At 54.5% G+C, this 230,686-nt stretch carries 205 protein-coding genes and 6 tRNA genes (2 of these 211 running past the window's edge); 126 read left to right on the plus strand and 85 right to left on the minus strand.

Annotated features, from left to right (window positions below):
- The 10 genes from O5O45_RS02280 to sctN all read right to left on the minus strand — a co-directional run.
- On the minus strand, positions 1-600 hold the 5' portion of the coding sequence (locus O5O45_RS02280) for a histone deacetylase family protein (RefSeq protein WP_305903677.1). Its footprint begins 357 nt before the window's first position; only the first 600 of its 957 coding nucleotides appear in the window; the start codon lies at positions 598-600; the stop codon falls past the left edge of the window.
- Positions 601-665: 65 nt separating this feature from the next.
- Complete coding sequence (locus O5O45_RS02285) at positions 666-1,460, minus strand: substrate-binding periplasmic protein (RefSeq protein ID WP_305903678.1); 795 nt, start codon at positions 1,458-1,460, stop codon at positions 666-668.
- A gap of 111 nt (positions 1,461-1,571) precedes the next feature.
- A complete protein-coding gene (gene sctU, locus O5O45_RS02290; protein WP_305903679.1) occupies positions 1,572-2,627 on the minus strand; it encodes a type III secretion system export apparatus subunit SctU in 1,056 nt (351 codons plus the stop codon).
- A 3-nt stretch (positions 2,628-2,630) separates the two neighbouring features.
- A complete protein-coding gene (gene sctT, locus O5O45_RS02295) occupies positions 2,631-3,419 on the minus strand; it encodes a type III secretion system export apparatus subunit SctT (protein ID WP_305903680.1) in 789 nt (262 codons plus the stop codon).
- A complete protein-coding gene (gene sctS, locus O5O45_RS02300) occupies positions 3,416-3,688 on the minus strand; it encodes a type III secretion system export apparatus subunit SctS (RefSeq protein WP_011398858.1) in 273 nt (90 codons plus the stop codon). Before sctS ends, sctT begins: the two co-directional genes overlap by 4 nt.
- Entirely contained in the window at positions 3,685-4,332 is a 648-nt protein-coding gene (sctR, locus tag O5O45_RS02305) for a type III secretion system export apparatus subunit SctR (RefSeq protein ID WP_305903681.1), read from the minus strand. Before sctR ends, sctS begins: the two co-directional genes overlap by 4 nt.
- Positions 4,325-5,323 carry a FliM/FliN family flagellar motor switch protein gene (locus O5O45_RS02310; RefSeq protein WP_305903682.1) on the minus strand — a complete coding sequence of 333 codons (999 nt, stop codon included), beginning with the start codon at positions 5,321-5,323 and terminating at the stop codon, positions 4,325-4,327. The genes sctR and O5O45_RS02310 overlap by 8 nt, the downstream gene beginning before the upstream one ends.
- Positions 5,320-9,066: a type III secretion HpaP family protein gene (locus tag O5O45_RS02315; protein ID WP_305903683.1), complete on the minus strand. Its 3,747-nt coding sequence runs from the start codon at positions 9,064-9,066 to the stop codon at positions 5,320-5,322. Before O5O45_RS02315 ends, O5O45_RS02310 begins: the two co-directional genes overlap by 4 nt.
- Positions 9,067-9,087: 21 nt before the next feature.
- Positions 9,088-9,561, minus strand: a complete 474-nt coding sequence (locus tag O5O45_RS02320) for a type III secretion protein (RefSeq protein WP_305903684.1) — start codon at positions 9,559-9,561, stop codon at positions 9,088-9,090.
- Positions 9,562-9,564: 3 nt separating this feature from the next.
- Complete coding sequence (sctN, locus tag O5O45_RS02325; protein WP_305903685.1) at positions 9,565-10,884, minus strand: type III secretion system ATPase SctN; 1,320 nt, start codon at positions 10,882-10,884, stop codon at positions 9,565-9,567.
- Positions 10,885-10,989: 105 nt separating this feature from the next.
- On the opposite strand from sctN, the gene sctW reads away from it, so the two are divergent.
- From sctW to O5O45_RS02380, 11 genes are all read left to right on the plus strand, one after another.
- Entirely contained in the window at positions 10,990-12,120 is a 1,131-nt protein-coding gene (gene sctW / locus O5O45_RS02330; RefSeq protein ID WP_305903686.1) for a type III secretion system gatekeeper subunit SctW, read from the plus strand.
- A 43-nt stretch (positions 12,121-12,163) separates the two neighbouring features.
- Positions 12,164-12,541, plus strand: coding sequence for a type III secretion system chaperone family protein (locus tag O5O45_RS02335; RefSeq protein WP_305903687.1), 378 nt, complete (start codon positions 12,164-12,166; stop codon positions 12,539-12,541).
- Positions 12,541-12,837 carry a hypothetical protein gene (locus O5O45_RS02340; protein WP_305903688.1) on the plus strand — a complete coding sequence of 99 codons (297 nt, stop codon included), beginning with the start codon at positions 12,541-12,543 and terminating at the stop codon, positions 12,835-12,837. Before O5O45_RS02335 ends, O5O45_RS02340 begins: the two co-directional genes overlap by 1 nt.
- Complete coding sequence (gene sctX, locus O5O45_RS02345; RefSeq protein WP_305903689.1) at positions 12,834-13,211, plus strand: type III secretion apparatus assembly protein SctX; 378 nt, start codon at positions 12,834-12,836, stop codon at positions 13,209-13,211. The genes O5O45_RS02340 and sctX overlap by 4 nt, the downstream gene beginning before the upstream one ends.
- Positions 13,212-13,215: 4 nt before the next feature.
- Positions 13,216-13,572 carry a type III secretion apparatus assembly chaperone SctY gene (gene sctY, locus O5O45_RS02350; RefSeq protein ID WP_305903690.1) on the plus strand — a complete coding sequence of 119 codons (357 nt, stop codon included), beginning with the start codon at positions 13,216-13,218 and terminating at the stop codon, positions 13,570-13,572.
- Entirely contained in the window at positions 13,569-15,641 is a 2,073-nt protein-coding gene (sctV, locus tag O5O45_RS02355) for a type III secretion system export apparatus subunit SctV (protein WP_305903691.1), read from the plus strand. Before sctY ends, sctV begins: the two co-directional genes overlap by 4 nt.
- A gap of 265 nt (positions 15,642-15,906) precedes the next feature.
- Entirely contained in the window at positions 15,907-16,206 is a 300-nt protein-coding gene (locus tag O5O45_RS02360; protein ID WP_305903692.1) for a hypothetical protein, read from the plus strand.
- Positions 16,207-16,251: 45 nt separating this feature from the next.
- Entirely contained in the window at positions 16,252-16,800 is a 549-nt protein-coding gene (locus O5O45_RS02365) for a hypothetical protein (protein WP_305903693.1), read from the plus strand.
- Positions 16,801-16,853: 53 nt separating this feature from the next.
- Positions 16,854-17,372 (plus strand): SycD/LcrH family type III secretion system chaperone, encoded by a 519-nt coding sequence (locus O5O45_RS02370; protein WP_305903694.1) that lies wholly within the window; start codon positions 16,854-16,856, stop codon positions 17,370-17,372.
- Positions 17,356-18,378, plus strand: coding sequence for a type III secretion system translocon subunit SctE (sctE, locus tag O5O45_RS02375; RefSeq protein ID WP_305903695.1), 1,023 nt, complete (start codon positions 17,356-17,358; stop codon positions 18,376-18,378). Before O5O45_RS02370 ends, sctE begins: the two co-directional genes overlap by 17 nt.
- Positions 18,379-18,388: 10 nt before the next feature.
- Positions 18,389-19,201, plus strand: a complete 813-nt coding sequence (locus tag O5O45_RS02380) for a hypothetical protein (protein ID WP_305903696.1) — start codon at positions 18,389-18,391, stop codon at positions 19,199-19,201.
- A 92-nt stretch (positions 19,202-19,293) separates the two neighbouring features.
- On the opposite strand, the gene O5O45_RS02385 is transcribed toward O5O45_RS02380, so the two are convergent.
- The 6 genes from O5O45_RS02385 to O5O45_RS02410 form a co-directional block, all read right to left on the minus strand.
- Positions 19,294-19,884 carry a PEP-CTERM sorting domain-containing protein gene (locus tag O5O45_RS02385; protein ID WP_305903697.1) on the minus strand — a complete coding sequence of 197 codons (591 nt, stop codon included), beginning with the start codon at positions 19,882-19,884 and terminating at the stop codon, positions 19,294-19,296.
- A 676-nt stretch (positions 19,885-20,560) separates the two neighbouring features.
- Positions 20,561-21,589 (minus strand): hypothetical protein, encoded by a 1,029-nt coding sequence (locus tag O5O45_RS02390; RefSeq protein ID WP_305903698.1) that lies wholly within the window; start codon positions 21,587-21,589, stop codon positions 20,561-20,563.
- Between the two features lie 34 nt (positions 21,590-21,623).
- The gene (locus O5O45_RS02395; protein WP_305903699.1) at positions 21,624-22,040 is read right to left on the minus strand and encodes a hypothetical protein; all 417 of its coding nucleotides are present in this window, start codon (positions 22,038-22,040) and stop codon (positions 21,624-21,626) included.
- Positions 22,041-22,215: 175 nt separating this feature from the next.
- A complete protein-coding gene (locus tag O5O45_RS02400) occupies positions 22,216-22,647 on the minus strand; it encodes a GFA family protein (RefSeq protein ID WP_305903700.1) in 432 nt (143 codons plus the stop codon).
- Positions 22,648-22,940: 293 nt separating this feature from the next.
- Complete coding sequence (locus tag O5O45_RS02405) at positions 22,941-23,453, minus strand: SOS response-associated peptidase (RefSeq protein WP_305906181.1); 513 nt, start codon at positions 23,451-23,453, stop codon at positions 22,941-22,943.
- Complete coding sequence (locus O5O45_RS02410) at positions 23,454-23,642, minus strand: SOS response-associated peptidase family protein (protein WP_305903701.1); 189 nt, start codon at positions 23,640-23,642, stop codon at positions 23,454-23,456. It lies immediately after the preceding gene.
- Between the two features lie 254 nt (positions 23,643-23,896).
- On the opposite strand from O5O45_RS02410, the gene ptsP reads away from it, so the two are divergent.
- The 3 genes from ptsP to O5O45_RS02425 all read left to right on the plus strand — a co-directional run bounded on the left by ptsP (position 23,897) and on the right by O5O45_RS02425 (position 28,468).
- Entirely contained in the window at positions 23,897-26,182 is a 2,286-nt protein-coding gene (gene ptsP, locus O5O45_RS02415) for a phosphoenolpyruvate--protein phosphotransferase (protein ID WP_305903702.1), read from the plus strand.
- A 197-nt stretch (positions 26,183-26,379) separates the two neighbouring features.
- On the plus strand, positions 26,380-26,634 hold the full coding sequence (locus tag O5O45_RS02420; RefSeq protein WP_305903703.1) for a hypothetical protein: 255 nt from the start codon (positions 26,380-26,382) through the stop codon (positions 26,632-26,634).
- A 55-nt stretch (positions 26,635-26,689) separates the two neighbouring features.
- Complete coding sequence (locus O5O45_RS02425) at positions 26,690-28,468, plus strand: hybrid sensor histidine kinase/response regulator (protein ID WP_305903704.1); 1,779 nt, start codon at positions 26,690-26,692, stop codon at positions 28,466-28,468.
- 7 nt (positions 28,469-28,475) lie between these two features.
- Here the strand turns inward: O5O45_RS02425 and O5O45_RS02430 are convergent, their stop codons facing one another.
- Both O5O45_RS02430 and plsB read right to left on the minus strand, forming a co-directional pair.
- Positions 28,476-29,147: a response regulator gene (locus O5O45_RS02430; protein WP_305903705.1), complete on the minus strand. Its 672-nt coding sequence runs from the start codon at positions 29,145-29,147 to the stop codon at positions 28,476-28,478.
- 220 nt (positions 29,148-29,367) lie between these two features.
- Positions 29,368-31,845 carry a glycerol-3-phosphate 1-O-acyltransferase PlsB gene (gene plsB, locus O5O45_RS02435; protein ID WP_305903706.1) on the minus strand — a complete coding sequence of 826 codons (2,478 nt, stop codon included), beginning with the start codon at positions 31,843-31,845 and terminating at the stop codon, positions 29,368-29,370.
- Between the two features lie 361 nt (positions 31,846-32,206).
- Between plsB and O5O45_RS02440 the strand changes: the two genes are divergently transcribed.
- From O5O45_RS02440 to murI, 5 genes are read left to right on the plus strand one after another with little or no spacing between them, the layout of a single operon-like run.
- Entirely contained in the window at positions 32,207-33,127 is a 921-nt protein-coding gene (locus O5O45_RS02440; protein WP_305903707.1) for an ABC transporter ATP-binding protein, read from the plus strand.
- The gene (locus O5O45_RS02445; RefSeq protein ID WP_305903708.1) at positions 33,124-33,858 is read left to right on the plus strand and encodes an ABC transporter permease; all 735 of its coding nucleotides are present in this window, start codon (positions 33,124-33,126) and stop codon (positions 33,856-33,858) included. Before O5O45_RS02440 ends, O5O45_RS02445 begins: the two co-directional genes overlap by 4 nt.
- A 9-nt stretch (positions 33,859-33,867) precedes the next feature.
- Positions 33,868-35,811 carry a GldG family protein gene (locus tag O5O45_RS02450; protein WP_305903709.1) on the plus strand — a complete coding sequence of 648 codons (1,944 nt, stop codon included), beginning with the start codon at positions 33,868-33,870 and terminating at the stop codon, positions 35,809-35,811.
- Positions 35,812-35,839: 28 nt separating this feature from the next.
- Entirely contained in the window at positions 35,840-36,649 is an 810-nt protein-coding gene (nudC, locus tag O5O45_RS02455; RefSeq protein ID WP_305903710.1) for an NAD(+) diphosphatase, read from the plus strand.
- Positions 36,650-36,658: 9 nt separating this feature from the next.
- Positions 36,659-37,474 (plus strand): glutamate racemase, encoded by an 816-nt coding sequence (murI, locus tag O5O45_RS02460; protein ID WP_305903711.1) that lies wholly within the window; start codon positions 36,659-36,661, stop codon positions 37,472-37,474.
- Between the two features lie 58 nt (positions 37,475-37,532).
- Here the strand turns inward: murI and O5O45_RS02465 are convergent, their stop codons facing one another.
- Together O5O45_RS02465 and O5O45_RS02470 are read right to left on the minus strand one after the other, a co-directional pair.
- Positions 37,533-38,540, minus strand: coding sequence for a DUF2156 domain-containing protein (locus tag O5O45_RS02465; protein ID WP_305903712.1), 1,008 nt, complete (start codon positions 38,538-38,540; stop codon positions 37,533-37,535).
- Positions 38,541-38,606: 66 nt separating this feature from the next.
- Complete coding sequence (locus O5O45_RS02470) at positions 38,607-39,293, minus strand: class I SAM-dependent methyltransferase (RefSeq protein ID WP_305903713.1); 687 nt, start codon at positions 39,291-39,293, stop codon at positions 38,607-38,609.
- 498 nt (positions 39,294-39,791) lie between these two features.
- Between O5O45_RS02470 and O5O45_RS02475 the strand changes: the two genes are divergently transcribed.
- From O5O45_RS02475 to O5O45_RS02490, 4 genes are all read left to right on the plus strand, one after another.
- Positions 39,792-40,670, plus strand: coding sequence for an alpha/beta hydrolase (locus tag O5O45_RS02475; protein ID WP_305903714.1), 879 nt, complete (start codon positions 39,792-39,794; stop codon positions 40,668-40,670).
- Between the two features lie 206 nt (positions 40,671-40,876).
- Entirely contained in the window at positions 40,877-42,394 is a 1,518-nt protein-coding gene (locus tag O5O45_RS02480) for a fatty acyl-CoA reductase (RefSeq protein ID WP_305903715.1), read from the plus strand.
- A gap of 302 nt (positions 42,395-42,696) precedes the next feature.
- Entirely contained in the window at positions 42,697-44,646 is a 1,950-nt protein-coding gene (acs, locus tag O5O45_RS02485) for an acetate--CoA ligase (RefSeq protein WP_305903716.1), read from the plus strand.
- Between the two features lie 105 nt (positions 44,647-44,751).
- Positions 44,752-45,423: a response regulator transcription factor gene (locus tag O5O45_RS02490; RefSeq protein WP_305903717.1), complete on the plus strand. Its 672-nt coding sequence runs from the start codon at positions 44,752-44,754 to the stop codon at positions 45,421-45,423.
- A 31-nt stretch (positions 45,424-45,454) separates the two neighbouring features.
- Here O5O45_RS02490 and O5O45_RS02495 read toward each other — a convergent pair whose 3' ends face one another.
- Positions 45,455-48,964: a hybrid sensor histidine kinase/response regulator gene (locus tag O5O45_RS02495; protein WP_305903718.1), complete on the minus strand. Its 3,510-nt coding sequence runs from the start codon at positions 48,962-48,964 to the stop codon at positions 45,455-45,457.
- A gap of 347 nt (positions 48,965-49,311) precedes the next feature.
- On the opposite strand from O5O45_RS02495, the gene O5O45_RS02500 reads away from it, so the two are divergent.
- Together O5O45_RS02500 and O5O45_RS02505 are read left to right on the plus strand one after the other, a co-directional pair.
- Positions 49,312-49,578 (plus strand): DUF4212 domain-containing protein, encoded by a 267-nt coding sequence (locus O5O45_RS02500; protein ID WP_127969193.1) that lies wholly within the window; start codon positions 49,312-49,314, stop codon positions 49,576-49,578.
- Between the two features lie 18 nt (positions 49,579-49,596).
- On the plus strand, positions 49,597-51,372 hold the full coding sequence (locus tag O5O45_RS02505; protein WP_305903719.1) for a sodium:solute symporter family protein: 1,776 nt from the start codon (positions 49,597-49,599) through the stop codon (positions 51,370-51,372).
- 82 nt (positions 51,373-51,454) lie between these two features.
- Here O5O45_RS02505 and O5O45_RS02510 read toward each other — a convergent pair whose 3' ends face one another.
- Both O5O45_RS02510 and ppnP read right to left on the minus strand, forming a co-directional pair.
- Entirely contained in the window at positions 51,455-51,838 is a 384-nt protein-coding gene (locus O5O45_RS02510) for a hypothetical protein (protein WP_305903720.1), read from the minus strand.
- Positions 51,839-52,012: 174 nt separating this feature from the next.
- Positions 52,013-52,294, minus strand: coding sequence for a pyrimidine/purine nucleoside phosphorylase (gene ppnP / locus O5O45_RS02515; protein ID WP_305903721.1), 282 nt, complete (start codon positions 52,292-52,294; stop codon positions 52,013-52,015).
- A 171-nt stretch (positions 52,295-52,465) separates the two neighbouring features.
- Here ppnP and O5O45_RS02520 point away from each other — a divergent pair, with 171 nt between their 5' ends.
- On the plus strand, positions 52,466-52,954 hold the full coding sequence (locus tag O5O45_RS02520; RefSeq protein WP_305903722.1) for a hypothetical protein: 489 nt from the start codon (positions 52,466-52,468) through the stop codon (positions 52,952-52,954).
- Positions 52,955-52,980: 26 nt separating this feature from the next.
- Here O5O45_RS02520 and O5O45_RS02525 read toward each other — a convergent pair whose 3' ends face one another.
- Together O5O45_RS02525 and O5O45_RS02530 are read right to left on the minus strand one after the other, a co-directional pair.
- Positions 52,981-53,184 (minus strand): hypothetical protein, encoded by a 204-nt coding sequence (locus tag O5O45_RS02525; protein ID WP_305903723.1) that lies wholly within the window; start codon positions 53,182-53,184, stop codon positions 52,981-52,983.
- Positions 53,185-53,366: 182 nt separating this feature from the next.
- Entirely contained in the window at positions 53,367-53,642 is a 276-nt protein-coding gene (locus tag O5O45_RS02530) for a hypothetical protein (RefSeq protein WP_305903724.1), read from the minus strand.
- A gap of 511 nt (positions 53,643-54,153) precedes the next feature.
- Here O5O45_RS02530 and O5O45_RS02535 point away from each other — a divergent pair.
- The 5 genes from O5O45_RS02535 to O5O45_RS02555 all read left to right on the plus strand — a co-directional run bounded on the left by O5O45_RS02535 (position 54,154) and on the right by O5O45_RS02555 (position 57,919).
- The gene (locus tag O5O45_RS02535) at positions 54,154-55,362 is read left to right on the plus strand and encodes an RtcB family protein (RefSeq protein ID WP_305903725.1); all 1,209 of its coding nucleotides are present in this window, start codon (positions 54,154-54,156) and stop codon (positions 55,360-55,362) included.
- A gap of 45 nt (positions 55,363-55,407) precedes the next feature.
- The gene (locus tag O5O45_RS02540; RefSeq protein WP_305903726.1) at positions 55,408-55,566 is read left to right on the plus strand and encodes a hypothetical protein; all 159 of its coding nucleotides are present in this window, start codon (positions 55,408-55,410) and stop codon (positions 55,564-55,566) included.
- 269 nt (positions 55,567-55,835) lie between these two features.
- On the plus strand, positions 55,836-56,165 hold the full coding sequence (locus tag O5O45_RS02545) for a DUF2288 domain-containing protein (protein ID WP_305903727.1): 330 nt from the start codon (positions 55,836-55,838) through the stop codon (positions 56,163-56,165).
- Positions 56,166-56,237: 72 nt separating this feature from the next.
- The gene (locus tag O5O45_RS02550) at positions 56,238-56,948 is read left to right on the plus strand and encodes an alanyl-tRNA editing protein (RefSeq protein ID WP_305903728.1); all 711 of its coding nucleotides are present in this window, start codon (positions 56,238-56,240) and stop codon (positions 56,946-56,948) included.
- 2 nt (positions 56,949-56,950) lie between these two features.
- Positions 56,951-57,919 (plus strand): WG repeat-containing protein, encoded by a 969-nt coding sequence (locus tag O5O45_RS02555; protein ID WP_305903729.1) that lies wholly within the window; start codon positions 56,951-56,953, stop codon positions 57,917-57,919.
- Positions 57,920-58,648: 729 nt separating this feature from the next.
- Here the strand turns inward: O5O45_RS02555 and O5O45_RS02560 are convergent.
- Entirely contained in the window at positions 58,649-59,062 is a 414-nt protein-coding gene (locus O5O45_RS02560) for a hypothetical protein (protein WP_305903730.1), read from the minus strand.
- Positions 59,063-59,233: 171 nt separating this feature from the next.
- Here O5O45_RS02560 and O5O45_RS02565 point away from each other — a divergent pair, with 171 nt between their 5' ends.
- The 3 genes from O5O45_RS02565 to O5O45_RS02575 all read left to right on the plus strand — a co-directional run bounded on the left by O5O45_RS02565 (position 59,234) and on the right by O5O45_RS02575 (position 61,949).
- Positions 59,234-60,031 carry a helix-turn-helix domain-containing protein gene (locus tag O5O45_RS02565; RefSeq protein ID WP_305903731.1) on the plus strand — a complete coding sequence of 266 codons (798 nt, stop codon included), beginning with the start codon at positions 59,234-59,236 and terminating at the stop codon, positions 60,029-60,031.
- Positions 60,032-60,204: 173 nt separating this feature from the next.
- A complete protein-coding gene (locus O5O45_RS02570; protein WP_305903732.1) occupies positions 60,205-60,753 on the plus strand; it encodes an SCP2 sterol-binding domain-containing protein in 549 nt (182 codons plus the stop codon).
- Entirely contained in the window at positions 60,750-61,949 is a 1,200-nt protein-coding gene (locus O5O45_RS02575) for an iron-containing alcohol dehydrogenase (protein WP_305903733.1), read from the plus strand. Before O5O45_RS02570 ends, O5O45_RS02575 begins: the two co-directional genes overlap by 4 nt.
- A gap of 62 nt (positions 61,950-62,011) precedes the next feature.
- Here O5O45_RS02575 and rapA read toward each other — a convergent pair whose 3' ends face one another.
- From rapA to O5O45_RS02590, 3 genes are all read right to left on the minus strand, one after another.
- Complete coding sequence (rapA, locus tag O5O45_RS02580) at positions 62,012-64,915, minus strand: RNA polymerase-associated protein RapA (RefSeq protein ID WP_305903734.1); 2,904 nt, start codon at positions 64,913-64,915, stop codon at positions 62,012-62,014.
- Between the two features lie 169 nt (positions 64,916-65,084).
- Positions 65,085-65,777, minus strand: a complete 693-nt coding sequence (locus O5O45_RS02585; protein WP_305903735.1) for an exonuclease domain-containing protein — start codon at positions 65,775-65,777, stop codon at positions 65,085-65,087.
- The gene (locus O5O45_RS02590; RefSeq protein ID WP_305903736.1) at positions 65,774-67,744 is read right to left on the minus strand and encodes a putative nucleotidyltransferase substrate binding domain-containing protein; all 1,971 of its coding nucleotides are present in this window, start codon (positions 67,742-67,744) and stop codon (positions 65,774-65,776) included. The genes O5O45_RS02585 and O5O45_RS02590 overlap by 4 nt, the downstream gene beginning before the upstream one ends.
- A 544-nt stretch (positions 67,745-68,288) precedes the next feature.
- On the opposite strand from O5O45_RS02590, the gene O5O45_RS02595 reads away from it, so the two are divergent.
- A complete protein-coding gene (locus tag O5O45_RS02595; RefSeq protein WP_305903737.1) occupies positions 68,289-68,678 on the plus strand; it encodes a VOC family protein in 390 nt (129 codons plus the stop codon).
- A 16-nt stretch (positions 68,679-68,694) separates the two neighbouring features.
- Here the strand turns inward: O5O45_RS02595 and O5O45_RS02600 are convergent, their stop codons facing one another.
- From O5O45_RS02600 to O5O45_RS02615, 4 genes are all read right to left on the minus strand, one after another.
- Entirely contained in the window at positions 68,695-68,967 is a 273-nt protein-coding gene (locus O5O45_RS02600) for a PilZ domain-containing protein (protein ID WP_305903738.1), read from the minus strand.
- Positions 68,968-69,132: 165 nt separating this feature from the next.
- Positions 69,133-69,918: an enoyl-CoA hydratase/isomerase family protein gene (locus O5O45_RS02605; protein WP_305903739.1), complete on the minus strand. Its 786-nt coding sequence runs from the start codon at positions 69,916-69,918 to the stop codon at positions 69,133-69,135.
- A gap of 11 nt (positions 69,919-69,929) precedes the next feature.
- Positions 69,930-71,309: a hypothetical protein gene (locus O5O45_RS02610; RefSeq protein WP_305903740.1), complete on the minus strand. Its 1,380-nt coding sequence runs from the start codon at positions 71,307-71,309 to the stop codon at positions 69,930-69,932.
- Positions 71,306-72,748: an AMP-binding protein gene (locus O5O45_RS02615; protein WP_305903741.1), complete on the minus strand. Its 1,443-nt coding sequence runs from the start codon at positions 72,746-72,748 to the stop codon at positions 71,306-71,308. Before O5O45_RS02615 ends, O5O45_RS02610 begins: the two co-directional genes overlap by 4 nt.
- A gap of 724 nt (positions 72,749-73,472) precedes the next feature.
- Between O5O45_RS02615 and O5O45_RS02620 the strand changes: the two genes are divergently transcribed.
- Positions 73,473-74,948: a methyl-accepting chemotaxis protein gene (locus O5O45_RS02620; RefSeq protein WP_305903742.1), complete on the plus strand. Its 1,476-nt coding sequence runs from the start codon at positions 73,473-73,475 to the stop codon at positions 74,946-74,948.
- A 48-nt stretch (positions 74,949-74,996) separates the two neighbouring features.
- Here the strand turns inward: O5O45_RS02620 and O5O45_RS02625 are convergent, their stop codons facing one another.
- A complete protein-coding gene (locus tag O5O45_RS02625) occupies positions 74,997-75,734 on the minus strand; it encodes a M48 family metallopeptidase (RefSeq protein WP_305903743.1) in 738 nt (245 codons plus the stop codon).
- A 192-nt stretch (positions 75,735-75,926) separates the two neighbouring features.
- On the opposite strand from O5O45_RS02625, the gene O5O45_RS02630 reads away from it, so the two are divergent.
- The gene (locus tag O5O45_RS02630; RefSeq protein ID WP_305903744.1) at positions 75,927-76,316 is read left to right on the plus strand and encodes a TM2 domain-containing protein; all 390 of its coding nucleotides are present in this window, start codon (positions 75,927-75,929) and stop codon (positions 76,314-76,316) included.
- Between the two features lie 167 nt (positions 76,317-76,483).
- Positions 76,484-77,065: a DNA endonuclease SmrA gene (gene smrA, locus O5O45_RS02635; RefSeq protein ID WP_305903745.1), complete on the plus strand. Its 582-nt coding sequence runs from the start codon at positions 76,484-76,486 to the stop codon at positions 77,063-77,065.
- A gap of 73 nt (positions 77,066-77,138) precedes the next feature.
- Here smrA and O5O45_RS02640 read toward each other — a convergent pair whose 3' ends face one another.
- Entirely contained in the window at positions 77,139-78,164 is a 1,026-nt protein-coding gene (locus tag O5O45_RS02640; protein ID WP_305903746.1) for a DUF2804 domain-containing protein, read from the minus strand.
- 192 nt (positions 78,165-78,356) lie between these two features.
- Between O5O45_RS02640 and O5O45_RS02645 the strand changes: the two genes are divergently transcribed.
- A complete protein-coding gene (locus tag O5O45_RS02645) occupies positions 78,357-79,694 on the plus strand; it encodes a sphingomyelin phosphodiesterase (protein ID WP_305903747.1) in 1,338 nt (445 codons plus the stop codon).
- Positions 79,695-79,707: 13 nt separating this feature from the next.
- On the opposite strand, the gene O5O45_RS02650 is transcribed toward O5O45_RS02645, so the two are convergent.
- On the minus strand, positions 79,708-80,844 hold the full coding sequence (locus tag O5O45_RS02650; protein ID WP_305903748.1) for a hypothetical protein: 1,137 nt from the start codon (positions 80,842-80,844) through the stop codon (positions 79,708-79,710).
- A gap of 225 nt (positions 80,845-81,069) precedes the next feature.
- Between O5O45_RS02650 and O5O45_RS02655 the strand changes: the two genes are divergently transcribed.
- The 3 genes from O5O45_RS02655 to O5O45_RS02665 are packed head-to-tail and all read left to right on the plus strand — an operon-like array spanning position 81,070 to position 84,369.
- The gene (locus tag O5O45_RS02655; protein WP_305903749.1) at positions 81,070-81,543 is read left to right on the plus strand and encodes a (2Fe-2S)-binding protein; all 474 of its coding nucleotides are present in this window, start codon (positions 81,070-81,072) and stop codon (positions 81,541-81,543) included.
- An 11-nt stretch (positions 81,544-81,554) separates the two neighbouring features.
- Positions 81,555-83,753, plus strand: a complete 2,199-nt coding sequence (locus O5O45_RS02660; protein WP_305903750.1) for a xanthine dehydrogenase family protein molybdopterin-binding subunit — start codon at positions 81,555-81,557, stop codon at positions 83,751-83,753.
- 25 nt (positions 83,754-83,778) lie between these two features.
- Positions 83,779-84,369, plus strand: a complete 591-nt coding sequence (locus O5O45_RS02665) for a nucleotidyltransferase family protein (protein ID WP_305903751.1) — start codon at positions 83,779-83,781, stop codon at positions 84,367-84,369.
- 89 nt (positions 84,370-84,458) lie between these two features.
- Here the strand turns inward: O5O45_RS02665 and O5O45_RS02670 are convergent, their stop codons facing one another.
- Both O5O45_RS02670 and O5O45_RS02675 read right to left on the minus strand, forming a co-directional pair.
- Positions 84,459-85,121 carry an SDR family oxidoreductase gene (locus tag O5O45_RS02670; protein ID WP_305903752.1) on the minus strand — a complete coding sequence of 221 codons (663 nt, stop codon included), beginning with the start codon at positions 85,119-85,121 and terminating at the stop codon, positions 84,459-84,461.
- A gap of 83 nt (positions 85,122-85,204) precedes the next feature.
- Positions 85,205-85,774: an NADPH-dependent FMN reductase gene (locus tag O5O45_RS02675; protein ID WP_305903753.1), complete on the minus strand. Its 570-nt coding sequence runs from the start codon at positions 85,772-85,774 to the stop codon at positions 85,205-85,207.
- 347 nt (positions 85,775-86,121) lie between these two features.
- Here O5O45_RS02675 and O5O45_RS02680 point away from each other — a divergent pair, with 347 nt between their 5' ends.
- The gene (locus O5O45_RS02680) at positions 86,122-86,718 is read left to right on the plus strand and encodes a DUF938 domain-containing protein (protein WP_305903754.1); all 597 of its coding nucleotides are present in this window, start codon (positions 86,122-86,124) and stop codon (positions 86,716-86,718) included.
- A 39-nt stretch (positions 86,719-86,757) separates the two neighbouring features.
- On the opposite strand, the gene O5O45_RS02685 is transcribed toward O5O45_RS02680, so the two are convergent.
- The 3 genes from O5O45_RS02685 to O5O45_RS02695 all read right to left on the minus strand — a co-directional run bounded on the left by O5O45_RS02685 (position 86,758) and on the right by O5O45_RS02695 (position 90,357).
- On the minus strand, positions 86,758-87,411 hold the full coding sequence (locus O5O45_RS02685; protein ID WP_305903755.1) for a DUF4291 domain-containing protein: 654 nt from the start codon (positions 87,409-87,411) through the stop codon (positions 86,758-86,760).
- 121 nt (positions 87,412-87,532) lie between these two features.
- The gene (locus tag O5O45_RS02690; RefSeq protein WP_305903756.1) at positions 87,533-88,909 is read right to left on the minus strand and encodes a WS/DGAT/MGAT family O-acyltransferase; all 1,377 of its coding nucleotides are present in this window, start codon (positions 88,907-88,909) and stop codon (positions 87,533-87,535) included.
- A 233-nt stretch (positions 88,910-89,142) separates the two neighbouring features.
- Positions 89,143-90,357, minus strand: coding sequence for a PilT/PilU family type 4a pilus ATPase (locus tag O5O45_RS02695; RefSeq protein WP_305903757.1), 1,215 nt, complete (start codon positions 90,355-90,357; stop codon positions 89,143-89,145).
- Between the two features lie 288 nt (positions 90,358-90,645).
- Between O5O45_RS02695 and O5O45_RS02700 the strand changes: the two genes are divergently transcribed.
- A complete protein-coding gene (locus tag O5O45_RS02700; protein WP_305903758.1) occupies positions 90,646-93,192 on the plus strand; it encodes a bifunctional diguanylate cyclase/phosphodiesterase in 2,547 nt (848 codons plus the stop codon).
- Positions 93,193-93,241: 49 nt separating this feature from the next.
- On the opposite strand, the gene O5O45_RS02705 is transcribed toward O5O45_RS02700, so the two are convergent.
- From O5O45_RS02705 to O5O45_RS02715, 3 genes are all read right to left on the minus strand, one after another.
- Positions 93,242-94,066 (minus strand): OmpA family protein, encoded by an 825-nt coding sequence (locus tag O5O45_RS02705; protein ID WP_305903759.1) that lies wholly within the window; start codon positions 94,064-94,066, stop codon positions 93,242-93,244.
- A 121-nt stretch (positions 94,067-94,187) separates the two neighbouring features.
- Complete coding sequence (locus O5O45_RS02710) at positions 94,188-95,006, minus strand: alpha/beta fold hydrolase (RefSeq protein WP_305903760.1); 819 nt, start codon at positions 95,004-95,006, stop codon at positions 94,188-94,190.
- A gap of 2 nt (positions 95,007-95,008) precedes the next feature.
- Complete coding sequence (locus O5O45_RS02715; protein ID WP_305903761.1) at positions 95,009-96,109, minus strand: M14 family zinc carboxypeptidase; 1,101 nt, start codon at positions 96,107-96,109, stop codon at positions 95,009-95,011.
- A 146-nt stretch (positions 96,110-96,255) separates the two neighbouring features.
- On the opposite strand from O5O45_RS02715, the gene O5O45_RS02720 reads away from it, so the two are divergent.
- Entirely contained in the window at positions 96,256-97,074 is an 819-nt protein-coding gene (locus O5O45_RS02720) for a tetratricopeptide repeat protein (RefSeq protein WP_305903762.1), read from the plus strand.
- Between the two features lie 42 nt (positions 97,075-97,116).
- Here O5O45_RS02720 and O5O45_RS02725 read toward each other — a convergent pair whose 3' ends face one another.
- The 4 genes from O5O45_RS02725 to O5O45_RS02740 form a co-directional block, all read right to left on the minus strand.
- Positions 97,117-97,398, minus strand: a complete 282-nt coding sequence (locus O5O45_RS02725) for a hypothetical protein (RefSeq protein ID WP_305903763.1) — start codon at positions 97,396-97,398, stop codon at positions 97,117-97,119.
- Positions 97,399-97,527: 129 nt separating this feature from the next.
- Positions 97,528-100,134 carry a CHASE2 domain-containing protein gene (locus tag O5O45_RS02730; RefSeq protein ID WP_305903764.1) on the minus strand — a complete coding sequence of 869 codons (2,607 nt, stop codon included), beginning with the start codon at positions 100,132-100,134 and terminating at the stop codon, positions 97,528-97,530.
- A gap of 90 nt (positions 100,135-100,224) precedes the next feature.
- Positions 100,225-101,805: a FecR domain-containing protein gene (locus O5O45_RS02735; RefSeq protein ID WP_305903765.1), complete on the minus strand. Its 1,581-nt coding sequence runs from the start codon at positions 101,803-101,805 to the stop codon at positions 100,225-100,227.
- Positions 101,806-101,865: 60 nt separating this feature from the next.
- Positions 101,866-102,552: a response regulator transcription factor gene (locus O5O45_RS02740; protein WP_305903766.1), complete on the minus strand. Its 687-nt coding sequence runs from the start codon at positions 102,550-102,552 to the stop codon at positions 101,866-101,868.
- 336 nt (positions 102,553-102,888) lie between these two features.
- Here O5O45_RS02740 and O5O45_RS02745 point away from each other — a divergent pair, with 336 nt between their 5' ends.
- The 4 genes from O5O45_RS02745 to O5O45_RS02760 all read left to right on the plus strand — a co-directional run bounded on the left by O5O45_RS02745 (position 102,889) and on the right by O5O45_RS02760 (position 106,365).
- On the plus strand, positions 102,889-103,032 hold the full coding sequence (locus O5O45_RS02745) for a hypothetical protein (RefSeq protein ID WP_305903767.1): 144 nt from the start codon (positions 102,889-102,891) through the stop codon (positions 103,030-103,032).
- Between the two features lie 328 nt (positions 103,033-103,360).
- Positions 103,361-105,298, plus strand: coding sequence for a hypothetical protein (locus O5O45_RS02750; protein ID WP_305903768.1), 1,938 nt, complete (start codon positions 103,361-103,363; stop codon positions 105,296-105,298).
- Positions 105,299-105,415: 117 nt separating this feature from the next.
- Positions 105,416-105,751 (plus strand): BolA family protein, encoded by a 336-nt coding sequence (locus O5O45_RS02755; protein WP_305903769.1) that lies wholly within the window; start codon positions 105,416-105,418, stop codon positions 105,749-105,751.
- Complete coding sequence (locus O5O45_RS02760; protein ID WP_305903770.1) at positions 105,748-106,365, plus strand: L-threonylcarbamoyladenylate synthase; 618 nt, start codon at positions 105,748-105,750, stop codon at positions 106,363-106,365. The genes O5O45_RS02755 and O5O45_RS02760 overlap by 4 nt, the downstream gene beginning before the upstream one ends.
- Positions 106,366-106,401: 36 nt before the next feature.
- On the opposite strand, the gene O5O45_RS02765 is transcribed toward O5O45_RS02760, so the two are convergent.
- Positions 106,402-107,016 carry a hypothetical protein gene (locus O5O45_RS02765; protein ID WP_305903771.1) on the minus strand — a complete coding sequence of 205 codons (615 nt, stop codon included), beginning with the start codon at positions 107,014-107,016 and terminating at the stop codon, positions 106,402-106,404.
- Positions 107,017-107,189: 173 nt separating this feature from the next.
- On the opposite strand from O5O45_RS02765, the gene sbcB reads away from it, so the two are divergent.
- Positions 107,190-108,641 carry an exodeoxyribonuclease I gene (gene sbcB, locus O5O45_RS02770; RefSeq protein ID WP_305903772.1) on the plus strand — a complete coding sequence of 484 codons (1,452 nt, stop codon included), beginning with the start codon at positions 107,190-107,192 and terminating at the stop codon, positions 108,639-108,641.
- A 115-nt stretch (positions 108,642-108,756) separates the two neighbouring features.
- Here the strand turns inward: sbcB and O5O45_RS02775 are convergent, their stop codons facing one another.
- Complete coding sequence (locus O5O45_RS02775; RefSeq protein ID WP_305903773.1) at positions 108,757-111,555, minus strand: insulinase family protein; 2,799 nt, start codon at positions 111,553-111,555, stop codon at positions 108,757-108,759.
- A 221-nt stretch (positions 111,556-111,776) separates the two neighbouring features.
- On the minus strand, positions 111,777-112,073 hold the full coding sequence (locus O5O45_RS02780) for a hypothetical protein (RefSeq protein ID WP_305903774.1): 297 nt from the start codon (positions 112,071-112,073) through the stop codon (positions 111,777-111,779).
- Between the two features lie 338 nt (positions 112,074-112,411).
- On the opposite strand from O5O45_RS02780, the gene phbB reads away from it, so the two are divergent.
- The 3 genes from phbB (at position 112,412) to O5O45_RS02795 (ending at position 116,580) form a co-directional block, all read left to right on the plus strand.
- Positions 112,412-113,158: an acetoacetyl-CoA reductase gene (gene phbB, locus O5O45_RS02785; protein ID WP_305903775.1), complete on the plus strand. Its 747-nt coding sequence runs from the start codon at positions 112,412-112,414 to the stop codon at positions 113,156-113,158.
- Between the two features lie 430 nt (positions 113,159-113,588).
- Positions 113,589-115,574, plus strand: coding sequence for an SDR family oxidoreductase (locus O5O45_RS02790; RefSeq protein WP_305903776.1), 1,986 nt, complete (start codon positions 113,589-113,591; stop codon positions 115,572-115,574).
- 403 nt (positions 115,575-115,977) lie between these two features.
- Positions 115,978-116,580, plus strand: coding sequence for a peroxiredoxin (locus tag O5O45_RS02795; protein WP_011398748.1), 603 nt, complete (start codon positions 115,978-115,980; stop codon positions 116,578-116,580).
- Positions 116,581-116,752: 172 nt separating this feature from the next.
- On the opposite strand, the gene rnt is transcribed toward O5O45_RS02795, so the two are convergent.
- Complete coding sequence (rnt, locus tag O5O45_RS02800; protein ID WP_011398747.1) at positions 116,753-117,409, minus strand: ribonuclease T; 657 nt, start codon at positions 117,407-117,409, stop codon at positions 116,753-116,755.
- Positions 117,410-117,510: 101 nt separating this feature from the next.
- Positions 117,511-118,548: a dihydroorotase gene (pyrC, locus tag O5O45_RS02805; protein WP_305903777.1), complete on the minus strand. Its 1,038-nt coding sequence runs from the start codon at positions 118,546-118,548 to the stop codon at positions 117,511-117,513.
- A gap of 153 nt (positions 118,549-118,701) precedes the next feature.
- On the opposite strand from pyrC, the gene O5O45_RS02810 reads away from it, so the two are divergent.
- Together O5O45_RS02810 and O5O45_RS02815 are read left to right on the plus strand one after the other, a co-directional pair.
- A complete protein-coding gene (locus O5O45_RS02810; protein WP_305903778.1) occupies positions 118,702-119,607 on the plus strand; it encodes a flagellar protein MotY in 906 nt (301 codons plus the stop codon).
- A 139-nt stretch (positions 119,608-119,746) separates the two neighbouring features.
- Positions 119,747-120,961, plus strand: coding sequence for an argininosuccinate synthase (locus O5O45_RS02815; protein ID WP_305903779.1), 1,215 nt, complete (start codon positions 119,747-119,749; stop codon positions 120,959-120,961).
- Positions 120,962-121,059: 98 nt separating this feature from the next.
- On the opposite strand, the gene O5O45_RS02820 is transcribed toward O5O45_RS02815, so the two are convergent.
- Entirely contained in the window at positions 121,060-124,215 is a 3,156-nt protein-coding gene (locus O5O45_RS02820; protein WP_305903780.1) for an Ig-like domain-containing protein, read from the minus strand.
- Between the two features lie 472 nt (positions 124,216-124,687).
- On the opposite strand from O5O45_RS02820, the gene O5O45_RS02825 reads away from it, so the two are divergent.
- The 14 genes from O5O45_RS02825 to pyrF all read left to right on the plus strand — a co-directional run bounded on the left by O5O45_RS02825 (position 124,688) and on the right by pyrF (position 140,896).
- Positions 124,688-126,211, plus strand: coding sequence for a fumarate hydratase (locus O5O45_RS02825; RefSeq protein ID WP_305903781.1), 1,524 nt, complete (start codon positions 124,688-124,690; stop codon positions 126,209-126,211).
- 97 nt (positions 126,212-126,308) lie between these two features.
- Positions 126,309-126,647, plus strand: a complete 339-nt coding sequence (locus O5O45_RS02830) for a 4a-hydroxytetrahydrobiopterin dehydratase (protein WP_127969252.1) — start codon at positions 126,309-126,311, stop codon at positions 126,645-126,647.
- Between the two features lie 45 nt (positions 126,648-126,692).
- Positions 126,693-127,547, plus strand: a complete 855-nt coding sequence (gene purU, locus O5O45_RS02835) for a formyltetrahydrofolate deformylase (RefSeq protein ID WP_305903782.1) — start codon at positions 126,693-126,695, stop codon at positions 127,545-127,547.
- A 163-nt stretch (positions 127,548-127,710) separates the two neighbouring features.
- Positions 127,711-128,139, plus strand: coding sequence for a CBS domain-containing protein (locus O5O45_RS02840; RefSeq protein WP_305903783.1), 429 nt, complete (start codon positions 127,711-127,713; stop codon positions 128,137-128,139).
- Between the two features lie 315 nt (positions 128,140-128,454).
- On the plus strand, positions 128,455-131,094 hold the full coding sequence (gene gyrA, locus O5O45_RS02845; protein WP_305903784.1) for a DNA gyrase subunit A: 2,640 nt from the start codon (positions 128,455-128,457) through the stop codon (positions 131,092-131,094).
- 61 nt (positions 131,095-131,155) lie between these two features.
- The gene (gene serC, locus O5O45_RS02850) at positions 131,156-132,241 is read left to right on the plus strand and encodes a 3-phosphoserine/phosphohydroxythreonine transaminase (protein ID WP_305903785.1); all 1,086 of its coding nucleotides are present in this window, start codon (positions 131,156-131,158) and stop codon (positions 132,239-132,241) included.
- A gap of 3 nt (positions 132,242-132,244) precedes the next feature.
- The gene (pheA, locus tag O5O45_RS02855) at positions 132,245-133,342 is read left to right on the plus strand and encodes a prephenate dehydratase (protein ID WP_305903786.1); all 1,098 of its coding nucleotides are present in this window, start codon (positions 132,245-132,247) and stop codon (positions 133,340-133,342) included.
- 108 nt (positions 133,343-133,450) lie between these two features.
- A complete protein-coding gene (locus tag O5O45_RS02860; RefSeq protein ID WP_305903787.1) occupies positions 133,451-135,667 on the plus strand; it encodes a bifunctional prephenate dehydrogenase/3-phosphoshikimate 1-carboxyvinyltransferase in 2,217 nt (738 codons plus the stop codon).
- The gene (gene cmk, locus O5O45_RS02865) at positions 135,664-136,353 is read left to right on the plus strand and encodes a (d)CMP kinase (RefSeq protein WP_371747958.1); all 690 of its coding nucleotides are present in this window, start codon (positions 135,664-135,666) and stop codon (positions 136,351-136,353) included. Before O5O45_RS02860 ends, cmk begins: the two co-directional genes overlap by 4 nt.
- A 135-nt stretch (positions 136,354-136,488) precedes the next feature.
- Positions 136,489-138,168, plus strand: a complete 1,680-nt coding sequence (gene rpsA, locus O5O45_RS02870) for a 30S ribosomal protein S1 (RefSeq protein WP_011398733.1) — start codon at positions 136,489-136,491, stop codon at positions 138,166-138,168.
- Between the two features lie 108 nt (positions 138,169-138,276).
- The gene (locus O5O45_RS02875) at positions 138,277-138,573 is read left to right on the plus strand and encodes an integration host factor subunit beta (protein ID WP_011398732.1); all 297 of its coding nucleotides are present in this window, start codon (positions 138,277-138,279) and stop codon (positions 138,571-138,573) included.
- 110 nt (positions 138,574-138,683) lie between these two features.
- Positions 138,684-138,968, plus strand: coding sequence for a hypothetical protein (locus O5O45_RS02880; protein ID WP_305903788.1), 285 nt, complete (start codon positions 138,684-138,686; stop codon positions 138,966-138,968).
- Positions 138,969-138,974: 6 nt separating this feature from the next.
- A complete protein-coding gene (gene lapB / locus O5O45_RS02885; protein ID WP_305903789.1) occupies positions 138,975-140,135 on the plus strand; it encodes a lipopolysaccharide assembly protein LapB in 1,161 nt (386 codons plus the stop codon).
- A gap of 59 nt (positions 140,136-140,194) precedes the next feature.
- Positions 140,195-140,896: an orotidine-5'-phosphate decarboxylase gene (pyrF, locus tag O5O45_RS02890; RefSeq protein ID WP_305903790.1), complete on the plus strand. Its 702-nt coding sequence runs from the start codon at positions 140,195-140,197 to the stop codon at positions 140,894-140,896.
- 118 nt (positions 140,897-141,014) lie between these two features.
- Here pyrF and O5O45_RS02895 read toward each other — a convergent pair.
- Positions 141,015-141,090, minus strand: a tRNA-Asn gene (locus O5O45_RS02895).
- A gap of 144 nt (positions 141,091-141,234) precedes the next feature.
- Positions 141,235-142,419, minus strand: a complete 1,185-nt coding sequence (locus tag O5O45_RS02900) for a pyridoxal phosphate-dependent aminotransferase (RefSeq protein WP_305903791.1) — start codon at positions 142,417-142,419, stop codon at positions 141,235-141,237.
- 133 nt (positions 142,420-142,552) lie between these two features.
- Here O5O45_RS02900 and uvrB point away from each other — a divergent pair, with 133 nt between their 5' ends.
- The 4 genes from uvrB to O5O45_RS02920 all read left to right on the plus strand — a co-directional run bounded on the left by uvrB (position 142,553) and on the right by O5O45_RS02920 (position 147,824).
- On the plus strand, positions 142,553-144,565 hold the full coding sequence (gene uvrB, locus O5O45_RS02905; RefSeq protein WP_305903792.1) for an excinuclease ABC subunit UvrB: 2,013 nt from the start codon (positions 142,553-142,555) through the stop codon (positions 144,563-144,565).
- An 11-nt stretch (positions 144,566-144,576) separates the two neighbouring features.
- Positions 144,577-146,100 (plus strand): DNA recombination protein RmuC, encoded by a 1,524-nt coding sequence (locus O5O45_RS02910; protein ID WP_305903793.1) that lies wholly within the window; start codon positions 144,577-144,579, stop codon positions 146,098-146,100.
- The gene (locus O5O45_RS02915; RefSeq protein WP_305903794.1) at positions 146,097-146,855 is read left to right on the plus strand and encodes a sulfite exporter TauE/SafE family protein; all 759 of its coding nucleotides are present in this window, start codon (positions 146,097-146,099) and stop codon (positions 146,853-146,855) included. The genes O5O45_RS02910 and O5O45_RS02915 overlap by 4 nt, the downstream gene beginning before the upstream one ends.
- 141 nt (positions 146,856-146,996) lie before the next feature.
- Entirely contained in the window at positions 146,997-147,824 is an 828-nt protein-coding gene (locus tag O5O45_RS02920) for a DUF4126 family protein (protein ID WP_305903795.1), read from the plus strand.
- A 34-nt stretch (positions 147,825-147,858) separates the two neighbouring features.
- On the opposite strand, the gene O5O45_RS02925 is transcribed toward O5O45_RS02920, so the two are convergent.
- On the minus strand, positions 147,859-149,010 hold the full coding sequence (locus tag O5O45_RS02925) for a cation diffusion facilitator family transporter (protein WP_305903796.1): 1,152 nt from the start codon (positions 149,008-149,010) through the stop codon (positions 147,859-147,861).
- Positions 149,011-149,191: 181 nt separating this feature from the next.
- Here O5O45_RS02925 and O5O45_RS02930 point away from each other — a divergent pair, with 181 nt between their 5' ends.
- Complete coding sequence (locus O5O45_RS02930; protein ID WP_305903797.1) at positions 149,192-149,461, plus strand: PilZ domain-containing protein; 270 nt, start codon at positions 149,192-149,194, stop codon at positions 149,459-149,461.
- A 609-nt stretch (positions 149,462-150,070) separates the two neighbouring features.
- Positions 150,071-151,096: a quinone-dependent dihydroorotate dehydrogenase gene (locus O5O45_RS02935; RefSeq protein WP_305903798.1), complete on the plus strand. Its 1,026-nt coding sequence runs from the start codon at positions 150,071-150,073 to the stop codon at positions 151,094-151,096.
- 80 nt (positions 151,097-151,176) lie between these two features.
- Here O5O45_RS02935 and rmf read toward each other — a convergent pair whose 3' ends face one another.
- On the minus strand, positions 151,177-151,386 hold the full coding sequence (rmf, locus tag O5O45_RS02940; protein WP_011398719.1) for a ribosome modulation factor: 210 nt from the start codon (positions 151,384-151,386) through the stop codon (positions 151,177-151,179).
- A 297-nt stretch (positions 151,387-151,683) separates the two neighbouring features.
- On the opposite strand from rmf, the gene rlmKL reads away from it, so the two are divergent.
- Positions 151,684-153,837 carry a bifunctional 23S rRNA (guanine(2069)-N(7))-methyltransferase RlmK/23S rRNA (guanine(2445)-N(2))-methyltransferase RlmL gene (rlmKL, locus tag O5O45_RS02945; RefSeq protein WP_305903799.1) on the plus strand — a complete coding sequence of 718 codons (2,154 nt, stop codon included), beginning with the start codon at positions 151,684-151,686 and terminating at the stop codon, positions 153,835-153,837.
- A gap of 22 nt (positions 153,838-153,859) precedes the next feature.
- Here the strand turns inward: rlmKL and O5O45_RS02950 are convergent, their stop codons facing one another.
- Together O5O45_RS02950 and O5O45_RS02955 are read right to left on the minus strand one after the other, a co-directional pair.
- On the minus strand, positions 153,860-154,450 hold the full coding sequence (locus O5O45_RS02950; RefSeq protein WP_305903800.1) for a porin family protein: 591 nt from the start codon (positions 154,448-154,450) through the stop codon (positions 153,860-153,862).
- A 142-nt stretch (positions 154,451-154,592) separates the two neighbouring features.
- A complete protein-coding gene (locus O5O45_RS02955; RefSeq protein ID WP_305903801.1) occupies positions 154,593-155,144 on the minus strand; it encodes a hypothetical protein in 552 nt (183 codons plus the stop codon).
- Positions 155,145-155,368: 224 nt separating this feature from the next.
- Between O5O45_RS02955 and O5O45_RS02960 the strand changes: the two genes are divergently transcribed.
- Positions 155,369-155,908 carry a hypothetical protein gene (locus O5O45_RS02960; RefSeq protein ID WP_305903802.1) on the plus strand — a complete coding sequence of 180 codons (540 nt, stop codon included), beginning with the start codon at positions 155,369-155,371 and terminating at the stop codon, positions 155,906-155,908.
- Positions 155,909-155,931: 23 nt separating this feature from the next.
- On the opposite strand, the gene O5O45_RS02965 is transcribed toward O5O45_RS02960, so the two are convergent.
- On the minus strand, positions 155,932-156,426 hold the full coding sequence (locus O5O45_RS02965) for a hypothetical protein (RefSeq protein ID WP_305903803.1): 495 nt from the start codon (positions 156,424-156,426) through the stop codon (positions 155,932-155,934).
- Between the two features lie 183 nt (positions 156,427-156,609).
- Here O5O45_RS02965 and O5O45_RS02970 point away from each other — a divergent pair, with 183 nt between their 5' ends.
- Complete coding sequence (locus O5O45_RS02970; protein ID WP_305903804.1) at positions 156,610-160,746, plus strand: hypothetical protein; 4,137 nt, start codon at positions 156,610-156,612, stop codon at positions 160,744-160,746.
- 82 nt (positions 160,747-160,828) lie between these two features.
- Positions 160,829-162,133, plus strand: coding sequence for a M18 family aminopeptidase (locus O5O45_RS02975; protein WP_305903805.1), 1,305 nt, complete (start codon positions 160,829-160,831; stop codon positions 162,131-162,133).
- Between the two features lie 200 nt (positions 162,134-162,333).
- Here the strand turns inward: O5O45_RS02975 and O5O45_RS02980 are convergent.
- Positions 162,334-162,410: transfer RNA gene (locus tag O5O45_RS02980), tRNA-Pro, on the minus strand.
- Positions 162,411-162,435: 25 nt separating this feature from the next.
- Positions 162,436-162,511, minus strand: a tRNA-Asn gene (locus O5O45_RS02985).
- A gap of 111 nt (positions 162,512-162,622) precedes the next feature.
- Here O5O45_RS02985 and O5O45_RS02990 point away from each other — a divergent pair.
- Entirely contained in the window at positions 162,623-163,546 is a 924-nt protein-coding gene (locus O5O45_RS02990) for a universal stress protein (RefSeq protein ID WP_305903806.1), read from the plus strand.
- A gap of 21 nt (positions 163,547-163,567) precedes the next feature.
- On the opposite strand, the gene O5O45_RS02995 is transcribed toward O5O45_RS02990, so the two are convergent.
- The 3 genes from O5O45_RS02995 to O5O45_RS03005 form a co-directional block, all read right to left on the minus strand.
- The gene (locus tag O5O45_RS02995) at positions 163,568-165,517 is read right to left on the minus strand and encodes a methyl-accepting chemotaxis protein (RefSeq protein ID WP_305903807.1); all 1,950 of its coding nucleotides are present in this window, start codon (positions 165,515-165,517) and stop codon (positions 163,568-163,570) included.
- A 26-nt stretch (positions 165,518-165,543) separates the two neighbouring features.
- Positions 165,544-166,464, minus strand: a complete 921-nt coding sequence (locus tag O5O45_RS03000; protein WP_305903808.1) for a hypothetical protein — start codon at positions 166,462-166,464, stop codon at positions 165,544-165,546.
- A gap of 75 nt (positions 166,465-166,539) precedes the next feature.
- Entirely contained in the window at positions 166,540-167,214 is a 675-nt protein-coding gene (locus tag O5O45_RS03005) for an arylesterase (protein ID WP_305903809.1), read from the minus strand.
- Between O5O45_RS03005 and O5O45_RS03010 the strand changes: the two genes are divergently transcribed.
- Genes O5O45_RS03010 through O5O45_RS03025 form a run of 4 tightly spaced genes read left to right on the plus strand, consistent with a single transcriptional unit; the run spans position 167,213 to position 172,641 of the window.
- Complete coding sequence (locus tag O5O45_RS03010; protein WP_305903810.1) at positions 167,213-167,890, plus strand: ABC transporter ATP-binding protein; 678 nt, start codon at positions 167,213-167,215, stop codon at positions 167,888-167,890. The two genes, O5O45_RS03005 and O5O45_RS03010, sit on opposite strands and share 2 nt — an antisense overlap.
- Positions 167,890-170,409 carry an ABC transporter permease gene (locus tag O5O45_RS03015; RefSeq protein WP_305903811.1) on the plus strand — a complete coding sequence of 840 codons (2,520 nt, stop codon included), beginning with the start codon at positions 167,890-167,892 and terminating at the stop codon, positions 170,407-170,409. Before O5O45_RS03010 ends, O5O45_RS03015 begins: the two co-directional genes overlap by 1 nt.
- A 10-nt stretch (positions 170,410-170,419) precedes the next feature.
- Positions 170,420-171,700 carry a hypothetical protein gene (locus tag O5O45_RS03020; RefSeq protein ID WP_305903812.1) on the plus strand — a complete coding sequence of 427 codons (1,281 nt, stop codon included), beginning with the start codon at positions 170,420-170,422 and terminating at the stop codon, positions 171,698-171,700.
- A complete protein-coding gene (locus O5O45_RS03025; protein WP_305903813.1) occupies positions 171,697-172,641 on the plus strand; it encodes an alpha/beta fold hydrolase in 945 nt (314 codons plus the stop codon). The genes O5O45_RS03020 and O5O45_RS03025 overlap by 4 nt, the downstream gene beginning before the upstream one ends.
- Here O5O45_RS03025 and O5O45_RS03030 read toward each other — a convergent pair.
- On the minus strand, positions 172,638-174,128 hold the full coding sequence (locus tag O5O45_RS03030; RefSeq protein ID WP_305903814.1) for a M48 family metalloprotease: 1,491 nt from the start codon (positions 174,126-174,128) through the stop codon (positions 172,638-172,640). The two genes, O5O45_RS03025 and O5O45_RS03030, sit on opposite strands and share 4 nt — an antisense overlap.
- A 139-nt stretch (positions 174,129-174,267) precedes the next feature.
- On the opposite strand from O5O45_RS03030, the gene O5O45_RS03035 reads away from it, so the two are divergent.
- The 3 genes from O5O45_RS03035 (at position 174,268) to O5O45_RS03045 (ending at position 176,051) form a co-directional block, all read left to right on the plus strand.
- Positions 174,268-174,981, plus strand: coding sequence for a DUF599 domain-containing protein (locus tag O5O45_RS03035; protein ID WP_305903815.1), 714 nt, complete (start codon positions 174,268-174,270; stop codon positions 174,979-174,981).
- A gap of 141 nt (positions 174,982-175,122) precedes the next feature.
- Positions 175,123-175,614 (plus strand): PaaI family thioesterase, encoded by a 492-nt coding sequence (locus O5O45_RS03040; protein WP_305903816.1) that lies wholly within the window; start codon positions 175,123-175,125, stop codon positions 175,612-175,614.
- Between the two features lie 2 nt (positions 175,615-175,616).
- Positions 175,617-176,051 (plus strand): PaaI family thioesterase, encoded by a 435-nt coding sequence (locus O5O45_RS03045; protein WP_206618130.1) that lies wholly within the window; start codon positions 175,617-175,619, stop codon positions 176,049-176,051.
- A gap of 147 nt (positions 176,052-176,198) precedes the next feature.
- Here the strand turns inward: O5O45_RS03045 and xseA are convergent, their stop codons facing one another.
- Positions 176,199-177,533, minus strand: coding sequence for an exodeoxyribonuclease VII large subunit (gene xseA, locus O5O45_RS03050; RefSeq protein WP_305903817.1), 1,335 nt, complete (start codon positions 177,531-177,533; stop codon positions 176,199-176,201).
- Positions 177,534-177,700: 167 nt separating this feature from the next.
- Between xseA and guaB the strand changes: the two genes are divergently transcribed.
- The 6 genes from guaB to O5O45_RS03080 all read left to right on the plus strand — a co-directional run bounded on the left by guaB (position 177,701) and on the right by O5O45_RS03080 (position 184,441).
- A complete protein-coding gene (guaB, locus tag O5O45_RS03055; RefSeq protein WP_305903818.1) occupies positions 177,701-179,173 on the plus strand; it encodes an IMP dehydrogenase in 1,473 nt (490 codons plus the stop codon).
- A gap of 182 nt (positions 179,174-179,355) precedes the next feature.
- Complete coding sequence (guaA, locus tag O5O45_RS03060; protein WP_305903819.1) at positions 179,356-180,936, plus strand: glutamine-hydrolyzing GMP synthase; 1,581 nt, start codon at positions 179,356-179,358, stop codon at positions 180,934-180,936.
- Between the two features lie 124 nt (positions 180,937-181,060).
- Positions 181,061-181,585 carry a tRNA adenosine(34) deaminase TadA gene (gene tadA, locus O5O45_RS03065; protein WP_305903820.1) on the plus strand — a complete coding sequence of 175 codons (525 nt, stop codon included), beginning with the start codon at positions 181,061-181,063 and terminating at the stop codon, positions 181,583-181,585.
- Between the two features lie 43 nt (positions 181,586-181,628).
- Complete coding sequence (gene galE, locus O5O45_RS03070) at positions 181,629-182,618, plus strand: UDP-glucose 4-epimerase GalE (RefSeq protein WP_305903821.1); 990 nt, start codon at positions 181,629-181,631, stop codon at positions 182,616-182,618.
- A 25-nt stretch (positions 182,619-182,643) separates the two neighbouring features.
- Complete coding sequence (locus O5O45_RS03075) at positions 182,644-183,993, plus strand: UDP-glucose dehydrogenase family protein (RefSeq protein WP_305903822.1); 1,350 nt, start codon at positions 182,644-182,646, stop codon at positions 183,991-183,993.
- 22 nt (positions 183,994-184,015) lie between these two features.
- Entirely contained in the window at positions 184,016-184,441 is a 426-nt protein-coding gene (locus O5O45_RS03080) for an HIT domain-containing protein (RefSeq protein ID WP_305903823.1), read from the plus strand.
- 10 nt (positions 184,442-184,451) lie between these two features.
- Here O5O45_RS03080 and fabR read toward each other — a convergent pair whose 3' ends face one another.
- From fabR to O5O45_RS03120, 8 genes are all read right to left on the minus strand, one after another.
- Entirely contained in the window at positions 184,452-185,096 is a 645-nt protein-coding gene (gene fabR, locus O5O45_RS03085; RefSeq protein WP_371747959.1) for an HTH-type transcriptional repressor FabR, read from the minus strand.
- Positions 185,097-185,164: 68 nt separating this feature from the next.
- Complete coding sequence (locus O5O45_RS03090; RefSeq protein ID WP_305903824.1) at positions 185,165-186,283, minus strand: HD-GYP domain-containing protein; 1,119 nt, start codon at positions 186,281-186,283, stop codon at positions 185,165-185,167.
- A 123-nt stretch (positions 186,284-186,406) separates the two neighbouring features.
- On the minus strand, positions 186,407-186,850 hold the full coding sequence (locus tag O5O45_RS03095; protein WP_305903825.1) for a ferritin-like domain-containing protein: 444 nt from the start codon (positions 186,848-186,850) through the stop codon (positions 186,407-186,409).
- A gap of 239 nt (positions 186,851-187,089) precedes the next feature.
- Positions 187,090-189,048, minus strand: a complete 1,959-nt coding sequence (locus O5O45_RS03100; protein ID WP_305903826.1) for a response regulator — start codon at positions 189,046-189,048, stop codon at positions 187,090-187,092.
- A gap of 18 nt (positions 189,049-189,066) precedes the next feature.
- Positions 189,067-189,522 (minus strand): response regulator, encoded by a 456-nt coding sequence (locus O5O45_RS03105; RefSeq protein ID WP_305903827.1) that lies wholly within the window; start codon positions 189,520-189,522, stop codon positions 189,067-189,069.
- The gene (locus tag O5O45_RS03110; protein WP_305903828.1) at positions 189,515-191,017 is read right to left on the minus strand and encodes a sensor histidine kinase; all 1,503 of its coding nucleotides are present in this window, start codon (positions 191,015-191,017) and stop codon (positions 189,515-189,517) included. The genes O5O45_RS03105 and O5O45_RS03110 overlap by 8 nt, the downstream gene beginning before the upstream one ends.
- Positions 191,010-191,231, minus strand: a complete 222-nt coding sequence (locus O5O45_RS03115; RefSeq protein ID WP_305903829.1) for a histidine kinase dimerization/phospho-acceptor domain-containing protein — start codon at positions 191,229-191,231, stop codon at positions 191,010-191,012. The genes O5O45_RS03110 and O5O45_RS03115 overlap by 8 nt, the downstream gene beginning before the upstream one ends.
- Before the next feature lie 33 nt (positions 191,232-191,264).
- Complete coding sequence (locus O5O45_RS03120) at positions 191,265-192,602, minus strand: sigma-54-dependent transcriptional regulator (RefSeq protein ID WP_305903830.1); 1,338 nt, start codon at positions 192,600-192,602, stop codon at positions 191,265-191,267.
- A gap of 266 nt (positions 192,603-192,868) precedes the next feature.
- On the opposite strand from O5O45_RS03120, the gene O5O45_RS03125 reads away from it, so the two are divergent.
- From O5O45_RS03125 to nadA, 16 genes are all read left to right on the plus strand, one after another.
- Entirely contained in the window at positions 192,869-193,135 is a 267-nt protein-coding gene (locus O5O45_RS03125; protein WP_305903831.1) for an FmdB family zinc ribbon protein, read from the plus strand.
- Positions 193,136-193,232: 97 nt separating this feature from the next.
- Positions 193,233-195,005 carry an aspartate--tRNA ligase gene (gene aspS / locus O5O45_RS03130; RefSeq protein WP_305903832.1) on the plus strand — a complete coding sequence of 591 codons (1,773 nt, stop codon included), beginning with the start codon at positions 193,233-193,235 and terminating at the stop codon, positions 195,003-195,005.
- An 84-nt stretch (positions 195,006-195,089) separates the two neighbouring features.
- The gene (locus O5O45_RS03135; protein ID WP_305903833.1) at positions 195,090-195,836 is read left to right on the plus strand and encodes a YebC/PmpR family DNA-binding transcriptional regulator; all 747 of its coding nucleotides are present in this window, start codon (positions 195,090-195,092) and stop codon (positions 195,834-195,836) included.
- A 145-nt stretch (positions 195,837-195,981) separates the two neighbouring features.
- Positions 195,982-196,500, plus strand: coding sequence for a crossover junction endodeoxyribonuclease RuvC (ruvC, locus tag O5O45_RS03140; RefSeq protein ID WP_305903834.1), 519 nt, complete (start codon positions 195,982-195,984; stop codon positions 196,498-196,500).
- 113 nt (positions 196,501-196,613) lie between these two features.
- On the plus strand, positions 196,614-197,228 hold the full coding sequence (ruvA, locus tag O5O45_RS03145; protein ID WP_305903835.1) for a Holliday junction branch migration protein RuvA: 615 nt from the start codon (positions 196,614-196,616) through the stop codon (positions 197,226-197,228).
- 54 nt (positions 197,229-197,282) lie between these two features.
- Entirely contained in the window at positions 197,283-198,287 is a 1,005-nt protein-coding gene (gene ruvB, locus O5O45_RS03150) for a Holliday junction branch migration DNA helicase RuvB (RefSeq protein ID WP_305903836.1), read from the plus strand.
- 41 nt (positions 198,288-198,328) lie between these two features.
- Positions 198,329-198,748: a tol-pal system-associated acyl-CoA thioesterase gene (ybgC, locus tag O5O45_RS03155; protein ID WP_305903837.1), complete on the plus strand. Its 420-nt coding sequence runs from the start codon at positions 198,329-198,331 to the stop codon at positions 198,746-198,748.
- A gap of 67 nt (positions 198,749-198,815) precedes the next feature.
- Positions 198,816-199,499: a protein TolQ gene (gene tolQ / locus O5O45_RS03160; protein WP_305903838.1), complete on the plus strand. Its 684-nt coding sequence runs from the start codon at positions 198,816-198,818 to the stop codon at positions 199,497-199,499.
- Positions 199,500-199,514: 15 nt separating this feature from the next.
- The gene (gene tolR / locus O5O45_RS03165) at positions 199,515-199,937 is read left to right on the plus strand and encodes a protein TolR (RefSeq protein ID WP_305903839.1); all 423 of its coding nucleotides are present in this window, start codon (positions 199,515-199,517) and stop codon (positions 199,935-199,937) included.
- 27 nt (positions 199,938-199,964) lie between these two features.
- Positions 199,965-200,960, plus strand: coding sequence for a cell envelope integrity protein TolA (gene tolA, locus O5O45_RS03170; RefSeq protein WP_305906184.1), 996 nt, complete (start codon positions 199,965-199,967; stop codon positions 200,958-200,960).
- Positions 200,961-200,988: 28 nt separating this feature from the next.
- A complete protein-coding gene (gene tolB, locus O5O45_RS03175) occupies positions 200,989-202,281 on the plus strand; it encodes a Tol-Pal system beta propeller repeat protein TolB (protein ID WP_305903840.1) in 1,293 nt (430 codons plus the stop codon).
- A 27-nt stretch (positions 202,282-202,308) separates the two neighbouring features.
- The gene (gene pal, locus O5O45_RS03180; RefSeq protein WP_305903841.1) at positions 202,309-202,872 is read left to right on the plus strand and encodes a peptidoglycan-associated lipoprotein Pal; all 564 of its coding nucleotides are present in this window, start codon (positions 202,309-202,311) and stop codon (positions 202,870-202,872) included.
- Between the two features lie 36 nt (positions 202,873-202,908).
- Positions 202,909-203,742, plus strand: coding sequence for a tol-pal system protein YbgF (ybgF, locus tag O5O45_RS03185; RefSeq protein ID WP_305903842.1), 834 nt, complete (start codon positions 202,909-202,911; stop codon positions 203,740-203,742).
- Positions 203,743-203,835: 93 nt separating this feature from the next.
- Positions 203,836-203,911: transfer RNA gene (locus O5O45_RS03190), tRNA-Lys, on the plus strand.
- A 52-nt stretch (positions 203,912-203,963) separates the two neighbouring features.
- Positions 203,964-204,039: transfer RNA gene (locus O5O45_RS03195), tRNA-Lys, on the plus strand.
- A 176-nt stretch (positions 204,040-204,215) separates the two neighbouring features.
- Positions 204,216-205,277 carry a quinolinate synthase NadA gene (gene nadA / locus O5O45_RS03200; RefSeq protein ID WP_305903843.1) on the plus strand — a complete coding sequence of 354 codons (1,062 nt, stop codon included), beginning with the start codon at positions 204,216-204,218 and terminating at the stop codon, positions 205,275-205,277.
- 43 nt (positions 205,278-205,320) lie between these two features.
- Here nadA and O5O45_RS03205 read toward each other — a convergent pair whose 3' ends face one another.
- On the minus strand, positions 205,321-206,757 hold the full coding sequence (locus O5O45_RS03205) for a M48 family metalloprotease (protein ID WP_305903844.1): 1,437 nt from the start codon (positions 206,755-206,757) through the stop codon (positions 205,321-205,323).
- 211 nt (positions 206,758-206,968) lie between these two features.
- Between O5O45_RS03205 and O5O45_RS03210 the strand changes: the two genes are divergently transcribed.
- A complete protein-coding gene (locus tag O5O45_RS03210) occupies positions 206,969-207,208 on the plus strand; it encodes a sulfurtransferase TusA family protein (protein WP_305903845.1) in 240 nt (79 codons plus the stop codon).
- A 35-nt stretch (positions 207,209-207,243) separates the two neighbouring features.
- A complete protein-coding gene (locus O5O45_RS03215; protein ID WP_305903846.1) occupies positions 207,244-208,305 on the plus strand; it encodes an AI-2E family transporter in 1,062 nt (353 codons plus the stop codon).
- Positions 208,306-208,369: 64 nt separating this feature from the next.
- Here the strand turns inward: O5O45_RS03215 and O5O45_RS03220 are convergent, their stop codons facing one another.
- Together O5O45_RS03220 and O5O45_RS03225 are read right to left on the minus strand one after the other, a co-directional pair.
- A complete protein-coding gene (locus O5O45_RS03220) occupies positions 208,370-208,831 on the minus strand; it encodes a peroxiredoxin (RefSeq protein ID WP_305903847.1) in 462 nt (153 codons plus the stop codon).
- Positions 208,832-208,938: 107 nt separating this feature from the next.
- Positions 208,939-209,475 (minus strand): glycine cleavage system transcriptional repressor, encoded by a 537-nt coding sequence (locus tag O5O45_RS03225; RefSeq protein ID WP_371747960.1) that lies wholly within the window; start codon positions 209,473-209,475, stop codon positions 208,939-208,941.
- Between the two features lie 356 nt (positions 209,476-209,831).
- On the opposite strand from O5O45_RS03225, the gene dapA reads away from it, so the two are divergent.
- The 10 genes from dapA to O5O45_RS03275 all read left to right on the plus strand — a co-directional run bounded on the left by dapA (position 209,832) and on the right by O5O45_RS03275 (position 217,835).
- Positions 209,832-210,713, plus strand: coding sequence for a 4-hydroxy-tetrahydrodipicolinate synthase (gene dapA / locus O5O45_RS03230; protein ID WP_305903848.1), 882 nt, complete (start codon positions 209,832-209,834; stop codon positions 210,711-210,713).
- A gap of 75 nt (positions 210,714-210,788) precedes the next feature.
- On the plus strand, positions 210,789-211,760 hold the full coding sequence (gene bamC, locus O5O45_RS03235) for an outer membrane protein assembly factor BamC (protein ID WP_305903849.1): 972 nt from the start codon (positions 210,789-210,791) through the stop codon (positions 211,758-211,760).
- A gap of 26 nt (positions 211,761-211,786) precedes the next feature.
- Complete coding sequence (gene purC, locus O5O45_RS03240; RefSeq protein WP_305903850.1) at positions 211,787-212,497, plus strand: phosphoribosylaminoimidazolesuccinocarboxamide synthase; 711 nt, start codon at positions 211,787-211,789, stop codon at positions 212,495-212,497.
- 198 nt (positions 212,498-212,695) lie between these two features.
- Positions 212,696-213,427, plus strand: coding sequence for a TIGR04219 family outer membrane beta-barrel protein (locus tag O5O45_RS03245; RefSeq protein ID WP_305903851.1), 732 nt, complete (start codon positions 212,696-212,698; stop codon positions 213,425-213,427).
- Positions 213,428-213,537: 110 nt separating this feature from the next.
- Complete coding sequence (locus O5O45_RS03250) at positions 213,538-214,545, plus strand: NAD-dependent epimerase (protein ID WP_305903852.1); 1,008 nt, start codon at positions 213,538-213,540, stop codon at positions 214,543-214,545.
- Positions 214,546-214,548: 3 nt separating this feature from the next.
- On the plus strand, positions 214,549-215,184 hold the full coding sequence (can, locus tag O5O45_RS03255) for a carbonate dehydratase (RefSeq protein WP_305903853.1): 636 nt from the start codon (positions 214,549-214,551) through the stop codon (positions 215,182-215,184).
- Positions 215,185-215,238: 54 nt separating this feature from the next.
- Positions 215,239-215,805: a molybdenum cofactor biosynthesis protein B gene (gene moaB, locus O5O45_RS03260; RefSeq protein WP_305903854.1), complete on the plus strand. Its 567-nt coding sequence runs from the start codon at positions 215,239-215,241 to the stop codon at positions 215,803-215,805.
- Positions 215,802-217,073, plus strand: coding sequence for a molybdopterin molybdotransferase MoeA (locus O5O45_RS03265; protein ID WP_305903855.1), 1,272 nt, complete (start codon positions 215,802-215,804; stop codon positions 217,071-217,073). The genes moaB and O5O45_RS03265 overlap by 4 nt, the downstream gene beginning before the upstream one ends.
- Positions 217,074-217,191: 118 nt before the next feature.
- A tRNA-Val gene (locus tag O5O45_RS03270) sits at positions 217,192-217,268 on the plus strand.
- A 141-nt stretch (positions 217,269-217,409) separates the two neighbouring features.
- Positions 217,410-217,835, plus strand: coding sequence for a helix-turn-helix domain-containing protein (locus O5O45_RS03275; RefSeq protein WP_305903856.1), 426 nt, complete (start codon positions 217,410-217,412; stop codon positions 217,833-217,835).
- A gap of 126 nt (positions 217,836-217,961) precedes the next feature.
- Here O5O45_RS03275 and galU read toward each other — a convergent pair whose 3' ends face one another.
- The 4 genes from galU to O5O45_RS03295 form a co-directional block, all read right to left on the minus strand.
- Positions 217,962-218,801, minus strand: a complete 840-nt coding sequence (gene galU / locus O5O45_RS03280) for a UTP--glucose-1-phosphate uridylyltransferase GalU (RefSeq protein ID WP_127969330.1) — start codon at positions 218,799-218,801, stop codon at positions 217,962-217,964.
- 147 nt (positions 218,802-218,948) lie between these two features.
- On the minus strand, positions 218,949-219,638 hold the full coding sequence (locus O5O45_RS03285) for a TSCPD domain-containing protein (protein ID WP_305903857.1): 690 nt from the start codon (positions 219,636-219,638) through the stop codon (positions 218,949-218,951).
- A 137-nt stretch (positions 219,639-219,775) separates the two neighbouring features.
- The gene (locus O5O45_RS03290; RefSeq protein WP_305903858.1) at positions 219,776-221,914 is read right to left on the minus strand and encodes an adenosylcobalamin-dependent ribonucleoside-diphosphate reductase; all 2,139 of its coding nucleotides are present in this window, start codon (positions 221,912-221,914) and stop codon (positions 219,776-219,778) included.
- A 630-nt stretch (positions 221,915-222,544) separates the two neighbouring features.
- Positions 222,545-223,585, minus strand: coding sequence for an NAD-dependent epimerase/dehydratase family protein (locus O5O45_RS03295; RefSeq protein WP_305903859.1), 1,041 nt, complete (start codon positions 223,583-223,585; stop codon positions 222,545-222,547).
- A 225-nt stretch (positions 223,586-223,810) separates the two neighbouring features.
- Between O5O45_RS03295 and O5O45_RS03300 the strand changes: the two genes are divergently transcribed.
- Complete coding sequence (locus O5O45_RS03300; RefSeq protein ID WP_305903860.1) at positions 223,811-224,806, plus strand: metallophosphoesterase; 996 nt, start codon at positions 223,811-223,813, stop codon at positions 224,804-224,806.
- Here O5O45_RS03300 and O5O45_RS03305 read toward each other — a convergent pair.
- Positions 224,760-226,247 carry a hypothetical protein gene (locus O5O45_RS03305; protein ID WP_305903861.1) on the minus strand — a complete coding sequence of 496 codons (1,488 nt, stop codon included), beginning with the start codon at positions 226,245-226,247 and terminating at the stop codon, positions 224,760-224,762. The genes O5O45_RS03300 and O5O45_RS03305 overlap by 47 nt on opposite strands.
- A gap of 161 nt (positions 226,248-226,408) precedes the next feature.
- On the opposite strand from O5O45_RS03305, the gene O5O45_RS03310 reads away from it, so the two are divergent.
- The 3 genes from O5O45_RS03310 to O5O45_RS03320 all read left to right on the plus strand — a co-directional run bounded on the left by O5O45_RS03310 (position 226,409) and on the right by O5O45_RS03320 (position 229,016).
- Positions 226,409-227,953 (plus strand): long-chain-fatty-acid--CoA ligase, encoded by a 1,545-nt coding sequence (locus O5O45_RS03310; protein WP_305903862.1) that lies wholly within the window; start codon positions 226,409-226,411, stop codon positions 227,951-227,953.
- Between the two features lie 172 nt (positions 227,954-228,125).
- Positions 228,126-228,329: a hypothetical protein gene (locus O5O45_RS03315; protein ID WP_305903863.1), complete on the plus strand. Its 204-nt coding sequence runs from the start codon at positions 228,126-228,128 to the stop codon at positions 228,327-228,329.
- 129 nt (positions 228,330-228,458) lie between these two features.
- Positions 228,459-229,016, plus strand: a complete 558-nt coding sequence (locus tag O5O45_RS03320; RefSeq protein WP_011398644.1) for a sigma-70 family RNA polymerase sigma factor — start codon at positions 228,459-228,461, stop codon at positions 229,014-229,016.
- 14 nt (positions 229,017-229,030) lie between these two features.
- Here the strand turns inward: O5O45_RS03320 and O5O45_RS03325 are convergent, their stop codons facing one another.
- Complete coding sequence (locus O5O45_RS03325) at positions 229,031-230,323, minus strand: serine/threonine protein kinase (RefSeq protein WP_305903864.1); 1,293 nt, start codon at positions 230,321-230,323, stop codon at positions 229,031-229,033.
- 331 nt (positions 230,324-230,654) lie between these two features.
- Between O5O45_RS03325 and O5O45_RS03330 the strand changes: the two genes are divergently transcribed.
- On the plus strand, positions 230,655-230,686 hold the 5' end (the start) of the coding sequence (locus O5O45_RS03330; protein WP_305903865.1) for a flavodoxin family protein. It continues 436 nt past the right edge of the window; only the first 32 of its 468 coding nucleotides appear in the window; it begins with the start codon at positions 230,655-230,657; its stop codon lies off the right edge, out of view.

Here is a 230,686-nt window from a genome sequence, read left to right on the forward strand (position 1 = left end):
CGTCTGAAAGTTATACATATCAAAGTTGTGGACAATTGGGTCCGAGGCGATGTAACTCTCAAATCCGTTGCCCCGGTGCGCGTCCAGGTCGATCATCAGCACCTCATCGGCGCTGCCCATGCGTTTTTCCGCTCGCAACAGTTGGATCGCCAGGGCTGCATCTGAGAAAAAACAAAAGCCTTCGCCATGATCTCTAAAAGCATGGTGGAAGCCGCCTCCCAAGTTGAAAACAATGGCCTGGTCATCAATGGCTGTGCGAGCGGCGGCGAGGGTTCCCGCCACAGCGTATTTAGCGGGAGTGAGCAGGCCCTTTTGTAATAGCGAGGCGGGCAGCCATTTCACCAGTGAAGTTTCCACCACTCGGCTGATGGCGGCTGAGTGACATAGGGACGCCAGATATTCGTGAGAGTGCGCAAGCCCCAGAGTTTCCAGTGAAATCGGCGCGTCGATCTGGAGCCGGTATTTGGCGAGCTCGTCCCCGAAGCGTTGCAGCAGGACGCCCCAGGCCCGACTGTATTTTTTGACGTCAAATGGATGCAGCGCCGCTATGCCCGGGAGGTGGAAATCGTAGTGCGGTGAATAAGCGAGCAGTGAATTCACTAGTTTAATAAGCGTTCTTGTTGGTCTGGGGGGCTCATTCTACTGCCCAGACAGCCTGGCGTCGCTCATTCTTCTTTCATATACTTTTCCAGCAAATACTCGCCCATTTCCTCTCGCGTTTGCGTCAGGGCGTTCCAGAGGGTTTCTGAGTCCTGACTGCGTTCTTCGTAGAATTTGTGGGAGATGACCAGATACCAGTCGGAGATGAGGAAGGGCTCCGGCAGGGTAGTGATAGCGTCGCTGAGCCCCATGTTCTTGGCCAAAGTGCGGCCGATGGATTGGTCGATGACATAACCATCAAGGCGGTTTCGAGTGAGAAGTTCAAATCCGATATCCGGCGTCAGACTGCTGGGGGCAAGAACCCCCATCCTTTCCAGCTTTTGATAGGCGACGTAGCCGACAGGCGCGCCGACGCCGAACTTGAGGCCCTGAAACTCTCCATTGCTGTACTGGAGTTTGCTGTTATTGGCGACGAAGATGGGATAGATGGAGCTCCACAGGCGTCGGCTGGCGTCCAGCTCGCCATTGATGTTGGGGTAAACGCCCCAGGCTTCCCGTTCTTTCAGCCAGATTGCGGCGAAGAGCGCATCCAGGCGGTTTTCTTCCAGATCGCGAATGCAGCGCTTCCAGGGGCGTCGATAGAACTTATACAGCAGGCCGACTCGCTCCGCGGAGATACGAATCAGCTCTGGCAAGACGCCAGCCCGATCGCGCAGGGCGTCCGCATCGGAGAGAGAATAGGGCGGCATAGGATCCGATTCGTAGCAGATCCGGATGGGCGGCGGCTCCGCAAGTGCGGTTGGCGTCCACAATCCCTGTAACAGCAGCAGACCAATCGCCAGGAAGGTGGACTTGGGCATGACGCAGCTACATCAGTGAGGTTGGTAACTTAAGTTTAGAAGGAATCCTGAACGGCGCCCAATGGATAGGGCGCGAATATGCGTATTTAGCTGTTTTAGTTATTTCAGGTATCAGCGTTGCTGTTTCTGCTGATCAAGGCTGTCCACCCATTGCAGCACCGCCGCAACGGCTTCGAACAGATCGGGGGGCACGTAGTCGTTGACCTGGGCTCGCTTCCACAGCCCTCGGGCGAGCGGCACGTTCTCCATCATGGGGATGCCTTCTTTTTCTGCGATTTTGCGGATGACCTTGGCCATTTGATCCGCGCCTTTCACCATGACCTTGGGGACGTCTTCTACGCCTTTTTCATAGTAAATGCCAACCGCCAGATGGGTGGGGTTGGTGACGATGGCGGAGCATTTCTTTACTTGGGCGGGGATAGACGTGTTCATCATTTCCCGGTGAATCTGTTTGCGCTTCCCTTTGATTTCCGGGCTGCCTTCCATCTGTTTGTATTCCCGTTTGACTTCGTCCTTACTCATTTTCTGCTGCTTGATAAACTGCTGTTTCTGTATGAAAAAATCCGCCGCAGCGAGAGCGATGAAAGTAATGGCGGAATACAGGATGAGCTGCTTTAGCAGCGTTCCGACAAAATCCGGGATGCATTCCACTTCACAATAATGCAGCCGTGCGGAATCATTGAGATTGTCCTTGATCAGCATGTAGACCAGATAAGACAGCACACACACTTTGATCAGTGATTTGATGAATTCAATGAAGTTTTTGACGCAAAAGATTTTCTTGAAGCCCTCCACTGGGTTGAGCTTCTTGAGGTCGGGCTTCAGTGACTCTACTGCAAACAGAGCGCCCACTTGCAGAAAATTGGCCAGAATGGCGGACGCCATGACCACGCCGACGGGCATTAACGTCAGGTAAATCAGCTCATACAGCACATTGTCGACCACCATGGGCAACGCCTCCAGAAACGGCCTGTCCATGTATTGCGCGGGCAACTCGATCAAGATGCTAAGGTGCGAGAGATAGGTGTCGGTGGTGGCCAGCAACAACAGAAACATTGCGCAGATGGTTGCCGTGGACACCACATCTTTACTATGGGCGACCTGGCCCTTTTTGCGAGCGTCGCGGAGCTTTTTGGGGGTGGGCTTTTCGGTCTTTTCATCGCTCATGCGTCATGACCCCCATAGCACGTTGAGCTGCTTGAACAGATCAAAGGTGCGCAGATAACGCTCATCGAAAATACGCATCAACACGCCCACATAGAAAGTGAGCATCACCATGCACACCAGGCTTTTTACCGGCATGGACAGGAAGAAAACGTTTAGCTGGGGCGCGAAGCGGCTGACCAGCCCCAGGCCGAACTCCGCCAGAAACATGCAGGCGATCAGCGGCGCGGCGAACAACACGACGATGCTCATGAAGTAATCCAGCTGCGCGAAGAAAAAGCCCGCCGCCGACAGCTCGATCCTCGGGAAAAATGAGAAGATCGGCCAAGCGTGATAACTGGCGTAAATAGCGCCCATAAGCGTGAGGAAGTTGCCTCCCAGAAAAAACAGGGTCGTGAAGGTTTGCACAAACAGAATGCCCACAGGGGAGGCTTGAGATCCGGTCAGCGGGTTCATGGCGCTGGCCATAGTGGAGCCGCGCTGGTTGTCAATAAAGAAGCCCACCGCCTCCAGCGCCCAGAAGGGCAGAGCCGCCAGCCAGCCCAGGCAGAAGCCGATGATCACTTCCTTGAAAATAATGAGCGCATACATCAGCGGCGCCATGGTTTCCGGTTTGTAGCCTTCGTCCACCACGGGGAACAGGAACAGGGACAGACTGAGCACCACACCGTTGCGGATCAACGTGCCGCCGAAGAAGCTTTTGCTCAGGAACGGCATGACCGACATGGCCGCCAGCAGACGCGGCACGGTGAACATAAACAGCGTCAGCGTGTCGCTCATTAAATGGGTCATCATGAGGGGCCGATCAACTCAATGTGGTCAAGGATGTTCATGGAAAAATGGTAGATTTCAATGCCCAGCCAGCGTGCGGTGAGCATGATGGTGATGGACACTGCGATCAACTTGATGGCGAAGGACAGAGTCTGGTCCTGGATTTGGGTCAACGACTGCACCAGGCTCACCAGCGTGCCCACCACCGCCGCTACGATGACCGTGGGCATCGACAGCACCAGCACCAACATCAATAGCTGACTGGCGTAATGAATGACTTCCGCTTCGCTCATTGGTAACTCAACACCAAGCCATGGGTTAATCGGGTCCAGCCGTCCAGAAGCACGAACAGGAGTAATTTAAAGGGCAGCGAGATTGTCATCGGCGACACCATCATCATCCCCATGGCCAGCAGGATGTTGGAGACGATCAAGTCGATGGCGATAAAGGGCAGATACAGCAGAAAGCCGATTTCAAAGGCGGATTTCAACTCGCTGATGGTGAAAGACGGCACCAGCACCAGCATGCTGTTGGTGTCCAGACGCGCTGCGTACTCTTTGGGCCACAGGGTTTCCGCACTTTCCAGAAAGAATCCGCGCTCCTTTTCGGAAGAGTGTTTGGTCAGGAACTCGGACATGGGCTCGATGGCGCTGTTGGCCAGTTCCTTGAGCGATTCTGCGTGATTCAGGTCGAAGCCTTTTTCTTGCACAGTGTCAGCAATTTGATAGCCCACCGGCGCCATGATGTAGATCGACAGCACAATGGCCAGCCCGTACAACGCCATGTTCGGTGGAATCTGCTGTATGCCGAGAGCGTTGCGCAGCAGACTGAACACCACGGCGAGCTTGATGAAGGAAGTGGTCATGATGGCGATGAACGGGATCAGCGACAGCAGGACCAGTGTCCCGATAAGCGGAATCGCCTGTATATCAGTCATGCCCGCCGACCTCGCTGTCGCCGCCGGTCAACCGTACTACGCGCGCCCCCAGACGCCCATCGATTTCCACCAGCTCGCAGCGGGCTACGGTTTGTCCGTTCACTTTCATCGCCACCGGCGCTTCTAGGCTCAGGCCAAGATCAAAGGCGGCTCCCTCGGTCATTTGCGACAGCTCAGCCAGGGTCAGGTTGAGAGAGCCGAGATGAAACTCCAGTTTCAATTCCAGATTGCCCAGATCGGATGGGGCGTCGAGAGGTTCGGAAATGTGTTGTGTTTCTGAAGTCATGGGTGTCACCAGTACTAATTTGTGATCATCTAAGCGGGCGCGGCAGGCGCCGTATCCGGGCAGGCGCAGCATCACCAGATCCGCGGACGCGCCTGGCGGCAGCATCAACACGTCTCCGGGCTCCAGGCCTTTGAAATCATTGAGAGACATCCGGCGCTCCGCCAGCAGCAGTTGCGCCGACGCCAGTGGCGTGATCGGCGCTGGCGCAGGTTCTGCGGGCAGAGTGGCGAGCAATGCGGCGATACGCTCAGCAAGGTGCGGTGGCGGCGTTAACAGCCCAAGTCCGGTATTGCCGGCGGCGCTTATTTGCATGCCGATACGGACGCCGGCCACCATCATGGTGCTGTCCTGGCTGATTTCATCCAGCTCCAGCTCTGTTTGCAGCGCGGAGGAGAGCGCCTGCAGAGGACCGTTTAATTGCGCTGTTAGCAGCGCCGAGAGCAGGGCGTCCGGATAAATGGACGCATCCTGTTCTTCCCCCAGCAGTGCGCTGACAGCGCGTACGTCTAGGTGCAGATGGCCGCGCCGCCCTTCGGCGTAAAAAGCAACGCTGACGAAAGTTTCCAGAATATCCAGCCGGCGCAGACTGAACTGCGCGATGTGCTCAGGTAATTGCAGCGCAATTGGGCGACGGCGGGCGCAGATCAGGTTGTCCAGATCCACCTGCGTTCGCCCCAGCCGGGGCGGCTTCAGCGGCTTAATCATTGCTGCTGGCCTTTGGCGCGGCGCACAGGCTCCTTACCGTATGGGCTGGCTTTTTTGCTTTCTTGAATCCTGACGTCAAAACGTTCATTGGGCAGCTTGCTCCTCAGGGATGTGCTCATCTCTCCCTTTAGTGACACCAGGAACGCCTGAGTTTCAGGGTTGGGGGTATTAAAACTTAACTGAATGTCGCCATGTTTGCGCATGATGGCGATTTCCGTGCCTTTCAGCGGTCCGGAGCTCAACATCAGACGCAGTTCCTCCGGCTGCCCTGATCCTGGTTTGCTCACCAGAATGCGACTCACGATTTGATCGACGATCTTCTGCATTTCCGCTACTTTCTCCTGCGTGGAGACCTTGCTGGTCTCCGTCGCGCTGGCGTTGGCGACGGGGTCACGGGACTGGTTCTGTTGGGCTGGCTGCACCTGGAAACTTTCCACCGGACCTTCACGACGCTCCTGTGGTTGCTCCGTTTTCTCTTTATTTTTCTGCGGCGCCGAGGGCTTCTCGCGACGCTCCTGATGATCGGAAGAGGCGGAGCCCTTGCTCGTTATTTTATTGGCGAGGAGGTTGCCGGGACGTTGGAACTCGCCCGGATGTAGCTCAGGCTTACCGGTCTCCGCTTTCGTAGAAACGCTTCCTTCTGGCCTTATGGGCGCGCTTCTGGCGTCAGCCTGAATCACGCTGGCGTCTGTGGGGGAGGCCTTTGGGTGGAGAGACGGTTGCGTCTTGAGGGCGTGATCTACGGAAAGCCCGAATTTATTTGCATCCTGACCAGCCTGATGGGGGCCGGACACTGGCGCTTTGAGGGTCGTTGCGCCATCAGCGTCAGGGCGTCCCGTTTTGAGGACGGGTGATGGGCGCTCGGATGAGTTTGGATCGCCCTGAAGAGCGCCCGACTTGGCGATGGGGTCAAGCGCCTGAGCGGTTTTATCCGCTTTCTTCGGCGTTGATGCGTGATGCTCAGAGGGCCGAGTTACAGGCTGACGTGAGTCGCCTTTGTCATGCGCCAGCTCGGATTTAGATTGAATATCGCCTTTTGCCTGCGTATCAGACAGGTTTTCCGGCTTGCTCTGTGCAGGATCACGATTAGCCTGGGTCGGCTCTGTTTTGGTTTGGACGTCGGCTTTAGGCGGAATGTTCTCAGGTTTTGTCTGAGCGGACTCAGGTTTATCCGTTACATCAGGCTTGGGTTGTGTATCCGCTTTATTTTCAGGCTTGGGTTGCGCGGGATCTCGGTTAGGCTGAGTGGGCTCTGTTGTGGCCTGGACGTCGGTCTTGGGCGGCGAGTTCTCAGGCTTTGTCTGAACGGATTCCGGCTTATTCGTTACCTCAGACTTGGGTTGTGTATCCGCTTTATTTTCAGGCTTGGTTTGCACAGGATCACGATTGGGCTGCGTCGGCTCTGTTTTGGCTTGGACGTCGGTTTTAGGCGGTGTGTTCTCAGGTTTTGTCTGAACGGGCTCCGGCTTATTCGTTACGTCAGGCTTGGGTTGAGTGTCTGCTTTGTTCTCCGGCTTGGGTTGCGCGGGATCTCGGTTAGGCTGAGTGGGCTCTGTTTTGGCCTGGACGTCGGTTTTGGGCGGAATGTTTTCAGGTTTTGACTGAACGGATTCCGGCTGATTAGTCACTTCAGGCTTAGGCTGGGGGTCTGCTTTGTTTTCCGGCTTGGTTTGCACGGAATCGCGATTGGGCTGCGTCGGCTCTGTTTTGGCTTGGACGTCGGGTTTGGGCGGCGTGTTCTCCGGTTTTGTCTGAACGGGTTCAGGTTTATTCGTTACGTCAGGCTTGGGTTGTGTGTCCGCATTGTTCTCCGGCTTGGGCTGTGCAGGATCACGATTAGCCTGGGTCGGCTCTGTTTTGATTTGGACGTCGGCTTTAGGCGGCGTGTTCTCAGGTTTTGTCTGAACGGGTTCAGGTTTATTCGATACGTCAGGCTTGGGTTGTGTGTCCGCATTGTTCTCCGGCTTGGGCTGTGCAGGATCACGATTAGCCTGGGTCGGCTCTGTTTTGGTTTGGACGTCGGCTTTAGGCGGAATGTTCTCAGGTTTTGTCTGAGCGGACTCAGGTTTATCCGTTACATCAGGCTTGGGTTGTGTATTCGCTTTATTTTCAGGCTTGGGTTGCACAGGATCGCGATTGGGCTGCGTCGGCTCTGTTTTGGCTTGGACGTCGGTTTTAGGCGGTGTGTTCTCAGGTTTTGTCTGAACGGGCTCCGGCTTATTCGTTACGTCAGGCTTGGGTTGTGTATCCGCTTTAATTTCAGGCTTGGTTTGCACGGGATCGCGATTGGGCTGCGTCGGCTCTGTTTTGGCCTGGACGTCGGTTTTGGGCGGAATGTTTTCGGGTTTTGACTGAACGGATTCCGGCTGATTAGTCACTTCAGGCTTAGGCTGGGTGTCTGCTTTGTTTTCCGGCTTGGTTTGCACGGGATCGCGGTTAGGCTGACTCGGCTCTGTTTTGGCCTGGACGTCGGTTTTGGGCGGAATGTTTTCGGGTTTTGACTGAACGGATTCCGGCTGATTGGTCACCTCAGGCTTAGGCTGGGTGTCTGATTTATTTTCCGGCTTGGTTTGTGCGGAATCGCGATTGGGCTGCGTTGGCTCTGTTTTGGCTTGGACGTCGGGTTTGGACGGCGTGTTCTCCGGTTTTGTCTGAGCGGGTTCTGACTTATCCGTTACTTCAGGCTTAGGTTGGGTATCCGCTTTGTTTTCCGGCTTGGTTTGCACGGGATCGCGATTAGGTTGAGTGGGCTCTGTCTTGGCCTGGACGTCGGGTTTGGACGGCGTGTTCTCCGGTTTTGTCTGAACGGGTTCCGGTTTATTCGTTACCTCAGGTTTGGGTTGTGTATCCGCTTTCTTGTCTGACTTGCCCTGTACTGGCTCCTGAGCGATGGGGTTCTGGTCGTTATTGGCGTCCAGTTTGGGCTGTGCGGAGTTTGATTTTGTCGGTTCTTCCAGCTTGGGCTGGATTTCCGCCTTCGGTTGTAGTTTGTCGGAGGCGGTTTTGGGGTCTTGGGTAGTATCAAGTCTGGCGTAAGCTTGACCGTTTTCCTGCTGAGCGGGTTTGTGTCCGTTTGCGTCGGATTTCGCTTCTTGCTGTTGAGTTTTTGGGTCCTGGGAAGTTTCTGAGGCGGCTTTATCCGGGGTGTTTGGTAAGGATGAGGATTGCGCGTCAGGATTAGACTTGGCGTATTCCGGGACGGTTGTTTCCGCTTTGAGCTGACCGAATTGTTCATTGCTTTTGGGCGGAGACAGCTCTGGCTTGTCTCCAGACAGTGGCGGCCTGCTTTGTAAAGTGTCGAGCTGGCTGAGGTCCGCGCCGCTTTTGGCTTGGGGAGCGAAAAGACTGAGCTCCCGTGGCGTTGCTTCTTGGGGCGATGTTTGCTTGGGTTGCTCCAGCTCCGGTTTGTCCAAAAGACCGCCTTTCTCTCCCGTTGAGGATTTCTGGGCGAAAGTCTGAGTCAAAGACGGGATGGAGGTCTTGAGATCCATCTGACCGGGCTTGGGTGGCTGCGTCAGGTTTTCCGTCGCTTTGAACGCATTTTTCACCATTTCAATCATGGCGTTACGAACCTTATCCGGCACTGGTTTTTCCTGTGACTGCTCCTCCGTTTGCCGGAATTTATCCGGGTTGACGGACTTGGTCTCCATTAATTTGCTGAACTGTTGCAGGGAGCTTTCCGCGACCGCTTCCGACTCTTTTTCCCTGTCCGAGGAACCTGATGTGCGATTGGTTATTCTCATAATGATTCTGGATTTCTGTGTTTAGTTTTGGGGGCGTGAAAAATTGGTCTCACTGGCTTCTTCAAGCTCAAGGTCTTCGAGTCGCTGGGCTTCCGCGCTGGCTTCGGCAGTCACCTGCTCGATAAGCATCTGACACTTTTCTACGGCTTTGCCGGCTTCGGCCAGGGCGTGCTCTGCCTGACGCAACGCTGCTTCCGCTTGTTTCTGCTCTTGTTTTGCTTTCTCTATCTGCTCCGCCAGCGAGACTTCTTTCAGGCGCAGCATGCCGATCTGATGTTTGACTTTATCGATTTCCTTAAGGCCGACCTCCGACCCCATAATGCCGTCGTAGAGACGGTGTTCTTCCTGCACCCTCCATATTTCAAACTGCTGCAGGTCGCGTTTGGCTTGCTCCACTTGAGCCTGCTTCTGCGACAGCAACTGACGTTGTTTGAGCGCTTCCGCCTGGGCGTTGCGCTCGCGCAGCTTTTTGATGTCAGCCAGTGCGGACAGCATGATCTACACCGTCTGCGCCAGGGCGTTCAGGGTGGCTTGGAAGTCGCACTTTTCGTCCGTCGCCTGTTTCAGAAAGCCGCGGATACGGTCGATCTTGGCGATGGCCTCGTCCGCCAGGGGATCGCTGCCGCGCTGGTATTCGCCGATTTTCACCAACAGCTCCACGTCCACATACTTGGCCATCAGCTCACGCATTTTGCCCGCCGCCTGGCGATGCTCAGGACTGGTGATGGCGGTCATTACCCGGCTGGTGCTGGCGAGCACGTCGATAGCGGGATAGTGGTTGGCGGCGGCCAGCTTGCGTGACAAAACGATGTGGCCGTCAAGAATGGAGCGCACTTCATCCGCGATGGGCTCGGACATATCGTCCCCCTCCACCAGAACGGTGTAGAGCGCGGTAATGGAGCCCTTGTCGTTGAAGCCCACTCGTTCCAGCAGCTTGGGCAGGGTGGCGAACACGGAGGGCGGAAAACCGCGGCGGGTGGGCGGTTCGCCCGCCGCCAGGCCGATCTCCCTCTGCGCCCTTGCGAAACGGGTCACCGAGTCCATCAGCAAGAGGACTTTTTGTCCTTGATCACGGAAATATTCGGCGATGGTGGTGGCCACGTACGCGGCCTTGGCGCGCTCCATGGAGGGTCGATCCGAGGTCGATATCACCAGTACTGAGCGGGCCAGACCCTCCGGCCCCAGGTTATGCTCGATAAACTCCCGCACCTCGCGGCCCCGTTCTCCGATCAGGGCGATAACGATGACGTCCACGTCCGCGCCCATGACCAGCATGGACAGCAACGTACTCTTACCGCCGCCGGCGGCCGCGAACACGCCCATCCGCTGGCCTTCGCCGCAGGTGAGCAAACCGTCCAAAGCGCGTACGCCGAGACTGAGTGGTTCGCAGATCATGCGGCGCATCATGGGAGAGGGCGCGTCGGCGTAAACCGGGTAGAGCTTCAGGTCTGAGGGAAAGTCCGCGTTTTTACCATCCATCGGATTGCCCATGCCGTCCAGCACGCGCCCCAGCAGATGAGGGCCAACGGCGATGTGATGGGATTGGCCGGTAGTGATCACTTCCGTGGCGGTGGAAATGCCCAGCATGTCGCCCATCGGGGTCAGCAGCGCTTCTTTTTCCTGAAACCCCACCACTTCGGCGAGCAATCGCGGGGCGCCTGCGGACTCCAGGTAGCAAAGCTCGCCAATTTGCGCGCCGGGAACAATCGCCCGGATGATGGTGCCGACCACATTGGTCACCCGGCCCCGCAGGCCGACCGGTTGCACCTCGGCGATGGCCGAGCGCAGGTCTGATAACACATGGCTCAACTGGCTCACGTTCGACTCCTTTAAGCGGAAATTAACTTGCGCAGAAAAACTTTCTTCTTATGGGTGTTACCAACAGGGAGAAAGTTGCATGTTCAATTGCCGGAGATCGCAAACTTGAGTGAGCAAATCGTCAACCGGACCAGCGCTCCTGTCCTGCAGAGCGGGTCGATGTCCACGAATGAAGCCGTTGCCCGGCAGGGCAAGCTGCACGGGGAAAATGTGCAGGTGAAGCAGAGCGCGTCCTCTTTGTTGGAAGACGCCAAAGAGGAAGTGTCCCTTCTGTTCAAGGAGCGAGCGGAGAAAACGTTGGCGCGACGGGAAATGTCCACCGGCAAGAAAGAGAACACACAGCAGATCCTGATCGAGAAAATTAGGGAAATGATGGATCAGGTTCCGGACTTGCTGAAGAACGTCAAAATGAAAGTGCTCATTGAGCGCATGGCCAGTAATTTTCCTTCCACTCCCCAGCAATTGATGCGGCGGCTGGAGGAATTCTCCAAAGATCCAACGCTGCAGTTCGTGGCCTTGCAGGTGTTGGAAAAAGAGGCCAAGGCTGGCGGCGCGGATAAGGCGGAGCAGTTGAAGCTGATTCAAAACGCCGCCACGGAACTGATGAACACCAAAGGCGAGTCGGTGCGAGCGGGACTGAACGTATCGCTCACCGCTTCTGAATTCGCCGACCGCCTGAAGACGGACGTCCAGCTGCTGCGGGACGCCTACCGTGATGCGGTGCTGAACTACGGCGGCATTACTCAGACTTATCGCACTATTGTGGAACGCCACAAAGGGCGTCCATTTGAAACCGTGCGCAAATTTCTGATGAAAGCCCTGGGCGCGGATTACAACGCGCAGGGCCCTTCCATTGAGCCGTCGCGACTCAAGGCCATCATGGACGACATGTATGCTCTCAAGCTGCTGGGCGGCGTGCATGAGCAATGCTGCGACATTATGGGAACCATGCGCGATATTTACGAGCAGCGCGACTGCAAAGACGGCCAGGACCTGATGGGCAAAGTGCTGGACATCAAGGACATGGACTGGGTGCAGCCGTCCCAGATCGCCTCCATTCCGATGGAAATGAACGTGCAGGGCATTGAAAACCAGATCTACCTGTTGCGGGAAGTGGACACGGTGTTTCGTGAAATTCCAGAAAAAACCTACAACGACCCCGCCGATAGGGAGCGCCTGCTGGGCGTCTCCAGAGAAGCCCTTGAGCAGTTGTTCATCAAGGAGCAGGAAGAATGAGAGTGGGGCGACGATCAATTCAGAACAGGAGTGAGTCGAAATAATGAATGCAATTCACAACATGTTGAGCGCCTACGGCCGCAGCATGGGCGTCAATGGCGTGGGAGACGGCGTTACTGCACTGAGTTACGAAACCGGCGAGCGCATTACCCTCGACCAGCGCGACGATTGTCTGGCGGTGTCGCTCAGCTACGAATTGCCGGAGTTTGAGGTGGACGAAGTCGCCGAAAAGCTGCTGCAACTGACCCACTATCAAACATCTACGGATTATCAGATTCAGCCTGGCCTGATGGGGGAAGGGCGTCTGGTGATGACGATTTGCATGAGCGCTTCCGAGGCGTCCATTGACTTCCTGGACGGCGCTATTCGTCGACTGCGTTATCGCTATCAGGAACTGACCGGCAAGCTGGGTAATCTCTGATGGATGTCATTCTGAGCTTGCCCTGGCCGCTGCGTCCGGAAGCGGAGAAAGCGTTTCTGATGCGCTGCCGCGAGTTGGCGGAGCAGGGCGAAGAGCGGGTGCTTATCCGTTGTGACGAGACGCCGCATCCTTCCACTCGGGTGCTGACCCTGCTGTTGAACATCGCTCATCTGGCTCCTTACGGGCCGCCTCAATGGCGGGTGATCGACGCGCAGGAGAATCTGCTGGAGGCGCTCAGACTGACCGGGCTTGACCACTGGTTTAAAAACGGGACGGACGAGGAGGCTATCGCATGAACAACATTTCTTTGCGCTCCAATATTGAAGGGCTTTCCCTTTATAACGCGGCGGATGAGCGCCAGTTGCCGTCGCGCAAGAAATTCACGCCCGCGGGCGGTCAGGTGGTGTCGCATCTGCGCCAGTTGTACAGCAAAGGGGAGGAGTCCTCTTTACTGGACTCTTTCGTCAAACCTCAGGTCAGTTCTGAAAGCTTGCTGTCGCCGGTGGACTTTGAACGTCAGTACGGGGAAGTGCGTGGGCTGTTCCAAAAGCTGGCGCAGCAGTCCCCGGAGGATCGTGAGTTGTTCAGCAAGGCGGAGAAAATCTTGCGGGATAATCAGGACGACATCCGTTACCTCAATCAGTATCGCAATGCGTTAATCGAGGCCTAGACGGATGAGTGAACCTCTCTCCCTCAGTCCCGCCAACCGTGAATGGTTGCTGGCGCTGGCGTTCGTGTATCTGCAACAGAACCATCATAAGAAGGCGCTGACCCTGTTGCAGGCCACCGCCAAACTCTGTCCTGAGGACGTTTATGTGACGCGAGGACTTGCTTTCGCCTGCCTGAAGGCGGCGCGCTACAAGGATGCGCTGACCCTGAGCGACCGCAGCCTTCGTGAGCTGGGCGTGAAGCAGGAGACGGCGCCGTTTCTCTTGATACGCAGTCACGCGCTGTGGGCGTTGGAGCGTCCAGAGGAAGCGCGTAAAAGCCTGAAGAAATATCATCAACTAACAAGGAACTCTGTCGTATGAGTAGAGGAGCTTCTGTTCTGAGCGCGCTCAGCCAGCGCAACGACGTAGTGCTGGCGATTTTCCTGGTGGGCATTATCTTTATGATGATTCTGCCCATGCCTACCATGCTGGTGGATGTGATGATCGCCCTCAACATGGGGGTATCGGTGATACTTCTGATGCTGGCGCTTTACATCAAGTCGCCGCTGGATTTCTCCGTGTTTCCGTCCATGTTGTTGATCACCACCATGTTCCGGCTGGCGTTGTCGATCACCACCACGCGGCTGATTCTGCTGCAGGCGGATGCGGGGCAGATCGTCTACACCTTTGGTAATTTCGTCGTCGGCGGCAATTTGGTGGTGGGCGGCGTTATCTTCCTTATTCTGACCATCGTGCAGTTCCTGGTTATCACCAAGGGGTCTGAACGGGTGGCGGAAGTCAGTGCGCGTTTCTCTCTGGACTCCATGCCAGGCAAGCAAATGAGTATTGACGGCGACATGCGCGCCGGAGTGATCGATATGGACGAGGCCCGCGTCAGACGCGCTAAAGTAGAGAAGGAAAGTCAGCTCTACGGTTCCATGGACGGCGCCATGAAATTCGTTAAAGGCGACGCGATTGCGGGCTTGATCATCACCGCGGTTAACATTCTCGGCGGTATCCTGGTTGGGGTGACGCAAAACGGCCTGAGCGCCGGCGACGCCGCCGCCATCTATTCGGTGCTGACCATCGGCGATGGTTTGGTGGCGCAGATACCCGCTCTGTTTATCTCCATCACCGCCGGTTTTATCGTTACTCGCGTGTCCACGGACGAGTCGGAAAACCTGGGGCGCGATATTGGCGGCCAGATCGGCGCGCAACCCAAAGCCTTATTCATCGGCGGCGCCTTGCTGTTGGGCTTCGCTATGATTCCGGGCTTCCCCACCATGGTCTTTCTGGTGCTGGCGGGGTTGATCTGCTCCGTGGGCTTTATCATGAGCCGTAAAGCCAAACACGCCGACACAGATGATGACGACATCCCCGCCATGGCGGCGGCGGGACAGACTCGATCTCCCAGCAAGACTCCGGAGAAGGATGACTTTTCTCCGACGGTGCCGCTATTGCTGGACGTGGCGGCCTCCTGTCAGCAAATGCTGAAGCCTTCTGAACTGAACGCGGAGCTGTACCGCGTGAGACGCGCGCTGTATCTGGATCTTGGCGTGCCATTTCCGGGTATTCACCTGCGCTTCAACGAGAGCATGAAGGACGGCGAATACACCATTCTGATGCATGAAGTGCCGGTGGCGCAGGGGCGTTTGCCCGCAGATAAAGTTGTTGTGTTGCAGGATCAGGAACAGTTGGACATTCTTGGCATCCCCCATCAACAGGGTGAACTGGCGATGTCCGCCAATCCTTATTGGGTGGAGAAGTCCCATGCTCCCGCGATGGAAAACGCCGGCATTGAATACCTGGATGCGCCGCGACTGTTGATTTATCACCTGTCTTTTATTTTGAAGCGCTACGCCAGCGAGTTTATTGGCTTGCAGGAATGCCGCTACCTGTTGGATCAGATGGAGGGTCAGTATGGCGATCTGGTGAAGGAAGTGCAGCGCGTCGTACCGATTCAGCGTATTGCAGAAATCCTGCAGCGGCTGGTGTCGGAGGATATCTCCATCCGTAACCTGCGCGCCATCATGGAAGCTTTGGTGGAGTGGGGCCAGAAGGAAAAAGATACGGTGCTGTTGACGGAGTACGTACGCAAGAGCCTGAGCCGTTACATCAGCTATAAGTTCTGCAACGGCCAGAATGTCTTGCCTGCCTATATGCTGGACCAGGATCTGGAAGAATCCATTCGCGGCGGCATCAGACAGACGTCTTCCGGCGCTTATCTGGCGCTTGACCCTGACACCACGCAGAATTTCATCAATGAACTGCACCGGGAAGTCGGGGATCTGGACGCTTTGCAGCACAAGCCGGTGTTATTGGTGTCCATGGATATTCGCCGCTATGTCAGAAAGATGATCGAACGTGATTTCTTTGAGCTGTGCGTGTTGTCCTATCAAGAGTTAACCCAGGACATCACGGTGCAACCGATCAGCCGTATTTGTCTGTAATCCTCATCGAGCTAAACACCGAGAGCGGTGGAAATCCTCCATCGCTCTTTTTCTTTCCGCTTTAATCCCTCTCTCCAAAACCTCTCCCCCAACTCGCCCAAATAGCGTCGCTATTCCCAATTTAGACGCAAATATTCCCAAAAACAGCGACTTTTTACGTCTTTCCGTTACTCAACTCATGATCCTCTCCGTAAATCGCGACGGTGATCCCCAAGCGGTATAGCGAGAGGGTTATTCATGACTAAATCAAAGTGAGGTTAAAGCTATGAGCCAGACATTTACGGATGTAGAGGTGGAGAAAACGCTGGCGGAGTCCGAAGCGTTGATCTGGAAAGCGGAAAATATGCGTGAGCAGGGAGACAAGTTGTTTCAATCCCTGGGCATTCCCCGAGGCAGCGCTCAGAAGATATTGAATCACCCACTGGCTTCCGAAGGGTTCAAGCAGCAGGGAATGGAGCAACTACAGGAATGGCGGGATGAAATCACCGAGATCATGAAGACCGGTAGCCGTACGACTGCTCCCATCAAGCGCAAAAAATCCAACCGCAATCTCCTGGCGATATAGCCCTCAGCTTTTTCGGTCTTTCATATTTAATACGAGGAAATTGAGATGACTACAGTCAATCCAACCAACAACCATAACGTTAATCCATACGAGACCACCTCGGAAACCACGCCCACTGGCGATCCCAAGAACGCGTCCAAATTCGACGATACCAATATGGATCCGTTTACAAGGATTATGCTGCTGCAGGAAGAGCGCGTTGGTTTGCTGGATGGCCAGGTTAAATCCCAAAGCGAACGGATGCAGAGCATCAATACGGAAATCAAGGACTACGGCAAAACTATTTCGATGGTGAACGACAAGTCTGCATCCCTGAAAAAAGGGGAGGACAAGCTCACGCTGACTGACGCTGAAGTCAACGAGCTGAAGTCAAAAGGCGTCGATGTCCAAGGCAACGAAGTCAGCAAAGATCAGCTGAACTCTTTTTCGGAAACCCTGAAGCAAAAGCGGGACGGTCTTAACAACGATTCACAAATGGAAATGATTCGCCTGCAGGGCCTGATCAATAAGCAGCAGCAGGCTTACCAGTTGATGACCAACATTCAGAAGAAAGAGCACGACACCATCATGGCGACCATCAACAAGATCAACTGATGGCCTGCGTGTGTTCTGAACACACAGAACTTAATCAGTAAAGGAGACATTCCGTGGCTGAATCAGCACAAGCATTACAAACAGACGCAGACGCCCGCTTTGAAGCGCTCCTGGAGTCGGTGGTGCATGGTCACGCAACCTTGGGCGAGATCAAGGGGATCACCGACAATGAATTGGAGGCGGTCTACACGGTGGCGTACAACCTGTATCGACAGAATCGCAACGGGGAGTCGGAAAAGCTGTTCCGTTTCCTATGCCTGTATGGGCATTTAGACAAGCGATTCTGGATGGGGTTGGGCGCCTGTCTGCAGCAACAGCAGAAGTATGAGGAAGCTGTGCAGGCGTATTCATACATGGCCATTCTGGATGTGGAAAATCCTCATCCCCCTATGCATGCGGCGTTTTGCTATCTGGCATTGAACGATCTGGAGAAGGCGGAAAGCGGCATTGAAGCAGCGTTGCATTGGGCGGGCGATAAGGAGCAATACTCCCAGGTGCGCGCCAAGGCTGAGCTTCTACGCTCGGTACTGCAACAGAAAAAGGAGGGCCTGGCCAATGGTAACGGCGGTTGAAAATCAACATTTCAGTTATCCGATAGGCAATTCAGAGGATCAGGATGTACAGATTTCTGGTCAGAAAAAGGTCGGTTCGCCGCAGATCTCGCTTAACGTGCAGGATCCGCAGTCCGGCCCAACGCAAAATACATCGGGCAAGTCCTTTGCTCCGGATCTGGAGCGACCGCAACCCCGCTCATCCGATGAATTGGTGGCGTTGTTATTGACGATAAAGTCCAAGTCCAGCAATGAGCAGATCGCCTCTTCCCAGCAGGACATTCAGCTGAACCGGACCAAGCAGAACCAAAAGCATGATGAAATGCTGGAGCAGATACAGAAATCCATCGAAGCCGGCGATAAGGCTAAAAAAGGCGGTTTGTTCGGCAAGATTTTCGGATGGATAGCCAACATTGCGACGGCGATCGCCGGCGCGGTCATGATCGCAACCGGGGTGGGGGCCGTTGCGGGCGCAGCCATGTTGGCGTTGGCGGTGGATTCAATGGTGGGTGCGGCCACCGGTCACAGCCTGATGGGCGAGATGACCAAAGGGATAGCCAAGGGGTTACAGGCCATGGGGATGGACGAGAGTGTCGCCAATATTGTTGCTGGCGTCGTCACCGCAGCTGTAACCGTCGCTGTCTGCGTGGGCGCCAGTATGGCGTCCGCCGCCAAGGCGGGTTCAGGGTTGATCACCAGATTGGCGTCTTCGCCCGAGCAGATGCAGAAGATCCAGGTTGCAGGCGCCCAGGTGAAGAACATCGCCTCGGCGACCGCCGGAACTTCCGCTGTAGGCGGCGGCGCGTCTCAGATAACCACTGGCGTATACAAGAAGCAGGCGACCGATGCGCGAGCCAATCAGATGGACATGAAGAAAGAGCTCGCCAAGCTGCAGGCGGCCATGGAGGCGGAGCAGGATCGCTTGAAGGAAGTCATCTCCAAGCTGAATGAGGGCGTCAGTCGCATCCTGCAGATCATGGGGAACGACCACAGCACCCGCATGCAGATCAGCAGGAATATGGTATAGGAGACTTTTTATGAGTGTTAACCCGATAAACGAAGCGAATAATACATTCGCTTTTTCTATTGATATGGAAGGCTCCGCTCCAGTCAAAGGCCCCAAGCAGGAGGCTTCTCTGGTGCTCAGCGACGGTAAGCATGATATTCCGTTGATGCGTTTCAGTCGCGAGACCTATCAACCGCAACTGGAGCGCCCTGACGGCAGCGCAGGGACTCCCGGCAAGCAGTTTGACGGCAAGTTGTCGGAAGCCAGCGCGACCCTGGAAGTGGATATCTTCGCGATCATGAGCTTGATCCACGAACTGGCGCAGACGCAGAAGAAAGGCGCCCGCGACATTCGTCATGGCGAGTACCAGCAGAAGTGGCAGTCGCTGGAAAACGCCGGCAAGGAGCTGCGTGATTCCGCAGGCAAAGAACTTGCGGCGTCCCTGGTGCAAGGCGCCTTTCAGATCGCCGGCGGCGCTGCGTCCATCAAGCTGACGATTTCCTCGACGAAGCAAACGAGCGCGTTGATGAAAGACACCAAACTTGATCCGGCGCAGTTGCAGTTGAAGCTGCAGGTGCCGCAAAACCTGACCAACCTGGGACAGACCTACACCCAGATGGCGGGTGGCGTCGGTACGGTGGTTGCGGCGCCCTTGACCTATGAGTCCAAGCTAGACCAGGAGCAGCAGAAGCAACATGAAGCTGAATCCGAAAAGCATTCGGCGAATATCGACGAAGCCAAGGATTTCATTCAGACCATGAAAGAAATCATGGATGACGTCAGAGCTAAACTGTCAGCTATTGAGCAATCCAAGCACGAAACGCGGCAGAAGATATTCTCTTGATCATTTTGGTAATGCAGTAACAAAAACGGCTGATCTGGATGATCAGCCGTTTTTGTCAGGGCGGGATGAAGAAAGCGTTGGAGGTCAGACAACTATGATTTACGTCGCGCTCTTCCCGCTAATCCCAAGAGAGCGGCGCCGTATAAGGCTAAGGTTGCTGGCTCGGGAACCTTCTGAATTTTGATACTGGAAATATCAAATTTTACTGTGGCGTTGACGTCAAGCGTCAAGCTGCCTGAATCGAATAGAGTAACGGGAAGTTGGGTCAGGCCCGGGGAAAGAGGCTCTTTGAAATTAAGCTCAAAATCAGCGATGTCAAAATAGAAAACAGGAATGTTGTCGGAGGGTGCTTCGTCAGTGAAACTAAAGGTGTTTTTATCCATACCCGCTATCATTTCAAAGGGAGGCGCCGTGCTCTCGCCTGAGCTGCCAAAAGAGTAATCACCGACTCTTGCGCTCCAGGAGCTAATCACAATTTTTCGATCATCCGGCGATCCTACGATATCGTAAGTGAGGCTTCCAAACATTGAGGTTCCAATATTGGGAAAATCCCTTTCAGGAAAGTAGGGGTCAAACACATTACTGACTTCTTTCAGACTTCCTGAAAACTGATAGGTAATGGGAGTGGCGCGAACCGCGGAGGAAAGCGTTAGGACAGTTAAGAATAACCAAACTTTCTTCATGAGAATTCCTTGTTTAAAGTACCCTTTAATTCAACGTATTACGCATAATGCGTGCCATTTTTCATATTCCCTGTCGGTGTCAGCTTTATCTGTGAGGTCAATCTACAGCAACTTATATTTTTGTAAACTTTGCTGACATTTGGAGCAGCTCCACGGCGTTTGTGGTTGTCTTTGCTATTTGAACCCTTGCCGCCGTAGTTCATGTTGTCTCGACACTCAAGTAAGCGAACGTCAATTATAAATAAACGACGTCGCATTATGTATGGGGCGCTGTCGTCTTTCTTACGTTAAGTTTTGCTTTTGTAAAAATTACCGACGTACCGGGAGTTTCACTCCCAAGTTACAAGCGCTCAGCCACACGGGAATCCGTTCCTTATTGCCCAAACGCCCGTCTGTGAACTCCAGTGGGCAAAATAATTCGCTCTATATCTTGGTTCCGTAAGCGAAGGTTTCGGCATAATCACTCCTTCCTGTTATAGGTGAGTCGTCAGTCCTGACTGGGTGTGCAAGCGTGATTACAGCAATGAGATCTGAGTTCGATTATACAGAAAGCGAGGGACTGTTTTGTATGCGCGGCGACCTAAGCTTTGGTTTAGGCTAGGAGTTTAGAAAGGGCGCCTTTTGCGGAGGCCGACCGCAAAGATGCAGTCGGCCAGCATGAAGGGAAGTGAGGCGGCTATAGTTGTTGCACGTAACGGATGGCGTCCCGTTCGTTGGATGTGGTCCAGCCGTCTTCCAATATCGCCGTTAGCAAGTTGCGCAGTGGCGTATGTGCTTTCAGACTGCTTTTGATAATGGGCGTCGAGCGGCGCACTCGGTTGACGTAAAGCAGCGCCACATCGTCCGCGTCTGAGTTATACGCCCAGTCCAGCTCTTTGAAGACGCTGTAAACTTTGTCCATTTCGTAGCTGCACTTTTCCACCAGGTCGCGGGCGATGGCTTCTTCGTCGGTGTTGAACATCTGTGTATGTTTGTCCAGAAAGGTTTTCACGAACGGATCGTTGGAGGCGGCGACTTCAATGTAGGCTTCGTCCGCAACGATAGAGCCCAGAACGCCGCCGACCACCGCGCCAATGGCGACGCCTACCGGGCCGGCCCATAATCCCGCCACCGCGCCTCCCGCTGCGCCGCCGGCGAAACCGCCGCCCAGGTTTGCCGCTTCTCTACCTGTCGCCCGGGTTTTATCTTCGGCGGAAGCGATGTTGTAGATGGCGATGCCGGCGCTCAATAACCAAAGCGCTCGACCGGCTTTGCCCAGGCGAATGGCTTTCGCGGAGACTTTGGGGTTCGCTCTGCCGGAGCTTTCCACGATCTGCAAAAAGACGTGATCCTGATCCGCTTTGCTCAGCTGCGAGAAGGATTTACTGAACAGGCGCTTGGCGTACTTGTCGCACAGTACATCCAAATCCAGCCCCTTCGCTTTGAGGGCGCGGGCTTTGGCGCGTCCGATGTCGCTGGATTTGGTTCTGGCCCACTCCATGATTTCATTACGCATCTGGTTGGCGGCCTGCGCCGCCTCGCTGGGGCTCATCTGACGGCTATTGACGAGATCTTTCAACGATTCCGCGTAGGCCTTGGTTTTCTCCATGTACATCCGGCGGACGTTGCTGTCTTGAATAAAGCGTTGCCCGAAATTGACGGCCTGGATTTCAAACTGCCTGATGGCTTCATGCGCGCTGTTATTGTTGGATTGATTGTCCGGCATACTAGGTTCCCTTTAGTCGTAGTCGCATAGTCGCTTAGTCGCGTCGAGTAATGATTATCTGCGTGCGTCGGAAAAACTTATCGGAGCGCTGAACTCCCGGAACCGCTTCGGCTTTCCACAAAAAGCGCGGCTCCAGCAACCATTCCGCCCGGATCTTGAGACCCGGCCAGAAGATGAAATCTATATGATTGGCGCGTGCGTCGATGAATTGAAATACGCCCCCTGTGTATTCGGCGGAGAGCGTGACGTCTTCTTTCACATGACCTCTGCGGTCGAGGTGTTGTATATGCAGCGTTTCTTCGTAGGGACAGTCTTCGCTGAAGAAGGCCAGATATTCCTGGTCTCGGGTGAAATGCGCTTCGTAGACGAGACCTTCAGGCGTCGGAAAGGGGAAAGTCGCCTTGTCCGCCAGGGTGAGGGCGTTGGTTTCTTCTCTGATCGGGGCAGTCATACGCTTTATGCTCGTGATGTGAGTTCAGTCCTTTAGCTCTTTGCAAAGCGTTCGCCGCTCTACCATAGCGTGGCGGGGAAGGGTTAGGCAAGCTTTTGATGAAGCCCTTGGGCTCGGGGTTGAGATGGTATGGAGCGCACGATGAAAACAGGTGGTCATCGTGCGCGAAGGGCGGTTATTTCATGCCGATAGACTTCAAAAACTCGTCTTCCGTCAGTCTCGGGTGATCCCCGACGAAGGCATAGCCCGCGGGCTTGTGGTCAATGTAGATCTCGCCCGCCATTTTGAACTGCGACTGATCGTCGAACAGACCGCTCCAGAGATATTTCTCACCTGTAGGCTTCAGGTGGTAGTACAGGTTGGTTCCGCAGTGCTTGCAGAACGCTCGCTGCGCCCATTCTGACGAATCGTAAGCGGTGATGTTGTCTTCGCCTTCGAATACGGCTTCCTGCGCTGAGATCGCCATGGAAGGTCCGCCATTCCAGCGTCGGCACATGCCGCAGTGGCAGGCATGGTACTCAGGGTTGACGTTCTTGGCGGCCACTTTCACAGCGCCACACAGGCATTGGCCGGTTAATGGTCCGGCGATAGTCTTGCTTTCGCTCATGTAGTATCCCTCTGACTTTTTACTTGGTTTTATCGTATGTTTCGCAACGGCTTTGGTTTCGTCACAGCTATAGTCTCGACACGACAATACTACCTGTCTGCTACTGACAGCATTGTGTCAGGAGCCAGCAGCCAGATTACAATTTTCCGCCGTGAAGAACAAAAGCGAGTTGCAACGCCTTTTCTCTATTAACCGCAATGGGAGCCCAAGTCATGACTGAGCGTGTGAAATGTGAAAAACTGTCGTGCGACCATATGATCCTGCCCAGCACCGCTGAGCGCACAGGTAACTGACTAAATATCTGATAGCGGCTTGGGCGAACCAGTTGGCTCTATTGCTTGGCGTGTCTTGTTTCTCACGTTATTAACCGCCTTGCTCAACGGATAATACACCCAATCCGTCAGCCCTCGCGGCGCCAGCATTGGGCGGATGTCCACCAGTGGCGTGCCGGAGTTCAGCCAGACGTTAAATTGGTCTGGCGTGAGGAGCAATGGCATGCGGTGGTGTAATGCCTGTAAAGAGGGTGAGGCTTCGGTGGTGATGATGGCGCAGGATTCGAGATAGGCGTCGCCTTTGCTCCAGATATCCCAGATGCCGCCGAAAAAACAGTGGCCGGATTCTGGTTTGATGTAATAGGGTTGTTTGACGCCGTTTTCCAGCTTCCACTCGATAAAGCCGCTGGCGGGAATAATTGCGCGGCGGCGCTGGAATGAACCTTTGAAAGCCTTGCTGGTTTCAATAGTCTCCGCTTTAGCGTTGAACATGTTGTACTTGGCGGTTGGCTCCGGCGCCCAGCTTGGCGTCAGTCACCAGCGCATACCCCTGAAAAAGTTCTTCAGTTCTTCCTGCACTGCGACCATCACTTCTTCTTTGGGGGCGATATTCAACAAATCGTCCTGGTAAAAATGCGACTTCAATCCGGTAGTATCGAATCCGAGCGAGTCCATCAGAGCAATCACGACAGGGGAGTCGGTGACATTGAATCTTCCACACATAGCAGCCTCTGCGTAATGGCGGCGCCTGTGGCAAGTGTAGACCGTAATCCTGTGGTTATGGCGTAAGTTTGGTTGGAGATGACGTGATCGTAACAAACAACATGCAGGATATAAGCCGGTTTATGTCAAATATGCGAAAACAGTGGAAATTCCCTCTTGGTAATATGGCGGGCTGGCGCTTATAGTTATCCCTGCCTGTTTACCACTGGTGAGCTAGTTAAGTTTGCCGTAGCTTGATTCTCCAGAGTATCGCCATGCTTGAGCCATTAAAAATTCTTAGGGAAATATTTCAGGAGGCTGCTGATTTACACGCCGCCAAAGACCTGTCTGAACTGATCGTCGACCGTGTGCAGTCCGCTATGCGGGCGGATGTCTGCAGTATTTATTTGTTGGATGAAACCTCCCAGGAATTGGTGTTGATGGCGACGCGGGGGTTGGACCCTGAATCCGTGGGACGCGTGCGTCTGCCCGTCGGGCAGGGGCTGGTCGGTTATATTGCGCAGCATCAGTCATTGATGAACGTGGACAGCGCGGAAAAGCACCCTAACTTCAAATATTTCCCGGAAACCCGCGAAGAGCGCTTCTCGGCTTTTCTGGGCGCGCCGATTATCAACTTCCGCAAGAATATCGGCGTTATCGCGGTGCAAAAAAAAGAAGCCGCGTACTTCAGCGATGAGCAGGAGGCGTTCGTCGTCACCATCGCCGCTCAGTTGGCCGGCCCATTGAGCCAATGGGTGCAGCAGGATGGCGTGTTTGACCGCGAAGTCTGTCGGGATAAATTCAAGGCGAATCTGAAATTCCGTGGCGTCAAAGGCGCTGCAGGCATGGCGATCGGTCGCGTACATTGGATTGGTAAAGGTCACGACCTGGCGTCGGCGCCGGATCGGGAAGCCAAAGACGCCGAGCTGGAAATCGCCCGCTTCGCCAAAGCGCTTGAGTTGGCGAAAGATGAGCTGAACGCCAGCGGCGAGCGCATGGCGGGCACTCTGCCCAAGGACGTTCTGGCGCTGTTCGGCGTGTATCGCATGATCCTGGAAGATCAGGAACTGACAACCGAAACCGTCAATCACATTCACTCAGGACTCTGCGCGTCTTCCGCGTTACGCAAGACTGTCGAAGCGCATGCTCGTGTGTTCGAGAAAATGGACGACGCTTATCTGCGCGCCAAGGCGGACGATATCCGTCATATCGGCAATCGTATTTACGCCAATCTGCGTGGCGTCGACAGCGCTGATGTCATCGACGTCAGCGAGCCCACGATCATTGTGGGGAACAACCTGAGCATCACTGACGTCGCCCAGTTTCCGCCGGAACATCTTGTAGGGCTGGTGTGCACCAGCGGTTCTTCCTTGTCGCACATTGCGATTCTGGCGAATGCGTTGGGGATTCCCGCCGTCATGGGAATTGGCGATATCAAGCCTGCGCTGATCGAAAATGCAGAAGCGGTGGTGGACGGCTATCGTGCGGTAGTGGTGTTCAACCCCGTGGATGCGCTACGCAAAGAATTCAAGCGTCTTGCCAAGCAAGAGAAGAAACTGATCAAAGGGCTGGATGAGCTGCGCGATTTGCCGGCGCAAACTCCTGATGGTTTTCGCGTCAAACTGTTCGCCAACACCGGCTTGTTGGCGGATATTTCACCTGGCTTGTTACGCGGCGCGGAAGGCGTGGGTCTGTATCGCTCGGAAATTCCGTTCATGGTGCATGAGTCCTTCCCCTCGGAAGAAGAGCAGGTGCAGATCTATCGCAAAGTGCTGGAAGCCTATGCGCCAAGACCCGTGTATATGCGCACCCTGGATATCGGCGGCGACAAGAACCTGCCCTATTTCAGTTTTACGGAAGAAAACCCGTTTCTGGGATGGCGGGGGATACGCTTTACGTTGGATAACACCGGTATCTTCATCAGTCAGATTCGCGCCATGCTCAAAGCCGGGCGTTATCTCGGCAATCTGAAAATACTGCTGCCCATGGTCAGCCGTCTGGATGAAATCGAGAGTTTCAGAAGTCTGCTGCAGGAAGCAATCGGTCAGTTGAAAGAAGCCGGCGTGGAGGTGGATGAACCGCAAGTCGGCGCTATGATCGAAGTGCCGTCGGCGATGGTGTTGTTGGAAGACTTGGCTGAGATGGTCGACTTCTTCTCCATTGGCAGTAATGATTTCACTCAATATATGCTGGCGGTGGATCGTAACAACGCCAAAGTGTCTGACCTCTACGACTGGTTGAATCCGGCGGTGCTGCGCTCCATTGGCCGGGTGGTGAAAGTGGCGAAAAAGCATGGGGTGCCCGTCAGCGTCTGTGGCGAGATGGCGTCTGACCCTGCTGCAGTATTGCTGCTGCTGGGCATGGGAGTGGAGATGCTCAGCCTGTCTGCTTACAACCTGCCGAAAACCAAGTGGGTCATTCGTTCTGTTTCTCATCAGACGGCGGAGAAACTGTGGAAAAAAGCCTCGCGCATGCGTAATGAGAAAGAGATTCGCGCCATGCTGAACGAAGTGCTGGATCAACATGGATTGGGCGGATTGATTCGCGCGGGATCGCAGTAGCCCGGTCAAATCCGGCGCTAGGCGCGATGGCGCTTTAACCTCATGGCGAAGGGCCCCGTTCCAAGGGCTTTTCGCCAAGTATTATTCACCCAAACAGGTGATTTCAAGCTATCGCCATCCTTGCATAATCCCTCTTAACCGCTGCGGCGGCGTCAATAACTTCAAACACCTCTGTCATGTAAGACCTATTAAAAAGCATGTTGCGCAAGACGCTTTATCGGGCCACTTTGGCGCTGTGTATTATTATGCTGGCGACGGCCGTCTGGTTGTGGACGCACCGTTCCATGGAGCTTGAGTTCAAGCGACCTGGATGGTTGTCCGGTTGGGGGCGCGAAGCGCCGTCCGCGCTATATGAGGCGCAAGTGGGGCGAGGGGCGCCTCAATACCCTCCGCAAGTTTCCAGCGAAGGGGCGACTATGCATGGCCTGAAACAAATACGTGACATGGATTAGATAGCGTGAATGCAAAGCTTGCTTGTTAGGAGGCTGATGTATATATCTAAAGCCCATGGACGAAAAACTGATACAACAAGAATTACAACGCGGTTTTAAGTGGCTTAAGTTCGCCCCTCCTGTGGAGGAGGCTTATCGCGCGTTCCATAATCAACGGGTGCAGGCGCGTTTGCCTTTGGTGCATGCGACGGCGCTGGCGTTCATCATCATCTATTCCTTGCTCGACTACTATCTGTTCCCTCAGCAGATCGCTAGTTGGACCATTCCCATTCGTTTGTTTCTGGTGTGTCCGATTATCGCCCTAGCGTTATATGCGGGCATGCATTCCTGGCCGCGGCGTTGGTTTATGCCGCTTTATAACGGCACCTATGCGCTGGGCGGTCTGAGCGTGGTGGCGATTATCTGGATTGCGCATTCGCAAAATGTCATGGTGCCCTACGACGGTCTGTTCCTGGTGTTGATCTACGGCTACTTTCTCATGGCGATCCCTTTCTACGTCGCCACAGTGATTTCCACACTGATCTATGGCGCTTATCTGCTGGTGGAGCTGGATGTCGGCATGGACGCTACGACGCTAAGGTTTAACGCGTTTTTTCTGTTCGGCGCCAACCTGATTGGGGCGGTGGGATCGTATATTCAGGAGCATGCCCAGCGGACGCTGTTTCTGAATCTGCAATTGGTCAAAATTGCTCAGCGCGGGGCGGAGCGCGCTAATCGCTCCAAGACGCGCTTTCTGGCGGCGGCCAGTCACGACTTACGCCAACCTCTGAACGCCATGAGCATGTTGGCGGAAAGTCTGTCCGCAAAGATGGACCGCAATTCGGAAGAGGGGATTATTGTCGGTAAATTGCGCCGCTCTCTCAGCCAGTTGAGCGACCTGTTCAAGTCGCTGCTGGATATGTCGCAGCTCAATATGGGGGTAGTCAAACCCAATCCTCGTCACTTCTATCTGCATGAGTTGGTGCGCCGGGTGGCGATGGAGTTTGACGCTGTAGACATCCCATCGACGCGTCCAGAGCGTATCGACACGGAATGCGATGAAGAGCTGGTCGCATACTCCGATCCTATTCTACTGGAGCGTATGTTGCGCAATTTGATCACCAACGCGCTACAACACGCCGATGCGCAAGCGATCCAGGTGAACTGTCGCCGGCTCAATAATGTGCTGGAAATTCATGTGATTGACGATGGGATCGGGATTCCCTCAAGAGATATCAAGCGCATATTTAAAGAGTTTCAGCAGGGGGGCGATGATGAAGGCAGGCCACGCTCAGGCATCGGCTTGGGGCTGGCGATCGTGCGGCAGCTGGCGGGACTGTTGGGCGGCGCGTTGACAGTGAAGTCTTCCCCTGGCGCCGGTGCGGATTTCAGTTTCACGATTGCGTGCGGACGCGCCAATCTGGTGGCGCCGCAACCGGAAGCCTATCCGGAAACCCGTACCCTTGGCGGTATGTCTGTGTGGCTTGTGGAAGACGATCAACCCAGTCGGGAAGCCATGCGGCAGCTATTGGACGCCTGGGGCGTGCAAGTGGCGGCGTTCGCCGACGCCAAAACAGCGATGGGAAGACTACATGACGAGACGCCGGATATGATTCTGTCGGATTATCGACTGGGCGGCGCTATTTCCGGACTGGATGTGGTGCTGTCATTGCGACGCCAAAGCGGGCGCGACATTCCTGCGGTGATTATTTCCGCCGATGTGGAAATGCTGCAGGTGGAGGCCGGACGCTATCCCAGCATCATATTCGTCGCCAAACCCGTCACTCCGGCGCGTTTATACCTGATACTTAGCCGAGAGTCCGCCCGCGCGGTGGTTGAGAACGCCGCTGAATAAGCACCGCTCAGGCGTCCACCAGATGCAGCCGCGTCGCCACGCTGACGCATTCCGTACGGTTGTGTACATTCAGGTGCATGAACAACGCTTTCAAGTGTGACTTCACCGTGTCTTCCGTCAAACTCAGCTCCGAGCAGATTCTTTTGTTCGGCAAACCCTTGGCCAACAGTTGCAGCACTTCCATTTGCCGGGGAGTGATGGAATCCAGCCGTAGCTGGCTATCCTGAACCGGCGCCTGATTTCGGTGCGTGTAGAAGTCGGGGACGTACTGTTTGCCATTAAGGATCTGACGGATCGCCAGATTGATCTCCATGGCGCTGGAGGACTTGCTGATGAACCCGATGGCTCCACTGCGCAAGGACAGTTCCACATCTTCGATATCTTCAGAGGCGGACAGAATGGCCACGGGGATATATATGCGCTTGCAGGTCAGGTAGCGCAGAAACTTGAATCCGCGTCCGTCGGGCAAGGAAAGATCCAGTAATATCAGGTCAAAATTTTGGTCAGTATCCAGCAAGGTCTGCGCCGCCTGACAGTTAAAAGCGTTCACCAGATCGATGGGAACCTGTTGGGCGGTGAGGGCGACGCGCAGGCCGTCGATAACGAGCTGGTGATCGTCAATCACCAGGACCCGTAAATGATTCGGTACAAATACCGCTGAAGAGGCGCTTATGCTCACGTTGACTCTCCCTGCGCCGTTTGGCGCCGTTTCTTTTTGTTATAAACCAAAAATTATACGCCGATAGAAACACTGAACAGTGAACGATTGCTAGTTTTTGGGAACAGAATGGGATGTTGAAGGATTGCAATTGAGCGCGTCTACTTGTGAGGCGCTCAATATGGGGAAAATGGGGAATCCCAGGACGCAGTCAGACGCGTCCTGGGATAGCAAGATGTCGTCAGGCGGTGGGGGCCTGCGTAGGTTGTGTTTCGATGGCGACTTGCAGAATGCTCTGACGCAGCTCCGCATTCAGCACCAGGCGCGCGTCTTCCGCGATATTGTCGAGGTCTTCGTCGTAAACGATATGGCCTTCCTCATCCACCTGAATGATCTCGTTGCTCTTCAGATTGTTAATGAAGTTGCGGAACAAGGCTTTATCGAAGAACTCCGGCGCGTTGAGGCCATACAGGATGGACATGCGCTCCGCCATGGACGTGCTCTGCTCCTCCAGCGCATTGGCGGTGATCGCGCCTTTACCGTGACGGCGCAGAATGGCGATGGCAATGTAGTAGCGCTCCAGCGTCGGGATGATGGTCTTCGCCAGGGCGTTGAGCAGAACGAATTCGCGGGAGCCGGCCATGGGGCGATACAGATTGTCTTTATCTTTCAGCAGCAGATTGCTTTCACACAGTGTCTCGAGCCAGCGCTCGATTTCCGGGTCCACGTCGTCTTTGTGCCAGCGCAGGAACAGCTCCGACTTGATGTAGGGGTAGATCGAGCTTACCAGCCACACCAGTTTGGCGCGGTCCATGGTGCTGTTATTCTGGAACAAACTGGCGACCAGCGCGGGCAGCGCCAGGAAGTGCAGAATATTGTTGCGATAGTAGGTCAGCAAAATGGCGCTGGAGCCTTCCAGGCTGATGATGTCGCCCAGCTTTTGATGCTGACGTAACGCCAGTCCCATGCTTTCGGTGTATTTGACCCAGTCCGCGCCGCAGCCTTCAGGGAAACTCATTTCGTTACTGTAGGGGTGCATCCGCAGCAGTGAGACCACTGCGTCGCAATGATCCGCGAGCATTTTTTGATCCATCGCCTGCTTGGGTGTGGCCAGCAGCAGGGTGGCGACGATATTGATAGGGTTAAGCGCCGCTGCGTTATTGATGCGGGTGGCCACCATTTCCGCCAGTTCGTCGATCATGTGCGGCATCCATTTGGGACGCACTTCCTGATCGTAGGCCTGATCGCGCCAATGCGGCTGTACTTTGTCGAGCACGTCGGATAACGCGAAGGGCTCGCCGAAGTTGACGCTGACGCGCCCAAAGGAGTTGCGCAGATTACGCAGGGATTTGAACAGGGCGAAGATGTTTTCGTCTTTTTTCTTCTTGCCGCGCAGCTCGCCAAGATAAGAGCGCGCTTCCAGGATTTTTTCGTACCCGATATACACCGGCACGAAGGTGATCGGCTTTTTGTAGTTACGCAGATAGCTGCGCACGGTCATCATCAACATGCCCGCTTTCGGCTGCAAAGTGCGCCCGGTGCGGCTGCGCCCGCCTTCTACGAAATACTCCACCGGATGGCCGCGGGTGAACATGGAGTGCATGTATTCATTGAACACGGCGGTGTACAGCTTGTTGTTCTTGAAGCTGCGCCGCATGAAGAAGGCGCCGCCCCGACGCAGTATCGGGCCCACTACCGGCATATTCAGGTTAATGCCGGCGGCGATATGGGGCACCATCAATCCATTGCGATACAGCACGTAGGAGAGCAATAAGTAGTCGATGTGGCTGCGATGGCAAGGGACATAGACTACCGCGCTGGACTTGGCTGCTTCTTTCACAGCGTCAATGTTGTTGATGTTGACCCCGTTATAAATCTTGTTCCAGACCCAGGTCAGAATGATGTCGAGAAAGCGCACCGCGGCGATGGAAACGTTAGAGGCGATTTCGTCCGCATATTTCCGCGCCCGCTCTTTGGCCTTTTGAGGGCTGATGTTTTCTTTCTTGGCGGTTTCCCGGATCGCGTCCTTGACGGAGGGGCTGCGAATCAGTGTGGACACCAGGGTGCGACGGTGAGACAGGTCAGGACCGACCACCGCCTGCCGCATGCGGCGGAAGTGTACGCGCAGCAGGCGCGCCAGTTTGCGGTTGGCGCGTTGCGGGTCCTGGGTGTCGTCGACGATATAGCGCAGGGAAATCGGTTTGCTGAACTGAATAAAGGTATTGCGCCCGTGAATCATGATGGTCAGGAACTGGCGCAAGCGGCCGGCGATGGACCAAGTGTCCGCCAGCATCAGTTTGAACAGGGAGCGCTCTTTCTCCGGCGTCCGGCCCCAGAACAGGGAGACCGGCACGATCTGCACGTCCAGTCCGGGATCCTTTTGCGCGGCGCTGACCAATTGCTTCAGCCGTTCCGTGATGGTCGGCGTATGGCGGCGGCGAAACACCTGCCCGCGCTTCTCATACAAAAAGAAGTGGCTGCGCGACAGGACGGCGTCCCGCAATGTCAGCGGCGCCTGGGAGGAGGGGAGGCCGGCGAGGCGGCACTCCTGCTCCAGCACCAGTCGACTGCTGAGCGAACTGTGCTGTAGAACGTAGACGACGGGCTTTTCCGGGTCCAGTCCCAATTGCTTGGCGTCGTTGCCGATAACATCTGTCCTGACCCATAAAAATAAAATTTTGCGGAGCAGGTTAAAGAAAAAAGAAGTGATTCCGAGCATGTAAAATACCGTTTAGCCCTGGCGAAGTGCCCGCTAGTTTAACGGCTCCGCCATAGACAGGCAAAGCTCGGAAATGCTTGATTTTCAGCGGCTATATTCCGCGAGGATTGGGTTTGCGCAAACTTTCTGCAATGTAATGTAGAAGCGAAATGGGATTCTTGCAAAGCGGGATGTGACTCCTTATTCTTCTTTTTCTTTGCGTCCTCCTGTTGCGGCTTAACTTTCAAACATTTCATTTAACTTCAATCTGTTGTGAGGACTGGATTATCGGGGAATGGAATGTTGCAAGGTGTGTTTTAAACAACTTATGCGCCGCCTCTTTGGCGCTCGTTCCTTTATATAGCGAACGCGAGACCCTTCAATGATAAAAATTCAGAATCTGGAAAAGAAATACGGCGATATTCAGGCCGTATCCGGCATTTCTTTCGATATTGCTCCTGGCGAAGTGTTAGGCTTTTTAGGACCTAATGGCGCCGGTAAAACCACCACTATGCGTATGATCACCGGTTATGTGCAACCCAGCGGCGGCTCCGTCAGCGTCATGGGCGTTGATGTGGCGCAAGCGCCGCAACAGGCGCAACGGATCATGGGCTATCTGCCGGAAGGCGCGCCTTTGTACGGCGAGATGGCAGTGGCGGCCTTTCTGAGCTTCGTCGGACGGGTGCGCGGATTGCGTGGCGCGCAACTGAAGCAGCGCATGGAGCAGGTGGTCGCCCAGGTTTCCCTTCAGCATGTCATGCAACAACCGATTGAAACACTGTCTAAAGGTTTCAAGCGTCGCGTCGGACTGGCGCAGGCGCTGATTCATGACCCGCAAGTACTGATCCTGGATGAACCCACGGACGGACTGGACCCTAACCAGAAGCACGAAGTACGCAAACTGATTCAGAATCTGTCCAAAGACAAGATCGTGGTGATCTCCACGCACATATTGGAAGAGGTCGATGCGCTGTGCTCTCGCGTGGTGATCATTTCCAAGGGCCGTATCGTCGCCAACAGCACGCCTGCGGAACTGGCCATGCAGTCCCGTTTTCACAAGGCGATATTCCTGCGATTCTCCCAGGCCTATGAGGCGCTGCCATCGCTGGAGGCGTTGCCGGAAGTGGGTGAAGTGGAGCAGGTGGACGATGCGAGCTACCTTCTATTCGCGGCCCCGGATAAAGCGCCGTTGCATGCTGTGAATCAACTTATCCACGCCCGCAACTGGGATGTGGAGGAGCTTCACGTTGAACGCGGCAGACTGGATGACGTATTCCGTCGCTTGACCATGGAGGCGGCATGAACGGCGTAGGCATTGTTTTCAAACGTGAGCTGCTGAGTTACGTCTCGACCTCGTTGGCGTACCTGTTTACGGTCATATTTCTGGTGCTGAGCGGCATATTCACCTTTTATCTGGGACACTTTTTTGAACGCGGCCAGGCGGATCTGGAAGCGTTTTTCAACTACATCCCCTGGCTGTTCGTGGTGCTGGTGCCGGCTTTGACCATGCGCTTATGGGCGGAGGAGCGCAGCACGGGTACGATTGAGTTGCTGTTGACCTTGCCAGTACAGCCCTTCGTGTGGGTGCTGGGTAAATTCATGGCGGCCTGGGTATATCTGGCTGGCGCGCTGGCGCTGACCACTCCGTTCTGGTTTACCGTCAATTATCTGGGCGACCCGGATAATGGCGCCATTCTGGCTGGCTATATCGGTAGTTGGTTTATGGCGGGCGGTTTTCTGGCGTTAGGCTCCATGTTCTCCGCCGCCACCAAAAATCAGGTGATCGCCTTTATTCTTACGCTGGTGGTGTGCTTTCTGCTGGTGGCTTCAGGCTTTCCTATGGTGCAGGATTTCTTCTCCGCCTGGGCGCCGAATGAAGTGCTGGATCTGGTGGCGGACCTCAGCTTCTTCCGTCATTTCGAGGCCATTTCCCGAGGCGTCATCGATCTGCGCGACGTGCTCTATTTCGGTTCCATTATTGTGCTGGGCGTCTGGGCGACGGCGCATCTGGTCAAGCGTACGGCATCAAACTAAGGAGACGTCATGAAGCGAGCGGGTTTTGTCGTAATCGTTGTGATCGCCGCCCTGGCGTTGTTCAATCTGGCGGTGCAACGGGGCATGAGCGGGGTCCGCTGGGACCTTACTGAAAACAGTCTGTACACGCTGTCGGACGGCGCGCGCTCCATCCTGGGCGGCCTGTCCAAAGACATAGAATTGACAGTGTACTACTCCGAAGGCGCCTCCAAGGATCTGCCTGCGTTACGCGCCTACGCGCGTCGGGTGCAGGAGCTGCTGGAAGAGTTTGAGCAACTCAGCGGTGGGAAAATCACCCTGAAGAAAGTCGATCCGGTTCCTTTCTCGGAAGAAGAAGATGAAGCCACCGCAGCAGGCCTGCAGGCGATTCCCGTTGGCGTAGCGGGCGATAACGTCTTTTTCGGACTGGTGGGCAAGGCCGGCGACAAAGAAGAAATTATTGCCTTCTTCCAGCCGAATAAAGAGCAGTTTCTTGAGTATGAACTGAGCAAACTGATCTATAACCTGGATCGTGCGCAACCGCCGGTCGTCGGCGTCATTTCCAGTCTGCAGATCAATGGCGGCTTCGATATGTACCAGCAATCCCAGCAACCGGCCTGGATTGTCATGCAGCAGATTGAGGATTTGTTTGACGTGCGTTGGTTGCCGGAGGACTTCGACGCTGTTGATGAGGATGTAGACGTTTTGATGATCGTACATCCGAAAGACCTGTCCCAACAGGCGCAGTTGGCTATCGATCAATTTGTGTTGAAGGGCGGCCGCGCTTTGGTGTTCGTCGACCCCAATGCGGAGCAGGATCAACCCGGCATGCCGATGATGGCGGCGAATATGCCCCGACGCAGTCAGCTGGACCCATTGTTGAAAGCCTGGGGCGTCAGTCTGAAAGAGAACGCGGTGCTGGCGGACTTCAAAAACAGCATGGTGGTGGGCGTCGGTCAAGCGCGTACGCCGGTGCGTCACTTGGCGTTATTGGGCTTGGCGGAAGACAGCATGACTCAGAGCGACATTATGCTGGCGGGCCTGGAGAGTATTAATGTCTCCACGCCGGGAATCTTGGAGAAAGTCGAAGGCGCGACCACGAGCTTCAAGCCTTTGCTGACTTCCAGCGACGAGTCTGCGCCTATTGAAGAAAGCGCGTTCGCCAATATGCAGAACCCGGAGTCGCTGTTCGAAAAATTCAAAGCCACCGGCGAACAATACGCGATGGCTGCGCGCATAGAAGGGCCGGCCAGGACGGCGTTTCCTGATGGTATAGAGGTTACCGAGGAAGTAAAAGAAGAAGCGGCGCAGGATGATCTGGCGAACGATGCAGAGGGCGAAGACGCCGCTACCGCAGAGCCCAAGACCGTTACCCGGCATGTCGCCCCCGGCGTCGCTCAAAGCGATAACATCAACGTTGTCGTCATCGCCGACACAGACATCCTCACGGATCGTCTCTGGGTGCAGGTGCAGGAGTTCTTTGGACAACGCATCGCCAGCCCCTGGGCGAACAACGGCGATCTGGTAGTGAATGCGCTGGACTATTTGGCCGGCAACGCCAGTTTGATCAATATCCGGTCGCGGGGACGTTTTACCCGTCCGTTTGAGAAAGTGGATGAGCTGCGCCGTATAGCGGAGGAGAAGTTCGCGGATCAACAGCGCGAACTGCAGGAACGGCTCTCGGAGACGGAAGAACAGCTGGCGGAGTTGCAGCAGGCGCGGCAGGGCGGCGAAGAGACCGGTAGCGGCGTATTGCTGACGCCGGAGCAGGAAAAGGCGTTGGAGGACTTCCAGGAGGAGAAACTGCGTATTCGCAAAGCGCTGCGGGATGTGCAACATAACCTGGATCGAGATATCGATGATCTCGGTCGGCAGCTGAAGCTGGTCAATATCCTGATGGCGCCGCTGGCGTTGACGGTGATTGCGCTGATCGTGATGCTGTGGCGCAGACGCGGCGTCAAAAAGAGCGTTTAATAAATTCGGAAGTTGAAGGAGACAGGCGGTGGCGGTTTCGTTTAGTTATCATCCTGCGTTGGTGAGCGGTTTGGAAAGCGGCGCCCGCCGCCATATTTATTTTCACGAAGACAAGCTGTTGCTGCCCGCGCCGGATGCTCAGCCCTGGGATGCGGAAGAAGTCGATAATCCTGAAGGCCCGGTATTTTTGCTGGGAGAAGTCGATGGCGTCAGTTGCAGTGTCGGCAGTCTCAAGCAGACGCCGCCGGGATGGACAGAAGTGGGGTTGCGGGATTACCTGCTCGGTTGCGACGATGTGGAAGATTTTCGGATAGTTAACGCCGCCTCGCAGTTGCTCTACTGGCTGCGCACCCAGAACTTCTGCAGTCGCTGCGGGGAGCGTCTGGGTTTCAATGAGCAAGACCGCGGGCTGCGCTGCCATGGCTGCGGCTACATTTCCTATCCTAAAGTGTCTCCCTGCGTCATTGTGGTCGTACACCGCGGTGACGAGATTCTGTTGGCGCGGTCTCATCGCTCTTTCAGTAAACTGCCTACGTTTAGTTGTCTGGCCGGTTTTATCGAAGCGGGCGAGAGTGCAGAAGAAGCAGTCGTCAGAGAGGTCTTGGAGGAGTCTGGGTTGTTGGTGTCCGACATCGAATACGTTACCTCCCAGGCCTGGCCATTTCCTCATCAGCTGATGCTGGGCTATCACGCCCGTTATGTGTCTGGCGACCTCAATATCGACACCACGGAGCTGAAAGAAGCCGCCTGGTTTAAAGTCGATCAGCTGCCTGCTGTATCGCCGATGAAAACCATCGCCGGTCGCCTGATCGACGCCTATGTGGCCAAGTTCCGGTGACCACGTAAGATGACGGCGAACGTATATGAGACGAACAGACCAATCGCACCGGCGCTGATTATCGACTCCGGCAGCGGCGGGCTTTCTATTTGGGGACATATTCGTCGCCACACGCCTTGGTTGCCCACCTTGTATCTCGCTGACTTCGGCTTTTATCCCTATGGCGATAAGAGCGAGCGGGAGATAGAAACCCGCGTGCGTCATATTGTGGAGCAGATCAGCGAACGCTATCCCGCACAGTTGATTGTCGTCGCCTGCAATACCGCCAGCACGGTGGTGCTGGATCATTTACGCGCCCGCTTTGAACAGCCAGTGGTTGGCGTGGTGCCAGCGATCAAGACGGCGGCGACGCATACTAAGAAGCAAGTGATTGGTTTGCTGGCGACCCAGGGCACCGTGCGTCGGGCGTATACCGACGAGCTGATTCGAGACTTCGCCAGCCATTGTCAGGTTATTAAAGTTGGCGCGCCGGACTTGGTGCAGTGGGGAGAGGACTGGGTACGCGGACATAGTCCGGACATGACGCGACTGCGCGCAATCATCCAGCCGTTTCTGGATGCGGAGGCGGATCAGGTGGTGCTTGGCTGTACTCACTTTCCTTTGTTGAAGCCTTTTCTTTGTCAGTTGGCGCCGGACATCAACTGGGTGGACTCCGGCGAGGCCATTGCACGTCGGGTTGCTTACCTTCTTCAAGCGCAACAGAGCGAAGATAGAGTTGAGTCGGCGAGCCATCGGGCGTTTTATTCCGGCGACAGGCAGGATGGCGAGTGGGAGCGGGGCGCGACAGCGTTAGGCTTTTCTTCCGTGGAACAGGTTGTATTGTAAACGACTGGGTGAGAAGGGCGACGCGATCCATGCGTCAACCAAGCGAAGTTGATTGGGCTTAGAACAGCCGGGTCAACTTGAACATGCAGAAAAACTCCAACAGCGGCGTCGCCCTGTGATGGCAGCAATAAGTCTTCTCCACCTCTCCGCGAAAGCGGGTCTTAGTGAACTCCAACCCTTTGAAGTTATAGAGGAAGTTGCCTTTGGCGTAGACTAATCGCAGCATCTTCTTGAGCAATTTGGCCTCCTGCGCCTCGTCTTCTTCGGATAGCATCAACGGAATCAATCCCAAATCCAAATAGGGAACGCCTTCCTGCTTAAAAACATCCATCGCGTGAGCCATGATGGTGTAAAAAAGCCCTTGCTTGAAATTGGCGCTGGCTCGTGAAATGTTGGGCACGTAGCTGATGATCTCATTCTTGTAATAGATGGGATCGAAATAAATAAAGCCCACCGCTTCGCCATTTTGATACGCGTAAAAATGGCGTTCGTTTTCCTTGTAGTTCATCTCCATCGGGCGGATCAGAAAGCGGATCTCATTACTCTTGCACTTGCGGGTCTTGATCCAGGCTTCGGAAATTTCCCGGGTATGGTCGTCACTGAAGCGCTCCTTTACCGTCACGCCTTGCTTTTCCGCCTGATTCAAAGCCGTGCGCAACACCTGTTTTTTCTTGCCGCTCAGGCTCCAGTCCTTTAGCTCAATGCGTGATTCGGAACCGAACTGAGTCCCATACATGCCGAAGCGACGATGCAGAATATCCACCACCGTCTTGGTCACCTGAACATGATTGGCGTGGGGATAACGATTGTGGAAACGGGTCAGCATCAACTCGAAGTTATGCGGCGCGCATACGGGATCAGACAACACGAATATCCGCCCCCATTTGCGCATGTAGGCGATGTAGCCCACACCGCGGATATCGAAATACTGCATATCCGGTTGCAGAGTGGAGAACGCCTGAGAATGGGAACCGAACTCTTTGAGGTAATTAACGCGTTCAGAGAAAGTAAAGTTGCCTGCGCCTAACTCGCTGAGCGAGTCCAGCGCTATCGCCTGGTTGCTCATTTCCTGACTCCTTCGTTGTTATTTTGTATGTCGCCGGCGTAGGGGGTTAAAACCCTTACTACCGGGTCAGGCTTGTTTGCGTCCGAGTACGGACCAGTAACAATTCATGTTCAGGAGCTTGAAGAATTTTTTGCTGCGGATGTCCAGCCCTTGTCTCTCCATATACTCGGGATAGTTGTAGATGTTGTGCATGGCGTTATTCGCCATCAGCCAGAACAGGGACACCGCGACGTACCAGTAAGCCTGCTTGAACATGCGCGAGACGATATTGCCGGTGGGAAAAGCGAAGTCCCCGACCACAATGGCCGCGCCGGGTTTGGCCAGGGCGATTAAATGACGCAACACTTCTTCCATCATGTTTTCACTGAAGACGTTGAGGAAAAAGTTGGCGACCACCATGTCGTAGTGTTCCGTCTCGTTGAATTTAAAAATGTCGCTGTGGACCTGGCGGATTTTCAGGTGCTGCTTGCCGGAAGCGGTTAATCCATCCTGAAACTTACTGAGCATGGTGGCGGACAGGTCCACGACCGTGACATCCGCGCCCAGCTCGGCGGCGTGGATGGCGTCTTTGCCGTGTCCGACGCCCGCGAACAGGATTTTATCGCCGGGTTTTACATTATCCGGCGTGATCATGCCGATTTTGCATTGATGGATGGATTTGCCGCTATATAGCGCGCTGAGGAAGTCGTAGATCGGACCGATGAGACGATATTTGTCCCTGACGTTCTTTACGCCAACTGCGTTGGTGGTCATGCTGTGTTTCGCCCTTGTTAGTTATTGTTATGGGGGAATACTAATTTAACTTATCGTAACAAGACTGTGCGTCAGGCCTCACTTTTACCTTGCGTGAATTAACGAAATGAGGCCGAAAACCATAAAAATTCAAATGGTTAAATTGGATTGTAAGACAATGTTAACGGTGGTTGTGCGCAAGTTCACATGTATCTAAGTGGATGAGACTTTTGGCGTATTGCATTTAAGAGTAAGTGCTCTAATTAACTTGTTTCATAATTACCGGCGAGGGCTTAACATAGCGACGCCCGCATTGGTTTGGAGACGTCGATGAAGGTCAGCGGCTTGGAAGTCGAACCGGCGGTGCGAACAATCCTATTTGCAGATGATTGAGTCAGGGAATGATGCAGTCTTTTGTTTCCGATGTCGTCGACTCGCGGAAGCGGTTATCACTGACGACGGTCTCTGCGCATATGTCCGCCAACCGAACAGTCCAGACGGTAAGTTTTAAGCATGGATATGCAGAACCTCCTCCCGATTGTGCAGCAGGAGCCGGTGCAATTCTCCTCCAAGGGAGATGAGCTGGTCGGCCGCTTATTCCTGCCCGCCAGGGAAGGTCGCTTTCCTGCGGCGATTATCTGCCATGGCGCTTTTGGCTACAAAGAGCATTTCTATGAGCTGGCTGAAGCGCTCGCGCACCATGGAGTAGCGGCTTTGGCCCTGGATATGCGCGGCCATGGCGAGTCTGCAGGCCCTCGCTTTCATGTAAGCATGCAAGCATGGCGGGCTGATGTGGCGGCGGCGCTGGAATATCTTATTTCGCGTCGTGAAATAGAATCTCACCGAATAGGCGCCCTGGGTTTTTCTTCCGGCGGCACAGCCGTGCTGGAAGCAGCGGCGCAAGGCGCGTCTCTACGCGCGTTGGTGACATTGAGCGCCACCGTGCGTAACGTGCTGAATTGGTGGCAATGGCCGTTTTTTAAAGCCGCCAATCTGGTTGGTTCATTCAAACGTCGCTTGGGATTCGGCGATCTCAGGTTGCCGCTCGCATTTGCGCTGAAGTCGGTTCCTGCTGCGGTGGACCCGCGCATCAATGACGCCGTCGTCGGCGACCCCTATTTGGTGCAGGCGTACTCAGGTTTACCGGTTCCAGGCGCGATCGACTGCTTCATTATTGACACATTTCGGCGCACAAAGAATGTACAGTGCCCCGTTTGTGTGATTCATGGCGCGGAAGACCGCGTTGATCCGCCCGCCAGCGCCAGGCTTTTATATGACAGCCTGCGTGGAAGTAAAGCGCTGCATATTGTTGCTGACAGCGGTCATGTAGGACATATGGACAAGAAGAAAGAGGAGATTATCCGATTGGCTTGTGAGTGGTTCGCCGATCGATTGTAAAACAATCAGTGGCCAAGTTGTAAAGGTGGTCAGATTTTTGCTGTGAGATATATCACGGGGTACGCTGCGGGGCTCCTTCGTTAGGGAAATTGCGGAGACAGTCACACATACAGATGTAACCTAATGTAAATATCATTATCAAAAGACTCGCATAAGCTGGGACGCCAAGCGGCAATGTGTTTAAGGAGAGAGAGGTCTAAGCGAATATGAAGCAATCACTTACGTTAACTGCTTTTGCAAATAAGAATGTATTGATCACGGGGACAACGGGATTTGTCGGCAAGGTCGTTCTGGAAAAGCTGCTGCGCAGCGTGCCGACAATCGGGAAGATTTATTTGCTGATAAGGGGGAATTCAAAGAACCCTACAGCGCGAAAGCGGTTCCAGAATGAGATCGCGACCTCATCTATTTTCGATACTCTCAAAGCGTCGCAGGGAAGTCGTTTCGAGGAGTTGTGTGAAACGCGCATCCATTGCGTCACCGGAGAGGTGACGGAGCCTCTGTTTGGCCTGTCGGAGAAGGACTTTACTGATCTGGCCGCTGACATCGACATTATTATCAATTCAGCCGCCAGCGTTAACTTTCGTGAGGCGTTGGATCAGGCTCTCACCATTAATACCCTATGCCTTAAAAATATCATTGAACTGTCGCGGCGCGCGGGGGATTGCCCTGTCGTGCAGGTATCCACCTGCTACGTCAACGGTTTCAATCAGGGCGTGATGGAAGAGGATATCGTCAGTCCGGCGGGAGAGCGCATGGAGCGTTCAGAGCGGGGTTATTATGAGGTGGAGCCGCTGATCGCGCGTTTGCTGCAGGATGTGGAGCAGGTCTCCGCCGCCGCCGCGGATGACCATAGCAGGGAAAAGGACCTGATCGACCTGGGTATCAAAGAAGCTAATAAATACGGTTGGAATGACACTTACACTTTCACTAAATGGATGGGCGAGCAGTTACTGATGAAGGAGCTGCATGGCAAAACCCTCACCATCCTGCGTCCCTCCATCGTTGAAAGTACGCTGCAGGGGCCAGTGCCTGGCTGGATCGAAGGCGTGAAGGTGGCGGACGCGATCATTCTTGCTTACGCCAGGGAAAAGGTGTCCTTGTTTCCCGGCAAGAAGAATGCAGTCATCGATATCATTCCGGCGGACCTTGTGGCCAACAGCATCATACTCAGCGCCACGGAAGCGTTATTGGATTCCGGTGCGCACCGCATCTACCAATGCTGCAGCAGTGAGGCTAACCCGATCAGGATTCGTGAGGTGATCGGCCATGTGCAGCAAGAGGCGGAGCATAATTATCAGGCTCATGACAAACTGTTTTACCGCAAGCCGAAGAAACCCTTTGTGATGATTCCCGGGGCGGTGTTTCATGCCTTAATGGCGATCAGTTTCCACATGTTCAAATGGAGCTCCCGTCTGCAAGGCTTGTTCGGTCGTAAAGCGTCCGGGCGCAAGTTGAGCAACATGGAAACCACGATGAAACTGTCTAAGGTGTTTTCTTTCTATACCTCTCCCAGCTATACCTTCAGCAACCGTCGGCTGCAGGAGCTGTCCGCCCGTCTTGGCGAGTACGACCAGAGTGAGTTTCCGGTGAACGCGGGGATGTATGACTGGGCGCATTATCTGCGGGAAGTGCATGTGGCGGGGCTGAACAAGTACGCATTGCGGCCGAAAGTGGTGAAGATGAACCCTCCCGCCGCCAAGCCCCGCAGCAGAGCCGCCTAAGTCAAAACCGGCGCGCAGACCGAAACAAAAAGGGGGAGGCGACTCCCCCGAGATACGGCTGAAATATCGTTGAGTCCGACCGGCTTGCCTCTGATCTTTCCCCGCCTGCTGTCTTAATTCATTGCTTAATACTTAGGTCGTAACGGCGTCAATCCATTGAATGCCTTTGCTTTTGGCTGTTTAACGCAAGTCGATATACCAAGGTCTAATACAGAGGGATGATTCGCGGGAGTAGAAAAAAGAAGGCTTCAGGCCTCAACACATACTGGTTCAACAATAATAAAAGAAGAGAGTGCAAGACTATGAGTGCGTCTACTATCTATCCGTCCAAAGCGGAAATCATCCAACATTCCTTTCTCGACGAACAGAAATACCAGGACCTTTATCGGCAGTCGATTACGGAGCCGGAAAAGTTCTGGGCCGAGCACGCGCAACGCCTGGACTGGTTCAAGCCCTTCACCAAAGTCAAAGATACCTCCTTTCAAGCGCCGGATGTGCATATACGCTGGTTTGAAGACGGTTATCTGAATGTTTCCCATAACTGCCTTGACCGCCATCTGGAGCAACGCGGCGACCAGACGGCGATTATCTGGCAGGGAGATGACCCTAACGAGCACAAACATATCAGCTATCGCGAATTACATGCGGCGGTGTGCCGGTTCGCCAATGTACTGAAAGCCCAAGGGGTCGCTAAGGGGGATGTGGTGACGTTATACATGCCCATGATCCCGGAGACGGCGGTGGCCATGCTGGCCTGCACCCGTATCGGCGCGGTGCATTCCGTCGTGTTCGGCGGCTTTTCTCCTGAAGCGTTGGCGAGTCGTATATTGAATGGCCGCTCTAAACTGGTGATCACGGCGGACGAGGGGCTGCGCGGGGGGAAAACCATTCCGCTTAAAGCCAATGTGGACGCTGCGCTGGCGCGTCCAGATCTGGATATGGTGGAAAAGGTAATTGTGGTCAAACGCACGGGCGCCGATGTGGCGTGGCGGGAAGATCGCGATCTGTGTTACCAGGAGGTCATGGCGCAAGCGTCTGACGATTGCCCTGCGGAAGTGATGAATGCGGAAGATCCCCTGTTTATTCTCTACACTTCCGGTTCCACCGGCGCGCCCAAGGGCGTGCTGCACACCACCGGCGGTTACCTGACTTACGTGTCGCTGTCTCACCAATATGTCTTTAACTATCGGGAAGGCGATGTTTTCTGGTGCACCGCCGATTTTGGCTGGATCACCGGCCATAGTTATGTGCTGTATGGGCCGTTGAGCAACGGCGCCACTACATTGGTCTACGAGGGCGTGCCGAACTATCCAGACCTGTCCCGCTTTTGGCGGATTGTCGAGCAACATAAAGTGAACCTGTTTTACACCGCGCCAACCGCGATACGCGCCATCATGGCGGCGGGGGATGAGCTTGCGCAGGCTGCGGATCGCAGCTCTCTGCGGGTGATGGGCAGCTGCGGTGAACCGATCAACCCGGAAGCCTGGGAATGGTTCTATCGGGTGGTGGGGGATTCCCGTTGTCCGATCATGGATACCTGGTGGCAGACCGAAACCGGCGGCATCATGATCACGCCTATCGCTGGGGTGACTGATCTTAAACCCGGCTCCGCGACACGGCCCTTTTTCGGAGTGCAGCCGGCTCTGGTGGATAACGAAGGTAATGAGATCTCCGGAGCAGGCGAAGGCAACCTGATCATCAAAGACAGCTGGCCGGCGCAAATGCGCACCGTCTATGGCGATCACGACCGCTTTGTAAAGACGTATTTCTCCACTTTTAACGGCGCCTATTTCACCGGAGATGGTGCGCGCAGGGATGAAGACGGGTACTATTGGATAACCGGCAGAGTGGATGACGTCATCAACGTGTCCGGGCACCGGATGGGAACCGCGGAAGTGGAAAGTGCGTTGGTTTCTCACCCCAAAGTGGCGGAGGCGGCCGTGGTCGGATATCCGCACGCCATCAAGGGGCAGGGCATATATGTATACATAACGCTTAATGTAAGCGAAGCGCCGACTGACGCCCTGAAGGAAGAGTTGCGACAGTGGGTGAGAAAAGAAATCGGTCCTGTGGCGTCGCCTGACGTTATACAGTGGGCGCCGGGATTACCGAAAACCCGATCTGGAAAGATAATGCGGCGCATTCTGCGTAAGATCGCCGCGGATGAGCATGACAACCTGGGCGACGTATCGACCCTGGCCGATCCGTCCGTCGTTGACGAGCTGATCGCCAATCGGGTCGGAGCGCCATAACGTCCTGTCTTCCAGATGATATCGGCGTTGACGTTATCCCTGTTGCAGGACTATGAAAAGCACATAGATCAGAAATTCTTAACTGAGCAATGAAAGAGGGGGCTCATGTTAATGTCGCAACAGATAATCATCGCCGATGATCATCCGCTGTTTCGCGCCGCGCTCAAGCAAGCGGTCACTCAGGCGGTGCGGTTTGTGGACGTGGTGGAGGTGGAATCCATCGCAACCCTGCAGGATGCGGTGGTGGCCAATCCGGATGCGGATCTGGTTCTGCTTGATTTGAATATGCCGGGCGCTCACGGTTTTTCCGGGTTGGTGTTCATGCGTGGACAATATCCGGGGTTGCCTGTGGTGATCGTTTCCGGCAGCGAGGAGCTGCAAGTGATTCGCCGCGCTATCGATTATGGCGCCTCCGGCTTTATTCCCAAGTCGGCGCCGTTGGATGAGATTTCCGAAGCAATCCAGGCGGTGCTGAACGGCGAAGTCTGGTTGCCGGCGGATGTCGCTGCCAAGATCGATTCCGTCAAGGCGGAGCATTCGGACTTCTCCGAACGCCTGGCCACGCTGACGCCGCAGCAGTTTCGCGTACTGGGAATGTTGACGGAAGGCATGCTGAACAAACAAATCGCCTACGATCTGGATGTATCCGAAGCCACCGTCAAAGCGCACATCACCGCCTTGTTCCGCAAACTGGGCGTGCGTAACCGTACTCAGGCGGTCATCGCAGTGCAGCAGATGGAAGTGGAGCAGCAGCAACAGGCCGCTCACTCCGGTTAATGCGATTGCCAGTGCGGGTTTGAGTCGAGTCTCAGGCCCGCGCCAGCATCTTGTTGATCATCGCCCTCAGCGCGGCCGGCTTCACTGGCTTGTGCAAAATCTGATACCCCCTGTCCTTCGCATCCTGCTTCACCTCATCGGTATTAAGCGCAGTAATCAATACGCCCGGTCGCCGTGTCGGCATGGTTTCCTGAAGCATATCCATGGTATCCAGCCCGTTTTCGCCGTCGTCCAGCTGATAGTCAGCCAAAAGGATATCCGGCGCTTGTTCGGCGCATAGTACTTTGGCGGCTTCGGGCGCCCGCGCGGTGCGCACTGTACATCCCCAGCCTTCCAGCAGCGCGCGCATACCGTCCAGAATCACCTGTTCATTATCAATACAGATAATGTTGACGCCTTTCAGGCTTCCCAGTGCGCGGGGCGTCTTGGCTGCGTCGGCGGGTTTGTCAACAGGTTTAACCCCGAGTGGGAGGGTGACGGCGAACTTACTGCCCTGGCCTACCCAGGATTGCACTTCCACCGGATAATTCAGCATGCGGCAGATCCGGTCGACAATCGCCAGGCCCAGGCCAAGTCCTTTCTTTTCCGTCTGTCCGTGGTTCAGTCGTTTGAACTCCTCGAAGATGGACTCCAGTTGGTCTTTCGGAATGCCGGGCCCGGTATCCCACACTTCAATCCGCACATGATCCTTTAGGCGGCGACAGCCGAGGACGATGCGTCCCTGGCGGGTATAGCGAATTGCATTGCTCAGGAAGTTCTGGATCACGCGACGCAGCAGCTGGTGGTCAGAATAGACGTAACAGTTGCTGGGCAGCGTGCGCATAGTGAGGCCGTTCTCCGCCGCAATGACGGTAAACTCAGTGTTCAGGTGACGCAGCAACTCGTTAATGTTGAAAGTGGTGAAATGCGGCTCCAGAGCGCCTGCGTCCAGTTTGCTGATATCGAGCAGGGTGCTGAGAATCTCTTCCGCCGCGTTAAGAGAGCTGTCGATATGGCTCACCAGCTCGCTGTACTCCTCGTTGTTTTTTACTTTATTGGAGAGTGCGGAGGAGAACAGGCGCGCGGCGTTGAGGGGTTGCAGCAGGTCGTGGCTCGCCGACGCCAGGAAGCGGGTTTTACTCAGGTTGGCGTTTTCCGCCACGGATTTTGCTTTCACCAATTGCTTGTTCAATTTGGACAGTTCTTCGGTGCGCTCTTTGACTCGCTGTTCCAGATAGGTGTTGGTTTCCTTTAACGCCAATTCGGTGCGGCGCATGCCGGTGATGTCAGAGAAGGTGGTGACGAAGCCGCCATCCGGCATGGGGCTGCCCTGAATCAGGATTACTGTGCCGTCAGGACGCGTGCGCTCATACTCATGGGGGCGGCCTTCCGCCATCATTTGCAGACGCCGCTCAACGATTTTCTGCGCTCGTCGAGCAGGCACATGATTCATCAATAGGTTGTAACGCAACAGGTCCGCCACGGGACGACCGACGCGCATGAAGCCTTTGGGGTAATTAAAGATCTCCACATAGCGGCTGTTCCAGGCCACCAGGTTGAGTGATTTATCCGCCACTGACACGCCCAGGTTCATGTTTTCGATGGCTGCCTGCAACAGCTCCCGGTTGAACTTGATGACCTGTGACGCCTCATCGACGATGCTCACCACGTCTTCTATCTGCATCTCCTGTCCCTTCAGGGCGGAGTTAAGCACTACCCGTGCTGTGGAGGAGCCGATGGCGCTGGCCAGATGCTTCTCGATGTGTTTGATCAGCTCTACGCTGGCGGGTTTGGAGGGATAGAGTTTGACCCGGTTACGGCGGGAAAAGTCGCGTAATGCTTCGCGAGTGCGTTCTTCGCCGAGAAAGCGCTCCGACAAAGCGCCAATATCCTCAATGGTGGCCTCGCTCAGCCAGGTGGTGGGGCTGGCGCCGGCGTCCTGTGCGCTGTCGAAAAACGAAGCCACCTGAATTTTCTCAATGACTCGTTGCGTGGTCGCCAGAGAGACGGTGATATAAAGGAACAGGTTGACGCCCACGCTCCAGAGGGCCCCATGAGTAATGGTATCCATGCCTTCGATTCCGAACAGCGCAGTGGGGCGGGTCCATTCCATGCTGAACAGACCGGTGCTGATCAAGGCGGAATCAATTTGGTTGACGCTGATAAGTGAGGGAATCAGCAGGGTGTAGATCCAGGTGGCGAAGCCGAAAATCAGTCCGACAATGGCGCCCTGGCGGTTGCCGTGCCGCCAGACAATGCCGCCTATCAACGCCGGGGCGAACTGTGCTACCGCAACGAAAGACAGCAACCCGATAGAGGCCAGAGAGAAGTGGCTACCCATCATGCGGTAATAGCCAAACGCCGCGAGTAGCATGACCAAAATCGTGGCGCGGCGAATATTTAACAACCAGAAGTGCACATTCTTTTTGCGAGATAGATCCAGCGCCTGTATTCGTAGCAGTAACGGCACAATGATTTCGTTACAGAACATGGTGCTGAGCGTGACGGTTGACACAATCACCATACTGGTGGCGGCGGAGCCCCCGCCTATGAATGACAGTACCGCCAACCATTCATGACCCGCCACTACGGGTAAGCTGAGCACAAAGATATCTGGGTCGACGGTGCCGTTGGGGTAGGTCAGGATGCCCGCCGCGGCGATCGGTATCACAAACAGTATCAGGAAAAACAGATATAGCGGCAGCGCCCAGCGCGCGGTGTAGATATCGCGAGGCTCATAATTCTCCACCACCGTAACGTGAAACTGACGCGGCAGGCAGATGATCGCGAACGCCGCCAATAGTGTTTGCACCAGAAAGTTACTCGGTGAAATAGCGCTGAAGCTGAAGGCGCCGTCTTGTTTTGACTGTTCCAGCCGCTGAACCAGATCACCCAGGCCGTCGAACATCACAAAACACACCAAAATGCCGACGGCGATAAAAGCGATGAATTTGATAATGGACTCAAAGGCGATCGCTTGAATCATGCCACGATGATGCTCTGTAGCATCGATATGACGGGTGCCGAATAAAATGGTGAACAGACCCATTACCCCGGCGATATACAAAGCGGTGTCCTGAAACAGCGGCAACGCCTCACGGCCAGGTTGCAAGGCTCCCTCAGTGAGTACGTTGTATCCCGTTGATACGGCTTTAAGCTGAAGTGCGATGTAGGGAAGGATGCCAACAATGGCGATGATGCTGACCATGACGGCAAGAGTCTGCGACTTGCCGTAGCGCGTGGCGATAAAGTCGGCGATGGAGGTGGTGTTGTGCCGTTTACTGATGCGGATAATACGTGATAAAAGCGGCGCACCAAAAATGAAAACCAACATGGGGCCGATGTAGATGGGAAGATACCCAAGCCCCGTCGCAGCCGCTGATCCCACTGCGCCAAAAAACGTCCAGGAAGTGCAGTAAACCGCCAAAGAGAGGCTATACACCGCCACCCGTGTGCGTTCGTTCACATACATCCGCGGGCTTTGATCTCCCACATAGGCGATGGCGAACAGCAAGCCGATATAAGCAATGGAAACCGTAAAAAGCAAAAAACCGTTAATCATCAGCGGACTTATCTTGGTTGCGGGAAATTAATAGCACGAGTTTCAATGATAAGCGGGCAGGGGGGATATTTCTAAGTTTTCCTTTCTTATGTTCTTCTAATTGCATATTGAAATATATTGCGCCGCTTCGCTGTTCATGTAGTTATTTTGATTATGCGCAAAGGTATTTGTTTCGGTTTATACCTATGTCTAATTGTGTAGACTTTGGTCGGAAATGCCTTTGACCTTTATACGTAACATCCTGAAATTTATAGGCAAAAATACTTATACCAAGGTCTAGATTTTCTCTCGCGGCGGCGGTGTTATCTTGATTACACCGATAAAAATAACAACGCGGAGGAGTCGGTATGTCGAGTGAAAAAGCTTCGGCCAAGGCCGCTTATTGGCGCGCCAACCTGAAACTACTGTTTACACTTTTGACGATTTGGTTCGTTGTCTCCTATGGCTGCGGCATCCTCTTTGTGGATGCCCTGGATACCATCAAAATTGGTGGTTTCCCCTTAGGTTTCTGGTTCGCCCAGCAGGGCTCCATCTACACCTTTGTTGTACTGATATTTGTGTATGTCTGGCGTATGAACAAGCTGGACCGCAAACATGACGTACACGAAGAGTAAACGTAGTAGGAGGCCCAAATGGATACCCAGGTTTTAGTTTATATTGTTGTCGGCGCGACCTTTGCTCTCTATATCGGAATAGCAATCTGGTCCAGAGCTGGTTCTACCAGTGAGTATTATGTCGCAAGCAAAGGCGTGCACCCGATTGCGAACGGCATGGCCACTGGCGCCGACTGGATGTCGGCGGCGTCGTTTATCTCTATGGCGGGCATTATTTCGTTCGTTGGTCGCGACGGTTCGGTCTATCTGATGGGATGGACCGGCGGATACGTGCTGCTGGCGATGTGTCTCGCGCCCTATTTGCGCAAGTTCGGTAAATTCACCGTGCCTGAGTTCGTGGGAGAGCGTTACTACTCCCAAGCGGCGAGGATGGTGGCGGTCGTCTGCGTTATCTTTATCTCCTTTACCTATGTCGCAGGGCAGATGCGCGGCGTAGGCATTGTGTTCTCCCGTTATCTCGAAGTGGATATCAACCTTGGCGTCATGATCGGCATGGGCATCGTGTTTATCTATGCAGTGCTCGGAGGCATGAAAGGCATCACCTACACCCAGGTGGCGCAATACTGCGTCATGATTCTTGCGTATATGATCCCGGCCATCTTCATTTCCATACTGGTGACTGGCAACCCCATTCCTCAGATTGGATTCGGAGATACTGTGCAGGGAACGGACACCTACTTGCTGGATAAACTCAACCAGATTTCGCTGGATCTCGGGTTTGCGGAATATACCAGTGGGTCCAAATCCACTATCGACACATTCGCAATCACCTTGGCTTTGATGGTGGGAACAGCGGGGCTTCCGCACGTTATCGTGCGTTTCTTCACTGTGCCTAAAGTCAGCGATGCACGCTTGTCTGCAGGTTGGGCGTTGTTGTTCATCGCCATTCTGTACACCACTGCGCCTGCAGTCGCTTCTTTCGCCCGATTGAATCTGGTGCAAACCGTTAACAATGCGGAATATCAGCAGCTGCCTGGGTGGTTCCAGAACTGGGAAAATGCTGGATTGTTGGCGTGGCAGGATAAAAATGGCGACGGCAAGATTCAGTACTCTGCCGGAGCGCCTTTCGCTGGTAAACCTGATTTCGCCAGCGATCAACGCGGCGTCAATGGCGAACGCGTGCTGACCAATGCGCCGACAGAGGGAGCGAATGAGCTGTATGTCGACCGTGACATTATGGTGCTGGCTAACCCGGAAATCGCGCAATTGCCTGGCTGGGTGGTGGCGCTGATTGCTGCGGGTGGCCTGGCGGCGGCGTTGTCCACGGCGGCAGGGTTGTTGCTGGTTATATCTACTTCAATCTCTCACGACTTGTTGAAGAGCAACCTGATGCCGAATATTTCGGAGAAGCAGGAGTTGTTGGCGGCGCGTATCGCGGCGGCGGCGGCTATTGCTATAGCGGGTTATTTCGGCATTAATCCGCCGGGATTTGTCGCTCAGGTGGTGGCGTTCGCCTTTGGTCTGGCGGCGGCGTCCTTCTTCCCGGCGATCATCATGGGAATCTTCTACAAGCGCATGAACAAAGAAGGCGCGATAGCGGGTATGTTGACAGGTCTGATATTTACCTTCAGCTACATCGTCTACTTTAAGTTTGTGAATCCTGCGGCGAACACGCCGGAGCACTGGTGGTTCGGTATTTCACCGGAAGGCATCGGTACGCTGGGTATGGTTTTCAACTTCGTCGTCTCAACAGTGGTCGCGAAGATGACTGCGGAGCCGCCCGCGCATATTCAGGAGCTGGTGGAGGATATCCGGGTGCCCAGAGGCGCTGTGGCGCCAGTGGCTGGTCACTGATAGGTAAGTAAATTGAGTAAATAAAAAGCGCCTTCGGGCGCTTTTTTTTGTTGGGCGGAGTCTGTTGACTTGAGAGCACGGCTTAGCGTAGCTGAATCTTGCCGCCGCCGGGCATGCCGCCCATTCCTTCCTGACCAGGAACAACGATAGAGGAGGCTGCTTGTCTGCGCATCTCTTTGAGTTCCTCGATGGTCTGGTGCATTGCTTTGCTCGCTGCTTCGGAGAACATCTTTACGGCCTGTTCCAGAGAGTCCGCCTCCAGCTCAAAATTCAGCGGCAGGGCGCCGGCCGGGGTCATCATTTGAGTTTGGCCGTAGTAGAGTACTTTACGCGATTCATCCTTGGCGCCGTTGGCGTCAACTGGCGTCAGGCGTCTGATGGCGCCGATTTTCTGATCTGTAATCACTTCTTCCAGATACAGATTGTTGACGTCCATAGTCATCTCGGGGGATTGAGATTCATTCATTTTGTCTTGTCCCGAATTGGTTGGTTTTGAATATTAACTTTATTAGATGGCGGCCATATGGACGATTTCAACCCTAATTCATTTTTGCTATGTTGCCGGCTTGGCTAACGACTTGTTTCAAAATGAAAAAAAGGGTGTCCTAGGGCGTATTGGGCGGCTACTGTATATACGCTTTTACCCGTAAGTGCACAGATAAGCGGTGTCAACTGCAACCTTCAGATTAAATGTGGCGTTTGCCGGAATCTCAAACTGGTCTCCCGCATTGAATCGCGTCCAGTTTTCGCTTCCGGGCAGCTTGACGCTTAAGGCTCCGCTTACAACGGTCATCGTCTCATGTTGACTGGTGGAAAATTCATAGTCTCCAGGAATCATGACGCCGACCGTCGCCGGCAGGGTCGCTGTTTGGAAAGCGATGGATTTTACTCTGCCGTTAAAATACTCATTTACCTTCAACATGGTTATTTCTCCAAAAATGGGGAGGCAGTATAACACAGGGTTGTAACGTTCTGTTGCGGCATGTTTTGTTTGGTAAAAGTGTGCGCTGATGGGCAGGTTGCGGGGGAGAATGCTCACTCTTTGTCGATGGCTGAATGATTAAAGTAGAGCAATGATGAACAGGAGGTGGGAATGTCTTCGGCGATGCCAAGCAAGTTATTGAAGTTGAAGGTTTTGGCGGACGTGCCTCGTACCGAGTACGTAGATCCGTCAAAACAAAGCAGATCGCTGGACAAAGGCTCTCGGCTTGATTTCGTGCGCATGCTGCGCAAGAGCGCCAAGGTGGAGGCTCCAACGCCAAAGCGGGCTCCCAAAGTAAAGAAAACGTTTAACGCTGCCGTATGGTTGCGCTTTTTGACGCCCCCAGAGCAGCCCGTTTCTCTGTGGATCATGTATCGCGATGACCGTGGCGAGTTTGCAGTGATGGTCGATGAGGCGAAGTTGAGTACAAGCGCATCAACCATGCTTTCGGGGTGTGTGACGCTGGAAGTGCAGGGCGAGATCACCTATATGAAAGCCTGCTGTGGTGGAACCCGGGACGGTGAAACTTTTGCGGTGGAAGAGCTCTACGTACAACGCCACGCCAGCGATCAGGCGGCGACCAACCAACGCTCCGCCTGATATTTCTCTAAGACATTCCTGATTTGCTACCCAGCTTTCATGGTATTCATGAGGTTGGGTTGCGCCCGGTTGGGTTCCTCTTCGCATTCCTCTTGTGCTGCTTCAGCGATATCATTAACCAGTGATTTGGGCATTCTGCCCCAGTCCAATCCCGTAATACGGTTGAGCGCATTCAGCGCCGACGAGGGTCGGGTACTGCTGATGTGGATAACATTTGTTGATTTAGCCATCTAACGCGCTCCAGAAAAATCCTTGTCATCTAGTAAGCTAATTGCGTGCCAATATTGTTTTTATAATAAAAACATAAGGTTATTGCGTTTCATGTTGAGGACGTTAGATGCAAGGTGACATTTAGCGTCAGTTTGTGACAGAAGTACGAGAATTGGCGAAGAAAAAGAGGATTACGAATTGACTATAGGTCATTCAGTGCTTTCCAGGCGTCCTCGTAGGTTAACCGAACCCCTGTTCTTCGCTTCAGTTGGCGCAAACGACGTATGGCCCAGTATAACTGTCCTCGATCTCTCAACTGACGAATGTCATCCCAGTTGGTGTCTTTCAGAGGCTTGAGTCTTCCTCTCCTAATGGTCCATTGTTCCAATATGAACAACAGTAAAAAGTAAGCTGAAAAAGCAATTCCCAGCACCAATAGCAGTTGAGCCCAGTGGGCTATGTCAGTGAAATCGAACATGTGACCATCCTCTTTTTCTTGTTGGACTCGGTATCCATGGGGTAGCAATCTGAGTTTTGCACAGATGGATAAGGTATTCATCATAGAGTTCCTCCAGGCTAACTTTGCCGTTGCGTCGAGGGGCGCCATACCGTATCATGTCGCGCTCGGTTTCCAGTCAGGCGGCTTTCGCTGGAAACAAAAGTCACAGTTTTTGTGTATGAATAGAAAGCCATTTAGAAACCAGATTTTAAGGGGGCATTTGAAAGTGTTGATCAGTCAGAGCAAAAAATCAGACTAGAAGCCTTTCAAGTGTGTTGGCTTGAAAGGCGAATAAATAGAGCCTTTCGAGCCGGGACCCTCCATACGAAAACCCCGGTCGACTGACGTTGATCGGGGTTTTTGCGTTTTAACCCCTCTCGTTTTGGCTCATTTCCATGAAGAAGGTCTTCTTGTGGGCGCGTCGGCGTAGGCAAGTAAGGTCATATAAGGACGCCGACCCATAAGTTTTTAGTGTCGGCGCAGGAAATTTATGCCTGTTTTTATTGAGTTAAATAAATCTGGGGACGCAGGTTCCGCACCGGTGAAAATTTTCACTGCTGAGGTGGAATATCAAGCTATGTCCCAATTGAAGAACTTGGCGCGTTTGCCAATCATTCATTCCCATATTGCGGCGATGCCGGATGTGCATGTCGGCATTGGCGCGACAGTTGGCTCGGTGATTCCTACTCGTAGCGCGATTATTCCGTCCGCTGTAGGAGTGGATATTGGATGTGGTATGAACGCCGTCAGGTTGTCGCTGAAAGCGTCGCAGCTGCCTGACGATTTAAGCCGGATACGTTCAGCGATTGAACGCGCAGTCCCTGTTGGGCAGCGTGCGCACTCCTCAGTCTCATCCAGGTTTGCTGCATGCAAAACCCTGGCGCCAGGGGCGGACAGGCTGCTGGAGCAGCACCCGAAACTGAGTAAAATGCTGCCGCGGGCGCAACAGACCTGGGTGCGACAACTTGGAACCTTGGGAAGCGGCAATCACTTTATAGAAGTGTGCGTTGATCAAAGCCAGGATGTTTGGGTGATGTTGCACTCCGGTAGTCGTGGAATCGGTAACGTGATTGGGCGCTATTTTATCGAGCGCGCCCGTAAAGATATGTCTCGGCATATCGCCAATTTGCCAGACCGTGATTTGGCCTACTTTGAAGAAGGCAGTCCGCACTTTGCGGCTTATCTGGACGCTGTGGAATGGGCGCAGGAGTACGCAAGAGTAAATCGGGAGGAAATGCTTGGCTTGACGTTAAGAGCCATGCAACCGTTTTTGCCGTCATTTACGACTACCTGTGAGGCGATTAATTGCCACCACAATTACGTGCAAAAAGAGCGACATTATGGCGCGGACGTTTATGTCACCCGCAAAGGCGCGATCAGTGCGAGGGAGGGGCAGCTTGGCATCATTCCAGGAAGTATGGGCGCCAGATCCTTCATTGTGAAAGGCAAGGGAAATCCGGAGTCTTTTTGCTCTTGCGCCCATGGCGCAGGCCGCAAAATGAGTCGCATGCAAGCGCGTCAACGCTTTACTCGCGATGATCTTGAAAGGCAGACCGCGGGCGTCGAATGTAGAAAGGATAAGGGCGTTCTGGACGAAATACCCTCTGCATATAAGGACATTGATGAAGTCATGAAGAATCAATCGGATCTGGTTGAAGTAGTTCATGAACTTAAACAGCTTATCTGTATCAAAGGATAAGCGAAACCGTAAAGCCCATTTGGGGCGAATTTGGAGAATTCAATTATGAGTAAAAAAGCTGGCCGTAAAACGGTTGTAAAAGCAAGAAATCCCCACGCGATTAATCCCTTGATGCGTAAGGGGGGAATCCACGAAAAGAGTGCTGGCGCTAAACGCGCTGCGCAAAAACGTCACACCCGGCAGCTTGCCGGGGAGTGGCGTTAACTTATTCCGCCGTTTGTTCACCTCCTTCGATACGCCCTACCACATCTCGACTATTTCTGATCTTTCTCCCTCCCCCTTTCTTTCTCACGATATTCTCGAGTCTTAATTCTTATACCCGGCTTCTACTTCCGCGCGTTTGGCTTGTAAGCCGTCACCGCTAGCTACTTCCAATTGCATGCCTGTACCGTAAGAGTGGATATTGCTTCATGCATTTCTGATAATGTCCGCCAGCCATACATTCTGAAAGTTAACTGATTAGAGAATGACTGATGACAGAGATTAATAACGCTGGTGCGCCCTTGTCTCCCGCTGATGAGCTACGCGCGAAGCTGGTGTCTGATACAGCGAGAATTAATTGGCGCGAGTTGGAGCGTTTTTATGCGAAGGGACAGGTCGTATTGGTGTCCGTAGAGCTTGATTTGATAGAAACGGCCGCAGCGGTGGCCCAGGACGACAAACAAAAGGTGGAAGCCTGGATTAAATCCGGCGAGCTGGGCGGCGTGTCGGCGGATACGGCGCAGCGCTGGCATGATGAAAGCTATGAACTGTGGGCGGTTGTTGTGGCTCCTTGGGTGCTGGTGCAAGATAAGTCCGCTTGAGTGTTTTAGATAAAAGCGCAGGCTTTGGTATCGGAAAAAGCAAGAAAGGCATTTACGTAGCGCAGGGTGATAATGATGACGCAGGAGCTGTTCAGAGAAGACGCATACGCAAAAGAGTGTGTCGCCAGGGTGGTTGCGATCAAGGAAAACGCAGTATTGCTGGATAGGACGATTTTTTATCCACTGGGCGGTGGGCAGCCCGGCGATACGGGGGAATTGGAAAGCCAGGACGCTCGGATCTGGAAGGTGATAGACACCCGCAAAGACCCGGATGGCGAAGGAATCTTGCACATTCTGGACAGCTCAGAAGGCTTGAAGGAAGACATGGAGCTGACGCTGCGCATTGACTGGGAGCGCCGCTATACGCACATGCGGATGCACACCTGCCTGCATTTGTTGTGCTCCCTGATAGAAGCGCCTGTAACTGGAGGCAATATATCCACGGACAAAGGTCGCCTGGACTTTTACCTGGATTACTCTCCCGACAAAGAAGACTTGGAAAGCCGAATTAACGCATTGGTCGTCGCAGGTCATCCTGTCAGTTATCGTTGGATTACCGATGAGGAACTGGACGCCCAGCCAGACCTGGTCCGAACATTGTCCGTACAGCCACCAAGGGGAGCAGGCCAAGTAAGGCTGGTGAACGTGGACAGAGTTGACTTGCAGCCATGCGGCGGCACTCATGTAAAGAACACCGCTGAAATCGGTCCTGTTGTGATAGGGAAAATCGAAAATAAAGGTAAGGGTAATCGTCGGATAAACCTGGCATTGGCGAGCGTGTGATCATGTTGAAGAGGGTCTTGTCTTATATCAGCTTGGCCGCCTTATTGGCGATCAGCTTATGCTCTCGGGTTTGGGCTGCGCCGTCTGTAGTGGATGTTTCCGCACTGCAATGCGAAGTCAAAGACAACGCGCCTCGTTGTGACGATAAGATCCAGTTCGATATGGGCTACGAGCAAGAGCTGCGGGAAAGTCGCTGCCGATATCGTTCCCTGGAAGGGCTGCCAGTTGGCGACCGATGGTTTGATCGCTGTGTCGACGGTTTTATTGGCGCCTATGCGCAGGTATGTCTGGTTGGACAAATGGGGCGTCTGGGCTGTGGGGCGATCAACCATAGCGGTGAGATTGTTATTCCGCTGGTGTATGACCGCATAGAAATAACTCCCCATAGCGCCATCGTCGCCGTCAACTACAACGGTAAATGGGGGTTTTTCAATCTGGATGAAGATCGTCTGTTATTGGCTCCCCAGTTTTCACGCATCACCAGTTTCAGCGAAGGCTTGGCTTATGTGGAGACGGAGAGTGAGGATATCACTGAGCCTGGTTGGATTATTAATGAGCAGGGCTTACGCGTGGCCTCCGTACCGCGCAAGATTCAGGTGACGGGCCGTTTTTCTGATGGGTTGGCCCCTGCTCGCTCGGATACGCTGTGGGGATATATCAACAATAAAGGTGAATGGGCTATACCTCCGCAGTTTTATTACGCTGGAGAGTTTTCCTCCGGCTATGCGACAGTCTTGGCGATAGACAAGCCACAGCAGTGGGCGATTATCGATGTTTCCGGCGCCGGCGCCCTTTTTTTTGAAGGCGATCAACATCGAGTTGGGGAAGTTGTCGGCGCCGCTGTGGCGGTGACCTTTGATTGCGAGAGCGAGCCGGCTGTGGCGACCAGCGTCAGGTGCAAACGCATGTGCCTGGAGCTGAACAATCCCTTGCCGAAAGCCGCTTGTACGAAAGTAATTGAAACCCGCTGAAGGGCGCTTTTCGGCTTGTGAGATATCTCCTACACGTAGAGCAGACATATAGTATTTTTTTCTCTTCCCAAGATTACTAATATTTAACCCGCAAGATGCACAGACGGACGTAAGGATGCGAGGAAAGGAAGCGACAAGGACGAAGAACAGCCATAGGAATCGGCAAGGGAAGCGTTCAAATCTCAAGGCGCAGCAAGGAATGCTGCGCCTTCTTGCGTTTTAAAGGCGCAATATAGGGAAAACGGCGTCGTCTTACGACACATGGGCGAATATCTCACAAACCAAGCAGAGAAAGCTTATTTTGTGGCGCCTCATGAATCCGTAATATGGGAACCGTAAGGAGACGAAAGCGAACACCCAGGGATAGGGAAGCAGGGATGCAACAAGGATGATGTCTTCACCGCAGGAAGCGGTCAGGGAAAATAGGGAAATTCGAAAGGCGCGGCTGGGAGGCTGCGCCTTTTGTTTTTGGGGTGGAGATATTTTCCCTCGAACTTGGGCGAATATCTCACAAACCAAGCAGAGAAAGCTTATTTTGTGTCGCCTTATGAATCCGTAATATGGGAAGCGTAAGGAGACGAAAGCGAACACCCAGGGATTGGGAAGCAAGGATGCAACAAGGATGATGTCTTAACCGTAGGAAGCGGTCAGGGATTATAGGGATATACGAAAGGCGCGGCTGGGAAGCTGCGCCTTTTGTCTTTCTGCGTTCCAATTGCAGCTTCGTCTTTAGACTCCAACACTTCCTAAAGTCTCGTTCTTACCTATTGCGGACTGCTCCAGCAGCGCAAGTATTGTCACTGCAAGCGCGATCGCGACGAACAGAAACAATCCAAGCCCCGAGAAGCTGCTGCTGAATAGCGCGACCACCAGCACGCTGGCCAGCACCCAGGCCCAGTCGAGATAAACAATCCATTTTGAAAACTTATCCTGCCATGCGGGAGATCGCGCCACGAGAAAAACATCCACGGCCCAAATCGCCAGCCCTATACCTATTCCTATGTAAATTTCCGTCGCCAGTCCGCCGACCCTGGCCGCGAACCAGGATGGGAACAGTATCAGATCGATCGCCAGAAGCAGTGAAAGGACTGCATTGACATAAAGTGTTTTAGCCAGCAACGGGCGATTTTTTACTTGGGTCATAAATCTTCTCCTGATTATTGAGGTGTCTGCGGGTCTATTTTTGAAGCAGAGACTGACGCCAAACAATTACCTCTGAGGTAATGGCGGACAGTTGCTTCTGATGGGCATATTGGCCAAATTGAGGCGGGTGAAAGCGCAGCCTTAATGAAATCAGTGTCGGGAGTAATAGTTATGAGCGCATTTGGCATTAAGTTACGGGAGCTGAGAGAAGCGCGACGGCTCAGTCAGCTTGAGCTTTCTTTGGAGGCGGAGGTGTCTTCGCGACATATCAGCTTTATGGAGACGGGACGGTCCAAGCCCAGTCGAGAGATGGTGCTGCATATGGCGCGGATATTGGGAGCGGACATGGCGACCACCAACCGTCTTTTGACTCTGGCGGGATACAGTCAGGTTTTTGGCGAGCGTCGTCTGGATGCGAGTTCCATGGCGCCGGTGCGCAAGGCGCTGGCGCAACTGATGCAGTCGCACATGCCTTATCCCGCCGTGGTGCTGGATCGACATTACAATTTGATTCAGGCGAACGCCGCCCAGCAATTTATGATGCAACGACTAATGGTCGCTGGTATGACGATCAGTGAGACGCCGAATTTTATGAAGGTCTTTCTGGCTCAGGATGGACTGCGGTCTTTTGTTGATGACTGGGAGTTGCTGGCCTGTCATATGCTGCAACGAATTTGGCGAGAGCATACGTTGGAGGCGGGGGCTGCTGAGGATGAAGCGTTTATTGAGGAATTGTTGAGCATCGAAGGCATTCCTTCTGACTGGAAAAAGCGCAATCTTGAGAGTCTGGATAGCCCTGTCATTAACTTTAATATCAACCTGGATGGCGTGAAGCTGAGAATGTTCAGCTCGATATCCAGCTTCGGCGCACCCTTGGATATTACGGTCAGGGACATTCGCATCGAACATTTCTTTCCGCTGGATGACGCTACGGATGCCTATTGGCGCACCCATTGCGGAGGGCTTTAAGTCGGCTCCGCTATGCTTCACAGCCTTCTATTGACGGAAACGGGCTTTCTGTCTAGAGTAAAAGCTCTAACTCGTTTGTTACGTTATGGCTTATCAGGAAATAGCAGTTTATCCGGTTATAGCGATACGCGTAGTCAAGCAGCGGTATAACAACAACTCAGGGTGGGTGGAGCGTGAGAATTCAGCAACTCAAGAGTCAGGCGATCAGCCGCGCCAAACGGCTGTATGTGGCGACCATGATGCAGGTGGTTGGCCGTGCGTTGCAGGCGATTTCCCAGGAAGATAACGAAATTCAGCGGGAGTTGTCGGCTTTTCCGGAAAACTTCACTTTCGCCATGAAGGTGTTGCCCACAGGGCCGGGGCTGATGTTGCGCAAAGCGGCGGACGGCTCGTTCACTTTCTTGTCCGACTCCGAAGGTGAGGCGGATTTAACCATCTATATCAAGCATATAGAGCACGCTTTTCGCATGCTGTCATTTCAGGAAAGTACGGCGACTGCGTTCGCCAATGACCGTATGGTGGTGGATGGCGATATTTCCAGCGCGGTGCGTATGGTGCGAGCCTTAAACCGCCTGGAGGCCTTTATCCTGCCGAAGCTGGTGGCGGAGATGGCGATCAAAGAATATCCCTCTATTACACTACCGGAAAAACTCATTCAGGGCGCGCGGATATATCTGCGCGTGGCGACCAACTTTTTGTCTGAGCAGAGGAAAGCAGCATGAGCAAAGGGTATTACGAGTTTTTTTGCCCGGTTAAAGTGATCGCGGGCGAGGCTGCGCTGGAGCATATTCCTTTTGAACTCAGTGCATTGGGCGTATCGAATCCTTTAATGATTACTGACAAAGGCGTGCGTGGCGCGGGACTGTCGGATTATGTGATTACTGCCTGCAGCGAGGGCGGTGTAGAGATGGCGTCCATTTTTGACGATGTGCCGCCAGACTCATCGACTGAGGTGGTGCGCAATATCGCTGCGGTATATCGCGAGCAGGGGGCGGATTCGATTATCGCCGTGGGCGGTGGATCGGTCATCGATACCGCAAAAGCCGTTAACATTCTGGTTTCCGAAGGGGGCGACAATCTTGCCAAGTACTCCGGCGCCGGCGTGCTGAAACGTCCGCTCAAGCCCTTTTTCGTCATACCTACAACGGCGGGCACCGGGTCGGAAGTCACCTCTGTCGCGGTGATCGCCGACCGGAAAAAAGGCGTTAAGCTGCCTTTTGGCTCTCCTTTCCTGTTGCCCAACGCGGCGATTATCGATCCGCGCATGACGCTGACATTGCCTGCGCACATTACTGCCGCCACGGCGATGGACGCTCTTACCCATGCCGTCGAGGCGTACACCTGCATGGCCAAGAATCCGCTTAGCGACGCCTATGCCTTTTCCGCCATTAAGAAAATCAGCGAGCACTTGCTGGAAGTGATGGATAACCCGAAAGACCCACAGGGTCGTTTGGAGCTGGCGCAAGCTTCAACCATGGCTGGGATCGCCTTCTCAAATTCTATGGTCGGCTTGGTGCATGCGCTGGGACATGCGCTGGGGGTTATTTGTCATCTGCCTCATGGAATGTGCATGAGTTTGTTCCTGCCTTATGTACTGGAATACAACCTGCGTAAAGGCAAAATTCGCGAGCCGCTGGCGGAGTTGTTGCTGCCATTGGCGGGCGCGCGGGTATACGCGAATACGCCGCCGGAACAGCGTGCGAGACGGGCGGTCGCTGCGATCAGAGAACTGCGCGACGAGTTGTTCGAGCGCTGTAAGTTGCCGCGAACGTTGAAGGAAACGGGCAAAGTGAGTCTGGATCTGCTGCCGAAAATCGCAGATGTCGCGATGGACGATGGGTCTATTATCTTCAATCCGGCGGAAGCGGACTTTGAGGAAGTGCTGGAAGTGCTGAAGAGCGCTTGGGACGATATGTAAACAGCAAGAGCCCGGCTGCGGAGCGCTCCGACAGCCGGGTGTACATTTCTGCGATTGTCGCCTTAGGTGGCGATTACCACACGTACGGCGTCCAGCGTTAGCTGCGCTCCTTTCAGGTATTTCTCCAGGTTTTCCGTTTGTTGGATGAGGAAATCAATCTCATCCTGACGGATATTCGGATTCACTTCCGCCAGCGCTTTCAAACGCTCAATTTCCGTTTGCTGGGATTGCTGCATCGCGGCGATAGAGCGCTCCACTAGCTCGCTTTTCTGCTCCGCCGCGGTTTTTTCCGCTTTGGTGATCAGCGGCTCAATTTGTGGGCGCGCATGACGAACCAAGTCCTGAGCGGTGCGTTTAGGCACATTTTCCCCCAGCTGCTGCAAGTGAGCGGCGGTCAGGATTTTACCCAGCTCTTTGCCGCTGCTGTCGATCAGCAAGCGCACCGGTTCTTTCGGCAGGAAGCGGTAAAGCTGCAATGCCTTGGGGGCCGGGCAGTTGAGGCGGAAAATGGTCTCCACCATCAGCGCGCCTGGTTGCAACGGCGGCAGCTTGATGGTGCATAGCCCGGTGTTGCCGAACTCGCCGCACAGAATCATATCCATGGCGCCGGTCACAATGGGGTGCTCCCAAGTGAGGAACTGCATGTCGTCGCGGCTTAACGCCAGATCGCGATGGAACGTAGCCGTGACGCCATCCTCCGGCAATCCGGGGAAGTGGCTGCACTGCATATGATCTCCGGGACGGAAGATATACGCACGTTCGCTGTGCTGCTCCTGGTCCACGCCATATTGGCTGAATATACGTTCGATGTAGTCTTCCAGCTCTTTGCGGCGCTCGTCTTCTGCGATCTGCTCAACCAAGTCGTTCGCTTTCAGCGGGTCACAGGAGTTGAGTTCCAGCAGTGGGTCGCGGCCTTGCTGCAGCGCCTGCAGCGTTTCTTCCGTGAACTGATGGGTGTCCGCGATCAATTGATTGAATTCATCCCGATCATCCGTTTGCTCCAGCTCGCTTTCCAGGCGCTCGGCAAAGCGCTGGTAAATCGCCGCACCGGCGGGGCAGGGGCGACTGAAAGCGTTGATGCCTTCGTTATGCCAGCGTAGCAGGCGTTCTTGGGCGGAATTCTCGAAGAACGGAACATGGATATTCACATCGTGGCGTTGTCCGATACGGTCCAGTCGGCCAATGCGCTGTTCCAACAAGTCCGGGTTTTGCGGCAAGTCGAACAACACCAGGTGTCTGGCGAACTGGAAGTTGCGCCCTTCGCTGCCAATTTCTGAACAGATCAGCGCCTGAGCGCCGTATTCATCGTCCGCGAAATAAGCGCCGGCGCGATCGCGCTCCAGCAAAGACAAACCTTCATGGAATACCGCCGTGCGGTAGCCGCCGCGTAAACGCAGGAAGTCTTCCAGGTCCAGGGCGGTTTCCGCGTGAGCGCAGATCACCAATACTTTTTCCAGGCGATTTTGTTTCAGCCACTGCGCCAGCCACTCCACGCGGGAGTCGCTTTTAACCCATTCAGCGCCCAGCAGACGCTCTGGGTGCAGCCGTTGCTCCAGGTTTGCGGAGGCGGTCAGGGTGGCGAGTTCTTCCGGTTGGGGTAAAGGGTGTAAATGCAGTACGCGCTGCGGGAATCCCTTGATTGCGGAGCGGGTGTTGCGGAACAGCACTCGGCCTACGCCGTGTTGATCCAACAGCTTGCGCACGGCGCGCTCTACCCGGTGCAGGGCTTCTTCCCGGCTGTCTTCATCGGCGTCGACCTCGAATTGCTGTAGTTCCGTCAGCAGCGTGTCCACGGCATCCTGTCCCAGGTAGTCGGCCAGCTTCGCCTGCAGGTCCTTGGAGTCCAACAGACGCTTCGGACCACTTTCGCCCAGCAACTCTTTGACGAGATCATTGACTGGCTGATACTGGCTTTCCTCTTCCCGGAATCGCTCAAGATCATGATAGCGGGCGGGATCCAGCAAGCGCAGGCGTGCGAAGTGGCTTTCCAGACCCAACTGCTCCGGCGTCGCGGTCAGTAGCAACAGGCCGGGCGCTTTCTGAGCCAATGCTTCGATGTGGCTGTAGGCGGGACTCTGCTGTTCAGGCGACCACTTCAGATGATGCGCCTCATCCACGACCAGCATATCCCACTGGGCGTTCAGGGCGTGTTCGCGCCACTGCTCGTTGTCAGTGATAAAGTTCAGGCTGCAGAGCACCAACTGAGAGCACTCAAACGGATTATCCTCGCCGGATTCGGTTAGCGCTTCGCAGCGCTCATTGTCGAGGATGGTGAATTGCAGATTGAAGCGGCGCAGCATTTCCACCAGCCATTGATGCAGCAAACTCTCCGGCACCACGATCAGCACGCGCTGGGCGCGACCGCTCAATAACTGGTGATGCAGGATCAGGCCCGCTTCAATGGTTTTACCCAGGCCGACTTCATCCGCCAGCAATACTCTGGGGGCGTGGCGGTGCGCTACTTCGTTGGCGATGTACATCTGGTGGGGCAGAAGTTGCACCCGCGCGCCCATCAGGCCATAGCCCTGGGTCGCCTGCTGGCGGGTTTGATAGCCGAGGGTTTCCTGGCGCAGAAGATAACTGCTGAGTTTATCGACCTGGCCGGAGAACAGACGATCTTTCGGGCTGACGAAGTGAACGAAGCTGCTTAACTCCAGCTCCGGCAATTCTACTTTGCGGCCTTTTTCGTCAAGCGCCTCGTAGATCAGATAGCCTTGTTGTTCGATCACCCCGGCTACGGTGTATTTTAATTCGTCGTTATCGCTGACGTTGTCGCCTACCTGATACTGCACGCGGCTCAAGGGCGCGTTGGCGGCGGAATAGGTGCGCTGCTCGGTAGCGGCGGGAAAGCTGATGGTGATTCTGCGATTATCGTTTTCGGTGATGATGCCGAGGCCTAGCTCGGGCTCAGTGTTACTGATCCAGCGCTGGCCGATCACAAAATTCGGGGTACTCAATTTACTCATTCTCGCTGTATTTAACGGTGTGCTTCCGCTGTGGCGGGAGAGGGCGCGTAGGCTCTCCCATGACGCAACGGACACTGATTGCGGGCGGCGCGCGGTGACGAACAGGCGCAGTCCGGCGCAAGGGCGTTATGGTATCACTGCTGGGGTTCTGTTTCCTGTTCGCTTTTTGTCAATGAGCGCGCATTTTTTCCAGTTTGATCCGCGCGGCGACTTTATCCTGCAGTCCTTTCCAGGTCGTGACACCCTGACTGCGGGCTTTTTGCAGGCAGATTAACGCCAATTCAGCGGCGGCCATGGCGTCACAGGCGGCATGATGACGTTGATCGTTATAGAGGCCAAAATAGTGAGACCAGTCATCCAGGCTGCGCAGATGGGATGGCGCTTCCGGACAGAGCGCTTGCAACCATTCCGCCAGATCATAAAAAGGCAATCGGCAGCTGACGCCCAGGTGCGTGCGGGCTTCTTTTTCCAGCATGGCCTTATCGAACGGTGCATGGAAAGCGAGCAGGGCGGCGCCGTGCGCATAGCTTAGAAAAGAATGAATCGCTTCCTTGGGTTGCACGCCCTGGCTGAGGGTTTGTTGAGACAGGCCGTGAATTAGAATGTTGTCGTTGTGCAGGCGCGCACCAGCATCGATCACCAGTTCGAATGTCTGTTCCAGGCAAATGCTCAGGCCGTCGATTTCCACTGCGCCGATCGCGATAACCACATCTTTTTTGGTGTTAAGACCGGTTGTCTCCACATCCGCCGCCACCCAGCGTATGTTTTCGAGCGCCTGTCCCGGCGGAGGCGGCGACCAGCGGGCAAGGGCTTTGACATCGGCGTCCATGGAAAAAAAGTCCGTTAATTGATCCAGGGTCATAATTGATAACTCCAGGCGAGCTTCCTTTGTAGTCGTTGGGCCTGGCGGCACGCTTCCTTCAGAATGCGCTGGTCGAGATCATTGAGCGCATCGGGGTCCACCAGATTGGTCAGTTCCTTGCCTTCCCGCTTGCAGTGCAGGTGATGACGCAGGCGCAACAGTTGAATGAAGTCGAACGCTTCTTCCCAGGCGCGCGCATCCCGGGTTTCCAGAACATTGGCTTCGCTGAGTTGGCGCAGCCGATAAATCGTGTTGGAGGCCTCTATTCCGTGTGCGAGGGACAGGACTCGGGCGGCGTCGACAAAGGGCGTCAGCCCCTGCTTTTTCAGGTCCACGCCTTCCTGGCCGTGCTCCTTGCGGGTGACGAAACCTTTGAATAACCCCAGTGGAGGCCTGTGCTCCAGCGCCGCCGTCGCCAGCATGCGTTGAAACAGCGTGTGTTGCTGGATGCGGCGGCGGATGGGCGCGAACATGCGGGAAGCCAGCGTGGCGTCGCCCCATTGTGTTCTCAGGTCGAAGAAAATGCAGGAATTGAGTACGTTCTGCGGCGTTGCTGCGTCAATAAAGCCATTGAAGCGCTGCTCCCACTCCTGCGCGCTCAGACAGAGCTTGGGATTGCCAGCCATGATATTGCCCTTGCAGAGCGTAAAACCGCACTGGTCCAGTGCTGCGTTGATGCGGGAGGCCAAGGGCAGCAAGCGCTGACGAGCGGACTCCCACAGGCGTGAATCATCCAGCTCGAAGATGATGCCGTTATCCTGATCCGTCAGCAGGGTTTGCTCGCGTCTGCCGGCGCTGCCGAAGGTGATCCAGCTGAACGCCACACCGGGATCGCCTTGTTCTTTGATAATCAGACGGATGACCTGACGGGTACTGTAATCGTTCAACAGGGTCACGATATGGTTGAGCTGCTCGGCGCTGGCGCCGTGGGCGATCATGGTTTCCGCCAAGCGCGCGACGTCGCTCTGCAATGCCGCCAATACGTCTATGGAGGGCGCGTTGGCCAGGGTGCGGGCGATATGCACCAGATTGACCCGTTGCAGGGAAAACAGATCGCGCTCGGAAACGACGCCCAATAGTTTGCCATTCTCCGCTATCAGGACATGGGCGAAGTGGTGTTTGGCCATGATCAACGCCGCTTCAAAAGCTGTCGCATCCGGCGGCAAGGAAATCGGGTCCGCGTTCATGCGGCTGGAAATGGGGGCGTCCAAATCAGCGCTGGGGTCGGCGACGAAGCGACGCAGATCTCTTAACGTAAATATGCCGATGGGTTTGCGGTCGGCGTCTGTCACCACCATGGAGCCGACCCCCCGCTCATCCATAATTCTGACCGCCTTGCGAATACTCAGCGTCGGTTCGCAGTGGACGGCTTGGCGCTCGATAAACTGACTCAGCGGCGTATTGAGGGAATAGTCTTCGCCCAGGGTTGACTGCGCCTGCGCCTGTATCTGCCGGTTCACCTGGTCCAGCAAGCTACTGACGCCGCGCAGACAGAAGTCGCGGAATACCGGGCAGATCGCCAGCATGCGGGAAAAATGCTCTTTGCTGCAGGTAATGCAGAAAGTGTCTTCCAGAGCTTTGTGTAACGTGCGGGTAGGGCGTTCGCCAAGTAGCGCCGCTACCGGGAAACAGGAGCCGGGGCCGATGTCGAACGTAGGGTGTTCGTTGGCGTCGCGGTAGCTGTCGCGTTCTCCGACGATATATCCCTGCTTTACGATATAGAACTTCTCCGGTGCGCCATCTTCCGGTCCGATGATAGGCGCGTCGGCGGGGAAAAACTCGATACTGGATTTTTCCAGCAGCGTCGCCAGTGGGCCGTCGTCCATTAGTTTGAAAGGAACGAAAGCGCGCAGAAAATTCATCAGGGAACGGATGTTCTGAGGGATGGCGTTGTCTGCGCCGGGGGCTTCCGCCAGCGACGTCCGGGAAAGTCCGTTTGGCGTGTTGTCAGGGGATGAATCGGACATAGGGCGACCTTTTTTTAAACTTATTTATAAATAGGCGCGTGTCCCTAAACTATACGTCTTTAGTTGTACTGAGTCCTGCTGTCAGGCTTGGCGCAGATCAATTTACATTAGAAAAACGGCGACGGCGCATCGCCATTGGATCGAAATACTGGACCGACCAAGGTTTAGACTAAGGTCGGGGTTTTACGGTAGGGGGCCTTTGCTACTATAACGACGGGACTAGCTGGGCTATTCCCGCGAGCATAGGGAGGACCCCTGAGTTTTCGGAGGTTCTTTTTGTGCCCCGGTCGTATAGACACTACCGGGAACGACCTTCAATGGTGTGTGAACGCTGAGTGATGGACGTTATTGTCCATGTTAAACCGGGATAGGCAGGTGGAGTCTCCGCTGGCCGCCCGGTATTTTTTTTCGGTACGCTTCCCTTCCGTTGTTCTATCATCCCCTGTCATTCTGGAATCAGCACGGGTTCAACCCCAGGCGTGCGTCGGTGTTGTATTATCACACTCGACGTCTCGAATTTTTGTAAGTGAAGGAGTCTCATTGTATGAGCAAAAAATTTCATCTGGCCATTGCCGTCATCGATATCGAGCAGTCGGTGGAGGAGTACAACGAACGGCTGGGGCGTCCCGCTGATGTTGTGGTGCCGGGTGAATATGCGCTGTGGCGCACCAAGGAACTGAACTTCTCTATTCGTAAGACGGCGCCGGGCGAGGGTGGGCGTTTACGTCATCTGGGCTGGGAAGATTCCGAAGCCAAGTTTTTCACCTGCGATAAAGACTGTAATGGCATTTTGTGGGAAGAGTTCTCCGCCTCGCAGCAAGCGGCGGAAATAAAGTCCGCGTGGCCGGGAACGGATTACAAGCCGGGCAAGAACAAAGACAAGAAGAGCAAAAAAAATAAGCAGGACGAACCGCCGCAAGAACCCGCTTCGTAACCGATAGACTGAACAGTCAGTCTTTCGGAATAAAACGCAGTCCCACCCCTTCGTTTTCAATTCTCACCACTTCACTTTCCACTGACTGACCGGGTTCGCCAGGCAGGTCCAACACGCGAATCTGCACTTTCATGTGCAGTTCTGGCGTGGTTTCTTCGGCGATGATGACAAAGGCTCCGCCCTCGGAAACATCCCGGGTCCGGGTTTCAATGATGCCAAGTTGCGGGCTGGATAACTCAACCCGGAAATTAGCTTTGATGCGGGGGGAGGAACGCTTTTCTCTACTCATAACAACATTGGGCTCGCTGCGAATTATTGTCGGACGTAGGCGGACTTCTTATCAGTGTAGACCACAAAACGAGCGAGAGGGAGGGAGAAGAGGCGCGCCGGGACTGCGCACGCCTCGTTAGATGGGGGGCTTTTTGTCGCCTGCTACAACCGCGGTCCTAGCCCGTCATTCGCCAGGAAAAACGGCAGGACGCTTTTCAACAAACGCCTTCACGCCCTCCTGCTTATCCGCGCTTTCGAAAGTGCGCCGAAAAGCGATTTTCTCCACTTCCAGGGCCTCTGCAGTGGTGCGCCCATAGCTGGCGTTGATGGCGTGTTTGCACAGAGAGATGGCCACGGGAGACTGACTTTTGCATTCCAGCAGGATATCCCGGGCGGCGGCCAGCATGGCGTCGATGCTGGAGAACACGCGGTTGACCAGCCCGATTCTCAGCGCTTCGCCAGCGTCGATGCGGCGGCCGGTATAGATCAGTTCGCGGGCGCGTCCGGCGCCGACGAAACGGCTTAGGCGCACGCAGCCGCCAAAGCAGGGCGTCAGTCCCAGTGAGACTTCCGGCTGGCCAAACTGGGCGCGCTCGGTGCAGTAGATGAAGTCGCAGGCCATGGCCAGCTCACAGCCTCCGCCAAGGGCGTAGCCATTCACGCACGCGATGACCGGAATGGGCAGCGCCTCCAACAGCGCGGTGATCTCCTGTCCTTGGGCGGCGAATCGTTCGCCTTCTTCAGGAGACATTTGCTGCATGGCGGCGATATCTGCGCCGGCGACGAAAGCCTTTTCGCCAGCGCCGGTCAGAATCACGCCGCGAACGGGAAAACCCGGCTCCTGCAGGCGCAGCAGAATGGTTTTCAGCTCGACAAAAAGCTCCGGCGATAAGGCGTTCAGTTTATCCGGGCGGTTAATGGTCAAGGTTGTGACGCCGTTAACGCTGGTTTGTTGTATCAGTGTAGTCATGATCAATCTCCTCAAGAATCCCAAATGGCGCCAAAGGCGGGAATGCCGCGGCTTTCCAGTTCATAAACAACGTTCCAGGTGACCTTTTTGTTCGAGATGCAGATAACCGCTTCAGCGCCGGTATCGCGGTAAGCCAGATAGGCCAGTCTGGCGAGGTCGGGTTTGCCATGGGTGTCGGTATCCCAGATCAAGGCGTCAGGGTGGGCCGCCTTGATGTCGTTAACCAACTCATCGCCGTAGGTTTTGCGTGGATTGCGCGTCGCCCACACCAGCTTCGCCGGCACGCCTTGCGCAACCAGATGCGGCAGACAGGGACCGATCCCGCTGCCCGTTGCGATCCACACTACTTTTTTGAACAGGGTTTCGATATTGCCCACTCCCGCGGTAGGGATGCCCTTGACCCACACTTTTCGGGGCTGGTCATCGATAAACGCCCCCGTCCAGTCGCCAGCCCGGGATATGGCCAACTGAAAACCTTCCCGACCCGGCAACGGAATATTGGCGAACGCATGCCACTCAAACAGCGGGTTCAAACTGAGGTCCGTCGATGAACCAGCAAAAGGCGTCACGCCATAATTGAAGTCGGCGATGACAGCATGGTTTGAGGGCTTGCGGATCGTCACCTCGACTTTACGCAGGCGCAGCCAGGGCGCCAGGATGCTGATGGTTACCGCCGTCAGCGCCCACACCTGAGGAGAGACCGCCAGCGCCGACGGCAGTTCGCCGGCAGGATGCGCAGCCGAGATCAGGATAAGCGTCTGCGCCCAAAACAGGAGGACGGACGCCCAACTGCCGAAGCGGGCGGCGAATTCAAATTGATCGTGGTACTTGGCGCGTAGGTCGGGCAGCGCCAGGACAATCATTAATGTCAGTATGCTCAGATGAACAGACGCCAATATCGGTATCGACGAGGGCAGGGCGGCATAGCTTCCGAGCAGGCTGAAAACCGTGAATGCGGCGTACCACAGCGTACCGCAAAAGAACCCTCCGACATGGATTCCGCCAAAGTGATACACCTTGCCCATGGCCCAACGCCATTTCAGCGGCCAATGGGTAGGCATGCTGGTGGCGATGGCGAACAGCGCGTTAATGACATACTGCTGTCGAATCAGGATGGCGAGGGTGAAATTGACAAGCGCGCCGTTCAACACGGTTTCCATCGGTAGTTGGTCTATGCGCCAGCCGCCATTGGTCAGCCAATACAATACGCCGATGTTCAAGGCGGTCATCAGTACCGCGAGACGGTTATAAGGCATCACCTTCGGATGACGGGCCCACTTATGCCAAGGGTGTTGCTGCGGCATCTTGATGCGGGACAGGTCAATGTGCTTTTTCTGCGGCGGCGCCTTGGGCGCATATTGCAACGCTGTTTTGGATAAAGAAGCCGTCATGCCGGAACCTCCTGCGAGGCGGGGATATTCGCCAGCATCTCTTCCAGGCGCTTCTTATCGACCTTGCCTCTCGGGGTCATGGGAAACTCGTCCAGCGCAAGTACTTTATCAGGGATGCAATAGTAAGGGAGCTTTGCTGCGACGGCCTTTTTTACCAGGGCCGGATTGACGTTGGCGGGTTTGACGAACGCAGCGAGATCGCGGCTGGTATGCTTGATCACCACCGCCTGCTGACATCCTGGCAAAGCCTCAATGGCGCAGGAAACCGAGTTCAGCTCGACCCGGAAACCCCGTACTTTGACCTGATCGTCGGTGCGCCCCAAATGTTCCAGTTCGCCATTTTCCAGCCAGCGCCCCAGGTCGCGGGTGCGGAACATTTTGCCGCCGTTATCCAGAAAAGGATCGTGGCGATAGCGGTCTTCATTGAGCACGTCATTGTTGATATAGCCGGCGGTGACGCAGGCGCCGCCGGCCCACATTTCCCCCACTTCTCCGATGGCGCAGGGTTTTAGTAAATCGTTTAAGATGTAGACCATATTGTTGGGCGTCGGCGCTCCAATGCTCAACGGACCTTGATCCGGCACGTAGCGTCCCATGGTGTTCACAATGGTCACTTCAGTGGGGCCGCAGCAGTTATAGAACTCACAATAGGCGGCCCATTTTCGCGCCAGCGGCTCCGGGCAGGCTTCCCCGGCGACGGCGACGGCGCGTAGATGGGGACAGGCGGCCGGGTCGAGTTTGCTCAAAATACTGGGGGTTGCGATCACCACATTGGCGCGGCTGACAGTCTGCTGAAAATCGCAGCCGCGGATAATTAATTCTCCGCCGTGAGCGAGGGTGGTCAGGATCTCCCAGGCGGCCATGTCGAAGGCGATATTCAGAATCTGCGCGACTTTTTCCCCGGGTTGAACCCCAAGGTTGCCCGGCGCAGTCAGCAGCAGGTTGCAGACATTGCCATGGGTGACTTTGACGCCGTTGGGCGCTCCGGTCGTGCCGGAGGTGAACAGCACGAAGCAGGCGTCGTCTTTATCGATGACAGGAAACGACGGCGGAATAGGGCTGCTTTCGGCGTCATGCCGACGGCTGAGTATTTCATCAATACACAAGCGCTCGCAGTCTGGAGGAACCGGCACGCTGTCATAGTATTCAGAAAGGGTGAGCATCACTCGGGCGGCGGAGGATTGCGCGACCAGCTTTAACTGCTCTTGCGGGCAGATTTTCACGTCCTGCGGCACATACGCCGCCCCAACCTTGAGCGTCGCCAGGACGCCTACCACCATGGGGATGGAGCGACGCACAAACAGCGCGACATGGTCCCCTTTCTTTACGCCCGCCGCAATCAAAACGCCTGCGAGAAAATCCACTTGCTTTTGCAGCTCGCCGTAACTGATCTTTTCGCCCAGATGTTCGACGGCGGTTAGATCTGCATAGGCTTTCATACTTTGTTCTATCGCTAAATATATATTACTAAAGGGCGGCGCCTTATATTCACCCTGGCCATATTGGATAAATTTGATTTGATCTTTGGGAGATAAACCTTGCAGAGGTTCTAAACGAAATTTCTGTATAGATTGGGAAAGTTCTGATTTTTGAATGACGGAAGCGGTGAAGTTCATAAGTCTCTCCTTCTATTTATCTTTTGACAAGGCGAAATCAACCCTTCAAGCCTTGGTTCGCCTGATGTCAATGGACTATGATCGTTGTAAAACAAATGGATTAGGTGAAGCGGCGAGTACTCTCCGATTCTTTATATATTTAACTTTTTGTTTAACTTTTATCTTTGAGATTAGTTCCCGTCAAAATAGGGAATTAATACTTTGGTTACGACTTTTGTTGTTGGGAAAAGTTCAGAATTAATTGAAGAAAAAGTATAAATAAATGAAATTTAAATAAGGTTATATCCAAGGGCTGATAATTGAATTTATAAATGCAAGAAAACTTATTTGTAAGGGCGGCGGGGTGAATCCGGCGCTGGACGATCATTAAGACGTAGCGACCACGGCACTGCTCTCTATCTATGGGTTTACTCCAGAGAATCTGATTAACGGCTTGAATCAAAAAAATTTTTTACCTTTGTACTACACTTGCTACGAGGTCGTTGTTTTTGCCTCAGGCGGAGGCGTGGGCGGCCGATTGTAAAACCAATAACCAAGTGTGGTACGAATGTCCTGGCTCACAAATGTTGGTCTTAGATATAAATTTTGGCTGGTCAATGCAGTTTCGTTCGGCATCATGCTGGCGTTGGTGTTGGCCTCCATGCGCTTGTCTCATAATAGTGGTATTGAACTGCTTGCGTCCGAGTTGAAGGTGGCGGTGCGGGCTCCGGCAGGACAGGTAACCGGTCCGTTGCGTGTGTATGAATTGGATAAAGCGCCGCCCAATACGCTACGGCGGGACGTCTTGCGCACGATTTCCAGCGACGCTGCGGCGCAGCCACGAACGCTGACTCAGTCTGCTGAGTCCTTGCTGTCAGACGAACCTGACATGGTCGTAGTCTATTTGCGCGACGGCGGTAAGATAAAAGTGGCGCTGGGCGTTGCGCCCAGTTTGTGGAAAGTTTTCAAGGATCAGGCGCCTGCGTTCGCAGGGATTGTTTTTGTATTGATGTGTCTGCTGCTGGTGGCGTCGCAATTACTGATCGCCTTCGTGGAGCGTCACGTCAACCGGCTCAAGTCCATCATGTTGCAGGCGCAGAGCCAGAGCGACCTGACGCTGCGGGTGCCTATCGAATGCGAGGATGAAGTGGGGCAAATGGCGTCCGCCTTTAATCAGATGCAGCAAACCTATCAGGAAGCGGTGCTGCAGATTCATAACGCTGTTGCTACGTTGCAGCAGGAAGTGGGATTGCTGGCGCAGTATTCCACAAAGACCCGTGATCAGATGTCTCGTCAGGCCAGTCAGACCGAGAGCGTGGCGGATTCCATGCAGCAGATGCTGGACGCGGCGCAACAGGTGGCGCAGTACGCGGATGAGACGCGGGAAATGTCGGGCAACGCTGATGCGAAAACCGAATCTGGTCTGAAAGAGGCGCAGGACTCCAAGGTCGCCATCGCTAAACTGGCTAAATCAGTGGACTCGCTGGTCGATCTGACCAATCAGCTCAATGAGGATACGCAGAAAATCCAGTCTTCCACCGGGGAGATCACCAGTATTTCCGAACAAACCAATCTGCTGGCGCTGAACGCCGCTATTGAAGCGGCCAGGGCAGGCGAACAGGGAAGAGGCTTCGCCGTGGTGGCGGACGAGGTAAGAACCCTCGCCACCCGCGCTTACACCGCCAGCGAGGGCATCGACTCTATCGTCAACGCCATTCAGGATCTGGAGAAGAAAGTAGAGAAGGGCATTCTGGAAGGGCGGGAAGACGCGGAACGCTGCCTCGCCGGCGCACAAAATACCGTTGGGTTACTGACCGGGGTGAAAGAGCTGGTGCGGGATATTCTGGAAAAGAACACCTTGATCGCCACCGCGGTTGAACAGCAGGGCGCGACTGTCGGCGCCATGAATGACAACCTGCAGGAAATGCGCAACCTCACCCGGGATACTTCACAGATCGCCGGGGAGGTCGCGACCAGCAGCAAATCCATCCATACTCAGGCCACCACGCTGGAGCGCCTGGTGAAGGCGATGAAGGTCAAATAGAGCTGAACAAGTTCTAGTTGCGGCGGAAACGCGATTCTCCGTTTCCGTTCAGGGCAGTACGCGCTGCTCCCAAAGTCGAATCTCCTTGCGCAGACTGCGCCATTCCGGCAGCAATTGTTCCTGGAGCGCGTAGAAACGAGGGCTGTGGTTCATTTCCCGCAGATGGCACAGCTCATGGGTCACCACATAGTCCATCAGCGACAGGGGAATTTTCACCAGATTCACATTCAGCGTGATCATGCCTTTACGGTTGCAGCTTCCCCAGTAACGCCGCATGAAGCGCAGTCGCAGGGTCGGCTGAACTACATTCCAGGTGGCGATGCGCTCATTCCACAAAGTCAGGCGTTCTTGCAACAACTCCTGGGCCTGCTTGCGATACCAGGCGCTAAGGTATTTTTCCGCCTGCGCCGGATTGTCTCTGTAACGGTCGGGTAGACAAATGCGCCCGTCTTCCGTCAGCGCCAGGGCGCGCAAGTCCGGGTGATACGCCAGCCTGAATTCCGCGCCCATGAAATAGTGACAGCTGTCTTCCGTGTAACCGGGCGCCTGCTGAGGTTGCGGCAACAGCGCCTGTTTGTGCTGCTGCATACGAATCCAGTGAATCTTCTCGCCGAGCAGACGATGAATGTCCCGTTGACTGACGCGCAATGGCGCGCGGACTTTGACGCTCTGGTCCCGGTGCACTTCAATCACCACGGATTTGCGGCGGGAGGAGCGCAACAGGTGATACTGCAGGTCCAGCGCCGGATGTGTGCGCAGGTTCATGGCGGAGGCGTTGTCTGTCATCGGGAAGGGGGTCTCTCAAATCGGCTGCTGGCATTGTAACCGCTAACGGCGCCTGACGGGATTACAATGCGCTTGGCGGCATCCCCGCCAGGTATGTAAAAATACAGTGGACCGGTTGATATATGGGCTTCTGACCCCATTAACCAGTCTCATTAACATGGAAATCCATTTTACAGCGGAACTATGACGCATATGCAAAATGACACGCATTCCAAAGCCATGGGATATATCCTGTGGATTTTCGGGTTTACTGGCTCCCATCGTTTTTATTACGGCAAGCCCGTGACCGGTACGATCTGGTTTTTCACTCTCGGTCTGTTAGGCATTGGCTGGATAATTGACCTTTTCCTGATCCCCTCTATGGACCGCGCAGCGGATCGCCGCTTTAAAGACGGCGCCACCAGCTATACAGCGAGCTGGATACTTTTGACCTTTTTGGGCTTTTTCGGCGTACACCGCTTTTACATGGGCAAATGGTTGACTGGTCTGCTGTATCTGCTGACCGGCGGTTTGCTCGGTTTGGGCATCCTTTATGATTTCTGGACCCTGAATGACCAGATTTCTGAAGTAAACGGTTCCTGAACCGCTAACGCATCGCCGTTTCTTTGTCCGTGGGCGGCCAGGAGTCGCCCTGCTGAGGGCTACGTATTGTGGACGGCTTGCGCTGGCGCGCGCGAAGATGTTAGAACGAAACAAGATGGCGCTGAAGGGATGCGGGCGCAGGCTTAACAGTAGAAGAGGGTAGTACCATGCAAGAAGATAAAGATGATCTTTTTGCCGAAGAGATGTCAGGGGTCAAGCCTTTGCCCCGCCATAATAAGGCGGACGTCAAGAAAACCAAGGAAGATACGCCCGGACAGGAGATTCGCCGCAAAGCCGCCGTCAGGCATAAGTTATTAGATCTCAACTTTCTCAGCGGCGACGATCATGTCGAGATACTGAAAAGTAACGATCTGCTGGAATACAAAAAAGATGGCGTGCAGCATGGGGTGTATAAAAAGCTCAGGCTCGGCCAATACCAGATCGAAGCGCGTCTGGACCTCCATCGCAAGACGGTGGAGGAGGCGCGGGTAGAGGTGTTCCAGTTTGTGCGCGACTGCCTGCGCTATGATTTACGCACGGTGATTATCCTGCACGGCAAGGGCGATCGTAATCAAAACCAGGAAGCGATCATCAAGAGTTACGTCAATCGCTGGTTGCGGGAATTCGACGAAGTGCTGGCGTTTCACAGCGCGCAAAAACAGCATGGCGGTTCTGGCGCGGTTTATGTTCTGCTGCGCAAAAGCGACCGTGAAAAGCAGAATAATCGGGAGCGTTTCGGCTCCCGCTGATCTTTGAGAAAACGCAGCCGGCTGGGAGTCGGCGTCGCGTTTTCAGTCTACCTCTTTCCGATCCGGCTTGTTCTCACCACTTCGCGTAGTGATCTTCAGCGAATCCGGGCTGATCGATAATATCGATGGCTTCGCCCTGGGCGGTGACGATGCGGCCGTTGTAGCTGCCGAACATCTGCCGGAAGTTGGAAGCCAGCAGCCACAGATTGATTTTGTCACGGCGGCATCCTCGTGGCGTGAAAGTGAGGTCTATCTTCTTACTCTCCGAATAAACCCGCCAGGGTTGGAAAGGCTCTCGGCGGTTGAAGCGGAAACGTACTGGCTCCAATGGGTGCATCATGCCGTTCAGCCACATGGCGTTCTCCGTCATGCCGGTTTCGTTGACGCCGTTGGCCAGGTTCAGCCCCAGACGACGGCCGGTAGAATCCACCCCGCTGACGCAGGCCCACTTCCATACGGTTTCCCTGCGCATGAAGCCGCAGGACCAGTCAGAAGAACCCATCATGCCCATATGCTCCAACAGGTACTTGTGGCCTTTCCAGATCAGATGGCCGCTTACCGGCAGACCGGCGCTTTTCTGGGTGTAGACCCAGCCGTTGTATCCGGCGGGACAGCACAGGCGCAGAGGGTCCTGGCGCACGCCGAAGTCCAGATAGGCGGAGAGTTGCAGCCCACTCTGCAGAACGACGTCGAGCTTATGCCCGGAGGGGAAGTTATTGAAATAGAATTCGCTTTTACCGTTGCCGAAACTCACGTCGCCATTGTCCGGGGTGACGCTGACGTGGGTTTTACGGGAGAGGGGTTGCAGGAAACTGAATTCCTCATACTCGCCGGTGGCGCCGTTAAAGCAATAGAGAAAGGCGTTGGAAACCCATTTCAGGTCGACGATGGCGACGCCGATAATCAAATCCTGACTGAGCAGGCCGAAAAATTGGAACTGGTTGAACTTCTTTTCCTTGAAGAAGGGGCCAACGGCTTGGTCCATGGGGGTGCGCAGATCATAATCCCAATAGTTAATCTGCCCGACTGGCTGGGAAAAACGGCCCCATGCAGGTTGGCCGTCCTCGCCAATAAGAATGGGGGTGTGGAAGCTGGTCATATTGTCTCACATGCTTTTTTTTATGTTTTCAGGTGTTGTACGCCAGGACAGAGGCTATTCCGTTTTCATTTTAATGTTAATTTAACGGGGTTAAATCTGTGATTCAGGTCCGATTATGTTGATGACGTTCTGTTACATTCCGCTCACTGACTTCTTAGAGACGATAAAAATAAAAATCTTGGGAGGACGGAGATGCGGCGATTATTTAAATGGCTGGCGGGAGCGGCGATGTTTTTACTGCTGACGCGATGGTCCTGGGCGGAGACATATATCTACCTGACCAACAGCACCATGGAAACAGTCACTCTGAGCACCGCGCAAAGCGGTTACGACAACATCCGGGAGGGGGTGGAATGGGACCGGCTGGAGACGGAGGTTCCGCCCCTGGCCACAGTAAAAATTCTGCGCTTCAACCGTGACCAGGGCATCAAGTGGGGTAAAACCTACTTCTTCGACACCACCGTAATGGGGCGCAACAGTACGGCGTTGCTGCGGCAGAAACTCGAAGGCGCCTGGAATTTCAGCAAAATGTGGATTGCGGCGGACGACGACCCCTGGCGTTATGACCGCGACATTCACGCCATCCCCAGAGAGTTTGACGGGGTGGACAGCCACTTGGCGTATCGCTCGCAATACGCCAGACCCGGCGGAGACGATGTGTACTACGTCATCAACAATGACTGGACCCTCAGCGAACGCGTTCCGCAAAGCAATCACCTCAAAGTGCTCACCTATAATGCCTGGGCGTTGTTGCCGGGCTTGATGTCAAAGAATACCTCCAATCGACTCGCCACCATGGCGGAAGCTGTGAAAGGCTACGACGCCGTGGTGTTTCAGGAAGTGTTCGACCCTATTCTTACCGCGCGCTTTCGCAGTGATCTGCAAGCGGAGTACCCGTATCTGACGGAGATTCCTTTCAAGCTGGGACGCATTCTTACAGGAGGCAGTTTTATCGCCAGCCGCTGGCCGATCCTGGAGCAGGACGCCATGGTCTACGAAGGCTGCCGCAATGACGGATGCTTTGCCTCGAAAGGGGCCAATTACGCGAAAATCGATAAGGGCGGACAGATTTACCATTTGTTCGGCACGCACACCCACGCCTATACCGGGGCAGAGGATGTCGCTCTGCGGCGCAGGCATTTGCAGCAGTACAAAGCCTTTATCGACAGCAAAGGGGGCGCAGCGGATGAGCCGGTCATCATTGCGGGCGATCTCAATGTGGATAAGCTCAACTTTCCTGCGGAGCATCAGGATATGCTGGCGATTCTTGACGCCTCCGAGCCGCCGTCTCAGAGCCAGTATCCGCATTCCTACGATGGCGGCGTGAATACGTTTGCGGATTCCCAGCTTACGGAATACCTGGACTACGTGTTGACCTCGAACGCGCACGTCGCGCCGGTGTATTCCCACAATCGGGTGCGTATTCCCCGCTTCATCGACTGGGAGCACTGGACGACTTGGGATCTATCGGATCACTTCCCTGTGGAAGGCGAGTTCGTATTTCCGCTGCCGGCCATTCCGGTGGAATAGAGCCGGGCGCAAGTCATGGCGCCGGCAGATCTTCAGTGAAGCGGCGCATGAACGCTGTTTTGACATGCTCTGGCAGCTTGCCGTAACCGCTGTCCCGCCAGTCCTGCAGTAGCTGTATGTAGTCCTGATCGTCTTCGCGGCGGTATCCCGCAGCCATGGCGATGGATCTGGGCTTGAGGGCGGGCGCGGTGCTGTAGTCGGCGCCGGAAGGCGCATCGCGGTTCCATAACATGTGAGATTCGCCCAGCTCGCCCTTGAACTGATAGAAGGCGTCGTCCGGCGGCAACGCCGTCAGCGTGTATTCGACTTCTATTTGTCCATGCGTCACATCCATGCCGCCAAGAAAGGGGCGATCTGCGCCATAGATCAGATATTCCGCGTCATCCGGCGTCATCGCAGTGGCGGCGCGGCGCCTCTGTTCGGAGGGCGAATGGGGATACAACTCGTTGGATGACTTGGCGATGTCCAGCCTGATGCGGCCATCCTCCGGCAGCTCAAGATCCCGGTTCAGAATATAGGTGGTCAGATAATCATGCTGCTGCAGGGTGATGGCGATAGGGCGTTGCTGGTCATTCAGCGCGATGGTGGCGGAGACGTACTGGTCCGGGCTGCGCCAATGACGGGTATCGCCCAGCAGGTTCAGCATGATGGACTTCCAGCCCGGCATGCCCACCGGCAGCCCGGAATAAGCGAAAGTCAGGTTGTAGGTGAGAAAGGTCCAGGTCTTGGCGTCTTCCAGCCCGACATTGTCGTAGTCTACCCGGCCGTAGGCGACCTGCCGGCTGGCTTCGCCATCGCCATCGCCATCATAAAAAAAGCAGACGTCAGGATTGTAGGTGAATTTGTTGAGGGTTTCCGGGCTGACGTCCTCGCTGATCAGCACGCCGTGCTTGTCATACAGACGGCCGTTGGCGATGTAGTCGCGATAAAAATCGATGAACAGCGTCTGTCCTTCCGCTGCGAAAAAGCGCGGCTTATAGCGCTCCAGCAACTCTCTTTCCGATGCAGAAGGCAGCGTGGTGCGTGGAGGATTGACGGAAAAATAGTCCAGAAAATCCGGCGTCATGGAAAGGCGCTCGGCGAAGGCCAGGCCTGGGGATAATGTGATACAGACAAAGACAAACCGCTTGATTGCCAACGTCGGCTTCATGCTCAGCGAACTCCCTTAACGCAAAGGTCTACCTGACAAAACATTATGTTTTAACTAGGCGAACTATAAGGAAAAGTTTTGTGTGGCGCCACGGTTATAAGTGCACAGGGCGAAAGTAAGCGCCTACATGTGAACTCCAGCGCCTTCGGTTACTACATAGACAAATGACCGTTGGTCATTTAGTCTTCGGACAACATAACAACAAAATGCGAACAGGGCGTCTTTATGAAATTAACTGTGAACGGCGAACCAAGAGAGGTGGATGTGACGCCGGATACCCCACTGCTTTGGGTGATCCGCGATGAGCTGCAACTGACGGGAACCAAATTTGGCTGTGGCATGGGTTTGTGCGGCGCCTGCACCGTGCACCTGGATGGAGAGCCTATTCGCTCCTGTATTACACCGGCGATCGTGGCCCAGGAACGCAAGATCACCACCATCGAAGGCATAGGCGATCCAGAGCGTCCCCATCCTCTGCAACGCGCCTGGGTGGAGTTGAATACACCCCAGTGCGGTTACTGTCAGTCCGGGCAGCTCATGTCCGCCTGCGCCCTGCTGGCGAAAAATCCCCAGCCTTCCGATGCGGATATCGACAACGCCATGTCCGGCAACATCTGCCGTTGTGGAACCTATCCCCGCATCCGCGCCGCCATTCATCAAGCGGCGGCGCAACTAAATCAGAACCCAAGTCAGAAATAGAGGGAGGGGTTATGGAGACCATTGCATTATCCCGCAGAGACCTGCTTCGGGCTTCCCTCAGCGCTGGCGGCGGACTGATAGTCGCTTTGCAGTTGCCCGGCTGTGCATCGTTGCCGCAAGGGATGGAAGCGAATTCGCTGCGCCCCAACGCCTGGTTGGAGGTCACGCCGGACAACCGCGTTATTCTGACATTGGATCGGGTGGAAATGGGGCAGGGAACCTACACGGGAATGTGTACGCTGTTGGCGGAAGAGCTGGATGTGGATCCTGCCGCCATAGAGGTGGTGTTTGCGCCGGTGGATTCCGCCTACGAACAACCTGATTTCGGTCTACAAATCACTGGCGGCAGCACTAGTTTGAGCAGCAACTGGGTGCGATTGCGGGAGGCGGGGGCCATGGGGCGCGCCATGCTGGTCGCCGCCGCTGCGCAAGTCTGGAATGCGCCAGCGTCATCGATTATTACCGAGCATGGCGCCTGCCGGCTACGCGAAGGCGGCCCATCGCTGAGTTATGGCGAGCTGGCTGAGCTGGCGGCGCGGCAGCCCGCGCCAACCAACATTACCTTGAAATCGCCAGAGGATTACCGGTACATCGGCAAGTTCAATCAACGCCTGGACGCCTCCTTGAAAAGTTTTGGCCAAGCGGATTTCGGCATCGACGTGCAGCTGCCGGATATGCTGTATGCGGTGATGGCGCGGCCACCGGCGGCGGGAGGATCCGTGCGTGCGCTGGATGACCGGGAGGCGCGGAATATGCCCGGCGTGGCGGCGGTCATACAGGTTCCCCGCGGCGTCGCCGTTGTGGCGGATAAATACTGGCGCGCCCGTCAGGCTCGGGACAAGTTGAAAATTGAATGGGATGCGGGCGAACTGGGGGCGCTGGATACTGCGTCTGTATTTGATCTTTACCGGCAAACGCTGGCGACGCAAAGCGGTGATACCGTCCGCAGCGAGGGCGATGTCGAGCGCGCATTGGCGTCAACCTCCGCAAGAGTGACGGGGGAGTACCGCGCTCCGTTTCTCGCTCACGCCACCATGGAGCCGCAAAATTGTACGGTCTGGTTTCGGGACGGGCGTTGCGACGTATGGGCGCCCACTCAGGGGCCTGATGTGGCGCGGGCGGTTGCCAGAAGAGAGTGTGGCTTATCCGCCGCCGATATTCATATTCGCACCACGTTTATCGGCGGCGGATTCGGGCGTCGTCTGAGTCAGGATTTCGTCGGAGAAGCCGTCTCCATCGCGCAGCACTTTGATCGTCCGGTGAAATTGATCTGGTCGCGAGAGGAAGACATTCAGCATGATTTATTTAGACCGGCGTCGCTGCACCGGCTGACGGCGGCGTTGTCGCCAGGGGGCGAAGCTCTCGCCTGGACTCATGATATCGCCGCGCCACGGGTGATTGATCATTACGTCAGGGAAGCCGCGGGGGCGGTCGCGCCGACATGGGCGCCGCAAGCCATGGTGCGCATGGCGGCGGGCGTGGCGAAAATGGTCACGCCGGACCAAAGCGCCTATGAGGGCGCGGAGGACATTCCTTACGCCATTCCCCACATCCGCGTGCGCCATATGAAGGCGGACGCAGGCGTTCCCATCAGCTATTGGCGCTCGGTCGGCCATTCTTTCAATGCCTTCGTGGTGGAGAGCTTTATTGATGAGCTGGCGCATCACGCCCGCCAGGACCCGGTGGCCTATCGGGAGGGATTGTTGCGCGATCATCCACGACACTTGCGGGTATTGCGCGCGGCGGCGCAGAAGGCGGGTTGGAATGGGCCGCTGGCTTCCGGCAGAGCACACGGCGTAGCCTGCCATAAAAGCTTTGGAACCTATGTCGCACAGATAGCGGAAGTGTCTGTGGAAAGCGACGCCATCCGGGTGCATCGGGTGGTGTGCGCCGTTGACTGCGGATTGGCGGTGAATCCTGATACGGTGATCGCACAAATGCAAGGCGGCGTCATTTTCGGCTTGACAGCGGCTCTGTATGGGGAGATAACCCATACTCAGGGTGCGGTGAGACAGTCAAACTTTCACGATTATCCGGTATTGCGCATGAATGAAACCCCGATAATCGATGTGGTTCTGGTTGGTGGTGACGCCGCTCCCACCGGAGTAGGAGAGCCGGGAACGCCGCCCATAGCGCCGGCGGTGGCCAACGCCGTATTCAGGCTGACCGGACGACGCTTGCGCGACCTGCCGTTGCGGCTGAAAACATAAATATAGCCGGGAGATTATAATAATTATGGGATGGTTGGTGCTGGCCGCAGGACAGAGCCGCCGCTTCGGCGCGGACAAACTGACGGCTAAAATGAGAGACGGACGTGCGCTGCTTGCGCACAGTCTGGCGGCGTTGACGGCGACGGAGCAACCGGTGCTGGCGGTGGTCAGACCTGGACACAACGCCGTCACTGCATTGTTGGATCGCCTTGACGTCCCCTATACGGTTTGTCCCCACGCGGAGGCGGGTATGGGCGCCTCATTGGCATGGGGAGTGTCGCAAGTACGGGACTGGATGTTTTGCGGCGTGGCGTTGGCGGATATGCCTTACATCCGCGCAGGCACGCTGGCCGCACTGCATGAGCGTGGAGAGGAGGAGCGCATCGTCGCGCCTTTCTATCACGAGCGGCAGGGACATCCGGTGATTTTCGGACGTCGCTTTTACCCGCAATTGATGGCTCTGGGCGGCGACGCCGGGGCGAAGTCGGTGTTGCAGCGTTATAGTGATGCGGTATTGCGTTTTGACGTGGAAGATCGCGGGGTGCTGTGTGATGTGGATACCCCGGATGATATCCATGAAGCGCGACAGGAAGGTTTGGCGTATTCCTTGTCCTGAGGTTCTCTGTGGGAACCTGTGTCCCGCGCGTCGCGCGGGACATGAAAAAATCATCTGACGGCAGCCGCCCGATCTTACTTACTTCTGGCTCACCAGGGCAGCAATTCCCCGTTTGAATGCCAGAACTTGCCTGAGTTTTCCAATGTCAGTTCGTCTATGCGCGCCGCCAATCCCTTCGCTGATACGTCAGGCGTGATATCACCGGAATGCCCGGTCATGTCCGTAATCACATAGCCCGGATGCAGCAACGCCACCGCCACGCCGCGACTTTTCAGATCCAACGCCAGAGACTTGCCAATGGCGTTAAGTCCCGCCTTGGACATACGATACCCGTAATAAGCGCCGGAGCTATTGTCTTCAACAGATCCCATGCGGCTGGTGATCAGTCCAACCTTGGCGCCTTTATGCAAGTTTTCCAGCAACGCGCTGGTGACGCGCAGCGGGCCCAGGGTGTTGATTTCGAATTGCGCGCGCATGGTGTCCCAGTTGGGGCTGGGCAGCGTTTCATGATGCAACAGGCCGGCGTTGTTGATGAGAATATCGATGGTTTGTCCCGCCAGGGCCTGGCGAATCTGTTCCACGCATGCGTCCTGGCTGATGTCGATATCGGTCAAAACGGTCACGTTCAGTTGTTGTAACTCGTCGGAAGCGCGCCGGCAGATAGCGGTGACTTTATCGCCCCGTTGGCTGAAAAGACGCGCCAGTTCCAAACCGATGCCGCGATTGGCGCCGGTAATGACGACGTGAGCCATGTTGTGCTCCTTGTATCCTTGATGAATGGAGGGTTCCCCTGGGAGATGGGGACGCACTGCGAAGGATACAAGGCGCGATGGGGTTATTTGGCGGCGAAGCGGACCAGTCGTTCGCTGAGGCGTTGCACTCGTGAGGCGGCGGCTTCATCGGTGATGGCGCCTTCCGCGTCGATGACTTTGTTGGCCTGCCCCAGGGCCACTTGCTCAGGCATCATCACGCAGCCAATACCGGATAAGATGGTTCTGACCATCGGCAAAGCGCGAATGCCGCCCAGCGCCCCGGGAGAGGCCGCCAGTAACGCCACCCACTTGTCTTTGAACGCCGCCATGGAGGGCTCGCCTTCCAGCGGGCGCGACACCCAGTCGATCATGTTTTTCAGTACGCCGCTGATGCCGCCATTGTATTCGGGAGAAGACAGAATGAATCCATCATGGGCCGCGAGGATCTGTTTGAGCTTGAGCGCGTTCTCCGGCAGGCCGGATGCGCTCTCTATGTCTCCGTCGTAAATGGGAAGAGGATAATCCGCCAGATCCAGAAAGGTCACCTCGGCGCCGGCGGCTTCCGCATAACGTCCGGCGGCCCGCGCCAGCTTCTTGTTGAGAGATTCTTTGCGCAAACTGCCAGCGAAGACCAGAATTTTGGGTTTACTCACATTGACCTCCTTAGTTGAGTAGACTCTTCGAAGAATACCGACGCAGACAGCTTCGCTCCACCTCTAAATTTTGTCGTCTGGCGTCAGGGAGTTTGATCGTATTGCGATAGGTTTGATCGATTTGTAATCGGAGAATGCGATTCAGATATCCACACATCCTGTGGATATCTCTTTGGAAAACGATGGGAGGCCTTTATTTCGTAGGGATTGCGGGGATTTTTGTAATTTATGATCAGTGTGTTTTTTAGGCTGACTGTTTGTCTCTTTTCTATCCAACGGCACAGGTTGCAATATCCGGGGGATTTGGAAATGATTCAACCCGGATAAAAAATTAAGGAGACCCTGTTGTGAAACCTGTCGCTGAAGCCTGTTTGCGGAATCAGGCCCCTATCGCCGAGGCGGTGCGGGAGCCGTTCGCCAATGTGAGAACGGTATTGGAAATCGGCGCCGGCACCGGGCAGCACGCGGTGTATATCGCTGAGCGCATGCCCCATCTGCAATGGCTGCCGACGGATCTGGCCGAGGCTTTGCCGGGGATCTGCGCCTGGGTGGAGGAGTCGGGGCTGGACAACCTTTTACCGCCCAAAGCGCTGGATGTGACAGTTGGCGATTGGGGGCTGACTGAAATCTTTGATGCGGCATACACGTCGAACACTTTGCATTTTATTGGATGGACGCCTGTTGAGGCGTTGTTCGCCGGCGTCGCCAAGCGTCTACGCTCTGATTCTCCTTTTTGTGTCTATGGTCCTTTTAATGAAAACGGAGCGTTTACCAGCCCAGGCAATCAGGGCCTGGATGAGTGGGTGAAAACTCGCGATCCTGACGCTGGACTGAAAGATCTGGCGGACATTGAGACGCTGGCGCTGCGCTCTGGCTTCAAGCTGGAGAGTCTCAAACGGTTGCCAGCGAACAATCTGTTGCTGGTGTTTCGCTTCGAAGGGTGAGGGGGCGGCGCTTGCGGCGGGAATGCCGGCAAGCGTAGCTCAGTCTGGCGAATCCAGCCGTAAGCGGGCGCTGACTGTGGCGTCGGAGGGAATAAATACCCGCTCCTGCGGCGTCATCAGCTCCGCGTAGCGTTCCGGGATAGCGTGAGCGCGTTGCTCAGCGATGAACTCTCTGAAGTCGATAACTTCCAGAATCTCCTCTTTGCCATAACGGGCGAGCATGTCTCCACGCAGTCCCAATTGAATGGCGCGGCGCTCGCACTTTGCCCCGTTCGGCGTATGATCCGGGTCCCATTGCAGACGCACGTTGGAGCTTTGCACTGCTTCCTTCCAGGCTTCCTGAGTTGCGAATTCCTCAGGATTGTAGGAAGAGGGTACCGCCTGGCTCAGGATGTCTTCGAAGAACTGTCGGCGTATTCTCAGGCCCAGCACAACTTCCTGGCCTTCCTTCAAACCCCAGCCGCAACGATACATCATCCACAGGAAGTTGGGTTTAATCCAACTCATGCGGGAATAACTGTATGCGCCGCCGAAACGGCCGTTCTTGATGGCGTACTCGCCGATTTCCGGTCGATAGGCCTGATAAACGATGAGCGTGTCTTGATCCTGATGCGCCAGAATATGTCTGCCGCTGGCGGGCCAGAGAGAGGTCTGTTCGAGGTAGGGGGTGGTTTTAATATCTTTGATTTTCATTATTCACTTCCTTAGTGATCTAGTTACTTCTCCTATTGCCGGGTTTAACCGGCGGTGAGAGCGCATAGGTTAACCGAAGCGAAGGCGCGCGCCAACTGCGGCGCCTTCGCTTGATCACGGCTCAGACTCCCGCCGCTTTTTCCAATTCGGCGATGCCTTGCTCGATGTAGTCCAGCAAGCGCTGCATGGAAGGCAGGGTTCTGCGGCAGGCGGTGAAGCCGAACTCCAGTTGGTCGCGGTAGCTCACCAGCGTGATGTTCAGCGCGGCGTAATCCACTGGAATCGACACCGGGTACATGCCTTCCAGGCGTGCGCCATTCCAGTACAGGGGCTTATCAGGGCCGGGCACATTGGAAATCACCACATTGAACGCCTGCCATTTGGGCGCGAGGCCTGTCAGCAGATTCAAGCCCGAGGGGGCCAGGGTGAGCGCGGTGTAATTGACCGCTTCTTCCGGCGTCATCTGGCGAAAGCGCTCTTTGGACTCCCGCGCAGAGGCTTGGGTCAGCGCCAAGCGACGCACCGGGTCGGCGACGTGGGTGCCGAGGTTGGCCAGTATCATGGCGATTTGATTGCCGCTGTCGCTGTCATCCTGGCGGATGGACATGGGCGCCATGGCGATCAGGGGCTGATCGGGCAGCGCCTGGCGGCTGAGTAAATAATTACGCAAGGCGCTGCCGCACACCGCCAGCACCACATCGTTGACCGTGGCCTGGAACGCTTTGCCGATCGCCTTAAAGCGTTCCAGCGCGTAGGACTGGGCGGCGAATCGGCGTGAGCCGGTAATGCGTTGATTGAGAATGCTTTGCGGCGCACGGAAGATCAGACCGGCGTCGCTGTCATTGCGTGCTTTCAACAGGTTCTTGCCCAGCTCTCTGATCAGTGTGGGGACGGTGGCGATTTGTTTGCTTGCGCCCTCCACCAATTGCGACAGGCTGAGAACCAGATCGCCGGCGGTGGGGACCTGGGCTTCGCGCGCTGGTTTGGCGTCTTTTGATATCGCCCAGATCGGCGGCATCTCTGTCGCGGTTGGATCGAAAGAATACGACTTCACGCACATGCGCATGGCGGCGACGCCATCCAACATACAATGATGCGCTTTGTAATACACTGCGAAGCGGCGGCCACGAATACCTTCGATCAGATGGCATTCCCACATGGGTCGTTCACGGTCCATCAGGTTGCTGTGTTCTGCGGAAACATGCGCCAGCAGTTCCCTGATACGGCCGGGCTTGGGCAACGCCTCGTGGCGAAAATGATGCTCCAGATCGAACTGGGCGTCAGTATCCCAATAATAACGCCCCCAACGCTGACGCAGACGGCGGTTGAACGGCGGCTGCGGCGTAGCGTAGGCGCGCAGTTGCTGCGCCAGCTCCGTCATGTATTTGGCGTCGGCGTCATCGGGGAAACTGAAAATATGCAGACCGCCGACATGCATAGGCTGTTGGCGCTTTTCCAGCCAGAGGAATATCTGGTCGACTGGACTGAGTGGGGTCATAACGTCTACTTCCTGGTGTGATGTGCTTTTTAGTTGTTATGCAAATTCGTTGTTATTGAATTTAATCGTCACGGCAAATTAATTGCCGCTACAAAGCCAGTAGCCAACCCTGGAGTTAAAGCTAAGTCTTTGAGACGGTTCAGTTTGGCGGAAGCCGAAACGGCTGACAACTGCTATCGCAGCCCGCAAGCGGCTGTATCTCGCTTGCGGGAAAACGGGAGACTGGCTGGGGGTCAATTTTTAGGTTTGAAGGGGTCGTTGTCCTCCTCGTCGTCCTCTTCAATTTCCTGCAGGCTGAGAGAAAAGCCGCTGCTGGGCTTCTTGGCGGACAATTCTTCGGGGCCTGCGTCCTCGACCTTTTCATCGCCCAGACTAGTGGGAACCTCCACGCCGGCGTGCAGCTTGATGCGCAGACGCAGGTTGTTGGCGGAGTCGGCGTTTTTCAGGGCTTCCTCCACGCTGATCTTTTCTTGCTGCACCAGCTTGAACAGCGCCGCGTCAAAGGTCTGCATGCCTATGTTTTCCGACTTCTGCATGATCTCTTTGATGCCGTCGATATCGCCGCGCAGGATCAATTCACTGACCGTGGGCGTGCCCAGCAGAATCTCGATGGCGGCAGTGCGCTTGCCATCGATAGTCGGCACCAGACGTTGAGAGACGAAAGCTCTTAAGTTAAGCGATAAGTCCATCAGTAGCTGATTGCGTCGCTCTTCCGGGAAAAAGTTGATGATGCGGTCCAGCGCCTGGTTGGAGTTATTGGCGTGCAGGGTGGATATACACAGATGTCCGGTTTCCGCGAAAGCCAGCGCGTGCTCCATGGTTTCCCGGTCGCGGATCTCGCCGATCAGAATCACATCCGGCGCCTGCCGCAGGGTGTTTTTCAACGCATTGTGATAACTGCGCGTGTCTACGCCCACTTCCCGCTGGTTGATGATGCTTTTCTTGTGCTTGTGGATGAACTCCACCGGGTCTTCGATGGTTATGATATGACCGCCGCTATTGCTGTTGCGGTGGTCGATCAGCGCCGCCAGAGAGGTGGATTTGCCCGAGCCGGTGGCGCCGACGAACAGAATCAGCCCCCGTTTCGACATCAATACTTCTTTCAGGATAGGGGGCAGTCCCAGGCTGTCAGCGTTGGGAATATCCGTCACGATATTTCGGGCGACGATGGATACTTCATTACGCTGTTTGAAGATGTTGACCCGGAAACGGCCAACCTGAGGGATGCTGTACGCCAGGTTCATTTCCAGTTCATGGGCGAATTGTTCGCGCTGCTCTTCATCCATGATGGAGTTGGCGATTTCCATGATTCTGCCCGGCGGAATGGGGGTTTTATCGATGGGCTTCAATTTACCGTGAAACTTGGCGCAGGGCGGCGCGCCGGTGCTCAGGTAGAGGTCGGATCCGTCATTCTTGGCCAGAACGGTCAGATACTGGTTGAATTCCATGCAGAAGTCTCCCGAAGTGATGTCCGGTTGGTTTGGAGCATTGTCGACTTTTTGATTTTTTTCAAAGGGCGCGTCTTTAACAGATAGACGAAAATTATCCTTCCCGCCACCACAAAATGGCCTATTGAGCAGCGCCTGCCGCTATGTAAATCTACGGCCTGTTGCGGCTGAGCTTGCAATGATTTTTCGCAGACTGCAGAAACAGGGAGCGTAAAGTTAGAAAAGTTGGCTGTATGACATATAGTTTTTGTAACGCATGATTTTCCCGGGGAAAGAAATCAACGGCTCATGCAGCTAATTCGCTACTCCATCAACTTCGTCCTCTTGCTTGCGCTGTATTATCTGGGTGGTCGCCTGGGGTTGCTGCTGGAGGTTTACTACGGCGACGTTACGCCATTGTGGCCACCTTCAGGGCTGGCGCTGGCGATGATCTGGTTCAGCGGCTGGCGCTGGGCGCCGGTTATCATCGTAGGCGAATTGCTGTCGGCCATGACCTTGCAACAGTCGATTCTCAACGGCGTTATCGGCGGCATTGGCCAGCTCAGCGAAGTCGCCTGCGCGATGCTGATGATTCGTTATTTTGGCATTACCCCCTATCTCAGCAGCGTCGGCGATAGCCTGCGCTTCATTGGTCTGGCCGCTTTGCTGGCGCCTTTGTTCGGCGCGGGACTGGGCGTCGCGGGACAACTTTCCAGCGGACTGATCACCCCCGGGCAGGCGGGGGCGACCTGGATGACCTGGTGGTTGGGCGACTCCATCGGCATTATGATCATCACCCCATTGATTCGTTTCTGGTGGGTTGAGCCGCCGTCAGGGTACCGTCTGGTGTTGCGCTGGCTGACTCAGACATCCTGGGTGGCCATGTTTTTCACCGCCGCCTTTGTGATCATGCCCGACAAGGCATGGACCTTGTTCTTTCTTCTGTTGCCCTATGTCGTCTACACCTCCATCACCCTGGGGAAGCAGGGCGCGAGCCTGAGTCTGGTCGCGCTGGCGGCGCTGGTGTTGGGAGAGGGCGCGCAGGGAATTTCCAGCGACTTTATGATCAGCGTGAAAATGGCGTTCGTCGGCACCTGTACCTTGCTGGCGTATGTGGTGACCGCCAACTTCGAAACCAATCGCACCATTCGCAGCATGCTGGCCACGGAACGTAACCGGCTGCGCACTACGCTGATGTCGATCAGCGACGGCGTGATCAAAGTCGATGAGCGCGCCCATGTGGTGTTCATGAATCCCATGGCGGAGCAATTGACCGGGTGGAGCGAACGCGCGGCCATGGAGAAGCCCTTCGTGGTGATCTGTCCTCTCAAGACTTTGCAGGAGCCCAGACATCCCGCAAATCCGGTGGAATTCTTCCTGGCGCAGACGCAACGCGATGCGCAGATAGAAAGTTATGCATTCGAGTCCGCCGATGATGGCGCCCGCACCTTGGAAATTCGCATTCGCCGCGTCGTTGGCGGCGGGGGGCGGGGCGATCGTCTCAGTAACGGCGCGGTGATCGTGTTGCGGGATATCAGCGATGAAGTGCGATTGCGCCGGCAACTGGAGCATCAGGCGCTGCATGATCCGCTGACTGACCTGCCCAACCGGCGCGCTCTGGATAATTATCTGCACCGGCTGCTGAGCGAGAACACCAACCATTTGGTGTCGGGCCTGCTTTATATCGATCTGGATCAATTCAAGCTGATTAATGACACCTGCGGTCATGAGGTGGGCGACCTGTTGCTGAAAAAGCTGTCGTCCTTGCTGCGCAAGAACACGCCGGAGCGCGGCATGCTGGCGCGTATTAGCGGGGATGAGTTCGCGTTGGTGATTGAAGGCGTCACGGAGGCGCAAACGCTGGCGGTGGCGGAGCAGGTGCGACAGACCATTTCACACTGTCAGTTGGCATACGAGGACTTGGTGTTTTCCGTTGGCGCCAGTATTGGCGTCACCTTTATCACGGAACAGGACAACAGTCGTCAGGCTGTGCTGTCCCGCGCCGATATCGCCTGTTATCAAGCCAAGGAAAGCGGACGTGACAGAGTCAGGGTCTACCATGCCGGCGATACTGTCATGCTGCGTTATCACGGCGAACTGGAGTGGTTGTCGCAGTTGAAAAACGCTATTCAGATGGGGCATTTCGAGCTGTATCAACAAGGCATCTTCTGTGTCGATGAGAACGGCGACGCCGTGGACATGCCGGGGTGTGAAGTGTTGATTCGCCTACGGAGACAGGATGAAATGGTCAGTCCGGGCAGTTTCATTCCGGTGGCGGAGCGTTTTGGGTTTATGCCCATCATTGATCGCTGGGTGACGGAAACCTTGTTTCGACGCATGTCCAACAGCGTGGGGCTGGAGTTCATCTATAACGTCAATTTGAGTGGCGCCACATTTAACGACCATGGCTTCTTCAAAGAGGTGGAAGGTTGGGCGGAGAAATATCGCATTGATCGTTCTCGCGTCTGCTTTGAAGTGACAGAAAGCGTGGCGCTGGCGGATATCGCCCAGACGCGGGAGATTATCCGCAGCATGGCGCAGAAGGGGTACCGCTTCGCTTTGGACGACTTCGGCAGTGGTTCCGCCAGCTATGGATACCTGAGCGAATTGCCGGTGAATTACGTCAAGCTGGACGGTGGTTTCGTACGCCGGGTACTGGAAGATCCCTCTGCGGAAATCGTGATTGAGTCTCTGGTTAAAATCGCCCGCTTACGGAACATGCATTGTATAGCCGAGTGTGTGGAAAGCCGGGATATCGCCTGCCGCATGGTGAAGCTGGGGATTTCGGTCTTGCAGGGCTTTTTCTATGACCGACCCAAGCCCATGGGGCCGATCACAAAAAGCGAGGGGAACTGAAGAAGATGTTGGCGGTCAATGATGACCGCCAGTTTCCGTCAGGCAGAACTTAGAATGTTTCGCTGACTTCCGCGGCGTTATGCTCCATGATCTGGGGGGCGCCGTACACCGCCACCTGATCGTTCAGGTAGATCAACTCAACGCGACGATTCTTCTCATGATGAGAGGAGGTCAGCAACGGCTCGCGGCTTCCCCAGCCGAAAATCTCCACCTGCTCGGGGCGAGCGCCGTTGTTCAACAGATAATCCGCTACACGCTGTGCGCGCTCTTCGGACAGTCGCTCGTTGTAAGAGGCTTGGCCGGACGCGTCGGTATGTCCGTGTATTTGAATCTGATAGTTGGGATGCACGCTAAGAAAATCCGCATGCTGCTTCAGCGCCGCCATATCTTCCTGGTTCAGGTTGGATTTCTCCAATGGATAGAAGATAACGCGGGGTTGAGGTGGTTCGACGCCTGCGAACTGGTTCGCGCCGCCATACTCTTTTTCCAGGGCTGCGGCTGTTGCGTCGTCAAGTACTAGAACAGTCATATCATTTCCCTCCGTGGTCGAGGCGCTTGTTACTTCGGTTGTTGTGCTGTCGGTGGTTGTTCCAGCAGCGTTTATTGTTTCAGCGGCGTTCGATGTCGTTAATTCTGGGTTGTCATCGGCCTGGGATATACCGTAGCTGTAAAGCTCATCGGCTTCCGAAGTTGACACATCCCTATTATTGTCGGCGACTTCCACGTTATGGGCCGCTGACTTTACAGCAAAGTCTTCGGAAGGTGAAGACTCAGGCGTTAGATTTTGCGAGCTGCAGGCTGCGATCATGGCCACGGAAAACAGAGTGGCGCTGATGCGGGTGAATTTATTTGGGTTCAGTACGGGGTGTTTCATGTCTCTGTCCTGTTCTGTTGTTGGCTTGTGATTGTCATTACAACAACGAAATCAGGCGTGGCGATGGGGGCTCCGGGACAATGCGCTGACGAATCATGGCCAAATGTGGCGGAGGCTCTGATCAAGAGGGGAAATGTTTGGCTTCCAAATGTGCGCACAGCGGCGTGAGCCAATTGAGCAATTCCCGCCGCAACCAGAGTGGATCTTCCACCGGCAGGTCATGCCCGGCCGTAGGATGCGTGACGCATCGGGTTTGCCATGCCTGCGCCATGGCGATAGAGCACTCCGGGTCCACCAGTTTGTCGCCTAGGCTGCACAAAATCAGGCAGGGCCGATTCGGCGCGAAATCAAACGGGCAGCTGAAACGCGCCGCCGCCGCCAGCTGACGCAGGGCGTTGAACGTGCGCACCGGGCGCTCACGGCTCCAGCCGGTCCAGAGGCGTAAGCGATCACGGGTGCGTAATAGCGGAGACAGCGTGAGCTGCATGATCAGCTTTTCCCGGCGGGCGGTGGTGACGCCGGCGCCTTTCAGCACCTTGGGCCAGACACGCAGCCGCAGGCGGTTCCAGGGCGCGCCATAGGGACGCATACTGGCGTTGATCAACGCCAGTCCTGCGACTTCTTCAGGATGATCATAGGTCCATTGCGCCGCCAGCATGCCGCCCATGGATAAACCTACCAGCACTAGAGGGCGCTGCGTTTCCCAATGCTGTCGCAGGCCGGAGATCATGCTGGCGACTGTGGTGGGAGTGGTTTCTTGGTTGCGTACGCCATTGCCGGGGATATCCAGGGCATGCACGCGAACGCCCAGGCCATTTGCGTCCAGGGCGTCCTGCAACAGGGCGTCGAAGCCTTCCCAATGCCGTCTGTCGCGCATCCATCCCCGCAGCAGGATCAAATCAAATTGATGACGCGCCGGGAGCTCATGGGCCTGGTTCATAATCAGGACTCGTACCACAGAGATAGCGCCGCCAGTTCATAGTGTTTGCGCTGGCGCTTGTCCGGCAGCCAGTTGCCGTAAGAGCGCACGGCGTTTTTCAGAAAGTCGATGAAGATGAGGTGGCGGCGCAGCACGCGGCGTAATCGATGGGGGAGGACGGGATGGAAGAAACCCAGTAACTGGATAAGCTGGCGCGGATTCTTTTTGATCCATAGCCAGGACCCCATTTCCATGGTGATCGGCAGGAACAAGCGATTGGCGGCTTTCGCCTCCATGTACAGGTAATCCCATAAATCGCCGTGGGAAGTGTAGACCCGGGATTGCGGTTCGAAAGTGTAGACATGGTTGGGGTAGGTTTCGAACAGCAGGTTGCGCAGCGCGAAGATCTCCGGCAAGTGATAAATCGGTTCTTTACTGTAGGCGTAAGGAAACCAGATCTGATCGTTGAAACCGAAGCCGGAGTGGCAGTCCAACGCCATACTGAACGGCGCCGGAAACAGGCGTTCCCGAATAAAGTCACAGAGAGCCACCGCCTCTTTCTCCATCGGCTGCCCCTTCTGGCCGCGATACCAGGGGATGCGCGTGGTCAAGCGATGGCCGCCCAGCAGAGGCGGGACGCGGGCTTCGGCGTCCACCGGCGCGTTGCGCATCAGGTCGACGCCATTACCGTTGGCGCGGGTCTTGCGCATCATGCCCGCAGGGTTAAGGGCGGGAAGGAAATATAGTTGCAGATGATTCAACTCTTCCTTCAGCCCTTCGTCCCAGGTCAGCTGCTTCAGCAAGGACTCCATGAAGGCCAGGATCACCTGAGTGCCGATTTTCTCCAGACCATGCACGCCGCCGGTGAGGGCCAGCGCGGGCTTGTCAGGGCCGGCGGCGCCGACTTTGATCAGGTACAGCGGCAGTCTGTAACCGCGGAACTCAACAGTATCCAGTATTTCATGCTGGACATTGCCGCCGCCAAGTTCAATTAACTGCTGGATTTTATTCAGTTCATTAACCGGAAAATGAATTTTCGGATACATAAAGCTGAGGGGGTCCCATTCAGTCAGGCGTCCGCCAAGCGTTGCAACGCCATCGTCAGGTGGAATACGGCGTTGCATCCTTTCAAGAAAGGGTAGAGCCTATGCTGTAAACATGAAAGTACTGTGACGTAATCGTCCGATAGAATGAAAATTGCGTTAAACCTTAGCCGCCGATCTGTAACTATGCTTATAATTCGGTAGTAAGTGTGTATGAGGTGTATAGAATGTTTCGTCGGACGTTATTGATTTTAGCGCTCAGCTTCGCCAGCCAGGCTAACGCGGACTCCCTGGCGCCGGAGCATGAAATGCGCAGGTTGTTATTTGTCGCCGAAGAGAGCATCGAAGCGGAAAGGTTCGCCCAGGCGCAGGAGGCGCTGGATAAAGTTTCTGAGCTCAACATTACGCCAACAGTCCAATACTACTTCTACCGGGGACGGGTGGCGATGAAATCGGGCGAGTACGAGAAAGCCCGTGAAGCCTTTGTTCGTTACGTCAACCTCGCTGGCAGCGAAGGCGAGTACTATGAGGAGAGCCTGCGCTCTATCACGCGTCTGGACGACCAGCTTAAGCCGCCCAAGCAGACTGCGGAATCCACCTCCATCGATTGGAGCAAAGTGGTGGAGAACAGCAGCGGCGAATATCTGCAAAAGCTGCGCGGACTTTATCTGGCGGGATCTGATCAGAGCGCGCTGGTGCAGCATATCAACAGTCTGTTGGCCGCCAATGTCTACACGCCTTCCCGCATACGCAAGCTGAATGAAGAGGAAGGCATCGTTTATCGCGTCAGCGTTAATACACGGAATGAAATCGTGCTGCAGGAAACCAATTACCTGAGCGCGAACGTCAGTCACAATATCTCCCGCTTTAAAGTGTTTGGCGTCGACCCCTATGTTCGCTCCGGCTGCGATTTGAATCAGCGCGCTTGTTGGCTGTGGAATCCTGAAAATCAGGATGAAAAATGGCTGATGATTACGGAAAACAAAAGTGCGGTGGATGAGCTGAGTCGCGCTATGACGGAACTGATAAAACTGCTGCAAAGTTAATGGCGGCGGTGGCGTGGGGTCTACAGACTCCGCGCCGTGTTTCTAACGGATGTTATTGTCGGTTTTAAGATGGCGGGCTGGCGCTGATTGGGCGACTGTCGGCGCGCGCGACCACTTCACGTCTTCGCTACAGGTTTCAGAATAAGCACATACCGAAGAGACGGCGCTGACCGGCGTCGCTTTTTCCAGGTCCATCTGAGGCAGGCTGAAATCGTATCTCTTTTCCTTGATTGGCGGCGTTCCTTGCAGTTTGGACACGATGGCGCTCGCCAGTATGAAGCACAGACCTATCAGGGCCGCTTTGTAAAACGAAAATCGGATCATAAAAGGGCTATCTGGCGCTGACACTATGTGTATTTAAGCGCTGTTTGCAGGAGAGTTCCGTCAAGTATCTCCGAAATCGCCCCATGCGGAAGCAGGCTTCTGTGAAACACTGTCAAATGTACGTTGATGTCATTCTGCGTCAGGCAACTCGATCACAAATTCCGTCCCTTCACCCAGTACGCTGTTTACTTGGATCGCGCCGCCATGACGGTCGATAACCAGTTTGACGAATCGCAAGCCCAGGCCGCTGCCTTGTACGCCCTGCTGCTCTGAGGCGTGGGTGCGGCGAAAGCGTTCGAACAGGAAGGGGATTTCTGAGGCGGCGATGCCCGGCCCCTGGTCGCGTAAGTGGATTAAGGTGCTGGCGTCAGCTTTCTCCAGCTTCAGTTCAATGCTGTGATTCTGCGGCGTAAATTTGACCGCGTTCTGTAACAGGTTGACCAGGGCTCGCTCCAACAGGTCCGCATTGGCTCTGATGGGCAATGAATCCTCTTCGCAGTACACCTGCACTGCAATGCCGCGGGTGAGGGCGCTGGGGGAGATGGAGTCCACCGCGTTATCCACGATGTCCAGCAGCTCGCAATCGTAAAAATGAATGTGATCCGCCGCTTCCACCCGCGCCAGTTGCAGGAAGGCTTCCGCCATACCCAGGCTTTTTTGCGTCAATTCGCGGGCGGCGTCGATCTTGGACGCCAGTTTGGCGTCAGGCAGCGCTGCGCTCAGGGTGTCCAGCAACGCCAGCTGCGAGGCCAGCGGTGCGCGTAGATCGTGAGATATGAAGTGAATGGTTTCCAGACGTTTTTGCTGGGCTTCGTGTATTGGCGTGATGTCGGAGAAATTGACGATAATGCCGTTGGCGTTCAAATGGGTGAAACGCATGGGCGCCAGTGAGATCAGGACCGCAGTGTTGCGAGTGTGCAGTTCCATGGATTGCGCTTCGCCTTCCACCAGCACTTTACGCACCACGGAATCCCATAGCGCCGGCGTAAACTTATTGGCGATAGGCATGCATTCGGCGATATAAGCGTTGGCGGTCGCATTGGCGCTCAACCAGCGGCTGGCGTGTTCATTCAAATACAAAATACGGCCGACCTCATCGCCCACCAGCACGCCGTCTGGCATGTTGGCGATAGTTTCGGATACGAACTTGCGCATGTCGCGGATGGCGGCGATGGCGAAGCGCACCTGGGAGATGCGGCGGTCGATAAGTTCGCTGGAAGGTTGGCGACGGGTGGTTTTCTGCATCAGCCGGGGATACAGACGTTGCAGATAGTCGGCGGTCTGCTGGAGCTGGTCCGGATGATCTTCGAAGCGCATGTATAAGGCCATTTTGCCGACAGCGTCGGATACGGGAAGAAGGATCTCCATCATGCCTGCGTCGGCGTTGATATCGATACGCTGCTGTCCTCCTGGAGCGATTTCGCGAAACTCCCACAGAGCGGGCTTAAGCAGGCGGGTGACTTGTTGCGCCCACTGCTGCGGAGAGTCATAGATATCGCCCTGTTGCAGGCGCGGCTCTTCCTCCAGTCGCTTCAATTCCTGATTCAGAAACTGATTGAGGCGGCTCAGGCGTCGCCAGCTCCAGAAAGGGTAGGCGAACACCAGGGAGAGCACGACCGCCGCTGGCGGATACCATTGGTGGTCCAGCAGCAGCAACAGATAACTGAACACTAACACTGATAACGCCAGGGCGAGAGTTAACGGCAGGTTTTTCTCCGGCGAGACGCGCGGGTACACCAGGGCGGCGATCAGCACCAGACTGAGTGACAGCAGGTATTGCCAGGTGGGAGAAATCAGGCGATGCATGTTTTTGCGCACCAGCCCTTCAAAGACATTGGCGTGCACTTCCACCCCCGCCATGCTGGTGGAGGCGCCCGACACCGGCGTCGGCAGAAAGTCGCCCAGACCAGCGGCGGTGGCGCCAACAAATACGACCCGGTTCTGGAAGTAGTCCGGTGGAAGCTCTCCATGCATGACCTCACTGTAGGACAGCGTTGGGAAGCTGCCTGGCGCTCCGATAAAGGGGATCAGGCGATACTGCTCGCGGACGTTGAAGGCGCCGCCGTTATCCTGCTCTTCTTTCTGTTGGCGCTCTTCGGGATACAGATTCTGGTATACCGATAGCGCCAGACTTGGCCAATGACTGTCTCCCAGGCCCTGATACAGATATAACCCCCGCGCGATGCCGTCGGCGTCCAATTCCATTTGAGCGTGTCCCAGGCCTTCTGCGGTGTCGATAAACTGCGCGATGGGCAAAATTTCGGTGAGGTGGCCGGTATTGCCGACGTGATCGATGTGCAGAGGCAGAAACACCTTGCCGGCCTCCGCCATGGCTTGAGCGAATTCCTGGTCAGCCTCAGGAGAACTGTTTTCTGACAGCAGCAGGTCGAACGCCACCGCGCGGGCGCCGGAATTGCGCAGGCGTTTGATCAGGGTGGCGTGACGGTCTCGCGGCCAGGGCCAGCGGCCGTATTCCAACAGGCTTTTTTCATCAATGGCGACGATGACGCTGGTGGTGCTGGTGCTGAGTGGGCGCACCTTGAGACAGAAATCATAAAACAGGTAATCCAGTCGCTGCATCCAGCCGCTGGATATCAACAGGAAACAGAGACCCACCAGAATGGCGGCGAAGAGATAACGCTCGGTGACGGGAAAGCCGCGGCTGTGGCGGACTTGGGGAGCATTGTCCCGCTTGGAAGGCGGGTTGGGCTGCGCATCAGGTTTGCCTGGGATCATCCCATAAGGGCCCTTTATTGTTGTGAGTAAACTAATCCTGACGTAGATTGCGCCCGATACGCCTCATGCGGATAACGGGGCTGGCGGAGCCTACGGCTCTATTCTGACCGCCTGGATCGCGCCGAAGTTCGACGAATAGAGCGGTCCTGCAACCGGTCTGATGCGAATCCAGTATGTCTTTTCCGGCGTCAGACGGAGGTTGGCGGAGGTTTTCTCCACCTGTTGCTCTTCAATGACCCGACTGAAAAACTCGTCTTCCGCCAATTGAAGTATATACCGGTCTGCATTAGGCACGCTTTTCCAGAACACTTTCGCTTTTTCGTCAAAATAATTCACTGCTATGACGTGGGTGTCGTCAAGCTTTCCCAGGATGGTGAATCTCCGCTGCTCGCTATAGGAAAAATCGTCGCCGCCAGCCAGTGTGGCGATACGCCAGAAATATTCGCCTGCATTCAGGTTGCGTTCGGCTTGGGCGCTGGAGATGGAAGAGAAGGGGGTGCGGGTGTAGAGGGCGGTGAATTGGGGATCGGTAGAGATTTCAAGGCTGGACATCTGGGTTGGCGTGTCCAGTCGCCAGCGGAACACGGGGCGCGGTTCTCGCAGCAACGCCCCGGTCAGCGGCGTAATCAGCTGCGCCGGCTCCGCCTTTTGCTCCACTTTGAAGCGCACTTCCGTATCCACGCCTTCCAATCCTCCCGGGTCCACCGCCCGCAGCAATAAGCGGTAGTCGCCATTGCCCAGATCGGGTAGCTCAACCAGAGGAGCGTCAATTTGCTGGGAAAAAACCGGTAGTTCCTTCCCGTCGCCTTTAAATACTTCGATAACGTATGCTGTCGCATTGGTTACCGGGACCCAGCTCAACGTCACCGGAACGGCGTTGTACACCGCCGAGGCCGACACTTCCGGCGCTTCCGGCAACTGGATTTCAGAGAAGGAGGAGCCTGAGCCAATCGTGGCGCCTTGCCCCTTGTAAAGTTTGCGGGAGGCGGTGGCGTTAGAGACTTCCACTATACCCTCCGTGACTTCCGCCACTGTGACGTCGGCGGTCGCCCGCAGACGGAAAGCTGTGCCGCGCACCGCCGCGACGGCGGAGGGCGTGGAGACTTCATAGCGGGAGGCGGGGCCTCTGCGCGGCGTCACTTTCTGCTGCATTTTGCCGCGCAGCAGACGCAGTCTCGTATCCACCATGCCGGTGTCGCCGTAATGGGTCAGGGTATTGAAGATCACAATGGATTGGCGGGATACCGTCAGCTCGCTGCCGTCTGCGAATCCAACCAGCGCGGAGCCTTCATCGGTTTTGATTTCATCGCCGATTTCGAGTTTGGCTTCCGACGTCGCCAGCACATAGTGAGAAGTGTGCGCCTTACGCAGCCACACTTTGCCGCGCAGATTGAGTAAAGAGGCGGACTGTGGATAGTGGCGCAGCCAGGCGACGGGAATTCTGAGTTGCGTGCCGGGCGTCAGCGACCAGGCGTCGTTGAGGCTGTTATAGCGCATGAGCGCGTCCCAGCCGCGATTGGGCGCAAGGAAGCGCTCACCGATGCTTTGCAGGCTGTCATTGGGTCGGGTGGTGTAGGTCCACTCCATCTTGTCGGGCTCTTGGGCGAACCCGGCGTAGGAGAACCAACACAGGAACCAGAACCACAACAGGTGGCGTTTGCTCTGTTTCAATCAGCCTCCCAATATTCACAGTATCGTCAATTGTTGGCCGCGATGACCGGACAATGCGGCCTATTCCACTTCCTCCAGCCGATAACCGTGCTGGTAAATGGTCTTAATGCGAAATCCGTTTTCCGGTTTGATTCCCAGTTTTCGCCGCAGACGGCTCATGTGAGTGTCCACGGTGCGGGTATTGATGTCGCTGCTGACGCCCCAGACCCTTTCCAGCAGGTACTTGCGCGACAGCAGGCGGCCTTTGTTTTCGAACAGAAACGTCGTCAGATCGAAGTCTTTGTCCGTCAACGTCAGCGGCTCGCCGTTCAGTTGAATGGTCCGTTTCTTGTGGTTGATGCTGAAGGGGCCATAACTGGCTTCTTCGGCATCGGTTTCCTCCGTGCGGTTTCTCCGGCTCAGCGCCTTGAGCCGGGCGATGAGTTCGCCGGGCCGCGCCGGCTTCACCATGTAATCGTCGGCGCCGGCCTCAAGCGCCTCAATAATATCTTCCTCCGCTTCGCGCTGAGTCAGGAACAACACCGGGATCGGCCATTCCTGCTGCTGCCGCACTTTGCGGAGGATGTCGATGCCGTCCATATCCGGCAATTGCCAGTCCATGATGAGCAAATCGAAGCTGTCATGGGTGACGGCGAATAAAAAATCTTTCCCCGTATTGTAGTGGCGGCATTGGAAATCTGAGTTCCGCAGATTTAGCAATAGCTGGTCCGCCAGATTCTGGTCGTCTTCTAGAAGTCCGATTTTCATAGTCTGCGTTCGTCTAACTGTTTGATGTATATCTAAGTTTGGCAGTAAACCACCAATCTCGCTAACTTTTGCCGAAAAATGTGCGGAGCGAGTTGAACCGCACCTGATTCAGCGACTTTTTCGACAGACAGCAAACCTTGTGAAAAGCCGGACTAGGGCAATGTCTACTTCAACTTAAATGGTTTTTGTGAGCAATTTAAAAATGTAACAACAAGCTACTTTTTGCATCGCGCCCCGTCTTCCAATGCTTCGGGGCGACCCAAAACTCACTGTAATAATGCCTGTGCGCAGACATCTGTCGGACTTGGCCATGGTCCTGGCGGCGGGGTTGGTTATATGATGGCGCTGCGGCTCTCCCGAAACTCCTGCCAAGGCGTGGACCAATCAGCGGGATGGGCCCAGCACTCCACGCCGGAGCGTGCGCAGCGGTGTCAGGCGTTCAAGCAGGAAATGGAACCGTCCAAAGGCGAGGGGCTGTGATCGCAGGGATCTGAGGTCAGGATCTTACGCGTATAAGCGAAGTGTGCAGTTCTCCCTTCGCGACGCCCTGACAAAGGGATGGACGGCGAATATAAGGAAATAGCGGTGATCGCAATGATCGCTGTGGAGAAGGAAAATGAAAGTAATAAGGACTTTTAAGCGAGAAACAGGATGTAAACTTCATTTGGGTGTGGCCCTTTTTGCGTTGTTGACGGCCTTTGTTTTTCCGACCCGGGCGGAGATCAATTTTTACCCGCCTGTGAATCTGTCCTATTCAGAGGGTTTAAGTTTTAACCCCAGCTTGGTGGCTCAAGGCGATAATCTCTTTGTGACCTGGGACGATAACAGTTCCGGCGTGAAGGAAGTGATGTTCGCGCGCTCTCGCGACAAAGGTGAAAACTACACGCCGCCGAAGCAGCTGTCGTCGCCCTCTGGGCAGTCCAGCGCGCCGGACGTGGCGGTGGACTCCCGCGGTCACGTGCATGTGGTTTGGCAGGATACCCTGTACGGCGCCTCTACGATCCTTTACGTGCGTTCGGAAGACGGCGGCAAGACCTTTACCTCGGCCGTCAGTCTGTCTGGAGATGACAGCGCTTCCGTGCGGGCGGATATTCTGGTGGATTCGGCTAACGTGATCTATGTGGCCTGGACAGACACCGGGACGGAAGAGGTGATAGTGACCCAGAGCGCGGATGGCGGCGTCAGCTTTCAGCAGGTCGCCAAGATTAAAGCCAACTTTGTCTCCAGCGTACGCATGACGGCGGGCGGGGATCGGCGTATCCATGTAGCCTGGACCAATGCGCAGAATGTCTATCACATGTACTCCAGGAACGGTGGGCGCAGTTTTTCTCAGCCGGTTAGTATTTCCGCTAGCAGTGCGGTGTCTTCTTCAGTGTCGCTGGCGGCGGATGCGGGCAGTAATGTTTATATCGGTTGGAGTGAGCAGATCAATAATGAGGCGGAGATCTATGTGGCGCGCTCTGAGGATGGCGGACAGCATTTTGCGCCGCCCGGCAACATCAGCCGCAACCCGGGGGCCTCAATCGGCCCGGATCTGGCCACGGATGCCGAAGGCGTGCTGTATGTCGTTTGGCAGGATACGACGCCGGGCAACTACGAAGCGATGTTCGCTTTCTCCACTGATAGAGCCCTGACCTTCTCACCCGCCGCTAATATATCTCCCAGCGAACTGGGGTCTCTGGTGACCAAGGTGGCGGTCAATGCGTCCGGCGACATATTCGTCGCCTGGGACGATAATCGCAGTGGGAATTTTGAGATTATCGTGGCGCGGGGGATGCAGGGCTTGGCGGCGATCAAGAACGCGACCGCCAAGCCCTCTCCCTTCAGTCCGAATGGAGACGGCGCCAACGATACGTTGAGGGTGCGCGCCGATTTTACCGCCCCGCTGCAATGGGAGGCTTCCGTTCTCACGTCGGAGAATGAACCCGTGAACCTGTTTCGCGGTAATGGGGAAATCTTCGATTTAACATGGGACGGACTGGACCACAACGGCGTGGTGACCCCGGACGGCTCCTACCGCTTCTTGATTACTGGCGTGGATGTGGACGGCGTGGCGGCGGCTCCGGCGGAAGTGTATTTCAGCGTGAACACCGTATCGGACTCGGAACCGCCGCAGTTGTTGAGCTATGAGTCCAACTATGCGGAATTTGGTCCGGACGGCGATGGACGGCGCGATAACGTCACGCTTAAAGCAAGCTTCAACAAAAGTCTTGATTGGACGCTCAGCTATCAGAACCGCGATGGAGTGGAGCTGTTTCGTCAACAAGGCAGCGGCGTTTCGCTGAATAAGCTGTGGGATGGGCGTGATTTCAGTGGGGTTACAGTTGCGGATGATCGTTATGTGATTGCGCTGTCGGCTACGGACACGCAGGGAATCAGTGTGAATGGGGAGTTGCGGGTGATTGTGGACACGGTCGCTCCGCAATGGGCCAATATCAGCGTTACGCCGGACGTGATCACCCCCAACGGTGACCAATCCAATGACAAGACGCGACTGGAGTTCGATCTCAATGAAGGCGCTCTGACCACCGTGTACGTCTACGAGGCGCGGGGCGGCTCCTTAGTGCGGGAGCTGTATCGGGAGCCTCTGATTGGCGAACATCACGTCGCGATCGACTGGGATGGACGTTCCGGCACAGGGAGTGTCGTGGCGCCGGGAAAGTATATCTTTAAAGTGTGGATGCGGGACTATGCGGCCAATCGCGCGGAGCCCTATCCGGTAGTGGCCGACGTCACAGTGAGGTAAGCGGTGGCCGCTCCGCTCGTCGAATGCGGCGGAGTGGTTTATAGTGTAGTCATTATCTACGCCGCGACGGGGCCCGTCGCGGCGGCTTGCTATCTAATCCTATCTGCTGAATAAAATATGAAAATCCAAATCTCTGTTGAGAATAAGTTAAAAGAGGCTTTCACTCCGACGCACTTGGAGGTGATCAATGAAAGCCATATGCACAGCGTCCCTCCCAATTCGGAAACCCATTTCAAGGTGGTGTTGGTGACGCCGCAGTTTACGGATATGCGCTCCGTGCAACGGCACCAGAAGGTGTATGCGGTGCTGGGCGAGCTGATGCAACAGGGCATTCACGCGCTGGCGCTGCACACGTTCACCCCACAGGAATGGCTGGAGAAAGGCCAGGCCCCGGATTCGCCCAATTGCATGGGCGGCAGCAAAAAAGCCAAAACGGAGTCGGGCGGTCAATGAGCCAGTTCTTCCAGATCCATCAGGATAACCCACAGGCCCGTCTGGTTCGTCAGGCGGTGGAAATCATTCACAGCGGCGGCGTTATTGTTTATCCCACGGATTCCGGTTATGCGCTGGGGTGCGCCATCGGCGATAAAAGCGCTGCGGACCGCATCAAAGGCATTCGTCGCCTGGATGATAAGCATAATTTCACGCTGGTGTGCCGGGATTTAAGCGATATCTCCACATACGCCAAGGTGGATAACAGTACTTATCGTCTATTGAAAAACCACACCCCCGGCGCCTATACCTTTATTTTAACGGCGACTTCGGAGGTGCCGCGCAGGCTGTTGCATCCGAAACGGCGTCAGATTGGCATCAGGGTGCCTGATAACCGCATTGCGCAGGCGCTGCTGGAGGAGCTGGGCGAGCCGCTGATGAGCTCTACACTGATCATGCCCGGCGAAGACATGCCGATGACCGATCCTTATGAGATTCGCCAGATGCTGGAGCATGCGGTGGACTTGATCATTGATGGCGGTTTCTGCGGCATGGAGCCCACTTCCGTTGTGGATCTGACCGACGATACGCCGGTGATCCTGAGGGAAGGCGCGGGCGATATTTCCGGCTTCTGAATGAATGCGCCGCCGGATTCTCAGCGGCGGCGCGCATCAACTGATCGAGATGGAGAAGGCGGCGCCGGAATTTGCGGTCATCTCCGCGGCGGCGGACCCCATTTTGTGAAAGCGCTGCACGATGTCCTGCAGGGAGTTATTCTGCGGATTGGAGGAAAGCAGCGAGCTGAACAGCGAGTTGTCGCCCCCGTATGCATTCTGCAGGCGCATCACGTTCTGAACGTAATCCAATGCGGGCTTCTGATTACTCAGGCGCACGAACGTTTGCTTGATATCCGGGTTGCGGTTGATATCCGCTTCAATCTTCTGCTTGGCTTCCGTTGGAATTGCGCCTGAAATTTCCAGCGCGCCGGTCTCGTTGCGACCCAGGCGAACCTGTCCGCGCACACTGGTGACGCCATACTCGGCAAGCTTTTGCCTGAGCGTCTGTTGCACAAAGGCAGTATCTTGCCCGACACCTTGCTGAAACTCTTTGATCATGACCCGGGGGCGGGAGCTTTGTTCCTGCGGCTGACCGGACAGGGTCACGGTTCCTGGTTCAGGATGATTGTCCATGGCCGCGTCGGCCTTTGTCTGCTGGGCGGCGGTGGGCTGTTTCAGGCCTTCGTACGCCTGATTTCCGTATTCAAATAAAGTGCGAATTAAACCCATGACGGCTACCTTGTTATCTCTGAGTGCGTTTTTTCCGGCATTGGAAAGCGCATATACCTGACTTATTTCAAACATATTCAAATGCTGTGCCAGCATTCGGCCGGGAATCCAACATGACGAACGGAGCGCTATTGGCTAACATGGGCGCCTGATTGACGACTCAGAGTAGTTAAATGGCTGACACCTTTTATTGGTACGATTTCGAGACCTGGGGCGCAGATCCCCGCAGAGACAGGCCCTCTCAGTTTGCGGGCGTGCGCACGGACTTGGATCTCAACCCCATCGAAGAGCCGCTGGTGATGTACTGCAAGCCGGCGGAAGACGTATTGCCGCAACCGGAAGCCTGCCTGATTACCGGCATCACGCCGCAGAAAGCAATGTCGGAGGGCGTGAGTGAAGCGGAGTTTATCCGTCTGATCCACGAGCAATTCTCCCGTCCGGGAACCTGTGTGGTCGGCTACAACAGCATCCGCTTCGACGATGAAGTCACCCGCAATACGCTATACCGCAATTTTTACGATCCTTACAGCCGGGAGTGGCGAAACGGCAATTCCCGTTGGGACGTTATTGATATGGTGCGGCTTACCTACGCCATGCGGCCCGACGGTATAAACTGGCCCATGAACGCGGAAGGGGTCCCCAGCTTTCGCCTGGAAGAGCTGACCAAGGCTAATGGCGTGACGCATGAGGCGGCGCATGACGCTATGTCTGACGTTTACGCCACCATTGCGGTGGCGCGACTGATCAAGACGGCGCAACCCAAGTTGTATGACTATGTGCTTGGCCATCGCAATAAGAAAGTTCTGGAAGGACTGGTGGATATCGGGCGCATGAAGCCCTTGTTTCATGTGTCCTCCAAATTTCCGGCGGCATTGGGCTGTTGCGCCATGGTGGCTCCCGTCGCGCGCCATCCAACCAATCCCAACGGCGTGATCGTCTATGATCTGCGCGCTGATCCATCCACTTGGACGCACTTGCCGGTGGAGAAGATTCGAGAGCGTATCTTCACCTCAAATGAGGACCTTCCTGAAGGCGCTGAGCGTATCCCGTTGAAAGTCGTGCATCTGAACAAGTGTCCGATTCTGGTGGAGAGCAAAATTCTCAAAACCATGGACCCGGAGAGATTGCGCGGTTTTCAGCTGGACGGCGACAAGCTGAGATCTCACCTGCAGGCGTTGCGTCAGGCGGCGAATATTCAGCAACTGGTGGCGGAAGTGTTTAACGAGCCCATGGACGACAGCGAAACCGATCCAGACCTGATGCTCTACAGCGGCGGCTTTTTCAGCAACAACGACCGGGAACTGATGACTTTCATTCATGAGCAGTCGCCGGAAGTGCTGGGGGAGCTGGAGTTGCCCTTTGAAGATCCAAGGCTGCAGGAGATGCTTTTCCGTTATCGCGCGAGAAATTTTCCTGGCACGCTGAATGAAGAAGAAATGGAGAAGTGGGAGCGGTATCGTTATCGTCGCTTGTCGGGAGAGTCCGGCGGCGCTTCGATCAGTTTCCAGGCGTATTTCAAGAAGCTGGAGCAGCTTGCCGCCAACCCGGATATCACGCCGTTGCAGTTATCCATTCTTCAGGATCTGCACCTATACGGCGAGTCCATTATTCCCATGGACTTCTGAACTCAGGCGGCTCCACAGCCAGAGAGTCTGGCTCTCGTTGGTGGGGGGCGTAACGAAAAAGACCCGCATTGTGCGGGTCTTTTTTTAGTTAGGATGAGTATCGCTGCGGAGACTGTCAGTATTTAACGCGCAGCGGAAACAGCTTGTTCGCGTTGAGCCAGCTTTCCTTGTTTTTCAGCGGCTCCGCTTTTCCGGGACGCCAATGCGCGCCGTCCTTATCTCCATCCGTGACCACCAGCAGCGCACTCTTATCCGTCACAAACTGCTTGTCGAAGTAGTCCGCCAGTTGGTTTAGGCTGAGCTTGTCCACTTCGCTGGCGATCTGATTCAAGGTGTCGAACTGCTCGTTGCCAACGTCAATTTCCGTCCAGAATCGGTCAGAGCGTTGCTCCAGCGTTTGATCTTTCTCTGTCAGCCGCGCCTTCAGTGCAGCTTTGTGTTTCTCAAACTCCGCTTCGGGAAGCAAACGCAGCTCCTTCGCAAAACGCACGATGAAGTTCTCGGTGGCGGTGTGGATTTGCTTCGGCGTGTGTGACGGAGATTGCACGATAAAGGCCAGGGCCGGCGTATCCAGCAGCGTATAGGGGGTGGCGAACACAACATAGCCCATCTGCGCTTCTGTGCGGATATCGTTGTAGTATTCCGGCGAAATGATCTGTGCGATCAGGCCGAATGCGGCGCGGTCCGCGTAAGTTTTTCCGGGGCCCTGGACATAATAGAGATAGGCGGAGTCCTGATGCGGCGTGTTGATATCTTTAAACCAGTCGCCGCCTTGAATATCCACCACGGCGCTTTTCTGCACATCGACGATATTGGCGCCGGCCAGCAGTTGCGTCTCCACTACTTTGGCGGCGTGCAGCGCCTGCTCACGAGAGATATTGCCGTGGGCGAGGGCGACCAGATTAATATCCTTGAGCGCCGTGGGGGCGAATGCGCGCACGTCGTCCAGCGTAATATTTTTCAGCGCCTCAATCTGTTGCTTTTCCGTCCAGTAAGGCTGCAGTAACCAAGTCCGAGCTTCTGAAGCAAGACGCTCGAACGGTTTGTCCTGAATCGCATTTTTCAGGTCGCGCAACATGTCTTTTTTGAACTGGTTGAAGCGGTCTTCGCGCAGTTCGGGGTGCTTCAATGTGGTCAGAATACGCTCCAGCAGCACAGGCTGTTTGTCGCTGAAGCCGTCAATGCGAAGCGTTATACCGCGCAAATGCTTGTAGAGCTTGAAATCCAGCCCGGCGAGGTAGGCGGGGTAGGAGTATTCGCTTAACTCATCCCGGGCCAGCGAGATAAACAGTTCCGTCAGCGCCTGATCTCTCGGGCTCCTGTTGGCCAGCGGCGAGCGAATGCTCAAGTAGAAGCTGGATTTGGGAGAGTCGAATGACAGGTCTTTGGCGAACCAGACGTCATATCCCGGATGCTCATAAATCTTCTCGGGAACGGGCATGTCCGGGCCGGCCAGCAAATCGAGATCGTCCGGAATGAATTCGTTGGGGCCCGGCAAGTGAATGGCGGCCTGTTGATCCGGCGAGCGGATCTCGGCTTCCTCTTCAGGCGTGAAGGCGCGCACGCTGTAGGGCGTTTCGTACCAGCGTTCGGCCTGATCGGTGGCGACTTCGGGCGCGGACAACACCGCCAGCATATTTTCTGGGCTCAAGCGATCGGCGAATTCTTTCAACACCTTGGCGTCATAGTCGTCCATGGCGTAAGGCGCGCGCAGCACTTGCTCGGGAGAGTGGTCCTGCAGGCGTCCCGCCAGACTGCTCACATAGTGAATGGGCGCGGCCTGATCCTGGAAGCGATAGGCGATATCCAGCATCTTCGCCTGTTCCTGGAAGCGCCACTCCTCAATGCCCTGCTGCTTGATCAGATTGATGTAAGTGAATACGTCGCGGACAACTTTGATCCAATTCTTTTGGCCTTTCTCGGTCAAAGTGATGGAGACGCTGACCACGGAGCTATCTTCCTCGCTGGTGAACAGGCCGGAAGACAAGCCTTCCGCCAGATTCTGCCGCTTCAACCAGGAAAGCAGGCTGCCTTCGCCTTCGTGGCCGATAAGGTTGGTCAGGTAATACACAGGTTTGGCGTGGAAGTAGGGCTCAATGGGCGGCGCTTCGAACATCAGGTGTAGCGAGCGCTTTTCCTTGATCGGTTTCACGGACAACAGCGTCGGCGCAGCGCCGGGCTTGAATAGCGGCGGGCGTTTCTGGTTGTGTTCGATGTCGCGTTTTTTCACGCCGCTGAACTTTTCCTTCACCCAGGCTTCCATTGTGTCCAATGGCTCTTTGCCATAGACAGTCAGCTTCATGATGTCTGCGGAGTAGTGTTGCTCATAAAACTTGAGCAGGGCGTCGCGGATACCTTCGTCAGGACGGTCCGCCAGGGTCTCCAGGTTGCCGACGGCGAACTTGGCCATGGGGTGGGCGGGGTTGATGGCCTGTTTGACTGCAGCGAAAAAGCGGCGGCTGTCTTCCCGCAATTTCGAGGTGTATTCCGAATGCACCGCGTTCTTCTCACGCTCTACATAGGCTTCGGAAAATAATGGCGCGACAAACTGCTGGCTGAAGCGGTCCAGCGCCGGCTCCAGCGAGTCGGCGTCCACGTCGAAGAAATAATTGGTGTGATCGAAAGCGGTGAAGGCGTTGTGAGAGCCGCCATGTTGGTTGATAAAAGACTGGTACTCGTCAGGCTGGGGGTATTTTTCCGTTCCCAGAAACAGCATGTGCTCCAGGAAGTGCGCCAGCCCCTCCCGACCAACCGGATCGGCTCCGCTGCCCACGTCCACATCTATCGCGGCGGCGGCTTTATCGGTTTCCGGGTCGGATATCAACAGCGCCTGTAAACCGTTGTCCAGCGTAACGGCCCGATAAAGTCGCTTGTCATTCGGGCTTTTGGCTATGTTGTTGTTCACTGAGGGCATAGTGTTAGGACTTTTATTGAGAACGCTGCAAGCGGAAATAAAACTAAAAACCAGGATCAAAGTGCCGGCGGCTGCAACGCTAAGGGTTCTTGATCGCATAACTTAAGGCCATTTACTGAGTATAGGTGTTTTGCGGGATAAATTGGCGGGCCGTTGCAGTCTTTTGCTGTGCCGGCGAAGCCAATATCCGGTTAGCTGAGACACGCCCGCCAAGACTTGGTTCAATGATGCTTGGCGGGTTGGTTGGCTTGCTGCAGGGCGTCCAGCGCTGCGGTAGCGATGGTTTTGGCCTCGCTAACGGATTCTCGGGCGCTGAGTTCGCAGATTTTTTTCAACGCGCTTTCCGCGATGGCGGCGTTTTGTTCAATGGTCAGAAACTCTTTTTTGAACGCAATGTCGATGGCTTCGTAAACTTTGCGGATGTTTTCCTGCAGAGCGTCCTTATCGGTGGATGTTTCGTTGATGGCGCGCAAACAGGCTTGCGCGATGCGGATGTATCTCTGGTCTTTATTGGTCATGGCGGCCACATCAGGTTAAACATGGGCCGAGTATATCACAATGGTTCTTGAGTCCGACCTGCTTAAGGATTCTTAATGTGAGTCTTCATCCACTTGTCGCAATCTCTCCCGGACGACGTTATTGCCCGGTATAGCGGACTCAATGAGGCGCGCAAAAAGTGACCGCTATTGCAACTTTAAAAACCGGATATGGCCAGTAGGACAACTCTTGACGTTGGTCAAGACGAGCCCCCTCGGCGAAGGTCTAATTTAAGCTGTCACATAGAATAAATAGTATCCAAAATGCGACTTTTCGCACTGGACAGAAACTCGCATTGGAAAGAAATAAGGAGATTGACATGGAACAGCACATTGCATTGGTTACTGGCGGCACAGGAGGTATCGGGACCGCCATCTCTCAGCGTTTGGCGGAGGACGGCTTTCGGGTGATCGCCACCTGCAGCTCGCCAGCCAAGCGTACACATGCGGAAGCCTGGCGGGCTGAGCAAAGGGAGCGTGGGTTTGATATCGCTATCGAACTCATGGATGTCTCCAGTTTCGAAAGTTGCGCCGCGGCCGCCGCGGATATTCGTGAGAAGTACGGGGTGGTCGATGTGTTGGTGAATAACGCCGGCATCACCCGCGACGCAGTAATGAAGAAAATGCAGATGGAGCAGTGGAAGGATGTCATCGACACCAACCTCAGCAGCGTCTTCAATGTCACCAAGCAGTTTCTCGACGATATGCTGGAAAGGCAGTACGGCCGTATCGTCAATATTTCCTCCATCAATGGCCAGAAAGGGCAGTTCGGTCAGGTGAACTACTCCGCCGCCAAAGCAGGCATTCATGGCTTCACCAAAGCGCTGGCGCAGGAAGTGGCGCGCAAGGGCGTGACGGTGAACACCATCTCACCCGGCTACGTCGCCACTGCAATGGTGATGGCTGTGGCGGAAGAAGTCAGAGAAAAGATCAAGGCGCAGATTCCGGTGGGGCGTTTCGCCGAACCGGAAGAAATCGCCAGAGCGGTATCCTTTTTGACAGCGAAAGAGGCGGGTTATATCACCGGCTCCAACCTGTCTATCAATGGCGGTCAGCACATGTACTGACGCCCGGATGGAACCGGCCGCTGCGGCGGCCGGAGCCTCGCACTCAGTCAATTTGACTAATCCCTTGTGATCTTCTTGCATGAAATCCGTTGATTTCGCCTCCGTTGTTTATACGCTCCGCAATCCCCGTTATCCCGCTTACAATGCGGGTTAGGGCGAATCTAAAGGGTGTTTTCCGGTAGTGATGCCTTTATTGATTTGTAGTTATTTTGATCTAATCCATATTTCGAGCCATTGCTCTAACACAAACAATGAGTTGCGGAATAAAAATAAGTACACTCGTAAAGGTTTATAGCCTAGGCATTCGACAATAAAAACCTTTGCCATACTTATCAGGCTATACAACTGGAAAACAGGAAAGCTTTGCACTGAATCGGTGGAGCTGGGTTCATTAATAAAGTTAAAAAACATCAACCGGAATGGAGTGGATATGAACTACTTCGTGACAGGAGGCACCGGATTTATCGGTCGTTTCCTGGTTCCCAAATTATTAAAACGCGGCGGAACCGTATATTTATTGGTGCGGGAGGCGTCACTCCCCAAGCTGGATGAGTTGCGTGAGCGCTGGAATGCGTCGGATGAGCAGGTAGTCGGCGTTGTCGGCGATTTGGCGCAACCGATGCTTGGCGTCAGTGAAAAAGACGCTACGATGCTGCAGGGCAAAGTGGATCATTTCTTCCATTTGGCGGCCATCTACGACATGCAGGCTTCTGCGGAAAGTCAGGAGCAGGCGAATATCGAAGGTACGCGGAATGCGGTTAAGTTGGCCGATAGCCTCAAAGCCGCCTGTTTCCATCATGTCAGCTCCATCGCGGCGGCGGGTCTGTATCGCGGCATCTTCCGCGAAGACATGTTCGAAGAAGCGGAGAAACTGGATAACCCCTATTTGCGCACCAAGCATGAATCCGAAAAAGTGGTGCGGGAAGAATGTCAGACGCCATGGCGCGTCTATCGTCCGGGCATGGTCGTCGGTCACTCCAAAACCGGTGAGATCGATAAAATTGACGGCCCTTATTACTTCTTCAAGCTGATTCAGAAACTGCGTAGCGCATTGCCGCAGTGGATGCCCACCGTCGGCCTGGAAGGCGGACGCATTAACATTGTGCCGGTGGATTTCGTTGTAGGCGCGATGGATCACATTGCGCATACGGAGGGAGAAGACGGCAAGTGCTTCCACCTGACGGACCCAGATCCCTATAAAGTGGGTGAAATTCTGAATATCTTCGCGGAAGCGGGCCACGCTCCGAAGATGGCCATGCGTATCGATGCGCGCATGTTTGGCTTTATTCCGCCGATGATTCGCCAGGGTATCGCACGACTGCCTCCAGTGCAGCGTATGAAAACCGCCGTGCTCAACGACCTTGGGATTCCAGATGAGGTGATGAGCTTTATCAACTACCCAACCCGCTTTGACAACCGCGAGACTGAGCGTCTGCTTAAAGGGACCGAGATCGCCGTTCCCCGCTTGCAGGATTATGCGCCGGCGATTTGGGACTATTGGGAGCGTCATCTGGACCCGGATCTCTATAAGGACCGTACTTTGCGGGGGGCGGTGGAAGGGCGTGTTTGCGTCATCACCGGCGCTACCTCAGGCATCGGTTTGAGCGCCGCGCGCAAATTGGCGGAAGCGGGCGCCAAAGTGGTTATCGCCGCGCGCACCCTGGAAAAACTGCAGGAAGTGAAAAAAGAGCTGGAGGCATTGGGCGGCGAAATTTATGAATACTCCGTCGACCTCTCTGATCTGGAAGACTGCGATCGCTTTGTCGCCGATGTCCTCAAGGATCTGGGGCATGTCGACGTGTTGGTGAATAACGCTGGCCGCTCTATTCGTCGCTCCATTCAACACGCGTTTGACCGTTTCCATGATTTTGAGCGCACCATGCAACTCAACTACTTCGGTTCGTTGCGATTGATTATGGGATTTGCGCCGAGCATGCTGGAGCGGAGACGAGGGCATATTGTGAATATTTCCTCTATCGGCGTATTGACCAACGCTCCTCGCTTTTCCGCCTATGTGGCCTCCAAGGCGGCGCTGGATGCGTTTTCACGCTGTGCGGCGGCGGAATTCTCCGATAAGAACGTCACCTTCACCACGATCAATATGCCATTAGTGCGGACGCCAATGATCAGCCCCACCAAGATTTACGACTCGGTGCCAACGCTGACTCCCGAAGAAGCGGCGGATCTGATTGCGGAGGCGATTATTCACCGGCCCAAACGCATCGCTACGCGCCTGGGCGTGTTCGCGCAAGTGCTGCACTCTATGGCGCCGAAGTTCAGTGAAATCATCATGAACACCGGCTTCAAGATGTTCCCGGACTCCAGCGCCGCCACTGGCGGTAAAGATGGCGAGAAGCCCAAGGTTTCCACCGAGCAGGTCGCTTTTGCTGCGATCATGCGGGGAATTCACTGGTAACTTCCATCCCTATCGGAAAACAGGTCCCGGCCTTGGCGCCGGGGCCTCGCCTTTCTTAATCAGTATCCTTATAGTCTGAGCAAATCAAGCCGTTGCGCATTAGAAAATTGACTGCAAAACACCTACACTTGCTGGCTCAGGCTGCGTAACCTGAAAGTTTTTTGGCATTATTCCTGTTACGCAGGGCCCCGCGATTTTATAGGGCGGACCTATGCTCGCCATTAATAAATTAAATGGCGCGACAATAGGCTTGGTTCAGTGGAAAAGGTATGATTACGCCACTTTTGTGTGGTGTCTTCCACTCTCTGAACGCAGCAACGTATCGCTGCAATAATTTGTTGAAATAACAAGCGTATTTTGGTGCTTGCATCAAATCAGAAAATGTAATTTAGGAGAAACAACGATGGGCGTTCTAGTAGGAAAACCTGCTCCCGACTTTACCGTTCCTGCTGTTCTGGCTGACGGTCAGATCGTAGACGAATACAAGCTGTCTGAAGCAATCAAAGGCAAATATGCTCTGATTTTCTTCTACCCTCTGGACTTCACCTTCGTATGTCCTTCCGAGTTGATTGCACTGGATCACCGTGTAGAGCAATTCAAAGAGCGCGGCGTAGAAGTAATCGGCGTTTCCATCGACTCTCACTTCACTCACAACGCATGGCGTAACACGCCTGTGGATAAAGGCGGCATTGGTCCCGTCAAGTACACTCTGGCGGCTGACCTGAACCACGAAATCTGTAAAGCGTTTGACGTTGAGTCTGCCGGCGGCGTTGCGTTCCGTGGCGCATTCCTGATCGACAAAGACGGCGTTGTGCGTTCGCAAATCGTTAATGATCTGCCGCTGGGCCGTAACGTAGACGAGCTGATTCGTCTGGTTGACGCGCTGCAATTCCACGAAGAGCACGGCGAAGTATGTCCTGCTGGCTGGAAGAAGGGCGACAAAGGTATGCAGGCTTCTCCAGAAGGCGTGGCCAACTACCTGTCTCAAAACTCCGACAAGCTGTAATCGCTGTCGAGTCGTCTAGTCCTGAAATAGGCGTCAACTCTATTCAGGACGGGGCAAGTGAGTAAAAAAGGCCGCTTTTGCGGCCTTTTTTGCGTCTAAGAGAAGCCCTATAAGATAGGCGCTGTGAGCAGCGCTTATCGATCTTCGGTGTAGAAATAAGGAGAGCCGGAGATCAGTCTGCGTAGTCTTGCTGATCGGTGGTCCAGCCGCCCAATTCTTTCCAGCGGTTTACGATTGAGCAGAATAGCTCGGCCGTTTTCATTGCGTCATATTCTGCGGAATGCGCTTCTTTGTTATCGAAGGGAATGCCTGCTAACTGACAGGCTCTGGACAATACCGTGTGTCCATAGGCCAGCGCCGCCAGTGTTGCTGTGTCGAATGTGGAAAACGGATGAAATGGATTGCGTTTTACATCCCCTCTCTCGGCGGCGGCGAACAAGAACGAGTGATCAAAGGTGGCGTTGTGGCCGACCAGGATCGCGCGATTGCAACCGTTGGACTTTACGGATTTGCGAATAGGGCGGAACAACTCGTTCAGCGCATCGGCTTCGGGTTTTGCGTCGCGCAAAGGATTGAATGGATCGATCCCGGTAAACTCCAGCGCAGCCTGCTCAATGTTGGCGCCGGCGAAGGGCTCTACATTGAAGCTGACCGGCGGCTCAGGATAGAGCATCCCGTCATCCTCCATGCTGATAATAACGGCGGAGACCTCCAGGAGCGCATCGGTCTTGGAGTTGAAGCCGGCCGTCTCGACATCCACCACAACTGGCAGGAAGCCGCGGAAACGTCTGGCGAGAGGGGATTTGGGGCGGTTTTGCGATTCAGACACTGGTTATCTACTTTTGGTTGAGGTGGCGAACGACTCCCGCCACTGCTGTACTGTTATGAGAAATAAAGGTTTTTACGCGACTGCGTGCTTGGGGAGCTGCGTCAGAGCAGCTCAGCCTTCCAGCGAATGGTCTCTCCAGCGCGAAAGGGAACTATTGTTGAGTCGCCCAGCGTCATGCTGGTAGGTATCGTCCATTCCTGTTTGCTCAAGCGTACTTTGCCGTTATTGACTGGTAGGCCGTAAAACTTCGGGCCGTGAAGACTGGCGAAGCCTTCCAGTTTATCCAACGCGCCCAGTTCATCGAAGGCTTCCGCATATAACTCCAGCGCAGAGGGCGCAGTGAAGCAGCCGGCGCAGCCGCAAGCCGCTTCTTTCTTTTCTTTGGGGTGCGGGGCGGAATCCGTGCCCAGGAAAAATTTATCGCTGCCGGAAGCGGCGGCGTAGCGCAATGCAAGCTGATGCTCAGATCGCTTCAGAATAGGCAGACAGTAAAAATGCGGGCGAATACCGCCTACCAGCATATGGTTGCGGTTATAGAGTAAATGATGTGCGGTAATGGTGGCGGCGACATTAGCTCCAGCCTGACTGACAAACTCCACTGCGTCACGGGTGGTGATGTGCTCCAATACGATCTTCAGGTTCGGATAGCGTTCGGTCAACGGTGCGAGGGTCTCATCGAGAAAACGCTTTTCGCGGTCAAAAATATCCACTTCCGCCTGGACGACCTCTCCGTGCACCAGCAGTGGCAGACCAATTTCACTCATTTTCTCCAGTACCGAAAAGATATTGGCGACATCAGTGACGCCGGCGTCCGAATTTGTGGTGGCGCCAGCGGGATAAAGCTTGCAGCCATAAATGATCCCGCTTTGCTTGGCGACGACAATCTCCTCAGGGGACGTATTGTTGGTCAGGTAAAGCGTCATCAGCGGATCGAACGCAGCGCCGGTGGGAACATGACTCAGAATTCGGTTGCGGTAGGCTTCCGCCTGCGCTGTGTGGGTGACCGGAGGAACCAGATTGGGCATGACGATGGCGCGGGAAAACAGCCGTGATGTCGCGGATACGGTTGTCGCAAGAGCGTCGCCGTCGCGCAGGTGAAGGTGCCAATCGTCGGGCCGGGTAATGACTAAGTCAGACATAGAGTATCAACCACCAGGGCAATGCAGAAAAGCAGGGTTACAAAACTGCACGCAAGTATACCAGAACGGAACAGGATTCAGGGTAAAGAATTCCCGCGCCGGGCCGATAATATCGTTAATGTATGTTGTGATCACAGTGTTAGTGAGATTATTGTGCGCAAACTAACAATCGCCTCCATGATGGCCCTTTGCGGGGCTGCTACCACTCAGGCCATGACTTTTTCGGCAGGCATCGAAAAAAGTCAGTGGTATTTATCTTCCTCCATATTCGAGTGCGCGTTGACGCATAACATTCCGCAGTACGGTAGGGCGGTGTTCTACCGGGAGGCGGGCGAATCACTAAGATTCTATCTCGACACCTCACGCAATCCCATGCGTGAGGGCGAGGCGGCGCTGGTGCTGGAGGCGCCGCGCTGGCGTCCTGGCGTTGGCGTCAGAGACCTGGGATACGTAGCGGTGTTGGACAAGCCGCACCCCATTACCGTGGATAACCCTAAAGCGGAGCAAATGATGGATAGCCTGCTGGAAGGGATGATGCCGACCTTTACACGTCGTGCGCGTTTCAATGACGATACCGTCAGAGTGGAGGTTTCTTCCATCAACTTTTCCCGCTACTACGAAGATTATTTGTCCTGCGTTTCAGGGTTGTTGCCTGTGAACTTTCGTCAGGTTGAACGTACAGCGGTATTCTTCAAGCTGGATGAGTCTGTGCTGACGGATCAGGATAAAAGAGAGTTGGACAAGGTGGTCTTGTACGTGAAGGCCGATCCTTCTGTGACGGCGATTTTCGTCGACGGACACACGGATTCCACAGGGCGCAGGATATACAACCGTCGACTGTCCAAAGATCGGGCGGAAGCTGTGACCGCCTATTTGACGGAAAAGGGCTTAGAGTCGGAGAAAATCACCACCCGCTATCATGGCGAACGTTATCCCGTGGTTAAAAACGCCGGCCCTAAAGAGTTGGCTCGTAACCGTCGCGCAACGGTAAGATTGGAAAGAGGGACACAGCCGCCACCTAAAGACGATCTGCTGGATATTTCGACAGAGGAGTTGTAACCCGCTTTATTTTTCGATCAACTCGTTCAATCTGCGCCTCACCTTGGCTGGAGAGGCGCATACGCCTTGCTCAACCATAGAAAACTTTGTACGAAGGGCCTAGAATAACCGCCTTTCGTAATCTCCTGGGAGCATCGTCATGTCTAAGGTCAACAAAGTCGTACTCGCCTACTCGGGCGGGTTGGACACCTCGGTAATCGTTAAGTGGCTGCAAGAAAACTATGACTGTGAAGTGGTGACCTTTACTGCTGATATCGGTCAGGGCGAAGAGGTTGAGCCGGCTCGCGCCAAAGCGGAGAAGCTCGGCGTCAAACAGATCTTCATTGAAGACCTGCGCGAAGAATTCGCACGTGACTTTGTTTTTCCAATGTTCCGCGCCAACACTATTTATGAGGGCGAATATCTACTGGGCACGTCCATTGCGCGTCCCTTGATCGCCAAGCGCCTAGTGGAAATCGCCAACGAGACTGGCGCAGACGCCATTTCTCATGGCGCCACAGGAAAAGGTAACGACCAAGTGCGCTTTGAGCTGGGCGCCTATGCGCTGAAGCCTGGCATTAAAGTGATAGCGCCTTGGCGTGAGTGGGATCTGACCTCAAGAGAGAAGTTGTTGACCTATTGCGATACTCACGATATTGCAGTGGAAAAGAAGAAAGGCAAATCACCTTATTCCATGGACGCCAACCTGCTGCACATTTCGTATGAGGGCGGCATTCTGGAAGATCCTTGGGCGGAAGCGGAAGAAGATATGTGGCGTTGGTCCGTATCTCCTGAGGCGGCCTCGGATCAGGCGACCTATCTGGAACTGACCTATAAGAATGGCGATATCGTCGCTATCGACGGCGAAGCTCTGGCGCCGCACGAAGTCATTGAGAAGTTAAACAAGGTTGGCGGCGCCAACGGAGTAGGACGTCTCGATATCGTTGAGAATCGCTATGTGGGAATGAAGTCCCGTGGCTGCTATGAAACGCCAGGGGGAACCATCATGCTGCGTGCGCACCGCGCGATTGAGTCCATTACTTTGGATAAAGAGCTGGCTCACCTTAAAGACAGCCTGATGCCCAAGTATGCGGAGCTGATTTATAACGGCTATTGGTGGTCGCCGGAGCGTCTTGCTCTACAGAAGTTGATCGATGAATCGCAGCACCATGTCAATGGCGTGGTGCGGGTTAAGCTGTATAAGGGCAACGTTATCGTAGCGGGACGTAAGTCTGAAGATAGCTTGTTCGATGACCGTATCGCCACTTTTGAAGATGATGGCGGCGTATACAATCAGCGGGATGCGGAAGGTTTTATCAAACTGAATGCTCTGCGTATGCGCATTGCTGCCGATAAAGGCCGTAGCATGAAATAACGCCGGGCTCGGCTCAAAATAAAAACCGCCAAATATGGCGGTTTTTTTATGTCTGCCTAGCGCCCTCAGAAGGGAGGGCGCTTTCTTTGCTGTTTGCCTTAGTTGCTAAGGTTCAGTTGCTTGTTGGTTCTGGCTTGATAATCAGCTTCCGTTTCCAGGCCGGTAGTTTCACCTGCCAATGCTGCGGTGGTGTCTACGGCTGCAGATGATATCTCACCGCCAAGCGTGAAGAATGCAATGGACTCCGTTACGCCTTCGGCAAATGAGGCTTGGCGGCGCGCGGTTTCCGCGGCTACATCCGGGTAAGAGGAGGCTTCTGACGACGAGACGATCGGCAGTACGTACATGGCGTGAGAGCCATAGCTGAGACGGCTGATTAATGTGTCGGGAGAGCCTGAAGGCGCAGCGGCGTCAAGCGTATTCGTCGCCCCCATTTGCTCAGCCAGCTTATCCACACCGGATAACAAGTCTGGATAAGGCGTCCCAAAACTGGTCGTTAATTGGGTGGTTTCCGTCTCTATTACGTTGGTCTGATCGCTGACATAGCCGATTTGTGCGTTGCCGTTCACGTCAGGACGACCTGCCAGTTCAATCATTAGTACGCCGGTATCGTCAGCGGAGGTTTGGTAATTGCCGCTGTAGTTGATCGACGTATTCAAGTTGTCAGCGAAGCTGATGGGGTCCACGGCGTCCAGTGCAGCCTGAAACACTCCCAAGAAGGTTTCATAGCTGGTGGTTCCCTGGGCGATTCCGGCTGCGGATAAACCGCCAATAATGGTGGGTGCGAATGATGGAGAGTTCTCCAGCATGCGTACAATGCCTGAGGAGGGCGTCAATAGCACAGCAGCTTTTATGTTGGCCATCGGCGTACTGTTGGCGACGCTGACAAACGGGGTGCCGATGAGCGTGCCCAAAGAGTGGCCCATAAAGAACACGTTGTTGTTATCCAGATCTCCAGCAGCATATAGGCCGCCGCTAGGACCATCCAAATCAATCGAGCTGATGGTTTGTCTCAGGTTTAACAGGTCAATGACGCCTTGGCGGTTTTTATCGCGGCTATTGATAAACCCAGTCAAATTGATAAACAGACTGCCGGATGAGCCAGAAGCGCTGTCAGGATCAAAATTCATCGCTACTGCTTGCTGTGCGGCGTTGGAAGTGTAATCGAAGTGGCGTTCGTTATCCGTGTGGGCGATGCCAGGGATGGTGCTGCCGGCGTTGGCGACCGTGTTTTCGAAGGAAGCTAACGCGCGAATCGCTTTGTCCAACTCAGTGTTCCCACTTGAGCCGCCAGCAACAACGGTATTAATTGTAGTCTGGGCTGCAGCAGCGTCAACTTTTAATGTCGCCATAACAGTGCCGAGGTTGAGTGTCTTATCCACGACAGCTTGGTTGTTTTCGTTATTTGGAGCTAGCGATGCTGGTAGTCCGCTTTCTTGACCTGCCGCCAGTAGTGTAGCCGCCAAGCCGAGCTTTTTCGCAGTCGAAGCGGGAGCTACGCCATGAACGACTTGATCAATCGCGATTGTGGCGAAACATTTTTCAGCTAGAGCCGTTCCCACGGACAACGCAGCGCTTCTATCTGTGGTGATGCCGTGTTGGAATATTACGGTTTTTAGTGGTTTGGGGCAGGCGGAGGTGTTATCTGGGTATATTGCCAGCCAAGGAATGTCCAGCGCCTCTACTGCAGTGGTGGTTGAGTCTGCATCGGTCTGCTGTGGAAATGGGAAGACATAGTTCACTACAGAAGAGGTTGCGTCACGGCTGCTGGTATCACCCTGTGGCAATGATAAACCTGCAGTGCTAAAAGCGGTATTTAATGCATCAGCCAGAGCTTTGTTGGCGGCCCATGTGCTTGACTGAATAGCTGAGCCGTTAGAGTCAGTCGGGATGCCCAGATAATAAGGTGTAGTAATGGTGCCTTGAGAAATCAAAGGATTGACGCTATTGGAGTTATCCAGAAAAGAACTGGTTAACGCAGATACTAGGTTCACTGGTGTGTTGGCGCTACTAACTGACACTGTGCGCGCTTTTGGAGTGGGTAACAGTGCAGAAAAGCTGGCGGTTAAGGCGGTAGCTGCGCAGCCTATCGCTGAGGCGCCTGTGTAGCTGCTACAGGCTGATGGCGCGTCGAAAATAGGGCTGAAAGCCGCCTTTTGTGCGGTGGTTGGGAATGCAGTAACCGCCGCGTCTGCAGCAATTTTTATGTCAGAGTAGTCTACATCTGAATCGCTATCTACGCTTGTACCTGCCGTTATCACCGCTTTGGCGGCGCTGATGCGAATAAAGCCTGTTAATTGGTCGTTAAACCACTCCGCAGGGTTGGCAATGTACTCCATTACCTTCTCGTCCCCAGAGGTGGTGAAAGAGTAGGTTAGTGCGATATTGTTGATTGTAAGCGGATCCATGCTCAGGGCAGAGCGGGTTTTATTATTCAGTGCGAAGTAAGCTTCCGCATAAGGCTCCCAGAAGCTGTTGATAATGGTGCGAACAGGCTCAAGCTGGGAGGAGGGTAGATTGCCGCTACCGGTTAACAGGTAGTAATTAGGGTCCATGGATATGGCTTGCCCCGTAGCATCCTCAACTTCGTTGGTGACTATAACCAGATAACGAGTTTTTGGCTTGAGGGGTTTGGTCGGTTGAATTCTTAAAGTGCTGGCGCCTGATAGCTCGATGACAGAAGCTTTGATGGCTGGCGCATCCGCTATTGCGGCGCTAAGAATGGCGGGGTCGCTTTCAGCCTCCGCCAATAGTGCGCCGGCTGCTAAAGGTAAGGTGGGCGGCTCGGAAATGGATAGGCCCTGAATTGGCTCCCCGCTGGCGTAGGCCAGCTCAAGTAAAAAGACGTTCTGGTTAGGGTTGGGGGCCAGGCTTCCGCCGGAAGAAATAAATGAGTCTGTGCTTAAACTGTCCCCATCAAGCTCGCCGGAGAATGATATGTCGATTGGGGCAATGGTGGATGCGCCGCTCAATGACCCCAGGGCGGCTAGCACTGGGTTTGCGGTTGAGTCTGAAAAAGTGCCGTCCGCAGCGGTTTGATCAAGTAGAAGATCATTGGGAACGGGAACCAGGCTGGCGATAGGGTTGAATAGTGGCCAGATTTTGCCCTCAAACTGCCCCTCCAGTGAGTCGGGTAAATCCCCGTCATACTCATTTTGCGCTCCAGCATTGGCGTTGCCGCCACCGCCGCCTCCACACCCCGATAAAGTGACCGCCGACGCTACCGCCAGACTGAGAAAGGTTTTCTTGAACATAGGTAGGACCTTCTTCCTTTTATTATTGCTTTCAGAATGTTCCCGGCGTGACTGAATTATTCGCTTCAGTTCTTCGCCAAAAAAGTTTTATCAGCATAGGTTAGATTTCATTGGCCTGAAAGCCGTGAAATCATACGCCGCACAATAAAATAAGCCTTTCGCCTGATGTGCAGGTGACATCAGGGCGCTGGCGTTTGGTGATTTTCTTATGCATCGTCAGGAGTTTAGCTCATTTTTTCTATGAGTGGACTCTCTAATTCACAAATGGGAAAAATAGATTAGGCCCAGTCCTTGGAGATACGGTTGCAAAGGCGCTGTATTCGTTAACAGTTTAAGGCTGAACTTGGGGGGCGAATTAGGTACAATTTCCGCCTAAATCAAATAAGGCGGGCACTTGGCGTCCATTGGGAGGCGTCGCTTGCCAGCCAAAGCTGTGACTACTCCAAGAACCATGTAAAAAGAGAGTGCGTGCATGACCACCGTGATTCGTCAAGACGATCTCATCGACAGCGTATTCGACGCGCTGCAGTTTATCTCCTACTACCATCCCGTCGACTTTATTAAAGCGGTTCATGCTGCCTATGAGCGCGAAGAGTCCACCGCCGCTAAAGACGCGCTGGCGCAAATTCTGATCAACTCCCGCATGTGCGCCGAGGGGCGTCGTCCCATCTGTCAGGATACTGGCATCGTGACGGTGTTTTTGAACATCGGAATGGATGTGCAGTGGGATGCGGATATGAGCGTCGAGGATATGGTTAATGAAGGCGTGCGTCGCGCTTATCTGCACCCTGACAATATTCTGCGGGCGTCTGTCTTGGCTGATCCTGATGGCGCGCGTAAAAACACGAAAGACAATACCCCCGCCATTATCCACATGAAGGTAGTTCCTGGCGACAAAGTGGACGTTCACGTCGCGGCGAAAGGCGGCGGCTCTGAAGCTAAATCCAAGTTCGCTATGCTGAACCCGTCTGATTCCGTCGCTGAATGGGTGCTGGAGCAAGTGCCGAAGATGGGCGCTGGCTGGTGTCCGCCGGGAATGCTGGGTATTGGTATCGGTGGAACCGCCGAGAAAGCAATGGAATTGGCTAAAGAGGCGTTGCTTGATCCTATCGACATTCAGGACTTGCAAGCGCGCGGCGCGGCTAACCGCAGTGAGGAGTTGCGTCTGGAGCTTTTCGAGAAAGTGAATGCGTTGGGTATCGGGGCGCAAGGTCTGGGTGGCTTGATGACGGTGCTGGATGTCAAAGTAAAAGATTACCCGACCCACGCCGCCAATAAGCCGGTCGCTATTATTCCTAACTGTGCGGCGACGCGCCATGCGCATTTCGTGCTTGATGGCAACGGTCCTTCATTGCAAACGCCGCCCAACTTGGATGAGTGGCCGGAAATCACCTGGGAGGTGGGCGCTAACGTTAAGCGAGTGAATATGGATGCTGTCACTCGGGAGGAAATTGCGTCCTGGCGTCCCGGCGACACAGTGCTGCTGTCAGGAAAAATGCTGACGGGCCGTGATGCCGCCCATAAGAAAATGGTGGATATGCTCGCGCGCGGCGAAACCTTGCCGGTGGATTTGAATAATCGCTTCATTTATTACGTGGGTCCTGTGGACCCTGTGGGTGATGAGGTGGTTGGGCCTGCTGGGCCCACGACATCTACGCGGATGGACAAGTTTACTCGCACTATGCTGGAGCAGACCGGCCTTATGGGGATGATCGGCAAAGCCGAGCGTGGCCCTGTGGCAATCGAAGCGATTCGTGACAATAAGGCTGTCTATCTGATGGCTGTGGGCGGCGCCGCCTACTTGGTGTCTAAGGCGATCCGTTCCTCTAATGTCGTCGCCTTCCCGGAACTGGGAATGGAGGCGATTTATGAATTCGAAGTGAAAGATATGCCTGTTACCGTGGCGGTGGATGTGAATGGTGAGTCTGTGCATGAAACCGGTCCAGCGGAATGGCGTAAGCGCATTGCTGAAAGCGCTGTGAAAATAGTCGGCTAAGATAAATGTTGGCGATCTTTTTCTTGTAGAGTTAGGCTACAGCGACGCTGGGGCGAGCGCCCTGGCAAACGCTTAATTCAAAACAAGGAGAAAAAGCATGAGCGATACAATTCCAAGCTGCGAGGCCTGTAGACCTGACGCCGAGAAAGTAGATCCGGCGAAACTTGAGAAGTACTTGAGTCAGGTGCCTGAGTGGCGTTTGGAAGAGCGTAACGGCGTGCAAATGATCAGCCGTGACTACAAATTCAAAAACTTCGCTTTGGCGTTAGAGTTCACCAACAAGGTTGGCGCTATTGCTGAGGAAATTAACCACCACCCTGAGCTGGTGACCGAGTGGGGCAAGGTCAGGGTTACCTGGTGGAGTCATACTATTAAAGGTCTGCATGAGTTGGACTTTGCGATGGCTAAGCGGTGCGAAGCAGTCTTTAGCGCATAGAGGTCTGTCGCATCCCGCTGGCGTCTCACAGCTGGTAGGAAAATAATGGAAAGAACATATCGACTGGTAATCGCCTGCCCCGATCGGGTGGGCATTGTTGCGAAAGTAACCACATTTTTGGCTACTTATAATGGATGGTTAACCGAGGCGAGCCATCATTCGGATCCGACCAACGGCTGGTTCTATATGAGAAATGAGATAAAGGCGAGCTCGCTCCCTTTTGATCTGAACTCATTTCGCATTGCGTTCGAACCGATCGCTCGGGAGTTTCAGATGTGCTGGCATGTGGCGGATTCGCAGCAACCCAAGCGTATTGTTCTAATGGCGAGTAAGGAATCTCACTGTCTGGCGGATTTGTTGCATCGCTGGCATGCAAAAGAGATGGATGGGGAAATTGTTGGGGTTATCTCTAATCATGATGATCTGCGTCGTATGGTGGAGTGGCATGACATTCCCTACTATCACGTGCCGGTGGATGCGAGTGACAAGTCCGTCGCATTTGCTGAAGTGGAGCGATTGGTGGATGCGCTGGATGCGGAAGTCATTGTTCTTGCACGCTACATGCAGATTCTGCCGCCGGAATTGTGCGACAGGTATACGGGGCGCATTATCAATATCCATCACAGCTTCCTGCCGTCTTTCGCGGGCGCTCGTCCCTATCATCGGGCGTACAAGCGAGGCGTCAAGCTGATCGGCGCAACCTGTCATTACGTCACTCAGGATCTGGATGAAGGTCCTATTATTGAGCAGGATGTGATCAGGGTGAACCACAGCGATACCATCGAAGACATGGTTCGGCTGGGGAAAGATGTTGAAAAACAAGTGCTTGCGCGTGGCTTGCGCTATCACCTGGAAGACCGGGTGATTGTTCATGAGAACAAAACCATCGTATTTGAATAAAGTCATTATTGACTGACATCAAGCCCGGGGCGTTCGCTCCGGGCTCATTAGTTGGCGTTTCAGGTAGATGGGCGTATCTTTAAGGTATCAGCGTAAACAAAGGAAGTCGCTGACAGGGCGGTTAACAATAACCATCAGCAAATGCCTGCCTTAGGAGAGTCCCATGCTGCGATCCGTGAAAGTGCGTGATTATATGACAACCAACCTGGTTGTATTTTCCCCTGAAACAGAGTTGTTTGAAGCTATTCATAAACTCCTTAAAAACAGCATTTCCGGCGCCCCTGTTGTAGATGGTCGTGGAAACCTTGTGGGGATTTTATCGGAAGTGGACTGCCTGAAAAGTATTCTGAGCGGTAGTTACTACGACTACGAATCTCTGGGCGGCACTGTCGCTGAGTATATGACTGTGGATGTGGATATTATCGGGCCGGAGGAAGATATTCTGGCGGTCAGTGAACGTTTCATTAATGATCGCCGGCGTCGCTTTCCTGTGGTGGAAGAGGGTAAGTTGGTGGGGCAGATCAGTCGTAAGGATGTGCTGCGCGCCGTTTCGGATTTTGTCGCCCCTCAGCGGTTTCATCAGTCGGCCTGACTTGCCATAAAAGATTGGCGCGCACTGGCGAATGTGCGTCGCCAACTTGCCTTTCCCGTTGGCGGGGGGAGGGTTTTTAACGTCTAAAAAATATCTTATTCTCGCCCTAATTAACTTCGTTGCCGTCGCCTTCTATGCTAGACTTGACCGCTTGTGGCGCAGCCCTTGGTCGAGTAAAGAGTGTGCGATTATATGCCGCTTGAACTGACTCCCCGCCGGGTTCAACGACTGCAAGACGAGCGAACCAGGGTTTGGACAGACTGTGGGTAGAACAAGAACCGAACTATCCTTTCTAGAATAGGTTATTGCTATATTATGGCTGAACTCGCCAAAGAAATACTTCCCGTCAATATTGAAGATGAACTGAAACAATCCTACCTCGACTACGCGATGAGCGTTATCGTAGGCCGTGCTTTGCCGGATGCGCGAGACGGCCTCAAGCCGGTGCATCGCCGCGTTTTGTTTGCGATGAACGAGCTGGGGAACGATTGGAACAAGTCGTATAAAAAATCCGCCCGTGTGGTTGGTGACGTCATCGGTAAATATCACCCGCATGGCGACTCTGCCGTATACGACACGATCGTGCGTATGGCGCAGCCCTTCTCGCTGCGATACACCCTGGTGGACGGGCAGGGTAACTTCGGCTCCATCGACGGCGATAGCGCAGCGGCAATGCGTTATACGGAAATCCGCATGGAGAAGATCGCCCACGAAATGCTGGCCGATCTCGATAAAGAAACGGTCGACTTCGCCCCTAACTACGACGGCTCTGAGCAGATTCCCGTCGTACTTCCGACCAAGGTTCCAAACCTGCTGGTAAATGGGTCCTCAGGCATCGCGGTAGGGATGGCGACGAACATTCCACCTCACAACCTGACCGAAGTGGTAAATGGATGTCTTGCTTACCTGGATAACAGTGACATAACCATCGATGAATTGATGGAGTTTATTCCGGGGCCTGATTTCCCTACTGCGGCCATCATTAATGGACGTGCGGGGATTTTGGAGGCGTACCGCACTGGTCGTGGCCGGATTTATATTCGCGCTCGCTATGAAATAGAGCAGGACAAGAAAACCGGTAAGGAAACGATTGTAATTACTGAGATTCCTTATCAGGTTAACAAGGCTAAGCTGGTTGAGAAAATCGCCGAGCTGGTCAAAGAGAAAAAGGTTGAAGGCATCACCGAGCTGCGCGATGAATCCAGCAAGGAAGGGATGAGGGTGGTTATTGAGCTGCGTCGCGGTGAAAACGCGGATGTGCTCATGAATAATCTGTTCGCCCTTACGCCGCTGGAAACCGTATTCGGCATCAACATGGTCGCCTTGATCAATGGCGAGCCCAAGCTGCTGAACCTGAAAGACTGTATTGAATGTTTTGTGCGTCATCGCCGTGAAGTGGTGACGCGCAGGACTATTTACGAGTTGCGTAAAGCCCGTGAGCGCGGCCACATCCTGGAAGGTCAGGCGGTGGCGCTGGCGAACATCGATCCGGTTATCGCTGTTATCAAGGCTTCTTCCACTGGCGCGGAAGCCAAAGAACGTTTGATGGCGCAAGGCTGGTCTCCGGGGGCCGTGACAGGCATGCTGGAGCGCGCAGGCGAAGACGCCTGTCGTCCTGATGACTTGGCGCCTGAGTTTGGTCTGCGTGATGGCCTGTATTTCCTGTCTGAAGTGCAGGCGCAGTCTATTCTGGACTTGCGTCTGCAAAAGCTGACTGGTCTGGAAATTGAAAAAATTAACGACGAGTACCGCAGCATCATCGAGCAAATTGCTGAGTTGCTGGAGATTCTGCAGAACCCAGAGCGTCTGATGGAGGTTATCCGTGAGGAACTGGAAGCTGTCCGCGAAGAATTTGGCGACGCTCGCGTTACGGAAATTACCGCTTCCAAGCGTGACCTCACGATTGCTGACCTGATCGCCGAAGAAGATATGGTGGTTACGCTGTCTCACAAAGGCTACGCCAAAACTCAGCCGCTGGAAGCTTATCAGGCGCAGAAACGAGGCGGCAAAGGCAAGGCCGCAACAGCGATTCGCGACGAAGACTTCGTCGAGAAACTTCTGATCGCCAATTCTCACGATACTATTTTGTGTTTCACCTCTCACGGTAAATTGTATTGGCTTAAGACCTACGAAATTCCTCAGGCCAGCCGTATTTCGCGTGGACGTCCGATCGTTAACATCTTGCCGCTGGCGGAAGATGAGCGCATCACCACCATGTTGCCGGTGCGTGAGTACGCCGCTGATCACTATGTGTTCATGGCGACTCGTCAGGGAACCGTCAAGAAAACGCCGTTGGAGAATTTCTCGCGCCCCCGCAGCAGCGGCTTGATCGCTTTGGCGCTGGATGAGGGCGACATGCTGATCGGCGCAGCCATTACTGACGGCAAGAAAGACGTCATGCTGTTCAGCAGCAGCGGCAAAGCCATTCGCTTCAATGAAGACGATGTGCGACCAATGGGGCGAACCGCTCGCGGCGTTAGAGGCATTCGTATGGCGGAAGGGCAAGCCGTCGTTTCCCTTATCATTCCGCAAGAAGACGCCTTCATACTTACAGCGAGCCGCAAAGGCTACGGTAAGCGGACTGCTGTATCCGAGTTCCCTGTTTACGGGCGTGGAGGTCAGGGCGTTATTGCTATCCAGTGCTCTGAACGTAACGGCGACTTGGTGAGCGCAGTGCAGGTAATCAGTGGCGATCAGCTCATGTTGATCAGTAACCAGGGAACACTGGTGCGGACGCGGGCGGACGAGGTCTCTATCGTTGGAAGAAATACCCAGGGCGTACGATTGATCCGTTTGTCCGAATCAGAAGACTTGGTTGGCGTAGAGCGGATTGCTGAGCCTGAAGAAGATGAGGGTGAATTCCCGGGCGAAGAAGGTGAAGGCGCTGAAGTTGCTAACGAAGATGTTTTGGACTCTGACGAAGCAGGTGAGGAAGGCTCCGAGGCGGAAGAATAACTTTCGCTTCGGTTGGCTTGTCTGAGAAGTTTATTTGACCAAATACCGGAGAGCGGCCTGTATGGCTGATAGAAAGTTTAATTTTTGCGCGGGTCCTTCTGCGCTGCCTACGGATGTGTTGTTACAGGCTCAGGCGGAACTACTGGATTGGCGGGGTAAAGGCCTGTCAATTATGGAGATGAGTCATCGCAGCGACGACTTTGTCGCTGTGGCGGTTGAGGCTGAGCGTGACTTTCGCGAGCTGATGTCCGTGCCAGACAATTACAAAGTGCTCTTTGTGCAGGGGGGGGCTGCGACTCAGTTTGCGTCAGTGCCGCTTAATCTGCTGAAGCTTGGCGCGGAGGCGGATTATATCGACACGGGTATTTGGTCGAAGAAGGCGATTGCTGAGGCTGGGCGTTACCTTAATGTGAATGTCGCGGCGTCAGCCAAAGACAGTGGCTATTCCCGCATTCCCGCTCGTAGCGAGTGGCGTTTGAATGAAAGTGCGGGCTATGTGCACTATACGCCAAATGAAACGATTGGCGGCGTTGAGTTTCTCGATATTCCTAACGTGGGTGATAAACCCTTGGTGGCGGACATGTCTTCCACCATATTGTCCCGTCCCGTAGATATCAGTCGCTTCGGCGTGATATACGCCGGCGCGCAGAAGAATATTGGTCCCGCTGGCCTGACGCTGGTTATCGTCCGGGAAGACTTGCTGGGATATGCTTCCGACAGTCTGCCCACCATGCTGAACTATAAAGTGGCCAGCGAAAACGACTCCATGGTCAATACACCGCCTACTTTTGCCTGGTATCTGGCTGGCTTGGTATTCAAGTGGCTGAAAGGAAAGGGCGGGGTGCAGGCTATGGAGGCGATAAACTGCCGCAAAGCCGACAAGCTTTATTCTTATATTGATGACAGCGAGTTTTATGCAAACCCGATAGATCCGTCTTGTCGTTCCTGGATGAATGTGCCTTTTACACTGAAAGACGACAGCCTGGATCAGAAGTTTTTGCAAGAAGCGGAAGAGGCTGGTTTGCTTAATCTGCAGGGGCATCGTTCGGTTGGTGGGATGCGCGCCAGTTTGTATAACGCATTGCCGGAAGAGGCGGTGGATGCGCTGCTTGGGTTTATGCAAGATTTCGCCGGGAGGAACGCCTGATTCATGACCTCTGAGCAGACCGAACTCGCCAAACTGCGCGAACGAATAGATCAGATTGACCGTCAACTGTTGGCGTTGATTTGCGAGCGGGCCAAGTGCGCGCAAAATGTCGCGGAAGTGAAAATGCGCGGCAATGCAGGGCAGGATGTCGTATTTTATCGTCCGGAGCGGGAAGCTCAGGTTTTGCGGAAAATTATGGACGATAACCCGGGTCCACTGAGTGATGAAGAGGTGGCCAGGCTGTTTCGGGAAGTTATGTCGGCATGTCTTGCCCTGGAAGCGCCATTACACATCGCATTTTTGGGGCCTGAAGGCGCCTTCACCCACGCAGCTGCGCTTAAGCACTTTGGGCACTCCGGTGTTTGTCTTCCTCATTACGCTATTGATGAGGTCTTTCGCGAGGTGGAAGCAGGATCTGCCCATTATGGCGTTGTCCCTGTGGAAACCTCCAATGAAGGTGTGATCAGTCACACTCTTGACGTGTTTGTTAATTCGCCTCTGCTGATCTGTGGTGAAGTGGAAGTGCGTACTCACCACTTCTTGATAGCCCCAGAACAAGTGGATGCCGGCGATATCAAGGTTGTTTATTCCCTGGCGCAGTCATTTTCTTTGTGTCGGCAATGGCTGGACGAAAAATGGCCGGGAGTGGAGCGCATAGCGGTCCCTAGTCATGCGGACGCGGTAAAAAGGGCGTCTGAGCGCCAGGATGCGGCGGCAGTGGCTGGTGAGCACTGCGCCAGGCTGTATGGTATGAAAGTGCTGGCGAAAAATATCGAAGATCATCCTGATCAGATCGCCAGGTATTTAATTATTGGTAAAAACTCGGCTCCGCCCAGTGGAGATGATAAAACATCTCTGATGGTTACAATTCGCGATGAGCCAGGCGCTCTTTACAAGATGCTGGGCGTGTTTCATCGTCAAAATCTGAGCCTGACAAGAATTGATTCACGTCCCGCCCTGAGTGGCGCGCGTCGCTATCACTTCTTTGTGGACTTTATTGGCCATAAAGATCTGCCAGAGGTCGGTGCGGCGATTCAGGAGCTATCCCGGGATGCTCTTGACGTACGATGTCTGGGGTCGTATCCCAAAGGCGTGCTTTAGGCGCGCCGTCCACCGGTATCAGAAGGTTGGCTGTTTTTGTATCTCAGCCCTTAAGGGCGTTTCAATTTATTTTTTACGGACATGGCCGTCAAGCGCGCCTGATTAACAATGTTACAATCCCAAGTTAAATGTTTGGCTGTTGTCGGACTGGGTCTTATCGGCGGTTCGTTCGCTAAAGCTGTGAAACAGCGTTGTTTGGCGGATAAAGTCATTGGTTATGATCGACGCGATACTGAGGCGGCGTTAGCCGTGCGTTTAGGGGTTGTCGATGAGGCGGCCCCGGATCTTGTCACGCTCGCTTCGCGGGCGGATGTTATCGTTTTGGCGGTGCCAGTTGGCGCAGTCGCTCCAGTATTGGAGGAGATGAAGCCAGCTTTGCGAAGCGATCACATTCTCACAGATGTGGGGAGTGTCAAAGGCGAAATAGAAAAAGCCTTTGTATCTGTATTTGGTGAAATGCCAGCGAATGCTGTATTGGGACACCCTATCGCGGGATCTGAAAAGAGTGGCGTTCAGGCTGCCAATAGCGCTTTGTTTGAGAATCATAAAACCATATTGACGCCGGTTCCGGTAACCGACTCTCAAGCGCTGGGAGTCGTGGCTGCGCTGTGGCGCGGCATGGGGGCGGAAGTGCTCTTCATGTCGGTGGCTCACCACGACGAGGTGTTGGCTGCAACCAGTCATCTGCCTCACTTGATCGCTTTTTCGCTGGTCGATACGCTGGCGGGAGCGGATGATAATAAAGAAATATTTCGCTATGCAGCGGGCGGCTTCAGGGATTTTACCCGTATTGCCGCCAGCGATCCGGTGATGTGGCGGGACGTTTACCTGACTAACCGGGATGCGGTGCTGAAAGTGCTGGATGCGTTCGATGCGGATTTAAAAAAGCTGCGCAACGCTATTGCTGATGGGGACGGACAAACGTTACTTGGTGTGTTCACCCGGGCCCGGGCGGCCCGCGAACATTTCACAAAAATGCTTGAAGGAAAGGCTTACGAGACTGATATGGCTAACAATGTGACCTACGTTGCCGGGAAAGGCGGTCCTGTGTGTGGCGAGATACGCGTGCCCGGAGATAAATCGATGTCCCACCGTTCCATCATGTTGGGTTCGCTGGCGGAAGGCGTTACGGAAATAGAAGGTTTTCTGGAAGGGGAGGACGCTTTGGCCACTCTGCAGGCGTTCCGGGATATGGGTGTCGTCATTGAGGGGCCGGATCGTGGTTCAGTAAAAATTAATGGCGTGGGCATGCACGGCCTGAAGCAGCCGCCAGGGCCGCTGTATTTGGGTAACTCCGGAACTTCCATGCGATTGCTTGCTGGCTTGTTGAGCGGGCAGTCGTTCGATGTTGAGTTGACGGGCGATGAGTCCTTGTCCAAACGACCTATGGAGCGCGTTGCAAAGCCATTGCGGGAAATGGGTGCGGAGATTTCCACTTCTGAAGGCGGACGCCCTCCTGTCAAAATTAAAGGCGGCTCCAAGCTTCACGGTATTCATTACGACATGCCTGTCGCTAGCGCCCAGGTTAAGTCCAGTCTGGTTCTTGCGGGTCTTTATGCCGATGGTGAAACCTCGGTGACGGAGCCGGCGCCCACTCGTGATCATAGCGAGCGAATGCTACGTGGTTTTGGTTATCCTGTAGATGTAAATGGCTCCAGGGTGACGATTGAGGGCGGTCATAAGCTGAACGCTACCAAAATCGATGTCCCTTCTGATATCTCTTCTGCGGCGTTTTTCCTGGTTGCAGCCAGCATTACTCCGGGATCGGATTTGATCTTGCGCCATGTCGGCGTCAATCCGACTCGGGTTGGAGTTATTAGTATTCTTAAAATGATGGGCGCCGATATTGAGCTGTCCAATCACAAAGAAGTGGGTGGCGAGCCGGTGGCTGACATCCGTGTGCGCTATGCTCCCTTGAAAGGAATTCGTATTCCCGAGGATCAAGTGCCTTTGGCGATTGATGAATTTCCGGTCCTGTTTATCGCCGCCGTGTGCGCTGAGGGTGAAACTGTGCTGAGTGGCGCAGAAGAGCTGCGGGTCAAGGAAAGCGACCGTATTCAAGCTATGGCGGATGGTCTGGCGGCGCTGGGAGTCAGCAGCGAAGTGAAAGAGGACGGTATTGTGTTGCGCGGCGCGGAAATCGGCGGCGGCGCTGTGGATAGTCATGGAGATCATCGTATAGCCATGGCTTTTGCTGTGGCGTCTTTAAGAGCTACCGGCGCTATTGTCATTAAAGATTGCGCCAACGTCGCCACGTCATTCCCGGGCTTCACTACTCTTGCAAATGAGGTTGGCTTTAATCTTCGGATTGAGGAGACGGCATGAAGGTGAGTTCCGGCATTCCAGTCATCACCCTCGATGGTCCCTCCGGCTCAGGCAAAGGGACCATCGCGCAGCTTACAGCGCGGGCGTTGGGATGGAATATTTTGGACTCCGGCGCACTGTATCGGCTGACCGCCTTGAGCGCTGAGCGGCAAGGTGTTGATTTGGCGGATGAGGGCGCTGTTGCGAAAGTCGCTGAAACCTTGGATGTGCGTTTTGAAGCGGGCACTCCCGGTCAACCGGTGTCCGTTATTTTAATGGGCGACGACGTGACTCTGGAAATCAGAACGGAAACCTGCGGCGCTATGGCTTCTCGGGTGGCTGCGTATCCTTTGGTGCGCGCCGCTTTGTTGCAGCGGCAGCGGGATTTTCAGTCTGCTCCGGGGTTGGTGGCGGACGGGCGCGACATGGGGACGGTCGTGTTTCCTGACGCTCCATGTAAGATATTTATGACCGCGAGCGCCGAAGTAAGGGCGCGGCGAAGATATGATCAGTTGAAGCAGCAAGGCGAGAGTGTTAAAATTTCGCACCTTTTAAATGAGATAAAGGAACGCGATGAGCGCGACATGAATCGGTCAAACGCTCCTCTGCGACCTGCGGATGACGCCGTAGTCCTTGATACTTCTGACTTTTCGGTGGATGAGGTGTTGGAGAAAGTACTCCAGATCTGGTCTTCCCGTCAATCCTGAGTGTCCATCACTACGGTAAATTAATTAACCGGTGATCTTTTTTCGGGAGTATGCCAGTAATGCCCGGAATAAGATTTTAATCGAACAGACCGTGCTTGCTGGCCGCGCGGATGAAAATGTTCAACAGGAAACACAATGAGCGAGAGCTTTGCTGAGCTTTTTGAAGAAAGTTTAAAACAAATTGATATGAAACCCGGCTCTATCGTTAAGGGCGTAGTGGTTGATATCGATGAAGACTGGGTTACTGTAAACGCAGGCCTTAAGTCCGAGGGTGTAATCCCTGTAGCACAGTTCCTGAACGAGAAAGGGGAGCTGAATCTGCAAGTCGGCGACGAAGTTGAGGTTGCTCTCGACGCAGTTGAAGACGGCTTTGGCGAAACCCGCCTGTCTCGCGAAAAAGCGAAGCGTGCGGAAGCCTGGAAAGATCTTGAAAAAGCTTTCGAAGCAAACGAAGTTGTTAACGGCGTTATCAACGGCAAGGTCAAAGGTGGTTTCACTGTTGAACTGGGCGGCATTCGCGCGTTCCTTCCTGGTTCCTTGGTAGATGTGCGTCCGATTCGCGACACTGCGCATCTGGAAGGAAAGGATCTCGAATTCAAAGTTATCAAGCTGGATCAAAAGCGTAACAACGTAGTTGTTTCACGCCGTGCGGTTCTGGAAGCGGAAAACAGTGCTGAGCGTGACGCTCTGCTGCAAACTCTGCAGGAAGGTATGGAAGTCAAAGGTATCGTTAAGAACCTGACTGACTACGGCGCGTTCGTTGATCTGGGTGGTGTTGACGGTCTGTTGCACATCACTGACATGGCTTGGAAGCGTATCAAGCATCCTAGCGAAATCGTTAACGTTGGCGACGAAATCACCGTTAAGGTGTTGAAGTTCGATCGTGAACGTAATCGCGTATCTCTGGGTCTGAAGCAACTGGGCGAAGATCCATGGGTTGCTATCAAAGAGCGTTATCCAGAGAACACTCGCGTTACTGCGCGCGTTACCAATCTGACTGACTATGGCTGTTTTGCTGAGTTGGAAGAGGGTGTTGAAGGTCTTGTTCACGTTTCAGAAATGGATTGGACCAACAAGAACATTCACCCATCCAAAGTTGTTCAACTGGGCGACGAGCTGGAAGTGATGGTTCTGGATATCGACGAAGAGCGTCGTCGTATCTCTCTGGGTATCAAGCAGTGTCATGCTAATCCTTGGGAAGAGTTCTCCGGCAAGTTCAACAAGGGTGACCGCATCTCCGGTAAGATCAAGTCCATTACCGACTTCGGTATCTTCCTTGGTCTGGAAGGCGGCATCGATGGTCTGGTTCACTTGTCCGACATCTCCTGGAACGAGCCAGGCGAAGAAGCTGTTCGCAAGTACAAGAAGGGCGACGACCTGGAGACTGTAATCCTGTCTATCGATCCTGAGCGTGAGCGTATCTCTCTGGGTATCAAGCAGTTGGAAAGCGATCCGTTTGCTGAGTTCACTCAGCTGAACGAGAAAGGCTCTATCGTTACTGGTACTGTTAAGTCCGTTGACGCCAAGGCTGCTGTGATTGCTCTGAACGATGATGTTGAAGCAACTCTGAAAGCGTCTGAAATCAGTCGCGATAAAGTTGAAGACGCTCGCAACGTGCTGAAAGAAGGCGACGAAGTTGAAGCGAAAATCATCAGCGTTGACCGTAAAAACCGCGTGATCAACCTTTCCATTAAGTCTAAGGACATTGATGAAGAGAAGCAGGCGATTCGCGACGTCAAAGAGAAGCAAACTGAAGCTCAAGGTCCGACCACTATCGGTGATCTGATCAAAGAGCAATTGCAGCAGCAACAGTAATTTCTCTTAGATATATTCTCTAAAAAAACGGGCTATATGCCCGTTTTTTTTGTGTTTTTTTAAATCTTTAACTACACTTCTGACGAAGGCTACGATAAGGAAGCTTCTATGACCAAATCAGAGTTAGTCGAGATTATTGCGCAAAAACAACCACAACTTTCGATAAAAGACGTTGAGCTCGCGGTTAAAACGATCATAGAGTACATGTCACAATCTCTGTCCCAGGGGCAGCGTATAGAAATACGGGGATTCGGCAGTTTCAGTCTCCACTATCGCGCTCCACGGGTAGGGCGTAATCCCAAAACAGGTGAGACTGTCCATCTTCCTGCGAAGTATGTACCGCACTTCAAGCCTGGTAAGGAATTGAGAGATGAGGTTAACGCAAGTCTCAAAGCCGGATATTGATCGCCGGCGTCAAACCGCTAATTAATTGTAAGTGCACGTTTTTCTATGCCTGACATCAAATCCAGGTATGGTAAGATAGTGCACCCAATTAGACCGGTTCGGGTGCGCTAATGTCCAAGCTAAAAAAAATCTTTTTGCTATGCCTTATCATCCTGATGGTGTTTGTTGGTGTAGTCTTTGTGTTGCTTAATAATTCCAAGCTAGAGCTAGACCTCCTTTTCTATCATACGGGGCCTGTGAACGTTTCCATTCTAATCGGTTTGGCGTTTGCTGTAGGGTTTCTATTGGGGATGGCGGTAACTAGCCTGACCGTTCTAAAGTTGAAGATTTTCGGTAAAAGAGGGCGCGATCGCGCCATAAAGTCATCTACGCAGGTTGTCGCCAGCAAATCATAAGGGCTTATGGAATACCTTGGCCAATTGTTGTTAATTGCCGTCGCAATAGGCATCGGTTGGCTGATCTGTTTCATTCAGGGGCGAGTTGGTCAGACTGCCAGAGCCATCAAGCGGGGCGGCGAATATCCAAAGTCCTTGCAATACCTTTTTGAAGCGTACGATGCGCCGACTCTGGACTCTTTTGTTCAGGAGTTGGAGATAAATCAGCATACGGTTCAGCTTCACCTCTCAATCGCCAACTTCTTTCGTCGCAAAGGCGAAATCGAAAAAGCGACGGCGATCCATCAGAATCTTCTTTCGCACCCAGACGCCAGAATCAAGCACGGCGAGCAGCTTACCTATGAGCTGGCTCAGGACTATATGTTTGTCGGTTTATATGACAGGGCTGAAGCTCTTTTTATTGAGCTAACGGCGTCCCGGCAGTGGCGGAAGTTGAGTACTGAGTGCCTTCTTGAAATTTATGAGCACGAAAAGGAGTGGGGGGTTGCGCGTGAGCGCGCTTTGACGTTAGACGTTAAGCGGGATCGAGATGTGCAGGTGCGATTGGCTCAATACTGTTGTGAGATGGCTGAGCGAAGTATGCGGCGTAAGGAATATTCGGACGCAACGCGTCATCTTCGAGAAGCGCTGATGTACGATAAGTTTTGCGCGAGGGCGAGTATTCAAGTGGCCCAGGTTTGCGTCGCCACGGAGCAGTATCCCGAAGCGCTCGCGGAATTGAAGCGCATTGAGCAGCAGAATCCGGTATTTCTCTCGGAAGTGGTTGGGCTGGTGAAAGAGATATGCGAAAAGCTTAATGAGCGGGAGCGACTGCTGAAAATACTCCAAAGAATGTGGGAGCTGCAGCCGTCAGCGAAAATAATGATTGCGCTTTCCGGCGCACTCAATGAAAACGAGAATACGGAAGAAGCGATAGAGTTCCTTTTGGGGCAATTGAATGCTCATCCGACACTTGGTGGTGTGAAAGCGTTATTGGTGTTGTTGGCTCCTCATGCGGACCCGGAGCCCAAGCGCTGGATTATGATTGTGAAAGGGGTGTTGGAGACGCTTCTCGAGAAGAACCACTCCTATTTATGTGAAAGTTGCGGCTTTTCAGGGCGTCATGTGCACTGGCAGTGCCCAAGTTGCAAAAAATGGGGTGTGGTGAAGCCGTTGCCTTGGGTTTAGGTTTGATGCGGCTGTTGGTTGGATAATGGTAATAAGTGACGTGAGAGAAAGGTGAGACGATGTTAAGTGGACCAAGAGTCGTAGTGGCTTTGGACTTTTCTGATAGAAAACAGCTTGATGAGTTTGTCGCCAAGCTTGATCCAGGTTTATGTCGGCTTAAGGTTGGCAAAGAGCTGTTTACAACTTTTGGGCCCGCCATAGTTGAACAGCTGCAGGCGCGTGGCTTTGAGGTATTTTTAGACCTTAAGTTTCATGATATTCCCAATACAACGGCGCAGGCGGTGAAAGCGGCGGCCAGTTTGGGGGTGTGGATGGTGAATGTACATGCGTCCGGTGGTAGAAGAATGATGGAGGCGTGTCGAGAAGTGTTAGAGCAAGGATCTTGTGCGCCGTTGCTGATTGCTGTCACGATGCTAACTAGCTTGAGCGATGAGGAGATCGTCGAGATAGGGTTTCCCTGTTCAGCTCAAGAGATGGTTGGCAGGCTTGCGGCCTTGGCGCAAAGGAGCGGAATGGATGGCGTAGTGTGTTCTGCTCAAGAGGCGCCATTGTTGCGTCGTGCGCACGGTGAGAAATTTCGTTTGGTGACGCCGGGTATCAGGCCTGCGACGGCTGCGGCGGACGATCAAACGCGTATTGTCACTCCGGCTCAGGCGATTATTGGTGGAAGCTCGTATTTGGTCGTGGGAAGGCCTATTACTCGAGCGCTGAATCCTTTGGATGCTTTGCAGCAGATCGTCAGAGAGATTGAGTCGGTCTAATTGTGGAATGAGTTGTAGGTGGGCGAGGAGGTGTTCTTCTCGTCGGCCGACGGCATGTAGAAAAAGTGGGCTAAATGCAGGTAATAAAAAAGGCTGGAAAAACCAGCCTTTTTAAATTTGGCTCCCCGAGCTGGACTCGAACCAGCGACCCAATGATTAACAGTCATTTGCTCTACCAACTGAGCTATCAGGGAATGAAACCGTTAGTGGCGCGTATAATAATGACCTTTAATTTAAAGGTCAACACCTCGAAAGCGGTTTTTCTTCAGTGTTTTCAGCAAATAAAAAGCCCGCTGAACTGCGGGCTTTTTAACGTTTTTGAAGACTGCCTTAAGCGTTTATTTGATCGCTTTAGCGATGCGCTCCATAGCCTGTTCCAGATTTTGCATACTGGTGGCGAAGGAGATGCGCAAATGCCCGGGCGCGCCAAAAGCGGAGCCAGGAACCAGCGCGACGCCAGCTTCGGTCAGCAGATACTCCGCCAGGTCCAAGTCGTTGTAGATATTTTCCATGCGGTCAATAACGCCTTGGAACCCTGGGAATGCGTAAAAGGTCCCGTCCACGGGCAGACAGGTTACGCCGGCCATGTCGTTAAAAGCTTTAACGACAAAGTCGTGGCGTTTCTTGAACTCTTTTACCATTTCTCCAATGCATTCCTGTGGGCCATTCAGCGCGGCTGCGGCTGCGGCTTGGGAAATGGAGCAGGGGTTGGATGTGCTTTGCGATTGAATTTTTTTCATGGCCGCAATCGCCTTGGCGGGTCCTGCTGCGTAACCAATGCGCCAGCCGGTCATGGAGTAAGCTTTGGAAACGCCATTCAGGACAAAAGTGCGGTCGTAAAGATCCGGGCAAACACTCAGGATATTGACGAAATCTTCACCAGTCCACAGCGTATGCTCGTACATATCGTCAGTCGCCACCATCACGGAAGGATGCTTGCGCAGCACCGCGCCTAAAGCGGACAGCTCATCTTTGCTATAGGCCATACCGGTTGGGTTGGAGGGGCTGTTCAGAACAACCAGTCGGGTTTTGCTGGTGATCGCCGCGTCCAACTGCTCCGCAGTGATTTTGAAACGCGTCGCTTCGCTGGTCTCAATGATTACCGGCTTGCCGTCCGCGACAATAACCATGTCAGGGTAAGACACCCAGTAAGGTGCGGGGATAATGACTTCGTCACCTTCATCCAAAAGAGCCAAAGCAAGATTGAAAAAGCTTTGCTTGCCCCCGCTGGAGACCAAAATCTGGTTGGCTTCGTAATTCAGGTTATTATCGCGTTGGAATTTGCTGATAATCGCGTTCTTTAGTGCAGGGGTTCCATCGACTGCGGTATATTTGGTCTGACCCGCGTTAATCGCGGCGATAGCAGCGTCCTTAATATGCTGGGGGGTGTCAAAATCAGGTTCTCCGGCGCCTAAACCAATAATATCTTTCCCGGCGGCTTTGAGTTCCGCCGCGCGGTTGGTGACAGCCAGAGTGGGAGAGGGTTTGATTGCTTGAACACGGCGTGAGAGATCGATTTCCAACGGAGTAATTCCTCGATTTTGGTGGTTAAGCTTGGTAAGTTGGCCAATGGCTTGAATTAAGGCGAACGGCGCGCCCAATCAATGGCCAAACGGTATAATTCTACAATGTCGTCGATTCATACGTAAGTGAGTAATGCAAAAGTTTCAGCTTAAAGCGAATTATCAGCCGGCGGGCGATCAGCCCGGCGCCATCGCCGGATTAGTAGATGGACTGCGCGACGGTCTGCTGCACCAGACATTGCTGGGGGTTACCGGCTCTGGGAAGACATTCACCATGGCCAATGTCATTGCGGAAATGCAGCGGCCCGCTATGGTGATGGCTCACAATAAAACCCTGGCAGCGCAGTTGTACGGGGAGTTCAAAGAGTTTTTCCCAGATAACGCAGTGGAATACTTTGTTTCCTACTACGATTACTACCAACCGGAAGCCTATGTACCGTCTTCCGACACTTATATTGAAAAAGACTCTTCCATTAACGACCACATTGAGCAAATGCGTCTGTCGGCCACCAAAGCGCTGATGGAGCGTAAGGATGTGGTGATTGTTGCGACCGTTTCTGCGATCTACGGTTTGGGCGACCCACAGTCTTACAAAAAGATGATGTTGCACCTGGATCGGGGCGACAAGGTTGATCAGCGTTCTTTGCTGCGCCGGCTGGCGGAATTGCAGTACACCCGTAACGACCTGGAGTTGCATCGAGCTAACTATCGGGTGAGGGGGGACGTCATTGATGTGTTTCCTGCTGAATCGGAAGCGGATGCGCTGCGCATTGAGCTGTTCGACGACGAAATTGAATCGCTGTCCTGGTTTGATCCTCTAACAGGGGAGGTTTACCGGCGAGTGCCGCGGGCGACCATCTATCCGAAAACCCACTATGCCACGCCGCGTCAGGTCATACTGGATGCGACGGAACAGATAAAGACGGAGCTGCAGGAGCGTTTGCAGCAGTTTCGCGGCTCCAGCAAATTGCTGGAGGCCCAGCGGTTGGAAGAGCGCACCAAGTATGATCTGGAGATGATGTTCGAGCTGGGATACTGCAATGGCATTGAGAACTACTCCCGGTATCTGTCCGGCCGTCAGGCGGGGGAGCCGCCGCCTACCTTATTTGATTACCTGCCTTCCGATGCCTTGCTATTTATAGATGAATCTCACGTGACGATTCCGCAGATCGGAGCCATGTATCGCGGCGACCGTTCCCGCAAGGAAACGTTGGTGTCCTATGGGTTCCGGCTGCCGTCAGCGTTGGATAATCGTCCTTTACGCTTTGACGAGTGGGAACGCCTGGCTCCGCAAATGATTTTTGTATCAGCGACGCCCGGCAACTACGAAGCCGACCATCAAGGACAAGTGGTGGAGCAGGTAGTGCGTCCCACCGGCCTGGTTGATCCGGAAATAGAAGTATTGCCGGCGTCTACTCAGGTTGATGATCTGTTAGGTCAGATTCACGAACGAGTGGCTCGCGGCGAGCGCGTGCTGGTGACGACCCTGACCAAGAGAATGGCGGAAGATCTAACGGACTTCCTGTTGGATAAAGGCGTTCGCGTGCGTTATCTGCACTCCGATGTGGAAACCGTAGAGCGAGTGGAGATCATTCGCGACTTGCGTCTGGGCGAGTTTGATGTGTTAGTGGGTATCAACCTGCTGCGTGAAGGTTTGGATATGCCGGAGGTTTCTCTGGTCGCCATTTTGGACGCAGATAAAGAAGGCTTCCTGCGTTCGGATCGTTCACTGATTCAAACTATCGGCCGGGCGGCGCGGAACGTACGCGGCAAAGCGATCTTGTATGCGGACAAAATCACCGGCTCCATGCAGCGAGCGATGGATGAAACCGAACGGCGGCGTAATAAACAGATCAGCTATAACGAAGAGCATGGCGTGGTTCCACGCGGCTTGGATAAAAAAGTCGCCGACATCATGGAAGGCGCACGCGTTCCCGGTTCCAAAAAAGGCGCTTCACAGCGCAGAGTGGCGGAAACGGCCTCTTCCTATAATGTAGAAACTGAAGCGAGAACGCCGCAGGAATACGCGAAAATGCTGCAGAAGCTGGAAACCGCCATGTATGAAGCCGCCCGTAATCTGGAGTTTGAGAAAGCCGCGCAGTTGCGGGATCAATTAAAAGAACTGAAAGAAAAAGGCCTGCAATAAAAGAAGAAGTAATGGCGTTACTACAACTATATTGGCCCTACCTGACGGCGGGGGGGATAGGGCTTGCCCTCGCGCTTCTTGCGTTGATGGGGGCGATGAGGCAGCGCCGTCTGCGGAGAGAGCTTGAGCTGCGCAATGCCCAAATAACGGAAAAGCTGTTGGCCCGCGAGGATGAAGTGGCGCGCCTTCAGGATGCGTGTGCGGAAAAAACGCAACGCTGTGAGTCTCTGCAGCGGGAAGTTGGCGTGTTGCAACAAAGTAATGCAGCGGTCAGAGCGCGGATGGAGTCTATCCATGAGCGTTATGTCAGCGCGGAGGCGGCGGCCAGAGGCAAAGAAGCTGATCTATCTGAGTTAACGCAGGCGCTTAGCGCCGCTCAGAGTGAGTTGGCGTCTTTGAAAACCGCTGCAGCGAAGGAGCAGTTACATCATCAGGAGAAGCTGAAATTGTTGGAAGCGTCGCGTGAGGCGCTGACGCAGGAATTTCAACTGTTGGCCAATCGCATCTTCGAAAGTAGCACACAGAAATTGTCCGAGTTCAGTCAGAGCAACCTGAAAACCATTCTCGATCCATTGAATACTCAGTTGAATGACTTTCGCAAGAAAGTGGAAGACGTATACGACAAGGAAGCGCAGCAGCGATTCTCGTTATCTGCGGAAATCAAGAAACTACAAACGCTGAACGAGCGCATCAGTGACGACGCCATTAAGCTGACCAATGCGCTGAAAGGCGACAATAAAGCCGCAGGGACCTGGGGGGAAGTCATTCTGGAGCGCATCCTGGAGCGTTCAGGGTTGGTGAAAGGGCGCGAGTACGAAGTACAGAGCGCCCAGCGGAATGAGGCCGGACGCCGTATTCAGCCGGATGTGATTATTCGTCTTCCAGAGAACAAAAATGTCGTCGTTGACTCAAAAGTCAGCTTGGTGGCTTATGAGCAGTACCATAACGCTGTGGACGACAGCGCCCGCATTGACTACCTGAAACAGCATGTATTGTCTGTGCGGCAACATATTAAGGGGTTGAGCGGTAAGCGCTATCAAGACGCATTAGGTCTGAATTCATTGGATTTCGTACTGCTGTTTATCCCTATCGAAGGGGCCTTTGCGGCAGCGGTGCAGGGGGATCAAAGCCTGTTCAATGAAGCGTTTCAGCAGAATGTGGTGATCGTCTCTCCTTCAACGCTGCTCGCAACTTTGCGCACTATTCACAATATCTGGCGCTATGAGCATCAGTCTCAGAATGCGCAGGAAATTGCGCGGCAGGCGGGTTATCTGTACGACAAGTTCGTCAATTTCGTGCAGGACCTGGAGGAGGTCGGCCAGCGTTTGCAACAGACGCAAGGCGCTTATGATACGGCCATGGGGCGTTTGGCCACGGGGCGAGGCAACTTGATTACACGGGTGGAGAAGTTGAAGCAGTTGGGCGCGCGCGCCGGTAAACAGCTGAGTGAATCCACGCTACAGCGGGCGCAAATGTCGGAGGAGGGCGACTCACGTACGGCGCCTCTCTCTATTGGTGACGGCGCCGGATTATGATCGAGTGGTTTGCGGGCCTTTCCTGGCTCGAAGTCGTAACGCTGTTAGGAAGCAGTTTCTTAGGTTCGATGTTGACCGCCGCGCTCGGTGTTGGCGGCGGCGCATTTCTGATTGCCGTGATGGCGGATATTGTGCCGCCTTTGGCCTTGATTCCTTTGCATGGTATTGTGCAAATGGGCTCTAACGCCAGTCGGGCGGCCTTGACCCGCAAACATATTCAACCGCGCACGATCGCCTTCTTTTTTAGCGGGGCTCTTGTGGCGGCGCTCGCCGCAGTCTGGTTATTGGGACGCGTCGATCCCGCCTGGATTCCCCCGATGGTTGCGCTATTCATCATCTGGCTGTGCTGGGGGCCAATTCCTGAGCTGGGATTGGGGAAAACCAAAGCAGGTTTGTTCTGCGGTGGTTTATTGACGACACTGGCTACAATGATCGTTGGCGCAACTGGCCCTCTCGTGTCCGCCTGGCTTGGACGCAGCGGCGTCGACCGCTGGACCTACACCGCTAACTTTTCCAGTTGTATGACGGCCCAACATTTGTTGAAAATTATGGTGTTCGGGTTAGCGGGTTTTGTATTCACCCCCTGGCTTCCTGTGCTGGGTTTAATGGTGCTGGCGGGATTTCTAGGCACTAAAGCTGGTTTAAAAATTCTCGGTAAACTGCCCGAAGCGCGCTTTAAATCACTGTTCAGATGGGTGCTGACCTTGTTGGCGCTGCGTTTGTTATGGTTATGGTGGCGAGGATTCTCCGCCTGAAACGCTGAATCCTGAAGGCGAATTCAGCCAGGGTTCAGGTAAGAAAGGATGTAATAGCGATAGTAATGATAACTCCGCCTGCGGCGTCGATGATGCGCCTCAGGGGAAAGATGAATAACCCATAGTGGTTGAGGTGGTTTAATGGAAACCTATGAGAGTTTGGTCTCCACCATTGCATTAATGATGGGCGTGTCCTGGGCCAGTGGTGTTAACTTATACGCCGCAGTGCTGATGCTGGGCCTGGGCGGCGCGACCGGACATATCGATTTACCGCCGGATTTGCAGACTTTGCAGGATCCGCTGGTGATCGCGGCAGCCGGGTTTATGTACTGCGTGGAGTTCTTCGCGGACAAAACCCCAGGGGTGGACAGTGGTTGGGACGCGCTGCATACCTTTATTCGTATTCCTGCCGGCGCGGTGCTGGCGGCGGGCGCAGTCGGCGATATTTCGCCGGCGTTACAGATTGCAGCAGGACTGGTCGGCGCCTCAATGGCGGCGACGTCTCACGCCACAAAGGCTGGAACGCGCCTGGCGATCAACACTTCTCCTGAACCTTTCACCAACTGGGCGGCCTCGATTGGCGAAGACGTCATGGTTCTGGCTGGCCTGTGGGCGGCGTTAAATCACCCCTTTATTTTCTTGGTGCTATTGGGGCTATTTATCGCGTTGGCGATCTGGTTACTGCCGAAATTATGGCGGTTCCTGAAACTGGTGTTGCGTAAGATTGGCGGTTTTCTGGGGCTGGTGGATAAAGAGAAGGGGCCTTCTCCCTCTGTGGGGAGTTACCAGTTTGGCTCCTTTTCCACTGCTTCTGGTCCTTCTACAGCCGGCGATGCCGACTTTACGACGCCAAACCCCGCGATTGAGGATAATCTCAGTCGGATTAAGAAGCTGAAGGAGTTGTTGGACGCTGGGGCGCTCACGCAAGAGGAGTTTGAGGCGGAGAAAAAGCGCATACTCGGGCCCTGACCAATAGTTTAAGGGGGCGTCGTGGGCGAACTGTCTAGGACGCTTCCCTCCAGACTTTTATCTCGCCCAGCCAAACCAGATCGGCAGTATTTTCTCGCATGCTTTTTACTATCTGCTGGGAAAGTTGGCTCTCGTCTCCGGCAATCATCACTTCTACATGCACTTTGCCATTGATGTAGTGCAAAATCAGCCGCTTGATTGAGTCATTCGGCGTCAGGCCGCGCCAGCGTTGCTGCAGAATCTCCGTCACGTCTTGGCGTAGCGGCAATAAAAGGGAACTGGCCCGCTTCTTTCCGTCAGTGTCATTCTCTGTATCTATGTGGTAGGTGATGTCGCTGATATGTTCAAACTTTTCTCGAATCTTTCTCGCTACATGCACGCCAATATAGTGCCCTTCCGAGACGCTCAGCGCCGAGTCCACTTGCAAGTGCAGGTCAATGACGATATCCGGCCCCACATAACGTCCACGCAGATCATGCACGCCGCGAACGCCCTCCACCGATAGCGCAAGTTCTCGAAGAGCGCGGACTTGCTCCTCTGGGAGCGCGGTTTCCACCAACTCCTTGACGCTCTTTCCCGCCAGTTCGATGCCAATCTTGCCGATGAAAATCGCCACAATAATCGCCGCTACAGCATCGAGCCAGGGGAAACCGGCAATGACGCCGAGCAGAGCGACCAGGACGACAACCGAGGAAAGGGCGTCGCTGCGTGAATGCCAGGCGTTGGCGATGATCAGGTCGGAGCGTAGTTTTTTGCCGATATCCAGCGTGTAGCGATAGATCCATTCCTTGCCGGCGATAGACAGACCCGCCGCCAGTAGCGCAGGCCACCCTGGAGTGACCTGGGCGTCTTTCTCCCACAGGCGCAGAATGCTGTCGTAAGCCATGGCGCCGGCGACGGCGATGAGCATGGAGCCCAACACTACCGTGCCCAGTGTTTCGAATTTTCCGTGTCCGTAGGGATGCTCTCGATCGGGTTTCTGGTGGGAATAGCGGGTGATGACAATCACCAGGATATCCGTTCCCGCATCAGTGAAAGAGTGGATGCCGTCAGCCACCAGCGCGTGAGATTGTGCGATGACCCCGACAATGATTTTCAGCAACCCCAGCGCAATATCCAGAATCATTCCAATCAGGGTGACGCGATGAGCGGCGCGAGTCTTTTCGGCGGGGGTAGAGTATGTCATGCTGCTGTTTTACAAAGCTTTATCGTGAGAGCGATGAAGAATTGTAGCATGTTCTAACTATCCTGCGCAGAAGATGGAGGTTGTGTGGGATGGGGTTGAGGATAATAGTTGAACCAGGGGCTTTAAGTTTTTTATACTGGTCAAAAAATAACCATAATAAATAGCGGAAAAGGTGCATACTATGAGTTCCCACACAGAAAGGCGTCGTTTTGAACGACTACCCGCGTCGATGAGCGTTCTGCTTGATCACCCTGTGACAGGGCTCCACGCGTTGAAAACAGTCGATCTTTCCGAAGGCGGAGTATTAGTGACCGGCAACTTTGCCGGCAACGCCGAGGTTGGAGATTTGGTTTCACTGAAAGTTGTTGGCTTGTTGCAGGAACGCAGTCCGACTGTTCCGTTGAAAGTGGTGCGCTGTGGCGCTAATGAAATGGCCCTGAACTTTGTTTGATGTCCGCCATCGGTTAAATCCACGTTAAACCTTATCAGTTGAGACAAAAAGGGGAGCGGTAGCTCCCCTTTTTGTTGTTCTGACGGCTGTGGATAACTTGTCACCCTCTATAAATGAATGACTTACATATAAATCTGTGGAAATCCCGGCGAACTTTGCCATGTTTCGCGCCAAATCTAAGCGGCGGATTCAATAGATTTGAACACCCTATTCCGGTGCAAAAAGTGGCGCTATTCTCGAATTCCGAGGAGCTGGGTTAATAAGTGGTTGAAATTTAAGCGCAAAAATAATTGATCAAAAAATAGCCAATTTGCTGGGAGGGCTGGAATTTCGTGGGGTCTGAGATTTTTCCCTACCGATATTAACAAAGTTATCCACAGATTTAGTGGATAAATTACAGTTCTGTCACAGATATCCCCAACATGTAGTTGTTAGTGGTCAAAAATGGTGCAAAACGCAATAAAAGCTTACATTTCACTGGGCGTGGGCGCAGATATGCACTGCGCCGGTAATGGGAAATAAACCTTTTAATGCGATTCTGGTTGGTTATAATACCGCGCCTGAAGTCCACCCCTCTTTTCAACTGTTCTACAGCAGTGGAATAGCCATATGTCATATCAGTTAGCCCGACAGTTTCTGTTTCGCCTTCCGGCGGAAGCCTCCCATAATATTTCCCTGAAGATGCTCAAAATGGCTGATAACGCCGGCATGTTGGGAATGTTTATGCCCCAAATGTATTCTCGGCCGGTCGAGTTGATGGGAATTACCTTCCCCAATGCGATTGGTCTGGCGGCGGGATTGGATAAAAACGGCGATTACATCGACGGCCTGAGTAAACTGGGATTCGGCTTTATCGAAGTCGGCACAGTGACTCCCAAGCCCCAGGACGGTAATCCCCTGCCGCGTCTCTTTCGCCTGGAAGAACGTAACGCGATTATCAACCGTATGGGATTCAACAATTACGGCGTTGATTACATGGCGGAGCGTTTGCGCAAGAAAAAATACGCAGGGGTGATCGGCGTTAACGTTGGAAAGAACAAAGATACTCCCGCTGAGGAAGCCGCCTCGGACTATATCGCTTGCATCAATAAGGTGTATCCCTACGCTTCCTATATCACCATCAACATCTCCTCGCCCAACACGCCTGGATTACGCGCACTACAGTTTGGCGACTCTTTGCGTAGCATGCTGCAGGATATCAAAGACTGCCAGGAGCGCATGAACCAGCAGCATGGGCGCTACGTGCCCTTTGTCGTGAAAATCGCGCCAGACATGTCGGACGACGAAGTACATATGGTTGCGCGCACCCTGCTGGACTACAACATGGACGGCGCCATCGCTACGAACACCACGTTGTCACGTGAAGGCGTTGAGAGTCTGGCTCATGGAAAAGAGCAGGGCGGCCTGAGCGGCGCGCCGCTGACCAAGCGATCCACTCATGTGGTGAAAGAATTGTGCGCGGCGTTGGAAGGGCGGATTCCTGTCATCGCATCCGGTGGCGTGATGAGCGCCCAGGATGCAGTGGAAAAAGTGCGTGCGGGCGCCAAACTGGTGCAGGTGTATAGCGGTCTTATTTATCGGGGGCCGGCGTTGGTGCGGGAAGCGGCTGAAGCGATTGGCGGTCTGGAAGGCTAAGCCCTCAATGAAAAGGCCCGCGATGCGGGCCTAAATGGGGTTGGGTGAACCCCTCCTTTATGAATGAGTGTCTAAGTGAATCAGGATGCTATGCCAGGGCTTCTGTGTATCCCTGATACGCCGGTGTAACCATCCCAATGGTCCGCTCGGCCGTCGCGCCAGCCGTTAATCCACTCTTGACGCATTTGAGGATTGGCGGCGGGACATAAATCTTTTGACCGGCCGCTTACGCCGGCACGGTAACCCTTGAGGTACGCTCTTTCGAACATATCGCGCTTCTGTCTTCTCATTCTTTAATGACCTCACCAATTTCTGGGTTAGACAGGAATTCAAACAGATAAACTTTTGAATCGGAATTTGGACTAGAAAGCATCTCCTTATCGTCTGATCGTGTACGAGGGGATATATATCAGAGTAATAGCGCTACACTTTCAAGTTAAGCCAAATTTAATTTCGATGTACACGAATTATTTCATCTATGTGACGGTTTTTTTATAGTTTTGTGGAATTAAATCCGGTTAAGCGCTTGATCGCCTTAGAACCGTCTTTAACCCTTGATATGCAACGATTTGTAACGGCGTAGGAATATGAATGAATTTTCATTGTTTGCAAGCTGTCCCAAAGGACTGGAGTATGTGCTCGCAGACGAATTAAAGACTCTGGGCGCGGAAGTGCTTAAAACCAATCCTGCTGGAGTTGAGGCGAAGGCGGATCTTGCCGGTGTTTACCGAATTTGCCTGGGCTCCCGTCTCGCTAACCGGGTGCTGCGATTATTGCAGTCCACCCGCACTGCTACCCGGGATGGTCTGTATCAGGCTGCTTCCGAGGTGAATTGGAGCGAGCACCTGCGTCCAGGAGAAAGCTATTGGATCGCGGCGTTTGGCTCCAGTGGCGATATCCGACACTCTCGCTTTGGCGCGCAGGTGGTCAAAGACGCCATTAACGATCACTTTCGCGACCGTGACCTGGCGCTGCCCGTCATCGATAAGCGTTCCGGCGTGCAAACTGTGCAGTTGAATCTGGCGAAGACCATTACATTGGGGCTGGATCTGGCGGGTAGAAGTCTGCACCAGCGTGGATACCGACAAGAGGGCGCGGCGGCGCCTTTAAAAGAAAATCTGGCGGCGGCCATTCTTTATCGCGCTGGCTGGCCAGAGCTATGTGGAGAGGATGGCTGCTTTGTCGATCCCATGTGCGGCTCCGGCACTTTGGTGGTGGAGGCGGCGATGATTGCGATGAATATCGCGCCGGGATTGCTGAACCCACACTTTCTGTTTGAAAAAGCCCCCTGGCATGATCCGGAAGTCTGGCGTGGAGTCTACGAAGAGGCGATGGAAAAAGCGGTGCTGGGCAAGCGACGCTGGCGCGGCGCGATATTCGGCTGTGACCTGAACCCTGCTGCTATCCGCACTGCCAAGCGCAATCTGTCCCGCGCAGGACTTGATCGCTGGGTGAAGCTGGAAACGGCAAGCGCGATGGACTTTACTCCGGATACGGAAGGCTGCGGGCGGCGCTTGCTGGTGTGCAATCCTCCCTATGGCGAGCGTTTGGGGCAGGAATTGGAGCTGCGTTCACTGTATCGGGCGTTGGGGCGGAGGCTGAAAACCGCATATGGTGAATGGAAAGCGGGCATTTTCACTTCCAGCGTCAACTTGGCGAAAGAAATCGGGCTGCGGGCGGACAAGCAATACCATCTTTATAACGGTCCTCTGGCCACGACGCTGTATTTATTTGATATATACGGGAACCGACCTGAGGCGGAAGCGCCGCGCAAACCTCAGAACGCCTCTCTTGAAGGCATCTCCGAGCAAGCGCAAATGTTTCGCAATCGACTGAGTAAGAATCTGGCGAAGTGGAGCAAATGGGCGAAGAAGCAGCAGCTTAGCGCTTATCGGATCTATGATGCGGATATGCCGGAGTACGCTGTCGCCATCGACTGGTATGACGGCGGAATCATCGTGCAGGAATATGCGCCGCCGAAATCCGTGGATGAAGAAAAGGCGCGCCAACGCCTGTTGGACGTTTTGGAAGTCACCCCGGCGGTGCTGGGGATCGACGGTGGGCAGCTGTTTCTCAAGCAGCGTAAAAAGCAGAAAGGCATGCTGCAGTACGAGAAAACGGACTCCAGTCGCAAGGAGCGCATGGTAGAAGAGCATGGTTGCCGGTTCTGGGTGAACCTGTCCGATTACTTGGACTCAGGGCTCTTCCTTGATCACCGTCCAACCCGTTACTGGATTCAACGGCATAGCTCGGGCAAGCGCTTTCTGAATCTGTTCTGTTACACAGGAGCGGCTTCTGTCCATGCGGCGGCGGGCGGCGCTGCGACCACCACCAGTGTGGATATGTCGCAAACCTATCTGAGCTGGGCGGAGCGTAACTTTCACCTTAATAAGCTGAGCGGCCCCCACCGTTTTGTGCGCGCGAACGTCCTGGAGTGGCTGAAAGCCGAGCGCAATACATACGATCTGATATTCCTTGATCCTCCTACATTCTCCAACTCCAAAAAAATGGAGGATGTACTGGATATTCAGCGGGATCATGCCGGGCTGATTGAAGATTGCATGCGGTTGCTGGCGCCGGGAGGGGTATTGATCTTTTCCTGTAACTATCGACGCTTCAAGCTGGACTCAGGCATTGAGGAGCGTTTTGCGGTGGAAAATCATACCACCGCCAGCATTCCTGAAGACTTCAAGCGCAACGAACGGATTCATCAGTGCTGGCATATCCGCCATAACGCTTGAGTAAGTGCGTGTAGCGCCGGGTTTAGAACTCGTATTTCAGACCGGCGCTAAGCTGCATGGTGCGGATCGCAGTCTCCGTGTCGCGGTGAATGCGGCCGAACTCCAGAACGCCCCAGAGGTCGCCAGTGACCTTGATTTCCGTTCCTAGTGCGTAGCTGACGCTGAAGCTGCTGTCGGTGAGGTCTTCCGGAATGTTTTGATGAGCGTCTGGATCGTCTTTAGAGACCTTGCCCTTCATATGGGTGAATCCGAACAAGGCGTATACAGACAGATAATCCGTAGCCGGATACTGCGCGCCCATATACCAGCTGGCGAAGTAGTCCATACCGATATCCAGTCCCGGTTTTGCTTCCTCTTCATCCAGCCCCATGCCAGCGCGAAACTCGGTTTTGACGTAGTCGGTCAGGTAGGAGCCATAGCTAAGCGTGACGCCTGTCGTGCTGGCGCTGTTGCTGCCGCCGACCCGTTTGAAATCGAACTGGGTGGCGCTCAGTCCGACATAAGATTTGCCTTCTTTTTCTCCCTCCGCGCGGCTGCCGGGGCTGGCCAGCAAAACCGCCAATACGGTGAGAACGGTTGTGATCGAACGCGGATGACGAATGCGGCGCTTCATTATTATCTGCTTTCCATGAGTTATTTTTATCGGTGCGGCATGCGACCAGAGTAGAGGCGCAATAGGTTGGGATTGTGACTTAAGCGGTCAACGCAGTCACGGAAAAGCGTCACAAATCAATTTGCCGCCTTTGGGGAGGGGCCTAGAGCTCGGCGATGTCCTGCATCTTGGTCTGGATGACGCGGCGCAGCTCGCTTTTTTCGAATTCGCTGGCGCGATGAATGAGCGGCAGGCGCAAGCGATGTAGATGCAGACAGGGGATCTGGTCCTGGAAGGGCTTCAGGTCGCCTTTGACCAGGATGGGCAGAAAAGGGTCGGATTCCGTACGCATTTTATTAAGCACCTCCAGCGCTTTGCGCATAGCGACGGGCTTTGCCGGCGCTTCTGGGTCTTTGGGCTGTATCAGCATGAACATCCCTTTCTGTTTGATCAGCTCGCCGGGAATAATATGAAAGCCGGTGCGGGTGACGGCCTCTTCTTCAATATGGTTGAACGTGTCGTGAAAGGCGTAAGGATCGGGCAATATAACCAGATTACGGTTATAGTCTTCAGGGAAGTGCATGCTGTAATTGGTATAGATTTGCCGTACGGAGCCTGAGAAGACGCAGAGTTTGTTCTCAAACTTCAAGACGAACTCCTGGGCTTTGCTGCGATCGGCGAGCAAGTCCAGGTCCCAGATCAGATCTGAGTTCACGTTGTTCGATATTTCCATGCGGGCGCGTTTAGTTGGCTGATAGGTCTGATTAAAGCGTGAAGACACTGGAAGTTATCTGCAGTCCAGTAAAAACTTAGCAGTGAAGCGGGTAACCAACAAGCCACAAAGGTTTTCAGAAAGGTAATATATTGTTACTTAACTTCCGGCGAGCTTCGGCTTCCGATGAGCAAACCAATAAATTCAATAATAAAGGTGCAAGTGAAATGAGTCAGGGAACTACCGGCAGTCTCTCCGCAATCTCCAAATCACAGGGGGCGGAGCTTATCCATCAGGATGGGGCGTTGATGCAGGCGCTGGGGCAGGCGTTTTTTGAAGTGCAGGCTCTGGAGCATGTGCTGGCCTGTTTATACGGCGCCAGCCCTCATGGACTGGGGGATACATGGAGTCGCGAATTGCGCAGAATGCTGTACACCGTAGAAAGCGGCGGTGTGGAAAAAACCGTGGAAGAGCTGATATTTGATCTGGAGTTGCCGCAGGATCATTGGTTGCAATTGCAGCAGGCGTTGTATCTGCGCGAATGGGTGATCAGCGGTTTTTTCAGTGAGTTCGGCAGCCGCCTGCAGGTGCTGGAGACAGATGTTGGCGAAAAGCTGGTGGAGCGCATGCGCGCCGCTTCCGAAGAGATTTCCAAGGCGGTAATGGATTTGCAGGAGTTGGTGTTTCAGCGTGAGATGGACTGCGATGAGCCTATGTCGGAGCAAGTGCAGCGGGCGGCGCGGTTTTATTGGGTTGGAGCGGAGTAGGGCGGCTGCGCCGCCCGGCATATTCAGCGGAGGCGGCGGGTCAGTTCAGCCATGACGAAAACGTTGTTCTCCGCATTGAAGCCGGAAAGACCGTTTTCCAGCAGAATTTCCTGTCGCCTTTCGAGAAAGGTTTCAAAGTCCAGTTCCGGCAGAAAATCCGTGATCCGCGCCAGTTCAAAAGGCATGTCGGCGTCGAAGGCTTCGAACAGACGTTCCAGCAACTGGGCGTCAGGGTCGAGGCCGTCGACGTACACGGTGGCTTCCGCCAAGTCGCTGGACAGGGCGCGAATGACGTCTTTGCCGGTTTCGCCCTGCTCAAACAAATGTTCCCGGGATAAGCCGTGACTGTGCTGGTAGCCGAAGTCCCAATCCTCCCAGTCGTCCTCTGGAATGATCAACGCCTTTTGGATGGCTCCATCCGGGTCGGTCCAGGCGATACAGATAGGGTAGGCGTCGTCGTCCGGGCTGCTGGCTTCAATGTCCAGGAACAGGGCGTCTTCCAGATGTTTGCTTTTCATAATCAGACTATTTGGGCTCGGCAAGTTATTGACATTTAATTATATTTGCTCAACCTTATTTCACCAAACAGACTTTGCAGGCGCCCGGGAGTCTGAATACGAGAAACGGCGTTGGGATCAGTTATCGAGAGATTCTGACGACTTGAGTCGTATTTTGTCCGTTTTATAGCTATGGATATATTAATGAAATCCTGTCTAGTCGCATGTTTTTTCCTTCTTTTTTGCATTTCCCCGGCTCAGGCCGCCTCTCCGGATATCCCACAGCAACTCGCCGACTGGTCCGGCTGGGTGTTGCACGACCATATTGATAAAGACTGTACCCCTGCGCATGACGGGGGCGGTGCGAAAGTGTGCCTCTGGCTTGGCGCACTGGAGCTGGATCTGGAGATGAAGCGGCTGGACTTCCGTTTTCAGGCGGAAAGTCAGTATGAGGGGTGGCTGTCGCTGCCGGGCTCCGTGCAATTCTGGCCTCACGAAGTGAAGCTGTCCGGTAATCGGGTGGCGGTCATAAATATGGACGGTGTGCCTTCGATCTGGCTTCAGCCCGGAAGTTATCGGGTGCAGGGGCGCATCAGCTGGGAGCAGTTACCGCAAAGCGTTCCATTGCCCAAGTCATTCGCCATGACCAGATTGGCCGCCGTGGCCGCGCTGGAAGGGCGGGCGTATGTGGACAGCGGTTCCGCGCTATGGCTGGTGCGTGATCAACTGCAGGCGAATCTGCAGCCGGATTCTTTGAAAATCAACGTGTTCCGCAAGCTGATCGATGATGAGCCAAAGCTGCTGGAGACGCGTTTGCAGCTGGATGTTTCTGGCGGGGAGCGGGAAGAAGTGCTGGGCGGCTTTCGCTTGTCCGGCTGGGAGCAGATTTCACTGACCAGCAACTTACCAGCGCGAGTTGAAAAGGATGGTCGTCTGCGGATTCAAGTGCGCCCAGGCTCCTGGACGCTGGTGGCGCGTTTTCGCCAGACCAATCGTACGGATGCTTTCTCTATGGAGCCTGAGCCAGGAGGCGTCTGGCCTGAATCGGAATTGTGGGTGGTGGAGACGCAGCCTCAGTTACGTCGTGTGGAAATAGAAGGGCGCGTTGTTGATCCGCAGCAGACTCTGTTGCCCCAGGAGTGGCGGACATTGCCGGCGTTTCGGGTGGCGGAAGGTTCGCCTCTGGATTTGAAGGAAATTGAGCGGGGCCTCACATCTCTGGCGGGTAATCGTATTCGGCAGCATACCCAGGGCTGGCTGGCGTTCGATCAAAGTCGCTGGATCTGGCGCGATCGTCTGACGGGTGAAATGTCGCAGGGGTGGCGTTTGGAGCAAGGCGCGCCTTATGAGTTAGGGAAGGTGGATCTGTCAGGGCGGGCGCAATTGGTCACACAGTCGCGTCAGGACTCCAATCGGGGCGTGGAAGTACGGCGCGCCGACCTCGACATGACGGCGGTCAGTAGTTCGCCGGTAGAGCGTGAGGCCGCCGCGTTTGTGATTCCCGCCAGCGGCTGGCGCGATGGCGGCGGCAGTCTGAATCTTGAGAATGTCTCCAGCGACGTCAATTTACCGCCGGGTTGGTGGCCTTTGGCCGCTTCCGGCGTGGACCGCAGTGCGGGAACCTGGTTTGACCGATGGTCTTTGTGGGATTTATTCCTGCTGCTGTTGATAACCGCAGCGGTGGCGCGTTTGGAAGGCGTCGTGTGGGGAGGGGTGACGGTAGTGGCGCTGGGATTCGCCTATCACGAAATCTATGCGCCGGTGGCGGTGTGGTTGCTGTTGATTATCCCCAATGCGTTACTGCGCGTGGTTCGTCCCGGCTGGATGTTGAAACTGGTTACCGGCTGGCGTTGGGGAGCATTGCTGATATTGGCGGGTATGCTGCTGAACTATGGTGTGGCCCAGGTGCGTATGGCGATATATCCGCAGTTGGAGCGTGACTCCGGTGTAGTTTACTCGGCAGATCATGCAACGATGGGGCGTGAGGTGGATGCGGAAGAGGATATGCAGAGCGCTTATATGTTGCAGGAATCAATGGAGCCCGCGCCGCCTGCGCTGATGAGCGCGCCAATGTCTTTGAGGGAAAAGCAGCCTGAAGATGTGGCGCCGGAGGCTCCTGCGCCAACTGGGCCAGGGGTGCCGGACTGGAGTTGGAAAAAAGTGAATCTTACCTGGCAGGGGCCGCTGAGCGGTGATGAAAACGCCAAGTTGTATGTATTGAGCCCCATGCAAACAGGGTTCGCGCGTATTGTCCATTTTGCGCTGCTGGTGGTGCTGTTGGCTTGCCTGGTAGGGCGGCGTGGCGGGCGCAACGACAAGGGGGATGACTCGCCGCAACCTGGCGTCACCACTAAGCTGGCGGGATTGGCGCTGCTGGCTCCTCTTGCGCTGATGGCTCCGGCGGAGCGGGCGCACGCCGATACTGGTTATCCCAGTCCGGAAATGTTGCAAGCGCTGGAGCAACGTTTGACTGCGCCGCCGGCCTGTGCTCCCCGCTGCGTGGATGTTAATTCCGCCAACCTGATTCTGGATGGTTACAGTCTGACATTGTCGCTGGAAGTCAGTTCGTTGCAGCCGATTGCTTTGCCGATTCCAGCTCGCGCCGGTTTCTGGCGGCCTGAGAATGTGTTTGTCAACGGGAAGCGCTGGGATCGTTGGAGCGCTGGGGACGATGGCGTCTGGCGTATTCCGCTGGAAGCCGGCGTGCAGGAAGTGGTGTTGGAAGGCAGCGTGCGGGAAGTGGATCAGTTTCAGCTGGCGTTTCCTCTGCGGCCTCATCGATTTTCGGCGAAAGTGGCGGATTGGTCGATGTCCGGCGCGGGTAGCAATGAGCTGCTGAGCTCCAATATCAAGTTTGAGCGCACCAGCATCAGTCAGCGCAGCTCAGAGTCGCGACAATCTTTGTTCCAGGAGCCGGCGCCCGCCTTCGTCAAGGTCTATCGGGAGCTGGACCTGGGGCTGAAGTGGCGTGTGCGTACTCGGGTGGAGCGGGTGGCGCCGTTGCGGGGCTCCATTTCGGCCAGTATTCCGCTGCTGATGGGAGAGTCGGTGACTTCGGGGGATATCGACGTCAGTAATCAGCGGGCGTTGGTGACCCTGGATGATCGTCAGGACAGTCTGGAATGGGTGTCCAACTTGAGCTTCCGTCAGCGTATCGAGCTGCTGGCGCCGACCAATAGCGCCTGGAGTGAGCACTGGTCGATTCTGGTGGGGCCGCAGTGGAGTTTTGAATACACTGGGCCGGTGCCTTATGAAATTATTCAGTCTGGTTACTGGCGGCCAAAGTGGCGGCCTCAGCCGGGAGATTCCCTGTTCTTGTCCGTTTCGCCCAATAAGGCGGTTGAAGGCCGCATGTTGACGGTGGATAGCCTGAATCTGAGTCAGAAAGTGGGCGGCAAGCAGTTGCAATATACGGCGGATATTCGCCTGCGCACCTCGCGAACCCAGCGCTATAGCTTTGATTTGCCGGATGGCGCAGTCCTGGATGCAGTGGAGCTGGATGGAAGAAATGTCGCCCGCGGCGAAGAAAACAATCGGGTGGATGTAGTGCTCGGTTATGGCGAGCAATTCTTGCGCATACGCTGGCATGAGGAGGCGCAAGGAACACAATGGCGTTATCAGACGCCGGCTCTGCAGTTACCGGCTCCGGTCAGCAACGTGCAGCTCCAGATTCAGTTGCCGGATCGCCTGTGGCCGTTATGGGTGGGTGGTCCGCAAATGGGACCGGCCATATTGTTCTGGGGTGTGCTGGCGGTAATGTTGCTGTTGGCGTCTGTGTTGGGTTGGCATGGCGGCAATCCGCTGGGCGTGGGGCGTTGGGCGGTGCTGGCGGCCGGAGCGGCTTTGGGCTGGGTGCAGGGATTGCTGGTGCTGGCGGTGTGGTTTTACGCATTCAATTACCGTTATGAGCTGGCCCGCGGTCTGCCGCGTTGGGGGCGCAGATTGTTTAGCGCGTTGCTGGTGTTGCTGACGCTGGCTGTGCTGGGGTGGGTAATCGCCAGTATTCCCAAGGGGTTGATCGGGCAACCTGCGGATTATGTCGCCGGCAACGGTTCTTTTGCGGGGCAGTTGCGTTGGTATCAGGATGCGGCGACGGGAGAATTGCCAACGGCGTCAGTATGGACGGTTCCCGTGCTGTTCTATCGGGTGGCGATGTTGGTTTGGTCGTTGTGGCTGGCTTTCGCCATGATCAACTGGTTGCGCTGGGCCTGGGAAAAGTTCTCTGAGCGTCTGCCGGAGGCGCCGGTCAAGCCTGGGCGCAAGGATAAGAAAGCGAGTGCGGGGAAAGCAGATGAGAATTCTTCGCAAAACCAACTGGCCAAGCCGGAATCTCCCGTATAGGCTATGTGCAGTGTTTACGGTCGCTGTTGGTCCTGTGTCGACAGCCGTATAGAGTCGGATAACGCGGTTACTTGAGTGAAGTATGAAAAAAGAAGAGTTTAATGAAGGATTATTGGCGTTTCTGAACGCCTCGCCGACCCCTTTTCATGCGGTCGCCAATATGGTGGAAATGCTGGAAAAGGCTGGCTTCAGGCGTTTGCATGAAGAATATGAATGGTCGTTGCAGGCCAATGAGCGTTACTTTATTACGCGTAACGGTTCCTCACTGATCGCATTCAGCGGCGCGCAAGGACCGCTGGAAGTCAGCGGCGCAAGAATGTTCGGCGCGCACACCGACAGTCCCTGTCTGAAAATTAAACCCAACCCGGAATTACTGCGCAAAGGCTATTATCAGCTGGGCGTCGAGGTGTACGGCGGCGTTTTGCTAAACCCCTGGTTTGATCGTGAACTATCACTTGCGGGGCGGGTGACTTACCTGGGCAGCACAGGGGAAGTGAAAAGCACGCTGATCAATTGGGTGCGCCCGATCGCAATGATCCCCAGTCTGGCGATTCACTTGGATCGGGAAGTCAACAACAACCGCTCGATCAATCCTCAGAAAGACCTGCCGGCGGTATTGATGCAATGTAGCGCTGACAGTCCACCAGAGTTCCGTGGCCTGTTGCTGGAGCAAATCAAACAAGAGCATCCCACATTAGATGTGGAGCGTGTGCTGGATTATGAGCTGTGCCTGTATGACACCCAGCCTGCCAATATTCATGGCCTGCAAAACGAATTCCTCAGTTCAGCGCGTCTGGATAACCTGCTGAGTTGCTATATCGGCCTGCAGGCGATGTTGGATGCGGGTTCCAGTCAGCCTTGTTTCCTGGTCTTCAATGATCATGAAGAAGTGGGCAGCGTGTCCGCAGAAGGCGCGCAAGGACCTTTCCTGCGCTCAGTGCTGCTGCGGATTACGGAAGATGAAACGCGTTTGAGTCAGATGATCAGCCGATCCATGATGTTCTCCGCCGACAACGCCCACGGCGTACATCCCAATTATGCGGATCGTCATGATGAAAACCATGGGCCTTTGCTGAACAATGGGCCGGTCATCAAGGTGAATTCAAATCAGCGCTACGCCACCAACAGCATCACCAGTTCGTTCTACCGTCGTCTCAGTGAGGAACTGAATCTGCCTTATCAGGTGTTTGTGGTGCGGACGGATATGGCGTGCGGCAGCACCATCGGACCGCTCACGGCGGCGGAGTTGGGAGTCAAAACGCTCGATATTGGCGTGCCGCAGTTTGCGATGCATTCCATCAGGGAAACCTGTGGTAGCGCTGATCCGCTGACGCTATATGAAGTCAGCAAATTATTCTTTAATACGGCGACGCTTCCGCAGGCGTGACGCGATCAAGGCCAGGGCAGGCGAGATAGTCCAGGGACGGGCTCACTTGTGCAAAGAGGTGTGTGCTTAAGGGGGCGTATAGAAAGATACCGGCATGTCGCGGCTTTTGTGGTGAAAAAGCACGAAGAAGCGAACGATCAAAGGCTAAATATGAGTTTTAATTTTGGATAGAGAAAAACAAGAAGGGAGGTGAAAAAAAGTGGTCGGGGTAGAGAGATTCGAACTCCCGACATCCTGCTCCCAAAGCAGGCGCGCTACCAGACTGCGCTATACCCCGAATGATCTTTACGATCCGAAAAGATTGGCTCCCCGAGCTGGACTCGAACCAGCGACCCAATGATTAACAGTCATTTGCTCTACCAACTGAGCTATCGGGGAACGTCATTTTCGAGGCCGCAATAATAATGACATGGGACTATCTCGTCAACCTTTTCTATTATTAAAAAACGAAGGAAGTTGAAAAAAATTTTAAATCGGTGGGGAGAGGCTATGGAAATCAAGAAGCTGGCGGAGATTAAAAAGATATTGCTGGTAGTGGACCCGACCAAGGAAAGGCAGGAAGTCATTCCCCGAACGATTCGTCTCGCCAAGGCGCTGGGCGCGGAAGTGGAGCTGATGGTGGCGGAATATCAACGGGCGTTGGAATCCAGTTACCCCTTCGACGCCAAGGCGCTCAGTTCGGCGAAAGAAAGCTGTCTGGCCAGTCGTGAACGCTGGCTGGAAGTTTTTGCAGAACAGATGCGCGCCCACGGCATCGCAGTCACTCAGCATGTGCGCTGGGAGAAGCCTCTTTATAAGGCGGTGGTGGAGCGTTGCCGTGAGACCCAAGCGCAACTGATTATTAAAGCCACTCATCATCACTCTATTCTGCAACGGGCGTTGTTCACCAACACGGACTGGCATTTGATACGGGACGCGGATGCGCCGATCTGGTTTGTGCGGGAAGAGCATCGCTGGGATGGTCATATTCAGGTGCTGGCGGCCGTGGATCCGGTAGAGGCGGAGGGCTCCGTCAATAATCTGAATCCGCGCATCCTGGACATCGCCCATGAAATTTCCTGTCGTTTGCCCGCGGAGTTGAATGTCGTGCACGCTTATGAGCCGATTCCTACCGGCATGTTGGTGGAATTCGACGCCATCGTCGCCGATTACGAAGAATATCGCGAGAAAGTGAAATCCAAGCACCAAAAGGCGCTGGATCGCCTGCTGGAGAGCTATGTTGAGTCAAGCACGCACGTATTTTTCGAAGAAGGTTCGCCGGAGAAAGTACTGCCCGCCTGCGTCAATCAGCATGGACATGACTTGGTGGTCATGGGCGCGGTATCCCGTAGCGGCGTGGACCGCATTTTTATCGGCAGCACGGCGGAGCGTGTGCTGGATAATCTGGAGTGCGATGTGCTTGTGATCAAATAGCGGCGTCGGCCGGCGGCGCGGTTAACAAGTCTTGAAGCGGCCGACGTTTTCCTGCAACTGCGATGACAGTTGATTAATGTTCTCACTGTTGGAGGAGGTGGTGTTCACCTGCCGCCAGCTTTCATCCAGCAACGCCTCCAAGGTTTGCATACTTTGCGCGATGCCTTCCGCGTGCTTGGCCTGCTCCTCTGTGGTTTTGGCTACTTGGTCGATCAGGTCGCTGGCTTCTGCAATGCCGCTGTTGGTTTGATCCACGGTTACCGCCAATGTGCTCATCTGCGACACGCTGTTTTGCGTCATGCTGTTGCTCAGGTTGATCATCTTTTCCGTTTCTTCGGCGTCTTTTTGCAGGCCTTCCATGATTTCGCGGATTTCTTCGGTGGAATCCCGGGTGCGTAACGCCAGCTGTCTGACTTCATCCGCCACCACGGCGAAGCCGCGGCCATGCTCGCCGGCGCGGGCGGCTTCGATCGCTGCGTTCAGCGCGAGCAGGTTGGTTTGCTCTGCGATATTGTTGATGACCTGCAGCACTTCCGAGACTTTCTGGCTGCTGCTGGCCAGGCGTTGCATGGAGGCGTAAGAGGTCTCCATTTGCTGGGCCAGTCGGGACAGCGTGTCGGTATTGTTTTGCAGCAGGCGTTTTCCGTTATCCGACTGCGAGGCGATGGATTGGGCGATTTCCAGCAATTTGCCCGCCTGCTGCGCAATGTCCCGGAAACTGTGGGAGATCAGCTGGGTAGATTCGGAGACCGTGACGAATTCGGCTTTCTGTTGCTCCAGACAGTTTTCGCCCTGGTGAGCCACGTCCTGCAAGGATTCCGCTGATTGGCCCAGTTCCTGAGACTTGTCGTTGATGCTGATGCATATCTGCTGGATGAGTTCGACGAAGCGATTGAAAGCCCGCGCAAGCCGGCCAAGCTCGTCCTGTCCCAGATAGGTCAGGCGCCGGGTGAGGTCGCCGCCGCCTTGGGCGATGTCCTCCATGGTGGCGACCACATCTTTGATGGGTTTGCTGATCAGGCGCGACACCAAAGCGGTCAACACCGTGGAAATGACCAGGGTCACCACCAGGAACAACAGCATCTTCACAATGTTGGAGTCCAGAGACTCTGCAATGTACCCGCTGACGCTGCGTAAATCGCTCCAGATGCTGGCTTGCTCCTCCGCCACGATATTCAGCGTGTTATTGACGAGCGGGCGCAACTCGCTGTCCAGCAAGCTGTTTTGACTGCGGGCCACATCGAAGATGGTTTTGGCTTTGCTCTCAAACTGCTTCACCAGCCCGTCGATCTCACCGATCCATTTTTCATGTTCCGGCTTGCGCAGATGCTTCTTCAGATCGATCACTGCATTTTGCGCCCCGTATATTTCCATCAGGAAGGCGTCGGTCTCGGTGGGGGAGCCGGTGCGCAGGAACGCATTCAGATTGATGAGGGCGGCTTGTATGTGATTGCTGACCAGGATGGTCCATTGGATCAACACCTGGGCGCTGGAAGGGTCAAGCGTCACCCTGATGTTGTTGGATAACTCCAGGGTTTTCGGCACAAGGGTTTCCTGCACTGTGGCGATGCTGCTGCGCAGCTCGCGGTTTTTCGGCAGCAGGCTGTTGCGAAACAGATCGTCAATACGCAGGCTGGCGGTTTGCAGGGCGTCGGCGCTCTTCAGTTTGGTGAAATTGGCGTCGGAGAAATACTCTTGCGCCTGAGCGCTGGCCTGGGTGTATTCCTCCAGTGTTTTATCGGCCGGCGTACGCAGGTATTGCTGTTGCAGGCTGGCGCGAGTGGACAGGTTGGCGCTGAGGTCGCTGGTCAGGCGCGCAGTCGGCTCGATGACGGTGGAGAAGTGGTTGGCGCGGGTGGTGATTTCTCGCAGTGACGCGATCACCATCAGCGCATAGGCCAGCAACAGGATCAGTATCAGCGCCGGAACCAGACTCAACTTCAGCATCAATGGAAGATTCTGCAGACGCATTCCGCACCTCAGTAGTTACATCGCTGTTAGCCTGCCGGGGGCATGTCGCTCAGCAGGCTTATCAGCAAATCATGGATTTTTTTCGCTTGCGCATACAGGCTGTTCAGGGAGGCGTTGGCCTCTCCCGAGGGCGCCGGGCTGCGCTGCTCGATATTGAGGCCGGCTTTCATACGGTGGATCTCCGCCAGCACGCTGCGTGCGCCGTCGTAAGCATCCAGCACGGTCAAGGCGCCGCTGGGGATGGCTTCCGGACTGGTAGGCTCCACCTCCAGGTTGCGTTGCAGCCTGCCAAGCAAGTGGTAGTTCTGGTATAGCGCTAGCATCACGTCGCGGATGCTTTTATCGCTGTACTGGTTCTTCTGCGGCTCGGTAAATTTGAGGTTCAGCGCCCGGGCCAATAGCCTTAGCTCATCTTCGATCAACTTGAATTGCTTTTGCGTATCGCCGATATCCGGCGGAGGCGCCAGTACGGACAACACATTGGTGAGCTTCCATAAGCTTTGGTAAACGTCGGCCCCGGACTTGCCCAAAGGGCGCTCAAACTCTGCTTCCGTACTGATGGACTTGGCTTCCAGAATGGCGTTGAGGCCCTGATCCGCTTGCTCCAACAGATCGTACACGTCTTTAGGTCTGAAAATTTGGAAAGGGAGCTGCTTATCTTCGATGGGTGGCAGGTTATTCAGGGTCATCAACTGACGGATTTGCGCATAGGCGTCCAGCGCCTTCGCATAAACCTGATTGGGCAACTTGTCCTGAAATACCGGCGCGTCAGATTCATCAACAGATTTGTTCTGTGCGGCGATCAGGCGCTGGGCCTTCATCTGCATCTGTTCGCTGATCTGGAATACGTTGTTGTTATTGATTATCGCCGCGCCGACATGGCCGCTGAGCGCCCACGCCGCCAGCAGATACAACAACCATCCCGGTCGAATCCGCGGGATCACCATATAGCCGGCCTCAATAGTATGACTTACTTTAAGACTAGCAATAGCTATAAAGAGTGCAAATAAGCGTCGCTTGGATCAATGACTTAGCAGAGAGTTTAAATGCGGCAGCACATTCTCAACCAGTTGCGGCTGGCCTTTGGCGTTGGGGTGAATGCCGTCGGATTGCATTAAGCTGGGATCAAGCGCGACGTTATCCAGAAGGAAGGGCACTAACGTGACTTTTTGTTCACTGGCCAGGTCCTGGTAGATCTGATGGAATCCTTCAGCATAGGCCGGTCCATAGTTGGGCGGAATGCGCATGCCGATCAGAATGGCCTTTGCGCCGGCGTCCGTGATGCTTTCCAGCATGGCCGCCAGATTGTTTTTAATGATGTTGAGGGGAAAACCACGCAAGCCGTCGTTACCGCCCAGCTCCAGCAGGACGATATCCGGTTTGTGCTCTTTCAATAACGCTGACAGGCGGGCGCGGCCGCCGCCGGTGGTCTCGCCGGAAATGCTGGCGTTGATCAACGAGAGGTTGGGGTAGGTGGTGCGAAGCTCGTTTTCCATCAGCGTGATCCAGCCGGACTCCAGCGGGATGCCGTAAGCGGCGCTGAGACTGTCCCCCAGAACGACGATTTTTACTGGCTGCGATTTATCTGTGACAGCCTGTGTGATAGGGCTTACCATCAGACAGCAGAGCGCAAACAGAGTCCAGATGGACTTGATGACATGACGTTGAAACAGATTGAGGAATGAGGTTGCTAGCATGACTTTGGTTGATGTGCTTGAGGTTAAATCGCTGACGAAAAGTGTCTCCAATGGTAGCGGTCGTCTGGACATATTGAAAGGCGTCAATTTGCAAATCAAGGTGGGAGAGTCTTTGGCGATTATCGGACGCTCCGGGTCAGGCAAGACCACACTGCTTAGCATCATGGCGGGCCTTGATCTGCCGTCGGCCGGTCAGGTGTGTATGCTGGGCAAGGACCTGGCGCAACTGGACGAAGATGGCCGCGCCGCAATCAGGGCTCAGCATGTCGGTTTCGTTTTTCAGTCCTTTCAGCTCATTCCCACCATGACCGCATTGGAAAATGTGATGTTGCCGCTGGATCTCGCTGGGGTGGCCGACAGCCGGGAGCGGGCGCGTCAGTGGCTGGATCGGGTAGGACTGCTGGAGCGGGAAGGACATTATCCACGCCAATTGTCTGGAGGCGAGCAACAACGGGTTGCGGTGGCCAGGGCTTTCGCCACGGAGCCGGATATTCTTTTTGCGGATGAGCCTACTGGAAATCTGGACCTGCAAACCGGGCAGCATATCATGGATTTACTGTTCGACCTGAACAAGCAGCATTCGACGACATTGATTCTGGTCACCCATGATCGCGAGCTGGCCGGTCGCTGTGGGCGTTCTCTGGCGCTGGATCAAGGCGTTCTGGAGGCTGCGTAATGACAGGTTCTACGCGACCGCTGCAACTCTGGCTGAGAGAGTGGCGACAACCTTCATTCCGTTTGTTATGGCTTGCGTTGTTTGTCGCCGTGCTGACGGTGGCGTCTATCACTGCATTTACCGGGCGTTTGAAAGCTGTTTTCGATGATGGCGCTTCTCGCTTCCTGGGCGGAGATCAGGTGATTGAGAGCTCCGGCGATCTTTCCGACGCATGGGTGACTGAGGCGCAACAGTTGGGCTTGGAGACGGCGTTTACGCTGGAGTTCTCCACCATGTTGAACCGCGGCGATCAGTTTCAATTGGTTGCGGTCAAAGCGGTGGATGAGGGTTACCCGCTAAAAGGCGAAGTGGGTGTGGTGACTCAGACGGGCGCTTCCACGCAGATTGTGCGACAGGGCCCGGCGCAAGGTGAAGTCTGGCTGGCGCCAAGGCTTTTCTCCCTGTTGGGCGTGCAGTTGGGAGATGCTGTCAGCATTGGGCGTAAGCAGTTAAAAGTGACAGGGTTGCTGGCGAAGGAGCCGGATCCCTCTTTTTCCTTTATAAATGTGGCCCCCCGCGTTTTGATGAACTACGAGGATGTAGCCGCTACCGCGGTGGCGCAGCCAGGAAGCCGATTGAAATATCGCCTGCTGCTGGCTGGCGAAGAGGCGCGACTGGAGCAGTTCAATGCTGACATCGCGCCATCGCTGACGGCCTCTGAGCGCATCGTCTCGGCGAAAGACGGTCGTCCAGCGGTCTCGCGGGCGATAGAACGGGCTGAGCGCTATCTATTATTGGGTGGCGTACTGGGCGTGTTGCTGGCGGCGGTGGCGCTCACCGTCACAGCGCAGTATTACGCCCAGCAACAGAAGGATACGGTGGCGCTGCTGAAAACACTGGGCTGCCGCAGTGGTCAGTTACGCATGCGCTTCGCGTCATTGCTGTTGATTTCCGCCGTCACCGCGTCGATTTTGGGATTAGGATGCGGGCTGCTATTTGAGCAATGGGCGGTGTGGGCCATGGGCGACATGCTGCCGCCTCTGCAAACATCTCTGCCTCTGAACTGGATCTGGCTGCCGCTGTTGACGTTGGCGATTGTACTGGCGGCGTTCGCCTGGCCGGTGTTTCGGGCCCTGGCCAAACAGCCGCCTATGTTTATTCTGCGGCAGGCGGCGGCCAATGCGGACTTTCAGCGCATGCTTGGGTTCTCCAAGTCGCGCATGCTGTCCGCCCTGATTGGTTTTGCGGCGTTACTGATGGTATACAGCGGCGAATTAACAATCGTCGCCGCGGTGTTGATCGGGCTGGCGGCGATGATCGCTGTGGCGGCCTGGCTCATGAAGATGTGGGTGAAGCTGCGTCCGCCGCGCCGCACGGTCACTCCCGGCGCGCTACGGGCAGGCGCTGATCAGTTGAAGCGCCGCCCCTGGTCCACGGTGCCGCATGTATTGGCGTTGGGTAGCGCCTGGGCTTTGTTGTTGACCTTGTTTCTGGTGCGGACGGAGCTGGTGGACAACTGGCGGGCGCAAATCCCTGAAAATGCGCCCAATCACTTCTTTATCAACATCGCTCCTTATGAAGTGGAGCCGATGCGGACCTTGTTCGAGCAGAACCATATTGCCGCGGCGCCGTTGTATCCCATGGTGCGCGGACGACTGACCCACATCAACGGCGAACCCGTGCGGACGGTGGTCAGCAAGGAGCGGGAAGTCGGCGCCTTGAATCGGGAGCTCAATCTAACCTGGATGGCGGACCTGCCGGAAGATAACCGAATCCTGAGCGGTACCTGGTGGGATGGGGCGTTGAGCGCGCAAGGCGGCGTCTCTGGGGTGTCCATAGAAAGCCAGTTGGCGCAGCGTCTCGACGTGAAGCTGGGGGATTCTCTCACCTTTCAGATTGGCGGTGCTGCACTGGAGTCGAAAGTGCAGAGCATTCGCAGCGTGCAGTGGGACAGCCTTAAGCCCAATTTCTACATGGCTTTCGCGCCCGGCGCCCTGGATGGTTTCGCCGCCACCTATCTGACCAGCGCTTACCTGGGCGATAACAAAACCGAGATGGTGAATCAGGTCAATCGTCAGTTTCCTACGGTATCGGTGTTGGAGCTGGATCAGTTTGTGGTGAAAGTGCGGGAAGTGATCGCGCAAGTGTCGCTGGCGATCGAGGCGTTGCTGGCGCTGATTTTCGCGGCGGCGCTACTGGTGGTGGCGTCGTTACTGGCGCGCGAAGCTCCGTCGCGACGTGCGGAGACGGCGTTGTTTCGGGCGCTGGGCGCACACCGGCGTGTCGTGATTGGCGCGACAGTAGGAGAATTCAGCCTGATCGGCGCCTTTGCTGGCGTTATGGGTGTTATCGTGGCGGAGAGTGTGGCGGGATTTCTGCAGTATCGCTTATTCGAGCTGCCTTTTAGTCTGCACTGGGAGTTGTGGTTGCTGGCGCCGTTTATCAGCGCCGCTGCGACGGCGGCGTATGCCTACTGGCGTTTACGGGGCGCTCTGCTGGCTCCGCCTCATGCGACGTTGCAATCCGGCTTCGTGGAGTAGGCTGGCGTAAATGGCGGAGGCGGTTACACAGGCATACAGGCCCGGTAAGGCGGCAGTCAAATACCTGCGCGATTATGCGGAAGCGGAAAGTCGCGGAATTGAGGGTATCGAGGGGCGCTGGCGCAGTGTCTTGGTCATTCCGGCATTTGCAGAAGATTATGAAGGGCTTAAGCATGTGACTGCAGCCCTGACCAATGCTGATTGCCTGCAAATCTGGGTGATAAACGCGCCTATGTCGGCGGAGGCGGACGCATTGGCTGCGACCCGGGCGTGTCTGCGGCAAGCGCAAAGCCAAGGCCGCACCTTATGGCGTCATGGCAATATGCAGCTACAGGAGATCGGTGGCTCAGCGGTTCTGCTGGTGGACAGGTGCGCGCCTGACGTTCTGATTCCCAAAGAGCTGGGGGTAGGGCTGGCTCGTAAAATAGGCGGCGACATTGCCCTGGCTTTGCTCGCTGGCGGCAATCTGCAAGCCTCCTGGATTCACTTCACCGACGCTGACGCCGAACTTCCTGCTGATTACTTCGATCAAGCGAGCCTGGCTGGCGACGGCGTGGCGCTGGTTTACCCGTTTCGCCATCGTGGCGAAGGCGACGCCAGGCAGCAGCGACTGATGCAACTTTATGACAGCAAGTTGCGCTGTTATGTGGCGGGCTTGCAGGCGTCGGGATCTCCCTATGCGTTTCATACTGTTGGCAGCACGTTGGCCTGTCGCGCGGACGCCTACGCCATGGTGCGAGGAATGCCTTTGCGGGCGGCGGCGGAAGACTTTTATCTGCTTAACAAGCTCGCCAAGCTAGGCTCCGTTGTGCAGCTAAAAGGCGAGGCGATCGTGTTAAGCGGGCGGCTGAGTAGCCGGGTTCCCTTTGGAACCGGCCCGGCGTTGCAAAAGGCGCTGGAAGGCGATGGGGCTGTGGCTTTCTACCACCCGGCGACCTACCCGTGTTTGCGCATTCTTCTGCAATCAGTGGCGACGCTATGGCGTCTTCGAGAGCAGCCGGAAGCGGCGGTGGCTAAGCTCGCCTCGGAGCTGAGCGGGTATACTGGACGCGAGGATTTAGCCAACCGCGCTCTGGACGTGTTCGCCATCGCAGGAGCTGTGCGCCGTTTTGCTGCGCAATCCTCCACGGAGCAAGCCTTCTGTCGCCACTTTCACTGCTGGTTCGACGGTTTTCAGACACTTAAATGGATACACTGGTGGCGGGATAATCTGTATCCCAGTATCTACTGTGATCATGAAGAACAAATACGCGCTTTGATGAACGATATAGAGGATAAGGACGAAGTATGAGCCACGCCTCACTCTCTGGTATGGCCGGTGTACAAAAGGCGGCGCCGGAGTCTTTGCTGATGATGTTGACTCCCTGGGAGTATGTCGTGGAGCCGGGAATGGCCATCCGAGGCTGGCGTAGCCGCCCCTCAGGCAAGCCAGTACTGCACTTCATGCATGGCAACGGTTTCTGTGGATTGACTTATGAGCCATTGTTGCGTCTGCTCGCCGAGCATTACGACTTGTTTCTCAGCGATGCGCAGGGGCATGGCGACAGCGACGCCGGCGACGCATTTCGCGGTTGGAATGCAGCGGCGGAAACCGCTTACGCCGCCTGGCGGCATTTTCGTGCGGATTACGGTTCGGCTCCTGTGTTAGGCGTGGGACACAGCTTTGGCGGCGTGTTGACGACGCTGATCGCCGCCGCCCATCATGATGCGTTTGATCAGGTGGTGGCGCTGGACCCGGTATATTTCACTCCAACTATGCTGCGCGCGCTGACCGCCTATCGCTGGCTGCGATTGCGCGCGCCCAATCCTTTGGCGGCGCGGGCGGAAAACCGACGCGATGGCTGGGATGGCATGGCTGAGGCGCGTGAGTATTTTGAAGCGCGCGGCATGTTTAAAGGCTGGCGCGATGACGCATTGCAAGCTTATATCCAGCATGCGTTGCAAGAAACGGAGCGGGGATTGACCTTGAAGTGTCCACCCCGGATGGAGGCGGCGGTGTTCGCAACCTTTCCAGATAAGTTGTGGCCCTCCATCAAACATGTGCGTCAACCCATGGCGATTATTTATGGAGAGAGCTCTTATCCTTTTGTCGTGAAGTCTGCGCAGCGGGCGGCGTCAGTCAACCATCGGGTGCGATTGCAGATGCTCCCGGGCGGGCACTGTTTCATGCAGGAAGATCCGGACGCCGCCTACGCTCATATCCTGGCTTTGGCGGCGTCCGCTGAGTGTTAGCGTAAACGATAGCTATGCAGGCGGGTGAGCAGCGATAAGTCTTTGCGCTGCGCCGCCTCAGTCGCAATGGCGCTGAACACCGGCTTGGCCTGTTGACCGGGACTCGTAGGCCCCAAGGTGATGGTGTTTTGCTTCATGACCCAGCCGCTGGCGTTTATCAAGGCCACTTCGACCACAATATTGTTCACTTCCAAAGCGCTTTGATTGCTATAGGTAATAAAGGCGCGGCCCTGCTTATCTTTCAGTGTCTGTAGCTGCAGATAGCGCTCGGGATTCTTCGGCAAGTCCAGGCGCGATAACTTCTGGCGCGCTTCCTGGCCGTAAGCTCCTGACGCCTCCGCGGCGGCACTGTAGTGGCTGATCGCGGCGGCGGAATTATTGCTTTGCGCTTCGATATCGCCCAGCGCAAGATTGGCGACGGAAGTCGGCAGTAAATCGTTGGCCCGGCGTAGATCCAGCGCGGCTTTGGCGCTGTCTCCTATCTCTTTATAGGCCAGGCCGCGTTTGAGCGTGTGGGCGAAGTATTCCGGGTTCAGCGATACGGCTTTATCGTATTCTTTCAGTGCTGCAGAGTCTTTGTTCTGCTTCTTATAGATGTCGCCGCGCAGGGAGTAAAACATCGCTTCCTCCGGTTCCAGCTTGATGGCCTGATTGGCCCGTTGTAGCGCTTTGTCGGCGTCGCCTGCTTTCAGCGCCTTTACGCCTTCGTCATAGGCTTCATAGGCGGGAACGGTTTTGCGCAGGCGAGCCGTTGCTCTCATAAAGGCGTCTTTGCCGCGATAATTCGATTGGGGCAGCGTCAGGGCTGTGCGGCGGTTCTCTTCTACGCGTTCAGGGGAGGGCGGATGTGAGGCGAACAATCCTTCCAGCCAGTTCTGTGAGCGCCCTTCAGAGAGTTTTACGAACAATTGCTGCAGTTCCACTGCCGCCTGCGTGTCATAACCGGCGGAGGCCATGTATTGCATGCCGTAATGATCAGACTCCAGCTCATGATCCCGACCATACTTCGCCACCGCCATCGTGGCGCCCATGGCGGCTCCGCCCACCAGAATGTCCCGATAGTCCTGGTTGTCCAGCGCCAGTCCCAAACCGGCCACGCCGGCTGATATGAGCAAGTTCGACTGCATGCGCTTGGCGCTGTGGCGGGCGGCGGCGTGGACGATTTCGTGGCCGAGTACGGCGGCCAGTTGCGCCTCGTCATCCAGCTTCGCCAGCAGGCCGCGGTTGATGGCGATCTTGCCGGAGGGCAGCGCCCAGGCGTTGGGAACGGAATTATTGAGTACGACGAATTCGTAGGGCAGGTCGGGGCGGTCGCTGACTTTGGCGAGCTTTTCCCCAACTTGGCGAACATAGAAGGTCAGCTCTGGATCAAGATAATACAGTCCGCCCTGGGATTGTTGTGCGGGTTGGTACTGTTCCTGTCCCAGGCTCATCTCCTGCTGCTCGCTGATGATCATGATTTCGCGTTTGCCGGTAACCGGGTTCACACTGCACCCTTGCAGCAGGATCAAGATTAAGCACAGGCTACATGTAAAGAGGCGTAGCATTATCTTCTCCAAGCGTCTAAATGAATTTCTACAAAAAATGGTCAAGAATAATAACAAAGTATCTAACGATTAAGGTGTTATGAATCTACTGGATTATATTGCTCTCGTCTGGTTCTTATTGAATTGCGTCGGTTACACCTATTACTCGGAGCACCGCGCTAAAACCCGGCCCTGCCTCTCCAATACCCTGGATCTGTATCGCGCTGACTGGATGCGTCGTACGCTGATGCGCGACGCCCGTATCGCCGATGCTTCCGTGGTAGGCAATCTGGAGCGCAACGGCGCTTTTTTCGCCTCCAGCAGCTTATTGATCCTCGCGGGTTTGATCACCGCTATAGGGTATACGGACAAAGCCATGTCCGTCTTTAGTGATCTACCCTATATTGCACAGACCGGCAAGTTCATGTGGGAACTCAAGCTGGTGGTGCTGTGCGCGGTGTTCGTGTATGCCTTTTTTAAGTTCACCTGGTCGATGCGGCAATACAACTTCTGTGGGGTGCTGATCAGCAGCGCGCCGTTGACCTACGAGGACAAGGTCAGTTCCGGCGCGCGTGAGGCGTTGGCCCAGTCCGCCGCACGGGTGGCGAACCTGGCCGGGGATTCTTTTAACCTGGGTTTGCGGTCATACTATTATGGACTCGCCGTATTAACCTGGTTTATCCATCCGATATTGTTCATGGCGATAACCAGCGCTGTGGTGGCTATCCTGTTTCAACGGGAGTTCCGGTCCCGCGCTCTGAAAGCGTTGCGCGCCGGTAAGACCTTTGAGGATGAGGCGGCGGGGAAAGAGTAATCGCGGAGCGTCGACAATATAAAGCATGTGACGCTACCGCGGTTGAATCACTTTTGCGTTTGGGGCGGCTGAGGTTGATGAAGCCCGGTTGTCGACACGCAGGACGTTCATTCAATTTATACAGCGACGGATAACTGAAACATGCAGCAGTACGAACCCTGGGAGAACGACGAGCTTCGTTTCGGCCGGGTATCGAGGTTTCTGGATAGCCTTAATCAATGTCGAGAACTTGGCATTAAAGTGACTTGCGCCAATGCGGATGGCCTGGAGCTGGAACTGCCTTATAGCGAACACATCGTTGGCGATACCGATACGGGCGTTATCCATGGCGGCGCCATTACTACGTTGATGGATACCGCTTCCGGCGGCAGCGTATTATGTTGTCTGCCCGAACTGGAGTTGTGTCCCACCCTGGATCTGCGAGTGGACTACATGCGTCCGGCGCAGCCCGGCAAGACCGTCTTCGCGCGGGCCCGTTGCTATCGGGTGACCGGCACCATCGTCTTCACCCGTTGCGAAGCCTTCCAACGGGGCCCGGACACGACGGTGGCCAACTGCGTCGCCACGTTCATGCGGATTGGGCGTGACGCTTCCCCCGATTGGTTTTGGGAAAAGATCGAGGGCAGAAAGTAATCATGGAATCTTTACAGCAACACGTCGCGCAGGCTCATCGCAGCGGCGACTACAATAAGCTTCTGGAACTGATTCCCTACGCCAGCACCCTTGGTGTGCGCTGTGAGCGTTTCGGCAACGAAGTGGTGTTTATTCTGCCCAAGCGGGAGCAGAATTTGGGCAACCCCATTTTGCCTGCGATTCATGGTGGCGTGATCGGCGGATTCATGGAGTTGGCCGCTGCATTCCATCTCGCTATTTTCCTGGAGATCGACACCTTTCCGCGGATCGTCGACTTTTCTTTGGACTATCTGCGTGCAGGCTTGTATCAGGAGACGTATGCGGAATGTAAGCTGACTCGTCGCGGCAATCGCGTCGCCAATGTCAGCGTCAGCGCATGGCAGAAAAAGCGTAAGGACCCGATCGCATTGGCGCGGGCGCATTTTTTGCTGGGTTGAGGCGCTTTGTCGAGCCGCGGGTCCTTGCCTGCGGCTTGCTTATATTCTCCTTTTATATAGCACTTGTTAGTGCTTTCTTTTTGTGTCGCTCTTGTTTTTCTTATTGATGAGGTCGCTGCACACCGCTGGTTATGGTTTTTTTTCAGGTCAGGCGGATGCGATCACTTCACAATGAATTTCACCGTCGCTGAGACGGGCTTTGACCTTTTGCCCTGTCCGAACTTCTTTCTCGCTGCGAATAATCTGGCCATTTTCGTCAGAGACGATGGCGTATCCTCGCGCCAGGGTAGCGATTGGGCTGACCGCTTCCATGTGACCGCACAGCTTGGCGAAGTGCTGAGATTTGTGTCTTAACACAGACAAGACAGCGGTTTGCAAACGATGATCAAGGGCATCCACGGTGGCGTAGCGGTTTTTTAGAGACTGCCGGGGGCTGGACGCCAGCAGACGGTCATGCAGATGCGTCAATTGATTGCGACGAGCAGATAGCAGATTTTGTGCTTGCCGATGCAGACGCATTTCCAGATCATCCAGGCGCTGGGCGGACTCCTGCAGACGCCGGCCAGGATGCTTGAGGCGTTCTCGAAGCTGGTTGAGGCGCATGCCTTCCTGTCGCAACAGGCGCTGCGCAGCGGCGCCAAGCCTTTGTTCGTATATCAGAAAGCGATGTTTCCACTCAGCCTGGTCCGGACTGATTTTCTCCGCAGCGGCGGATGGCGTGGGCGCGCGAAGGTCGGCGACCAGATCGGCGATGGTGATGTCGGTTTCGTGTCCGACAGCGCTGACGATGGGGATGGCGCTCGCGGCAATGGCGCGGACCACGGGCTCTTCATTGAAGGCCCACAGATCTTCCAGCGAGCCGCCGCCGCGGCCCACAATCAGCACATCGCAGGCGTTAAGTCGGTTGGCGCTCGCTATCGCTGCGACGATAGCCGGTCCGGCTTCTTTGCCTTGAACCGGGACGGGAAACAATAAAACGGGAATGGCGGGGAAGCGTCTTTTCAGTACGGTGAGAATATCGCGCACTGCAGCGCCGGTCGGCGAGGTGATCACGCCGATCTGCTTGGGCATGGCGGGCAATGGGCGTTTGCGGGCGTCATCAAACAGACCCTCGCGAGACAGCTTCAGCTTCAATTCCTCGAAGGCGCGCCTTAGTTCGCCTTCTCCCGCCAGCTCCATACCTTCCGCAATTAACTGAAACTCGCCGCGTCCTTCATAAAGACTGACCTTGGCGCGCAAAGTAACCGCCTCTCCATCCCGGGGGCGCTGTTTCACAAACATATTGCGGTTGCGAAACATGGCGCAACGCACCTGGGCCTTGTCGTCCTTAAGAGAGAAATACCAGTGTCCAGAACTGGGACAACTGAAGTTGGAGATTTCACCGGTCACCCAGACCTGCATGAAGCTGACTTCCAAAAGTCGGCGCACTTGACGGTTTAATTCACTGACGGAAAGGGGAGAATGGGGGCTGAGCTCGCTCATTATGCTGTATTTTTATCCAACTCTGTGGCTTATTTTGCCCATTTGCAGGCGAATTACGGAATTTCTTAGAGAAAAGCGGGTATTAGGGAAGTCCGTAAGTTTACTGATTATGCCTTAAAATTTATAATAGTCCGATTAACTTATTTGCAAGCAAAAAGGCGATTCATATGCTGCGCATAGCTCAAGAAGCGCTAACCTTCGACGACGTTCTCCTCATCCCTGGTTATTCTGAAGTCCTGCCCAAAGACGTCAGCCTGACCACCCGACTTACCCGCGACATCACGATCAACCTCCCCCTTGTCTCCGCCGCCATGGATACCGTAACGGAAGCCCGTTTGGCTATCGCACTGGCGCAGGAAGGCGGCATCGGCATTATTCATAAGAATATGACGATCGAGCAGCAAGCGGCGGAAGTGCGTACGGTGAAGAAATTTGAAAGTGGTGTGGTGAAAGACCCCATCACTGTTTCACCGAACAACACGGTCAGTGAAGTTCGCGCTATCACCATGGCCAATAATATCTCTGGTCTGCCGGTGGTGGACGGTAAGGATCTGGTGGGCATTATCACCGGTCGCGACATCCGTTTTGAAAACAACCTGAACAAGAAAGTTCAGGAACTGATGACGCCGAAAGAGAAGCTGGTCACCGTCACCGAAGGTTACGACATGGAAACGGTGAAGAACCTGTTGCACCGTCACCGTATCGAAAAAGTGTTGGTGGTGAACAACGAGTTTGAGCTGAAGGGCTTGATCACGCTGAAAGATATTCAGAAGGCGCAGGACTACCCACGCGCGTCCAAGGACGAGCAAGGGCGCCTGCGTGTCGGCGCCGCCGTCGGCACTGGCGAAGGCACCGATGAGCGGATCGCTGCATTGGCCGCCGCCGGCGTAGACGTCATCGTGGTTGATACTGCGCACGGTCACTCCCGCGGCGTCCTGAATCGCGTGCGTTGGGTGAAGACGCACTTCCCTGAAGTACAGGTAATCGGCGGCAACATCGCCACGGGCGAAGCGGCGCTGGCGCTGGTGGAAGCGGGCGCAGACGGCGTCAAAGTGGGCATTGGTCCCGGCTCCATCTGTACTACCCGTATCGTCGCAGGTATCGGCGTACCGCAAATGTCGGCCATCGCGAATGTGGCGGCGGCCCTGAAAGACAGCGGCGTCCCCCTGATTGCAGACGGCGGCATCCGCTTCTCCGGCGACATCGCCAAAGCGATCGCCGCCGGCGCCTCCAGTGTCATGGTGGGCGGTCTGTTGGCGGGTACTGATGAATCTCCCGGTGAAGTGGAGCTGTATCAAGGCCGTAGCTATAAAGCGTATCGCGGCATGGGCTCTCTGGGCGCCATGGCGCAAAGCCAGGGCTCCAGCGACCGTTACTTCCAGGACGCCAGCTCAGGCGTTGAAAAACTGGTGCCGGAAGGTATCGAAGGTCGCGTCGCCAGCAAGGGGCCGCTGACTAACGTCGTGCATCAGTTGATGGGCGGCCTGCGTTCCTCCATGGGCTACACCGGCTGCGCAACCATAGAAGAAATGCGCACCAAGCCCCAGTTCACCCGCATTACCAATGCCGGCATCCATGAGAGCCACGTTCATGACGTGACGATCACCAAGGAAGCGCCTAACTACCGTTCAGGCGGATAAGGACGCTCGGGTTGAAGATGGCGCTTATACAATGCTCGTCAGGCGCGGCTCGTACACCGGGTCGCGTGTCGAGACTGGGCGCTGCGGCGTGCGGCGATAGTGGCCGGCGCCGAAAAGATGTTTTTTAAACTATGGCGGGGCTGAAAGGCCCCGCCCTTGTTTCTGTCTGAGGAAGGCTTCGAATGTCCGAAAATATTCATTCCCATCGTATTTTGATCCTGGATTTCGGTTCTCAATACACGCAGTTGATTGCACGCCGGGTTCGCGAAATCGGCGTTTACTGCGAAATTTACCCCTTCGATATGAGCGAAGCGGATATTCGCGAGTTCAATCCTAAAGGCGTGATTCTGGCCGGCGGCCCCGAGTCTGTGACCGAAATGGGCTCGCCGCGTGCGCCTGAGTGCCTGTTTGGCATGGATCTGCCTCTGTTGGGTATTTGCTATGGCATGCAGACCATGGCGGAGCAGATGGGGGGCAAGGTCGCGGGCTCGAATCTACGGGAGTTCGGCTATGCGCAGGTGAAGATCGAACGCTCCGAAGACGGTTTATTTGAAAATATCAAAGATCATGTGGCCGATGACGGCAAGCCTTTGCTGGATGTCTGGATGAGTCATGGCGATAAAGTTGTGACTTTGCCGGAAAGCTTTGTACTCAGCGCCTCCACGTCCAGCGCGCCGATCGCCGCCATGCAGCATGAAAGCAAGCCTTGGTTCGGCGTGCAATTCCATCCGGAAGTGACTCACACCTTGCAGGGACGTCGCATGCTGGAACGCTTCCTGGTGAATATCTGCGGATGTAAGCAATTGTGGACGCCTGGACGCATTATTGAAGACGCCATCACCCAGATTCGTAATCAAGTCGGGCAGGACAAAGTGCTGTTGGGGCTCTCCGGCGGTGTGGACTCTTCTGTGGTTGCGGCGCTGCTGCATCGCGCCATTGGCGATCAATTGACTTGTGTCTTCGTGGATAACGGCCTGCTGCGTTTACACGAAGGCGATCAGGTCATGGACATGTTCGCCAAGAACATGGGCATCAAAGTCGTGCGCGCCAATGCGCAGGATCAGTTCCTCAACAAGTTGGCGGGTGAAAACGATCCTGAGCGCAAGCGCAAGATCATCGGTCATACCTTCATTGAAGTGTTTGATGCGGAAGCGGCCAAGATCAAAGACGTGAAGTGGTTGGCGCAGGGTACCATCTATCCTGACGTCATTGAGTCCGCTGCAGCAAAAACCGGTAAAGCCCATGTCATAAAATCCCATCACAATGTTGGCGGATTGCCGGAAGACATGGAGATGCAACTGGTTGAACCTCTGCGCGAGCTGTTCAAGGACGAAGTCCGTAAGATCGGTCTGGAACTTGGGTTGCCGTACGATATGGTATACCGTCACCCCTTCCCGGGACCGGGGCTGGGCGTGCGTATACTGGGCGAAGTGAAGAAAGAATATGCGGATATTCTGCGCGAGGCGGACGCAATCTTCATCGAAGAGCTGCACCGTGCGGAGCTATATCACAAGGTGTCGCAGGCGTTTGCAGTATTTCTGCCGGTTAAGTCGGTAGGGGTGGTCGGCGACGCCCGTCGTTATGAGTATGTCATCGCGCTGAGAGCGGTGGAGACCATCGACTTTATGACGGCTCGCTGGGCGCATCTGCCTTATGAACTATTGGAAAAGATCTCCAATCGTATTATTAATGAGATTTCCGGCGTGTCACGGGTGGTTTATGACGTTTCGTCCAAACCGCCTGCTACTATTGAGTGGGAATAACCTCACTGATAGTGATCTGTTAATCGGAATTGCCTTGAGGGATTTGTCCCCATAATCGAAGGAGCCTGAGGGCTCCTTTTTGTCGGACGGTCCCTGGCGAAATTTGTAAAGCTGAAAGAGTAATATGCAGGACGGTTTTGATTCGCTTCCCGGGAAACCGGATGAGGACGAATACTGGATGCGGCGGGCGCTTAGCTTGGCCGCGCAGGCGCTGGCGTATGACGAGGTGCCGGTGGGCGCTATTCTGGTGCGGGACGGTCAGGTGCTGGGGGAAGGCTGGAATCAGCCTATTCGCAGTCACGACCCTACCGCTCATGCGGAAATCAGCGCGATTCGTAAAGCTTCCGCAGTAGCGGGGAATTACCGCTTGCCGGGCTCTACGTTGTATGTGACGCTGGAGCCTTGCGTCATGTGTCTCGGCGCGTTGGTGCATGCGCGCGTTTCCAGACTGGTGTTCGGCGCCTATGAACCCAAAGCTGGCGCTGTATGCAGTAGCAGCCGCCTGCTGGATGAGCATAACTTTAATTGGAAACTGGAATGGACCGGCGGCGTGCTGGAACAACCCTGTTCGCAACTTCTCAGCGGTTTTTTTCAGCGTCGGCGTTCCGAAGCCAAAGACGAGCGACGGAAGCAACAGCCATCATCTTAAGAATTCAGCTAACCTCAATGAAAATATTTAAGGATACGGATTAATGAAAGTATTAGTTACAGGCGGAGCCGGCTATATCGGCAGTCACGTAGTGCGTCAATTGGGCGAAGCCGGGCATGACATCGTGGTGTACGATAACCTGTCCACCGGTCACCCCTGGGCGGTCACTTACGGCGAACTGGTGCAGGCGGACCTGGCGGATACAGATGCGCTGGATGCGGTATTTGAGAAGGGGCAGTTTGAGGCGGTGCTGCACTTCGCCGCGAACATTGTGGTGCCTGAGTCGGTAGAGAATCCGCTTAAATACTACAGCAACAATACCCGCAATACGCTCAACCTGTTGGGCGCGATCCAGAAGCACAAGGTTCCTTACATGGTGTTTTCTTCCACGGCGGCGGTCTACGGCATGCCGGAGAACACGGTGATTACTGAGGAAACGCCATTGATGCCGATCAACCCTTATGGCGCATCCAAGATGATGAGTGAGCGCATGATTCAGGATCTGGCGTTCGCGACTGACCTCAACTACACCATCCTGCGTTACTTCAATGTGGCGGGCGCTGACCTGGAAGGCCGTATCGGCCAGGCGACGCCGGAAGCGACTCACTTGATAAAGGTGGCCTGCGAGTGTGTGCAGGGCGTGCGCGCAGGTATGAAGGTGTTCGGCACTGATTACGATACCCGCGACGGCACCTGTATCCGTGATTACATTCACGTGGATGACTTGGCCAAAGCCCACGTTATGGCGCTGGATCATATGAAAGCAGGCGGCGGCTCCAATATTTTCAATTGCGGCTACGGGCGCGGCTTCACGGTGAAAGAAGTGATTGAAGTCGTGAAAGCGGAGTCCGGCAAAGACTTCCCTGTTGAAGAAGTTGACCGTCGCGCAGGCGATCCTGACGCGTTAGTGGCGATGAACGATAAAATCAAATCTGTCCTGGGCTGGAAGCCCGATCATGATGATCTGAATGTCATCGTTAAGTCCGCGCTGAACTGGGAAGCGGTCTGGCAGAACAAACAGAAAGAGATCTGAGATTAAGCAATAGGAACGTGCATCCATGAAAATAGCCATCTTCGGCACCGGATACGTAGGGTTGGTGACGGGCGCCTGTCTGGCGGACGTCGGGCATCAGGTGCTCTGCGTCGACGTGGACGAAAAGAAGATCCAGAACCTGAAAAATGGTTTGATTCCAATTTATGAACCAGGGCTTGAACCCATCGTGAAGCTGAATGTAGAGGCGGGACGCCTGTCATTCACTACCGATGCAGAAGAGGCCGTAGCGTTTGGCGACTTGCAGTTTATCGCTGTCGGTACGCCGCCGGACGAAGATGGTTCTGCGGATCTGCAATATGTTTTGACGGTGGCGCGCACTATTGGGCGTCACATGCAGGACTATAAAGTGGTCGTGGATAAATCGACAGTGCCGGTTGGCACGGGCGACAAGGTTGGCGCGGCTATCAGCGATGAGTTGGCGAGACGAGGCGTTTCGCTGGAATTTGACGTCGTCTCCAACCCTGAGTTTTTGAAGGAAGGCGATGCGGTGGGCGACTTTATGAAGCCGGACCGCATTGTGGTGGGGGCGCAAAGTGAGCGCGCCGTCAGCATGATGCGGGAAGCCTACGAGCCATTCAACCGTAATCACGACAGAATGGTGGTGATGGACGTACGTTCGGCGGAATTGACCAAGTACGCAGCCAACGCCATGCTGGCCACCAAAATCAGCTTTATGAATGAAATCGCCAACTTGGCGGAGCTGCTCGGCGCCGATATTGAGCAGGTGCGTAAAGGCATCGGCTCCGATCCACGCATTGGATATCACTTTATTTATCCCGGTTGTGGATATGGCGGCTCTTGTTTCCCAAAAGACGTCAAGGCGCTCGTACGCACCGCCAAAGATGTGGCTTACGATGCGAAGCTGCTGTCTTCGGTGGAATCGGTGAATGACTCCCAGAAGCACGTGCTGTTCCGTAAACTCAGTGAACATTTCAATGGCAAGCTGGCGGGACGCACTTTCGCGCTGTGGGGACTGGCGTTCAAGCCGAACACGGATGATATGCGGGAAGCCTCCAGCCGTGTTTTGATGGAGTCGTTGTGGGCCGCTGGCGCCAAAGTCCAGGCGTTTGACCCGAAAGCGATGGAAGAGACCCAGCGCATTTACGCCGACAAGGACGAACTGATGTTGTGCGGCACGAAAGAGCAGGCGCTTAAAGGCGCTGACGCCTTGATTATCTGTACAGAGTGGAAGGAGTTTCGCTCCCCGGATTTCAGCTATATCGTCAGCGCGTTGAAAGAGCCGGTGATTTTCGATGGCCGTAACCTGTATGACCCTGAACGCGTGCAGCGTAAAGGCGTACAGTATTATGGCATTGGCCGTGGGCTAAGTATCAGCAAGGGCGCGGAAGCCTGAGTTCAGGTAAAGGAGAAACGCTGTGAGTTTTGAGCTGCACGCGCAGTTGGCGAAGGACACTATAGTGGTTGGCGACTTGCCTTTATGCCGCCTGTTGCTAATGAATGACGCCCAGTATCCCTGGTGCATTCTGGTTCCGAGGGCGGAAGGCGTTCGCGAAGCTTATGAGTTGGACCACCAGGCGCAAGAGCAGTTGACGCGCGAGTCGGCGATAGTCGGCAAGACGCTAATGGCGTTGTTCGAGGGGCACAAGTTGAATGTGGCGGCTCTGGGTAACATGGTGCCGCAGCTGCATATTCACCATATCGTTCGCTTTCCTACGGATGCGGCCTGGCCTAAGCCGGTTTGGGGCGTGAACCCCACGCAGCCTTATTCAGAGCAGGATGCGCAGGCGCTCAAACAGAAGATTCACGCGGCCCTCAGTCCGCTGATCGCCATCACCGGTTGAGCTGTCGAAATCACCCGCCTGGGCCGCTTATTTTGGCGGCGCCAGGCTTCTTTTCCTGCACAAGTCCCCCTCTCAACACCATGCGTAGCTGAGTGGACAGTTTTAGCTTTAGTCGCTTTCTTTCCGCCGCGTCGGCGTCCAAACCTTCTGAACCGCAGTTAAACACCAGCACCACCAGCGCATCGGCGACCGCTTTCGGGTCCCGTAACGGCGCGCCGCCATTTTCTCCAAATCGGCTCAAATCCGCCGCCAGTTCCGTGATGAAATGATCGGTCTCGGCTTTGATTGCTGTGCGAAAGCGCAGGGATACGCCGTTTTTCTCCCGCAACAGCAGGCGAAACAGGTTGGCGTTGGAGTTCAGATACTCGAAGAAAGTATCGATGGACGTTTCCACCAGTCCTCCTTTTTTGGCGACTCTTTTACGCGCTTGCCGCATTAACCGGCGCAGGGTGATGCCCGCTTCGTCCACCAGGGCGAGGCCAAGCTCCTCCAAGTCATTGAAATGGCGATAAAAGGAGGTGGGAGCGATGCCTGCTTCGCGGGCGACTTCTCTCAGGCTGAGGCTGGCGAAGTTACGATCTGGACCGAGTTGGCGTAGCGCGGCGTCCATCAGCGCCAGACGGGTGCGCTCTTTCTGTTGGGCTCTCGTGGTCAATAGAGGAATCCTGATTGGGCGATCGACATGCGCCGCACTCGATTCGAGTGCGGCTTGCTCAAGGCGGGCTAGTATAACTCGTATTTCAGCGGTCTGATGACGGCGTTGAACACATCGACCCATTTTTGCGAGAACTGGCTGCCGGAGCGGCTGTTGATTTCCAGCACCGCCCTGATAAAGGGGCGTTTATAGCGACTGGAGTAGATGCGCGGGTGAGAAATCGCTTCGAAGGCGTCCGCGATGGCGATGATCTTGGCTCCGTCGCAAATCTCGCGGTCACGCAGTCCAATAGGGTAGCCCCTGCCGCTGACATGCTCATGGTGTTGATCAATAATGCGGCGCGACTCCTGCCACTCCGGCATGTTGATCAGCAAGGCGCTGCCTACACTGGTGTGCTTATGAATGCTGTGGTCTTCTGACTCGGAGAGACCACTGCTTTTATGCAGGATATCAAGAGGAAGAAAGGACATGCCGATATCATGCACCAGTGCGGCGGCGCTAAGCTGGGCTGGATCCACTGGTTCGCGGGCATGTCGATTCATCGCCAGCGCAAGCAACAGGACACGTCTGTTTTTACCCAGCCAAAAACGTGAGCGTGCTTCAGCTGGCGTTGCGAGACTGAGAAAAAACAGCAGGTCGGCGTTGGTGTGGACATCATACTTGCGCCATAGCGCCAGCAGCTCAGAATAAACGTCATTTGCGTTGCGTCCTGCAGTTTGCGCGCTGACCTCCGGGGCGAGTAGCGCCAGAAGCTCCTGCATGGCCTCGTTGCGACCGTTCGCGACTGTCTTGGGAAGCTGGCAGAGCAGGTCGCTGATTCTGGCGTTCTCCACCATTTGAATATTTTCGAAGCTGCCGCTGTCGATGGCGACAGCGCAAACCTGAATGCGCTCCATGGCCAGCAACAGTAAATCGCTGATTTCCGGGCGGAAGTTCAATTGCTTGTCGGCAATGCCGGCCATGATGGTGTAAATGCCCTGCATCAACGATCCCAGTTCGATCTCCGCGAACTTTATTTCCTGCGCGATGGCTTCATAGTTGGCGCAGAGACGGGCGATCAGTGTGGCGTCGTTGGGCGCGGCTTCCAGCTCTACCAGATTTTTTTCGAAACTTTCACGCAAGTCCGACAATATGTCTGGCCTGAGAGTGGTTGCATGGAGATAGGGGAGAGGGGATGGTTGAGCCATATCTTATTACCAGCATGGATATAGTCATACTTTGAAGTATAGCCACAAAAATAGTTATTGCCCGACTTCGCCGCACGGGCGCTCCAAGCCTCCCGGCGGCGTTTATGAAGGGAATGCGCGTGTTTACGCAGTAGCGCGCTGCAGACGGCTCATCTCGTCGTGACAGCGCTTCAAAGTGGGATAGATATCCTGCAGAGTAGCCTGAACGCCAGGAGCCTTCACTTCTTCGATGGCGTCGCGGATTTTTTCCAGGGTTTTATCCTCGACCTCTTCCAGTTGCTCGATATACACGTGCTCTGAGTTGTCCTTGATCGCGGCCAGGATCTTGGCGTATTGCTCACGCAGCACGCCGCCAAGGGTATGCCCGGTCTCTTTTTCACCTTTCTCGAAGACAATATAGGGCTGCAAACGGCCGACAGCGCCTTCGCGAATGGCTGACATGCGTTCGAATACCAAACGCACCGCATTGCTGTTCACCTTGTCTTTGGCTTCCGTATAGAAGTCAATGCCGTCATTAAGCACCTTCACCAAATCTCTCAAGCTGTTTGTTTCTGACTTAGTCATCATTGATCTCCTTAGTGTTCCTTTAAACTACTTCTTGCGGGTTGCCCGCATCTCGTTAGTAGTGCAGCAACAGCTGTGCCAGCCGTGTTTTTCTATTTAACATACTGAAATAATTGGATTTTATTTGGGGTGGGGAGATTGGAAGTTAAAGATGCTAAGAAAATCGTGTAAATAAGAAAAAGAATGGCCGCTTTGTTGTGGCTTTTACAAGTCGGCCTGGAACTGTTGGGCGCCGTTAGGCGTCACAGCGAGTTTTTGGCGGGAAGCACGGCTGTCAATTCACCCAATGAGACGGGCTTCATCAAGTGGTGCTGAAACCCCGCTTCTGAAGACCGCTGCTTGTCTTCGGCGTATCCGCTCAGAGCGATAAGGCGGGCGTCTGGCAGCCCTTTTTGGCGTATCTTTCGAGCCAGGCTATAGCCGTCGGTATCGGGGAGGTTCAGGTCCAGCACAATCACCACAGGTTGGATCCGTTCCGCCAGTTCCAGCGCCTCGGCGCCGTTTCCGGCGCAATGCACGCGCCAGCCCAGGTGCTCCAGCAGGGCGGCGGTGGCTGCGCTGGCGTCCGGGTTATCCTCCACCAGTAATAAAGACGGTTTGCTGGCGTGCGTTTCCGGTAAGTGGCGTTCAATCAACGTGAATAGCTGATTAACGTTGACCGGCTTGCTCAAATGGTCTGTACAGCCACTGGCCAGGCAGCGCTCCCGTTCACCGCGCATAGTGGCGGCGGTCAGCGCCAGGACTGGCGTTTCGTGGCCGCGGCGACGCAGTTCACGGGTGGCGGAGTGTCCGTCCAGCACTGGCATATGCATATCCATGATCACCAAGTCGATCGGCGCATTCGATTGCGCAGCCTCTGTCACGATGCGAACCGCCTCCGCGCCATTCTCGGCGTAACTGACGCGCGCGCCAGCGCTTTCCACCAGATGGCCAATCAGCCGGCGGATATCCGGCAGGTCATCGGCGACCAGCAGATGGCCTTTTACGCGATGTGCTCGCGTTGCATGGGCTTCCGCGGCGCCGCAGGCCTCCAGATCAGGCTGCACGCGTTTGACGCCCTCCAGCGGACCGGGTTTGACGATGGCGGTGAAATCACTGCCTTCTCCAGGGCTGCTGCTCAAGCGAATGTCGCCGCCCAGCCGGTGCGCCAATTGACGGCTGATGGCCAGTCCAAGTCCCGCGCCTTCGCCGCGGCGCATGCTGTTGGCGTAAACCTGGGTGAACGGCTGAAAGAGGCGCTTTTGGTCGGCGAGACTGATGCCGGGGCCCGTGTCCAGCACTTTAAACTGAACTTTTTCCTGTTCCTCTTCTTTGATCATCTGCACTCGCACCGTTACTTTTCCCTGTTCGGTGAATTTGATGGCGTTGCCGATCAAGTTTAACAATATCTGCCGCAGGCGGAGGGGGTCGGTTTCAATATTTTCCGGCAGTGGCGAGTCGGCGATAAAGCTCAGTTGCAGGTTTTTATCTAGTGCGGACACAGCCATGAGGGAGTAGAGGTCAGCCAGAAATGCCTGTAGATTAACGCGCACAAACTCCATTTCGAGTTTGCCTGCCTCAATCTTGGAGATGTCCAGAATGTCGTTGAGCAGGCTCAACAGATGCTGCCCATTGCGTTGGACGATTTGCAGATAAGATAGACTGTCAGGAGCATTGTCCTGTGCGATAAGCAGCTCGGTGTAACCCAAAATTGCGGTCAGCGGCGTACGTAACTCATGACTGAGATGCGCCAGAAACTCACTTTTGGAACGGTTTTCCGCTTCCGCCTTCAGTCTTTCCAACCTCTCTGTTTCCATCTCCCGGCGCGCCAGCGCATAACGGATGGCTCTCGCCAAATGGGCGGAATTGAGGTCGGACTTCACCAGATAATCGACAGCGCCTCCACGTAGCGCGTCAGCGTCGAGGCGGCTGTCATCCTGACCTGTCAGCATGATTATCGGACCGTGAAAGCCCAGTTTGGGGGCCTCACGCAGCAGCTTCAGGCCGTCATCCGGACCTAAGCGATAGTCCATGAGACAGACATGATGCTCATCCCTGGCCAGGGCGGAACGGGCAATTTCCGCGTTGCAGGCCCAATCCAGCTCGAATTGCGAGGGCGCTATCTGCTCCAGCAGATCTTTGGCGATGATATAGTCGTCTTCGTCGTCCTCCACCAGCAACAATTTGATTGGCGTGGGGAAGTTCGTCTGGTTCTCCGTCATCAGCGCCCCTCGTAATGATTAATGACCGTGATTGGGCAATTCCACGAATTCGACCCAGTAATGTCCCAGCGCGCGCATGAGATCAACCAACCCTTCAAAGGTTACCGGCTTGGTGATGTAAGACGCGGCGCCCAGATCATAGCCGCGCAGCATATCCTGCTCTGCTTTTGATGTGGTGAGGATGACGACTGGCGTGCGGCGCAGGGCGGGGTCGGCCTTGATCTCCGCCAGAGCCTCGCGGCCGTCTTTGCGAGGCATGTTCAGGTCCAGAAGTATAATGCCGGGAGTCGGCGAGTTGGCGGGATCTTCGAACTCGCCTTCCCGACGCAGATACTGCATCAACTCAAAACCATCTTTCACAAATCGCAGTTCATTCAACACGCGGCTTTCGCGCATGGCTTCCAGTGCAAGTTGGCGATCATCTTCGTCATCATCCGCCATTAAAATGACCAGCGGTCTCTTGGTGTCAGGCATATTGTTCAGGCTCCATTTCAGAAATTGGCGTATGCTGCAGCGGCAGGTTCACAATGAATGTGGCGCCTTGTCCGGGGATACTTTCGGCGTTAATGCCGCCGCTATGGCGTTCAACAATGCGACGGCATACCGCTAGCCCTATGCCGGTTCCTTCGTATTCTCCGCGCTGGTGCAGACGCTGGAAAGGGGTGAAAATCCGGTCTTTGAACTTTTCGTCAAAGCCGATTCCGTTGTCGCTGAAACGGAGTTCGCACCACTCCGTTTCCACACCTCCTTCCAATAGTGAATGTTGGTAGCGCTTCACGCTGATGGTGATAAGCGGCTGCTGTTCAGGAGGAATAAACTTCAATGAGTTGCCAATCAGATTTTGCATCAGCTGGCGCATTTGCGTAGGGTCCGCGTCCAGCGTCGGCAGCGGCGAAGCGTTGACGACTGCGCCGCTTTCATTGATGGGAATCTCCAGGTCCTCCAGCACTTCGGTGAGAATCTCATTCAAATCCACTTGCGTGAATGGCTGCGCCTTGGTGGAAACCCGGGAAAATGAGAGCAGGTCGTTAATCAGGCGTGACATGCGCTCTGCGGCGGATTGCATGCGCCGAATGTAGTCGGCGCCGCTGTCTTCCAGTTTGTCGGCGTACTTTTGTTGCAGGCGGTCGCCAAACGCGCGAATTTTCCTTAGCGGCTCCTGCAAGTCATGGGAAGCGACAAAGGCGAAATCCTGCAGTTCCCGATTGCTGCGTTCAAGCTCTTTGGAGAAGTGGGTCAGCACGGCGGTGCGTTCGGAGACTTTTTCCTCCAGTCGGTCATTCTCCGTCTGCAGAATCTCGGTGATGCGTGTGTGCTGGCGAAGATTTCTTTGCAAAAGGTAGTAAACGAAGCCGATCAGTCCCAGGCTGGTCAGTGTGGCCGCCACCAGGGTGAAAATAGTTTCCCGCTGATTCAGATAGGACTCATGGCGTCGCTGCGCCAGCAGCGCATATTCTTCGGCCTCCATTTCCTCCACCAGCTTGCTGATGGTATCCATGAGGTGTTTGCCTTTGTCTGTGTTCACGATTTCCGTGGCGCTCTCCAGATCGCTGTTTTTGCGTAACTGGATGACCTCGCGCATTTCGCTGATCTTGCTCTGGGTGACCTGACGCAGACGCAGGAAGCGCTCCTGCTGTCCCGGTATTTCCGAGTTGGTCGCCTGCAGTTGGTTAAGATAGATTTCCAGCGAATTCATGGCGTCATGAAAAGGCTCCAGATACGTCTCGTCACCAGTGATCAGGTAGCCCCGTTGGCCGGTTTCGGCGCCTTGTATTGCGGAGAAGGTGTTCTTGATAATGCCGATCACCTGCAAGGTATGGGAGACGCTGTTCTCGATCCGCACCAACTCGCGCATGGCGCGGTAGGACGTGAATCCATTGATGACCAGCAACAACGCCACGGCGGCGAAGGCGAAACGCCAGCGCCGACTCAGCAGTAGAGGGCTCTTATCCATCGCTCTGTTAGGCATTGTCCGCCTTCGTGGCGCTGGCGTTGACAAAGTCGTTGATGCGCGCGCTGCAGCGCTTGCATTCTTCCAGTATGCGCTCCACGCACACCAGAATTTCTTCTTTATCGCGATTGGTCTGAAGCTGGAGCTTGGCCAGCTCTGCATTGACTGAAATGGTATTCAATGGATTGCGGAGGTCGTGCGCCAGTTTCGCGGTATCGGCTTCCTGGGTCATATGGGCATCCTGTCTCTATTTTTTGGAAATGTCTTATACGGGCGTTTCCGTGCTTTCATTCTCTCCATAGCTGTTCAGGCGGTTATAGAGTGTTTTCAGACTGATGCCGAGCATATCCGCGGCCCGGCGCTTGTCGCCTTCCAGCTGGGCGAGGGTGAGGGTAATCAGCTCGCGCTCCATCTCCTCTATGGTTTTGCCCACCTGCAGCCCGGGAGATCCCTGCCGCTCGCGGGCGAAAGGCGACGCCAGATTATCCGGCAGGTCGAGTTCGGATTTAGCCGGGTCGGTCATAATGAAAGCGCGGTGAATGGCGTGGCGCAGCTCGCGCACGTTGCCTGGCCAGTCGTAATCCTGCAGCCTTTTGAGGTTGCTTTCCCCCAACCCGAAAGCGCAGCCATTTTCTTCGTTCAGCTCCTGCAGGAAGCGTCTGGCCAACAGCGGAATATCTTCCCGGCGCTGCCGCAAAGGCGGAATCTGGATGGGGAATACAGCCAGACGGAAGTAGATGTCTTCACGCAGGCACTCGTCTTCCGCCAGCTGTTGTTGGGTGCGGTTGGTGGCCGAAATCACCCTGCAATCCACCGGGATCTCCTCGGCGCCGCCCACACGGATGACTTTGTTGGTTTCCAATACTCTCAGCAGGGTCGGCTGCATGTCGATCGGCATCTCGGTAACTTCGTCGAGAAACAGCACGCCGCCTTTGGCTTGTTCGAATAAGCCTGGTTTTCTGCTGACTGCGCCAGTAAAAGCGCCTTTTTCATGGCCGAACAGTTCGCTGCCGATTAACTCGCGGGAAAGCGCGCCACAGTTAGCAGCTACGAATGGCCCCTGGGCGCCTCCGGCGGCATGGATGGCGCGGGCGACCAGTTCTTTGCCGACGCCGCTTTCACCTTGCAGCAGTACGTTGGCTCTGGTTTGGGCGACGCGCTCGATCATCTGGTAAAGCTCGCGCATGGCCGGCGATTCGCCGATCAAGCTATTGAAGTGGCGGGGCGCGGCAACTTCCGACAGCTCAGGGCTGGTCTTTTCGATCAGTGCTTTTATCTGCTCAATATCAATGGGTTTGATCAGATAACTAATGTTGGGGCCGCAAACCGTTTTCACCAGCGATTTTACGGTAGGGTGGCCTGTGACGATGGCGATGTGGCCGGGTTGCTTGCGGGAGCCATTCAGGGCGTCCAGTACGTGCAGACCGCTTCCATCAGGAAGCATCAGGTCAAGTAATACGATATCGAATTGATTCGCCTGCAGAATGGCGTTGGCTTCAGCAACGCTGGCGGCGGAGCGGGCGTCATGCCCCAGCATTTCAAGGAGTGTCTGCGTGGCTTGTACGAAACCGTCATCGTCGTCCACGAGCAATATACTTGCCAAGGTGTGTTCCCTCGTGTGATTTTGAGTTCCCGCCGGTTAATATACCAACCGGCCGTATCGGGCGCTATCTGATAGTTGGGGCTAAAGTCGCTAGTATCAAGGGTTTACAGGTTAGGACTGATTTTGCGAAAAATAATGTTTATAATACAGCGCTTTTTTTGTCCGTCTGCGGTCGCTCCCGCTGTGGAATGACCACTCCAAGGGCGTCTAGAAGCCTTCTAACTTAATATGATTTTTGGTTTTTTCTGGAAAGAGGTCAGAGAAAAATGCCGATTTACGAATACGTTTGTAAATCCTGCGGGTATGAGAAAGACGTTCTACAAAGCTTGAGTGAAGCGCCGTTAACCGACTGCCCAAGCTGTGAGAAGCCCGAGTTTAAGAAGAAGATTTCAGCGGCGGGTTTTCGCCTGAAGGGCGGCGGCTGGTATGAGACAGATTTCAAAACCGGCAAGAAGAAAAACTTGGCGGGCGATAGCGGCTCTTCGTCCTCTAGCGCGGGTTCAAGCTCTAAAAGCAGCAGTTCCGCGGACTGATCGGCGCGGCCCTTTTTATGCGTATCATGCAGCCGGAGCGTGGTCTCCGGCTGAAAATTAACAGACAGTAATCAGAATTTAAGACAGGATCAGGATTATGCGCAGTCATTATTGCGGTGAGGTCAACGAATCTCTTGTAGATCAAGAAGTAACGCTTTGCGGTTGGGTTCACCGCCGTCGCGATCATGGGGGCGTTATCTTTTTGGATCTGCGAGATCGGGATGGTATCGCGCAAGTGGTGTATGACCCTGATACAAATGAAGTTTTCCAGCTGGCTGAGCAGATTCGCGATGAATTCGTGGTGAAAGTCACCGGTCGCGTGCGCTTGAGACCGGAAGGTAAAGCGAACACCGATATGTCCACCGGCATGGTGGAAGTGCTGGGTAAACAGCTGGAGATTCTGAGTACGGCGAAAACGCCTCCCTTCCAGTTGGACGAATTCGTTCAGGTGGGCGAGGACGTGCGCCTGCGTTATCGCTACATGGACTTGCGTCGCCCGGAAATGCTCAACAAGCTGCGCTTCCGCTCCAAGGTCACCAGCTACATCCGTAACTTCCTTGACAGCAATGGCTTCATGGATGTGGAAACGCCGATTCTGACCCGGGCGACCCCGGAAGGCGCACGGGACTATCTGGTGCCCAGCCGTACGCACGAAGGCAGCTTCTTCGCCCTGCCGCAGTCGCCGCAGTTGTTCAAACAATTGCTGATGATGTCCGGCGTAGACCGTTACTATCAGATCGCCAAGTGCTTCCGCGATGAAGACTTGCGCGCAGACCGTCAGCCTGAATTCACTCAGGTGGATATCGAGACTTCCTTCTTAAGTGAAGACGACATTATGTCCATCACTGAGCGTTTGGTGCGGGATATGTTCCGCGACCTGCTTGAGGTGGAACTGCCGGAATTTCCGCGCATGCCGTTCGCCGAGGCGATGAACCGTTACGGTAGCGACAAACCTGACCTGCGTATTCCTTTGGAGTTGGTGGATGTTGGCGACCTGCTGACCAACGTGAGCTTCAATGTCTTCAGCGGTCCGGCTAATGATCCGAAGAGCCGTGTGGCGGCACTGCGTCTTCCGAAAGGCGGCGAACTGCTGTCCCGTAAACAGATCGACGACTATACCAAGTTTGTTGGCATCTACGGCGCCAAAGGCTTGCCTTATATTAAGGTTAACGAAAAAGCCAAAGGTCTGGACGGCTTACAATCTCCGATCGTTAAGCACATCGCTGACGTTATCGATCAGCTGTTGGAGCGTGTGGGCGCGGAAGATGGCGACATTATCTTCTTCGGCACTGATAAGGTCCGCGTCGTCAACGAAGCGCTGGGCGCTTTGCGTGTGAAGCTGGGTCACGACCTTAACCTGCTTGAGAAACAATGGGCGCCGCTGTGGGTTGTGGACTTCCCCATGTTTGAGGAAGACGGCGAAGGCGGCTGGACTGCTATTCACCATCCATTCACTGCGCCTTCCTGCGCGGTGGAAATGCTGGAATCCGATCCTGAAAACGCCTTGTCCCGCGCTTATGATATGGTGTTGAACGGCACCGAATTGGGCGGCGGTTCCGTCCGTATTCACGATTCTGAAATGCAGGAGACCGTGCTGCGCATTCTGGGCATCGGTCAGGATGAGGCGCAAGAGAAGTTCGGCTTCCTGCTGGATGCGCTGAAGTTCGGCTGTCCTCCCCATGGCGGCCTTGCGTTCGGTCTGGACCGTCTGGTCATGCTGATGACCGGCGCTCAGTCCATCCGTGAAGTGATAGCATTCCCGAAAACCCAGAGCGCGATGTGTATGATGACGCAGGCGCCGGGCAAAGTGGATCCGAGACAGCTGCGCGAACTTAATATTCGTCTGCGTAAAACCGAGCAGCCTGAATAAGTTTGAGCGACGCCAAAGCTCTGTCTTTGGCGTCGGCATGGCGAATCTATTTGTTGAAAGTAAAAGTATTTAGCGGAGAGTAACATGGCGGGGCACAGTAAGTGGGCCAATATCAAGCACCGTAAGGCGTCCCAAGACGCCAAGCGCGGAAAGATATTCACCAAGCTGATCCGGGAAATTACCGTGGCGGCGAAAAATGGAGCATTGCCTGAAGACAACCCAAGGTTGCGCGCGGTCATTGATAAAGCCCTGACCGTGAATATGAAAAAGGACACCATTGAGAAAGCGATTCAGCGTGGCGCCGGCGGCGGCGATGACTCCAACTTTGACGAGCTGACTTACGAAGGCTACGGCCCTGGCGGCGTTGCTGTGTATGTTGAGGTCATGACTGATAACCGTAATCGCACCGTGGCGGAAGTGCGTCATGCATTCAGCAAGCATGGCGGCAATCTGGGCACTGACGGTTCCGTTGCATATTTGTTCAGCAAGACGGGCGTGATTTTATTTGCGCCGGACGTCGATGAAGATGCTGTGATGGAAGCCGCCTTGGAAGCAGGCGCTCAGGATGTCATCTCTAACGATGACGGTTCTGTGGAAGTGCAAACCGCCGCTGAAGATTTTATGGCGGTAAAAGACGCGCTGATGGCGGCGGGTCTGACGCCGGAGTCGGCGGACGTCTCCATGGTGCCGGCGACTATGGCTCCTTTGGATGTGGAAAACGGCGAAAAGGTCATGAAGTTGATCGAAATGCTGGAAGATCTGGATGATGTGCAGAATGTCTACAGTAATGCGGACATTCCTGATGAAGTGTTGGAGAGCATGGGCGGTTAATTCGCAACATGCTTTACATGAGCTTCTCTTGAAAGGCGGCGTTAGCCGCCTTTTTTGTTGGCGCTGGCGCAGATATTGTAAGCTTGCGTCATCCGGGTGGCTCATATAGAAATGAAACGATTCTAACGGGCTAAGTGGCCAATTTATGTTGAAAGTGTTAGGTATAGATCCCGGCTCGCGATTCACGGGTTACGGTGTGGTGGAATGGGGAGGCGGCAAGCCTCGCTATGTCGCCAGCGGTTGTATTCGCGTCACCGGGGAGACATTGGCTGAGCGCCTGCGTTGTATTTATCTGGGAGTAACTCAGGTCGTCAGCATGTATGCGCCTCACGAGGCGGCGATTGAGCAGGTTTTTATGGCTCGTAACGCGGATTCCGCTCTGAAGCTGGGGCAGGCGCGAGGTGTGGCGATTCTGGCCATGGCGGAGCAGGGTCTGCAGGTGGCGGAATACTCCGCCAAAAAGGTAAAGCAATCTGTCGTAGGCAAAGGGAATGCGGAAAAGTGGCAGGTGCAGCATATGATGCAGGCGATGTTGGATTTGCAGGCCAAGCCGCAGGCGGACGCGGCGGACGCATTGGCGATCGCTGTCTGTCATCTGCATACCCAGCAAAGTTTGATGCGTATTGGTTCGGTATCAAGTAGTCGTCGCGGTCGGATGCGGTAGGCGTCTTTCTCTGTGTGTTGGTTAATTGTTGGCCGCTTATATTTGCATGTTAGGAGTATGGCGCCACTGCGCTCCTGAAATTATTGGTTGATACATAAAAGAAGAGGTTTCCCTTGATCGGAAGACTGATCGGTAAGTTGGCGGAAAATCATCCGCCTTTCGTGCTGTTAGATGTGAATGGCGTAGGTTACGAGGTGGAGGTGCCTTTGTCTGCGTTGGGGTATTTACCTAAGTTGGGTGAATCCTGCTCTTTATTCACGCATTTCGTCGTGCGTGAAGACGCGCAACTGTTATACGGATTTATCCGTCGCGAAGATCGTGAACTGTTTCGTTTGCTGCTGAAGGTCAATGGCGTGGGGCCAAAAATGGCTGTGGCGATATTGTCTCACATGTCTCCGAATGAGTTTGTCGAATGCGTTCGCGGCGATAATCTGACTCGCCTGACCAAGATGCCTGGCGTAGGTAAAAAGACCGCTGAAAGGCTGCTGATTGAAATGCGCGATAGGATCAAAGATTGGGGAGCGGGAGATCGTGAAACGGCGATGCCGGAGCTCCTGAGTCAATCTGTTGCCGGGCCTTCTCATCTGGAGGAAGCGGAGGCTGCTCTGTTGGCTTTGGGGTATAAACCGCAGGAAGCCAGTCGCGCGATTAACGCGGTCTATAAGGATGGCATGGGGCGGGATGAGCTGATCCGTCTGGCCCTGAAGGGGATGGTAAAAACCAAGTAGCCAAGCTATGATGCCCCCAACGTTTGACGCCAATAAAGACCTCAAAAATACCTCATGATCGAAGCAGATCGCATAATCTCGCCAAACGCCACTCTGCAGGAAGATTCCCAAGATCGAGCCATACGCCCTAAAAGGTTGGAAGACTATGTCGGCCAGCCTCAGGTGCGTGAGCAAATGGAGATCTTCATCAATGCTGCGCGTGGACGTCAGGAAGCATTAGACCATACCTTGATATTCGGTCCCCCCGGACTGGGTAAAACCACATTAGCGAATATCATCGCCAACGAGATGGACGTCTCCATCAAAACCACTTCTGGTCCTGTTCTGGAAAAAGCCGGCGATCTTGCTGCGCTGCTGACGAACCTGGAGCCAAAGGACGTGCTGTTCATCGATGAAATCCATCGACTCAGCGCGGCGGTTGAAGAGGTGTTATACCCGGCGATGGAAGACTATCAGTTGGACATCATGATCGGGGAGGGGCCAGCGGCGCGCTCCATCAAGCTTGATCTGCCTCCGTTTACCCTGGTGGGCGCCACCACCCGGGCGGGACTGCTGACGTCGCCGTTGCGGGACCGCTTTGGAATCGTTCAGCGTTTGGAGTTCTACTCGGTTGAGGACTTGCGGCATATCGTTGCGCGCTCGGCCAGCCTGCTTGGCGTTTCTATTGATGACGGCGGCGCGCATGAAATCGCCAGGCGCTCAAGAGGAACGCCCCGTATCGCCAACCGCTTACTGCGGCGAGTGCGTGATTACGCGGAAGTGAAAGCGGACGGCGCTATTACCAATGATGTGGCGGACAAGGCTCTCAACATGCTGAACGTGGATTTGCACGGCTTTGATCATATGGATCGCCGCCTGTTGCTGGCCGTCATGGAGAAATTTGATGGCGGCCCGGTGGGGGTGGAGAGCCTCGCTGCGGCCATCGGTGAAGAAAAGGGCACGATTGAGGATGTGGTCGAGCCGTATCTGATTCAGCAGGGTTTCCTAATGCGCACGCCGCGCGGCAGAGTGGCGACGCAGGCGGCGTACAATCACTTCGGATTGACCATGCCGGAGTAGAGATGACAAGGCTTTTGGCCAAATTTTATTAAGGGAATTTAATGACTTCCAGCTCGTTTGTGTGGCCCGTTCGAGTATATATTGAAGACACTGACGCTGGCGGTATCGTTTTTTACGCCAATTATCTGCGTTTTATGGAAAGAGCTCGCACCGAGTTCATCCGGTCTCTTGGGTTCCCCAGACTGGAGACGGTGGATCTTGACGCTCAGTTCGTCGTGCATAGTTTAGCCTTGCAATATCACAGCCCGGCGCGACTTGATGACGAAGTGGCGGTAAGCGCCAATATTGTCAAACTGGGTCGCACCTACATGGAATTTGAGCAGAACATCACTCGAGGCGATGAGGCGGAATTACTGGTCTCGGGTAGAGTCAAAGTCGCCTGCATCGACAAAGTCAGCTTTAAGCCCAGGCCGATCCCAGGAGATTTGGCCTTGGCGCTGCAAAAAGGTATAAACGTTTAGTTTTTGCGGCTCCGCCATGAAAGGCGGCGGCCCGCCTACGATAAAAACAGCAATAGGAGTCCTATAAGTGGAGGATAAACTTTCAATTTGGGCGCTGATTAGCAACGCCAGTTTTTTGGTGCAGATTGTCATGCTGATCCTGCTCGCCGCCTCGATTGTCTCCTGGATGGTTATCTTTCAGCGCGCCAGAATCTTCGGTATGGCTCGTAAGGCGACCACCAAATTTGAGGAGCGTTTCTGGTCGGGCATGGACCTTAATCAGCTCTACCGCGAATCCAGCGCTGCGCCGAACCCTAACAGCGGCATGGAGCAAATTTTCCGTTCCGGTTTCAAAGAGTTCTCTCGTTTGCGTCAGCAAGCCGGCGTTGACCCTGACGCGGTGATGGAAGGTACGCAGCGTTCAATGCGCGTCGCCCTGTCCAGAGAAATGGATCGATTGGAGGCTCACTTGCCGTTTCTTGCTACAGTCGGCTCCACCAGTCCTTATATCGGGTTGTTCGGCACGGTATGGGGGATCATGAACTCTTTCCGAGGGCTTGCGCAAATTCAGCAAGCCACGATCTCTACAGTGGCGCCGGGTATTTCCGAGGCGTTGATCGCGACAGCCATGGGGCTTTTCGCTGCAATACCAGCAGTAATCGCTTACAACCGTTATTCGGCCAGAAGCGAAAGTCTCGCCAATTCCTTTCAGACTTTTGCGGAAGAGTTTTCCAGCATCCTGCATCGCAGAGTTCACGCAAAGTCCTCTTAAAAGGAGAACCAATCCTTGGATTTTACTCGCGTAAAGAAAAAGCAGATGGCGGAAATCAACGTCGTTCCCTATATCGACGTCATGTTGGTGTTGCTGGTCATTTTTATGATTACGGCGCCCATGTTGATGCAGGGAGTGAATGTGGATTTGCCGCAAACGGAGTCAGAGGCGTTACAGGTCTCTCCCGATACGCCTCCTTTAGTGGTGTCGGTGGATGCGTTTGGCGCTTATTTTGTGGAAATCGGCGACGATCGTTCCAAGCCCATGCCGCTGGATGATGTGGTGAAACGGGTAAGCCTGGTGCGGGAGACCAATAAGTCAGTCATGGTCCTGGTGCGAGGCGACCGTAACGTTCCGTACGGAACGATAGTGGGGCTGATGGCGGCGTTGAAGGACGCCGGCGTGGCGAACGTTGGGCTGATTACAGAGAAGCCTTAAGCTGTTATGGGTGAAAGATAAGCTGTGATGGATAGCCCCGGTAATCAACCAAAAAGCGGATACATCGGTCCGGCGCTGTTTTCCGTCATATTGCATCTGGGTATTGCGGGTCTGGCCTTTCTGGGCTGGTCTGCGCATACGCCGCCGACTCCCGTTATTCCACATATGCGGGCGATGGTGATTGACGCCGACGCGTTGAAGCAAATGACCAAGCCTGAGCCTAAGCCTGCAGTCAAGAAAGAAGAGCCGAAGCGGGAAGATGAGCAGCAAAAGAAGCAGCAAGAGCAGGAAAAGCAGCGCCAGGAAGAGCTGAAACGGCAAGAGCAGGCGAAGCAAGAAACCGAACGCAAGGCGGCGGCGGAAAAAAAACGTGAACAAGAAGCCATTGCGCTGAAGAAAAAGCAGGAAGAAGAGCGCAAGAAGAAAGAGGAAGAAAAGCGCCAGGAAGACGAAAAGCGTAAAGTCGAAGAAAAGAAACAGGCTGAAGAGAAACGCAAAGCGGAAGAAGAGCGTAAAAAGAAAGAAGCAGAGCGCAAGAAAAAAGAGGAAGAGAAGCGCCTGGCCGAGCAAAAGCAAAAAGAGCTTGAGCGTCAGATGAAAGAGGCGCGTGAGAAGAAGCGCCAGGAAGAGCTGAAAAAGGCGGAAGAGCTGAAAATGGCTCAGGAAGCGGCGGAGTATGAGCGTCGCTTGCAAGAGCAGCTCGAAGCAGAGAGCACGGCTCAGCGACAGCAGCGCGAACTAACCGAAGTTGAGAAGTACAAGGCGCTGATTTATTCCGCTTTGGTTCAGGTTTGGCTGCAGCCTCCGGGGGAGATCAAAGGCTTGAAGACGGAGCTACAGCTGCAGTTGCTGCCAACTGGAGAACTTTTGTCCGTCAAGGTTGTTAAGTCTAGCGGCAATAGCGCTTTTGATCAGTCGGCGATTGGCGCCGCGAATGCGGTAAGAAAATATTCTGTACCCTCTGATCCCAGTCTATTTAACCGGGAATTCAGAAACGTAACTATTATTTTTAGCCCCAAATAAAAATCACTGCCTATTTGTAAGTGTCCCAATGAAAAAACATATTTTTTTTACACTGGTTTTATTAATAAGCGGGCTGGCGAGAGCCGACCTGGTCATTGAAATCGATAAAGGGAGCAGGGAAGCGATACCGGTAGCGGTCGTTCCATTCGCCAATGAATCGGGGCAGCCTTTGGCGGAAGACATTGCGCAGATTGTTACTGAGGATTTAAAGCGCTCCGGTGATATAAATCCTTTAGATCGCACTCGGATGCTGAGCATTCCCAGTAAAGTCGAGGAAATTTATTTTAGCGACTGGGCGCGCCAAGGACAGCGTTACCTGTTGGTTGGCGGCGTTCAATACGATGCTCCGTCGCAGGTCTATAAAGTTCGTTACGAACTCTATAACGTTCAATCGCAACAGCGTGTAATTGGCAAAATTCTCAGTGGCAAAAGCGAGAAGTTGAGAGACTTAGGGCACGCTGTCGCTGACGCTGTGTATGAGGCGGTTACTGGGATTCGCGGCGTATTCTCCACACGTATTGCTTACGTCACTTTAGAGAAGAGCGGTTCCAAGAATATTTATAAGTTGGAAGTGTCGGACGCGGATGGCCGGCGTTCGCAGGAGATTCTTAAAAAGCCCATGCCCATTATTTCGCCAGCCTGGTCCCCGGATGGGAAAAAGCTGGCATATGTTTCTTTTGAGTCCCAGCGTCCAGCAATATACGTTCAGGATATCGCCACCGGTACGCGTACGCAGGTCACCTCCTATAAAGGTTTGAATAGTGCGCCCACGTGGTCTCCCGATGGAACCAAATTGGCGGTGACTTTGTCGAAAGATGGCAACGCCGAACTTTATGTGTTGGACCTGCGTAATAACTCCCTGAAGCGACTGACCAATCACTGGGCGATCGACACGGAGGCTTCCTGGTCGCCAGACGGCAGAACCATTGCGTTTACTTCGGATCGCGGCGGCGGCCCACAAATCTATTTGATGGATGCTTCTGGCGGCACTCCCCGCAGGTTGACCTTCGAAGGGCGCTATAATTCTCGTCCTCGTTTTAGCGTTGACGGCAAGAAGGTCTATTATGTTCATCAACGTGACGGTTCATTCAATGTGGCGTCACTGGATTTGGAGTCAGGGCAGGATCAGATTTTGACGCAAACCGAAATGGATGAATCTCCAAGTGTCGCGCCCAATGGAAGTATGATAATTTATGCAACCCAGAAAAACGGTAAGGGCGTATTGGCGGTTGTAGGAGTGAATTCCGGATCGAAGTACACCCTGCCGGCCCAGTTTGGCGACGTGCGGGAACCGGCCTGGTCCCCGTATATTTCAAGATAAAACAAGCTAAGTATGTAAGGAAAAGCTATGAATGTACTGAGTATTCGTAATATTTTCGCGCTGGTATTGGTCTCTTTTATTGCAGCAGGTTGTACTTCAACCGATACCAGACCAGACGAAACTGTTGGCGTAGTTGATCAAGACGGCGCTGACGCAGGCGGCGTTGGCCTGGGCAACGGTTCTGGTTTGTCTGAAGAGGAGTTGGCTGAGCAGCAGCGTTTGGCTGAGCAAAACGCAATGACTGCAGAGCAAGATGCACTGCGTGAAGTGCGCGTATTTTACTTCGATTTCGACAAAACTATCGTGAAGCCTGAGTCTCATATGTCTCTGCGCGCTCACGCGGCGTTGTTGGCGGCTAACCCAGCCGTAAAAGTGGTTCTGAACGGCTATGCGGATGAGCGTGGCACTAAGGAATACAACCTTGCGCTGGGCGAGCGTCGTGCGCAGGCGATCGAGCGTTTTCTGGTGGTTAATGGCGCCGGCGACAGCCAGATCGAAACTGTTAGCTACGGCGAAGAGTTCCCAGTTGATCCTGCTCACAACGAAGCGGCTTGGAATAAAAACCGTCGCGTAGTGATTGAGTACAAGTAATCTTATTTGAACTATTAAGGACGGATAGCCGAACTGATGTCTAAGAAAACTATTCGGAATGTAACTCTCCTTGGCGCGCTGGCGTGTGGGGCATTGTCTCCGCTGGCGTTGGCGGCATCGTCAACGACGACGCCGGTGTTGCAGGTGCGTCCGGCGCAACAGCAAGCTCCTTCTGCGGGCGGCTCTGCGGCGGAAATGCTCTACATGTTTGAGCAGATGCAGCAGGAGGTGAGGGAGCTCAGAGGGCAAGTGGAAGAGCTCAGACATCAGGTTGACCAGATGAAGAAGCAAGAGCGTGAGCGCTACATTGATCTGGATCGGCGAATTTTGGAGTTGCAGCGCCAGGGGGCTCAAACACGGGAAACCCGTCCCCCTGTCGCTGTTGGCGGTCCTGCGCCAACGACAGGCGTGGATGCGTCAGCTACGCCAGCGCCAGGCTCTACAGGCGACGCTGATGAATCGCTGGAGTTGACTCCTAATAAGGCGCCGCCATCTGCAGCTGAGCAGCAGGAGTACGATCAGGCGTTTGATTTGATCAAACGGAGGGAGTACGACAAAGCGGTGGAAGCCTTACACGCTTTTATCAAGAAGTATCCGGAGTCGGATCTTTCCGCCAATGCGTATTACTGGTTGGGAGAGGTGTATCTGGTGATTCCCAAGCTTGAACAGGCGCGTCAGGCGTTTGTTGTAGTTGTGGGTAAGTATCCAGAGCATAGAAAGGCGCCTGACGCCATGTATAAGCTTGGTGTGACCTATCATCGTTTGGGCGATAACGCTGAAGCGAAGAAGTATTTGAGTGAAGCCGTCAGCCGTTTTCCGGGAACTTCTCCTGCAAATTTGGCGAAAGATTATTTAAGACAGGTGCAGTGAGGGCGCCTGAAAAAAAGATGCGTTTTTTCTGAAAAAATTTTGAAAAAACCTCTTGTCATTTCCCTCAGAATCAGTAGTATATGCGCCTCGCTTGGGTCGTTAGCTCAGTCGGTAGAGCAGTTGGCTTTTAACCAATTGGTCGATGGTTCGAATCCATCACGACCCACCATTAAATTCCAGATTGTCGCCATCAAGGCGATAGTCATCCAAGAAAGTTTCTTGGGTCGTTAGCTCAGTCGGTAGAGCAGTTGGCTTTTAACCAATTGGTCGATGGTTCGAATCCATCACGACCCACCATGATTCGCAAAGCGGGGCCCTCAAGGCCCCGTTTTTGTTTCTCCCTCGCTCCAATTCATTACGCTCTTGCCTGTATGTCGATGAAAGGCTTAATCGGCGCTCATCATGTCGTATAATGTCGCTATGGCGGTAAAATGCTGTGGATACAAAATACTATTAAATACGGGTCAAAATTGATGAGTGCTATAAGCGACCGAATTTTTGTTCAGGAGCATCTCGCTCGAGAGCACGAAGCCAGTGAGTTAAGTCCAGAGGAAGCGGAACGCCTGAAGGCGGAGATAAAAGAGTTGCTGGTGCAGGAAGACGCTGTGCTGGTGGCTCATTATTATACTGATCCTTTGTTGCAGGCGTTGGCGGAAGAGACTGGGGGCTGTGTCGCAGACTCTCTGGAGATGGCCCGTTTTGGCAATCAGCATCCAGCGTCCACTCTGATGGTGTGTGGCGTTCGTTTCATGGGGGAGACGGCGAAAATCCTTAACCCTGAGAAAACGGTTTTGATGCCCACTCTGGAGGCGACATGCTCACTGGATATCGGTTGCCCCGTAGAAGAGTTCTCTGCGTTCTGCGATGAGCACAAGGACCGCACAGTGGTGGTGTACGCGAATACTTCCGCTGCTGTGAAAGCGCGCGCAGACTGGGTCGTCACATCCAGTATCGCCCTGGATATCGTGGAATACCTGCATGAGCGGGGCGAGAAGATCATATGGGCCCCTGACAAGCATTTGGGCGGCTATGTGAAAAACAAGACCGGAGCAGATATTTTGCTGTGGGACGGCTCCTGTATCGTGCATGAGGAGTTCAAGTCAAAAGGTTTATCCGACCTCAAGCAGCTCTATCCTGACGCTGCAGTATTGGTGCACCCGGAGTCACCAGAGGCTGTCGTGGAGATGGCGGACGTCGTAGGTTCCACATCGCAATTGATCAATGCGGTCAAGAGCATGGCGAACGAGCAGTTCATCGTCGCTACCGATGCGGGTATCTTTTATAAGATGCAGCAAATGGCTCCGGAGAAAACACTTATTGAGGCTCCGACGGCTGGGAATGGCGCTACGTGTCGAAGCTGTGCGCACTGTCCCTGGATGGCGATGAACGGGCTGGAGAATCTGCGTGACGTTCTGATCAACAAGCGTCAGGAAATTATCGTGGAAGCGGATTTGCGGGAAAAGGCGCTTATCCCGCTACAACGTATGCTTAACTTCTCTAAAGAGCGCCAGATGGCCGTAAAAGGCAACGCGTAATTGCATGCTTGTAAAGGCGCTTCGATGTGGGGCGCCTTTAATCTTAAAACTTAAACTCCTTTCCTGCCTCAGCAAAGTCTTTCATCCGTTTTTGGATGACCGCCATTCTTTGATAGTTGCCTTCACTTTTGCTAAGCGCCTGGCGTAACTGCTGCGTCGCTTTGCTGATATTTCCAGTCAGGTAGAAATATTCCGCTCGCGCTTGATGCAGTTCGGCGATTGAGCCTGCTAGTCCATGAGTTTCCGCCAGCTCGTACCAGAGGCTGGGTTCGGCGCCATAGCTGGAGGTCAATCCACGCAGCAAGCGTTCCGCCTCTTTGTGGTCGCCCCGTTGATTCAGGAGGCGAGCCAGATCCATGCTTAGCGGATAGTTGCTTGGATTGCGTTGCAAATGCTTATTAAGCAGCTGAATGGCTTCATCGTTTCTTTTGCTTGCCGCCAGCCAGTCCGCATAGGCGACGACAATAGATATTCGATTGCCGTCTATTTTAAGCAGCTGCTCCATTGCTTCTTTGGCGTCCTGCGGGCGCTCCACTTTGCTGGCGCTGATTACCTGTCCATACAGCGCCGCCAAACGCGAATTTCCCGTGCCGCCGGTGGATTGCGCCTTGAAAAGATTAAATGCGTCTTCGGCATTCTTGGCGTAATGCAGAAGCACGCGGCTTTGCATGATGTAGTAATCCGGGTCTTCTTTGTAGGCGCCAGATGGATAGTTGGCGGCTCTGGCGGCGGTGTCGGATACGCGGCTCTCTGTCAGAGGGTGAGTGCGCAGGTACTCAGGAAATTGTTGTGCGTAGCGATTGTTGCGCAGCATCTTTTCAAACATGCTGGACATGGCGCGCGGCTCCATGCCGCTGGCTGCGAGAGTCTCCAGGCCCAAGCGATCCGCCTCCTGTTCGTTCTGTCTGCTATAGCTTAATTGTTCCTGAATCGAATAGGCCTGGGTGGAGGCTAAAGCCGCTACGCCTGCATCTGAACCGGCAGTGGCGGCGATAATCACGCTCGCCAGAATCCCCGCCATATTGAGGGCGGTGTGCATCTTGCTTTCTTCCAGGCGGCGAGCGAAATGGCGTTGGCTTAAGTGGGCGATTTCGTGAGCGAGCACGCCAGCCATTTCCTGCTCGCTCTGAGCATACAAAAACAAGCCGGCGTTAACGCCTATAACGCCACCTGGAACGGCGAATGCGTTCAGAATATTGGAGTCGACTACAACGGTGGTCAGGTTGTGGTCCTGAAGTTCGCTGTTGGGCGCCAGCTTGTAGATCAGGTCTCGCACGTAAACTGTAAGCAACGGGTCGGCGTATGTGGGAAGCTGAGAGCGCAGGGAGCGTAGCCAGGCTTGTCCCAGCGCTTGCTCCTGGGCGGGCGTAATAATTGCGCCGCTGCTGTCCCCCAGCTCAGGTAGTGTGGATTCGTCAGCGTGAATGGCAGGGGGAAGAGTCAGGCTGAGCAGTAATGGGAAAAGGTATTTTTTGCGCATGGGACCAGGCTTCGGCAGCAGAATCCGTCAAATGGCGGAATGCGGGATTTACACGACTTTAAGCTGTTTTGGAGAAATCTTCTAATACTTTAACGCCAGAGATTGTACGTTAATCGACGGAAAGAAGTGACGTCTTATCAATTACATTATAGCAATATGTGGTTGATATCCCTATCATGCGGGGCGAATCAACCGGTATTTGGAGGGGGCGATGTCTAATCGGGAAGCAGCGGTCAGCACGCTTGATTTGAGGGGCTTGAAGTGCCCGATGCCGTTGTTGAAGACCAAGCAGAAACTGAATGCGATGGCCGCTGGCGAGCGATTGCTGGTGTTAACGACGGATCCAGGTTCGCAAAGGGATTTTTCATCCTATTTGCAACTTAGTGCGCACACTCTGGTGGAGAGCAGAGTGGAAGAGGGCGAGTTTCATTTCCTGATCTTGCGCGGCTGATTCTCTCCGGTGACATTAGGTGTGAGCGCATTTCGATGTTAAAAGTATTTAAGAGCTGGTTTGACAAGTATTTCTCCGACGAGGAGGCAGTCATTCTGTTTATCCTGCTGGTAGCGGGCGTTCTAGTGATGGCGTTTTTCGGCGCCATGCTGGCGCCGGTGATCGGTAGTATTGTCATTGCTTATATTCTGCAGGGGCTGGTGATTAAGCTGCAGCGCATGGGAATGGGGCATATCTATGCGGTGCTTTCCGTGTTTGCGCTATTCGTAGGCGTGACGTTGGCGAGCGTGCTGCTTATCCTTCCATTGATGGTGCGTCAGATCACCTCCTTATTTCAGGAGCTGCCCAGCATGATGACGAATCTGCAAACCTTGATAAAACTTCTGCCTGAACAATACCCTCAATTCTTTACGGAAGAGAGTGTGGTGGGCTTGTCGCGTCAATTGACGACGGAAGTCAGCAAGATTACGCAGTGGGTCTTTTCTTTCTCTTTGTCCAGTATTCCCACTTTGCTTGCGATTATGATCTATGCGGTGCTGGTGCCGATCATGGTGTTCTTCTTCCTGAAAGATCGTGGAGTCATTTTGAACTCGTTGTCGTCGCTACTGCCGACAGAGCGCCGCTTGATGACCAATATCTGGACTGAAGCCAACATGCAGTTCGCCAACTATATTCGCGGTAAGGTGTTGGAGATTCTGATCGTGGGCGTGGCGACCTATGTCGCATTCGTATTGATGGGGCTCAACTATTCCCTGTTGTTGGCGGTTCTGGTTGGGTTGTCAGTGGTGATTCCCTACATTGGCGCGGCGATTGTGACCATCCCCGTGGCGTTGATTGCGTTGTTTCAATGGGGGTGGGGCCCTGATTTCATCTGGCTGATGGTGGCCTACGGCGTCATTCAGGCGTTGGATGGTAATGTGCTGGTGCCATTGTTGTTCTCCGAAGTGGTGAACCTGCATCCGGTGGTGATCATCGTCAGCGTTTTGGTGTTTGGCGGCTTGTGGGGAATTTGGGGTGTGTTTTTTGCAATCCCGCTGGCGACTTTGCTGAAGGCGATTTTTTCAGCCTGGCCAACCGTCAAAGCGGCGGGAGGCTGATGCAAAGGGCGAGTCTGGCGGTTCGGGCTCGCCCCCAACAAGCAAGAAAGCTCTGCAGTTGCGCTTAGAGCGCTTTAGCGGCTTCCAGCACTTCCGCTACGTGTCCTTTCACCTTTACCTTACGCCACTCTTTGCGCAACACGCCTTCAGCGTCAATGAGAAAGGTTGAGCGCTCAATTCCCATATATTCCTTGCCATAAAGTTTCTTTAGCTTGATGACGTCGAAAACCTTGCATACGACTTCGTCTGGATCCGTGATGAGTTCGAATGGGAAGTCGTGTTTGGCTTTGAAGTTTTGGTGGGTTTTCAAACTGTCTTTAGAAACGCCGAACACCACAGTGTTCAGCTTTTCGAATTCGGCGTAATTATCTCTGAAGTCCTGGCCTTCCGTGGTGCACCCTGGAGTATGGTCCTTGGGGTAGAAATAGATCACGATATTTTTGCCCTTCAGGTCGCTCAGTCGAACGGTTTGATCCGGGGTGGCCTGGGCCTCGAAATCGGTAACGGTTTGTCCTGGCTGCGCCATGGCGGCTCCTTATTTCTGTTTCGGTCGAATTGATGGGGATTAATATGTGCGCGAAGCGCCTAACTGTACGTTTACGTTGGCGCTCTGGCGATGGATGTCGCGCGCCGTCAGATTGAGCGCATTGGCTCCAGCACGGCGTCCAGATTCAGGTCGTCGCAGAACAGCATGAACTCTTCGCGCAAACTCGCCAAATGCATATCCGCGGGAATATTTACGGTCATATTGATATTGAACATTTGCGTACCGGAATGCGGCGCGCTGTAGGTGTTGGTCTGTAACTCATCAATAGTGATTTTGCGGGAGTAAAAGAACTGCGCAATCCGATAGACGATGCCAGGGTGATCCAGCGCCACTACGTTGACGTTGTAAGTGAGGGCGCGCGCCGGACGCCGGGCCTGGGTCTGTTTTATGATCAGATTCAGGTCAAGCTTGCGGGCCAAGGGGGGGATTATATTTTCCAGCTTGGCGATGGCGTCCCAGCTGCCGGACACCATCATAACCAGGGCGAATTCTGCGCCCAGCACGGTCATACGGCTGTCAACAATGTTGCACTGGTAGTCTGAGCAGGCTTTGGCCAGTTCGTTAACGATTCCCGGGCGGTCTTCGCCAATAGCGGAAATGACCAGATAGTTTTCTCTAGGCAATGTATTTCCCATTCTTAATGTGGATGTGTAGATGGATTGCAACGCACATACTCCTCCGGGCTCCCGCCACTGTCAAGTATCCCCGGAGGCGCTGCGTTGCAGGTCCTTTTATCCGCCCCAGTCTTGTTAATATTAAGGGTGAGAAGTACCATACCCGGGTTAATAGAAGAAGGGCTCTCGGCGCCGTCCAAGCGCTGTTGTGAAATCGCTTTACAGCACATTCCGGAATTATTCATGGCATTCCTATTCCGCATGGATGGCGAGCGTTGTCCATAGGCGGCGCGTTTTATTCCACAAGCGTCCTGCGACGCCGGTTTGGTGCGTAAAGAACTAGTTGTTAATACGTGGAGAACAAGATGATAAAAGGTAGCTTGGTTGCATTGGTGACGCCCATGCTTGAGGATGGCGCCATTGACTGGCCAAACCTTGACCGATTGCTCGATTTTCATATTGATAACGGCACTCACGGCATTGTCGCCGTAGGCACCACAGGGGAGTCCGCGACCCTGGATTTTGAAGAGCACGAAGCGGTTATCAAGCGGGTTGTGGATTACGTCAATGGACGCATCCCTGTCATTGCCGGCACAGGCGCCAATTCCACGACCGAAGCCCTGCATCTTACGGCGCAGGCGAAAAAAGCCGGCGCCGACGCCTGTCTTCTGGTGACTCCTTACTACAACAAGCCCACTCAGGAAGGTCTTTTCCAGCATTTCAAAAAGCTGGCGGAAGCCGTCGATATTCCGCAGATTCTTTACAACGTGCCAGGGCGCACTGCTTGCGATATGTCCAATGAGACCGCGCTGCGATTGGCGCAGATCCCCAACATAGTGGGGATTAAGGACGCTACCGGCAACCTGGATAGAGGGCGGCGGCTTATTAACGCTTCCCCTGAGGGGTTTGCGGTTTACTCTGGTGACGACGGCACGGCGGTGGAGTTGATGCTCGCCGGCGGCAAAGGCAATATTTCCGTCACCGCCAACGTCGCGCCTAAATTATTGTCCAGTCTGTGTGAATTCGCCCTGAAAGGTGAGGCGGACGCCGCCCGCGCGTTACAAGAGAAACTGCAATCGCTGCATAGCGCCATGTTTGTTGAATCCAACCCCATCCCGGTGAAGTGGGCGATGGCTGAAATGGGGCTGATCAGCTCCGGGATTCGTCTCCCGCTGACGGAGTTGAGCCCTGAACGCAGACCCCAAGTGCGCGATGCTCTGCTAGCGTTGGACCTGATTAGCGAATAACGGACGGCCTCTGTTTTGATGAAACGTTTATTGAGTAGTGTTCTTATTGCGGCGGGGCTGTCGGGATGCAGTCTCATGACTGACCGTTCCAATCAATATATGCAGGCGGAGCGCGGCGATCCATTGGTCGTGCCAGAGTGGTACTCCAGCCGTCGCCTGCAAGACCGTTTCCCTGTGCCGCATGCGGAAAAGGCGTTTGTCGCCAACAAGGACTTCGTGGTCCCACCTCCGCCAGCGCCCGGCTCTGATCTTTTGCAAGAGCATTTCGCCATCAAGAAAACGGCTGATGATATCTGGCTGCTGGCCAGTGAGCCGCCAGGGAAAGTCTGGCCGGCGCTGAAACGCTATTGGGAATCCATCGGCGGCAGTGTGGCGGAAGTGGATACGGCGGAAGGGCGCATGCAGGTGAGCCTGCCTATGAACTCGCTGAAAGCATCTGAGTTTGTCGGCAAAATGCAGTTGCAGCCCTACGTCAGTAATGAGCAGTTACAATTGCAGGTGCGGGTGCAGCAAGGTTTGAAGCGGCTTAGCTCGGAAGTGCGAGTGACGGTCCAGGGTATGTCGCTGGCGGGCCCAACACCTCAACAGGAAGGCCTGTTGACGGATATGCGTCAGTATATGAGTGATCAAGGCGAAAGCCTGGGTAGTTACTCGCTGGTGGCGCAGAATATCGGTGGCGAGTCTCGCGTATCGCTGGTGGAGAATGCTGATCAGCCCTATCTGCGGGTGGACCTCAATTATGACCGCGCTTGGTTCGCGCTGGGGCAGGCGTTGAATGACAGCCGCATTCCCGTGATAGATATCAACCGTAGCGAGGGTGTTTACTTTGTGCGCTTCGTCGAGAAAGAGCACGAGAAAAACACAAGCTGGTGGTCCGGCTGGTTTGGCGGCGAAGAGGAAGAGAAACTGTCCGACAGATTCAACTTCCGCGTTTTACTGTCCCCCGCAGACGATGGCGTACACATTTCCTCCGAGCCAACGTCGACAGGCGTTGGCCGGCAAGAGCAGTTGATCCTGCTGAACAAGATTCTGGATAACATGTCTTAATTCAACTAACTGCGGAGACGCCCTCAATGCAAAAGCTCGAAGAGCTGTATTCTGGAAAAGCCAAGTCGATATTTAAAACGGATGACGCGGACCTGTTTGTAATGGAGTTCCGTGACGATACTTCCGCTTTCGACGGTGTAAAGAAAGCGAAGCTGAGCCGCAAGGGTGAAGTAAACAATAAATTCAACGCTTTCATTATGAGCAGGCTGGCGGAAGCTGGCGTGCCCGTACATTTTGTTCGGCTGCTTTCCGAGCGTGAGTCCCTGGTCAAGCGTTTGCAGATGATTCCTGTGGAGTGCGTCGTACGTAACGTGGCTGCCGGCAGTCTGTGTCGTCGCCTGGGAATTCGCGAAGGAATGGAGTTGACGCCTCCTACTTACGAACTGTTCCTGAAGAACGACGAATTGCATGATCCGATGATTAATGAGCATCATGCGCGCGCTTTCGGCTGGGCGACGGACGAGCAACTGGAGGAAATGAAGGCGCTGACATTCAAAGTGAATGAGATTCTGAAGTCTTTGTTCGATGCCGCAGGCATGACCCTGGTGGACTACAAGCTGGAGTTCGGTCTGGTTGAAGGTAAAGTCACCTTGGGCGATGAGTTCAGCCCTGACGGCTGTCGTATTTGGGACAAGGCCACCGGCGAGAAAATGGACAAAGACCGTTTTCGTCAGGATCTGGGCGACGTCATTGAATATTACGAAGAAGTCGGCCGTAGATTGGGCGTCCAGTTCTAATCACTCTCCTAACGGGGTCGGCCATCGCCGGCCCTTTTTGTAAATAAAGTTGGTTCAGCAACCGTTCATAATCAATAATTAAGCTGTGCCCGGGAGCCTTCGCACGACGCCCGGCCTGACGCAGGCTCCTCTCATTACTTTTAAGCCCATCTGGTAAAGCAGGGCGGGCTATTCGCCAATGAAATAGAGGAATAATTAATGAAAAAAGCAACGATGACGTTATTGGCGGCTATGGCCTGTAACGGCGCTTATGCCGATACGATTGGGCTGTTCGCCGGCGTGAGCGGCTGGAATGCGGACTTTACCGGCGACGTACAGTCAGGTTCAGAATCCGTGGATCTGGAAAAGGATCTGGGATTGGGCGACGACACCTTCATTCAAGGCTATGTAGCGTTCGAGCACTTTGTTCCCGGGTTGCCTAATTTTCGCCTGCAGTACACTGAGCTCAGCCAGAACGGCCAGGGCACACTGACCAAAACATTCGATGGCGTGACCTTTACAGGCGATGTCGATACAGACGTGGATCTGACTCATACCGACCTTATAGCCTATTGGCGTCTTTTAGATAATGTCGTATCACTTGATCTTGGTCTGCAGGCCCGTATTTTTGACGGTGAGATCACCATTAAGCAAAAAGGCGCATCCACCAATGAAAGCACTACAGCCATCGATGAAGTCGTACCGATGCTGTATGGCGCAGTGGGTGTAGACCTTCCTCTTACCGGCTTAAGTGTCGGCGCATCTCTTGCAGGCCTGAAATACAGCGACAACCGTATGCTCGACGTCGCCGCCCGCATCAACTATGAAATTGAGGTGGTGGGTGTTGAGCTTGGTTGGCGTGAAATGCAACTGGAGCTGGACGATGTCAGCGATGTGGACGCTGATGTGGATATCGGCGGACCATATCTCGGAGTGAGCGTTCATTTCTGATGTGACTGCGCCCTGATTGTTTACGGGGCGCTTTAATTGTTTTTGAGCGCCCGGCGCACTGTTTATCGCCGGGCGCGCTTCGAGACTGAATTCGTATAGGGGGATGTAAAATGAAAGTGTTAGTAACAGGAACAGCCGGCTTTATCGGCTCTCATGTCGCATTGAGGCTGCTGGATCGTGGGGATGAGGTCATCGGCGTTGACAACCTCAATGACTATTATGAAGTTTCCCTGAAAGAAGCCCGTCTCGCACGTTTGACGCCATACAAAGGCTTTACTGATGTGCGTCTGGATGTCGCGGATCGCGAAGGGATTGAAGCGTTATTCGCGAAACACAAGCCTGATCGCGTGGTTCACCTTGCCGCTCAGGCGGGTGTTCGTTACTCCATTGAAAACCCGCATGCCTATGTGTCCGCTAACCTGGTAGGGCACATGAATATTCTGGAAGGCTGCCGTCATAACAAGGTTGATCATCTGGTTTACGCTTCCAGCAGCTCCGTATACGGCGCGAACGAATCCATGCCTTTCTCCGTGCATGACAATGTGGATCACCCTCTGAGCCTGTATGCAGCAACCAAAAAGTCCAATGAGCTGATGTCTCATACTTACAGCTCGCTGTATGGGATTCCGACGACTGGTTTGCGCTTCTTCACCGTGTATGGCCCTTGGGGGCGCCCGGATATGGCGCTCTTTATTTTTACGCGCAAAATCATCGCTGGCGAGCCAATCGACGTATTCAATTATGGCAAGCACAAGCGCGACTTCACTTATATCGACGATATTGTGGAAGGCATCATCCGTACACTGGATCACGTTGCGCCGGGCAATTCCGAGTGGGATGGCATGCAGCCCGACCCTGGCACCAGCAAAGCGCCGTATCGCATTTACAATATCGGCAGCAACAATCCGGTGGAGTTGTCCCGCTACATAGAAATTCTGGAAGAATGCCTGGGTAAGAAAGCGGAAAGAAATCTGCTGCCCATGCAGCCTGGCGATGTGCCCGCCACCTATGCGGATGTGCAGGCGCTGATCGACGACGTGGGTTATCGCCCGTCCACCACTGTGGAAGAGGGCGTTAAGAAATTTGTTGAATGGTATCGTGACTATTATCGTGTGTGACGAATGAGCGAAATTAATCAGCTTCTTTTAAATAACAAAAAGTGGTCGGAGAAAATCCGCAAGGCTGATCCCGACTTTTTCCCAACTCTGGAGCGCCAGCAGGCGCCCACTTATATGTGGATTGGCTGTTCTGACAGTCGCGTGCCGGCGAACGAAATCGTCGGCATGCTGCCCGGAGAGGTCTTTGTACATCGCAACGTCGCCAACGTGGTGGTGAACTCCGATCTCAATTGCCTTTCTTCAATTCAGTTCGCGGTGGAAGTGCTCAAGGTGCGGCACATCATCGTCACGGGCCATTATGGTTGCGGCGGCGTGCGTGCGGCGTTGGGCGCGGACCAGTTTGGCTTGATCGATAACTGGTTGCGTCATATCAAGGATATTTACGCCCAGCATCAGGAAGAAGTGGACGCTATCACGGATATGAATGAGCGGGTCAACCGTATGTGTGAGTTGAACGTGAAGCATCAGGTGCGCCACGTTTGTCATACTGGCATCGTGCAGAACGCCTGGAGCCGAGGCCAACCGTTATCAGTGCATGGATGGTGCTATGGGCTCAGCGATGGGTTGCTCAAAGACCTGCAGGTGACTCAATCCGGTCCTGAGCAATTGGGTTCCGTGTATACCTATATTGGGAAATAGTAATTTCTGCCTGCTCCCGGCAGAATCCGACACAAATGGTCAAGGTGTAAAATCATGGGACAGCATATCGTAGCCGAGTTCATGCCCCTTAATGTGGCGGTATTGACCGTTTCCGATACTCGCACGCAGGAGACGGATACCTCCGGGCAGGCTCTTGCGGACGGCGCGCGGGGAGCGGGACATGAAATTATCGATCGGACGTTGATTCCAGATGACGTCTATCTGATGAGGGCAGTGGTTTCCGCCTGGATTGCGGACCCGCAGGTGCAAGTGGTGCTGATTACGGGCGGCACCGGCTTTACCGGTAGAGACAGTACGCCGGAAGCGATCAAGCCGCTGTTCGATAAAGAGGTGGAAGGGTTTGGAGAGTTGTTTCGCGCCATTTCCTACCAAGAGATCGGCACCTCCACTGTGCAGTCCAGAGCGATCGCCGGGCTGGCTAATGGTACGGTGATCTTCTGTATGCCGGGTTCTACAAACGCTTGTAAAACAGCCTGGAATAAAATCATTGCCGAGCAACTGGATGCGAGACATAAGCCCTGTAATTTTGTTGGCTTGTTGAAACAGCCAGAGAAAGGTGCAGGGGGCTCTGAGAAACCTGGCTGCGGACCTCGCGGATGAGCGCCTCCAATTCTCAGGCGCATAGTCGCCACAGTTGTGACGCGCCGTCTTCTGGATTGCGCCCTGTTGCGGACGCCAAGCGTATTTTGCAGGCTGCTGCGCAGCCCATCGTAGGGGATGAAGTAGTCCCCCTGCTTGAAGCGGCTGGCAGAGTGCTGGCGGAAGATGTGGTGTCGGCCATTATGGTTCCTCCTACAGATAACAGCGCTGTAGATGGATACGCAATTCCCAGGGAGGCCTGCGAGGCGGAGCTGGAAATAACGTTGCCGATTTCTCAACGTATTCCGGCGGGAGAAAGTCCTACGCCTTTAAAGGAGGGCTCTGCGGCGCGCATATTTACAGGGGCGGCCATCCCTGAAAACGCCGCCGCTGTCGTCATGCAGGAGCACTGTCGGCTGGAAGGCGAAACAGTGGTTGTTCCCGCTGGGGTGCGACAGGGCAATAATCTGCGTCCGGCCGGTCAGGATATCCAGGTAGGACAGGTGGTTGTCGGCGCAGGTAAAAAGCTGCTGCCGCAGGACTTGGGTCTGATCGCCTCCGTTGGCGTGGCGCAGGTGAAAGTGCGCCGCAAACTGCGAGTGGCGGTGTTGTCCACGGGGGATGAGTTGGTTGAACCCGGCGCGCCTCTGCCGGCGGGCAAAATTTATAACTCGAACCGCTACACCCTGTGTGGTCTGTTATCTCGCTTTCAGTGCGAGATTATCGATCTTGGTGTAATAGCTGACACCTACGAGGCGACGGAGCAGGCGTTATTGCAGGCGGCCGCGGATGCGGATTTGATTATCTCCAGTGGCGGCGTTTCGGTGGGAGAGGAAGATCATGTCAAGGATGCGGTGGAAGCGAATGGTTTGCTGAATATGTGGCGGTTGGCCATAAAGCCCGGTAAGCCCCTCGCTTTTGGTCAGGTTGGCGCGACCCCATTTCTCGGTCTTCCCGGTAATCCTGCTGCAGTGTTCGTAACCTTTTGCATACTGGCGCGGCCTTATATTTTGAAGATGCAGGGCGCTGGTGAGAGTGGAGTGGCCGCGGCGGTGCGTCTGCCCGCGTTGTTTGATATCCCCAAGCCAGGGGGGCGAGAGGAATATCTACGCGTTAGAGTCTCGCTCGATGATGAGGGGCGAGCAGGATTGGAAATGCACTCCAATCAAAGCTCAGGTGTGCTGTCTTCCGCGAGTTGGGCGGATGGATTTGCTGTAGCCCCGGCGAATACGACGATTCAACGCGGGGACATGGTGGAGTATATTTCCTTTATCTCCATGGGGTTGTAAGTACGTTTTTTAGCCGCATTTCATGGAAGGAATCAAATATTTAACAGATGTGCGTAATATGAATAAAAGTGCTTGCTCAGGTCAGGCTTCTTTGTTATCTTACGCACCCGCTGACAGCAGGACCGTAGCTCAGTTGGTTAGAGCGCCACGTTGACATCGTGGAGGTCACCAGTTCGAATCTGGTCGGTCCTACCAATTCCCTTCTTTGTCAGTGATCTTTTTTATTAAATTTATTCAAAAATAGTTTCTTGTCTTCGACCCTTGTGACATATGAATGGCTGGTTTGTATTGACTTTTTAGTGATACGATTGCCGAAAACCAGTCACGGAGCGGGGCATGAAGTATCTTCGAACCTTCTATCAGCGCCTTCGGGATTTTCGGCACAAGAAAAAGCTTACCCTTGAAGACATTGCTACCTTTTGTCAGGTGGATGTCACGGTTGTGGCTGGTTGGGAAAATCCCATTGAATCCCAGCGTTGTTACCCTTCTATCGATAACCTGTTTGATCTTTGCGTAAAGACGGGCGTTTCCCTGGATGCGCTGCTGGATTTTGATCAGAATGAGAAAACCAATCCTCAGTTGGACTTGCCCGGTTTTGAGGTGGGTGAGGAAGGAGATTTGGATACGGTAATTGAGCGTCTGACCAAGGTGATGGAAGAGGCGCTGCCTGATTCGACGGAGCGACTGTTGCTGAAGCGCTTTCGCGCCAGTGACGAAGATAAAAAGCGCTTTATCCTGCAGTTAATGAATAGCGGAGAATGATGCTTCCCTCAGTTCGCGTCTGTTTTCTTAGTTTTTGTCTGTATGCCCTGTTCCAGATGGCAGGGCGCTCCAAATAAAAAAGCGCCCGGTCAGGCGCTTTTTTGGTGCATGGAAAAAGGTGATGGTTTACATCAGGCCTTTTTTGTACACGTTCTCGTAGACATAGTTGGTAGCTTCGACGAAGCCGTCAATGCTGCCGCAGTCAAAGCGACGACCCTTGAATTTATACGCCAGCACGCAGCCGTCTTTGGCTTGCTTCAGCAGCGCGTCGGTCACTTGAACTTCGCCGTTCTTACCGGGCTCTGTGTCGCGGATAATGTCGAAAATATCCGGAGTCAGAATGTAGCGGCCGATAATGGCGTAGTTGGAAGGGGCTTGGTCGACGGGCGGCTTCTCTACCATGTCTGTGACGCGGAACAGGCCTTCTTTCATTGGGTCGCCGGCGATGACGCCATACTTGTGTACTTCGTCGTGTGGAACTTCCTGGATGGCCACAATGCTGCAACGAAATTGGTTGTACAGCTTGGTCATCTGGGCCAGCACGCTGTCTTCGCCTTCTTCCACCATGCAGAGGTCGTCTGCAAGCACGACCGCGAACGGCTCGTCGCCGATCAGCGTCTGGCCGGAAAGAATAGCGTGTCCTAAACCTTTCATTTCATTTTGGCGGGTGAATGAGAATTTATTATTATTTATCAGGCTGCGAATGCTGGATAGAAGTTCTTCTTTGCCGGTTCCCTTGATCTGTTGTTCCAGCTCATAAGAAATATCAAAGTGGTCCGCAATGGCCCGCTTACCCCGGCCGGTAACAAAACCGAAAGAGTTCATGCCAGCGGCGACTGCTTCTTCAACGCCGTACTGAACCAGTGGTTTGCTCACGACTGGCAGCATTTCTTTGGGCATGGCTTTGGTGGCGGGCAGGAATCGGGTTCCGTAACCCGCTACCGGAAACAGACACTTTTTAATCATATATTCTCCTTGAAGTTGTGTAGGGCGTTAGTCTACTTGGATTTAGTTATCTTGCAAATCTCGGTCCACCGTTTCCAAAAACGAAAAAAGGAGGGACTCACCCTCCTATTTTGACACTGATTTCATAACAACTTTATTAACAGTTGTTCAGCCGCACTTACTGTCGCCACAATTGAGACAAGTTTGGCATCCATCCATCAATATCACGGATTTTTGGCTGCATTTCTTACACATTGTCGCGTTTGCAGGGAAAGCGGAACCGTCCGCATTCGCTTCATTTTTCTGTCGCGCCTCGTACTCTGCGCGTTTCTCCGCGATCATGCGTTTGTGAGCGTCGCTCAATTCCTCGGACTCGATAATCCCCAGCGCTTTCATGTGCTTCTCAATGACCGCGCCGATTTCCGCCACCAGAGAGGGGACGAAAACGCCGCCTTTCTTGTAGTAGCCGCCGCTGGGGTCATGTACGGACAGCAGCTCCTCCAGCAGGAAGGTGATGTCGCCGCCTTTACGGAACACGGCGGAAATAACCCGCGTCAGTGCGATAACCCACTGAAAGTGTTCCATGGATTTGGAGTTGATGAAGATTTCATATGGACGACGAGCTTCGTGGTCGGTGCCTTCATTCAACAGGATGTCGTTGATGGTGATATAAAACGCATGCTCCGACACCGGGGGTTTGATCTTGTAGGTCGTGCCGAGAAGGAAATCCGGGCGTTCGATTTTTTCATTCATTTCAACCGGTTGTGGTTGCTCCTGAACCGGTTCGCTCGCCGGCGCAACGTCACTGGGCTTGTGAACTTTGTAGCCGACAATTTTCTTTTCAATTTTAACAGCCATGACTGTATACCCTTGTGTACGGTGGCTTTGCTCAGGTTTTCCCGGGAAAACCTAGCTGCAGGCGCATATTATGCGCCCATTTTTAACATTTTCTATGGAGAAACCCGGCGATTTTACGAAATCGCCAGGACTTCGCCTCAGTATTTTCCGTAAGTGCCTTCTTTCAAGGCGTCGAACAGGTTGGCGGCGGTGTGGGTCTCACCGTCGTACTCAACTTCTTCGTTGCCTTTCAGCTTAATGGTTTCGCCGTCTTCCGTGGTGAACTCGTAAAAGGTGTTCTCCAGGTCTTTTTCTTTCACCAGCACGCCTTGGAACGCTTCCGGATTGAAGCGGAAGGTGGTGCAGCCCTTCAGGCCTTTTTCGTAGGCGTACATGTATATGTCCTTGAATTCTCCGTATGGGAAGTCAGTAGGGACATTGGCGGTTTTGGAGATGGACGAGTCCACCCACAGTTGCGCCGCCGCCTGGATATCCACATGCTGTTTCGGCGTTACGTCATCGCTGGTGGTGAAGTACGCAGGCAATTGCGCTTCTGGATCCTCGGTGAACGGCATCGCTTTCGGGTTGACCAGATGGCGATACGCGAGCAGCTCATAGGAGAACACGTCCATTTTCTCTTTTGTCTTCTTGCCCTGGCGAATCACGTTACGGGAATAGTGATGGGCGAAGCTGGGCTCAATGCCGTTGCTGGCGTTGTTGGCCAGAGATAAGGAAATTGTGCCGGTGGGAGCAATGGACGTATGGTGCGTGAAGCGCGCGCCTTTCTTGGCCAATGCGTCGACCAGCTTGGGGTCGGCTTCCGCTACGCGCTGCATATAGCGGCTGTACTTGGCGTGCAGCACTTTGCCTTTCAGCTTGTCGCCGGCTTTAAGGCCGTCTTTCACCATTTCCGGGCGCAGACGCAGCATTTCTTCGGTGACGACAAAAGTGTCTTCCATGATAGGAGCGGGACCTTTTTCTTTCGCCAGCTCCAATCCCTGGCGCCAGCCTTCCAGCGCCATCTCGCGGCACACTTCTTCAGTGAAGCTGACGGATTCGTCGGAGCCGTAAGGCATGCGCAGCATGGCCAGCGTGGAGCCCAGGCCCAGAATGCCCATGCCGTGGCGGCGCTTGTATTGGATTTCGTGACGTTGACCTTCCAGGGGCAGGCCGTTGATTTCCACCACGTTGTCCAGCATGCGGGTGAAAATGGCCACGACCTTGCGATACTTGTCGAAGTTGAACTTGGCGTTTTCAGTGAACGGGTATTCCACGAACTTGGTCAGGTTCACTGAGCCCAGCAGGCAGCTGCCGTAAGGCGGCAGAGGCTGTTCGCCGCAGGGGTTGGTGGCGCGAATGTTTTCGCAGAACCAGTTGTTGTTCATTTCATTGACTTTATCGATCAGGATGAAGCCTGGCTCGGCGAAGTCATAAGTGGACGTCATGATGGCGTCCCAGATAGAGCGGGCTTTGACTGCGCGATAAATACGGCAGGCGACGCGGCCGCTTTCGTCAGTGATATAGCCGTCTTTTACCGGGAAGTCGCGATACAGGTATTGGGTTTCGTCGTTGACGTCAATATTGTCTTCTTCCGCTTCTTTGCGCGTGATGGGGAAGGAGAAACGCCAATCTTCGTCGTTTTGAACCGCCTTGATGAAGTCTTCGGTGATCAGCAGGGACAGGTTGAATTGACGCAGACGACCGTCTTCGCGCTTGGCGCGCACGAAATCAAAGACGTCCGGGTGATGAACGTCGAAAGTAGCCATTTGCGCGCCGCGGCGTCCGCCGGCGGAAGAGACGGTGAAGCACATCTTGTCGAAGATATCCATGAACGACAAAGGGCCTGATGTAGTGGCGCCGGCGCCGGCTACATATGCGCCTTTCGGACGCAAAGTGGAGAATTCATAACCAATGCCGCAGCCAGCCTTGAGGGTGAGGCCGGCTTCATGGTTTTTTAGCAGAATGTCGTCCATGGAATCCATGATGCTGCCGGATACGGTGCAGTTGATCGTGGACGTGGCGGGTTTGTGTTCTTCCGCGCCAGCGTTGGACATGATGCGACCGGCTGGAATGGCTCCGTTTTCCAGCGCCCATACGAAGTCCGCCAGCACTTTTTCGCGCACGCTGTCGGCTTCCACGGAGGACAGCGCCTTGGCGACGCGCTCGTAAGTGCCCAGGATGTCTTTGTCCACTGGGCTTCCGGACTTGGTTTTCAGTTGGTATTTGGTTTCCCAGATATCGACGGAAGCGGGCTGCATATCAATAGGAGCGATAAGCTGCTGGACTTTGGCGTTCATAATATCCCTCAAATCTTCTAACCCCGAACAAGGTTTATTTTAAAACTGCAGTGTTGTTGGTCAGACCGCCAATTCCAGATAGCGCTGCGAGATACGACTGATTCGCAAGTTAAACTTCCTGTGTTGCGTTACAAAAAATGGCGACCACAATATGTTGTGCACCTTACTTGTGCGGCAGGTTGTGAAAAACCTGGTGTCCGATGAAGTTCTGCGTATGTCCGAGCCTTTGCGGCCCTGGAGAGAACACACCATTTTAAGGGTAAAGACTCCCATTGGAGACTTGACTGTCGAAAAGCGGGCTGTTAGCGGCTTTGACCCTATATATGGCGATTTCCGCAAAGTATAGCACTATATAATGTGATGTGAAGGCTTGAGAAAAAAATCATTTTAGCGTAGGTAAAGCCCTGTTTAGGGCCTTTCATGTGCTCTCAACCGCCGTCTGTCTAAGCGAGTGGCGAATATGACAGCAAGGTTGCATAGTAAAAATACGTCTATCAGGCGTCTACTATATATAGTGTTGCTATAAAGCTTAAAATTTAACCAGAATGATGCGCGGTGAAGGCGTATGGGCTGGAGGAAAGTAAGGCCGTACCAGCCTTACTTTCTATACGGGATTGTCGCAGATCCGCCTCAAGCGGAAGCAGGGTGTGTGGGGATTTTGGGCGCCACTTTAGCGGCGACGCGAGGCTTTAATTTGTTCTGGGACAGTAGCCAGGCGATACAGTCCTTCAATGTCTCTTCCGCGTCACGAGGTCTGATCCCCAAATCTTTGGTCGCCTCGCTGCAATCGTAGTACGCATAGCGTCCCACTACTTCGTAGACGAGGTCGTAGGTAAACGGCGGCTTGATGTGCAGCAGCTTGCACAGTGTTTCCACCACGCGGGCGAGCGTCAGAGTGAGACCGCGACCGGTAGGCAGGTGGATTGGTTTGACGCCAGTGATGCGCTTCAGGGCGGCGCCAATCTCCTTGACTTCAATATTTTCGCCGCCGACAACGTAACGCTTGCAGTTTTCCCCTTTGCTTAACGCGGCGACATGAGCGGCGGCGACGTCGCGCACGTCAACCAGGTTCAAACCGCCGGGATAGGTTTGCCCGAAGCCGTTCAACCAATCCATCACTAATTGATTGGATGGGGTGATGCGGTAGTCGTTAGGGCCCAGTACGATAGCCGGGCAGATAACCACCAGATGAATGTCATATTCGCGGGCCAGTTTTTGTGCGGCTTTTTCGCTGCGGGTCTTGGCGACGTAGTAGGCGTTTTGCGCGTCGTCGTTCCAGTCTTCGCCGCTGCGTATTGTATGCGGATCATATGAAAAGCCGATGGAGGCCACAGAGCTTGTGTACACAACGCGCTTGACGCCATGCTTATGTGCGGCTTTGAAAACATTTTCTGCGCCTTGCAATGCCGGCTCGACAATTTCCTCGACGGACTTGGCGATAGTTTTGTACACCGCAGCCATATGAATGATGGCGTCGCAACCTTCGGCGGCGGCTTCCACGGCGGCGGGGTCTTTGACGTCGCCGTAGGCGAACTCCGGTTTGAGCCCGTTAAGTCCGCGCAAATCTGAGCTTTTGCGCACAAAGGCGCGTACTTCATGGTTTTGGTCGAGTAGTTGCCTTACCACGTGGGAGCCGATATGTCCGTTTGCTCCGGTTACCAATACTTTCATGATGTCTCCAGCGTGATGGTCTTGTCTTTGTCTGTTGTAATAATCTAATCGGTCATAAGTACTATTAGCATTGGAATGCGGGTAGCTTACCTCCATCGGAGACGCGAGCCCAGACGAAATGCCTCTTGCAGACGAATTTTTTGCCCTTTCTCGACTATGCTTAGTACACATTGGTCAAAAGTTATCCGGCCGATGGCGGATCAACCCAAAGGGTCACTATTTTTCATGAGCGATGTGAACCGGACGCTTGCCCGCTCCATTCCAGAAACTGAAATACAGGATGACGCGGATTTACTGACGAGGCTGGAGCAGCGCCTGGGGTTTGTGCATGCGCGCCAGCGTCTGGGAATAGAGCAGGATCATGCTCAACGGGTATTCGGCGGCGGAGGCATTAACTTTTTTCACCCGGAAAATTGGTATTCCATGCAAACCCTCATGCGCTGGACGTTCAAACTGGCGGGGATGTATGAATGGGGGCGACGCAACGCGAGAAACATTCAAGTGACTCACAACCCTGTGCGGCACAGGAAGATTCCAGAGGCCTTTAAGGGCTTTCGCCTGCTGCATCTCACGGACCTCCATGTCGATATGGATGAAGCGATTACCGCCAGACTATTGGAGATAGCGGGCAGCCTAGAGTATGACCTGTGCGTGATCACCGGCGATTACCGGGCGCAGACTTATGGGCCTGAAGAGGGCGCGCTGGAAGGGATGCGAAGTCTGCGTGAACGACTGCGGGGCGAGGCGTATGCGATTTTCGGCAATCACGACAGTATCCGCATGCTGCCGCCTCTGGAGGATATGGGGTATCGCATGCTGATGAACGAGTCTGCGTTGATTGAGCGAGGAGGAGAGAAAATTCAGATCGTGGGCGTAGACGATCCTCACTACTATCGCGTGGACAATCTGCAAATGGCGGCGCAGGGATTGGATATGTCCCGCTATACCCTGTTGTTGTCGCATACGCCGGAAATATTCAAACAGGCGGCGCACGCAGGCATTGACCTCATGTTGTGCGGTCATACTCACGGCGGCCAAGTGTGTCTGCCGGGCGGGGCAGCAATTACTCTCGACTCGGATTGTCCGCGCTTTGTCGGCAGAGGAAACTGGCGTTGGCGCGATATGGACGGCTACACCAGCACCGGCGCCGGCAGTTCGCTACTGCCAGTACGTTTTAATTGTCCGCCGGAAGTGGTTGTGCATACGTTTTATCCGGGTTAAACGTGTTTTCCGTGGTGAAGTAGCGCTGAAACAGTAATGGGTCATCCAGGTGGCGACGACTGGCGAAAGCGACGGCGTGATGCCCCCATTGTCGCATGGCTCCTGCTGACGGCACGCCCATACTCCAGATTAAGAAGCGCTCCAATCGCTGTGTCCCCGCCACCAATCCATCAGGCTGAAACAGGCTCAGTTGCGTACCCTCGTCACGTATCAGGCGCAGGGCGTTGTAGTCTTGCAATTGATAGGTCGGGGCTTCCTCTGGAATGCTCTCGCGGGGACGGTGCTCCAATCCCACTACATAGTGCGCGCCTGAACTCAAGCGTATGACCGGCGTCTCTGTCTTTAGTTCGGGCGGCGGTTGCAGGATGATCAAGCGCTCATCGCCTGGCGGCGCGCCAGCAAAACGAATCTCGGACTGAACGTGATACCACTTATGGTAACAACCACAGGGGTGCACGCTGTCAAAGAACAGTGGGACGCCTTGTGAATCCAGCGTCACCCGCCACATCAGGCCATCCAGGGTTCCTCCCAGAATGTCGAAAGGGCTGGTTTTGGGGCGGCTGTTAAACCAGAAAACGTAGACAAGCTGAGGCAGCCACTGTCCTTGCCAGTAAGTCTGCGAGACCTGCGTATAGGCGGTGGGCGTCGCATCAGTGGTCCAGCTTTGCCCTTCGCGCACTGGGCGTCCGGGGATGTCGAAGTCGCCCCGCGTTTCAATGACCAGATCCGGGCTGTAATAAGCGAATAGCCGCCGCCATTCCTGCTCGGAAAGAGAAGGCAATTCCAGGCTGTCTTGGGGCAATGGAAACATGATAGGAGGCGCACTGGCCTGGGTTTCCGGGACGTAACGTCGCCATTCGCCTGTGGGTTGATATTGTTGAAACATCGCTGTCACATTGTCATTCAGTACGTTTATGCGCCAACTGATCAGCGGTTGCAACACGGCGGACAATCCCAACCACCGGCGTAGCCTGATGTAATCCTCTGGATGATTCAGGGTCTGAAGATGACGCCAGAATGCGGGTTGATCGACTAATTGAGTAGCCTGCTGATGCAGACAGCTTTCCAGCACATCGAGAGAAAATGGGTGAGAAAGGCGCTGGTTTTCCATGCTTCTGGCGAGGCGGCCTTTGGCGTAGGCGCGCGCTAGCCAGTCACGTCTTTGTTCTGCATCCAGCGCATTCTTACTCAGGAGAGACAGCGTGCGGTCTGTGCGCAGGTATTCGTAACTGGGAATCGGCCAGTCCTGTCCATCGAATGTATGTTGACGGGAGACAGCCTGCTGAAAGCGGCTCCAATCATCGGCGCAGGGAAGGACGGGAGACGCTGTTGGCGATTCTGTCGGGTGATAGCCTACGGAGGCGCAAGCGGATAGCGTCAATAATAAGACCGTCAACGTTAGGCGCTTACTGTCGGCAATCATATTGTCCTCGTTACGCATGGGGGCGTTTCCGCGGCCTGCCCAGGCTGAGCCGGGTGAGCGCCTTGAATAGGGCGGACTGCCCCGATTTTTGTCCTGACCCGCTGTTTCCGTAAGCGGCGGCCCGGACTATGATGATTGAACGTCTATCTATACAAGAATAATACTTGCGGAGGGAATCCATGCTGAATTTAGCCACTATTCTTACTGAGAGCGCCAAACGTCATCCTCAAAAGGAGGCGCTGGTGTGCGGAGCCGTTCGCCTGACCTACGACCAGGTTGAACATATGACGAATCAGGTCGCCAATAATTTGCTGGCGGCGGGCATTCAGCCCGGCGACCGGGTGGCGCTAAGCTGTCCCAATCTCCATTTCTTTCCTATCGCTTACTTCGGCATCGTCAAAGCGGGCGCGGTAGCGGTTCCGTTGAATGTGTTACTCAGCGAAGATGAGATCGCCTACCACCTGCGTGATTCGCAAGCCAAGGCCTATATCTGTTTCGAGGGCGTCGCCGATCTGCCGTTGGGGCCGCGAGGCGTTGCGGCCTATAACGCTGTCGCCGAGTGTGAGCGCTTTTGGTTGATTCCCAGCGGAGCGGGATTGGTAAAAAGCGACATACCCGCGCTGTTTGATGAGCTTCTGTCGGGTGATGAACCGGCGCCGGATATTGTGACTCAGGCGGATGACACCGTCGTGGTTCTATATACCTCCGGCACTACTGGTAAACCCAAAGGCGCTGAGCTGACTCATGCTAATATTTTCCTGAATGTGGCGCAATTCGCCCGGCTCAGCGAAGCGCGCCTTGATGATAACCAGCTGGTGGCGTTGCCGTTGTTTCACACATTTGGACAGACGGTGCAGATGTGCGGCGGCTTCTACAACAGTAATAAACTGGTGCTGATTCCCCGTTTTGATCCTAAAGCTGTGGTGGACGCCATGGTGAAAGAGGACATTACCGTATTCTGCGGCGTGCCCACCATGTATTGGGCATTGTTGCACGGCATAGAACTGGATGAGGCCACGGTTGTGCAGATTCGTGATCGCCTGCGGCTATGCGGGTCAGGCGGCTCTTCTTTGGCCATAGAGATTCTGCGCGGCTTTGAAGCCAAATTTCAGGTGCCGATTCTGGAGGGTTACGGTCTTTCCGAAACTTCGCCGGTCGCCTCTTTCAATGTGCTGGACCGTCCTCGTAAGCCGGGCTCCGTGGGCGTGCCTATCTGGGGCGTGGATATCAAGGTCGTCGATGAGAAAGGCGTTGAGGTCGCCCGAGGGGAGCGGGGAGAGATTGTCATCCGTGGGCACAACATAATGAAGGGATATCTGAATCGACCTGAAGCGACGGCGGACGCCATACGCTATGGTTGGTTTCACTCTGGCGATATCGGGTATATGGATGAAGACGGCTATCTGTTCATCGTGGATCGGCTGAAAGACATGATTATCCGGGGCGGCTATAACGTTTACCCGCGCGAGCTGGAAGAGACCATATTGACGCATCCTGCGGTGTCTCTGGCTGCAGTGGTAGGCGTGCCGGACTCGCAATATGGTGAGGAGATCAAAGCTTTCGTTATTTTGAAAGAGGGCGTCAGCGCCGATGCGGATGAGATCCGGGAGTGGTGTAAGAGCAAAATGGCGGCGTATAAATACCCACGCTTGGTAGAGGTGTGCGATAGCCTGCCGATGACGGCCACCGGCAAAATATTGAAGAGGGAGCTCAAATCGCTTTAGGGACTGCGAACGCCAATGCCCTTGGGTCCAAACAGGAAAGGGCATAGGCGATTTGTTATAAAAAATTACGAAAAGATGACGGTTTTTTCTTTTTGAGGGCGCTTACTAGAGGGAAACAGGCAGTAACGACCCTGATATACGACTAAGGCCCCTCAGGCCTAAGGGAAAGAAAATGAAAGCACACATCTTTGCAGCACTGCTTGCGCTAATGATGGTGATGTTCCAAGTATTTCTAATGCAGAACGGCAGCGAAAAAACCGTTACCCAAAAAACCGGCGAGCAAGAAAAAGCGCACGCCGCCATTCAAGAAGTCGCATTCAATTTCACTTGGCAAGAACCGCAACTGCTGAAAGCCGTTGATGAGCAATGGAACTAGCGCGATGGACCGCGCTGTCTGAAAATCTAGTTTGCTAGCCGCCCCTCAGCTCCCTAAAATACCAAGAATAAACAAGATTCTTCAGCATAGGGAATGCATGTTCCCCCGAATTCAGCAGGACTAAAGACTATGGCTGGCTCTCGCAACGTAACTCAGCTACTGGCCGACTGGCAGGCCGGTGATTCGCAAGCCCTTAATCATATTATCGAATCTCTCCACGGCGAACTGCGCACCATTGCGGGCCGCTACATGGCGGGCGAGCGTCAGGGACACATGTTGCAGGCTACCGCGCTGGTGAACGAGGCGTATTTGCATCTGGTGGATGCGGAAGTCGCCTGGAACGATCGTATTCACTTTCTCGCTGTGGCGGCGCAAACCATGCGTCGTATCCTGGTTGACCACGCCCGTGCGCAGAAGCGCAAGAAACGCGGCGGCGACGATATTCAGGTGACGCTGCATGAAGCGCAGATATGCGACGACGGCAGTCAGCCGGACCTGCTTGATCTGGAAGATATCCTGCAAAAACTCTCTAATGTGGATGAACGCAAGGCGCGTATTGTGGAGATGAGCTTCTTCGGCGGCATGACTCAGGAAGAAATCGCAGAATATCTGCAAGTCTCCCTCTCTACCGTGGAAAGGGACCTGCGTTTCGCCAAAGCCTGGTTGGTGAAAGAACTTAAAATCTAGTCATGGCGCTCTGTTCAGAGCGCTATCTCTTTCAATTGCTGACTGACGATTTGCCGGTATTGGGGCTTGATATGCCCCACCAGCGAGTTGATCAGAATTTCCCGATTATCTGACGTGGACGCGTAACGCTGAATCAGCTTGGGAGCGGCCGGGCCGACATGGGCGGTGAGAGCCGCCGCCAGACGCAGCAGATATAAATCCGTTAACTCCTCCTTTACCACCTCTTCCTGGTTTTCAATACGCTGCTCCTGACGCGCCCGGGTTTTAGCCCCCGCCTGAGCAATGGGCTGGATCGTGGTCAGCCATTGCAGCACTTTGCTCATGGAGTCGAGGCGTTTTTCCGGCTTTTTATGCAGCATCGCCGTCAAAAGCCGTTTGAAGAGCGGGTATTCCTGAAAAACCGCCAGATTATATTCCGGCTCCTCGTGCATGACGGCATGCAAGACGGTGGAGGACTTCTCGCCGTCGAACATTTCTCTGCCGGTCAGCATCTCATAAATTAACGTGGCAACGGACCAGACGTCGGTTTGCGGTCCCATGTCCCGCCCTTGCAACTGTTCCGGTGACATGTAGCGCAGGGTGCCCATGCGGGCGCCGCCCAAGGTGATATCGACCCCAGACAGTTTGGCGATGCCGAAATCCAGTATTTTGACGATGCCGTCCTCAGAAAGCAGGATGTTGGCGGGCTTGATATCCCGATGAATGATGTCGCGTTGGTGGGCCGCCTGCAGACCGTAGGCGATCTGCTTGGCGATGCGGACCACCTGATCTGGCGCCAGCGCGCCTTTGGTCAACGCATTTTCCAGTGTCTCGCCGCTATAGTACTGCATGGCGATATACATGCCGCCATCACTCATGGCGCCGACATCATGGATAACGCAAACGTTTGGATGATCCAGGCGGGAAATGGCCTTGGCTTCCTGCATCAGGCGAAAACGCACGCGCTCGTCGGTCGCGACTTCCGGCGCCAGACACTTCAGGGCCACAAAGCGCTCCAGTCGGGTGTCCTCCGCCTTATACACCCAGCCCATGCCGCCTTCACCGATCTTGCGGACGATTTTATAGGGGCCGACCATAACGCCGGGATGCATCTTCGGCAACACCAGAGTGGCGTCGGCGGAGGCGATGTCATATTGCTTGGGGAGGATGTCGTCGACGTGTTCATCAGCCTGCACCAGTTGCAGGACTTCTTTCTTCAGCTCATCGTCCTGGCAATGAATATCCAGGTAAGCCCGTTGTTCTTCTGTGGATAGGTCCGCGATTGCTTCGAACAGTTCTTGTATTTGATTCCAGCGAGATACATCCATAATGCGCAGTAGCTTATTTGTCTTAGTTGCTGCTGTTCGGACCGGCGCCGGATGTCCAGGGCGGCGTGGGTCGGTTTATTGGAGATAGCGGACGCTCCGGCGGCGCGGGGCATCAGTATCCTCCTGTCCTGTGGAAATTATAGCCTCAGGTGCGGGCCAACCTCTGATTATTGCAATGATCCCTCTGCGTAAACATTAACCTGAGGACGGTTCGGCTCGGTTATATTAACTCCTAAGCGCTGAAATGTCGCAATTGCCCGTCGCTGACGTTGCAGACAGTGCTGAATAAGCCAATCATGGTTGGCGGACAAAGACGTTCAAGGAATGGGATATGGCTGAGAAACACCTGCTAATTGTCGCCCA

Source organism: Hahella sp. HNIBRBA332 (genome assembly GCF_030719035.1).
In the GTDB taxonomy this organism is placed as follows: Bacteria; Pseudomonadota; Gammaproteobacteria; order Pseudomonadales; family Oleiphilaceae; genus Hahella.

Bases quoted from the DNA above. Each gene is read 5' to 3' on its own strand.
- O5O45_RS03100 (WP_305903826.1), bottom strand. From the start codon at position 189,048: ATGACGGAGAACCAGACGAACTTCCCCACGCCAATCAAATTGTTGCTG.
- O5O45_RS02385 (WP_305903697.1), bottom strand. From the start codon at position 19,884: ATGAAGAAAGTTTGGTTATTCTTAACTGTCCTAACGCTTTCCTCCGCG.
- sctR (WP_305903681.1), bottom strand. From the start codon at position 4,332: ATGACTGATATACAGGCGATTCCGCTTATCGGGACACTGGTCCTGCTG.
- rpsA (WP_011398733.1), top strand. From the start codon at position 136,489: ATGAGCGAGAGCTTTGCTGAGCTTTTTGAAGAAAGTTTAAAACAAATT.
- O5O45_RS02740 (WP_305903766.1), bottom strand. From the start codon at position 102,552: ATGAAAATCGGACTTCTAGAAGACGACCAGAATCTGGCGGACCAGCTA.
- O5O45_RS03005 (WP_305903809.1), bottom strand. From the start codon at position 167,214: ATGCTAGCAACCTCATTCCTCAATCTGTTTCAACGTCATGTCATCAAG.
- O5O45_RS02700 (WP_305903758.1), top strand. From the start codon at position 90,646: ATGCAGCTAATTCGCTACTCCATCAACTTCGTCCTCTTGCTTGCGCTG.
- acs (WP_305903716.1), top strand. From the start codon at position 42,697: ATGAGTGCGTCTACTATCTATCCGTCCAAAGCGGAAATCATCCAACAT.
- O5O45_RS03015 (WP_305903811.1), top strand. From the start codon at position 167,890: ATGACAGGTTCTACGCGACCGCTGCAACTCTGGCTGAGAGAGTGGCGA.
- galU (WP_127969330.1), bottom strand. From the start codon at position 218,801: ATGATTAAAAAGTGTCTGTTTCCGGTAGCGGGTTACGGAACCCGATTC.
- O5O45_RS02585 (WP_305903735.1), bottom strand. From the start codon at position 65,777: ATGACCCTGGATCAATTAACGGACTTTTTTTCCATGGACGCCGATGTC.
- pyrF (WP_305903790.1), top strand. From the start codon at position 140,195: ATGTTAAGTGGACCAAGAGTCGTAGTGGCTTTGGACTTTTCTGATAGA.
- O5O45_RS03075 (WP_305903822.1), top strand. From the start codon at position 182,644: ATGAAAATAGCCATCTTCGGCACCGGATACGTAGGGTTGGTGACGGGC.
- guaB (WP_305903818.1), top strand. From the start codon at position 177,701: ATGCTGCGCATAGCTCAAGAAGCGCTAACCTTCGACGACGTTCTCCTC.
- O5O45_RS03105 (WP_305903827.1), bottom strand. From the start codon at position 189,522: ATGCCTGACACCAAGAGACCGCTGGTCATTTTAATGGCGGATGATGAC.
- O5O45_RS02925 (WP_305903796.1), bottom strand. From the start codon at position 149,010: ATGACATACTCTACCCCCGCCGAAAAGACTCGCGCCGCTCATCGCGTC.
- O5O45_RS02880 (WP_305903788.1), top strand. From the start codon at position 138,684: ATGTCCAAGCTAAAAAAAATCTTTTTGCTATGCCTTATCATCCTGATG.
- O5O45_RS02475 (WP_305903714.1), top strand. From the start codon at position 39,792: ATGCAGAACCTCCTCCCGATTGTGCAGCAGGAGCCGGTGCAATTCTCC.
- O5O45_RS02915 (WP_305903794.1), top strand. From the start codon at position 146,097: ATGATCGAGTGGTTTGCGGGCCTTTCCTGGCTCGAAGTCGTAACGCTG.
- O5O45_RS02465 (WP_305903712.1), bottom strand. From the start codon at position 38,540: ATGAGCAACCAGGCGATAGCGCTGGACTCGCTCAGCGAGTTAGGCGCA.
- O5O45_RS03110 (WP_305903828.1), bottom strand. From the start codon at position 191,017: ATGCCTAACAGAGCGATGGATAAGAGCCCTCTACTGCTGAGTCGGCGC.
- O5O45_RS02950 (WP_305903800.1), bottom strand. From the start codon at position 154,450: ATGAAGCGCCGCATTCGTCATCCGCGTTCGATCACAACCGTTCTCACC.
- O5O45_RS02960 (WP_305903802.1), top strand. From the start codon at position 155,369: ATGAGTCAGGGAACTACCGGCAGTCTCTCCGCAATCTCCAAATCACAG.
- O5O45_RS02820 (WP_305903780.1), bottom strand. From the start codon at position 124,215: ATGTTCAAGAAAACCTTTCTCAGTCTGGCGGTAGCGTCGGCGGTCACT.
- O5O45_RS02775 (WP_305903773.1), bottom strand. From the start codon at position 111,555: ATGCCCTCAGTGAACAACAACATAGCCAAAAGCCCGAATGACAAGCGA.
- O5O45_RS03025 (WP_305903813.1), top strand. From the start codon at position 171,697: ATGAGCCACGCCTCACTCTCTGGTATGGCCGGTGTACAAAAGGCGGCG.
- O5O45_RS02520 (WP_305903722.1), top strand. From the start codon at position 52,466: ATGTCTTCGGCGATGCCAAGCAAGTTATTGAAGTTGAAGGTTTTGGCG.
- O5O45_RS02395 (WP_305903699.1), bottom strand. From the start codon at position 22,040: ATGACTGCCCCGATCAGAGAAGAAACCAACGCCCTCACCCTGGCGGAC.
- O5O45_RS02480 (WP_305903715.1), top strand. From the start codon at position 40,877: ATGAAGCAATCACTTACGTTAACTGCTTTTGCAAATAAGAATGTATTG.
- O5O45_RS02470 (WP_305903713.1), bottom strand. From the start codon at position 39,293: ATGACCACCAACGCAGTTGGCGTAAAGAACGTCAGGGACAAATATCGT.
- O5O45_RS02390 (WP_305903698.1), bottom strand. From the start codon at position 21,589: ATGCCGGACAATCAATCCAACAATAACAGCGCGCATGAAGCCATCAGG.
- serC (WP_305903785.1), top strand. From the start codon at position 131,156: ATGGCTGATAGAAAGTTTAATTTTTGCGCGGGTCCTTCTGCGCTGCCT.
- O5O45_RS02410 (WP_305903701.1), bottom strand. From the start codon at position 23,642: ATGTGTGGAAGATTCAATGTCACCGACTCCCCTGTCGTGATTGCTCTG.
- ppnP (WP_305903721.1), bottom strand. From the start codon at position 52,294: ATGTTGAAGGTAAATGAGTATTTTAACGGCAGAGTAAAATCCATCGCT.
- O5O45_RS02565 (WP_305903731.1), top strand. From the start codon at position 59,234: ATGAGCGCATTTGGCATTAAGTTACGGGAGCTGAGAGAAGCGCGACGG.
- tolB (WP_305903840.1), top strand. From the start codon at position 200,989: ATGAAAAAACATATTTTTTTTACACTGGTTTTATTAATAAGCGGGCTG.
- O5O45_RS02610 (WP_305903740.1), bottom strand. From the start codon at position 71,309: ATGACGGCTTCTTTATCCAAAACAGCGTTGCAATATGCGCCCAAGGCG.
- moaB (WP_305903854.1), top strand. From the start codon at position 215,239: ATGGGACAGCATATCGTAGCCGAGTTCATGCCCCTTAATGTGGCGGTA.
- purU (WP_305903782.1), top strand. From the start codon at position 126,693: ATGGAAAGAACATATCGACTGGTAATCGCCTGCCCCGATCGGGTGGGC.
- O5O45_RS02695 (WP_305903757.1), bottom strand. From the start codon at position 90,357: ATGGAATTCAACCAGTATCTGACCGTTCTGGCCAAGAATGACGGATCC.
- rmf (WP_011398719.1), bottom strand. From the start codon at position 151,386: ATGAGAAGACAGAAGCGCGATATGTTCGAAAGAGCGTACCTCAAGGGT.
- O5O45_RS03115 (WP_305903829.1), bottom strand. From the start codon at position 191,231: ATGACCCAGGAAGCCGATACCGCGAAACTGGCGCACGACCTCCGCAAT.
- O5O45_RS02840 (WP_305903783.1), top strand. From the start codon at position 127,711: ATGCTGCGATCCGTGAAAGTGCGTGATTATATGACAACCAACCTGGTT.
- galE (WP_305903821.1), top strand. From the start codon at position 181,629: ATGAAAGTATTAGTTACAGGCGGAGCCGGCTATATCGGCAGTCACGTA.
- O5O45_RS02445 (WP_305903708.1), top strand. From the start codon at position 33,124: ATGAACGGCGTAGGCATTGTTTTCAAACGTGAGCTGCTGAGTTACGTC.
- murI (WP_305903711.1), top strand. From the start codon at position 36,659: ATGACGGCGAACGTATATGAGACGAACAGACCAATCGCACCGGCGCTG.
- O5O45_RS02510 (WP_305903720.1), bottom strand. From the start codon at position 51,838: ATGAATGAATCTCAATCCCCCGAGATGACTATGGACGTCAACAATCTG.
- O5O45_RS02555 (WP_305903729.1), top strand. From the start codon at position 56,951: ATGTTGAAGAGGGTCTTGTCTTATATCAGCTTGGCCGCCTTATTGGCG.
- O5O45_RS03295 (WP_305903859.1), bottom strand. From the start codon at position 223,585: ATGAAAGTATTGGTAACCGGAGCAAACGGACATATCGGCTCCCACGTG.
- O5O45_RS03000 (WP_305903808.1), bottom strand. From the start codon at position 166,464: ATGGTGATCCCGCGGATTCGACCGGGATGGTTGTTGTATCTGCTGGCG.
- O5O45_RS03300 (WP_305903860.1), top strand. From the start codon at position 223,811: ATGAGCGATGTGAACCGGACGCTTGCCCGCTCCATTCCAGAAACTGAA.
- O5O45_RS03290 (WP_305903858.1), bottom strand. From the start codon at position 221,914: ATGAACGCCAAAGTCCAGCAGCTTATCGCTCCTATTGATATGCAGCCC.
- O5O45_RS02400 (WP_305903700.1), bottom strand. From the start codon at position 22,647: ATGAGCGAAAGCAAGACTATCGCCGGACCATTAACCGGCCAATGCCTG.
- O5O45_RS03095 (WP_305903825.1), bottom strand. From the start codon at position 186,850: ATGATGACTAAGTCAGAAACAAACAGCTTGAGAGATTTGGTGAAGGTG.
- O5O45_RS02625 (WP_305903743.1), bottom strand. From the start codon at position 75,734: ATGACAGACAACGCCTCCGCCATGAACCTGCGCACACATCCGGCGCTG.
- O5O45_RS02335 (WP_305903687.1), top strand. From the start codon at position 12,164: ATGAATGCAATTCACAACATGTTGAGCGCCTACGGCCGCAGCATGGGC.
- O5O45_RS02965 (WP_305903803.1), bottom strand. From the start codon at position 156,426: ATGAAAAGCAAACATCTGGAAGACGCCCTGTTCCTGGACATTGAAGCC.
- ruvB (WP_305903836.1), top strand. From the start codon at position 197,283: ATGATCGAAGCAGATCGCATAATCTCGCCAAACGCCACTCTGCAGGAA.
- sctU (WP_305903679.1), bottom strand. From the start codon at position 2,627: ATGAGCGATGAAAAGACCGAAAAGCCCACCCCCAAAAAGCTCCGCGAC.
- O5O45_RS02640 (WP_305903746.1), bottom strand. From the start codon at position 78,164: ATGACCAGCTTCCACACCCCCATTCTTATTGGCGAGGACGGCCAACCT.
- O5O45_RS03010 (WP_305903810.1), top strand. From the start codon at position 167,213: ATGACTTTGGTTGATGTGCTTGAGGTTAAATCGCTGACGAAAAGTGTC.
- O5O45_RS03305 (WP_305903861.1), bottom strand. From the start codon at position 226,247: ATGCGTAACGAGGACAATATGATTGCCGACAGTAAGCGCCTAACGTTG.
- O5O45_RS03275 (WP_305903856.1), top strand. From the start codon at position 217,410: ATGAAGTATCTTCGAACCTTCTATCAGCGCCTTCGGGATTTTCGGCAC.
- O5O45_RS03020 (WP_305903812.1), top strand. From the start codon at position 170,420: ATGGCGGAGGCGGTTACACAGGCATACAGGCCCGGTAAGGCGGCAGTC.
- O5O45_RS02670 (WP_305903752.1), bottom strand. From the start codon at position 85,121: ATGGCTCACGTCGTCATTACCGGCGCCAATCGCGGCATCGGTTTGGAA.
- O5O45_RS02340 (WP_305903688.1), top strand. From the start codon at position 12,541: ATGGATGTCATTCTGAGCTTGCCCTGGCCGCTGCGTCCGGAAGCGGAG.
- O5O45_RS03125 (WP_305903831.1), top strand. From the start codon at position 192,869: ATGCCGATTTACGAATACGTTTGTAAATCCTGCGGGTATGAGAAAGAC.
- O5O45_RS02540 (WP_305903726.1), top strand. From the start codon at position 55,408: ATGAGTAAAAAAGCTGGCCGTAAAACGGTTGTAAAAGCAAGAAATCCC.
- O5O45_RS02320 (WP_305903684.1), bottom strand. From the start codon at position 9,561: ATGCTGTCCGCACTGGCTGACATCAAAAAGCTGCGCGAGCGCAACGCC.
- xseA (WP_305903817.1), bottom strand. From the start codon at position 177,533: ATGAGCGAGCTCAGCCCCCATTCTCCCCTTTCCGTCAGTGAATTAAAC.
- O5O45_RS03135 (WP_305903833.1), top strand. From the start codon at position 195,090: ATGGCGGGGCACAGTAAGTGGGCCAATATCAAGCACCGTAAGGCGTCC.
- O5O45_RS02545 (WP_305903727.1), top strand. From the start codon at position 55,836: ATGACAGAGATTAATAACGCTGGTGCGCCCTTGTCTCCCGCTGATGAG.
- O5O45_RS02795 (WP_011398748.1), top strand. From the start codon at position 115,978: ATGGGCGTTCTAGTAGGAAAACCTGCTCCCGACTTTACCGTTCCTGCT.
- sctE (WP_305903695.1), top strand. From the start codon at position 17,356: ATGGTAACGGCGGTTGAAAATCAACATTTCAGTTATCCGATAGGCAAT.
- O5O45_RS03265 (WP_305903855.1), top strand. From the start codon at position 215,802: ATGAGCGCCTCCAATTCTCAGGCGCATAGTCGCCACAGTTGTGACGCG.
- O5O45_RS02575 (WP_305903733.1), top strand. From the start codon at position 60,750: ATGAGCAAAGGGTATTACGAGTTTTTTTGCCCGGTTAAAGTGATCGCG.
- O5O45_RS02380 (WP_305903696.1), top strand. From the start codon at position 18,389: ATGAGTGTTAACCCGATAAACGAAGCGAATAATACATTCGCTTTTTCT.
- O5O45_RS03250 (WP_305903852.1), top strand. From the start codon at position 213,538: ATGAAAGTGTTAGTAACAGGAACAGCCGGCTTTATCGGCTCTCATGTC.
- O5O45_RS03325 (WP_305903864.1), bottom strand. From the start codon at position 230,323: ATGGATGTATCTCGCTGGAATCAAATACAAGAACTGTTCGAAGCAATC.
- O5O45_RS02715 (WP_305903761.1), bottom strand. From the start codon at position 96,109: ATGCAACGCCGTATTCCACCTGACGATGGCGTTGCAACGCTTGGCGGA.
- can (WP_305903853.1), top strand. From the start codon at position 214,549: ATGAGCGAAATTAATCAGCTTCTTTTAAATAACAAAAAGTGGTCGGAG.
- O5O45_RS02970 (WP_305903804.1), top strand. From the start codon at position 156,610: ATGAAATCCTGTCTAGTCGCATGTTTTTTCCTTCTTTTTTGCATTTCC.
- pal (WP_305903841.1), top strand. From the start codon at position 202,309: ATGAATGTACTGAGTATTCGTAATATTTTCGCGCTGGTATTGGTCTCT.
- O5O45_RS02530 (WP_305903724.1), bottom strand. From the start codon at position 53,642: ATGTTCGATTTCACTGACATAGCCCACTGGGCTCAACTGCTATTGGTG.
- O5O45_RS02975 (WP_305903805.1), top strand. From the start codon at position 160,829: ATGAAAAAAGAAGAGTTTAATGAAGGATTATTGGCGTTTCTGAACGCC.
- O5O45_RS02765 (WP_305903771.1), bottom strand. From the start codon at position 107,016: ATGGGTTTAATTCGCACTTTATTTGAATACGGAAATCAGGCGTACGAA.
- O5O45_RS03320 (WP_011398644.1), top strand. From the start codon at position 228,459: ATGGCTGGCTCTCGCAACGTAACTCAGCTACTGGCCGACTGGCAGGCC.
- pyrC (WP_305903777.1), bottom strand. From the start codon at position 118,548: ATGTCTGACTTAGTCATTACCCGGCCCGACGATTGGCACCTTCACCTG.
- sctV (WP_305903691.1), top strand. From the start codon at position 13,569: ATGAGTAGAGGAGCTTCTGTTCTGAGCGCGCTCAGCCAGCGCAACGAC.
- O5O45_RS02525 (WP_305903723.1), bottom strand. From the start codon at position 53,184: ATGGCTAAATCAACAAATGTTATCCACATCAGCAGTACCCGACCCTCG.
- O5O45_RS02935 (WP_305903798.1), top strand. From the start codon at position 150,071: ATGTCATATCAGTTAGCCCGACAGTTTCTGTTTCGCCTTCCGGCGGAA.
- O5O45_RS02550 (WP_305903728.1), top strand. From the start codon at position 56,238: ATGATGACGCAGGAGCTGTTCAGAGAAGACGCATACGCAAAAGAGTGT.
- O5O45_RS02645 (WP_305903747.1), top strand. From the start codon at position 78,357: ATGCGGCGATTATTTAAATGGCTGGCGGGAGCGGCGATGTTTTTACTG.
- lapB (WP_305903789.1), top strand. From the start codon at position 138,975: ATGGAATACCTTGGCCAATTGTTGTTAATTGCCGTCGCAATAGGCATC.
- dapA (WP_305903848.1), top strand. From the start codon at position 209,832: ATGATAAAAGGTAGCTTGGTTGCATTGGTGACGCCCATGCTTGAGGAT.
- O5O45_RS02615 (WP_305903741.1), bottom strand. From the start codon at position 72,748: ATGAAAGCCTATGCAGATCTAACCGCCGTCGAACATCTGGGCGAAAAG.
- O5O45_RS03090 (WP_305903824.1), bottom strand. From the start codon at position 186,283: ATGGCTCAACCATCCCCTCTCCCCTATCTCCATGCAACCACTCTCAGG.
- O5O45_RS02630 (WP_305903744.1), top strand. From the start codon at position 75,927: ATGCAAAATGACACGCATTCCAAAGCCATGGGATATATCCTGTGGATT.
- O5O45_RS02285 (WP_305903678.1), bottom strand. From the start codon at position 1,460: ATGCCCAAGTCCACCTTCCTGGCGATTGGTCTGCTGCTGTTACAGGGA.
- tadA (WP_305903820.1), top strand. From the start codon at position 181,061: ATGCAGGACGGTTTTGATTCGCTTCCCGGGAAACCGGATGAGGACGAA.
- O5O45_RS02790 (WP_305903776.1), top strand. From the start codon at position 113,589: ATGAACTACTTCGTGACAGGAGGCACCGGATTTATCGGTCGTTTCCTG.
- O5O45_RS02745 (WP_305903767.1), top strand. From the start codon at position 102,889: ATGATGGCGCTGCGGCTCTCCCGAAACTCCTGCCAAGGCGTGGACCAA.
- guaA (WP_305903819.1), top strand. From the start codon at position 179,356: ATGTCCGAAAATATTCATTCCCATCGTATTTTGATCCTGGATTTCGGT.
- aspS (WP_305903832.1), top strand. From the start codon at position 193,233: ATGCGCAGTCATTATTGCGGTGAGGTCAACGAATCTCTTGTAGATCAA.
- O5O45_RS02990 (WP_305903806.1), top strand. From the start codon at position 162,623: ATGGAAATCAAGAAGCTGGCGGAGATTAAAAAGATATTGCTGGTAGTG.
- O5O45_RS02620 (WP_305903742.1), top strand. From the start codon at position 73,473: ATGTCCTGGCTCACAAATGTTGGTCTTAGATATAAATTTTGGCTGGTC.
- O5O45_RS02685 (WP_305903755.1), bottom strand. From the start codon at position 87,411: ATGAAAATCAAAGATATTAAAACCACCCCCTACCTCGAACAGACCTCT.
- ptsP (WP_305903702.1), top strand. From the start codon at position 23,897: ATGCTTGAGCCATTAAAAATTCTTAGGGAAATATTTCAGGAGGCTGCT.
- bamC (WP_305903849.1), top strand. From the start codon at position 210,789: ATGACTGACCGTTCCAATCAATATATGCAGGCGGAGCGCGGCGATCCA.
- O5O45_RS02310 (WP_305903682.1), bottom strand. From the start codon at position 5,323: ATGATTAAGCCGCTGAAGCCGCCCCGGCTGGGGCGAACGCAGGTGGAT.
- O5O45_RS02365 (WP_305903693.1), top strand. From the start codon at position 16,252: ATGACTACAGTCAATCCAACCAACAACCATAACGTTAATCCATACGAG.
- sbcB (WP_305903772.1), top strand. From the start codon at position 107,190: ATGGCTGACACCTTTTATTGGTACGATTTCGAGACCTGGGGCGCAGAT.
- pheA (WP_305903786.1), top strand. From the start codon at position 132,245: ATGACCTCTGAGCAGACCGAACTCGCCAAACTGCGCGAACGAATAGAT.
- O5O45_RS02655 (WP_305903749.1), top strand. From the start codon at position 81,070: ATGAAATTAACTGTGAACGGCGAACCAAGAGAGGTGGATGTGACGCCG.
- O5O45_RS02315 (WP_305903683.1), bottom strand. From the start codon at position 9,066: ATGAGAATAACCAATCGCACATCAGGTTCCTCGGACAGGGAAAAAGAG.
- O5O45_RS02500 (WP_127969193.1), top strand. From the start codon at position 49,312: ATGTCGAGTGAAAAAGCTTCGGCCAAGGCCGCTTATTGGCGCGCCAAC.
- nadA (WP_305903843.1), top strand. From the start codon at position 204,216: ATGAGTGCTATAAGCGACCGAATTTTTGTTCAGGAGCATCTCGCTCGA.
- gyrA (WP_305903784.1), top strand. From the start codon at position 128,455: ATGGCTGAACTCGCCAAAGAAATACTTCCCGTCAATATTGAAGATGAA.
- cmk (WP_371747958.1), top strand. From the start codon at position 135,664: ATGAAGGTGAGTTCCGGCATTCCAGTCATCACCCTCGATGGTCCCTCC.
- purC (WP_305903850.1), top strand. From the start codon at position 211,787: ATGCAAAAGCTCGAAGAGCTGTATTCTGGAAAAGCCAAGTCGATATTT.
- O5O45_RS02725 (WP_305903763.1), bottom strand. From the start codon at position 97,398: ATGATCCGATTTTCGTTTTACAAAGCGGCCCTGATAGGTCTGTGCTTC.
- O5O45_RS03245 (WP_305903851.1), top strand. From the start codon at position 212,696: ATGAAAAAAGCAACGATGACGTTATTGGCGGCTATGGCCTGTAACGGC.
- rapA (WP_305903734.1), bottom strand. From the start codon at position 64,915: ATGAGTAAATTGAGTACCCCGAATTTTGTGATCGGCCAGCGCTGGATC.
- O5O45_RS03045 (WP_206618130.1), top strand. From the start codon at position 175,617: ATGGAATCTTTACAGCAACACGTCGCGCAGGCTCATCGCAGCGGCGAC.
- sctX (WP_305903689.1), top strand. From the start codon at position 12,834: ATGAACAACATTTCTTTGCGCTCCAATATTGAAGGGCTTTCCCTTTAT.
- O5O45_RS02490 (WP_305903717.1), top strand. From the start codon at position 44,752: ATGTTAATGTCGCAACAGATAATCATCGCCGATGATCATCCGCTGTTT.
- O5O45_RS02705 (WP_305903759.1), bottom strand. From the start codon at position 94,066: ATGAAACACCCCGTACTGAACCCAAATAAATTCACCCGCATCAGCGCC.
- O5O45_RS02995 (WP_305903807.1), bottom strand. From the start codon at position 165,517: ATGCGTCTGCAGAATCTTCCATTGATGCTGAAGTTGAGTCTGGTTCCG.
- O5O45_RS02875 (WP_011398732.1), top strand. From the start codon at position 138,277: ATGACCAAATCAGAGTTAGTCGAGATTATTGCGCAAAAACAACCACAA.
- O5O45_RS03310 (WP_305903862.1), top strand. From the start codon at position 226,409: ATGCTGAATTTAGCCACTATTCTTACTGAGAGCGCCAAACGTCATCCT.
- O5O45_RS02590 (WP_305903736.1), bottom strand. From the start codon at position 67,744: ATGTCCGATTCATCCCCTGACAACACGCCAAACGGACTTTCCCGGACG.
- O5O45_RS02780 (WP_305903774.1), bottom strand. From the start codon at position 112,073: ATGACCAATAAAGACCAGAGATACATCCGCATCGCGCAAGCCTGTTTG.
- O5O45_RS03035 (WP_305903815.1), top strand. From the start codon at position 174,268: ATGAATCTACTGGATTATATTGCTCTCGTCTGGTTCTTATTGAATTGC.
- O5O45_RS02600 (WP_305903738.1), bottom strand. From the start codon at position 68,967: ATGAGTAGAGAAAAGCGTTCCTCCCCCCGCATCAAAGCTAATTTCCGG.
- O5O45_RS02450 (WP_305903709.1), top strand. From the start codon at position 33,868: ATGAAGCGAGCGGGTTTTGTCGTAATCGTTGTGATCGCCGCCCTGGCG.
- O5O45_RS03220 (WP_305903847.1), bottom strand. From the start codon at position 208,831: ATGGCGCAGCCAGGACAAACCGTTACCGATTTCGAGGCCCAGGCCACC.
- O5O45_RS02440 (WP_305903707.1), top strand. From the start codon at position 32,207: ATGATAAAAATTCAGAATCTGGAAAAGAAATACGGCGATATTCAGGCC.
- O5O45_RS02665 (WP_305903751.1), top strand. From the start codon at position 83,779: ATGGGATGGTTGGTGCTGGCCGCAGGACAGAGCCGCCGCTTCGGCGCG.
- uvrB (WP_305903792.1), top strand. From the start codon at position 142,553: ATGCAAAAGTTTCAGCTTAAAGCGAATTATCAGCCGGCGGGCGATCAG.
- O5O45_RS02690 (WP_305903756.1), bottom strand. From the start codon at position 88,909: ATGACCCCACTCAGTCCAGTCGACCAGATATTCCTCTGGCTGGAAAAG.
- O5O45_RS03315 (WP_305903863.1), top strand. From the start codon at position 228,126: ATGAAAGCACACATCTTTGCAGCACTGCTTGCGCTAATGATGGTGATG.
- ybgF (WP_305903842.1), top strand. From the start codon at position 202,909: ATGTCTAAGAAAACTATTCGGAATGTAACTCTCCTTGGCGCGCTGGCG.
- O5O45_RS02815 (WP_305903779.1), top strand. From the start codon at position 119,747: ATGTCTAAGGTCAACAAAGTCGTACTCGCCTACTCGGGCGGGTTGGAC.
- O5O45_RS02825 (WP_305903781.1), top strand. From the start codon at position 124,688: ATGACCACCGTGATTCGTCAAGACGATCTCATCGACAGCGTATTCGAC.
- O5O45_RS03210 (WP_305903845.1), top strand. From the start codon at position 206,969: ATGTCTAATCGGGAAGCAGCGGTCAGCACGCTTGATTTGAGGGGCTTG.
- O5O45_RS02930 (WP_305903797.1), top strand. From the start codon at position 149,192: ATGAGTTCCCACACAGAAAGGCGTCGTTTTGAACGACTACCCGCGTCG.
- O5O45_RS02755 (WP_305903769.1), top strand. From the start codon at position 105,416: ATGAAAATCCAAATCTCTGTTGAGAATAAGTTAAAAGAGGCTTTCACT.
- plsB (WP_305903706.1), bottom strand. From the start codon at position 31,845: ATGCTCGGAATCACTTCTTTTTTCTTTAACCTGCTCCGCAAAATTTTA.
- phbB (WP_305903775.1), top strand. From the start codon at position 112,412: ATGGAACAGCACATTGCATTGGTTACTGGCGGCACAGGAGGTATCGGG.
- O5O45_RS02425 (WP_305903704.1), top strand. From the start codon at position 26,690: ATGGACGAAAAACTGATACAACAAGAATTACAACGCGGTTTTAAGTGG.
- O5O45_RS02560 (WP_305903730.1), bottom strand. From the start codon at position 59,062: ATGACCCAAGTAAAAAATCGCCCGTTGCTGGCTAAAACACTTTATGTC.
- O5O45_RS02730 (WP_305903764.1), bottom strand. From the start codon at position 100,134: ATGATCCCAGGCAAACCTGATGCGCAGCCCAACCCGCCTTCCAAGCGG.
- O5O45_RS03205 (WP_305903844.1), bottom strand. From the start codon at position 206,757: ATGCGCAAAAAATACCTTTTCCCATTACTGCTCAGCCTGACTCTTCCC.
- O5O45_RS02505 (WP_305903719.1), top strand. From the start codon at position 49,597: ATGGATACCCAGGTTTTAGTTTATATTGTTGTCGGCGCGACCTTTGCT.
- O5O45_RS02830 (WP_127969252.1), top strand. From the start codon at position 126,309: ATGAGCGATACAATTCCAAGCTGCGAGGCCTGTAGACCTGACGCCGAG.
- O5O45_RS02595 (WP_305903737.1), top strand. From the start codon at position 68,289: ATGAGCAAAAAATTTCATCTGGCCATTGCCGTCATCGATATCGAGCAG.
- O5O45_RS02720 (WP_305903762.1), top strand. From the start codon at position 96,256: ATGTTTCGTCGGACGTTATTGATTTTAGCGCTCAGCTTCGCCAGCCAG.
- O5O45_RS02760 (WP_305903770.1), top strand. From the start codon at position 105,748: ATGAGCCAGTTCTTCCAGATCCATCAGGATAACCCACAGGCCCGTCTG.
- O5O45_RS02910 (WP_305903793.1), top strand. From the start codon at position 144,577: ATGGCGTTACTACAACTATATTGGCCCTACCTGACGGCGGGGGGGATA.
- O5O45_RS02660 (WP_305903750.1), top strand. From the start codon at position 81,555: ATGGAGACCATTGCATTATCCCGCAGAGACCTGCTTCGGGCTTCCCTC.
- smrA (WP_305903745.1), top strand. From the start codon at position 76,484: ATGCAAGAAGATAAAGATGATCTTTTTGCCGAAGAGATGTCAGGGGTC.
- O5O45_RS03285 (WP_305903857.1), bottom strand. From the start codon at position 219,638: ATGGCTGTTAAAATTGAAAAGAAAATTGTCGGCTACAAAGTTCACAAG.
- O5O45_RS02495 (WP_305903718.1), bottom strand. From the start codon at position 48,964: ATGATTAACGGTTTTTTGCTTTTTACGGTTTCCATTGCTTATATCGGC.
- O5O45_RS02860 (WP_305903787.1), top strand. From the start codon at position 133,451: ATGTTACAATCCCAAGTTAAATGTTTGGCTGTTGTCGGACTGGGTCTT.
- O5O45_RS03215 (WP_305903846.1), top strand. From the start codon at position 207,244: ATGTTAAAAGTATTTAAGAGCTGGTTTGACAAGTATTTCTCCGACGAG.
- sctT (WP_305903680.1), bottom strand. From the start codon at position 3,419: ATGATGACCCATTTAATGAGCGACACGCTGACGCTGTTTATGTTCACC.
- O5O45_RS02710 (WP_305903760.1), bottom strand. From the start codon at position 95,006: ATGAACCAGGCCCATGAGCTCCCGGCGCGTCATCAATTTGATTTGATC.
- sctS (WP_011398858.1), bottom strand. From the start codon at position 3,688: ATGAGCGAAGCGGAAGTCATTCATTACGCCAGTCAGCTATTGATGTTG.
- ybgC (WP_305903837.1), top strand. From the start codon at position 198,329: ATGACTTCCAGCTCGTTTGTGTGGCCCGTTCGAGTATATATTGAAGAC.
- O5O45_RS02535 (WP_305903725.1), top strand. From the start codon at position 54,154: ATGCCTGTTTTTATTGAGTTAAATAAATCTGGGGACGCAGGTTCCGCA.
- O5O45_RS02360 (WP_305903692.1), top strand. From the start codon at position 15,907: ATGAGCCAGACATTTACGGATGTAGAGGTGGAGAAAACGCTGGCGGAG.
- O5O45_RS02420 (WP_305903703.1), top strand. From the start codon at position 26,380: ATGTTGCGCAAGACGCTTTATCGGGCCACTTTGGCGCTGTGTATTATT.
- sctY (WP_305903690.1), top strand. From the start codon at position 13,216: ATGAGTGAACCTCTCTCCCTCAGTCCCGCCAACCGTGAATGGTTGCTG.
- tolA (WP_305906184.1), top strand. From the start codon at position 199,965: ATGGATAGCCCCGGTAATCAACCAAAAAGCGGATACATCGGTCCGGCG.
- O5O45_RS02650 (WP_305903748.1), bottom strand. From the start codon at position 80,844: ATGAAGCCGACGTTGGCAATCAAGCGGTTTGTCTTTGTCTGTATCACA.
- O5O45_RS03040 (WP_305903816.1), top strand. From the start codon at position 175,123: ATGCAGCAGTACGAACCCTGGGAGAACGACGAGCTTCGTTTCGGCCGG.
- ruvC (WP_305903834.1), top strand. From the start codon at position 195,982: ATGTTGAAAGTGTTAGGTATAGATCCCGGCTCGCGATTCACGGGTTAC.
- O5O45_RS02605 (WP_305903739.1), bottom strand. From the start codon at position 69,918: ATGACTACACTGATACAACAAACCAGCGTTAACGGCGTCACAACCTTG.
- O5O45_RS02920 (WP_305903795.1), top strand. From the start codon at position 146,997: ATGGAAACCTATGAGAGTTTGGTCTCCACCATTGCATTAATGATGGGC.
- rlmKL (WP_305903799.1), top strand. From the start codon at position 151,684: ATGAATGAATTTTCATTGTTTGCAAGCTGTCCCAAAGGACTGGAGTAT.